The sequence below is a fragment of the Myxococcus sp. SDU36 genome (assembly GCF_030168875.1).
Lineage (GTDB): Bacteria > Myxococcota > Myxococcia > Myxococcales > Myxococcaceae > Myxococcus > Myxococcus vastator.
This window is the reverse complement of sequence record NZ_CP077414.1, coordinates 3449551-3679139: the sequence shown is the minus strand read 5'-3', so window position 1 is coordinate 3679139 and position 229589 is coordinate 3449551. Positions and strand designations below refer to the sequence as shown.

The 229589-nt window shown below is 68.0% G+C and carries 186 protein-coding genes, 2 tRNA genes and 4 pseudogenes (1 of these 192 running past the window's edge); 98 read left to right on the top strand and 94 right to left on the bottom strand.

The annotated features are described in order from the left end of the window. Positions 1-163: 163 nt before the first annotated feature. Positions 164-3325, top strand: coding sequence for a DEAD/DEAH box helicase (locus tag KGD87_RS14315; RefSeq protein WP_284667980.1), 3162 nt, complete (start codon positions 164-166; stop codon positions 3323-3325). Positions 3326-3364: 39 nt separating this feature from the next. On the opposite strand, the gene KGD87_RS14310 is transcribed toward KGD87_RS14315, so the two are convergent. Next, complete coding sequence (locus KGD87_RS14310) at positions 3365-4249, bottom strand: hypothetical protein (RefSeq protein ID WP_284667979.1); 885 nt, start codon at positions 4247-4249, stop codon at positions 3365-3367. Positions 4250-4615: 366 nt separating this feature from the next. Further along, on the bottom strand, positions 4616-5086 hold the full coding sequence (locus KGD87_RS14305) for an SDR family NAD(P)-dependent oxidoreductase (protein ID WP_284667978.1): 471 nt from the start codon (positions 5084-5086) through the stop codon (positions 4616-4618). 1448 nt (positions 5087-6534) lie between these two features. Between KGD87_RS14305 and KGD87_RS14300 the strand changes: the two genes are divergently transcribed. The 4 genes from KGD87_RS14300 to KGD87_RS14285 all read left to right on the top strand — a co-directional run bounded on the left by KGD87_RS14300 (position 6535) and on the right by KGD87_RS14285 (position 10763). Next, positions 6535-8745, top strand: coding sequence for a Kelch repeat-containing protein (locus KGD87_RS14300; RefSeq protein WP_284667977.1), 2211 nt, complete (start codon positions 6535-6537; stop codon positions 8743-8745). 184 nt (positions 8746-8929) lie between these two features. After that, positions 8930-9070, top strand: a complete 141-nt coding sequence (locus KGD87_RS14295) for an FAD-dependent oxidoreductase (protein WP_284667976.1) — start codon at positions 8930-8932, stop codon at positions 9068-9070. Positions 9071-9333: 263 nt separating this feature from the next. After that, complete coding sequence (locus KGD87_RS14290; RefSeq protein ID WP_284667975.1) at positions 9334-10086, top strand: flavin monoamine oxidase family protein; 753 nt, start codon at positions 9334-9336, stop codon at positions 10084-10086. A 137-nt stretch (positions 10087-10223) separates the two neighbouring features. Further along, a complete protein-coding gene (locus KGD87_RS14285) occupies positions 10224-10763 on the top strand; it encodes an AAA family ATPase (protein ID WP_284667974.1) in 540 nt (179 codons plus the stop codon). Here KGD87_RS14285 and KGD87_RS14280 read toward each other — a convergent pair. Continuing rightward, positions 10738-11889 (bottom strand): saccharopine dehydrogenase NADP-binding domain-containing protein, encoded by a 1152-nt coding sequence (locus KGD87_RS14280; RefSeq protein ID WP_284667973.1) that lies wholly within the window; start codon positions 11887-11889, stop codon positions 10738-10740. The genes KGD87_RS14285 and KGD87_RS14280 overlap by 26 nt on opposite strands. Positions 11890-11925: 36 nt before the next feature. Between KGD87_RS14280 and KGD87_RS14275 the strand changes: the two genes are divergently transcribed. Further along, positions 11926-12534 carry a TetR/AcrR family transcriptional regulator gene (locus KGD87_RS14275; protein ID WP_284667972.1) on the top strand — a complete coding sequence of 203 codons (609 nt, stop codon included), beginning with the start codon at positions 11926-11928 and terminating at the stop codon, positions 12532-12534. Positions 12535-12644: 110 nt separating this feature from the next. Here KGD87_RS14275 and KGD87_RS14270 read toward each other — a convergent pair whose 3' ends face one another. Then, positions 12645-13727 (bottom strand): hypothetical protein, encoded by a 1083-nt coding sequence (locus KGD87_RS14270; RefSeq protein ID WP_284667971.1) that lies wholly within the window; start codon positions 13725-13727, stop codon positions 12645-12647. A gap of 115 nt (positions 13728-13842) precedes the next feature. Here KGD87_RS14270 and KGD87_RS14265 point away from each other — a divergent pair, with 115 nt between their 5' ends. Further along, positions 13843-15003, top strand: a complete 1161-nt coding sequence (locus tag KGD87_RS14265; RefSeq protein ID WP_284667970.1) for a 50S ribosomal protein L11 methyltransferase — start codon at positions 13843-13845, stop codon at positions 15001-15003. A gap of 69 nt (positions 15004-15072) precedes the next feature. On the opposite strand, the gene KGD87_RS14260 is transcribed toward KGD87_RS14265, so the two are convergent. From KGD87_RS14260 to yczE, 4 genes are read right to left on the bottom strand one after another with little or no spacing between them, the layout of a single operon-like run. Then, positions 15073-17091, bottom strand: a complete 2019-nt coding sequence (locus tag KGD87_RS14260; RefSeq protein WP_284667969.1) for an adenylate/guanylate cyclase domain-containing protein — start codon at positions 17089-17091, stop codon at positions 15073-15075. Positions 17092-17100: 9 nt separating this feature from the next. Further along, on the bottom strand, positions 17101-17802 hold the full coding sequence (locus KGD87_RS14255; protein WP_284667968.1) for a carboxypeptidase regulatory-like domain-containing protein: 702 nt from the start codon (positions 17800-17802) through the stop codon (positions 17101-17103). Then, on the bottom strand, positions 17784-18551 hold the full coding sequence (locus tag KGD87_RS14250) for a hypothetical protein (RefSeq protein WP_284667967.1): 768 nt from the start codon (positions 18549-18551) through the stop codon (positions 17784-17786). The genes KGD87_RS14255 and KGD87_RS14250 overlap by 19 nt, the downstream gene beginning before the upstream one ends. A gap of 42 nt (positions 18552-18593) precedes the next feature. After that, positions 18594-19205, bottom strand: coding sequence for a membrane protein YczE (gene yczE / locus KGD87_RS14245; protein WP_284667966.1), 612 nt, complete (start codon positions 19203-19205; stop codon positions 18594-18596). Positions 19206-19247: 42 nt separating this feature from the next. Here yczE and yczR point away from each other — a divergent pair, with 42 nt between their 5' ends. From yczR to KGD87_RS14230, 3 genes are all read left to right on the top strand, one after another. Further along, entirely contained in the window at positions 19248-20705 is a 1458-nt protein-coding gene (gene yczR / locus KGD87_RS14240) for a MocR-like transcription factor YczR (RefSeq protein WP_284667965.1), read from the top strand. 281 nt (positions 20706-20986) lie between these two features. Further along, complete coding sequence (locus KGD87_RS14235) at positions 20987-21202, top strand: helix-turn-helix domain-containing protein (RefSeq protein WP_284667964.1); 216 nt, start codon at positions 20987-20989, stop codon at positions 21200-21202. Positions 21203-21304: 102 nt separating this feature from the next. Beyond that, on the top strand, positions 21305-22063 hold the full coding sequence (locus KGD87_RS14230; protein ID WP_284667963.1) for a hypothetical protein: 759 nt from the start codon (positions 21305-21307) through the stop codon (positions 22061-22063). Between the two features lie 1010 nt (positions 22064-23073). On the opposite strand, the pseudogene KGD87_RS14225 reads toward KGD87_RS14230, so the two are convergent. The 4 genes and pseudogenes from KGD87_RS14225 to KGD87_RS14210 all read right to left on the bottom strand — a co-directional run bounded on the left by KGD87_RS14225 (position 23074) and on the right by KGD87_RS14210 (position 26171). Next, positions 23074-24261, bottom strand: a pseudogene (locus tag KGD87_RS14225) (IS3 family transposase). Positions 24262-24363: 102 nt separating this feature from the next. Next, positions 24364-24600: a hypothetical protein gene (locus KGD87_RS14220; RefSeq protein ID WP_284667962.1), complete on the bottom strand. Its 237-nt coding sequence runs from the start codon at positions 24598-24600 to the stop codon at positions 24364-24366. 266 nt (positions 24601-24866) lie between these two features. Then, entirely contained in the window at positions 24867-25127 is a 261-nt protein-coding gene (locus KGD87_RS14215) for a hypothetical protein (protein ID WP_284667961.1), read from the bottom strand. 537 nt (positions 25128-25664) lie between these two features. Further along, the gene (locus tag KGD87_RS14210; protein ID WP_284667960.1) at positions 25665-26171 is read right to left on the bottom strand and encodes a hypothetical protein; all 507 of its coding nucleotides are present in this window, start codon (positions 26169-26171) and stop codon (positions 25665-25667) included. 181 nt (positions 26172-26352) lie between these two features. Here KGD87_RS14210 and KGD87_RS36910 point away from each other — a divergent pair, with 181 nt between their 5' ends. The 9 genes and pseudogenes from KGD87_RS36910 to KGD87_RS36900 form a co-directional block, all read left to right on the top strand. Continuing rightward, positions 26353-26559, top strand: a complete 207-nt coding sequence (locus tag KGD87_RS36910) for a helix-turn-helix domain-containing protein (RefSeq protein ID WP_350102206.1) — start codon at positions 26353-26355, stop codon at positions 26557-26559. Positions 26560-26588: 29 nt separating this feature from the next. Then, positions 26589-27266, top strand: coding sequence for a hypothetical protein (locus KGD87_RS14205; RefSeq protein WP_284667959.1), 678 nt, complete (start codon positions 26589-26591; stop codon positions 27264-27266). 158 nt (positions 27267-27424) lie between these two features. Further along, positions 27425-27628: a hypothetical protein gene (locus KGD87_RS14200; protein ID WP_284667958.1), complete on the top strand. Its 204-nt coding sequence runs from the start codon at positions 27425-27427 to the stop codon at positions 27626-27628. Positions 27629-28122: 494 nt separating this feature from the next. After that, positions 28123-28632, top strand: a complete 510-nt coding sequence (locus KGD87_RS14195) for a hypothetical protein (RefSeq protein ID WP_284667957.1) — start codon at positions 28123-28125, stop codon at positions 28630-28632. A 104-nt stretch (positions 28633-28736) separates the two neighbouring features. Continuing rightward, positions 28737-28943 (top strand): helix-turn-helix transcriptional regulator, encoded by a 207-nt coding sequence (locus KGD87_RS36905; RefSeq protein ID WP_095956843.1) that lies wholly within the window; start codon positions 28737-28739, stop codon positions 28941-28943. A gap of 518 nt (positions 28944-29461) precedes the next feature. Further along, the gene (locus KGD87_RS14190) at positions 29462-30022 is read left to right on the top strand and encodes a toprim domain-containing protein (RefSeq protein ID WP_284667956.1); all 561 of its coding nucleotides are present in this window, start codon (positions 29462-29464) and stop codon (positions 30020-30022) included. Continuing rightward, the gene (locus KGD87_RS14185; protein WP_284667955.1) at positions 30019-31113 is read left to right on the top strand and encodes an AAA family ATPase; all 1095 of its coding nucleotides are present in this window, start codon (positions 30019-30021) and stop codon (positions 31111-31113) included. Before KGD87_RS14190 ends, KGD87_RS14185 begins: the two co-directional genes overlap by 4 nt. 2 nt (positions 31114-31115) lie before the next feature. After that, complete coding sequence (locus tag KGD87_RS14180; RefSeq protein ID WP_284667954.1) at positions 31116-31343, top strand: helix-turn-helix domain-containing protein; 228 nt, start codon at positions 31116-31118, stop codon at positions 31341-31343. Between the two features lie 231 nt (positions 31344-31574). Continuing rightward, a pseudogene (locus tag KGD87_RS36900) lies at positions 31575-32684 on the top strand (tyrosine-type recombinase/integrase); the annotation flags it as partial. Positions 32685-32907: 223 nt separating this feature from the next. Here the strand turns inward: KGD87_RS36900 and KGD87_RS14175 are convergent. Both KGD87_RS14175 and KGD87_RS14170 read right to left on the bottom strand, forming a co-directional pair. Continuing rightward, positions 32908-32980: transfer RNA gene (locus tag KGD87_RS14175), tRNA-Gly, on the bottom strand. 59 nt (positions 32981-33039) lie between these two features. Next, the gene (locus KGD87_RS14170; RefSeq protein ID WP_284667953.1) at positions 33040-35238 is read right to left on the bottom strand and encodes an ABC transporter substrate-binding protein; all 2199 of its coding nucleotides are present in this window, start codon (positions 35236-35238) and stop codon (positions 33040-33042) included. 157 nt (positions 35239-35395) lie between these two features. Here KGD87_RS14170 and KGD87_RS14165 point away from each other — a divergent pair, with 157 nt between their 5' ends. Beyond that, entirely contained in the window at positions 35396-36235 is an 840-nt protein-coding gene (locus tag KGD87_RS14165; RefSeq protein WP_284667952.1) for an NADase-type glycan-binding domain-containing protein, read from the top strand. A 54-nt stretch (positions 36236-36289) separates the two neighbouring features. Here KGD87_RS14165 and KGD87_RS14160 read toward each other — a convergent pair whose 3' ends face one another. The 4 genes from KGD87_RS14160 to prfA form a co-directional block, all read right to left on the bottom strand. Next, positions 36290-36679 carry a zf-TFIIB domain-containing protein gene (locus KGD87_RS14160; protein ID WP_163777674.1) on the bottom strand — a complete coding sequence of 130 codons (390 nt, stop codon included), beginning with the start codon at positions 36677-36679 and terminating at the stop codon, positions 36290-36292. 145 nt (positions 36680-36824) lie between these two features. Next, positions 36825-38087, bottom strand: a complete 1263-nt coding sequence (gene murA / locus KGD87_RS14155; protein ID WP_284667950.1) for a UDP-N-acetylglucosamine 1-carboxyvinyltransferase — start codon at positions 38085-38087, stop codon at positions 36825-36827. Positions 38088-38101: 14 nt separating this feature from the next. After that, positions 38102-38983 (bottom strand): peptide chain release factor N(5)-glutamine methyltransferase, encoded by an 882-nt coding sequence (gene prmC / locus KGD87_RS14150; RefSeq protein WP_284667949.1) that lies wholly within the window; start codon positions 38981-38983, stop codon positions 38102-38104. Then, complete coding sequence (gene prfA / locus KGD87_RS14145; RefSeq protein WP_284667948.1) at positions 38980-40068, bottom strand: peptide chain release factor 1; 1089 nt, start codon at positions 40066-40068, stop codon at positions 38980-38982. The genes prmC and prfA overlap by 4 nt, the downstream gene beginning before the upstream one ends. Positions 40069-40223: 155 nt before the next feature. On the opposite strand from prfA, the gene KGD87_RS14140 reads away from it, so the two are divergent. After that, the gene (locus tag KGD87_RS14140; protein ID WP_013941470.1) at positions 40224-40346 is read left to right on the top strand and encodes a hypothetical protein; all 123 of its coding nucleotides are present in this window, start codon (positions 40224-40226) and stop codon (positions 40344-40346) included. Here KGD87_RS14140 and KGD87_RS14135 read toward each other — a convergent pair. Then, positions 40343-41572 (bottom strand): CapA family protein, encoded by a 1230-nt coding sequence (locus tag KGD87_RS14135; protein WP_284667947.1) that lies wholly within the window; start codon positions 41570-41572, stop codon positions 40343-40345. The two genes, KGD87_RS14140 and KGD87_RS14135, sit on opposite strands and share 4 nt — an antisense overlap. Positions 41573-41634: 62 nt before the next feature. On the opposite strand from KGD87_RS14135, the gene KGD87_RS14130 reads away from it, so the two are divergent. From KGD87_RS14130 to smc, 4 genes are all read left to right on the top strand, one after another. Beyond that, a complete protein-coding gene (locus tag KGD87_RS14130; RefSeq protein ID WP_176421265.1) occupies positions 41635-42450 on the top strand; it encodes a tetratricopeptide repeat protein in 816 nt (271 codons plus the stop codon). A 3-nt stretch (positions 42451-42453) separates the two neighbouring features. Next, positions 42454-43839 carry a hemolysin family protein gene (locus tag KGD87_RS14125; RefSeq protein ID WP_284667946.1) on the top strand — a complete coding sequence of 462 codons (1386 nt, stop codon included), beginning with the start codon at positions 42454-42456 and terminating at the stop codon, positions 43837-43839. A gap of 113 nt (positions 43840-43952) precedes the next feature. Further along, entirely contained in the window at positions 43953-45182 is a 1230-nt protein-coding gene (locus KGD87_RS14120; RefSeq protein WP_284667945.1) for an ATP-binding protein, read from the top strand. A 330-nt stretch (positions 45183-45512) separates the two neighbouring features. Further along, positions 45513-49115 (top strand): chromosome segregation protein SMC, encoded by a 3603-nt coding sequence (smc, locus tag KGD87_RS14115; RefSeq protein ID WP_284667944.1) that lies wholly within the window; start codon positions 45513-45515, stop codon positions 49113-49115. A gap of 95 nt (positions 49116-49210) precedes the next feature. Here smc and KGD87_RS14110 read toward each other — a convergent pair whose 3' ends face one another. From KGD87_RS14110 to groES, 7 genes are all read right to left on the bottom strand, one after another. Further along, a complete protein-coding gene (locus tag KGD87_RS14110; protein ID WP_284667943.1) occupies positions 49211-50404 on the bottom strand; it encodes a hypothetical protein in 1194 nt (397 codons plus the stop codon). Between the two features lie 41 nt (positions 50405-50445). After that, positions 50446-51825, bottom strand: coding sequence for an FHA and sigma-54 interaction domain-containing protein (locus KGD87_RS14105; RefSeq protein ID WP_163783453.1), 1380 nt, complete (start codon positions 51823-51825; stop codon positions 50446-50448). 71 nt (positions 51826-51896) lie between these two features. Then, complete coding sequence (locus KGD87_RS14100; RefSeq protein WP_284667942.1) at positions 51897-52340, bottom strand: hypothetical protein; 444 nt, start codon at positions 52338-52340, stop codon at positions 51897-51899. Positions 52341-52427: 87 nt separating this feature from the next. After that, positions 52428-52832 carry a hypothetical protein gene (locus tag KGD87_RS14095; RefSeq protein ID WP_284667941.1) on the bottom strand — a complete coding sequence of 135 codons (405 nt, stop codon included), beginning with the start codon at positions 52830-52832 and terminating at the stop codon, positions 52428-52430. 97 nt (positions 52833-52929) lie between these two features. Continuing rightward, entirely contained in the window at positions 52930-53187 is a 258-nt protein-coding gene (grxC, locus tag KGD87_RS14090) for a glutaredoxin 3 (RefSeq protein ID WP_176421260.1), read from the bottom strand. A gap of 151 nt (positions 53188-53338) precedes the next feature. Continuing rightward, positions 53339-54997, bottom strand: a complete 1659-nt coding sequence (gene groL / locus KGD87_RS14085; protein ID WP_284667940.1) for a chaperonin GroEL — start codon at positions 54995-54997, stop codon at positions 53339-53341. Between the two features lie 39 nt (positions 54998-55036). Then, positions 55037-55327 carry a co-chaperone GroES gene (gene groES, locus KGD87_RS14080; RefSeq protein WP_284667939.1) on the bottom strand — a complete coding sequence of 97 codons (291 nt, stop codon included), beginning with the start codon at positions 55325-55327 and terminating at the stop codon, positions 55037-55039. Between the two features lie 413 nt (positions 55328-55740). Here groES and KGD87_RS14075 point away from each other — a divergent pair, with 413 nt between their 5' ends. Genes KGD87_RS14075 through KGD87_RS14065 form a run of 3 tightly spaced genes read left to right on the top strand, consistent with a single transcriptional unit; the run spans position 55741 to position 57510 of the window. Continuing rightward, complete coding sequence (locus KGD87_RS14075; RefSeq protein WP_284667938.1) at positions 55741-56340, top strand: hypothetical protein; 600 nt, start codon at positions 55741-55743, stop codon at positions 56338-56340. A 12-nt stretch (positions 56341-56352) separates the two neighbouring features. Then, on the top strand, positions 56353-56994 hold the full coding sequence (locus KGD87_RS14070) for a hypothetical protein (protein WP_284667937.1): 642 nt from the start codon (positions 56353-56355) through the stop codon (positions 56992-56994). A 36-nt stretch (positions 56995-57030) separates the two neighbouring features. Continuing rightward, complete coding sequence (locus KGD87_RS14065) at positions 57031-57510, top strand: NUDIX hydrolase (protein ID WP_284667936.1); 480 nt, start codon at positions 57031-57033, stop codon at positions 57508-57510. Positions 57511-57526: 16 nt separating this feature from the next. On the opposite strand, the gene rpoZ is transcribed toward KGD87_RS14065, so the two are convergent. From rpoZ to KGD87_RS14020, 9 genes are all read right to left on the bottom strand, one after another. Then, positions 57527-57763: a DNA-directed RNA polymerase subunit omega gene (rpoZ, locus tag KGD87_RS14060; RefSeq protein WP_163780601.1), complete on the bottom strand. Its 237-nt coding sequence runs from the start codon at positions 57761-57763 to the stop codon at positions 57527-57529. A gap of 117 nt (positions 57764-57880) precedes the next feature. Beyond that, on the bottom strand, positions 57881-58231 hold the full coding sequence (locus KGD87_RS14055) for a DoxX family protein (protein ID WP_284667934.1): 351 nt from the start codon (positions 58229-58231) through the stop codon (positions 57881-57883). A 5-nt stretch (positions 58232-58236) separates the two neighbouring features. Then, the gene (gene pgm, locus KGD87_RS14050; RefSeq protein WP_284667933.1) at positions 58237-59874 is read right to left on the bottom strand and encodes a phosphoglucomutase (alpha-D-glucose-1,6-bisphosphate-dependent); all 1638 of its coding nucleotides are present in this window, start codon (positions 59872-59874) and stop codon (positions 58237-58239) included. Between the two features lie 105 nt (positions 59875-59979). Further along, the gene (locus KGD87_RS14045; RefSeq protein WP_284667932.1) at positions 59980-61269 is read right to left on the bottom strand and encodes an AmpG family muropeptide MFS transporter; all 1290 of its coding nucleotides are present in this window, start codon (positions 61267-61269) and stop codon (positions 59980-59982) included. An 83-nt stretch (positions 61270-61352) separates the two neighbouring features. Beyond that, positions 61353-62312: a hypothetical protein gene (locus KGD87_RS14040; protein ID WP_284667931.1), complete on the bottom strand. Its 960-nt coding sequence runs from the start codon at positions 62310-62312 to the stop codon at positions 61353-61355. An 11-nt stretch (positions 62313-62323) separates the two neighbouring features. Continuing rightward, positions 62324-63919: a caspase family protein gene (locus KGD87_RS14035; RefSeq protein WP_284667930.1), complete on the bottom strand. Its 1596-nt coding sequence runs from the start codon at positions 63917-63919 to the stop codon at positions 62324-62326. Next, positions 63916-64695, bottom strand: coding sequence for a zf-HC2 domain-containing protein (locus KGD87_RS14030; RefSeq protein ID WP_284667929.1), 780 nt, complete (start codon positions 64693-64695; stop codon positions 63916-63918). Before KGD87_RS14030 ends, KGD87_RS14035 begins: the two co-directional genes overlap by 4 nt. Continuing rightward, positions 64692-65234 carry an RNA polymerase sigma factor gene (locus KGD87_RS14025; RefSeq protein WP_205507476.1) on the bottom strand — a complete coding sequence of 181 codons (543 nt, stop codon included), beginning with the start codon at positions 65232-65234 and terminating at the stop codon, positions 64692-64694. Before KGD87_RS14025 ends, KGD87_RS14030 begins: the two co-directional genes overlap by 4 nt. 22 nt (positions 65235-65256) lie before the next feature. Next, entirely contained in the window at positions 65257-66237 is a 981-nt protein-coding gene (locus KGD87_RS14020; protein WP_284667928.1) for a hypothetical protein, read from the bottom strand. Positions 66238-66444: 207 nt separating this feature from the next. Between KGD87_RS14020 and KGD87_RS14015 the strand changes: the two genes are divergently transcribed. Together KGD87_RS14015 and KGD87_RS14010 are read left to right on the top strand one after the other, a co-directional pair. Beyond that, positions 66445-67302 carry a nucleotidyltransferase gene (locus tag KGD87_RS14015; protein ID WP_502888023.1) on the top strand — a complete coding sequence of 286 codons (858 nt, stop codon included), beginning with the start codon at positions 66445-66447 and terminating at the stop codon, positions 67300-67302. Further along, the gene (locus KGD87_RS14010; protein ID WP_163780618.1) at positions 67286-67990 is read left to right on the top strand and encodes a metallophosphoesterase family protein; all 705 of its coding nucleotides are present in this window, start codon (positions 67286-67288) and stop codon (positions 67988-67990) included. Before KGD87_RS14015 ends, KGD87_RS14010 begins: the two co-directional genes overlap by 17 nt. A 45-nt stretch (positions 67991-68035) precedes the next feature. Here the strand turns inward: KGD87_RS14010 and KGD87_RS14005 are convergent, their stop codons facing one another. Genes KGD87_RS14005 through KGD87_RS13990 form a run of 4 tightly spaced genes read right to left on the bottom strand, consistent with a single transcriptional unit; the run spans position 68036 to position 72700 of the window. Continuing rightward, entirely contained in the window at positions 68036-69574 is a 1539-nt protein-coding gene (locus tag KGD87_RS14005) for a DUF4340 domain-containing protein (protein ID WP_284667927.1), read from the bottom strand. Next, positions 69571-71142, bottom strand: coding sequence for a GldG family protein (locus KGD87_RS14000; RefSeq protein ID WP_284667926.1), 1572 nt, complete (start codon positions 71140-71142; stop codon positions 69571-69573). The genes KGD87_RS14005 and KGD87_RS14000 overlap by 4 nt, the downstream gene beginning before the upstream one ends. Before the next feature lies 1 nt (position 71143). After that, positions 71144-71947 (bottom strand): ABC transporter permease, encoded by an 804-nt coding sequence (locus KGD87_RS13995; RefSeq protein WP_284667925.1) that lies wholly within the window; start codon positions 71945-71947, stop codon positions 71144-71146. Between the two features lie 30 nt (positions 71948-71977). Beyond that, positions 71978-72700, bottom strand: a complete 723-nt coding sequence (locus tag KGD87_RS13990; protein WP_284668636.1) for an ABC transporter ATP-binding protein — start codon at positions 72698-72700, stop codon at positions 71978-71980. 151 nt (positions 72701-72851) lie between these two features. Between KGD87_RS13990 and KGD87_RS13985 the strand changes: the two genes are divergently transcribed. Next, positions 72852-74045: an aspartate kinase gene (locus KGD87_RS13985; protein ID WP_284667923.1), complete on the top strand. Its 1194-nt coding sequence runs from the start codon at positions 72852-72854 to the stop codon at positions 74043-74045. 128 nt (positions 74046-74173) lie between these two features. Continuing rightward, positions 74174-76741: a N,N-dimethylformamidase beta subunit family domain-containing protein gene (locus KGD87_RS13980; protein ID WP_502888022.1), complete on the top strand. Its 2568-nt coding sequence runs from the start codon at positions 74174-74176 to the stop codon at positions 76739-76741. Here KGD87_RS13980 and KGD87_RS13975 read toward each other — a convergent pair. The 4 genes from KGD87_RS13975 to KGD87_RS13960 all read right to left on the bottom strand — a co-directional run bounded on the left by KGD87_RS13975 (position 76731) and on the right by KGD87_RS13960 (position 80600). After that, a complete protein-coding gene (locus KGD87_RS13975) occupies positions 76731-78392 on the bottom strand; it encodes a right-handed parallel beta-helix repeat-containing protein (RefSeq protein ID WP_284667920.1) in 1662 nt (553 codons plus the stop codon). The genes KGD87_RS13980 and KGD87_RS13975 overlap by 11 nt on opposite strands. Positions 78393-78519: 127 nt before the next feature. Next, positions 78520-78846: a divalent-cation tolerance protein CutA gene (gene cutA, locus KGD87_RS13970; protein ID WP_284667919.1), complete on the bottom strand. Its 327-nt coding sequence runs from the start codon at positions 78844-78846 to the stop codon at positions 78520-78522. Positions 78847-78918: 72 nt separating this feature from the next. Beyond that, the gene (locus KGD87_RS13965) at positions 78919-79881 is read right to left on the bottom strand and encodes an ATP-binding protein (protein ID WP_284667918.1); all 963 of its coding nucleotides are present in this window, start codon (positions 79879-79881) and stop codon (positions 78919-78921) included. A 59-nt stretch (positions 79882-79940) separates the two neighbouring features. Continuing rightward, positions 79941-80600: a hypothetical protein gene (locus KGD87_RS13960; RefSeq protein ID WP_284667917.1), complete on the bottom strand. Its 660-nt coding sequence runs from the start codon at positions 80598-80600 to the stop codon at positions 79941-79943. A 283-nt stretch (positions 80601-80883) separates the two neighbouring features. Between KGD87_RS13960 and KGD87_RS13955 the strand changes: the two genes are divergently transcribed. From KGD87_RS13955 to KGD87_RS13900, 12 genes are all read left to right on the top strand, one after another. Then, positions 80884-84447, top strand: coding sequence for a tetratricopeptide repeat protein (locus tag KGD87_RS13955; RefSeq protein WP_284667915.1), 3564 nt, complete (start codon positions 80884-80886; stop codon positions 84445-84447). Further along, the gene (gene gltE, locus KGD87_RS13950) at positions 84447-85880 is read left to right on the top strand and encodes an adventurous gliding motility TPR repeat lipoprotein GltE (protein ID WP_284667914.1); all 1434 of its coding nucleotides are present in this window, start codon (positions 84447-84449) and stop codon (positions 85878-85880) included. Before KGD87_RS13955 ends, gltE begins: the two co-directional genes overlap by 1 nt. A gap of 128 nt (positions 85881-86008) precedes the next feature. Then, complete coding sequence (cglF, locus tag KGD87_RS13945) at positions 86009-86278, top strand: adventurous gliding motility protein CglF (RefSeq protein ID WP_284667913.1); 270 nt, start codon at positions 86009-86011, stop codon at positions 86276-86278. A gap of 76 nt (positions 86279-86354) precedes the next feature. Next, positions 86355-88277: an adventurous gliding motility protein GltG gene (gene gltG / locus KGD87_RS13940; RefSeq protein WP_284667912.1), complete on the top strand. Its 1923-nt coding sequence runs from the start codon at positions 86355-86357 to the stop codon at positions 88275-88277. A gap of 106 nt (positions 88278-88383) precedes the next feature. Continuing rightward, positions 88384-89013 carry an adventurous gliding motility protein CglE gene (cglE, locus tag KGD87_RS13935; RefSeq protein ID WP_284667911.1) on the top strand — a complete coding sequence of 210 codons (630 nt, stop codon included), beginning with the start codon at positions 88384-88386 and terminating at the stop codon, positions 89011-89013. A 25-nt stretch (positions 89014-89038) separates the two neighbouring features. Then, on the top strand, positions 89039-89242 hold the full coding sequence (locus KGD87_RS13930; RefSeq protein ID WP_176416500.1) for a hypothetical protein: 204 nt from the start codon (positions 89039-89041) through the stop codon (positions 89240-89242). Continuing rightward, positions 89209-90876 carry a DEAD/DEAH box helicase gene (locus KGD87_RS13925; RefSeq protein WP_284667910.1) on the top strand — a complete coding sequence of 556 codons (1668 nt, stop codon included), beginning with the start codon at positions 89209-89211 and terminating at the stop codon, positions 90874-90876. The genes KGD87_RS13930 and KGD87_RS13925 overlap by 34 nt, the downstream gene beginning before the upstream one ends. Before the next feature lie 128 nt (positions 90877-91004). Then, positions 91005-103286, top strand: coding sequence for a tetratricopeptide repeat protein (locus KGD87_RS13920; protein WP_284667909.1), 12282 nt, complete (start codon positions 91005-91007; stop codon positions 103284-103286). Between the two features lie 134 nt (positions 103287-103420). Next, complete coding sequence (gltJ, locus tag KGD87_RS13915) at positions 103421-105406, top strand: adventurous gliding motility protein GltJ (RefSeq protein ID WP_284667908.1); 1986 nt, start codon at positions 103421-103423, stop codon at positions 105404-105406. Positions 105407-105643: 237 nt separating this feature from the next. Further along, complete coding sequence (locus tag KGD87_RS13910) at positions 105644-106546, top strand: hypothetical protein (protein WP_284667907.1); 903 nt, start codon at positions 105644-105646, stop codon at positions 106544-106546. 220 nt (positions 106547-106766) lie between these two features. Then, on the top strand, positions 106767-107288 hold the full coding sequence (locus KGD87_RS13905; RefSeq protein WP_284667906.1) for a toxin-antitoxin system YwqK family antitoxin: 522 nt from the start codon (positions 106767-106769) through the stop codon (positions 107286-107288). A 103-nt stretch (positions 107289-107391) separates the two neighbouring features. Then, the gene (locus tag KGD87_RS13900) at positions 107392-108492 is read left to right on the top strand and encodes a TIGR04552 family protein (RefSeq protein WP_284667905.1); all 1101 of its coding nucleotides are present in this window, start codon (positions 107392-107394) and stop codon (positions 108490-108492) included. A 253-nt stretch (positions 108493-108745) separates the two neighbouring features. On the opposite strand, the gene KGD87_RS13895 is transcribed toward KGD87_RS13900, so the two are convergent. Continuing rightward, complete coding sequence (locus KGD87_RS13895) at positions 108746-109795, bottom strand: hypothetical protein (protein ID WP_284667904.1); 1050 nt, start codon at positions 109793-109795, stop codon at positions 108746-108748. Positions 109796-110014: 219 nt separating this feature from the next. On the opposite strand from KGD87_RS13895, the gene KGD87_RS13890 reads away from it, so the two are divergent. After that, a protein-coding gene (locus tag KGD87_RS13890) for an IS3 family transposase (protein WP_502887984.1) occupies positions 110015-111426 on the top strand; the annotation gives its coding sequence in 2 pieces (ribosomal slippage) (positions 110015-110375 and positions 110375-111426; 1413 coding nt in all). A gap of 10 nt (positions 111427-111436) precedes the next feature. On the opposite strand, the gene KGD87_RS13885 is transcribed toward KGD87_RS13890, so the two are convergent. Both KGD87_RS13885 and ffh read right to left on the bottom strand, forming a co-directional pair. Continuing rightward, positions 111437-112399 (bottom strand): Ig-like domain-containing protein, encoded by a 963-nt coding sequence (locus KGD87_RS13885; protein WP_284667903.1) that lies wholly within the window; start codon positions 112397-112399, stop codon positions 111437-111439. Positions 112400-112673: 274 nt separating this feature from the next. Next, positions 112674-114320, bottom strand: coding sequence for a signal recognition particle protein (gene ffh / locus KGD87_RS13880; protein ID WP_284667902.1), 1647 nt, complete (start codon positions 114318-114320; stop codon positions 112674-112676). 452 nt (positions 114321-114772) lie between these two features. Here ffh and KGD87_RS13875 point away from each other — a divergent pair, with 452 nt between their 5' ends. Further along, on the top strand, positions 114773-115801 hold the full coding sequence (locus KGD87_RS13875) for a tyrosine-type recombinase/integrase (RefSeq protein ID WP_176416508.1): 1029 nt from the start codon (positions 114773-114775) through the stop codon (positions 115799-115801). A gap of 307 nt (positions 115802-116108) precedes the next feature. Here the strand turns inward: KGD87_RS13875 and KGD87_RS13870 are convergent, their stop codons facing one another. Then, complete coding sequence (locus KGD87_RS13870) at positions 116109-116645, bottom strand: hypothetical protein (RefSeq protein WP_284667901.1); 537 nt, start codon at positions 116643-116645, stop codon at positions 116109-116111. 93 nt (positions 116646-116738) lie between these two features. Continuing rightward, a complete protein-coding gene (locus KGD87_RS13865) occupies positions 116739-118748 on the bottom strand; it encodes a DNA polymerase (RefSeq protein ID WP_284667900.1) in 2010 nt (669 codons plus the stop codon). Between the two features lie 64 nt (positions 118749-118812). On the opposite strand from KGD87_RS13865, the gene KGD87_RS13860 reads away from it, so the two are divergent. Beyond that, the gene (locus tag KGD87_RS13860) at positions 118813-119814 is read left to right on the top strand and encodes a hypothetical protein (RefSeq protein WP_284667899.1); all 1002 of its coding nucleotides are present in this window, start codon (positions 118813-118815) and stop codon (positions 119812-119814) included. Positions 119815-119877: 63 nt separating this feature from the next. On the opposite strand, the gene KGD87_RS13855 is transcribed toward KGD87_RS13860, so the two are convergent. The 8 genes from KGD87_RS13855 to KGD87_RS13820 form a co-directional block, all read right to left on the bottom strand. Further along, on the bottom strand, positions 119878-120408 hold the full coding sequence (locus KGD87_RS13855; RefSeq protein WP_284667898.1) for a hypothetical protein: 531 nt from the start codon (positions 120406-120408) through the stop codon (positions 119878-119880). Positions 120409-120595: 187 nt separating this feature from the next. Beyond that, on the bottom strand, positions 120596-120877 hold the full coding sequence (locus KGD87_RS13850) for a hypothetical protein (RefSeq protein ID WP_284662566.1): 282 nt from the start codon (positions 120875-120877) through the stop codon (positions 120596-120598). A gap of 67 nt (positions 120878-120944) precedes the next feature. Continuing rightward, positions 120945-121622, bottom strand: coding sequence for an IS66 family transposase (locus KGD87_RS13845; protein ID WP_284663043.1), 678 nt, complete (start codon positions 121620-121622; stop codon positions 120945-120947). Between the two features lie 11 nt (positions 121623-121633). Next, a complete protein-coding gene (locus KGD87_RS13840) occupies positions 121634-122008 on the bottom strand; it encodes an IS66 family transposase (protein ID WP_284667897.1) in 375 nt (124 codons plus the stop codon). A gap of 11 nt (positions 122009-122019) precedes the next feature. Further along, positions 122020-123033, bottom strand: coding sequence for an IS66 family insertion sequence element accessory protein TnpB (gene tnpB / locus KGD87_RS13835; RefSeq protein ID WP_284667896.1), 1014 nt, complete (start codon positions 123031-123033; stop codon positions 122020-122022). Beyond that, entirely contained in the window at positions 123034-123420 is a 387-nt protein-coding gene (gene tnpA / locus KGD87_RS13830) for an IS66 family insertion sequence element accessory protein TnpA (RefSeq protein ID WP_284662560.1), read from the bottom strand. It lies immediately after the preceding gene. A 206-nt stretch (positions 123421-123626) separates the two neighbouring features. Further along, complete coding sequence (locus KGD87_RS13825) at positions 123627-124676, bottom strand: HNH endonuclease (protein ID WP_284667895.1); 1050 nt, start codon at positions 124674-124676, stop codon at positions 123627-123629. 65 nt (positions 124677-124741) lie between these two features. Next, the gene (locus KGD87_RS13820; protein WP_284667894.1) at positions 124742-126667 is read right to left on the bottom strand and encodes a DEAD/DEAH box-containing ATP-dependent helicase; all 1926 of its coding nucleotides are present in this window, start codon (positions 126665-126667) and stop codon (positions 124742-124744) included. Between the two features lie 204 nt (positions 126668-126871). Here KGD87_RS13820 and KGD87_RS13815 point away from each other — a divergent pair, with 204 nt between their 5' ends. After that, the gene (locus KGD87_RS13815) at positions 126872-127945 is read left to right on the top strand and encodes a hypothetical protein (RefSeq protein ID WP_284667893.1); all 1074 of its coding nucleotides are present in this window, start codon (positions 126872-126874) and stop codon (positions 127943-127945) included. 96 nt (positions 127946-128041) lie between these two features. On the opposite strand, the gene KGD87_RS13810 is transcribed toward KGD87_RS13815, so the two are convergent. Together KGD87_RS13810 and KGD87_RS13805 are read right to left on the bottom strand one after the other, a co-directional pair. Then, positions 128042-129367: a PD-(D/E)XK nuclease family protein gene (locus KGD87_RS13810; RefSeq protein WP_284667892.1), complete on the bottom strand. Its 1326-nt coding sequence runs from the start codon at positions 129365-129367 to the stop codon at positions 128042-128044. Between the two features lie 33 nt (positions 129368-129400). Then, positions 129401-131749 carry a virulence-associated E family protein gene (locus KGD87_RS13805; RefSeq protein WP_284667891.1) on the bottom strand — a complete coding sequence of 783 codons (2349 nt, stop codon included), beginning with the start codon at positions 131747-131749 and terminating at the stop codon, positions 129401-129403. 689 nt (positions 131750-132438) lie between these two features. Between KGD87_RS13805 and KGD87_RS13800 the strand changes: the two genes are divergently transcribed. Both KGD87_RS13800 and KGD87_RS13795 read left to right on the top strand, forming a co-directional pair. Next, positions 132439-132741 (top strand): sigma factor, encoded by a 303-nt coding sequence (locus KGD87_RS13800; protein ID WP_284667890.1) that lies wholly within the window; start codon positions 132439-132441, stop codon positions 132739-132741. 59 nt (positions 132742-132800) lie between these two features. Continuing rightward, the gene (locus KGD87_RS13795) at positions 132801-133175 is read left to right on the top strand and encodes a sigma-70 RNA polymerase sigma factor region 4 domain-containing protein (RefSeq protein ID WP_284667889.1); all 375 of its coding nucleotides are present in this window, start codon (positions 132801-132803) and stop codon (positions 133173-133175) included. A 75-nt stretch (positions 133176-133250) separates the two neighbouring features. On the opposite strand, the gene KGD87_RS13790 is transcribed toward KGD87_RS13795, so the two are convergent. Both KGD87_RS13790 and KGD87_RS13785 read right to left on the bottom strand, forming a co-directional pair. Continuing rightward, entirely contained in the window at positions 133251-134240 is a 990-nt protein-coding gene (locus tag KGD87_RS13790; protein WP_284667888.1) for a restriction endonuclease, read from the bottom strand. A gap of 99 nt (positions 134241-134339) precedes the next feature. After that, positions 134340-135374 carry a type 2 periplasmic-binding domain-containing protein gene (locus KGD87_RS13785; protein ID WP_284667887.1) on the bottom strand — a complete coding sequence of 345 codons (1035 nt, stop codon included), beginning with the start codon at positions 135372-135374 and terminating at the stop codon, positions 134340-134342. A 645-nt stretch (positions 135375-136019) separates the two neighbouring features. Here KGD87_RS13785 and KGD87_RS13780 point away from each other — a divergent pair. From KGD87_RS13780 to tnpC, 17 genes are all read left to right on the top strand, one after another. Beyond that, positions 136020-136403 (top strand): hypothetical protein, encoded by a 384-nt coding sequence (locus KGD87_RS13780; protein ID WP_284667886.1) that lies wholly within the window; start codon positions 136020-136022, stop codon positions 136401-136403. Next, positions 136396-137811, top strand: coding sequence for a terminase large subunit domain-containing protein (locus KGD87_RS13775; protein WP_284667884.1), 1416 nt, complete (start codon positions 136396-136398; stop codon positions 137809-137811). Before KGD87_RS13780 ends, KGD87_RS13775 begins: the two co-directional genes overlap by 8 nt. A gap of 8 nt (positions 137812-137819) precedes the next feature. Next, positions 137820-139166 (top strand): phage portal protein, encoded by a 1347-nt coding sequence (locus KGD87_RS13770; RefSeq protein WP_284667883.1) that lies wholly within the window; start codon positions 137820-137822, stop codon positions 139164-139166. Between the two features lie 35 nt (positions 139167-139201). Beyond that, a complete protein-coding gene (locus KGD87_RS13765; RefSeq protein ID WP_284667882.1) occupies positions 139202-140014 on the top strand; it encodes an HK97 family phage prohead protease in 813 nt (270 codons plus the stop codon). Further along, complete coding sequence (locus tag KGD87_RS13760; RefSeq protein ID WP_284667881.1) at positions 140011-141099, top strand: phage major capsid protein; 1089 nt, start codon at positions 140011-140013, stop codon at positions 141097-141099. The genes KGD87_RS13765 and KGD87_RS13760 overlap by 4 nt, the downstream gene beginning before the upstream one ends. Before the next feature lie 11 nt (positions 141100-141110). Beyond that, on the top strand, positions 141111-141524 hold the full coding sequence (locus KGD87_RS13755) for a hypothetical protein (protein WP_284667880.1): 414 nt from the start codon (positions 141111-141113) through the stop codon (positions 141522-141524). Positions 141525-141614: 90 nt separating this feature from the next. Beyond that, positions 141615-142271 (top strand): head-tail connector protein, encoded by a 657-nt coding sequence (locus tag KGD87_RS13750; protein ID WP_284667879.1) that lies wholly within the window; start codon positions 141615-141617, stop codon positions 142269-142271. Beyond that, positions 142271-142594: a hypothetical protein gene (locus tag KGD87_RS13745; protein ID WP_284667878.1), complete on the top strand. Its 324-nt coding sequence runs from the start codon at positions 142271-142273 to the stop codon at positions 142592-142594. The genes KGD87_RS13750 and KGD87_RS13745 overlap by 1 nt, the downstream gene beginning before the upstream one ends. Then, the gene (locus KGD87_RS13740) at positions 142594-143013 is read left to right on the top strand and encodes a phage tail terminator protein (RefSeq protein WP_163781399.1); all 420 of its coding nucleotides are present in this window, start codon (positions 142594-142596) and stop codon (positions 143011-143013) included. Before KGD87_RS13745 ends, KGD87_RS13740 begins: the two co-directional genes overlap by 1 nt. A 36-nt stretch (positions 143014-143049) precedes the next feature. Next, positions 143050-143466, top strand: a complete 417-nt coding sequence (locus tag KGD87_RS13735) for a hypothetical protein (RefSeq protein WP_284667877.1) — start codon at positions 143050-143052, stop codon at positions 143464-143466. Positions 143467-143516: 50 nt separating this feature from the next. Then, on the top strand, positions 143517-143903 hold the full coding sequence (locus KGD87_RS13730) for a phage tail tube protein (protein ID WP_240358161.1): 387 nt from the start codon (positions 143517-143519) through the stop codon (positions 143901-143903). Continuing rightward, a complete protein-coding gene (locus KGD87_RS13725) occupies positions 143903-144559 on the top strand; it encodes a hypothetical protein (protein WP_284667876.1) in 657 nt (218 codons plus the stop codon). Before KGD87_RS13730 ends, KGD87_RS13725 begins: the two co-directional genes overlap by 1 nt. A gap of 33 nt (positions 144560-144592) precedes the next feature. Next, positions 144593-144946, top strand: a complete 354-nt coding sequence (locus tag KGD87_RS13720; protein WP_284667874.1) for a phage tail protein — start codon at positions 144593-144595, stop codon at positions 144944-144946. 221 nt (positions 144947-145167) lie between these two features. Beyond that, entirely contained in the window at positions 145168-147546 is a 2379-nt protein-coding gene (locus KGD87_RS13715; RefSeq protein WP_284667873.1) for a phage tail family protein, read from the top strand. 1 nt (position 147547) lies between these two features. After that, on the top strand, positions 147548-148309 hold the full coding sequence (locus KGD87_RS13710) for a hypothetical protein (protein ID WP_284667872.1): 762 nt from the start codon (positions 147548-147550) through the stop codon (positions 148307-148309). 327 nt (positions 148310-148636) lie between these two features. Next, complete coding sequence (locus tag KGD87_RS13705) at positions 148637-151552, top strand: hypothetical protein (RefSeq protein ID WP_284667871.1); 2916 nt, start codon at positions 148637-148639, stop codon at positions 151550-151552. A 208-nt stretch (positions 151553-151760) separates the two neighbouring features. After that, positions 151761-153263, top strand: coding sequence for an IS66 family transposase (tnpC, locus tag KGD87_RS13700; protein ID WP_284664471.1), 1503 nt, complete (start codon positions 151761-151763; stop codon positions 153261-153263). Positions 153264-153275: 12 nt separating this feature from the next. Here tnpC and KGD87_RS13695 read toward each other — a convergent pair whose 3' ends face one another. After that, positions 153276-154448: a hypothetical protein gene (locus tag KGD87_RS13695; RefSeq protein ID WP_284667870.1), complete on the bottom strand. Its 1173-nt coding sequence runs from the start codon at positions 154446-154448 to the stop codon at positions 153276-153278. Between the two features lie 262 nt (positions 154449-154710). On the opposite strand from KGD87_RS13695, the gene KGD87_RS13690 reads away from it, so the two are divergent. From KGD87_RS13690 to KGD87_RS13655, 8 genes are all read left to right on the top strand, one after another. After that, complete coding sequence (locus tag KGD87_RS13690) at positions 154711-154971, top strand: hypothetical protein (protein WP_284667868.1); 261 nt, start codon at positions 154711-154713, stop codon at positions 154969-154971. Continuing rightward, positions 154971-155504 carry a M15 family metallopeptidase gene (locus tag KGD87_RS13685; RefSeq protein ID WP_284667867.1) on the top strand — a complete coding sequence of 178 codons (534 nt, stop codon included), beginning with the start codon at positions 154971-154973 and terminating at the stop codon, positions 155502-155504. The genes KGD87_RS13690 and KGD87_RS13685 overlap by 1 nt, the downstream gene beginning before the upstream one ends. Before the next feature lie 150 nt (positions 155505-155654). Next, positions 155655-156041, top strand: coding sequence for an IS66 family insertion sequence element accessory protein TnpA (tnpA, locus tag KGD87_RS13680; protein ID WP_284662560.1), 387 nt, complete (start codon positions 155655-155657; stop codon positions 156039-156041). Next, the gene (gene tnpB / locus KGD87_RS13675; protein WP_095959537.1) at positions 156042-156413 is read left to right on the top strand and encodes an IS66 family insertion sequence element accessory protein TnpB; all 372 of its coding nucleotides are present in this window, start codon (positions 156042-156044) and stop codon (positions 156411-156413) included. A gap of 58 nt (positions 156414-156471) precedes the next feature. Next, positions 156472-157443: an IS66 family transposase gene (locus KGD87_RS13670; RefSeq protein ID WP_284663042.1), complete on the top strand. Its 972-nt coding sequence runs from the start codon at positions 156472-156474 to the stop codon at positions 157441-157443. Between the two features lie 11 nt (positions 157444-157454). Next, complete coding sequence (locus KGD87_RS13665) at positions 157455-158132, top strand: IS66 family transposase (protein WP_284663043.1); 678 nt, start codon at positions 157455-157457, stop codon at positions 158130-158132. Positions 158133-158200: 68 nt separating this feature from the next. Beyond that, positions 158201-158482 (top strand): hypothetical protein, encoded by a 282-nt coding sequence (locus KGD87_RS13660; RefSeq protein WP_284662566.1) that lies wholly within the window; start codon positions 158201-158203, stop codon positions 158480-158482. Positions 158483-158542: 60 nt separating this feature from the next. After that, positions 158543-158977, top strand: coding sequence for a hypothetical protein (locus KGD87_RS13655; RefSeq protein WP_350102535.1), 435 nt, complete (start codon positions 158543-158545; stop codon positions 158975-158977). 304 nt (positions 158978-159281) lie between these two features. Here KGD87_RS13655 and KGD87_RS13650 read toward each other — a convergent pair whose 3' ends face one another. The 4 genes from KGD87_RS13650 to KGD87_RS13640 are packed head-to-tail and all read right to left on the bottom strand — an operon-like array spanning position 159282 to position 161648. After that, complete coding sequence (locus KGD87_RS13650) at positions 159282-160058, bottom strand: IS66 family transposase (RefSeq protein WP_284664239.1); 777 nt, start codon at positions 160056-160058, stop codon at positions 159282-159284. A gap of 11 nt (positions 160059-160069) precedes the next feature. Beyond that, positions 160070-160894 carry an IS66 family transposase gene (locus KGD87_RS13645; RefSeq protein WP_284665547.1) on the bottom strand — a complete coding sequence of 275 codons (825 nt, stop codon included), beginning with the start codon at positions 160892-160894 and terminating at the stop codon, positions 160070-160072. A gap of 5 nt (positions 160895-160899) precedes the next feature. After that, entirely contained in the window at positions 160900-161307 is a 408-nt protein-coding gene (gene tnpB, locus KGD87_RS36890) for an IS66 family insertion sequence element accessory protein TnpB (protein ID WP_350100792.1), read from the bottom strand. Between the two features lie 17 nt (positions 161308-161324). Further along, complete coding sequence (locus KGD87_RS13640) at positions 161325-161648, bottom strand: hypothetical protein (RefSeq protein ID WP_284667865.1); 324 nt, start codon at positions 161646-161648, stop codon at positions 161325-161327. 669 nt (positions 161649-162317) lie between these two features. Between KGD87_RS13640 and KGD87_RS13635 the strand changes: the two genes are divergently transcribed. From KGD87_RS13635 to KGD87_RS13610, 6 genes are all read left to right on the top strand, one after another. Beyond that, positions 162318-163640, top strand: a complete 1323-nt coding sequence (locus KGD87_RS13635; RefSeq protein ID WP_284667864.1) for an AHH domain-containing protein — start codon at positions 162318-162320, stop codon at positions 163638-163640. A 3-nt stretch (positions 163641-163643) separates the two neighbouring features. Continuing rightward, the gene (locus tag KGD87_RS13630) at positions 163644-164213 is read left to right on the top strand and encodes an imm11 family protein (RefSeq protein ID WP_284667863.1); all 570 of its coding nucleotides are present in this window, start codon (positions 163644-163646) and stop codon (positions 164211-164213) included. 191 nt (positions 164214-164404) lie between these two features. Continuing rightward, entirely contained in the window at positions 164405-165268 is an 864-nt protein-coding gene (locus KGD87_RS13625; protein WP_284667862.1) for a DUF2381 family protein, read from the top strand. Further along, positions 165265-167055 carry a serine/threonine protein kinase gene (locus KGD87_RS13620; protein ID WP_284667861.1) on the top strand — a complete coding sequence of 597 codons (1791 nt, stop codon included), beginning with the start codon at positions 165265-165267 and terminating at the stop codon, positions 167053-167055. Before KGD87_RS13625 ends, KGD87_RS13620 begins: the two co-directional genes overlap by 4 nt. A 92-nt stretch (positions 167056-167147) precedes the next feature. Beyond that, positions 167148-168362 carry a serine/threonine protein kinase gene (locus KGD87_RS13615; protein WP_284667860.1) on the top strand — a complete coding sequence of 405 codons (1215 nt, stop codon included), beginning with the start codon at positions 167148-167150 and terminating at the stop codon, positions 168360-168362. A 211-nt stretch (positions 168363-168573) separates the two neighbouring features. Then, a tRNA-Leu gene (locus tag KGD87_RS13610) sits at positions 168574-168659 on the top strand. A 578-nt stretch (positions 168660-169237) separates the two neighbouring features. Here KGD87_RS13610 and KGD87_RS13605 read toward each other — a convergent pair. The 3 genes and pseudogenes from KGD87_RS13605 to KGD87_RS13600 form a co-directional block, all read right to left on the bottom strand. Beyond that, on the bottom strand, positions 169238-169444 hold the full coding sequence (locus KGD87_RS13605; RefSeq protein ID WP_284667859.1) for a transposase: 207 nt from the start codon (positions 169442-169444) through the stop codon (positions 169238-169240). 7 nt (positions 169445-169451) lie between these two features. Then, positions 169452-170018: pseudogene (locus KGD87_RS36885) on the bottom strand (transposase); the annotation flags it as partial. A 12-nt stretch (positions 170019-170030) separates the two neighbouring features. After that, complete coding sequence (locus tag KGD87_RS13600; RefSeq protein WP_284667858.1) at positions 170031-170483, bottom strand: hypothetical protein; 453 nt, start codon at positions 170481-170483, stop codon at positions 170031-170033. A gap of 526 nt (positions 170484-171009) precedes the next feature. Here KGD87_RS13600 and KGD87_RS37055 point away from each other — a divergent pair. The 3 genes and pseudogenes from KGD87_RS37055 to KGD87_RS13585 form a co-directional block, all read left to right on the top strand. Next, a pseudogene (locus KGD87_RS37055) lies at positions 171010-171102 on the top strand (ISAzo13-like element transposase-related protein); the annotation flags it as partial. A gap of 312 nt (positions 171103-171414) precedes the next feature. Next, positions 171415-172341: a hypothetical protein gene (locus tag KGD87_RS13590; protein ID WP_284667857.1), complete on the top strand. Its 927-nt coding sequence runs from the start codon at positions 171415-171417 to the stop codon at positions 172339-172341. A gap of 465 nt (positions 172342-172806) precedes the next feature. Continuing rightward, entirely contained in the window at positions 172807-173763 is a 957-nt protein-coding gene (locus tag KGD87_RS13585) for a pirin family protein (protein ID WP_284667856.1), read from the top strand. A 6-nt stretch (positions 173764-173769) separates the two neighbouring features. On the opposite strand, the gene KGD87_RS13580 is transcribed toward KGD87_RS13585, so the two are convergent. Next, entirely contained in the window at positions 173770-175725 is a 1956-nt protein-coding gene (locus tag KGD87_RS13580; protein ID WP_284667855.1) for a RecQ family ATP-dependent DNA helicase, read from the bottom strand. Positions 175726-175758: 33 nt separating this feature from the next. After that, the gene (locus tag KGD87_RS13575) at positions 175759-176643 is read right to left on the bottom strand and encodes a LysR family transcriptional regulator (protein WP_284667854.1); all 885 of its coding nucleotides are present in this window, start codon (positions 176641-176643) and stop codon (positions 175759-175761) included. Between the two features lie 96 nt (positions 176644-176739). On the opposite strand from KGD87_RS13575, the gene KGD87_RS13570 reads away from it, so the two are divergent. The 3 genes from KGD87_RS13570 (at position 176740) to KGD87_RS13560 (ending at position 181211) form a co-directional block, all read left to right on the top strand. Then, positions 176740-177843, top strand: a complete 1104-nt coding sequence (locus KGD87_RS13570) for a saccharopine dehydrogenase family protein (RefSeq protein ID WP_284667853.1) — start codon at positions 176740-176742, stop codon at positions 177841-177843. 59 nt (positions 177844-177902) lie between these two features. Then, entirely contained in the window at positions 177903-179576 is a 1674-nt protein-coding gene (locus tag KGD87_RS13565) for an amidase (RefSeq protein WP_284667852.1), read from the top strand. Positions 179577-179732: 156 nt separating this feature from the next. Further along, positions 179733-181211, top strand: coding sequence for a glycoside hydrolase family 6 protein (locus tag KGD87_RS13560; RefSeq protein ID WP_284667851.1), 1479 nt, complete (start codon positions 179733-179735; stop codon positions 181209-181211). 28 nt (positions 181212-181239) lie between these two features. On the opposite strand, the gene KGD87_RS13555 is transcribed toward KGD87_RS13560, so the two are convergent. The 3 genes from KGD87_RS13555 to KGD87_RS13545 all read right to left on the bottom strand — a co-directional run bounded on the left by KGD87_RS13555 (position 181240) and on the right by KGD87_RS13545 (position 183958). After that, positions 181240-182703 (bottom strand): MDR family MFS transporter, encoded by a 1464-nt coding sequence (locus KGD87_RS13555; RefSeq protein ID WP_284667850.1) that lies wholly within the window; start codon positions 182701-182703, stop codon positions 181240-181242. Positions 182704-182883: 180 nt separating this feature from the next. Beyond that, positions 182884-183450 carry a hypothetical protein gene (locus KGD87_RS13550; protein WP_284667849.1) on the bottom strand — a complete coding sequence of 189 codons (567 nt, stop codon included), beginning with the start codon at positions 183448-183450 and terminating at the stop codon, positions 182884-182886. Between the two features lie 73 nt (positions 183451-183523). After that, on the bottom strand, positions 183524-183958 hold the full coding sequence (locus tag KGD87_RS13545; RefSeq protein ID WP_284667848.1) for a hypothetical protein: 435 nt from the start codon (positions 183956-183958) through the stop codon (positions 183524-183526). 165 nt (positions 183959-184123) lie between these two features. Here KGD87_RS13545 and KGD87_RS13540 point away from each other — a divergent pair, with 165 nt between their 5' ends. The 4 genes from KGD87_RS13540 to KGD87_RS13525 all read left to right on the top strand — a co-directional run bounded on the left by KGD87_RS13540 (position 184124) and on the right by KGD87_RS13525 (position 190239). Then, positions 184124-186778 carry an ATP-dependent Clp protease ATP-binding subunit gene (locus tag KGD87_RS13540; RefSeq protein WP_284667847.1) on the top strand — a complete coding sequence of 885 codons (2655 nt, stop codon included), beginning with the start codon at positions 184124-184126 and terminating at the stop codon, positions 186776-186778. Between the two features lie 77 nt (positions 186779-186855). Then, on the top strand, positions 186856-187509 hold the full coding sequence (locus KGD87_RS13535) for an Isoquinoline 1-oxidoreductase subunit (protein ID WP_284667846.1): 654 nt from the start codon (positions 186856-186858) through the stop codon (positions 187507-187509). Then, the gene (locus tag KGD87_RS13530) at positions 187506-187967 is read left to right on the top strand and encodes a (2Fe-2S)-binding protein (protein WP_284667845.1); all 462 of its coding nucleotides are present in this window, start codon (positions 187506-187508) and stop codon (positions 187965-187967) included. The genes KGD87_RS13535 and KGD87_RS13530 overlap by 4 nt, the downstream gene beginning before the upstream one ends. A 10-nt stretch (positions 187968-187977) precedes the next feature. After that, positions 187978-190239, top strand: coding sequence for a xanthine dehydrogenase family protein molybdopterin-binding subunit (locus KGD87_RS13525; RefSeq protein ID WP_284667844.1), 2262 nt, complete (start codon positions 187978-187980; stop codon positions 190237-190239). Between the two features lie 51 nt (positions 190240-190290). On the opposite strand, the gene KGD87_RS13520 is transcribed toward KGD87_RS13525, so the two are convergent. Then, positions 190291-191286, bottom strand: a complete 996-nt coding sequence (locus tag KGD87_RS13520) for a hypothetical protein (protein ID WP_284667843.1) — start codon at positions 191284-191286, stop codon at positions 190291-190293. Positions 191287-191456: 170 nt separating this feature from the next. Between KGD87_RS13520 and KGD87_RS13515 the strand changes: the two genes are divergently transcribed. After that, positions 191457-191957: a flavin reductase family protein gene (locus tag KGD87_RS13515; RefSeq protein ID WP_284667841.1), complete on the top strand. Its 501-nt coding sequence runs from the start codon at positions 191457-191459 to the stop codon at positions 191955-191957. A gap of 25 nt (positions 191958-191982) precedes the next feature. Further along, positions 191983-192564 carry a superoxide dismutase gene (locus KGD87_RS13510; RefSeq protein ID WP_284667840.1) on the top strand — a complete coding sequence of 194 codons (582 nt, stop codon included), beginning with the start codon at positions 191983-191985 and terminating at the stop codon, positions 192562-192564. A 55-nt stretch (positions 192565-192619) separates the two neighbouring features. Here KGD87_RS13510 and KGD87_RS13505 read toward each other — a convergent pair whose 3' ends face one another. The 4 genes from KGD87_RS13505 to KGD87_RS13490 all read right to left on the bottom strand — a co-directional run bounded on the left by KGD87_RS13505 (position 192620) and on the right by KGD87_RS13490 (position 204413). Beyond that, positions 192620-194914, bottom strand: a complete 2295-nt coding sequence (locus KGD87_RS13505; protein WP_284667839.1) for an AAA family ATPase — start codon at positions 194912-194914, stop codon at positions 192620-192622. Position 194915: 1 nt separating this feature from the next. After that, positions 194916-198299: an AAA family ATPase gene (locus tag KGD87_RS13500; RefSeq protein WP_284667838.1), complete on the bottom strand. Its 3384-nt coding sequence runs from the start codon at positions 198297-198299 to the stop codon at positions 194916-194918. A gap of 4 nt (positions 198300-198303) precedes the next feature. Further along, positions 198304-201711, bottom strand: coding sequence for an AAA family ATPase (locus KGD87_RS13495; RefSeq protein ID WP_284667837.1), 3408 nt, complete (start codon positions 201709-201711; stop codon positions 198304-198306). A 107-nt stretch (positions 201712-201818) separates the two neighbouring features. Continuing rightward, entirely contained in the window at positions 201819-204413 is a 2595-nt protein-coding gene (locus KGD87_RS13490; RefSeq protein WP_284667836.1) for a LamG-like jellyroll fold domain-containing protein, read from the bottom strand. A 325-nt stretch (positions 204414-204738) separates the two neighbouring features. Here KGD87_RS13490 and KGD87_RS13485 point away from each other — a divergent pair, with 325 nt between their 5' ends. The 5 genes from KGD87_RS13485 to KGD87_RS13465 all read left to right on the top strand — a co-directional run bounded on the left by KGD87_RS13485 (position 204739) and on the right by KGD87_RS13465 (position 209984). Further along, entirely contained in the window at positions 204739-205749 is a 1011-nt protein-coding gene (locus KGD87_RS13485) for a sulfate ABC transporter substrate-binding protein (protein ID WP_284668635.1), read from the top strand. 12 nt (positions 205750-205761) lie between these two features. Beyond that, positions 205762-206604: a sulfate ABC transporter permease subunit CysT gene (cysT, locus tag KGD87_RS13480; RefSeq protein ID WP_284667835.1), complete on the top strand. Its 843-nt coding sequence runs from the start codon at positions 205762-205764 to the stop codon at positions 206602-206604. Between the two features lie 5 nt (positions 206605-206609). Beyond that, entirely contained in the window at positions 206610-207458 is an 849-nt protein-coding gene (gene cysW / locus KGD87_RS13475) for a sulfate ABC transporter permease subunit CysW (RefSeq protein ID WP_284667834.1), read from the top strand. After that, positions 207455-208522, top strand: a complete 1068-nt coding sequence (locus KGD87_RS13470) for a sulfate/molybdate ABC transporter ATP-binding protein (RefSeq protein ID WP_284667833.1) — start codon at positions 207455-207457, stop codon at positions 208520-208522. Before cysW ends, KGD87_RS13470 begins: the two co-directional genes overlap by 4 nt. A 94-nt stretch (positions 208523-208616) precedes the next feature. After that, on the top strand, positions 208617-209984 hold the full coding sequence (locus tag KGD87_RS13465) for a glycoside hydrolase family 16 protein (protein WP_284667831.1): 1368 nt from the start codon (positions 208617-208619) through the stop codon (positions 209982-209984). Between the two features lie 18 nt (positions 209985-210002). Here the strand turns inward: KGD87_RS13465 and KGD87_RS13460 are convergent, their stop codons facing one another. The 16 genes from KGD87_RS13460 to tssJ all read right to left on the bottom strand — a co-directional run. Then, positions 210003-210560 (bottom strand): peroxiredoxin family protein, encoded by a 558-nt coding sequence (locus tag KGD87_RS13460; protein WP_284667830.1) that lies wholly within the window; start codon positions 210558-210560, stop codon positions 210003-210005. Between the two features lie 59 nt (positions 210561-210619). Beyond that, entirely contained in the window at positions 210620-210985 is a 366-nt protein-coding gene (locus KGD87_RS13455) for an HPF/RaiA family ribosome-associated protein (protein ID WP_090493031.1), read from the bottom strand. 149 nt (positions 210986-211134) lie between these two features. Further along, on the bottom strand, positions 211135-212196 hold the full coding sequence (locus KGD87_RS13450) for a hypothetical protein (protein ID WP_284667829.1): 1062 nt from the start codon (positions 212194-212196) through the stop codon (positions 211135-211137). An 8-nt stretch (positions 212197-212204) separates the two neighbouring features. Further along, on the bottom strand, positions 212205-214862 hold the full coding sequence (gene tssH / locus KGD87_RS13445; protein WP_284667828.1) for a type VI secretion system ATPase TssH: 2658 nt from the start codon (positions 214860-214862) through the stop codon (positions 212205-212207). Positions 214863-214945: 83 nt separating this feature from the next. Then, the gene (gene tssG / locus KGD87_RS13440; protein WP_284667827.1) at positions 214946-215989 is read right to left on the bottom strand and encodes a type VI secretion system baseplate subunit TssG; all 1044 of its coding nucleotides are present in this window, start codon (positions 215987-215989) and stop codon (positions 214946-214948) included. Further along, positions 215953-217704, bottom strand: a complete 1752-nt coding sequence (gene tssF, locus KGD87_RS13435; protein WP_284667826.1) for a type VI secretion system baseplate subunit TssF — start codon at positions 217702-217704, stop codon at positions 215953-215955. The genes tssG and tssF overlap by 37 nt, the downstream gene beginning before the upstream one ends. 37 nt (positions 217705-217741) lie before the next feature. Beyond that, the gene (tssE, locus tag KGD87_RS13430; protein WP_284667825.1) at positions 217742-218137 is read right to left on the bottom strand and encodes a type VI secretion system baseplate subunit TssE; all 396 of its coding nucleotides are present in this window, start codon (positions 218135-218137) and stop codon (positions 217742-217744) included. A gap of 84 nt (positions 218138-218221) precedes the next feature. Continuing rightward, entirely contained in the window at positions 218222-218713 is a 492-nt protein-coding gene (gene tssD / locus KGD87_RS13425; RefSeq protein WP_163777205.1) for a type VI secretion system tube protein TssD, read from the bottom strand. Positions 218714-218832: 119 nt separating this feature from the next. Continuing rightward, on the bottom strand, positions 218833-220317 hold the full coding sequence (tssC, locus tag KGD87_RS13420) for a type VI secretion system contractile sheath large subunit (protein ID WP_284667824.1): 1485 nt from the start codon (positions 220315-220317) through the stop codon (positions 218833-218835). A 25-nt stretch (positions 220318-220342) separates the two neighbouring features. Further along, positions 220343-220837, bottom strand: a complete 495-nt coding sequence (tssB, locus tag KGD87_RS13415; RefSeq protein ID WP_284667823.1) for a type VI secretion system contractile sheath small subunit — start codon at positions 220835-220837, stop codon at positions 220343-220345. Positions 220838-220919: 82 nt separating this feature from the next. Continuing rightward, on the bottom strand, positions 220920-222818 hold the full coding sequence (gene tssA / locus KGD87_RS13410) for a type VI secretion system protein TssA (RefSeq protein ID WP_284667822.1): 1899 nt from the start codon (positions 222816-222818) through the stop codon (positions 220920-220922). A 15-nt stretch (positions 222819-222833) separates the two neighbouring features. Continuing rightward, the gene (tagF, locus tag KGD87_RS13405) at positions 222834-223766 is read right to left on the bottom strand and encodes a type VI secretion system-associated protein TagF (protein ID WP_284667821.1); all 933 of its coding nucleotides are present in this window, start codon (positions 223764-223766) and stop codon (positions 222834-222836) included. A gap of 1 nt (position 223767) precedes the next feature. Continuing rightward, a complete protein-coding gene (gene tssM / locus KGD87_RS13400) occupies positions 223768-227460 on the bottom strand; it encodes a type VI secretion system membrane subunit TssM (protein ID WP_284667820.1) in 3693 nt (1230 codons plus the stop codon). Continuing rightward, positions 227460-228176, bottom strand: coding sequence for a DotU family type IV/VI secretion system protein (locus tag KGD87_RS13395; RefSeq protein ID WP_163783874.1), 717 nt, complete (start codon positions 228174-228176; stop codon positions 227460-227462). The genes tssM and KGD87_RS13395 overlap by 1 nt, the downstream gene beginning before the upstream one ends. 15 nt (positions 228177-228191) lie before the next feature. Further along, a complete protein-coding gene (tssK, locus tag KGD87_RS13390) occupies positions 228192-229559 on the bottom strand; it encodes a type VI secretion system baseplate subunit TssK (RefSeq protein ID WP_284667819.1) in 1368 nt (455 codons plus the stop codon). Next, positions 229556-229589, bottom strand: the end of a protein-coding gene (gene tssJ / locus KGD87_RS13385; protein WP_284667818.1) for a type VI secretion system lipoprotein TssJ. The gene runs 551 nt beyond the window's last position; only the last 34 of its 585 coding nucleotides appear in the window; its start codon lies beyond the right edge, outside the window; its stop codon occupies positions 229556-229558. The genes tssK and tssJ overlap by 4 nt, the downstream gene beginning before the upstream one ends.

Below are 229589 nucleotides of genomic sequence, written 5' to 3'. Positions count from 1 at the left end.
GCTGCGCACTGCGCAGGGTTTCACGCGATTTTCTGGAGGTGTGAAACCCTGGGTGCGTCGCTTTTTTACGCGCCGCATGGGTGGCCTGACGCACCCCGGTGCCTGCCCGCTGTGGTGGACTGGGACCTCAACGGAGTCCTTGTCTGTCGTAGGCTCTGCGTTGATGCCAAGCATACCCTCCACGCTCGAGCCTGGACTCTACGAGACGCTCCTCAGCCTGTCCCTGCACGACCAGCTCGAGGTTTCGAGGCGCGAGGGCTGGTGGCTCGACGTCCAGAAGTGCGACGCGGCCCTGCTGCCCGAGGTGCTCGCCCGTCACGTCTACGCGATGGCGCGCCGCGCGCTGGCCTCGGTGCCCGCGGACGAGGCGCAGGTCGAGAAGCAGGTGCGTCTCGCCAATGACCTCATCTCGTTGTTGAGCAAGGCGGGGAATGACGACACCGTCCTCATGACGGACCAGGTGCACGAGGAGGCGCACCTGCTGCGCGAGGCGCGACGGGGCGGGAGCGCCCTCACGGCGCGGAGTCCAACGCTCCGGCCGCACCTCTCCCTCTCGGAGAGCGGGCTGCTGGTGAATGGCCGGCGCGACTATCAGGTGGGGCCCGAGCTCGCGCGGGAAATCGAGAGCGCCGACCGCATCGACCTCCTGTGCGCCTTCGTCCGCTTCGCGGGCCTGCGCCTGGTTCGCAAGCAGCTTGAGGACTTCGTGCGCCGCGGCGGCCGGCTGCGAGTCATCACCACCGTGTACACGGGCTCCACTGAACGTCGCGCGCTCGATGACTTGGTGAAGCTGGGTGCCGACGTGAAGGTCTCTTTCGAGACCGACCAGACCCGCCTCCACGCCAAGGCCTGGCTCTTCCACCGCAAGACGGGCCTGCACACCGCCTACATCGGTTCATCCAACCTGACGCACAGCGCGCTGGTGGACGGCCTGGAGTGGAACGTGCGGGTGAGTCAGGCGGACAACGCCGGCATCCTGGAACGGGTTGGCGCGACGTTCGAGCAGTACTGGAGCGAGCCGGAGTTCGTCTCGTACGACCCCGAGCGTGATGGCGAGCGGCTCTCCACGGCCCTCGCCCGGGAGCGGGGCGGCTCCGGGGCGTCCTCGCTCGAGCGCCTCGTGGCGCTCAACATCGAGTTCGAACCCAAGCCGCACCAGCGGCAGATGCTCGAAGCGCTGGAGGCGGAGCGCCAGCACGGGCACCGGAAGAACCTCGTCGTCGCCGCGACGGGCACCGGGAAGACCTGGGTGGCTGCCTTTGACTACCGGCGGCTGCGCGCCCAAGGGCATGAACGGCTCCTGTTCGTCGCGCACCGGGATGAAATCCTCCTGCAGAGCCAGCAGGTCTTCCAGTTGGTGCTGCGGGACGCCGCGTTCGGCGAGCGGCTCGTCGCGGGCGAGCGCCCGGCCCACGGGGGCCACCATGTCTTCGCCTCCGTGCAGTCCCTCCAGCGGCAGCTCGAGACGCTGGCACCGGACGCGTATGATGTCGTGGTGGTGGACGAGTTCCACCATGCCGAGGCGCCCACGTACCGCAAGCTGCTGGAGCGCCTGACACCGCGCATCCTGCTCGGCCTCACCGCGACTCCGGACCGGGGAGACGGTCAGTCCGTGCTGGGCTGGTTTGACGGCCGCATCGCCTGCGACGTCCGCCTCTGGCAGGCCCTTGAGCAGGGGCTGCTCTGTCCCTTCCAGTACTTCGGCGTGCACGACGGCACCGACCTCTCCTCGGTGACGTTCAAACGGGGCATGTACGCGAGGGGCGAGCTCGATGCCCTGTACACCGGCGATGACCTCCGGGCCCGGCGCATTCTTCAGGCCGTGGAGGAATACGTCCACGTCCCGCGGGCCATGCGCGCCCTGGGATTCTGCGTCGGCGTCACGCACGCGGAGGTCATGGCCCACCACTTCAACGCCGCGGGACTCAAGGCCGCGGCCCTGCATTCCGGCTCGCCGGACGCAGAGCGCCGAGAGGCCGTGGCTCGGCTGCGGCGCGGCGAGCTCCAGGCCCTCTTCACCGTGGACCTCTTCAACGAGGGCGTGGACATCCCGGAGGTCGACACGCTCCTCCTTCTCCGGCCCACGGAGAGCGCCACCATCTTCCTCCAGCAGTTGGGCCGCGGGCTGCGCTGGTCCCATGGCTCGGGCAAGAGCGTCCTCACGGTGCTCGACTTCATCGGTCAGGCGCACAAGCGCTACCGCTTCGACGTGCGCTACCGGGCCATCGTCGGCGGGACGCGGCGGCAGTTGGAGGCCGAGCTGGAGCACGACTTCCCACGTCTGCCGCCTGGCTGTGCCATCCGCTTGGACAGGATTGCCCGCGAGCATGTCCTGCAGAACGTCAAGGCGGCCGTCTCCCAGGCGCGGCGCATGCTGCTCGAGGAGCTCAAGTCGCTGCCGCCCGAGACGCGCCTCCAGGCCTTCCTGGAAGCCACCGGCCATGAGCTGGAGGAGGTTTACGGCAGGCCCTCGGAGCGCAGCGCCTTCACGGCGTTGCGCCGCGAAGCCGGCCATGAGCAGCGCCCCGCGGGGCCGCACGAGGCCACGCTCTCCAAGGCCCTGGCGCGCATGCTTCATGTGGGAGACGAAGAACGGCTGAGGCAGTGGCGTGCCTGGGTGACCTTGCCAGCACCGCCGCCCCCGGCGCCGCCCGGCAGTCGGGAGCAGCGTCTCCAATGGATGCTCTTTGCCGCCCTGGGCTTCCGGAGCCGCGCGGTGGCGGAGTGGCCTCAAGCGATGTCCGAGCTGTGGTCCTGCGCGGCCCTGCGCGAGGAGCTGCTGGAGTTGCTGGAGCTGCTCGAGGACCGGAGCCGCAGGGTGCACACGCCGCTGGACCCCGTCGGGGCCGCGCCCCTCGCGTGCCATGCGACCTATGGCCTCTACGAGATCATCGCCGCCTACGGGATGCTGGGGACGAAGGGGAGCCTGCGGGAAGTGCGAGAGGGCGTCCTGTGGGTGGACGCGCACAAGACGAACCTGCTCTTCGTCACCCTCGACAAGTCGGACGCGGACTTCAAGCCCACCACCCGCTACGCGGACTATGCCGTGTCGCCCAGCTTGTTCCATTGGGAGTCGCAGAACGCCACGTCGTCCGCTTCGCCCACGGGCCGGCGGTACGTGGAGCACGCCCAGCGAGGGACGCGCGTCATCCTCTTCGTGCGCGAGCGGAGGAAGGACGACCGCGGCGAGTCACTGCCCTACCTGTGTCTGGGACAGGTCCGCTACGTGAGCCACGAAGCCGAGCGGCCCATGCGCATCCTCTGGACGCTGGAGCGGCCCATGCCGGCGGACTTCTTCCAGGCCACGAAGGTGGCCGCCGGATAGGCCGCGCAGGTGCGGGCGCCGGGTGAAGCAACCGGCCGCTCAGCGCTTCTTCGCGGCCTCGTCAATCACCTCTTGCTTGGAGAGGGGCTTGAGCGAGCCGTCCGGCAGCCCCTGGAAGTAGTCGAACGCGTGAATGGTGCCCTTGACCAGGTACTCAAGGTCCCGCGCCGAGTTCACCATCGCGCGCTCACGGAACGTGTACGCGGGCTTCTCGGGGTCCACGCCGACCAGGGGCATGATGGCGCGCTCCTCGGCGGTGGGCTTCCAGAGCGGCTGCGGACGTGGCTCGGAGCGCAGCACGGCGGTTTCGTCGAAGCCGGGCCTGGTGCTCGTCCGGAGGTCCCGCTGGATGTCGAACTGGTCGAGCACCACGCCGCTCTTGGGGTCCTTCGCGGGGTTGGTGACGATGAGGTCCTTGCCGTAGAGCGGGTTGTCGACCCGGGGCCCCGTGGCCTTGCCGTCCACGCCCACCGGCGGACCGCTGAAGGACGTATACGGCGTCTTCGCCTTGACGGACTTCTCGCCATCGACGTGGTCGGATGCGCTGATGGTGGGGCTGTCGCCCGCGGGCTGGAGCTTGCCCTGCTTGTCGATGGCGGACTTCGGGGTCCCATACCCCGGCTGGACGGCGTCGAACGCGAAGTTCTCACGGCGCGACAGCGGAACATCCAGCTTGATACGAGGCATGGACGCGTTGTTGCCGCCATCGCGACGGTCCATGGCGTCCATGATGTCGCTCATCAGGTCCAGGCTGTTGTTCCGCGCCCGCGTCTCGCTGGCAATCTGGGACGGGCTCGGGGCCTTGGTGGAGTGATGGGCGACCTGCTGCAACACCCGGGTCGGTGCCCCGTGGCCGCCGGAGCGGGACACTCCTCGCGCGCCCTGCTTCAACAACGTCGTCGTCGCCTTCGTGATGGTACCCATGATGTAGACCCCCCCAGGTCTGGAGCATGAGGTGTGTTCCTTCATGCTTTTGTAGGAATTGTCCTTCATCTGGGCGCGGAGTTGCGTGGGGGAGGGCGATTCTGGCGCGGGCCCGCGTCACGTACGGGCAGCGCCTACTGGAGTGGAGCGAGTCACCACGCGATGGTTGGCCCTTGAAGTCGAAGAAGCCTCCGGAGTCTTCAATCCCCAATCGGGAGATCGCGGCGAGCAGCCCCGCCACCGAAGAGTCCACGGACGTGGGGGCGTCACTGCCGCCCATGGCCGTCTGCACCCAGCCAGGACTGAGGGCGAAGGCGAGTACTGCGTCCTCCTTCAGGTCGTTCCCCAGCGAGCGCTTGGCCATGTTCAGCGCCGCCTTGGACATGCGGTAGCCGTAGGCGCCACCCAACTGTTGTCCGCGATGGAGCCGAGGTTCGAGCTGAGGTTGGCCACCTTCGCGCCGCCCGCCGCGCGCAACTGCGCCAGCAGGGCCACCGTCACGCGCAACGCCGCCACCGCGTTCACCTGGAAGGCGCGGGTGAGGTCGTCGCCGTCCCGGTCGGAGAGGGCGTCCGGGCGGCTGCGCACGCCGGCGTTGTTGATGAGCAGGTGCACGGGGCCGGGGAGCCCCATCCCGAAGGCACGCACGCTCGACGGATTCGCGACGTCGAGCGTGTGGACATGGAGTCTCCCGACAGCGTTCCGGATGAGCGCGGTGAGTTCCGCTGCCTGCGCGGGAGCGCGCCCGCCAGCGTGCACCACGTCACCGCGGGACAGGCAATGACGCACCAACTCAAGGCCGATGCCACGGTTGGCACCGGTAATGACGACGTTCATGGAGGGCTCGAACACTCTCAGGATGTGTGCTTCGCACTCTCTCCCGGTTCGGGGCGCGGTCCCAGCACGGGGGGCTCTGCCGCCATCCTCGCCGCCTTGGGCTCATGCTCCGCGAAGCAGTCGAGCTTCCGCGTCCCGGCCAGCCGCGCGTTCGGTGAGCACGCAGGCCCGCCGAGTTTCCTCCTGGCCACGCTGGCTACACTCCGCCCCGGGGGGGAGGCACGCAGGTTTCTCAACCGTCTCGTCGCGAGTGCACGGCGCGAGAGGGTGCTCATGGCGGAGGGGACGCGAGCGCCGGTGGGCCAGGGGACTCTGTGGTCCGGGAGGGCGACTGCGTGTCCTCCATCGCCGAGGCGGCCGGGCTCCACTGGCGCACGTTGTGGGCGCATCCCGACAGCCAGGCGCCAAGGGCCGCCCGTGGCAGTCCGCACGTCCTGCTCGTGGGTGACCGCATCACCATTCCTCCGAAGCAGACCCGCACCGTTTCTGTCGGCACGGGAGCCACCCAACGCTTCCGGGTGAAGGGACGGCGCGAGCAGTGTCGGCTTCGGCTGCTGGATGAGGACCGGCCTCGCGTGGGCGTGGACTATCGCCTCGTGGTGGACGGCGAGGCGCGCTACGGCACCACGGACGGGGGCGGCTGGCTCGAGCACTGGGTGTCACCTGGCGCGCGCGAGGCCCGGCTCTCAGTGGAAGAGGGTGAGGACTATGTCGTGGACATGGGCGCGCTGCAGCCCGCGTCCACCGAGGCGGGGGCGCGCTCACGGCGCTCTCCGCCGCGCCCCTGGCCGCGGTCATGGGCAACCAGACTGCCTATGCCTGCCCCACGTGTGCCAACGCCATCAACTTCAATGTATGAACTCGCCGACGCTCGTTCAAGAAAGCCATCCTGCCCGCAGATGCCATTGTGCGAGCCCATTTATACGGGGAATCCATAATTTGCTTTAGTTCTTGATATTCATTCAAAGCGGGTTGTGGCGGAAATGAGCTGGATGAAGGGTCGGTTTGGTGACCTCGTGAACTCAGTGATGGGGCGGTCCAGACACCTCTGCCGCGGCGAGATGATGACGGAGAAGCATCCCGCGGCGAAGTGCGCCGTGGACTGGAAGTGAACACCGGCGTCTGGGTTTGACACGCGCTGGCAAGCCTTGGTCGGATCGGCAAGGGCTTGCAGAAATGTCATCTCATTTTTGGAGAAAGGTGCTTTAATTTCCTTACTCGCCTTCCGTTCCTGACGGAATTCGGGTGCAAGGAATTGTCCTTCCGCCTATCTCCTACTCGCGATGGCCCCTGCTCCGGGGCGGAGGTGGTTCCCTGCTCACGACTCAGGCAAGGACCCCTCCCAGATGCAAAGACAAAGAAAGACTCAGTGGGCGCTGCTGTGCTTTGTCGCCGTGGCGCTGTCCTCCTCGTGGGGGTGCGGAGCCTCCGTGGAGGAGCCGGCGGACATGGGCTCCGTCCAGTTCGCGGGCTCCATTCTTCAGGCACTCGCGGGGGACGATGTGACCCGGGTCACCGTCACCCTGAGCGCCACGGGAGTCCCGTCGGCCACGACGACGCTGGCCCTGGCGAACGGAGCCTGGAGTGGCTCGCTTTATCAGGTGCCCGCGGGCACCAACCGCACCTTCACCGCGGAGGCCTTCAACGCCGAGGGCGCGCTGCGCTACCGGGGGCAGGCCACGGGCGTCACCATCACCGCGGGCGAGGTCGCGGTGGTGGCCATCACCCTGCAGTCTCTCGACACGACGCCGCCCTTCGACAACACCGTGCCTTGCATCGACTCGCTGGTGGCGGCGGCCAGCACGGTGCTCCCGGGCGGGAGTATCACCCTGCGGGCCACGGCGCACGACCCGGACGTGAGCGACACCTTTACCTATTCGTGGTCGGCGGCGAGCGGCACCTTCAACTCCACGGGGACGGCGACCACGACTTGGACGGCGCCGCAGACGTCGGGCGCATATGTCCTCACGCTGACGGTGACGGATTCTCGCGGGGCCTCGGCCAGTATCAACCTCACTGTCAACGTCGTCTCGACGGACGGCGGCACGGCGGGCAGCGCCAGCGTCACCGTGTCCTTCAACACGTCGCCGTCCGTGCGGGGAATCACCCTCTCCCGTTCTCCGGTGCCGGTGGGCCAGAGCACCACCGTGACGGTGGACGCCGTGGACGGCGACGGTGACGCGCTCTCCTACCAGTGGACGGCGGCCTGCGCGGGCACGTGGACGGCGGCTGACACGGCCAGCGCGACGTTCACTCCGACCGCCGTGCCTTCCGGAGACTCGTGTGGGAACTGTCCACTCACCGTCGCGGTGACGGACCCGAACGGCGGCCGGGGTCAGGGCATGCTGCGCGTCTGCGTGGGACCGGGCACGGGGGCAAGCATTCCGCCGCGCATCGTCCTGACGAACCAGTCCGCGACATCGGTGGCCGGCGGTGGCAGCGCCACGCTTCGCGTGATTGCCGAGGATGGCGATGGCAGCGCGCTCACCTTCGGCTGGACGGCGAGCACCGGCACGGTGGGGACGCCGACGAACGGCTTCACCTCCAGCGAGGTCCGCTGGACAGCTCCGATGTGCGTGCCCGCGGGTGCCGCGCCGACCATCACCGCCACCGTGACCAACGCCAGGGGATTCTCCGCGTCGCACACCTTTAGCGTCAGCGTCCTCAATGGCACGGACTGCGGCAGCGGCGCCTCCGCGCGGTGGGAGACCACCGGCAGCATGGTTACGCCCCGCTATGCGGCCCCCGGAGTCCTCCTCGACTCCGGCAAGGTGCTGGTCGTGGGCGGCTACAACACGAACCCCCTGGCCTCGGCTGAACTCTATGACCCGGCCACGGGTGCCTGGAGCGCGGCAGGCAACATGGGCTCCGCGCGCGGGAGCCACACGCTGACGCGCCTGCCCTCCGGCAGGGTCATGGCCATTGGCGGCTCCATCGACCAGGCGGGCAACCAGTCGGTCCGGAACGTCGACATCTATGACCCCGCGACGAACACCTGGAGTGCCGCCACGCCTCTGACCTTTGCGCGCGCGAGGCACACGGCCACCTTGCTGCCCTCGGGCAAGGTACTGGTCATCGGAGGCGCCGCCAGCGCGGTCAACAGCATCCCCGAGGTCTATGACCCGGCAACGAATACCTGGGTGCCCATCGCAAGCATGGCCGCCACGTCGCGCGCCTCACATTCCGCGGTCCTCTTGCCCTCCGGGAAGCTCCTGGTCGCGGGCGGTAGCTCCGCCGCCGAGCTGTATGACCTCGCGACGGATACGTGGGCGCCCGCGACGGGGGCGAGCGGAACGAGTTGGAGTCAGGGCCATCTGCTGCCCTCGGGGCGGGTCCTCTTGCTCGCTGGCGTCAATTTCGCGTTGTACGACCCGGCGCTCAACCTCCAGGCGAGCGCGGGCACGCTGACCCACGCCAGGAACAATCCGACGCACGTGATGCTGGCCTCGGGCCGGCTGCTGGTCACCGGTGGCTCGCAGGCCATCAGCGCCATCACCGAGCTCTACGACCCTGCCACGGCCTCCGTCTCTTTCAGCGTGAGCATGCCCTCGGGCCGCCAGGGCCCCACGGGTGTCCTGCTCCCCTCTGGCAAGGTGCTCGTTGCCGCAGGCCACTGGGACGGCTCGTACCTCAACACCGCGGTCCTCTACTCACCGTGACGCCCGGCCCCGTCGCTCACGTATGTTCGTGACGAAATGAAGAGGCCCCGCGCGCGTCCTTGCGCGGGGCCTCGGGCTCTTGTGGTATCCCACCAAAACGTCGGCAATGGCCAAGCAGGGCCTGCCACCCGAGCAACAGGAGGCGTTGCGCGAGCAACTCCGTGGCCTGAGGCGATTCAGCAGCATGGACACCATTCTGGGCGCGGGACTGGCGGCAGCGCAGGCGCTGGTCCTCGCGGGCCAGGACGTCGTCGTGCTCGAGGCGCGCTCTCGGCCCTGCGGCCCTTCCACCTTCGGGGACGTCGCATCCTGGCCCCGCCGGTGATGATACGGACCTCCTGCGGGGAGTGAGGGAGGATGAGCCGCAGCTCGGCCTCGCAGGCCTCTATCGGAGGTACGTGGCGCCCCTCGTGGAGGCTGTCGGCGACCCCTTCCATGCGTCCTGGCCCGCTCCAGGCGCGACCCACCTCGATGGCTTGACGCTGCGTGAGGCCCTCGCGGAGCGGGGCGCTTCTCCAGCGGCCATCGACGCGGTGAGCCTGGGGCGGTTTGACCTCGTGGGTGATGGCATCGACGCGAGCTCGGCGCTTGGCGTCCTTCCGGCTCCCCGTCGCCCTGGCGGGGGCACTCGGTGGGAGGATTCAGTTCGGATGGGCAGCGAAGCGCATCGAGCAAGAACAGGGGATTGTCCGCGTGTATTGCAGTGGCAGCGCGGGAGCGCACAGGACGTTCACGGCGGAGCGGCTCGTGTGCGCCATCCGGTTCTCGGTCCTTCGTGACGTGGAGCTCGTCCCCGCCTTCTCGGCGGAGAAGCTGCGGGCGATTCGCGAGCTCGAGCATACGTCCGTCGTGCGCACCTTCATCCAATACCGGCGCCGCCCCTGGACGGAGTGGGGGTGGTCGACGGACCTCCCCATCATGCATGTCCTGGACGCCGCACCGACACAACCTCAGGCGTCAGGCATCCTCGAAGCGTATCGCGTGGGCCCGTGCGCCCGCGCGGCGAGCCCTCTCTCCGAGGAGGAGCGCATCGCCAGGACTGTTCGCGGGCTGAGCCAGTTCGCGCCAGAGGTGTCCTCCGAAGCGCAGCGCGGCACCTCCTACGCATGGGGCCTGGACCCTTGGGCTCGGGGCGCCTTTGCGTGGTTCCGGCCGAAGCAACTCACGCAGTGGGGGCGCCTGCTCGCGACGCGCGAAGGCCGGGTCCACTTCGCCGGAGACCAGACCTCTCCCATGCCCGGCTGGATGGAGGGGTCGCTCTTGTCAGGCCAACGCGCCGCCCGTGAAATCCTGTCAGGAGCCAGCGGGGGGGCATGGCGGAGGGGCCTGCGCGGCGCTTGAGCCGGACCGCGGAAGCGCCTTGCGAGAGCCCGTGCGGGCTGCTTCCTGGCTTTGGGGCCGTTGAAAGGGAAGGCGGCCTCCACCTGCTCCGCTGCTTCCTGTGCCGCACGGTGTCTTGAGGCGCGGTATAGGACGTCATGCGCATCGCCGTGACAGGTTCACACCGGGTGGGCAAGTCGACGCTGATTGACTTGCTCGGGGAACGACTCGAGGGGTACCGGCTCGCCGAAGAGCCGTACTTCCTCCTCGAAGAGTTGGGCTACGAGTTCGCGTCGCCTCCCTCCTTGGAGGACTTCCTCGAACAGCTCCGATTCTCGGTGGAGTTGCTCGAAGGCGAGAAGCGCTCACGAAACATCCTGTTTGACCGTTGCCCACTCGACTTCCTGGGATACCTCCAGACGCATGAGGACGCGGATTCGTTCGACCTGGAGGCGTGGCTTCCCCAGGTGCGCTCCGCCGTTCAGACGCTCGAGCTCATCGTCTTCGTGCCGATTGAGGAACACGATTTCATCCGGCTCCCGGCGAGCGCAGACCGCGAGTCGAGAGCCGCGGTGGACGATGCGCTCGCCCGGATACTGCTCGATGACCCATTTGAGTTGGGCGTGGAGGTTCTCCCCATCCAAGGCACTAGGGCTGCGCGAGTCACCCAAGTCATCGAGCGGCTGGCGCGCGGATAGCGCCGTCTGCCGCCAAGGTCGAAGGGTCGAAGTCGAAATGCGATGCCAGCGAACGCAGGTAGTCCGCTGCATCGAAGGCTTCGCCGACTGAGCGAACGCCCGCGTGCGCGCCACCGGCCAGGATACGCTCAACGGCTTCGACCACCAGCGGAGCGGTGAACGCGTAGATGTCGCGCCCGCTGGCTGTGACGCGGCGTTCCTCTGCACCCCGGCGGGCACGCACCTCCACCAGGAACCGCTGCGCGGAGCGCCCGGACGCATCGGTCGCCACAGGCGGTGGTGTGGAAGGATTGCTCAAGTCGTCCAGTGGCCTGGTGTTGAGCCACGTCCGCACTTGCATCGCTCGCAGGTGCCGGTGGATGAGGACCATTTCGGAGAAAGGCACCTCGGCCATCTCCTGCCTGCCGAAGGGGGCGGGGAAGTGCCACTCGGAGGGCCCCGCGGCGCCCTTGGGTGCGAGCTTGCCTGCCTCGATGACCACGCGCGGCACGGTGTTACGGCGGCCCGTGTTCCGCGTGCCTGGTGTTGGCCACCAGGCATCCAACGCGATGCCGATGCTCACCGCATCTGCCTCCGCCCATCCCGCGGTTGCCACGGTGGCAAGCAGGTCGGCGAAGCCGCCGTAGAAGCCGACCGCGGGCAGGACGAGTATTCCCGCGTCCTCCGCGGCAACGGAGAACCGCTCGAACAGCGCCTGCGCGCTGGCCTGCTCCGCGCTCACATCGAGGTAGTGGACCCTGGCGCGCAGCGCCGCCGCCACCAGGGCCTCCGCGGTGTCGAGGAACGGCCCGGCGCAGTTGACGATGACCTCCACTCCCACGAGCGCCCGCCCAAGCGCGTCGGAGTCCTCGAGACAGGCGGCGCGAAGCTCGACCTCCGTCTGCTCGAACGCAGCGGAAAGCCGTGCGAAGTCCCTGCCCATGGCCACGACCCGATGGCCGCGCCGCAGCAGCTCGGCAACGACGAAGCGGCCCGTGTGGCCATTGGCCCCGAAGACAGCGACGACATGCCTTTTCCCTGGGGAAGGATTGGAAGCGGTCAGGGGGTTCTCCTCTTGCCGTGACGAAACAGACCTGTCTGTTCGTTGCGTGGCGGGGACCCTACATACGGGTCTGTATCGCGTCAACGGCGGTGTACGATGATGCGGGGACAAGGAGTAGCCATGGCGACGACCCGAGCCCGAACCAAAGCCCCTCCACCGGAAGCGCTCGCGGAGGTGAGGGAGCGCATCCTCGCGACCGCCTCCGAGCTCTTCTACCGCCAGGGCGTACGCGCGGTGGGCGTTGACCTCGTCGTGGAGAAAGCGGGCGTGGCCAAGACCAGCCTGTACCGTTACTTCGGGACCAAGGACGACCTGATCGCCGCGTTCCTCCAGCGGGAGGACGAGGACTTCTGGGGCGGCTGGGACCGCGTGGCGCAGGCGAACGCCGACGCGCCGCTGGCGGAGCTGGAGGCTCACCTCAAGTGGATCGCCGAACGTGTCGCTCGGCCGAACTACCGCGGCTGCCCGCAACTGAACGTCGCCGCGGAGTTCCCCGACGCAGACCACCCGGCACGCCGCGTGGCGACAGCGCACAAGCAGGAGCTGCGGCGGCGCTTGAAGCGTCTTGCCGAGCGCCTCGGAGCCGGGCGCCCCGATGAACTCGCCGGACAGTTGGCCCTCCTCATCAACGGGGCGTTCGTGAGCTCGCAGACCCTCCTCGCCAGGGAGGCACTGCCGCTGCTGCGAAACGCCGCGCTCGCGCTCATCGAAGCCGCGCGCAAGGGGTAGGGGACGGCCCCGAGTCCATCGCAGGCGCGAGCGTGCTCGCGAGTCGACGGGCGGAGGCGCTCAATCCCGTACAGGACGGCGCCTCCGTGGGTTTGCGTCCGTTCGGAGGACTAAAGACAGAGCAGCTCGACCGACTGGATTCGCACCGCGCCATCGACGTTCGAATCGTTTGTCTGGTCGCCGATGGCGATGGTGCCGGTCGTCGTGAAGTTGCTCCGCGTGAGCTTCGCGACACCGTCGATGCTCACCGTCGCCACCTTCGCCGCATCCACCGCGAGCTCGTAGACATGATACGCGCCGTCCGTCACGGAGAACGCCGCGGACTGCGTGTCATCCGCCCAGCCGATCGCCGCGCTGTCGAGGTAGATCATCTGCGAACGATCCGTGGCGTTGCCGAACGGCATCGTGAAGCTCCCCAGGATGGCCGCTCCGCTGTCGAGCGAGTTGTGGGGGTTCACCGATTCGACCTGCATCGTCACCTGGAGCTTGAACGGCTTCGTTCCATCGAGCGCGTTCGCCCGCGCGATGAGCAGTTGGCCGCTCGTCCGCGCGCCGCTGTCCGTCGACGTCGCGAGGCGAACGAAGTCCTCGCCGTACGTGAGCGTGTTCGGCGTCTGCGCGACTGTCGTCCAGCCTTGCTCCGTGAGATCCTCGCCGCCGCGCAGCAGCGGAATGCTGGCGCGCGCCGTCCAGCTCGCCGTCGACGCCGCCGGCTGGCACGTTTCGCAGGGGTTCTCCGGGTTCACCGCCCCCTCGGCGTAGAGGATGCCAGCAATGAAGCACTTCGGGCCGCACAGGCCGTCCGAGCAAACCTGTCCCGGGCTGCATTGCGTCCCGTCCGCGCGCTGCGTCCACGTGGTCGCGGACGTTTCCGGCGCGCACTGCTCGCACGCATTCGCCGCGTTCACTGTCCCGGAGGAGACCTGCTGGTCGCCAATCTGACAGACCGCGATGCAGACGCCACCCTCACAGGCCTCCGTGGTCGCGCAGGCCTGGTTGCAGCCGCCGCAGTGCGCCGGGTCGGTCTCGATGCGCGTACAGGTGCCGTCGCACAGCTCGAAGCCGGCGCTGTCGCACTGCTCGGGCACGGACGCGTCGGGTGGACCTTCGGGAGGGGGAGAATCCTTGCCGCAAGCAGCGACGAAGCCGAGCACGACGATGCAGGAGAGCGCGATAGCGCGAAGGGAGGTCATGGTGCCCTCCACGTTACGCGCCCCCACTGTCCCGGCAATGGCGATGCGCTGGCTCCCCAGCGAGGCGGTGGTTTCCCCACGCGACGGGCGTGCGTGGACGTGCTACCCCAGGGCCATGTCTCGCGCTCCCCGAACCGACGCCTCACCCGAGGGGCCGTCCGCCTCCGTCTCTCAGTCCGAGCTGTCGCCGGGCTCCGCCTTCACCTGGCACTCCGAGAGCGCGGTGCCCGCGCCTGCTCGGCTGTCTCCCGTGAATGACCGCCTCAGCGCGGATACGGCGCTCAAGCGGGTGCGCCGAGGCGAGTTCCTGCTGTACTCCGGTGACTTCCACAACGCGAAGCAGCTCCTCGGCGCGCTGAGCCGGCGGCTCCCGCAGCCCGCGAAGGCGCGCTCGCCGCTGGAGGCCTTCCGTGCCGAGCGCAAGGCACGGCAGCTCGAACACGAGACGCTGTCGCGCATCGTCGTGTCCCTCGACCGCGACTACCGGTTAGGGCTCGCGCGGGCGCCGGACACTTCGCTGACCTGCCTGCAGGTGTGGGGGGCTCCCACGACGGACACCACCGTGGTCCCGCTCAAGCAGCTCCTGGGCATGCTCGGGGCGGCGGAGTGGCGTCGCAAGGGGCTCGCCGTTCCAGGCCTCACAGGGCTGCTTCACCCGCACTACGGCGTCTACCTTCCGACCCGCACGGACTATGTGGAGCTCCTGCTCTCCCTCACGGAGGTGAAGGGCAAGCGCGTGTTTGACATTGGCACTGGCACCGGCGTGCTCTCGTTCATCCTCCTCCAGCGGGGCGCGGCGTCCGTGCAGGCGACGGATTGTGATTCGCGCGCCGTGGCCTGTTCCCGGGAGAACGCGGAGCAACTCGGGCTCGGCAAGCGCTTCCAGGTGGCGGAGGCCGACCTGTTCCCGAAGGGCACGGCGGACCTCGTGGTGTGCAACCCACCCTGGATTCCCGAGCCGCCCAAGAACCGGGTGGACCGCGCGGTGTTCGACGAGGACAGCCAGTTCCTGCGGCGCTTCCTCGAAGGCCTCTCCGCCTCGCTGGCGCCTGGCGGTGTGGGCCTGCTGCTCCTCTCGGACCTCGCGGTGCTGCTCGGCCTGCGCTCACCCGGGTGGCTCGAAGCGGAATTCGAACGGTGCGGCCTGGCGGTGGAGTGGGCCCGGTCGACCCCGGCGCGGCACTCGAAAGCGAAGGACACGTCGGACCCGCTGCACATGGCGCGCTCTCGCGAGCGGACCACGCTCTACTGCTTGAAGCCGACAAGCGGGGGATGAGCGTGGAGCCCGCCAATGCCGAGCACTTCGTGGCCTTCGGCGCGTGGGAGAAGAGCCTGGACGGTGCGCCTACTTGCTGTCGAGGGTGAAGACGCCGTCCCAATCTTCGGGAGGGGGCGCCGCGAGCAGGGCCTCGCACCTCGCGGCGAACCGTCCCGAAGGCACGTCCTCCGGCGAGGCGAGGAACGCGGCTCGGGCCTCGGCGAAGCGGCGGGCCCGGTAGAGCGCGAGCCCCTCGGCGAAGCGCGCCAGGTGCGGTGGAGGCGGCGTGCCCGCCGGGCCTACCAGCTCGAAGACGCGTACCGACTGCTGCTTGCCCTTGACGCGCAGCAGGTCCAGCTCTCGCGCCAGCACCACGCCCCGGGCGGCGGAGAGGGTCTCCTCGGCCACCAGCGTGCGGGTGCCGTAGACCTTGGCCGCGCCCTCCAGGCGCGAGGCCAGGTTCACCGTGTCGCCGATGACGGTGTAGTCCTGGGCCGCGCTGGAGCCGATGTTGCCGGCCACGCCCTGCCCGGTGTTGATGCCGATGCGGCAGTCCAGCGGGGGCAGCCCTCGCGCAGTGAATCCGGGGGCGAGCCGCTCCACCGCCGCCACCAGATCCAGCGCGGTGAGGCACGCGCGCGCCGCATGGTCCTCCTGCGGCAGCGGCGCGTTCCAGAAGCACATGATGGCGTCGCCGATGAACTTGTCGAGCGTCGCGCCGTGCTTCGTCAGCACGCCGGTGGCCTGCTCGAAGTAGGTGTTGAGGACGGCGACGAGGTCCTCCGGGCTCATCTGCTCGCCCATGGAGGTGAAGCCCACCAGGTCGCTGAAGAGCACGGTGAGCATCTTCCGCTCGCCGCCCGGAGCGGCCTTCTCCGGGTGCTTGAGGAGCTCGTCCACCACCTGGGGGGCGAGGTAGCGCTTGAAGAGGCCCTTTATCTGGTCCCGCTGTCGCAGGCCGATGACCATCTCGTTGAAGGACTGCGCCACCCGGCCCACCTCGTCCGAGCCGCGCACGGGCACCTCGACGGTGAGGTCCCCCAGGCGCACGCGGCCGGCCGCGGCCTCCAGTTGCACCAGCGGCGCGGCCATGCTCCGCGCCATGAAGACGGCCGCCGCCAGCGCGAGCAGCGCCACGCCCACGGCGGTGGGGATGAGCCAGCGCTGGAAGCGCTGGAGGATGGGGTTGATCTCCGCGTCGAAGTCGCGCAGCACGAACACCTGGCCGATGCGGGTCCCATCCACGCCGCTCAGCTCACCCCCGCGCGCGAGGTAGTGCGTGCCTTCGATGTACACGTCGTGGGCCTGTCCGGACCGCACACCGTCGCCGTCGAAGAGCGAGCCCACGGGAAGCTGCGCGGCCAGGGCCCCGTCCTCCGTGCGCACGACGAAGCGGGCGCGGGTGTCTCCCAGGTGGGGCCCGGGGGCCCGGGGCGCCAGGGGTTCTTCCAGGAGCACGTCCCGCACCCACTGTCCGGACAGCACCACGCCCACCTGGTCCCGCCGCGAGCCGTAGGCGGGCTGCGCATGGACGAGCAGGAGGTCCCCTTCCCGGAGCGCCTCGGGAGGAACGAAGACGAAGGGCAGGGCGCGCAGCTGCGCGGGAGACCAGAGCGCGGAGGTGGGACCGCGCTGGAGCGACGTGGCGAGCAGGGGGAGGTCGACCGGGCCTTCGCTCAGTTGCTCCGGTGCGGCGCGCGTGTAGACGAGCCGCCCGCTGGCGTTGAAGAAGGCCCAGGGCAGCGGGCCGTCGCGGCTCCAGCCGAAGGCCTCGGTGTCCGCCGAGTCGATGACCTCGCGGGCGCTGATGATGCCGTCCGTCTCCGAGCTCGCGTCGCCCAGCCCCGCCTCGGCGTCGACGGAGTTCACCGACAGCGACATCTCCTTGAAGGAGCGGTCCAGCGTGCGCGCCTCGGCCACGTCGCGGATGCGCTCCTGGCTGGCGCGGGCGAGCTGCTCGAAGGCCTCCAGCGTCCGCTCCAAATCACTGGCGATCTTCTCCTTCGCCGCCGCCTCCACGGCGAGGTTGGTGAGCAGCAGCGCGGTGACGAGCGCCGCGCCCGCGAGCGCCATGAAGGCGAGGATGAGCTTCTTGGTGAGCGTCACGGGAGGCGCTCAGCGGTCCTTCTCGGAGTAGTCGGGCCGGGGGGTGTACTTCTTGCCACGCTTGTCCAGGTGGGTGTCATCGGGGCGGGTCTCCACGAGCGTCAGCGTGGCCGTGCTGGCGCGGCCCGCCTCCACGACGACCTCCTCGCGGGCGATGTCGCTCTTCTCGTCCCGCCGGTGCACCGCGAAGATGGGGTAGCGCCCGGGCGGCACGCCGCGCAGCACGAAGCGCCCGTCCCTGTCCGTCACCGCGAAGGCGCGGTTGGGGACCACCACCAGCGTGGCCACCATCTGCTCGTGGATGTCGCAGTAGACGTCGATGATGCCCGTCTTCTTGAACGTCTCCACGTACTTCTCGCCGGGCCGGTTCTTGCCCGCGTCGAACTTGCGGGCCACCGAGCGCGAGAAGACGTTGTGCAGCACCACGTCCTTGTTCAGGAACTCCACCTTCTGCCCGGCGACGACGGGCAGCACGCCTGGGGTGAACGCCTTGTTGGCCTGGCTCATCACGGCCACCTCGGCGGGAGGCTCCTCCGTGTAGCCGGTGAGGTAGACGACGATGCCGGAGCGGTCCGCCTTCGGCCGCGGCTCGCCGTCCGCGCCGATGACGGAGACGCGCACCTCGCCCTGGACGCTGCCCGGCTCCGCCGACGCGAGCGGCGCGGCCAGCAGGAGCGCCAGCAGCAGGGACTTCAGAGCGCGACTGCCCATATGAGCCTCGGCATGAAGCGGGGGGTTTCGGGGGCCACGGCCGTCAGGCCAATCAGGGCGCCGGCCGTTATCCACATCCGGCCGAACGTCCACGCCACGCTCGGCCCGACGAAGAGGTGCGGATCCTGGTTCGCGTCCTTCAGTCCGAACTCCCCGAAGGACTCGAGCGACACCTGCAGCTCGTCTTCGATGACGGGGTAGGCCACGCCGACGGAGTACGTCCCGAGGATGCGGACCGGCCCCGCGTCGCCGCGCAGCGAGGGGAAGCCCACCTGCGCGCCCAGGTCGACCGTCGTCCGGAGGCCGCTGTCCCACTGGTACGAGCCGACGAGGTCCACGTCCACGCGCGAGGGCTCCGGCGTGTTGATGGCCTGGTGCCACACCGCGCGCACGAGCGGCTGGAAGGCGCCGTCATCCCCCCGGGGGAAGAGCCGGTAGCGGAAGTCCGCCTCGAAGGACTCGAGCTGGGTGTCGGTCTGGTTGGCGCGCACCTGGAAGGGAATCGCGAGCTCCAGGTGCTGGCTCAGCCCGATGACGGGCCCCCACCATATCCAGTACACCGAGGGCCGGTCGGGGGCGCTGGGCGCGCGGCTGCGGGCCCACAGCCACTGCTCGAGCTCGACGTCCCCCTTGGGGACGATTTCGGTGTCAAAGGTCCAGATGAAGGGGCGACGCCCCGCCTGCGCGGGAGCGGCCCACGTCAGCCCCGCGATGCATGCCACCACTGTCACCCAGTGGGCTGTGCGCATTCGGCCTCCCCACCCCCGGCTCGGGGGTGCCTGTGCGGTTGACTATCGCACCTTTCTGATCGTGAACAGCGGCAGGAAGACGTGGACCAGCGGGCCGATGCCGACGGCATAGAGCACCGTGCCCAGGCCGACCGAACCGCCCAGCGCCCAACCGACGGCGACGACGGTCAGTTCGATGGCGGTCCTCACCCATTTCACCGGCCAGCCGGTGCGCGCCACGATACCGGTCATCAGGCCGTCGCGCGGACCGGGACCCAGCCCCACGCCGATATAGGCGCCGCTGGCCACGCCGTTCAGCACGATGCCCGAACCCAGAAACACGGCCCGGATCGGCAGGCCCAGGTTCGCCGGGAGCCACTCCATGCTGAAACCCGCGACCGTGCCGATGACCAGCACATTGGCCACGGTGCCGATTCCCGGCTTCTGGCGCAGGGGAATCCACAGCAGCAGCACGGCCATGCCAATCAGATTGACCACCAGGCCGAAGCCGATTCCGGTCGGAGCCGCGAGGCGCTCGAACACGCCCTGGTTCAAGACGTCCCACGGATCCAGCCCCAGCTCGGCGCGGACGATGAGCGCAATGGACAGTCCGTAGAGGACGAGGCCGAAGAACAACTGGAGCAGGCGACGGGTCATCCCGTCGATTTGCGCCAAACTGGCCGCTTGAAAAAGGGCCAGTCATGCCATTCTGGCTTCATGCCGCGCCGCTCCATCGGCACCGTCTCCCTGATGCGTCATCTCGGCGCCTGGCGCACGCCGGGGGCGGGCGCCGCTTATCGGCAACTGGCCGGGGCGGTCCGGCTCCTGATTTTGGACGGGAGACTGCCGCTGGCGGCCCGGCTGCCGGGCGAGCGGGAAATGGCGCAGGCGCTGGGTTTGAGCCGTACGACGGTGTCGGCGGCCTATGGGCGACTGCGGGATGACGGCTTTCTGACGGGCGGTCAGGGCGCGGCGGCGCGCACCAGCCTGCCGGCCGGACCGGGGCCGCGCAGGGCGTCAGAGGTCGAACCGGCGGCGGCGGGAATGATTGACCTGACCGCCGCCGTGCTGCCGGCCGATCCCAATGTCCACGCCGCCTATGTCCGTGCCCTGGAGCGGCTGCCGGCGAGTCTGCCCGGCCACGGCTACGAGGCGGCCGGTCTGGAAGAAGTGCGCGAGGCGGTGGCGGCGGGCTACCGGCGGCGGGGGCTGCCGACCTCGCCGGGGCAGATCCTGATCACCCACGGCGCCCACAACGGGCTCGTCCACCTGTTGCGGCTGACGGTGCGCCCCGGCGCTCCGGTGGTGTTTGACCACCCCACCTATCCGCAGGCCATCGACGCCATCCTGGCGGCGGGCGGTCGCCCCGTGCCGGTCGCCCTGCCGGACGGCGACGAGGCGGAGGGCTGGGACCTGGAGGGCCTTGCCTCGGCCTGTCGAGGCAGCGCCGCCGCCATGGCCTATCTGGTGCTGGACCACCACAACCCGACGGGACGGATGATGCGCGCGCCCGACCGCGCCCGGCTGCTGGCGGCGTTGAAGGGCTGCGAAACCCTGCTGGTTCTGGACGAGACCCTGGTCGAGCTGACGCTGAGCGGTCCGACCGCGCTGAGCGCCTCGGCCGTGGACGCGCCGCGCATCGTGCGGCTGGGGTCGATGTCCAAGAGTGTGTGGGGCGGGCTCCGCATCGGCTGGATCCGCGCCGACCGGGCGGTGATCCAGCGGCTGGCCCAGAGCCGGGCCAGCTTCGACCTGGGGGCGCCGATCCTGGAGCAACTGGCGGCGGTCGAGCTCTTGAATGACGGCGGCGCGGCCCTGGCGGCGCGCCGGCCGTTGCTGCGCGCGCGGCGGGATCATCTGCGGGCGCGCCTGGCGGAGCGTCTGCCGGACTGGTGTTGTCACTGCCCAGCCGGCGGCTTGTCGATTTGGGCGCGACTGCCAGCGCCGATCAGCTCCGCCCTGACAGTCCACGCGGCCGAGCAGGGGCTGCGTCTGGCCGCGGGGCCCCGTTTCGGCGTGGACGGCGCCTTCGAACGCCGCCTGCGCCTGCCCTACACCCTGCCGGAGGCCGACCTGGACGAGGCGGTCGAACGGCTGGTTCGCGCCGCGAAGACGGTCGGTCGAACGGCGAAGCCCGCTGTCTCGGCGCGGGGGGGGCCGGTCGCCGTCTACTGACCGCCCACGCTTTTCGCATTTGATGTCGTTGCTGCAAGGCTTCCCGAAGCCCCGGAAACACGAAGGCCGGTAGTCCCGAGTTTCCTCAAGAACTACCGGCCTTTATGAGTGAGCGGCGGAAGGGATTCGAACCCTCGACCCCGAGCTTGGGAAGCGCGGCCTCGACCCGTCCAGGCGTTACCAGCCATTCACAAGCCCTCAGAATCCTTGGGGATTCGGGGCAGGGGGCCGTCCAACCGTCCCAGCCGGTAGCAGGGAATCGCAAGGAGTTTGCTGCACCCGTGCTGCAAGGTCCGGGGCCCGCGCGGCTCCGTGGGCTGCCGAGCGGGGCGGAGCGCCTGCTCACCGTGCGGGAGGTGGCGGAGCGGTTGGCCATCTGCACCGCCACCGTCTACCGGCTGTGCGAGCGGGGCGAACTGGCTCACGTCCGGGTCAGCAACGCCATCCGCGTCCGACCAGCGGACGTGGACGCCTTCATTGCCCGAGGTCAAGGCTGACCTAGCGGTTCCCGGTTCCCGGCCCTATGGCGGGAACCGGAATCAGTCCGCCTGAGACCATGTTCAGTGGACCTATGCACTGGTGCTGGGGAGGATGGAGGAATGCGCTCTTTCCCCTTCTTGGTCTTGTTGGTGGCTGGTGCTGCGGCTGCGCTTCCGCCAAATGAGGGGGGGGAACTCGCGTACGTGTCGGCACTGCTCTATTCACCAGACTCAGTCGACGCGATGTCGATGGAGTGTCGGCCTACTGCCGCAGCACAGAACTCGCTCAGTGAGGTCGACTGCGTCTTCTCCCACTTGCTGGTGACAAAGGCGGCTCCCCCAACGCCCCACGAGACCGCAGCAGGGGCGGCCGAACTCCGCAAGCGCTATGCTGGAGATGAAGGGGTCAGGAAGGCACATGCGCATTGCCGCAGCGGGCTGGCGTACCTCAATGAGGTGCAAACCATCACAAAAGAGCCATCCAAGCTAGCATACCTCAGGCAAGAGCAGGCCGCGCTCAGACGAGTGTGCGAGTGCAGTTCCTCCGATTGCGTTGTCTCGGCGATGCGCGAAGTGCTCATTGAGCCGAGAAGCGCTTGTTCGGTCACCCACACGCGGTTTGAGCGCACGCTCAAGCGGAAAGCAAAGAACAGATGGGTGAGCGTCTCCGGGCCCGAGGGTCTGTGCGGCGTTGTGCTGACGCTCGTCCTTACATATGACCTCAGGGAAGAGGACTGGACGTACACCCAAACACGCGTTGTCACGGCTGAAGACGCGACGTGCCAAAAGTTGGCGTCCAAGATCACGGCGCACTCTCACCACCGCTACTTGCGGAGTGCACTGATGAACTGCGAGACCATCAAAACGCTGTTGCCATAGAGACTCCTACGGCGCACTTGCTGGAGCCCAGGCCGGAGCAGCACCGCGTTTCTTTAAGGCTGGGGGCGCGCGTCGTTCCAATCCCCTGGCGCAGAGACGTATCTGCTCGCCGTGCCCCGTCTGAGAAAGGAGAGGGAGCGGCCTGCCGAGTTGGAGAAGGATACGCGGACAGACGCCGCGTCAGAGTCCTGCGCTCCCTGTCCCCACGCTGAGTGGTGTTGCCGCGCACGTTAGGGCCCGCTCAGAAATTACTTTGCCGATTTCTGCACCTGGAGGCCGATTTCCGGGGGTGGGAACGCCTCTCAGGGCTAAGCAAATTGTGAGCGGGCCCTTATTTGATGCTCGGGTGAACCGCCTGGTTGATGGCCTCGGAACTACGGTTCCCCAGTCGCGTCAAGGCCTTGGCCGCCTCCGGCGGTGCCCTTCGGGCAGCCCTGACTCGACCGGAGAACCGCAGGATGGGAGCAATCAGTTCCGCTTCTCGCGGAAACTGCTGTCGCGTCAAGGAGTTGGGTCCCATCACGAGCGTGACCTCTGGTGGTCCGGCTCCGTGATGGCATTTTCGCAGCCTCCACTTGGGATTCCATCATCCAGTCGGTGCGAGAACTGGCCGGTCTCCCTCAACCACCGTGCTCAGCAACACTAAGGGTGTTGGCGTACGTGAAGGGAGCAGGCTGGGTGAGCGCGATTGTGGAGCACCTGGGGTTGCCCACGGCGAGTGCGCACCTGGCCCCTGCGCGAGGGCCGCCCCAGAGCGCGTGGTGGGGGTGAACGCATGCCAGCCGTAGCCAAGGCGCGCCAGTCAGCGGCCGAGCCCTCTCGGGAGCACGGCGTTGGCAGGGGTGTGCCTGAAGGGGGCTGCATGGTCGATCCACCGGAAAGGCGCATCGGCTTGGGGGCCCCCTCCAGCAGCCCGCTTCCCCCGCAGTGCCCCGGGCCGATCCCCGCAACAGTGCACTCATCCTTCCTATTGGCATGGTGGGCTTGCCCCGATTTCGTGGACAGTTTCGTTAAGCTGCCGCACTTGGGGTTGAGGCGTTCCGCTCGTACTCCTCGGGGCTGACATAACCGAGCGAGGAATGCCTGCGGCGGCGGTTGTACCACGCCTCAATGTACTCAAACAGCGCCCGTCTGGCTTCTTCGTGCGTCTGGAAGTTGCGCTCGTAGACGAGTTCCATCTTCAGCGAGGAGAAGAAGCTCTCCACCACCGCGTTGTCCCAGCAGTTGCCCTTGCGCGACATGCTGCAGTCGATTTCCTGCTTCTCCAGCAGCTTGCGGTAGTCGTCGCTCGCGTACTGGCTGCCGCGGTCCGAGTGGTGGAGGTCCGGCGCGGGGCGGTTGAGAAGGGCCATGGTGAGCGCGGACAGCACCAGGTGGCGGTCGATGGTGTCGCTCATCGCCCAGCCCACCACCTTGCGGCTGAAGAGGTCCAGCACGACGGCCAGGTACAGCCACCCTCTGCCGTCCAGATGTAAGTGATGTCGCCGGCCCACTTGCTGTTGGGCTTCTGGGGGGAGAAGTCGCGCTCAAGCACGTTGGGCGCCACCGGGTAGCTGTGCGCCGAGTCCGTCGTCTTGACGAAGCGGCGGCGAGCGCGGGCCCGTAACCCCCTCTGCCGCATCAGTCGAGCCACGCGCTTGCGGCTGACGCGGTAGCCTCGGGCCTTCAGTTCCTGGAATACGCGCGGACTGCCGTACCAACGTCGGCTCTCCGCGTGGACGGCAGCGACCACTTCGGTCAGCTCCTGTCCTTCGTCTTGCGCGCGGACTGCGGCCGGTGGGCCCAGGCGTAGTAGCCGCTGCGGGACACCTCCAACTGCTCACACATGAAGGCAATCGGGAAGTGGGCCTTCTGCGCGTGGATGAACGCGAACTTCACGTCGTCTCCTTCGCGAAGAAGGCCGCCGCTTTTTTTAACAGCTCTCGCTCCATTCTCAGCTGGCGGTTCTCCGCTCGCAGCCGCGCAAGCTCCTCCCTCTCTTCTTGGCGCAGGGCCCCCGGCTTGCCCTCACCGCGAGCCTCTTTCGCCCGCTCCACCCACGTACGCAGGGCGGACTCCGTGAGGTCCAAATCTCGGGCCACCTCCGGAATGCCCTTGCCCTCGTCCAGCACCAATTTCACCGCGCCGTCCTTGAACTCGCGTGTGAACTCCCGGCGCTGCCTCCGGCTCTTCTTCTGCTTCGCGTCACTCACCGACATTGGACACCCTTTCCACCACATCTCGGGTGTCCACGGAATCGGGGCAGGCTCATTGGCTCCTTCCGATTGGCATTGCCGTTGGCAAGGGGATTCGGCGCCGCGTCACGCCTTCGCGTCTTCTCGCGCCTGCGTGTAGCTGGCCATCAGGGTGGCCGTGGTGATTCGGCGGGACTCGTCCGGCCCGCGCGCGAGCGTGAGGTGGTGGACTCTTCCCTTGCCGGGCACATCGACGCCCTTGAAGTCGATGTCCGTCACCGTCCAGGGACCGCCCGCGGGAGCGGAATTCTCGACCCATCGGGACCCGACGTACAGCTGCGCGGCTTCGTTGAGTGAACTCATGCCCGGGACTCTACCCGTCCCTGTCTTTCGGGGAACGCCGCTCCTTTCGCCCTGCCCTTAGTCCAGGTCGCGCGTGAGGCTGATGACTCCTGTACGGTGGGCGTGCTCGGCCTCATCAACGGCTGCCCGCTCGAAGGTTGGGTTGGGTGACGTGCGTCCTTGAGGATGGGTGCCCAGTCCGCTTCGAGTGCACCCTTCCGCCCCCGACGGCGTGGACCTCCCGGCGAGGCGGGCGCTGACTACGCCCTGCGCCTGCACCACCGAGGTCAGTTCTCGGCGTCGTCCTTATCCTTGAAAGGCGAATACTTGGCCATCAAGTCACGCATCGTGACGACCCGGGGGGCGCGGCCGCCAGCCATAAGCTTGACGGTAAGGATTCTGTCCTTTTCCGGAATGTCGACAGTGGCCCAGGTGGAGGCAACCACCTTCCAGATGGTCTGGCCGGCAGTGCCCTCTCCGGTGGCAGCGCTGTTCTCGGTCCACTCGGACCCAATTGGTGCTTCGGCGGTGGTGGCGTTCGGGCTCATGCCCGGGACTCTACCCGTCCCTGGCTTCCAGGGAACGCCGCCCCTTTTCGCCCTGCATGCCCCCCTCGATTGAGACCGACCTCATCGCGCTCGCGGTGAGCCAGTTCCTGGTCCCCTCCTCAACGGGTTGCTGGCCCGGCGGCAGACGAAGCACGAGCAGTCCGTGGACCAGATGCCGTTGCTCGTTCCCTCAAGCAGGGGCGGAGCCGGGGCTGGAAGACGAGAGCCCCTCCTTCTGTGACGGTTAGCGGGCTACTGGGCGCCATGTTCAGCTAGTCAAGGCCCCAACCCAGGCCCACACACCATCGTGCGAGTCGGCCTCAACGCAGCCAGCGCCCGACCACGAAGAGACGTCCGCCTACCAAGCTAGCGCTCTATTTCAGTGCAAAGCATCCACCCGCCACTGGGGCCAAGCCGGCTCAGCACAGCACTTCCTCAAGGTAGGGCGGCTCGCGTCGTGCCAAGCCCCTGGAGCAGAGACCGCTGGAGCATCCGCGCCCAGCGGCCCCTGCGTCAGCGGTGCCGCGCCCCCTGGCGCTAGGAGGCGGGAGAAGACGGCGCGGGTTCCTTCGGACTCTCACCCTGGGATTTATCGGCGGACTCAGGAGCGGGTCCACGGGTCCGCTCGCTCGTGCCCTTGCGCCCCTTGCGCGCGCGCTTCTCTGGGTTCTCTTGGGACTCCATCCCACCGGCCTCCCACATGACCAGGGGGAACCGTAGAGGGCCCGAGGCGAACAGGACGATATCCCCAGGGAACTCGCCGCTTATCGTTGGGTCTTCCACCGCATTGTGCGGGGCCCACAAATGTGCGGGGCTCTCCTCGCTGCGAATCACGCGCCGCAGTTGCCCGATGCGCTCCGTCACCAGGGCCAGAATGGAGAAGATGCCCGAAGGAGCTTCTCTCTCGTGTTCGTCGTCCAGCGCCTTGCTGGCCAGGAGATCCGCGAGGAGTTGAGCCCCCCGCGTAGCTCCCGCCACAGTGGCGAGTTCCAGGTCAATGCTGACGACCGCCGGGGCGCTGGTGCGGTCCTTCTCTTCGGTCATGTAGGCCGTCCTTTCGAGGGTCACTGGCGGTCCGAAGGTAAACTATAGGTTGTGGTAACGTAAAGGTTACCCGGGCCAAATTGGCTCTGTGTCCCCACCCGGCAAGTCACAGCGCCCCGCACCGACCGCGACGCCGGAGGCCTTGGCTCCCGCAATCAAGCGGGAACTACGACGACTCGGGATGAAACTCCGGGAGGCCCGCCAAGCAAGGGGGCTCACTCAAGAACAGGCCGCCGAAATGATGGGGCTGCATCCTAAGTACATGCCGCGCCTAGAGGGGGGCAGTGCGAACCCCACCGTAGCCACGTTGGTTGCCGCATCTGCGGCTTACAAAGTGCCACTCCGCGACCTGTTCCCCAGCCCCGATGAGGTAGCTACCGGCATCTAAGGGGACGCGCGCTGACTGAGGGGGAGTCCATGACGACTGAGCGCAAGCACGCGGGCGGTCTTCCAACACTAGCCGATATCGATGCCAAGATCCGCGCAGCCATGGATAGTCCCGACTGCGTCTTCAAGGCTCCCATCACGCGGGCGCTGTTCGAGGCGCACTGGTTCGCATCGGAACTACTCAGTTTCGCTGGGAGACTGGTTCGGTTACCGGATGGAAGCGCGGATGATGAAACAAAGTTTCGGATTCTCAGAGATTTCGGTGCCGTAATGCGCGAAATGCCTCCGTTTGAGGAGCCGGCATGGGACGAGGCTGGCTACGCGTACAACAACACCATCGGCGTCGATTCTGTCGGAGCGCTTCGTAAGTTTGCGGATGCGCTTGAAAGCGCGAGCGTTGCAGCGCCGGACTACGCTGTCGGCCTCCTCCGACATGCGCGCGCCATACGCGAACTCCTCGCGAAGAGCGAAATCGCGGCGCAGGGCGCCGTTCGTCGTTCCGTCACGAAGGAGCGTCGCTGGTACATGCTTTGGAGCGCAGTCGCGATTGTGGGGCTCTTCTTCCTCTGGGGACGACCGCTCTCATTCATGGTCGGACTCGGGTTCCTCTTGTGCGTGAGCGTGCTTGCCGAATGGCTAAAGGCAGGAAGGACGCGAACCGAAGTGGCGCGGCGCTGCGCTGAAATTGGATGGCCGCTCAGGAGGTAGTTTCCCGAAGAGCCTAGACACCCTCTGGTGGCGTCCAAATTACCCTTCGGCGCAGTGCTTCACAGGAGCAAGTGGCCGTGATCACTAGTGAAAACCTTGGCAAGGCCCCACCCCCCTCCCCCCGGCAGCGGCGGCGGCGACTGGTGAACTTAGGAAACGTGAGGACCGGGCTCGCCGACTGCCTCCGCGCGCTGGAAGACGGAACCATGGAGGCCAGCAAGGCACGGGCGCTCATTTACGGGTACTCGGTACTCGCCGGCATCATCCAGGGCACCGAGTTGGAGGAGCGCCTCGCCAAGCTCGAAGCCGGAACCAAGCACGAGGGCTCTCCCCGCGCGGGAGGACTGGCGTGCGCGCGGTAAAGCTGCGTTCCCGAATCGAAGCCCTGGAACGTCGCGCAAGCCGGGATGCGCCCTGCCTGGCCGTGGTGGAACTGTATGAGGACGACGACATGACCTCGGCGGAGCGGTGGCTCAGTGAGTTCGAGGCCAGTTCCCCCCGGGGTGTAGCTGTGGTTATCCGGCTGTTGCTGCCTCGCCCAGCGGGAAAGCCTCCGCTCTGGGCAGCGGCTGATGGCGGCCAGTTGCGATAGAAGAGCGTCGCGCAGGCACGGCTGGCCAGCCGGGCACGGTTCCCAGACGTGGCAGTCCGCGCCCCTTCCATCTTCTGGGGAGTACCCGGGGCGTACATGGGCAGGAAGAAGCGAGAGAGTCCGCCATGGGCGAGCGCAGAAGAGGCGCTGGCCGAATGCAAGCGCCGCCTCGGAGATGCACGATGCGCGGCGTTACTGCGAGGACTCCGGCGGAAGGTCCACCGCCCAACGCGCCTACGCGAGACTGCGGCGCTCTGGGAGAGCTTGAAAGCGCTCGGGCCCGGTCTGCGCACCATCAAGAACACCATCAAGGCGTCGCGGGCTATCGAGAGCGAAGGAACCGGGCCGTATCCAGCGACCCTGCGCGAGCAGATCGAAGATTCGTGGGAGGAACTGGAGAATGCACCTGTGGGGCCTGCCGCAGTGCGCGCCTTGCTTGAACGGCTGGAACCTTGGCTCCGCGAAGGAGACGAACTTCTGAAGGAGGCCAACCGAATCAGGCCGCGAGGTGAAGTCACGGAAAGCAATGCGCAGGAGACAACGACGATTGCCCGCTACCTCGTCACAGTGTCTTCAAAAGAAGGATGGTCCATCACGAAGAACATCGCGGCACTCTTGGAGGTAGCGCACGGCAGCCAGTTGCCGCAAGCCCCGGATGCCCGAGACTCCGCCTGGGAGCAGCGCCTTGAAAAATGGAAGAAGGCACTGGAGCGAGCGCGGGCGAGCGCATCCTTGGGCCGAACAACTCGGGGGCGCCGACCGACTGACCAGTGAATTGAGGGGGGACAACCGCTCCACGAATCCGCCAGCCGTCCCCACGTAATCAACAGGCCGGACGACTCACGATTGCCCTGCTCTTCACAGCACGGAGGCAATCGGTGTCGGACGCAGAAACACTTCCCGGTCTTCTCAGGCTCCCGGCGATCCTCAAGCTCATCCCCGTCAGCCGTTCCACATGGTGGGCGGGGGTTCGCTCGGGTCGTTTCCCTCAACCGGTCAAACTCGGGCCTCGCATCACCGCATGGCGCGCCGGCGATATCGCGATGCTCATCGGCGAGTCGCGCGCGCGTGGAGGCCGGTCGTGAGCCTCTTCCTCCCAAATTGGTTCTCCGAGGTGCGCGAGCGGGGCGTTGAAGCAGTCGCGCGTGGGCTCGGCCTGGAAGTTGGCAGGCGCGGGCCACGCGGGGCATTTATCAGGCCGTGTCCCGCCTGCGGGGCGACGAACCGTCACCCTTCACGCCGTGACAAACGCGGTGCCGTCGGCCTCACGCCGGATGGGCGCGGCTGGCGCTGCCACGAGTGCGACGCTCACGGCGACGCTGTGACGCTCGCCGCATGGGTCATCGCTCAGAACCCCAGGCCGAGTGACTGGACATCGGTGCGCGCAGCGTTGGCGGATGGCCTGGCGGTTTCACTCGCGTCGCCCTTGCGTATGCAGCCCATGGCGCCATCACGCGCTCTGCGCCCCCCGAAAGCCGAGCTTGAGTCCCTCTGGCGCGCGAGCTTTCCGCTGGATGCGGTCCCCTCCGGCCTTGACCCATCTTGGACCGGAGCCGTCCGCGTCTACCTCTCGACGCGCGGCTTCGACATGGGATGGCTCACCATGCCGGAGACCCGCGCGCTTGCTCGCATCCTTCCGCCACCCGAGCGCTATCCATACCCGCCGTGGTGGCCTTACCCGCCGGACGTGTACCGGCTCGCCCTCTTGGCCTTCGAGTCTGGTGGTGAGGTGGCTTCGATTCAGGCACGCGCCATCCGGGCGGACCTGCCAGCGAAGGACAAGACGCGAAACCCGCGAGGGTTCTCCTACGCGGGAACGCTCTTTGCCAATGGGCGGGGCCAGGAGTTCCTCCGGGCAGTGCGGGGCGCGGAGACTCTGGCTGCCCTCGAAGCCGTGGTGGTGACCGAGGGGCTCACGGACACGCTCAAGCTCGCGCAAGTCGCCTGCCGTTATGGGCGGCGCTGGGCCGTGCTCGGCATGGTCGCCGGGAGCGCGAACGCCTTCCGTTCCCTCTCGGCTTGGCCCACAGGGATTCCTTGTTGGGTCGCGACCGACGGAGACGAGGCCGGAGACCGCTACGCCATCCAAGTCCGCGAGGCTCTCCCGGCAGGAGTCACGGTCGAGCGGGTGGATTTTGCTTCCCGCCAGGAGGTCACGCGATGAGCGGAGACGATGCCGCCGGCCGCTCGGATGCGGAAGTGTTCGCTGCCGTGACCAATGGCCGCAAGCCGGTTCCGGTTCCGCCTACAGGGTCGGGAACTGGGAACCGGTTCCCGGAACCACCGGGAACCGCCGGAACCTCTCCGCCCCTCTTCGAGTCCCTCACGGACTTCCTTGCGCGCATTAAGGACTTGCCGCCCCTCTCCTGGCTCATCAGGGAGGTGGTTCCAGATTCTGGCAACCTCCTCATTGTGGCCGCACCAGGAGTGGGCAAGACGTACCTTGCGCTCATCATCGCCAAGAGGGCGGCAGAGGCGGGGCGACCCTCCTTCTTGGTGTTCGAGGAGGGGCGGCCGCGCAGCATGTTTGACCGCTTCACGGCCCTTGGATTCCTCCCGGATACCCTCGTGCATATCGCCCATCGTAAGGGCGTGCGGCTTGGTGATGCTGCGATACGCGAGCAAATCGCCGAGCATCTGCGCGCCCACGAGGCGCCTGTCCTGGTTCTCGACCCGTTCTCCTCGCTGTTCCTCGGGAATGAGAACGACACCGAAGCCGTGAATGAGGCGAAGGAGCACATCCAGGCCCTAGCCACCATCAACCCGCGTGCGCTCATCGTACTGGTGCACCACACCTCGAAGGCGGGCGAGCGCGGCGAGGGGCCACTCATCTACGCGGCAAGGGGGAGCACCGTGCTGTCGGGTTGGGCGGATATGCAGGTGAACCTCACGCGAGAGGACACGCCACGCCACTCGGGGCTTGTCTCCTTCGTGGCGCAGGTGGCGAAGGGGAGGGATGGGGAAACGGCGCAGCGACACCTGTTCACGCTCTCCCTTGCCGATGGCACTGTGACCATCGAGGACGTGACCGAGACAACCGCGCAGGACAAGGAGCAACAGGTACGGCGGGTGCTCGCCTCCGCGACTCTCCCTCCCAACAAAGCGCAGTTGGCCAAGATGGTGGGTGGGAGACGGCAGGTTGCTTTCCGGACCATCAACGCGATGGAAGAACGGGGCGAAATCAAGTGGGAAGGACGCGGGTACGTCCTCGCCCCAGGCACCGCCGCTGGGCACTCGCAAGTGGAGGAGGGCTAACGATGAGCACCTCACTTCCCTTCGAGAACCTGTGGGACGCGCGAGACGTGGCGCGCTTCCTCAAGGTGAGCCGCTCGTGGGTGTATCAGAAGACGGAGGCGGGCCTGTTGCCGTGCCTGCGTGTCGGCGGACTCGTGCGCTTTGAACCGGAGGCAGTGCGCGCGTGGGCGCGGGGGGACCGCTCGCCTCCTGCCCGCATCCTTCCGCTCCCCCGGAAGCCCATCTCATAGGGCGTGCTGCCACTTGTGTTACACTGACCCGATGAAGAGAGATTCGACCTTGAACCTTCGGTTGCCGGTGGCGGTAAAGGAGGCCCTTGCCGAGGCTGCGGAAAAGGACCTCCGCACCTCCTCCGGCATGGCAGTTCACATCCTGGCCGAGTGGCTGACCGCGCGGGGCTATCTCGCGCGCCCAGAGGCCACACCCGCGAAGCCTGCCCGGCGGAAGGGAGCACGGTAGCCATGGCGAGCGTCTACGAGAAGGCGGGCAAGTGGTATCTGCGCTTCAAGGATGCAGAGGGCCGGTGGCGCGACAAGGCGACCCATGCGCGCACGAAGACCGAGGCCCGGCGCATCGCGGGAGAGTTGGAGCGGAAGGCCGAGCGGGAGCGGCTCGGACTGGAACCGCGCACGTATGCGGACGGCGGGGGCGCACTAACGGTTGAGGAGGTGGTGCGCTGGTATTGCGACGCATACCTCAAGGACCGGCCGTCCTATGAGCCCACCATGCGAGCGCTCCGGCTGCACATCGCGCCCGAGATTGGCCACTTGCTCGTAGGTGAGTTGACCATCGCGAGGATTGAGACGTGGTTGCAGGGCAAGGCTCAAGCGCTGGGCCCGCAGAGCCTGAATCACCTCCGGGGCTATCTGGTCCGCGCCTTCAACAAGGCCCGCAAGGCGGGCAAGTGGGCTGGCGAGAATCCCGCCCTGTTGGTGGACACCCGGCGCGTTCCCCGGCGGCAGTACGACTACCTGCGAGCGGAGGAGGTTCCGCGCCTCCTGGCTGCACTGAGCCCGGACCTGCGCCCCTTGTTCGCGGTGGCCATCTATACCGGTCTGCGCAAGGGCGAGTTGCTCGCGCTCCGAAAGGAGGACGTGGACCTTGAGGCGCGACGCCTGACGGTTGCGCGCTCCCATGACCGGGACACCACCAAGGGGAACCGCGCGGACGTGATTCCGATAGCGGAGGAGGCCGTTGCGTACTTCCAGCAGGCCAGCGCGGACTCACCCTCCGGGCTGCTCTTCCCGGCCCCGGACGGCTCCATGCGCCGCCGGGACTTCAAGGCCCAGGCCATCCTCCAGCGGGCCCTGGGGCGGGCCGGCATCGTCAGCGGATGGAAGCTCGTCTGTCGCCGCAAGGGATGTGGCTTTCAGGAGGAGTCGGACGAGGCCGAGGCGAAGCGGTGTCCGCGCTGCGACATGCGCCTCTGGGCGAAGCCGAAGCCGCGCCGGTTGCGCTTCCACGACCTGCGCGGGACCTGCGCCTCGTTGCTCATCCAGTCCGGGGCAAGCCCGGCGGCGGTGGCGAGCGTCCTGCGGCACTCGGACCCGAACCTCACCATGCGGCGCTACGCCCATATGGACCCGGCCTACCTGCGTGAGGAAATCAACAAGCTGTCCTTCGCGCCTGTCCCCCTGCATCCGCCGGAGGTGCGGCAGGCGCGAGCCGGGGAGGGGAGCGGAGGGAGCGGCTTCGCGCCGTTTGCTGCACCCTTGCTGCAAGGCATCCCGAAGCCCGCAAACACGAAGGCCGGTAGTCCCGAGTTTCCTCAAGAACTACCGGCCTTTATGCGTGAGCGGCGGAAGGGATTCGAACCCTCGACCCCGAGCTTGGGAAGCTCGTGCTCTACCAACTGAGCTACCACCGCGGGCGAAGCAGGGCGCAAGGTACGGGCCGCCCCGTGGCTTGTCAACGGGAAGTGCGGCGCTACTCCGACTCGTCGACGGTGAGCTGGTACGCGTCCTGGAAGTTCGACTCGCGGTTGCGCGCGTCGCGGACCTCGAAGAGGTAGACGCCCGGCTCGGCGCTGTAGTGGATGCGCTCCGGCTGGTCGCCCTTGGCCCGGTCCGCCGTCTGCACGAGCGACAGCTTCCCGTCCGGCTGCACGCGGTGCAGGTACAGCCCCACGTCGACCTTCAGGATGCCCAGCAGCGTGGCCCGGATGGGCGTGCGCACCGGCCGGTCCGACAGGTCCAGCCGGAAGAAGTCCGTGTCCTTGACTGGATACACCGTGCCCCGCATCGGCTGCCCCAGCGTCAGGTCCTGCGCCCGGTCCGCGGTGTTGTTGGGCTCGCGCTCCTCGCCGCCGTTGTCCGGTACCGTGGTGACGGTGATGCGGTAAGGCTGCTCGGCGTTCTCGAAGTCCTTCACCCACTTGCCGTCCACCTTGCGCGACGCGCCCTCCACCCGGAAGTAGCAGGCGCCGTCGCAGGCGACGTTGTTGAGGCGCTCGGGCTCCTTGATGGCGCCGTCGTTGGCGCGCAGCAGCACCGTCTCCTTGCCGGACTCTCCCTCCGGGGGCTCCACCATGGAGAGCACCAGGTCCAGTCGCTCCACGCCGGTCAGCTCCACCTTCGCCAGCACCGGCTCGGACGTCTTCAGGACGAAGTGGTCCACGTCACCCTTGGGCGCCAGGAAGCCCTCTCGGTAGCTCCCGGCCGTGAGGCTCGTGGCCTTGTGGAGTTCGTCGTTCGGCTCCAGCTCCGCGCTGGCGCCGGCCTCTTCCTGCGACACGGTGAGCGTGTACGGCATGGTCGTGTTGAAGGTCCGGCGGGCCTCCTTGCCGGTGCCCACCCAGCTCGTCTTCACCACCACGTAGACGACCCGGTCCATGGCGCGCACGCCGATGTTGCGCAGCGACAGCGTCTCGCCCTCCTTGCCGCGCAGGGTGAAGAGCGGCGCCTCCGCCGCGGACAACACCGACAGCTCCGGCCGCACGCCGTCCACGCCGGTCAGCTCGATTTTCAGCGCCACCGAGGGCGGCTCGGGGGGCACGTCCGGCTCGGAGGGCGCGGGCACCGCCGTGCCCGCGTCCAGAGCGCGCGCAATGGCCTCGCCCACCGCCTGGCTCCCCACCGGCGGCGGCTCGCTGCCCGCGAAGGTGCCCTCCATGGCGGGGGAGGGCGGGGCCTCGTCGCGCCCGAAGCCCTCCACACCGCCCTGCATGCCCTCCTGAGCCATGAGGTCGGGCGCCCCGTCCCCCTCCGGACCTCGGGGTGCCGCGCCTTCCTCCTCCTCGAAGCCGTTGCCGCCCAGGTCTTGCCTCGCGCCGGAGTTGCCCTGTCCGTCCCGCGCGCCAGCGCCGTTCATGCCCTGTGCGCCGGCGAGGCCTCCGCCCAGCGCGTCGTCCTGCCCCTGGGGGGCTCCTGGGCCTCCAGCGCCGGGCCGCGTGCCGCCCATCCCTTGGGGCGCAGCGCCGCCCCCCGTGGGCGGCGTGCCTTGCGACGGCGAATCGCCAAAGGGCGCGGTCGCCGGGTCCTCCGCCGTGCCACCCGGGCCCGGGCCTTCCGGGTTCGACGGTTGCGCCGGGTCCGGCAGCTCGATGCGGTACCAGTCCTCGTCGCCGGCATGGCCCAGGAAGGCCGTCACCGTCTGGCCCAGGGGCAGGTTCACCGCGTCTACGGCGCGGTCGTTGGGCTCGCGCTCCTCGCCGTCCTCGGGCGCGCGCATGCGGACCTCGAGCGTGTACGCACCGCCCACGCCCTTGCGGGTGGGCACCACGCGGAGGAAGCGCTCGTTCTCCACGAAGAGGTTGGGGAAGCGCTCCGGCTTGCCCTCGCCCTCGCTGTTGATGCCCACCAGGCGGTTGCGGTCGCGGTCATACACCTCAAGGGTGATGTCCCCGCCGGGCAGGCCGGACACGGTGACGTCCGCGATGCGCGGCGCGCCGGGCGCCAGCCGGTACCAGTCCTCGTCCGCCTTGTTCGGCTGCGCGGTGAACTCCGCGCTCACCGTGCTGTTGCGGGTGAGGTCCAGGGCCTGGTCCGGCCTGTCGTTGGGCTCCTGCTCCGTGAGCGCGGCCGGCCCCGTCTCCACCGGACCCGCGTCCGGAGCCTCCGGCGCCTTGTCTTCCTTGCAGCCGGCCAGCATCAGCCCCAGCACACAGGCCCACCCCCAGCGTCTCATCACGGTCTCCTCCAGCACAAACCGCCATCCTTCCCGGCGGGGACGGAGTGTCAAGCACCCCAACATCCGCGAGGGCGCTTTCATCCGCACCCGCCCGGCCGCTCCGTGCGTGCTCGGACTGGAGCCGCGCGCGCGAGGCGATCAAAGATGCGGGGACATGCGACGCCTGCTCCTCGCCTCCCTCCTGTCCGCCACGGCGGCCTCCGCCGCATCCAATGTCCCGCCTGGCTACGTCCAGGCCTCCGATTGGCTCGACCGCACCCGCCAGCCGGAGCGCTACGGGCCCCTCAACGTGCTCGACGGCCGCGACTCCACCGCGTGGTGTGTCAGCGGCGATGGGCCCGCGTCCTTCACCTTCGGCTTCAAGGACATCGTCACCGTGGACGAGGTCCGCGTGTACACGGGAGACGGCTCGGACCGGGCCGCGTTCAAGGCCCGCGCCCGGGCGCGGAAGCTCACGCTGACCGGCATCAAGGAAGCACGCAGCGTCAGCGTGGAGGACAAGCGGGGGCTCCAGGTGGTGCCCCTCAAGTCAGGACTTCGGGGCGCCCGCTTCACGCTGGAGGTGTCGGAGCGCTTCCCGGGCGCCAAGGACGACGCGCCCGTCTGTGTCACCGACATCGTCTTCTACGCCAGAGGGAAGGCGCTCAACGGCACCTGGCTGGCGCCCAAGTTGCGCTACAACGCCCGGCTGGCGCCGCTGCTGGGCACCTGGTTCGGTGGCCTGAAGGGCGCCCCGCACCGCTTCCTGTCCTTCTACCTGGATGGCACCTACAGCCTCACCGAGGAGCCCTTGGAGGGCGAGGTGTCCACGACAGTCAGCGGGGCCTACACGCTGTCCGGGGAGAAGCTGTCCCTGGACGTCCCCCCGTACGGGCGGGTGACGGTGCGTTTCCCGCGAGGGGACTCGGAGGGGACACGTCCGCCAGATGCGTCGCTGGCGTTCGACGGGCCCGTCGCCGAGGCCTGGGGCGAGGAGTTCCGCGGCCAACGGTGAGCTGACGGGAGGGCTGCCGCCCGCCCGGCTTCCCGGGAGGCGACGCAGCTCGCCTTAGAGGATGGCCATCTTCCGCTTCACGCTGAAGTGGCGGAAGAACGCGATGATTTCCTCGACCGCGATCTTCACGTCGGTGGCGTCCTGGAATTCGGATTCCAGGAAGATGCCGCCGCAGGACTCGCAGGTGTCGTAGTGCAGCGGATGCTGGCGGTCGCCACCGTCCACGCGGACGAGGTCGACCTGGCACTCGGGGCACTGACCCGTCAATGCCTCCGCATCTACCTTGCCGCCCTGGCTCTCCAGCCCGGGGAGGTTGTTGTGGAGCAGGACCCGGTTGAGGTCCGCGACGTCAATCCAGAGGCCGCCGCAATCTCCACACTTTCGCAACGTCTGGTCATCCCCCTCGAGATCGGACATCTCGACGTTGCAGCTGGGGCAATCCATGGGGCGGTTCCATTCTCCTGTTGGGGGGGAGTGGTGTTCTCCCCAGTCGATTGGAGAATGATAGGTCGCGCGAAATTTTGGATGCAACCCGCCTTGCGCCTTCTGTTGGCAACGCGCCGTCCCGTCGCCCCCCAGCCCCTCGGCCCTATGCCTTCTCGCGGCGGATGTCCGCACCCAGGCCGCTCAACTTGCGCTCCAGGCGCTCGTAGCCCCGGTCCAGGTGGTAGACGCGGCTGACGTCGGTGCGGCCCTCCGCCCGCAGGCCCGCCAGGATGAGTGACGCGCTCGCCCGCAGGTCCGTTGCCATGACGGGCGCGCCGCTCAGGCCCTTCACGCCCTTCACCACCGCTGTGTGCCCCTGGATGGTGATGTCCGCGCCCAGCCGGTGCAGCTCCGGCACGTGCATGAAGCGGTTTTCGAAGATGTTTTCGTTGATGACGGACGTCCCCTGACTGACGGACATGAGGGCCATCAACTGGGCCTGCATGTCGGTGGGGAACCCCGGGTGCTCCGTGGTGGTGATGTTCACCGCTTCCAGGCGCTGGGGCGCCTTGCAGCGCAGGCCGCCGCCCTCGGCGGTGAGGGTGCACCCGGCCTCGCGCAGCTTCTCCACCATCGCGTCCATGTGCTCGGGCACCACGCGCTTCACCAGCACGTCGCCGCCGGAGATGGCCGCCGCCACCAGCAGGGTGCCGGCCTCGATGCGGTCGGGGAGGATGGCGTGCTCCACCGGCTTCAGTCCGTCCACGCCTTGAATGGTGATGATGGACGTGCCCGCGCCCTCGATGCGCGCCCCCATCTTGTTGAGCACCTTGGCCAGCTCCTCGACCTCTGGCTCGCGGGCGCAGTTCTCCATGACGGTGCGGCCCTTGGCCAGCACCGCCGCCATCATCACGTTCTCCGTGCCGGTGACGGTGATGACGTCGAAGTTGACGGTGCCGCCCTTGAGCTGCTTCGCCTGGGCCTCCACGTAGCCTTCCGTCAGGTGGATGTCCGCGCCCAGCGCCTTCAGCCCCTTGAGGTGCTGGTCGATGGGCCGCGCGCCAATGGCGCAGCCGCCCGGCATGGACACCCGCGCCCGGCCGAAGCGGGCGACGAGCGGCCCCAGCACCAGCACGCTGGCGCGCATCGTCTTCACCAGCTCGTACGGCGCCTCCGGCGTGATGTGGCCGTTGACGCCCACCTGGCAGACGTCCGACGTCTCGGTGTTGCGCTCCGCGTCGCAGCCCATGGTGCGCAGCACCTTGAGCATGGTGGCGACGTCCGCTAGGTCCGGCACGTTGCGGTAGGTGGAGGTGCCGTCGGCCAGCAGCGCCGAGGCGAGGATGGGCAGCGCCGCGTTCTTCGCGCCCGAGGCCTGCACTTCGCCGTGCAGCGCCTGGCCGCCCTTGATGACGATCTTGTCCATGGTTCCCTGCGTCTTCAGCCCTGTGGCTCGTTGGCCACGGGCTGTGTCCCAAAAGCCATCCGTTCCCGCCGCTCCAGGTCCTTCTCCACCCGCGCGTCCGCGTAACCCGCGGCGCGCAGGAGCTCCAGGACGGCGGGGCCCTGGTCCTCACCAATCTCCATTGCAAGGAGGCCGCCAGGCTCCAACCACTGGCGCGCGCCCGTCACCACCCGGCGCACCGCCACCAGTCCGTCTGGCCCGCCGTCCAGCGCCAGCTTCGGCTCGCGCCGCACCTCGGCGGACAGGCCGGCAATCTCCTCGGAGGCGATGTACGGCGGGTTGGAGACCACCACCTGGAAGCGCTCGCCCGCGGGCACCGGGGCGAACAGGTCCCCCTGCAGCACCGTCACCCGGTCCGCCACGCCCAGCGCCTGGGCGTTCTCCCGCGCCAGCGCGCAGGCGTCCGGCGACAAGTCCGTGGCGATGACGGTGGCCTGGGGACGCTCGGCCGCCAGGCTGATGGCGATGCAGCCGGAGCCGGTGCACACGTCCAGCGCGCGGCCGGGCGCGTCCTTGGGGAGCATGCGCAGCGCCGCCTCCACCAGCAGCTCCGTCTCCGGGCGCGGAATCAGCACCCGGGCGTCCACCTTGAAGGGGCGGTTGTAGAACTCGCGCACCCCCGTCAGGTACTGCGTGGGCTCGCCCGCCATGCGCCGTTCGATGAGGGCACGGTAGGCGCCCAGCTCCTCCTTGGAGAGCGGGCGGTCCAGGTCCACGTACAGCCGGACGCGGCTGAGCTCGAGCACGTACGACAGGAGGATCTCCGCGGTGAGCCGCGGGGCATCCACCTGTCGCTTCTCGAAGTGCTGGGTCGTCCAGGTGAGGACCTTGCGGATGGTCCAGGGGTCGCTGCTCATGCGGAGGACTTCGGGCCGCCGGCCGTCTGCGCCTTGAGCGCTTCGGCCTGGTAGTAGGTCCGGCAGGCGGTGACGACGTCGTCCACGTTGCCGGCCATGACGCCCGGCAGGTTGTGCACGGTGAGGCCAATGCGGTGGTCCGTCAGCCGGTCCTGCGGGAAGTTGTAGGTGCGAATCTTCTCGCTGCGGTCGCCGGTGCCCACCTGGGCGCGGCGCGCGGAGTCGCGCTCGTTGCGGATGCGCTCCTGCTCGATTTCGTAGAGCTTCGCCCGAAGCATGCGCATGGCCATGGTGCGGTTCTTCAGCTGGCTCTTCTCCTGCTGGCACTTCACCACGATGCCCGTCGGGTGGTGGATGAGGCGCACCGCGGAGTCCGTGGTGTTGACGCTCTGGCCGCCCGAGCCCGTGGAGCGCATCACCTGCATCTCGATGTCCGCCGGGTTCACCTGCACGTCCACGTCCTCCGCCTCCGGCATCACCGACACCGTAATCGTGGACGTGTGGATGCGGCCCTGCGTCTCCGTGGCCGGCACCCGCTGCACGCGGTGTACGCCGGACTCGTACTTCATGTTGCTGAAGACGGCGTCGCCGGACAGCGTCACCGTGGCGTCCTTCACGCCGCCCGCGTTGCCCGGGCTCATGTCCAGGATGTCCGCCTTCCAGCCCCGGCGTTCCGCGTAGCGGAGGTACATCTGCATGACCTCCTCGGCGAAGAGGGCGGCCTCGTCACCGCCCGCGCCCGCGCGAATCTCCAGGATGACGTTCTTCTCGTCATTCGGGTCCTTGGGCAGGAGGAGGATCTTGAGGCTGGCCTCCATCTCGTCGCGCTGTTCCTTCAGGCCGGGCAGGGACTCGCGGGCGAAGGCCTTCTCGTCGGCGTCGCTGCTGCCGAGCCAGGCTTCGACCTCGCTGAGGTCGGCGAGCACCTTGCGGTAGGCCCGGAAGGCCTCGACCAGCTTCTCCAGGCCCGCGCGTTCCTTGGACACCTTCTGGAGCCTCGCCGAGTCGGCGAGTACGTCGGGGTTCGACAGGTCGGCCGTCAGTCGTTCGAACCGGCGCTCGACGTCTTCGAGTTTGTCAATCATCGTCGTTCCGGGGGGTATTGCCCCTTTGCACGGCCTCTGGCAAGGGCGGGCGGAGTCAAGAAATTCCTTGGACGCTTGGGCGGGAGCATGAAAAAAGGGCCGCCCTCACCGCGCTCAGCGGTCGGTTTCACATCACCTACACGGAGTCCTTCCACATGCCCGCCCAGAAGGGAAATCGTTCCAAGAAGAAGGTCGCCAACCGTGCCAAGGGCCGGAAGGCCCAGCTGAAGCGCCGCCGCAGCCGCGCCAAGAAGGGCCAGTCCAACAACAAGGTCTAGTGCGTTGGCGACTCCCTCCCTCGGAGTTCGGGGGAGGGAGGCGGACGGGCCCACGGCTCCAGTTCGGGCAGCATCCGCTCCACGCCTTCTGAAGACTCCGCCAGGAGCCGCAGCACCGCCTCCGCCGCCTCGCCCGTGACGGGCACCGGCTGGAAGGGCAGCTCCGGGAAGCGGTCGGTCCTCAAGGGCAGAATCTCGCTGGACAGGTAGCCGCCGTCGGGCCCGAAGTGGCCCTTCCACAAGGCGCCGCGCTTGTCGCGAGGGTTCCAGTTTCCCCCGAAGACGAAGTTCCCCAGCGAGTAGACGACCGGTCTGCCCTGGTACAGCTCCATGGCCTGGAGGACGTGAGGGTGGGCGCCCAACACACCCGCGGCGCCCGCGTCGATGGCGGCGTGGGCCAGCCGGACCTGGTAGGGCTCCGGGGTGTAGGTGCCCTCGCGCCCCCAGTGGAAGTAGGGCAGGACGAGGTCCGCGTGGGCCCGGGCCGCGGCGATGTCCTCCCGGAGCATCCGCGCCATGACGGCCTCGTCGGAGAAGTGGCCGGCGACCCCAGGGGTCGTCTCCGTGGCGAAGACTCCGGGCGGTTCGATGTTGCGCGTGCCCAGGAAGAAGTAGCCCAGCAGCGCCACCCGCTGGCCGCCCACGGTGATGATTGCGGGGCGCCGGGCCTCCGCCAGGTTCCGGCCCGCGCCGAAGTAGGGGATGTGCGCCGCGTCCAGGGTGTCCAACGTGTCGAGCAGGCCCTGGGCGCCGTAGTCCATCAGGTGGTTGTTGGCCAGGCTCACCACGTCCACGCCGCCGGCGGTGAGGATGCCCACCAGCTCCGGCTTCGCGCGGAAGTTGAAGTTCTTGGGCAGCTTCTCGCCGCGCTCGGTGAAGGGGCACTCCAGGTTGACGACGAACAGGTCGGCGGCGTCCGTCAGGGACTTCACCTCCTGGAACCCGTAGGCCAGCAGGGCGTCCTGGGGGCGGCCCCTGGCGCTCTCCGCGTCGTGGTGTGTCTGGTAGTTGTGGCCCAGCGTCACGTCGCCGCCCACGATGATGGACACGGCGCGGGCCTGGGGCGCGGCCACCGGTGCCTCCGTGGAGGGGGCGGGGGCCAGGGCGGCCTCCTCGGTGGCGGGGGGCTGTCGGGCCGGCTCCTCGGGGGGCAGGCGCTCCGGCGGAGGGACGGCGCGGGGGTGACAGGCGGACAACAGGAGCAGCAGCAGGGCGACGTGGCGCATGGGCGGGGGGAAACTCTACCTTGCACCACTTGGAGCGCGGCGCGTAGATTGCCCGCGCGCTCATGGCCCGCGAAAAGGACAACATCGCTCTCTCCGACGAGCACAACACTCGGGGAATCGAGCTGGCGGACCGGGGTTGGCTCGACGAGGCCATCAAGGAGTTCAAGAAGGCCATTGACCTCGACCCGAGCTCCGCGCACGCCCACGACAACCTGGCGACCGTCTACGCGGAGAAGAAGCTCTTCCGCGAGGCGCTGTCGGAGTACCTCACCGCCCTGAAGCTGGAGCCGGAGAGCGCCACGGCGCACTACAACCTGGCCTGCTTCCTCTCCACCCACGCGGGGGAGATGGCGGTGGAGGAGTACAAGGAAGCCATCGAGTTGGATCCGGAGTATCCGGACGCCCACCTCAACCTGGGCCTCACCTACGCGGACCAGGGCCGCGTGGAGGAGGCGATGCGCGAGCTCCAGACGGCCATCGAACTGGACTCCCAGGACGCCTTCCCCCGTCATGAGCTGGCCGCGCTGATGATGGACGAGGGCGACTACCGCTCCGCCATCACCCAGCTGAAGGACGTGGTGCGCCTGGAGCCGGACAACTTCGAGGCGCAGCTGGATTTGGGCATCTGCTACGCGCAGAAGGGCTTCTACGCGGAGGCGGAGCGCGCCTATGAGCGGGCGCGGGCGCTCAACCCGGAAGACCTGCTGCTCAACTACAACCTGTCCGCACTGTTCGCGCTGTGGGGGCGTCCCAAGGACGCCGTGCAGTACCTGCAGAAGTCGCTCACCGCGGACCGGCCGAAGGTGATGGGGTGGCTGTCCACCGACCCCATGTTCGACGCCCTCAAGGGTGACCCGGACTTCGAAGCCTTGTTCTGAGCCATGGGCAACGAATGGTTGTTCCTGGGGCTGGCGATCCTCCTCGTATTCGCCAACGGCTTCTTCGTGGCGACCGAGTTCGCCATCGTGAAGATCCGCGCCACGCGGCTCCAGGCGCTGGTGGACGAAGGCGCGCCGGGCGCGGCCGCGGCCATGAAGATGGTGGAGAAGCTGGACGCGTACCTCTCCGCCACGCAGTTCGGCATCACCCTGGCTTCCCTGGGCCTGGGCTGGCTGGGTGAGCCGGCCTTCGCGCGCTTGTTGGAGCCGGTGCTGGTGCCGTTGGTGCCGGAGGGCGCCTCCACCACGTTGGCCCACTCCGCGGCGGTGGTGATTGGCTTCAGCATCATCACCTTCCTGCACATCGTGCTCGGCGAGCTGGCGCCCAAGAGCCTGGCCATCCAGCGGCCGGAGGACACGACGCTCGCGGTGGCGCTGCCCATGCGGGTGTTCTACGTCCTGTTCTACCCGGCCATCGTCCTGCTCAACGGGCTGGCGGCGTGGGTGCTGCGCGTCTTCGGCCTCCAGTCGGTGGGGGGGGCGCACGAGGCGCACAGCGAGGACGAGCTGCTGGTCATCCTGCACAGCTCGGCGCAGGCGGGCGCGATTACCACGGCGCGCGCGGAGCTGCTGGAGCGCGCGCTGGAGATGGCGCAGAAGACGGCGCGGCAGGTGATGGTGCCGCGCAACCAGGTGAAGTTCCTGGATGTGGAAGAGCCGCTGGAGAAGTGCATCGCGGATGCGCGCGCGGCGGGCCACACGTGGCTGCCGGTGTGCAGGGGCAACCTCGATGAGGTCGAGGGCGTGGTGAACGCCAAGGACCTGTTCTTCCTGCTGTCCCGGGGCGAGCTGCACAGCCTGGCGCAGGTGCAGCGGCCGGTGCTGTTCATCCCGGAGGGCGCCACGCTGGAGCAGCTGCTGGCGGAGTTCCGACGGCGGCGCCGGCAGACGGCGCTGGTGGTGGACGAGCACGGCGGCACGTCGGGGCTGGTGACGATCGCCGACGTGGTGGCGGAGGTGGTGGGCGACGTCGCCGAGCTGGGCCGCCGCATGGACGAGGTCCGCGCGCTGCCTGGGGGCCGCTTCGAGCTGCCGGGCACCGCGCAGCTCGATGATTTGGAGGAGCGGCTGGACGTCAACTTCGACCTGGACGAGGACGAAGAGGGCGAGGTGACGACCATCGCCGGTTACCTCATGACGCGGCTGGGCCGGGTTCCCGTGAAGGGGGACACGCTGCGGCTCGACATGTGGCGCATCGTCGTGGACGACGTGGAAGGGCCGCGCGTGGTGCGCGTCACCGTGGAGCCGCAGTCGCGGACGGCGCCCGGGCGCGCCGCGTCGGACGGCTCCGGTGAGGTGCCTCCGGGCACGTCCGGTGAGTCCGTTTAGGTGCGAAACCTGGAATGACTGGCTCGACGGCAGGCCCACGGGGCGCGGGTGCGGGTGCCAGTCGAGCGGGGACGAGGCCCCATGGGTGACGACGCGAGGGACAGATGACGCCGGTGGCCGCACCATCCGGGATTGAGCTGAGCGAGCCCACGCCGCTGCTGCGTTGGTTGGAGAACGACCCGGTGGGGGTGGTGCTGGGCTCTATCGACCCCATCGAAATGTGGGGGCTCGTGGCGATCTCGGCCCTCGCCCGGATGGATGGCGGCGCGCCGCTGAGGGTGTCGCTCGACTCGAACTCCAGGTCGTGCGGGTTCGCGCGAGCCGTCGGCTTCGAGGGCGTCTTGTCGGGGACTGGTGCGCAGGGGACGGCTCCAGGCGAACAGGGCCGCACCGTCAAGCTTGCGCGCATCCAGCGCCACTCCGCGACCGAGCCGCCTTCAGACGAAATCTCGCGCTTGCTGGTTCCAGAGCCTCGCTTCGAGGACACGCGCCGGACGCTCTACTATGTCCTGAACGAGCTCCTGAGGAACGTTGTCCAGCACAGCCTGGACCCGCTGGGGGGCATCGTCGGCGCGCAGCTCAACCGGGGAGGGCGCAACGCGACGCAGCCCATGGTCCAGGTGGCGGTCGCGGACGCGGGCCTGGGGATTCCCGCGAGCCTCCAGAGCCGGCACCGCCTGGCGGATGCGAGGACGGCGCTGGAGAAGTCGCTGTGGCCGCACATCTCGAGCGCCTTCGATGAAGGCGAGACGGGGAGTGCCCAGAACGCGGGAATGGGGCTCTTCTTCATCTCGGAGATGACCAAGCTGGTGGGGGGCAGGTTGGTCATCGCCACCCGAGGGGCGACGCTCATGCTCCAGGGGGATGAGGATTTCGAGAACCCTCACGGCATCCAGCAGCTCCTGAGCGGTGTGGGATATCCAGGAACGCTCGTGGCCTTCGAGATGCCGGCGGAAGCGGCGCAAGACTACGACGGCATGATCGAGACCATCCGCGAGCGGGCCGCCGAGCGCACGCCCCGGCGGGCCATCCACAAGTGGCTGTCGTTCGAGGCGCCTCCGGAGGGCGCCTTGAAGTTCGTGGTCCGCTCGACGGGCGTCGAGGATGCGCGAGCGGCGCAACGCTTCGCGGAGGAGCAGCTGCTGCCAAGGCTGGTGAAGCGGCAGCCCGTGGCGCTCGACTTCGTGGGGATTTCGACCTGTACGCAGAGCTACGCACACGCCCTGCTCTATGAGGCGCTTCGGTTGGCCTGGGCGCGGAAGACACCCATCTTCATCCTCCATGCGCAGCCCGCGGTTCGGAGCACGCTCGAGCTGCTGGAGAACTACGCACTCGGAGGCTGATGCCCCGGGCCCAGGCGCACTCCGAGTCGAATGCGCGGGCGTCGGCTTGCCGCCTCACGCACCCTGCCGGCGCGGGTCGGGGGCGGACGTGTCAGACCGGGGTGGTACGTCCCACGAGGTGATGCTTCTACGTCGTGCGATAGGACGCTACAGGGCACGTCTGCTCTGTCGCAGACCAGGCAACCGAACGTATGGCGATGCGTGGCATGGCCACGCTTGATCGCCTGGGAGGTGGCTGGTACTCCTTTCTGCTGGACGCTCCGAGGCCGATTTTTCGGCCTCGCGCGCGCTTTTATCCTCGTACCGAGCCCGCTCTAGGAGCCCGCTGGCATGCGAATCAAGCGGTTGGACATCACCGGCTTCAAGTCCTTCATGGAACGGAGCGTCTTCACGTTCGACGAAGGCGTGACGGGCATCGTCGGGCCCAACGGCTGCGGCAAGTCCAACGTCGTGGACGCCATCCGCTGGGTGATGGGTGAGCAGAGCGCGAAGAACCTCCGTGGCCGCGGCATGGAGGACGTCATCTTCAACGGCTCGGAGAACAAGCCGCCGCTGTCCATGGCGGAGGTGTCGCTCACGTTCCTCGTGGATGACACGGACCAGCTCGCGCCCCAGTACCAGGGCTTCTCCGAAGTCACGGTGACGCGGCGCCTGTTCCGCAACGGCGACTCCGAGTACCTCATCAACAAGACGCTCTGCCGGCTGCTGGACATCACCGAGCTGTTCCTCGGCACCGGCGTGGGAACCAAGGCGTACTCCATCATCGAGCAGGGCCGCGTGGGCCTCATCGTGTCCAGCAAGCCGGAGGACCGGCGCCACCTGCTGGAGGAGGCCGCGGGCGTCACCAAGTACAAGGCCCGCCGCAAGGCCGCCGAGCGCAAGATGGAGGCGACCGACGCCAACCTGCTGCGCGTCACCGACATCACCAACGAGCTGGAGAAGCGGCTCGACGCGCTGTCGCGCCAGTCGAAGAAGGCGGAGAAGTACAAGAAGCTCAAGGCGCGCATGCGGGACATCGACCTGCACGCGGCCACCCACCGCCAGCTGGAGCTGATGGCGGAGAAGAAGATGCTCCAGTCGCGGCTGGAGAACCTGGGCTCCGAGGAACGGGAGAGCCTGGACCGGGTGAAGGAGCTGGAGGAGACGATTACGCGCCGCCGCGCGGAGCTGGAGGCGGAGACCGCCGCGCTCCAGGCGCTGGCCGCGGAGGTGCACACGCTGGAGAGCTCCCTGCAGCGCGACACGCAGGAGATGACCTACGGCAAGCGCGACCTGGAGGAGACGCGGGCCCGCGTGGCCGCCGCCCAGGTGGAGCTGGACGGGCTCCTGGCGCGCAAGGCGGAGATGTCCGAGGCCATGGCCGCCCGCGAGGCGGAGCTGTCGGGCATCGCCGGCTCGTGGAAGGAGGACGAGGTCGCGATGCAGGTGGCGCAGGAGGAGCTGCGCCGCGTGTCCCAGCTCCAGACGGAGGTCGCGCTGCGCCTGGAGCAGGAGCGCGCCGGCCTGGTGGCCGTGGCCACGCGCCTGGCCAACCACGAGAGCAACCTGGTCAACCTCGCCCGCCAGCGGGGGGACCTGGGCGCCCGCCGCGCGAAGCTCCAGGGCGAGCTGGACGCCCTGCGCGCCCAGGAGCAGACGCTGGAGAGCGTCCGGGGCGACGTGGTGAAGCGGGTGGAGGACACCCGGCACCTCGCCGCGGAGCTGGCCGAGCGCAAGGGCCAGGAGGAGGACGCGCTCACCCGCACCCGCGCGGCCTTCACGGAGAACGAAATCGAGGTCATCGCGCTGCGAGAGGAGCTGAGCGACAAGCGCAGCCGCCTCTCCACGCTGGAAGACATCCAGAAGAACTACGACGGCTTCGACCGCGGCGTGCGCGCCGTCATGACGCGCGCCGGGGTGCAGGCGCGCGAGCAGGGCATCTTCGGCCTGGTGGCGGACGTCCTCACCGTCACCCCGCGCTACGAGCGCGCGGTGGAGGCCGCCCTGGGTGAGCGGCTCCAGCACGTCATCGTGGAGAGCCGCGACAAGGGCGTGGAGCTGGTGGACTACCTCAAGGGCCACGCCGAGGGCCGGGGCAGCTTCCTCCCGGTGCCCGCGCTGGACGCGCTGCCGGCCCCGCTGGAGCCGGACTTCAGCCAGCCCGGCGTGCTCGCGCATGCCCTGCGCGAGGTGACGTGCGAGGAGGCGCTGGCGCCGCTCGTCCAACTGCTGCTGGGGGACGTCGTCATCGTCCAGGACGTGGCCACGGCGCGCGCGTGGACCCAGTCGGGCGGCCCGGCGTGCACGCTGGTGACGGCGGAGGGCGAGGTGTTCCGCCCGGACGGCACCATCGTCGGCGGTGAGAGCGAGGGCGCGGCGGTGGGCGCGCTCCAGAAGAAGCGCGAAATCGCCGAGCTGGCCACCGAGGTGGCCCGCGTGGAGGAGCGCTACAACGAGATTCTCACCCGGCACTACACGCTCCAGAAGCAGATGGGGCACGCGGAGGGCGTCCTCAAGGGGCTGGCCAAGAATCAGCACGCCGAGGAGCTGAACCTCGCCAGCCAGGAGAAGGACCTGCACAAGGCGGGCGAGGACCTGGCCCGCGTGCGCGAGCGGGTCCGCGCCCTGGAGGTGGAGGAGGGGCAGCTCGCCCAGAGCCATCAGGCCCTGGAGCACGAAGAGGAGATGAGCCGCGGCGAGGTGGCGCACGGCCAGGCGGACCGCGAGGGCCGCGAGGAGCGGGTGAAGCAGCTGGTGGCCGAACAGGAGTCGCTGCGCCTGCGCGCGGAGACGGCCAACGGCGAGCTGACGGGCCTGCGCATCAAGGTGGCCGCCGGCAGCGAGCGTGGCGAGTCGGCCCGCAAGGAGCTGGACAGCCTCGTCTCCCAGCGCCAGGACATGGAGACGCGCATCACCCGGCTCCAGGCCACGGTGGTGGAGGGTGGGGCGCGCGTGGAGGAGCTGGCGCGGCGCACGACGGACACCGAGGGCGGCCTGTCGCAGCGCGCCGAGGAGCACCGGCTCGCCGCGGAGGGGCTGGAGGCGCGCCGCGCGGCGCACACCACGGCCTCCGCGGAGGTGCGTGAGCAGGACGCGATGTTCCGCGAGCTGCGCGGCCGCGTGGACGAGCTGATGCAGGGCCTGTCGCAAATCTCGCTGCGCGAGCGCGAAATCGCCCTGGAGCTGGAGCACCTGGCGGCGGGCATCCGCGAGCGGCACCAGGTGGAGCTGGCGAACGAGCTGCACAAGTACCACCTGCTGGCCGCGCTGGCGCCGGAGACGGAGGCGGAGCTGAAGGACCTGCGCGCGCAGGTGGAGAAGATGGGGGAGATCAACCTCACCGCCATCGACGAGCACGCGGAGCTGTCCAAGCGCTACGACTTCCTCACCGCGCAGAAGAAGGACCTGCAGTCCTCCATCGAGCAGCTGAAGGAGGCCATCCAGCGCATCGACGCCACCAGCCGCGAGCGCTTCAAGCAGACCTTCGACGTGGTGAACGAGAAGTTCCAGGCCATCTTCCCGCGCCTGTTCGGCGGCGGCCGGGCCAGCCTCATCCTCACCAACGAGGGGCCGGGCGGGGAGCCGGGCGTGGAAATCGTCGCCCAGCCGCCCGGCAAGAAGCTGCAGAGCGTCAACCTGCTGTCCGGTGGCGAGAAGGCCCTCACCGCCGTGGGCCTCATCTTCGGCATCTTCCTCATCAAGCCGACGCCCTTCTGCCTCCTCGACGAGGTCGACGCGCCGTTGGATGAGGGCAACGTGGGCCGCTACAACGACATGGTGAAGGAGATGAGCAAGCAGTCGCAGTTCATCCTCATCACCCACAACAAGCGGACCATGGAAGTCTCCAACACCCTCTATGGCGTCACCATGGAGGAGCCGGGCATCTCCAAGCTCGTCAGCGTGCGCATGCGCGAGGCGGGCGCGGCCAACGACGACAAGGTGACGGCGGCGTAGACCCGTCCCGGGGCCCCTTGGAAACACAGAAGGCGCGGGCCCCGGCTTCCGGGCTCCCGCGCCTTCGTGTTTTTCCGCCGTGGGGCGGGGGACGCCTAGAACTTCTTCTTCGGGCAGGCGCCCTTGTCCTGCGCGGCCATCTTCTCCGCGTCGGCCAGCTCCTTCATGGACTCGTCGACGTTCTTCTGGGTGGCGGTGACGACGTCACCCCAGTTCTCCGCGTCCTTCGCCGCCATCTCCGTGGCCAGCGCCAGCGCGGCCTGGTCCGTGGCCTGACGGGCCTTGATGGACTCGATGACGCCCGCGTCCGCCTTCACCAGCGCGTCGCACTTGCTGGACATCTCGTCGAACAGGCGCCAGTTCTTCGTCTTCTGGTAGCGGTCCACGACTTCGGCGTAGGCCAGGGCCGCCGGGGTGCGGGCGCCGTCGGCGATGGCCGAGTCCGCCGCGCGCTGGGTGCGGTTGAGGTCCAGTTGGAGGAAGCGCAGCTCGGGCGGCAGGGCGGCCGAAGCGGCGTCCGGCGCGGCCGAGTCGAAGTGGACGAAGCGGTAGGAGAAGCTCAGCTCGTCGGAGGACAGCTTCGCCGGCAGCGCGGCGAGCTTCGGCTGGAGGCAGGCGGCCAGTTGGTCCGCCTCGGTGTTGCCGGAGGGCGCGAACGTCACCTCGGCCGGGGTGGGGTTGGCCTTCAGCAGCTTGATTTTCGCCGTCAGCGGCGGCGGGACCTGCTCCTTGAAGTTGGCGTAGCACTCACACCAGCCCTGCTGCGCCAGGCGCACCGCGCCGGTGAAGTCCGAGCCTTCGTTGATGTTGAAGGTGACGGAGTTGAGGCCGCTGGTGGTGTGCTCGAAGGGGATGGCCGCCTCCACCGGCTGCGCGCCCTTGGGCAGCGCGGACAGCTTCACCTGGCTGTCCACCACCTTCTGGATGCAGGCCTGGCCTTCGGGGGTGAGGTTCGTCCCGGTGACGGCGTGCGAGGCGCCCTGCTCCGTGACGCTCGTCTTGACCTCCACCGTGGTGGTCTTCTCCGCGCCCCGGTGCTTCGGGTCCACCAGGCACTCCATCACCTGGGGGCGCGTGGTGAGCAGCGCGCCCAGCACGACGCCCTGGCTCGCCTGCTCCGGGAGCTGGATTTCGCGCGGGAAGCAGTTCACCAGGTCGAACGGGGGCTGGTTGGTGATGCGGACACGCTCCTCGGTCGGCATGGGCTGTCCGGCCTGGGCCGCGGGCTTCTGCTGGCCGGCGCAAGCGGCGGTGAAGACGACGGAGGCTACGGCGACGCGACGCAACATGCGGTTGTTCTCCCTAGGGGTGGATCTGCGTGCGGACTTCTTTACTTCTCCAGGCCCTCGGCGTTCTTGAGGTCCTTGAGCCGAAGCCCGTTCTTTTTCAGTAGGCGATAGAGGCTCTGCATGGAGAGCCCGGTGCGCTGCTCCGCGGCCTTCATATCGAAGCCCACGGTCTTCATGACCTCGGCGAAGTACAGGCGCTCGAAGTCGGCCAGCACCCTGTCCTTGGCCTCGTGGTAGGGCAGGGTGCCCACCAGCGTGGCCACCTGGGTGGTGGGGGCCTGGCCCTCGGCGCGCCGCGAGGGCTGGGCGAGGAAGTCCAGCCAGCTGCTGTTGCCCGTCTCCTCCATGAGGGCGCCGCGCTCCAGCACGTTGCGCAGCTCGCGCACGTTGCCCGGCCACTCATAGCCCTCGAAGAGGGCCAGCGTCTGGGGCGTGAGGGTGATGCTGGCGCGCAGCGTCTGGGCCAGGGCCTGGGCCAGCGCGGGCAAATCATCCCGGCGGGTGCGCAGGGGCGGCAGGCGCACGCGCGCCACCGCGAGCCGGAAGTACAGGTCCGCGCGGAAGCGGCCCTGGCGCACGTCCTCTTCCAGGTTCCGGTGGGTGGAGGCGATGACGCGCACGTCCACCGCCACCGGCTGGCCGTCCAGCGACGGCACCTCGCGCGTCTCCAGCACGCGCAGCAGCTTGCCCTGCACGGGCAGCGGCAGCTCGCCCACCTCGTCCATGAAGAGGGTGCCGCCCCGGGCCGCCTCGAAGACGCCCCGCGCCTCGCGGTCCTCGCCGTCCCCCGCGCGCAGGCCGCCGAAGAGCTCGCGCTCGGCCTTCTCCTCGGAGATGAGGTTGCAGTCCACGACCTTGAAGGGGCCGTGGCGCCGCGCCGAGTGCTGGTGCACCGCGCGCGCCGCCAGCTCCTTGCCAGTGCCTGTCTCACCCTCCACGAGCAGGCTCATGTCCTCGCGGGCGATGCGGCGCAGCTCCGTGAAGACCCAGCGCATCTTCTCCGAGGCGCCCACCAGCGCGCCGAAGGACTCCGCCCCCGCCACCTCCACCTCGGTGGGGCGCGGGGCGACCTTCACGGAGAGCTTCGTCTTGCCCAGCTCCACCTTGTCGCCGCTGGTCAGGTAGGCCTGCACCACCTGCCGGCCGTCCAGGAAGGTGCCGTTGCGGCTGCCGGTGTCGCGCAGCATCAACCCGCGCGAGGTGCGCTCCACCTCCAGGTGGCGGCGGCTCACCGTGGCGTCCGTGAGCACCAAATCACAGGCGCCGTCGGAGCCCACGCGGACCAGCCCGTCCTGCGTCTTCACCTTCTTGCCCTTGTCAGGTCCGGCAACCACCTCCACCGTCCATTCAGGGATGGGGATGCGGGTGGTGCGGCCTTCTTGCTCCGTCTGAGTGGTCTGGGTGACCTCGGGCCTATCCATATCGGGTCCTCTTTAGGTGCGAGTCGCATGGGCGGGCAAGCCCGACGCGAGGCTCTTCACATCGGGAAAACTCAAGGCAGTACGAGTGGAACAATCCTGCCTGAGGGTTGTTGAACGCGCGCTTCGACTGGCACGAGCGCCAGCCGTGCGCGGGCAAGGGGCTGGGGAAGGGCGGGGCGTCCGTCGAGCGTGAGCGCCTCCATCCGGCGCGTCAGCTCGGGCGCCGGGTCCGCGCTTTCCTCGAGGATGTCTGCGTAGGGATTCACGGTGGCCTCCCCGAAGACCTCCGGCACCACCGCGTGCGTGGCGGGGTTGAGGACTTCCACTCGGCCCACGTACCTCACCACCTCGGTGGCGCGCTGGCCCACCGCGCAGCTCTCGGTGTCAATCAGTTCACGTTCACCGGACTGGAGGCGTTGCTCCGCCGAGGGGCGGCGCTCGGTGGGGCCGAAGAAGCGGGCCGCGTCACCGGCCTGCGCCAGGCGCGGGCAGTGGAAGGGGACGGTGTGTTTCACGACCCCCCATACAAGACGAACGTTCGGCCAGAATCCAGAATCCTGCGTCACTCCCTCGCGGAAGGACGCAGGAATTTGGATTGGCTCTCAGTAGCGGGCCGGCGGGTCGCTGGCGGGGAAGGTCTCCAGCAGCTCCTCGTCCACGGCGTCACGCGTCGTGTCATTGCCGCCCGAGGCAACGCTCGCGTTGGTGGGTTGCTTCTCCTCCGAGGCCGCGGCGCGCTTGCCCCCTTGGGCCGCGCGCTTGCGGCCGGTGCCCGCCCTGGAGACGCCCGCCATGCGGGCGCCAAGCAAATTCTTGGCCCGCTCGGCGAGGTTCCGCTGCTCCTCCTGCCAGTCGCGGAAGAACTGGGCGAGCTCCGGGTCGCCGTTTTCCTCGGCATCCCGGATGTACGCCTCACTGGTCGAGGCACCCTTGAGCAGGTGATACAGGACGCTGATGAGGTTGTACTGCTCGTCCCGGGTCCCCGTCTGCCGCTCTTCGCCTGCCATGCCGCCTCCCGTGGATGAGTGAAGTGCCACGGGGAGAAAGCTATGCACGGTGGGCCAGGCGCCTTGGCGGGGGCGGCTGGCCGCCTGCCTGGGGTGCTCAGGCCTGGAGCATCGGCTCCAGGCGGCCCTCGGTGTCCAAGCGGGACAAGTCCGAGTAGCCGCCGACGTGCGTGTCGCCAATGAAGATTTGCGGCACGGTGCGCTGGCCGCCGCTCATCTCCACGAGTTTGGCGCGCAGGTCGTCGTCTCCGGTGACGTCCACCTCTTCGAACTCCACGCCCTTGCGCTTGAGCAGGTCCTTGGCGCGAACGCAGTAGCCACAGTAGGTGGTCGTAAAAATCTTCACGGGCTTCACGGGTGTCTCCTCCTTCGTATCCACCAAATTAAGGGCCGGGAAGGCGTGCCGCCACCCGGCCCGCAAAGACGACGGCCCCCGGTTCCCCAGGAGGGAGCCGGAGGCCGCGTTCAGGACGTCACCCCGGACGGAGGCCGGGGCGAGGGGCGGACTACATGCCCATGCCGCCCATGCCGCCCATGCCGCCCATGCCACCCATCCCGCCCATGCCACCGCCGGCGGGGAGGTCCTTCTCCTCCTTCGGACGCTCCGCCACCATGGCCTCGGTGGTGAGCATCATCGAGGACACGGACGCCGCGTTCTGCAGCGCGGTGCGGCTGACCTTGGCCGGGTCGATGACGCCGGCGGCCAGCAGGTCCTCGTAGGTGCCCGTGGCGGCGTTGAAGCCGACCGGACCGGAGGACTCCTTGACCTTGTTCACCACCACGCTGCCCTCCAGGCCGCCGTTGCCGACGATCTGGCGGAGGGGCTCCTCGAGCGCGCGGCGGATGATGTCCACGCCAAACTTCTCACCGCCGGACAGCTGCAGGCCTTCCAGCGCCTTGAGGCAGCGGATGTAGGCCACGCCGCCGCCAGGGACGACGCCCTCTTCCACGGCCGCGCGGGTCGCGTTGAGCGCGTCCTCCACGCGGGCCTTCTTCTCCTTCATCTCCGTCTCGGTGGCCGCGCCGACGTTGATGACGGCCACGCCGCCCACGAGCTTCGCCAGGCGCTCCTGGAGCTTCTCGCGGTCGTAGTCGCTGGAGGTCTCCTCAATCTGGGCGCGGATCTGCTTCACGCGCGCTTCGATCTCCTGCTGGCTGCCAGCGCCGTCGACGATGGTGGTGTTGTCCTTGTCCACCGTGAGGCGCTTCGCGCGGCCCAGGTCCTGGAGGGTGATGGTGTCCAGCTTGATGCCCAGGTCCTCGGCGATCATCTTGCCGCCCGTCAGGGTGGCGATGTCCTCGAGCATGGCCTTGCGGCGGTCACCGAAGCCCGGCGCCTTCACCGCGCACACGTTCAGCACGCCGCGGATCTTGTTGACCACCAGGGTGGCCAGGGCCTCGCCCTCGATGTCCTCGGCGATGATGAGCAGGGGCTTACCGGCGCGGGCGACCTGCTCCAGGATGGGCAGGAGGTCCTTCATCGAGGAGATCTTCTTCTCGTTGATGAGGATGAGCGCGTCGTTGAGCGCCGCCTCCATGCGCTCCGGGTCCGTCACGAAGTACGGGGACAGGTAGCCGCGGTCGAACTGCATGCCTTCGACCACGTCCAGCGTCGTCTCCAGGCCCTTGGCCTCTTCGACGGTGATGACGCCTTCCTTGCCGACCTTCTCCATCGCGTCCGCGATGATGGTGCCGATGGTCTCATCACCGTTGGCGGAGATGGTACCGACCTGGGCAATCTCCTTCTTGTCCTTGGTCGGCTTGGCCTGCTTCTTCAGCTCGGCGACGACGGTGGCCACGGCCTTGTCGATGCCGCGCTTGATCTCCATCGGGTTGTGGCCCGCGGCGACCAGCTTCGCGCCCTCGCGGAAGATGGCCTGCGCCAGCACGGTGGCCGTGGTGGTGCCGTCACCGGCGACGTCAGACGTCTTGGAGGCGACCTCCTTGACCATCTGCGCGCCCATGTTCTCGAACTTGTTCTCGAGCTCGATCTCCTTGGCGACCGTCACACCGTCCTTGGTGATGGTCGGGGAGCCGAAGCTCTTCTCGATGACGACGTTGCGGCCCTTGGGGCCCAGGGTGACCTTGACCGCATCGGCCAGGATGTTGACGCCGCGGAGGATGGCCTCACGCGCGCGCACGTCGAAAAGAATGTCCTTCGCCATTTGGATGGTTCCTTGAAGGAAAAAGTGGGGGGAGCCGGATTACTTCTCGATGACGCCGAGCACATCCTCTTCACGGAGGATGAGGTGCTCCTCGCCGTCGAGCTTGATCTCGGTGCCCGCGTACTTGCTGAACAGGATGGTGTCGCCGGCCTTGATGTCCAGCGGACGGACCTTGCCGTCCTCCAGCACCTTGCCGTTACCCACGGCGACGACCTTGCCCTCCAGGGGCTTCTCCTTCGCCGTGTCGGGGATGAAGAGGCCACCCTTGGTCTTGTTCTCCTCGGCGACGCGCTTGACGATGAGCCGATCCTGCAGGGGACGAATCTTCATGGCCTGCTCCTTACATGTCGCTTCCGGCGCCGTTTCCGGTGGCGACCGAAAGCTGCTTGGGGGTTGAAAAAGGGCCTCGCGACCCATGGGGTTAGCACTCGGACCTCATGAGTGCTAACGCCCAGGCGCGGCGGATAATAACCAGCGAAGTCGACCCGTCAAGCGACGCCAGTCCACCTTCCCCGCACGTGCCAACTGCGCGGCATTCCTGGGTTTTTCCCATGACACCCTGCCCGGGCGGAGCCATGCCCGGTCGGGGGGCATGGGGGCCTGGATTGGCACTCGCGCGCCCCGAGTGCTAACGCAAGTGCCCGGAATCACTGGGGGGTGGTTTTGCAGCGCCCGCGCCTGATTGGTACCCTTCCCAGGTCTCCTCCGGGCGACGTCCGCCCGGGGAATGACGGGAGGTGTCAATGAGTGGACTGGTGGCGTCCCTGTCTCTGAAGGAGTTCTTCAAGTCTCTTCTGGGCGAGGTCACGGGGCGGCAGCGGGTAGAGCTGGCGGAGGTGACGGAGTTCTACCTGGTGAACCTGCTGTCCGAGTTCGCCGTCACCGACAATCTGTTCACCCGCGAGGAAGACGGGCGCAAGGACCACGAGCCCCTGGCCATCCTCTACCACCAGGCCTTGCAGCAGGAGCGCGCCGAGCGCATCCGCACCCTGCGCCGGCTGGGCGACGTGTCGCTGTACACCGCCGGCTTCTTCTCCGGCGCGCTGCAGAGCGGCGTGGTGGGGCCGGACTACTACATCCAGATGGGGGGGACGGCGTACGGCCACGTGGCGGAGCTGACGCCGGCGGCGGCCTTCGCGCAGGTGTACCGGGAGCTGTGTGAGAAGTTCCGCGCGGTGGTGGAGGTGCTGGAGGAGATCTCCGCGCGGGGCATGGTGCAGGCCGGCCCCAGCGGCGCGCTGAAAGTCTATGAGGCGTGGGTTCGCACCGGAAGTGACCGGCTGGAGCGCGTGCTGCTCGACGCGGGGATGATGCCGCGGCCCAAGGGACAGCTCGCCAACTAGCCGGAGGTGTGGATGATTGGCCGCGTTCAGGACCACCTGGAGGCCATCTACGGCTTCACGTGCGAGGCGAGGGCGGAGGTCTTCGTGGTGGACACGGAGGCCGCCGCCCGGCTGGGAGGCACCGGCCGCGCCGACGAGGAGCTGCTGGTGCACGAGGCCGGCGACGCGCTGGAGCTGGCCCTCTACCTGTCACCGGCGCTGCTTGACAGGCTCAAGCCCTACGAATCCGGTCCGCTGGGCTACGTGCTGGACAGTGATTTGGCTGGCTACTGCCAGCTGGCCGAAGGCGTGAGCCACTTCCTCTACGTGGCCCACACGGCGGCCCACGGGCGGAGGGTGTCGCTGCTGGAGCTGGAGGCGCAGGCGGAGGTGGACAAGTTCGCGGTGTGCCTGCTGCACCGGTGGGGTGAAGGCGTGGGGGCCTGGTCTCAGGAGCTGCTCCAGCGCCTCTTCGATCGGGTGTCCTACCGCAAGCAGCTCTCCGCCCAGGAGCGGTGGCGCTACGAGGAGGCGAACCGGCTGTCACGCCGCTTCTGCGCGCGGCTGATGGGACACGTCGCCGCCCGGCGGCTGGACCGGCTCCTCGGAGACTTGCGCTACGCCTACCGGCTTGGGGCGGAGGCCAAGCTTCGCCATTTCGCGCATGGCGGGTGAGCACCTTTCCGTCCGCATCGGGTAGGGTGGGCGGGTATGCCACGCGAGGCGTCCGCAGGCGGTGTCGTCATCCGGGAGAGCGCCGGCCACTGGGAGGTGGCCGTCATCCGTCCCCATGGCCGCGCCTTGTGGGCGCTCCCCAAGGGGCACGTGGACCCAGGTGAGTCGCCGGAGCAGACGGCGAGCCGCGAGGTGCGTGAGGAGACGGGGCTGTCCGTGTCGCTCATGGCCCCGCTGGGCGAGATTCGCTACGTGTACCAGTTCCGCGGACAGCGCATCTTCAAGCGCGTCCACTTCTTCCTGTTCCGCTATCAGGAGGGAGAGCTGGGGCCGCTGCCGGGGCCGCGCATCGAGGTGGACGAGGTGCGCTGGGTGCCGGTGGTCCAACTGGTGCCGCTGCTGGGCTACAAGGGAGAGAAGGCCGTTGCCTCGCGGGCGGTGCGCTGGTTGCGCTCCCAGGGCCTGCTCCCCGAAGCCCCCTCCCCGGCGAGCGTTGCCGGGAAGGAAGGGGGCTGAAGGAAGCCGCGGGGACTTACTTGGGCTCGTCGCCCTGGTACTTGCCGGACAGCGCCTCGCGCACGTCACGGTCGAACTTCACGCGGCCGGTGGCCACCTCGCGCAGGGACAGCACAGGGGGCTTGTTCTTGGACTGATCAAGGATGGGGCGGGCACCCGCCATCAGCTGCCGCGCGCGCTTGGCGCCGAGCAGCACCAGCGCGAACCGGTTGTCGACGAGGGGGAGGCAGTCTTCGACGGTAACGCGAGCCATGGAACGTCCTTCGGATTTCGGTGGAGCTACTGGAAGCCTCTCAACCTAAAGAGCACCCCCCCGGCGAGTCAAGGAAGGACGCACGGGAGGGCGGCCGGGCGGACAGGCGCTTTCGGCTCAGGTGTACCACCAGGCCCAGAGGATGAGGACCGCCTGCAGGGGCAGCCGCAGCCAGAGCAGGGCCCGGGGGATTTTCCGGAACCGCTCCGGGTGCCGCACCATGTGGAGGTTGGCCGGAAAGACAACGATGAACAGGGCGATGAGGCCCCAGGCGGCCAGCCGGCTCGTCTGGGGGATGACCAGGCCCACGCCCAGCAGCACCTCCGCCACGCCGCTCCAGAACACCAGCGGCCCGTGAAACGGCAGGTACGGGGGCATGATGCGCTGGTACATGCGCGGGTTGCGGAAGTGGTTCAGCCCCGCGCCCACCATCAGCAGGGCGAGCACGTACTGAAGGACGAGCTTCACGCCGCTCAAGTGGACGCGAACGCCTCGCCGACGATGGCGCGCGCCTCCTGGAGGATGGCTTGGAGGTGGGCTTCGTCTCGGAAGCTCTCCGCGTAGATTTTGTAGACGTCCTCGGTGCCGGAGGGCCGCGCGGCGAACCAGCCGTTCTCCGCCACCACCTTGAGCCCGCCGATGTCCGCGTTGTTTCCGGGCGCGCGCGTGAGGCGCTGGAGGATGGGCTCACCGGCCAGCGTGGTGGCCTTCACCGCCTCCGGGGACAGCTTCTTCAGCGCGGCCTTCTGCGCGGCGGTGGCCGGCTGGTCGATGCGCGTGTAGTGCGGCGCGCCGAACTTCGCCGCCAGGGCCTGATAGTGCTCGCCAGGGTCCTTCCCGGTGCGCGCGAGGATCTCCACCGCCAGCAGGTCCAGGAGGATGCCGTCCTTGTCCGTGGTCCACACCGTGCCGTCCTCGCGGAGGAAGGACGCGCCGGCGCTCTCCTCGCCGCCGAAGCCGAGCGAGCCGTCCAGCAGCCCGTCCACGAACCACTTGAAGCCCACCGGCACCTCGACGACGCGGCGGCCCAGGTCCTTCGCCACGCGGTCGATGAGGCCGCTGCTCACCAGCGTCTTGCCCACCGCGGTGCCGGGCTTCCAGCCGGGCCGGTTGCGATAGAGGTAGTCGATGGCGACCGCCAGGTAGTGGTTCGGGTTCATCAGCCCCAGGCTGCGGGTGACGATGCCGTGCCGGTCCGAGTCCGCGTCGTTGCCGAACGCGATGTCATACGCGTCCTTGAGCCGCACCAGGTTCGCCATGGCATACGGGGACGAGCAGTCCATGCGAATCTTCCCGTCGTGGTCCAGCGGCATGAACCGGAACGTCGGGTCCACCGTGGGGTTCACCACGTGCAGGTTCAGCCCGTAGCGCGCGGCGATGGGCTCCCAGTACGCGACGTTGGAGCCGCCCAGCGGGTCCGCGCCGATGCGCAGCTTCGCGCCGCGCAGGGCCTCCATGTCGATGACGCTGCCCAGGTCCTCCACGTACGGGGTGATGAAGTCATACGGCTTCACCGTGGGCGCGGCGCGCGCGCGCTCGAAAGGGATGCGCTGCACGCCCGCGTTGCCCGCGCCCAGCAGCGCGTTGGCGCGCTTCTCGATGACGGAGGTGACGTTCGTGTCCGCGGGGCCGCCGTTGGGCGGGTTGTACTTGATGCCACCGTCTTCCGGCGGGTTGTGGGACGGGGTGATGACGATGCCGTCCGCGAGCCCCGCCGCGCGGCCGCGGTTGTACGTGAGGATGGCGTGGGAGATGACGGGCGTGGGCGTGGCGCCGTCCGTGAAGCGCACCTGCACGCCGTTCGCCGCCAGCACCTCCAGCGCCGTCTGCTGCGCGGGGGCGGAGAGGGCGTGGGTGTCCATGCCCAGGAAGAGCGGCCCGTCGATGCCCTGCTGCTGACGGTACTCACAGAGGGCCTGCGTCACCGCGACGATGTGGCCTTCGTTGAAGCTGTTTCGCGCGGAAGAGCCACGGTGCCCGGAGGTGCCGAAGGCGACGCGCTGCTCCGCCACGCCCACGTCGGGCCGGCCGGAGAAGTACGCGGCGCGCAGCTTCTCGGGGTCGATGAGGAGGTCTTCCGGTGGGGGCTTGCCAGCGAGCGGGTGTGCCATGGCCGCGGAACATAGCCATGCCGCCCGGAGGAAGGCGCGGCGATTCTGGCGAGCGTGCACCGCGTTACACCCGGGCCGTGCCGGCCCTGGGCTTCAGGCGGTGATTCAGCGGGCCGCGGCCACCGCGCTGGACGAGGCCCCGCCCTGGGGCTCGGGCTCCGGGGCCTCGTCGGCCGGGGCGGCGGCGTTCTCCGGGAGGAACGCGAGCAGCACCAGCGCGGGCACGGCGAGCAGCACGGTGCCGGCGAAGAAGGTGGGCCAGCCGAGCCACTCGGCCAGGTAGCCGGAGGAGGCGGAGATGAGGCGGTTGGCCACCGTGCCCAGCGCGGACAGGAGCGCGTACTGCGTGGCGCTGAAGCTCTTGTGGCACAGCGACATCAGGTAGGCGGCGAAGGCCGTCACCGCCAGACCGCCGCAGAGGTTGTCCACGGCGATGGTGGCCGCCAGCATCAGGTCGTTCTTCCCCACCAGCGCCAGCCCCATGAACATCAGGTTGGTGAGGGCCTGCGCCGCGCCGAAGATGAAGAGGCTGCGCCGCGTGCCCAGCTTCACCATCACCACGCCGGCCAGCAGGCCACCCGCGATGGTGGACACCATGCCCAGGCCCTTGCTGAGCGCGCCAATCTCCGTATTGGAGAAGCCCAGCTCCTTGTAGAAGGGCGTCACCATGCCGGCGGCGATGGCGTCTCCCAGCTTGTAGAGCACCAGGAAGAGGATGACGGCGACGGCGCCCTTGCGCGTGAAGTACTCCACGAAGGGCTTCACCACCGCGTCCGTCAAATTGCGCGGCGGCTTCGAGCCCTGGGGCTCCGGGGCCAGGAGCGTGGCCACCACGCCCACGGCCATCAGCAGGCCCATGATGAAGTACGTCTGGGACCAGCCGGTGAGGTCCGACAGCGTCAGGGCCAGGGCGCCCGCGGTGAGCATGCCCAGGCGGTAGCCGGTGATGTACGTGGAGTTGCCGAGCCCGCGCTCCTCCACGGGGAGGATGTCCGTGCGCCACGCGTCCGCGACGATGTCCTGGCTGGCGGACAGGAACGTGACCAGCACCGCCATGGCGGCCATGCTCACCGGCGCGTCCTTGGGATTCACCAGGCCCATGGCGGCAATGGCCCCCATGAGCAGCACCTGCGTCACCAGCATCCACCCGCGCCGCCGGCCCAGGAAGGGCAGGGTGTAGCGGTCCATCAACGGCGCCCAGAGCACCTTGAAGGTGTACGGCATGCTCACGAGGCCGAAGACGCCAATCGTCTTCAAGTTGACGCCCTCGTCCTTCATCCACGCGGACAGCGTGACGCCCGTCAGCCACAGGGGCAGGCCGGAGGCGAAACCAACGGCCACGAGCAGCCAGATGCGCCGGCTCTTGAGAACTTCGAGGATGGAGGGCTTGGACATGGAGGGCGCGCGAGAACAGCGGCCAGCATAGAGAATCCACCCCGCGCGTCACCATTCATGCGCGGGAATGTCCGCTCGGCTGCCTAGCCGTCCAGCGCGGAGAAGTCCGGGCAGGTGGCGCGCTCGCCCTCCGTGGGGTTGAAGAAGTCCCAACTGCGCGCCGTGAAGGTGACGCGGCCCTGGACGTCCCAGCACTCGGTGTACTTCGCGCCCCGGATGTCGCCGCTCAGCACGTCCAGCACCGCCATGCCCCGGCCGTCCGGGGACCAGCGCGTCGTCAGGCTCAGGTCCTCCAGCAGCCCGCCCGGCACCAGGTCCTGCCCGGGCATCAGGAACTGCATCTCCCCCAGGCTGTCCTGGGCCTCGCGGTACGTGTACCGCGCCACGGGGAAGGCGCCGTCCCTGGGCGTGAAGGCCAGCTCCACCCGGGTGGGCAGCGCCTTCGTCTGGTAGTGGATGTCCAGCCGCCGGAGCGCCGCCACGTCGTTGGCGGGCAGGCCCTCCTGCCGCGCCCGCTCCACGTCCAGGTGGAGGTTCCCCACGCCCTTGCGGATGCCGGCGTCCGCTTCGAAGGTGCCGCTCAGGAAGGCCCACCACCCGGCCTCGCCCGAGCCCGTCTTCCGGTACTCGAGCCGGTAGTCGAAGCTCAGCGCCGCGCGCGTCATCACGAAGCGGACGTCGTGGCCCGCGTGGCCCGGGTCCCGGTAGGGCCCCCACACCCGACGGTCCGGCTCGCGCGTCGTCGGGGGCTGGCTCCGGATGTCCTCCAACAGGGAGAGGAGGGCGTCCACGCTCGCGTTGAAGGCGCGCCCTGTCTCCTCCGTGTCGCCCATCAGCTTGGAGGACTCGCCCAGGCGCACCACCAGCGCGGAGGGACGCGTCACCTGCCCGCCGCCCGCGCGCCCCGAGCTCTTCGCGGGCAGCTTCGCGGCCAGGTCCTCGCGCCGCGGCAGCGCGTTGAGGAACTCCAGGTCGTCGTTGGAGAAGTCGCCGCCGCACGCGGCCAGCGCCAGGCACAGACAGGCCACCATGACGTTTCGCATCGCGTGCTCCTTCATGGCTGGTACGTCACCAGCGCGCCCAGCTCCCAGAAACCCAATGAGCGTTGCGCATCGACGTTGTAGAGCAGGTAGTGGGTCCGGGCTCGCGCCGTGAGGTGCAGCCGGGACAGGGGATTCCAGCGGATGCCCGCCACCAGGCCGGGAGAGAACATGGCGAACCGCTGGTCCGGGAGGGCTTCGTCCTCGAAGTCGCGGCGCATGAGGAGCCACGCCATCCGCGCGCCCAGGAAGGGCGCCACGCGGCCCATGGGCCACTCGGACGTCAGGGACGTGCCCACGCTCGTCATCGCGTAGCGGTACCCCGGGCCCGTCAGCGACGGGAGCATCAGCACCGCCCGCCGGCTGCCCATGGCCACGTCCAACCCCCAGACCCAGTCTCGGCGGAAGTAGTCGTGGAGCTGGGCCTCCGCGCCCACCATCCCCACCGACAGGAACAGCGAGTCGCGCGTGGGCGCGTCGAAGTAGGACTGCACGCCGCCCGCCAGCCCCAGCGTCCACCAGGCGCCATCCGCGCGCGGGCCGCCCTTCACCGGGTCGTCGGAGAAGGGCGCGTCCTGGAGCCGCGCCTCGTGCAGCACCGCCGGATGGCCCCTTCGCACCTCCACCTCGCCGATGCGCAGCCGGTCCGGGAGCCGGCGCTTCACGCGGTAGGTGCCCGGCGCCAGCGCCACGCGCCGCTCCACGTCCGCCGCCTTGTCCAGCTCCGCCACGACGAGGCCACCCGGGTCCACGAAGTAGTAGGTGCCCACCGGCGCCGCGCCCGGGACGATGAGCCCTCCGCCGCTGGCGCGCAGGTCCGTGAGGACCAGGTCTCCGTTGCCCGCCAGGTCGTAGCTGAACGTCGGATGCTGCGGCCCCGCGCTGCTGGCCGCCGTGTCCGCCACCGTGCGGGCATAGGCGTGGGAGTACGCCTCGAAGAGCGTCACCCGGCCGTCGCCGCTGCGGTCCGCGTCCCCCAGCAGCCCGCTGGCCAGGTGGTGGGAGAAGTAGCTGCCCGCCAGCGCGTCCGACTCCTGCGAGTCCTCGTCCGCGGCGCTGGAGGTGAGGATGACCAGCCCGCGCGCGTCGCGGCTCGCCCCCGACTCGATGTCGAACGCCGGGGCCCGCCGAGCGCCCTTGGTGCGCGTCATCGCGCCGGAGCGGCATGAATCCAGGACGGCGATGCGGATGTCCGAGGAGGCCTCCGCGAGCCGACGCTTGAGGTCGTCGAACCCCAGCCGCGTGTCGCCCAGCCGCAGCGCGCCGTCCTTGGCGTGGCCCGAGTAGTAGACGAACAGCGCGGTGCGCTCGCCCCTTGCCCGGGCCGCGCGGGCGCGCTGCTCCAGCTCCGCCAGGGCCGCCAGGAAGTCCCGCGCGTCTTCGTTCAGCAGCAGCTTCGCGTCCACGGGCGCCACGCCGCCCAGGCGGAGCAGCAGCGCGTGCATCTTCCGGGCGTCGTCCCGGGCGAAGCGCAGCGGACGCGTGTCGGCGCCTCCCTGGTCGTTGCCGGCCACCAGCGCGAAGCGGCGCAGCGTGTCCGCGTCCGCGGCGGAGGCCGCCAGGGCGAGCACCAGCGCCAGGGCGCGCGTGAGACAGGGCAGACGGCTCATGGCTTCCGCAGCACCCAGTGTGTCTGCGCTCCAGGGACTTCCAACTCGGCCATCCGTCCGACGTCGCCATCCGCCTGGGCAAAGGCGCGCCGGGCGGCTTCCACCAGCGTCTCCTGCGGCAGGGGCTCGTCGCTGAGCACCACGATGACGCGCTCCGCTCCGGAGCCGGTGAACTCCCAACCTCCGGGCAGCCAGTGCTGCCGGCTGCCGGGGTCCACGGGCGCGCTGGCCCCGTCCTCCGGATGCAGCGGCGTCACCTCGCCAATGGCGTCCACCGACAGCGCGGCCACGTAGCGGTGCGTTCCCGCCTTGTAGCCCAGCATCACCCGCTCACCCGGCTCTATCGCTTCGGGCCTGCCTGGAATGGCCTCCCGCTGCGGGCCCAGCCCCCCGCCGATGCGCAGCTCCGCCGCCGCGCCGCCCTTGAGGCGGTTGAGCCCCCCGGTGTCTCCGGACTCGGCGCTGGAGCCCAGGAGCGGGCGCACCAGCACCACGACCAGCAGGGACGCGGCGATGGCCACCGTCGTCGCCACCCAGCGGCGCGGCGGCGGCCGGGCGGCGTCCTGCCGCCGCCGCAGGGCCTGCTCCACGCCGGCCTCGAAGCGCTCGAAGGGGACGTCCGCTTCGAACCGCGCCTGGGCTTCATGGATGCCGCGCAGGGCCTGGGCGCAGGCCTCGCATGAGGCCGCATGGGCCTGGACGCGGGCGGCCTCGGTGGCGGCCAGCTCTCCGGCGCTCAACCGGCGCAGCGTCCATTCCGATTCGTGCGCGCTCATGGGACCTTCAGCTCCTCTCCGCCCAGCGCCGCGAAGTGCTCCAGCCGCTTGCGGATGGTGGGCACCGAGCGACCCAGCAGCGCGGCCACTTCTTCCAGCGTCATTCCGTCGACGTGGTAGTGGATGGCGGCCGCCTGCGTCTCCACGTCCACGCGCGCCAGCAGCCGGCGCACCAGGTCCCGCGTCTCCATGGCCTCCTGTCCGCCATGGCCTTCGGGACGGGCGGCGGCGTCCCGTTCGAACCACTGCCGCCAGCCGGCGCGCTCACCGCGGAGCTGGTTGAGGCAGTGGTGGGTGGCAATCTTCATCAGCCACGTCAGCGGCGAGGACTCCGCGCGGAAGTCCTCGCCGTGCGTGAGGGCGCGGGCGAACACGTCGTGCATCGCATCCTCCGCCTTCGTCGCGTCCTTCAACAGGTAGCGGCAGCGTCCCAGCACGCTGCCGCCATGTTTCATATACAACTCCCGCAGGAAGGCCCGCCGGTCCTGTCGAGGACCGCCTGGAATCACCTGGAGGAGTGGCCGGCTCGTTCCCGTCACACGGCGCAGACTACCGCGTGCGTCACAGCGTGGAGTAGACGGCGGTGCTGAAGTTTCCGCAGGCGCTCAGCTCGCCATAACCCAGGACGGGATTGACGCTGATGGCGAAGTAGGCGCTCAGGAAGCTGCTGTCCCAGCATTCACTCAGCGTGGCTTCACCGAACAGGTCCCCGCCCGACAGCTTGATGTCCGCGCGGCCCGCGCCCGTCGCCTCCCAGCGGCTCTTGATGGCCAGGTTCTCCAGCGCCGCGCGGCGCGGGTCCGTGTCAATGTCCTTGCGGATGACGAAGTCCAGCTCGCCGCCCGCGCCGTCGCCCTGCTTGAAGCGGTAGACGGCGTCCACGCGGGTCTCCGGGCGCTCCTCGTCGCGAATCTGGTGGAGGTCCGCCTCCACGGAGGACTCCGCCGCTCCGGCGACGCGCGCGTAGCGAATCTGCGCGGTGCCCACGTCGGCGCCCGTGGCGCCGGGCAGCGTGCTCGCCCGGTCCCAGTCGATGAGGAACTCACCGGAGCCGTGGCCCGCGACGCGCTCACCGTCAGCGTCCACCGAGGCGGTGTGCGCGCCGGAGAGGAAGGCCACGAAGGCGCTGTCCGCCTCGTTCTTGTCCTGGCCCTCCAGGACCCAGGTGTAGCTGTGGTCGCCCGTGCGGGTGACGGTCAGCCTCCACGCCACCGCGTCGAGCGGGCCGGCATGGGGGCCCCACACGGCCACGTCTCCATTGATGGAGGTGGGGACGTGCTGGACGATGTCCTCGATGAGGTTGAGCACGCCCACCGTGCCGAGGTTGACGGTGGCCGCCGCCGCCACCGTCGCCCGGTAGTACTCCGCCTGTTCGCCTTCACCGTAGAAGGCCGTCAGCCCCTGCCCGTTGTTCCGGGAGGGCGAGCGCATCTCCACCATCTCCTTGGAGGGCAGCCCTTCCCGGAAGGCGTCTTCGTCGCTCGTCGCGTTGTCACAACCCGTCATCAGCAGGGCGGCACACAGCAGGCTCTTGCGCAGCATGGTTCACGTTCCCTTCGAACGGCCCCCGGCGGGCCGTGCAGCAGCGTGTCTGCCTTCATGGACACAGCCCGGCCGGAAAACGGAAAAGGCGCCCGCACGGTGCGCGAAACGTCCGGAATCACGATGTTTGTAGGTTGGTTGCCCGCTCCCCAGGCATCTATTCCGCGCCGGCGGACGGCCGAATTTCTCAGTCCCTACCTTTCGGCCATGGAAAAGAGACACCCCAACCATCCCGGCGAGATGGGTACGGACGCGCTGCTGGCCGAGCACGAGCGGGCCCCGGACGAAATCAACGCCCGGGCCAGGGCCGTCGGGCTGCTCAAAGACGCAGGGGTGCCCTTCGTCGTGGGCGGTGCCTACGCCTATGCGACGTACACCGGCATCTACCGCGACACGAAGGATTTGGACCTCTTCCCCCGGAAGGCGGACGCGCTCCGGGCGCTGCAAGTCCTGGAGAAGGACGGCTGGCGCACCGAGCGCGCGGACGAGGTCTGGCTCTACAAGGCCTTCAAGGGCGACTACTTCGTCGACTTCATCTTCTCCTCCGGCAACGGCGTGGCGGTGGTGGACGACGCGTGGTTCGAACACGCCCCGCGCGCCACCATCTTCGGGCACGAGTGTCTGGTGGCCCCCGCGGAGGAGATGATCTGGTCCAAGGCGTTCGTGAACGAGCGCGAGCGCTATGACGGCGCGGACGTGAACCACCTGCTGCTGAAGGCGGGCCGGAACATGGACTGGGAGCGGATGTTGCGCCGCTTCGACCGGTACTGGGAGGTCCTGCTCAGCCACCTGATGATGTTCCGCTTCGCCTATCCATCCGAGCGGGACGCCATTCCCGAATGGGTGATGGCGGAGCTGATGAGTCGCACGCTGCACACCCTGCGCGAGGGGCGCTGGGAAGAGAAGCTGTGCCGCGGCAACCTGATTTCCCGCGTGAACTATCACGTGGACATCCACCACTGGGGCTTCGGTGACGGGAGGTCCTGGGACGAAAACGAACGACAGCGGGAGGACGAGAGTGGCGCGCGATCCGGGCTCGAAAATTCGGTTGGCGGCGGTCGGTGACCTGCACTGCCGGGAGGACCACCACGGCCGCTTCCGGCACCTGGTCAAGCAGGTGAACGCCACGGCGGACCTGCTCGTGTTGTGCGGCGACCTCACGGACCGCGGAATGATTGAAGAGGGCAAGGTGCTGGCGGAGGAGCTGTCCGCGCTCCGCGTCCCCTGCGCCGCGGTGCTGGGCAACCACGACTACGAGCACAACCAGGTGAAGGAGATTTGCGGCGAGCTGGCCAAGGTCGGCGTCCACATCCTGGATGGGGACCACTTCATCTTCGAGAAGGTGCTGGGCGTGGCGGGCGTGAAGGGCTTTGGCGGCGGCTTCGGCAACGCGACGCTCCAGGCCTTCGGCGAGGGCCAGACGAAGGGCTTCGTGCAGGAGGCCGTCACGGAGTCGCTCAAGCTGGAGGCCGCGCTGAGCCACCTCGACATGGAGAAGAAGGTGGTCATCATGCACTACGCCCCGGTGCCGGAGACGCTGGAGGGGGAGAACATCGAGATTCGCCCCTTCCTGGGCACCAGCCGCCTGTCCATGCCCATTGACCACTATGGCGCGGAGGCGGTGTTCCACGGCCACGCGCACCACGGCGCCCGCAGCGGGAAGACGAAGAGCGGCATCCCCGTCTACAACGTGGCCATGCCCCTGCTGGCGAAGCACACCCCGGACCAGCGGTATGTGTTGCTGGAGGTGTAGGCCCCCTCGCGGCGCAGCGCGGGGGCGTCACTCCGTGGGGGGCGCTCAGGGCGCCTGCTCCGTCTTCGCGGGCGGCTTCGGCGCGTCGGGGGCCGGCGCTGCTTCCAGCAAATCCTCGGGCCTGGTGGGCAAGGTCAGGCGTGCCTCGGGCACCATGAGGACGTCGGGGCCAGCGCCCCGGGCGTAGAGCGTGCCGGGCTCGTCGGGCACTTCAGTGCCCAGCCAGAGCCGCGCCAGCTCACGTCCATCCGCGCCCAGCAGCACGGCGCCGGGCGAGCCCGCCGTCACGCCATACCGGGCCCAATTCTTGGGGTCCGTCTCGCCGGAGCCCGTGGCCTTCAGCCCTTCCAGCGCGCGCAGCAGCGAGGCGAGCTTGAAGTGCTGTGCCTTGCCCCGCCGCGGGGACTCCATGTCCCAGTGGCCGGCGCCTTCGGTGGCTTCCGACGTGTTCACCACGGTGATGGCGGGCGCGCCACCGCCCGGGTGGAACACGATGCGGCGGACGTCCTGGCGCCGGAACTCCAGCACGCGCCGGTCCTTCAGCTCCCGGGCGCTCACGTCCAGCACGCCGAGGGCGTCCTCGGGCACCTCGCCCAGCACCGCTTGCGTCCCCTGTTCGCGCAGCGCATAGGCGCGCGCGGCGCCGTCTTCCGTCACGCGGGACATCCGCACCCGCACCGGCTCGCCCGGGCCGCCGGTGAAGCGGGCGTCCACCACCGGCGTCTCCAGCCCCAACCGCTTCCGGGTCTCCGGTGTGTCTTCGGGGAAGGAGAGTGCCCGCTGCTCCACCACGGCCTTCACCAGGTCCGCGACGCGCGTCGCGTTTGCGGTGGAGGCCACCGGGGAGACCAGCCGCCAGCCCGTGCCGTCCGCGTCCCGCGTCAGTTGATACGCACCCTGCGGCGCCTTCACCTCGATGCCCTTCAGCGCGCGCGCGTCCAGGGGCGCCAGGAGGTCCTTGGCACGCAGGGCGAAGGTGTCCCGGTCCAGGGCCCAGCGCACCGTGCCCGCGGCGGCGTGGACCGCCGGCTCCGCGTCACGGCGCACGTAGACGGAGCCGTCGTAGGTGTTCTCCTTGCCACCGTGCAGCGTCACCGTGCGCTGACGGGCGGGGTCCTGCGCCCCTTGGCCCTGCGCGTCTGGCACATAGGCCCGGGCCGTGACGGTGAAGAGGGGCGGCTTCAGGCCATACGCGTCCAGGTCGGCGTCGGTGGGCGCCTCCTTCACGGTGGCGCTGAAGCTCGAAGACGCCAGCGTGCCGAGGATGGACTCCACCACGGCCGCCTCCGCGCGCGCGGACACGGGCGCCGTCAACTTCCATGTGCCGTCCTGCTCGCGAACCAGCTCCGTGGTGGCGCCCCGGGCACCCACCGTCAGGTGGGTGAAGACGGGCTTCGCGGGTGCTCCTTCGTCCTGAGCGCGCGTCTCCTCCGTCCCCGTGACGAAGAGGCGCTGCTGGGCGTCGGCGCTCCGCCGGGCCTCGCCCGCGTCAGGCGCCTTCTCCCCGGGACAGGCCGCGAGCCCCAGGCCCGCCGTGACGACGGTGAGGGTGCTCCACCGCCACCTTCCTCGACTCGGCGTCACTTGTTGCGCCTCGACAGCCAGATGGCCAGGCCCACGCCCAGCAGCGTCAAGGGCATGAGGTCCGTGGCGAAGAAGCGGATGCGGCTGAGCGACGCCGCGTCCAGCTCCAGCGTGGAGACCTCGCGGTCCGGCGGGCGGATGGTGACCTTCGTGAGCTGGTTGGACGCCCAGCCCAGCGCGTTCATCACCAGGTTGCGGTTGGGCTCATGGCCCCAGTTCGGGTCCAGGAGCAGCTCCGAGTCCCCCATCACCACCAGGCGCGCTTCATCAAAGCGCTTGCCCGGCGAGGCCTGGGTATCACGCGTCACGGCGGCCACCAGCACCAGTTGGCCCGTCTTCTCGCCATCCGAAGGCACCGCGTTCTCCTCCGGCGTGCTCTCCACCCATCCATGCTGCGACGTGAGGACCACCGGCTGCACCTGGACGCCCGGCGCCATCCCCGTGCGCAGCAGGCTCAGGCTGCGCGGGGTGGGGAACTCCACGTTGAGTCCCCGCTGGTGCAGCGGCTTGCCAATCTCGTGGTCGCTGTAGAAGAGCGACAGCACCACGAAGGGATTGCCGCTGTTGTACTGCGCGTCCGCGACGATGCCCTCGTCCACCTGCACGCCGTGCTCGGCCAGCAGTCCGTCCAGGCCGTCACGCAGGCCGGCGTCAGCGAAGTAGAGCATGCGTCCACCCGAGGCCAGGTATCGCTGGAGCACCTCCTTCTCCGGCGCGGTGTAGGGCGCCCGGGCCCCCGCGATGATGACCAGCGCGGCGTCCCGTGGCACGTCCTGGACACCCGCGAGGTTCAGCGGCTCCGCGGTGTAGCCCTCCTGGAGCAGCTGCCGCCGGAGCTCGGACAGGCTGGCGCCCGGGTCATTGGGCGGCGCCTGCTCCTTGTCCAGTGGCCACTCCCCATGGCCGGTGACGAAATAGACCTTCTGGGTGCCCACCGCGTTCAGCTTGAGGACCGCGTGCGTCAGCTCCTGCTCGGACACGGTGGCCAGCAGCGTGTGCGTGGCGAGCTCGCCCTCGCCGCGTACCAGCACCACCGCCGTCTGGCCCTCACGCACCTGGTACTTCGCGGCCAGGTCCGGGGCGCGGCGCGGGTCCTTGAAGGTGTACTCGAACTTCCCCGGCGCTTCGGCATGGTAGAGCGCGAAGAGCGCTTCCAACTGGCCGTGCTGGGCATGTGCCGGGGTGATGAACGCGATGGCGCGCACCGGGTCCGCAATCGCGGCCAGCGTGGACACCGTCTGTGGCGCCAGCGTGTGGATGCGCGCCTGCGTCAAGTCCCAGCGCCGGTTCTGCTTGAAGGCCAGGTAGTTCACCACCACCAGCCCGGCGAACACGCCCAGCGTGGTGAGCACCGTGGTGGCGAAGAAGCTGCTGGCGCGGCGGGTGGCGAACTGGCCGAACTGCCGGTAGTTCGTCGCGCCGTAGAGGCCCACCAGCACCAGGCCCGCGCCCGCCTTCACGGCGGCGGTGACGGCGCTGTCCGAGGTGACGAGCAGGGTGAACGGACTCGACAGGAGCAGCAGCAGTCCGAACGCGCCCAGGACCTTGCCGACGTTGGCGGCCTTCATGTCAGGCCCACCGCTGCGCATCCACCGCGCGGTGGGTGAGGAAGAGGGAGAAGCCGATGACGGAGGCGAAGAACACCAGCGACTGTGCGTCCAGCACGCCCTTGATCATCCCCTGCAACTGGAGGTCACAGGCGACGTAGGACAGCGCGGAGCGCAGCGGCTCCTCCGCGCGCCGGGCCACCTGGCCCAGCAGCATCCACGCCAGCAGGACACAGAAGGTGAGGAAGGCCGCCAGCATCTGGCTCTCCGTCAGCGCGGAGATGAACAGGCCCACGGCCATGCAGGTGGCGCCCCAGAGCAGCAGCGCGCCGTAGCCCAGCAGGACGGTGGACCACTCCAGCGCCGGCCCGGACTCGCTGTGGCCCAGCGCGGAGAGCAGCAGTGGGAAGACGAGCGTGAGCGCCAGCGTGGTGGAGATGACGCCCAGGCCGCCCAGGTACTTGCCCAGCACGATTTCAATGGGCCGCACCGGGGCCGTCATCAGCAGCTCGAAGGTGCGGTTGCGCTTCTCCTCCGCGAACAGCCGCATGGACAGGAACGGCGTGACGACCAGGGTGATGACCAGGACGCTGCCCCACAGCTCCACCACCACCCCGTCCGTGAGGTTGCGGTACATGTTGAAGTCCGGGGACATCTGCGCCCAGCCCACCCGGCGCGCCACGCCCTGGACGTCATTGAACGCCTGCAGCAGGTCCGTGAAGTAGAAGGCCGTCAGCGCCGCCATCGCCGTGAAGACGGCGTAGGCCCACGGCGTGGTGAAGGCGATGGACAGTTCCTTGCGGGCAATCGCCAGGGCGGTGCGCATGGAGGCAGGGTCCTTGAAAGGGGGCCGCGCTCAGGCGGCGGTCAGCTTGATGAAGACTTCTTCCAGCGACGCGTTCTCCGCCTGCCCGTGGATGCGGGCCAGCTGGGAGATGTCGTCGTACGCGGCCATCTTCCCCTGGTGGATGATGAGCACCTTCTGGCACGTCATCGTGACCTCCGGGAGGATGTGCGTGGAGAGGATGACGGTGTGCTGGCCGGCCAGGCCCTTGATGAGGGCGCGAAGCTCGGCGCGCTGCGCGGGGTCCAGGCCCTCGGTGGGCTCGTCCAGGATGAGCACCGGCGGTGAGCCGAGCAGCGCCTGGGCGATTCCCACGCGCTGCTTGTAGCCCTTGGACAGGTTCTGGATGACGCGGTCCATGACGTGCGTCACCCCCATGAGGGTGGCCACCCGCTCCAGCTCGACCTTGAGGGCGCTCCCCGACAGCCCCTTCAGCGAGGCCACGAAGCGAAGGTAGCCCCGTACCGTCATCTCCACGTAGAGCGGCGGCAGCTCCGGCAGGTATCCGATGCGGCGCTTCACCTCGAGCGGCTGCGCCTCGACGTCATAGCCCCCGACGCGGACCACCCCCTCCGACGGCGGGAGGAAGCCGGTGAGGATTTTCATGGTGGTGGACTTGCCCGCCCCGTTGGGGCCGAGGAACCCGAGAATCTCACCCGCCTCGACCTGGAAGGTGAGGTCGTCCACGGCCACCCGCTCTCGGTATCGCTTGGTGAGGTGCTGGACCTCGATCATCGGCATGGGCGCGGTATTAAACCCGACATTGGCGTGTCAAGGCGACACCGACTGCGCGTGTGGGCGCCGTAGCGCGGCTGGCCAGACTTCTGCAGGGAGGCCCACGCGTGTGGTTTTCCGGACACACCGAACAGGGGTAGTGAGTCGAATCATGCCAATCGTGGTCCAGAAGTACGGCGGCTCGTCGGTCGCCGGCGTGGAGAAGCTCCGCAAGGTCGCCCAGCGGGTGAAGGACAAGCGCGAGGCGGGCTATCAGGTGGTGGTGGTGGTGAGCGCCATGGGCGACACCACGGACGAACTGCTGGCGCTGGCCAAGGGCGTCTCGGCGGACCCGCCGCGCCGCGAGCTGGACATGCTGCTCACGTGTGGGGAGCGCATCTCCATGGCGCTGCTCTCCATGGCGCTCCAGGAGCTGGACGTGCCGGCCATCAGCTTCACCGGCAGCCAGAGCGGCATCATCACCACGGACGCGCACGCGCAGGCCCGCATCGTGGAGGTGCGCCCGTACCGCATCCACGACGAGCTGGCGCGGGGCAGGGTCGTCATCGTCGCGGGCTACCAGGGCGTCTCCTTCAAGAAGGAAGTGACGACGCTGGGGCGCGGCGGCTCGGACACGACGGCGGTGGCGCTGGCGGCGGCGCTGGACGCGGAGGCGTGTGAAATCTACTCGGACGTGGACGGCGTGTTCAGCGCGGACCCCCGCGTGGTGCCGGACGCGCGCAAGCTGGAGTCGCTGAGCTACGACGAGATGCAGGAGCTGGCGAGCGCGGGCGCCAAGGTGCTCAACGCGCAGGCGGTGGAGTGGGCCAAGGCCCGGGGCATCACCATCCTCGCGCGCACCGCGCACGGCCAGGGAATGGGCACGGCGGTCCAGGAGCTGGCCGTCCCCACCGACAGCCGGCTCAAGGGCGTCACCGCCGACGCGGAGATGGCCGTGTTGTCCGCCGCGGAGCCTGTCCGCCTGCCCGAGCTGCTGGAGTTCCTGGACGCGCGCGCCGTCCGCGGGCGGACGCTGGACTTCGAGGGCCCGGTGGGCGGTCCTCGCCGGACGGCCATCACCGTGCCCCTGGCGGACATCCATGGTCCGGATGCGCTGCGCAGGGAGCTGGCCACGCGCTTCGGTGACGCGGTGTCCTGGCGCGAGGACCTGGGCACCGTCACCTGCGTGGGCGTGGGGTTGAACGCGGACTGGGCGCCGCTGCGCCGCGCGCTGGCCGCCGCCGAGGAGCTGGGGGCTCACGTCCACGCGGCCCATACGTCGCCTTTGCAACTGACGCTGCTGGTGGACAAAGCCCACCTGAAGGCGCTGACGGCCCGGCTGCACCGGGAGCTCCTGGGAGGGTAGGCCGTTTCCCACCCTGGGCACTTGTCCGGGTGATCCATCCCAATTCATTGCTCCAGGAGGGCACCCGCTTCCCTCCCGGGTGTTCGTGCCTACCCTCCGGTCCAATAGCCGTGGCGTGGAGGAACGGGATGGCTCAAGCAGGCCGTTGGGCGGGCTGGGTATGCGGGCTTGCGCTCGTGTTCGGTGGCGGTGGCTGTGAGGAGGCGGCCGTGCGCCCGGTGATTCCGGGTGACAAACACGACACGCCTCCGCTGAACGACGGCTACGACGGCGGGGAGGGTGAGCCGCATCCGGGCCTCATCGACGCGGGTGCGCCGGACGCCGGCCCCGGAGAGCCCGAGCCTCCCGACGCGGGCCCGGTGGAGCCGCCGCCACGAGACGCGGACGCCGTGCGCGAGGAGAACCGCCGCCCGGGGACCACGGCGTGGCGCATCACCCGCAACGCCCACAGCCGCGAAATCGAAGGCTACGCGCTCAAGGCCACGCTGACGCGGGGCGAGACGCTGCGCGTCGCGGTGTCGGTGTCCGAGGCCCGGAGCTTCCGCTGGTACGTGTACCGGATGGGGCACTACGGCGGCGCGGGCGCTCGCGAGCTGGCACGCGGTGGCCCGGTGCCCGGCGTGCGCCAGGGCGACTGTCCCGCGGACCGCGCCACGGGCGTGGTCGCCTGCCGGTGGGCGCCCACGCTGGAGCTTCCCGTCGGTGAGGACTGGGTGCGCGGCGTGTACGTGGTGAAGCTGGTGCGCGAGGACAACCACCAGCGCTACGTGCCCTTCTTCGTGCGGGACGCGAACCCGCGCGCCGAGGTGGGCGTCCTCATCCCCACCGCCACCTGGGCCGCCTACAACACCTGGGGCGGCACCAGCCTCTATGACGACCGCGACCGGGTGATGCGCGAGCACGGCGTCAGCCGCGCCTTCCGGGTGTCCCATGACCGGCCCCACTACCGGGGCCATGGCAGCGGCCACCTGCTGACGGACGACCTGAGCCTGGTGCAGTGGTTGGAGTCGCAGGACCTGGACGTGGGCTACTTCACCGACGAGGACCTGGACGCCAGCTACGACTTCCTGGCCGGCGCCAAGGCCTTCTTCATGTCGGGCCACGACGAGTACTGGAGCCCGCGCATCCGCGCGCACGCGGACCGGGCGGTGGCGGAGGGCCGGTCGCTGCTCAACCTGGGCGCGAACAATGCGTACTGGCAGGTGCAGATGGAGCCGTCCCAGGACGGCCGGCCGCGGCGCATCATCGCCTGCTACAAGGGCCACGCGAACGACCCGTATACGGGCGCCCAGCGCACGGTGAAGTTCCGCGAGCGCGTCGTGGGCCGTCCGGAGAACGCGCTTTTGGGCGTGCAGTTCTCCGCCCGCTGGCACCAGTTCGGCTTCCCCGCCGTCATCACCCACCCGGGGCACTGGGCGCTGGCGGGCTCGGGGCTGAAGGCCGGTGACACGCTGTGGATGGCCAACGGCTACGAAGTGGACCAGTTGGTGGGCAACGGGAGCTCGCCGGAGGGCCTGGAGGTGCTCGCCGAGTCCCCGCTGCTGTCGCTCCAGGGCGCCTTCGGCTTTGGCCACATGGTGCTGCGCAAGCAGGGCGGCGCCTACATCTTCTCCGCGGGAGGCATCGATTTCGTGCGCACGCTGGCCTCCGAGGACATGGCGGACCCGCGCGCGGCCCGCATCGTCGCGAACGTGCTCTACAAGGCGCTGGGCCGGCCGGTGCCCGACACACTGGTGCGCTTCGAGCGGCAGAGCGTGTCGGGCCCCCAGGGGCCCTCCGCGGCGGAGGTCCGCACCGTGGCGGGCGTGCCCGGGCAGCGTGTCCGCGCCGGTGTCCCCGTGGCGGGCAGCTCGCTGGGGGCGCCCACCGCGGTGGCCCTGCTGCCGGATGGGAGCCTGGTGGTGGCGGATGGCCTGGGCAACGCGGTGAAGCGCGTGACGCCGGCGGGCGAGGTGAAGACGGTGGCCTCTGGCCTCAATGGACCCATGGGCATCGCCGCGGACGCCGCGGGCAACGTGTACGTGGCCGATACCGACCACTACGTCATCCGCCGCATCGACCCGGAAGGGAAGGTGGAGGTGTTCGCGGGCGGGACGCCGGGGCTGATGGACGGCCCCGCGAAGCAGGCGGCCTTCAACCAGCCCACGGGCCTGGCGGTGACGCCGGATGACACCGCGCTGCTGGTGGCGGACATGAACAACGGCGTGATTCGCCGCATCGACCTGGTGGCGGAGGGCCATCCGGTGACGACGCTGCAGGGTGACTGGCTCTACCGGCCCTCGGGCGTGGCGGTGAGCGCGGATGGGAACACGCTGTTCGTCGTCGAGTCCGGCATGTCCCGGGTGGTGCGCATCCGCGACGGCGTCACGTCGGTGGTGGCGGGCACGACGCCGGGCTTCCGTGACGGCGCGCCGGAGTCGTCCCAGTTCCTGCCGTACCTGGGCATCGCGGTGCTGAAGGATGGCTCGCTCGCGGTGGCGGACCCGGGCAACTACCGCGTGCGCCGCGTCGTCCTGAACGCGGACGGCAGCGCGCGCAAGGTGACGACGCTTGCCGGCAGCGGGCGCCATGGCCACGCGGACGGGCCGGGGGACAAGGCGGAGCTCGTCCTCCCGGCCGGCCTGACGGTGGGGCCGGACGGCCGCCTCTACGTGGCGGACGCCGGCAATTCGCTGGTGCGCGCGATTACTCCATGAGCGCGGCGGTGGCGGCCTCGGGGCAGTCCGACTCCACCGCGCCGATGTCCGGCGCGGCGCCGCAGTAGGGCAGCCCCAGGTCCATGCCCCGGTCCACCGCGCGCTCGCCGGGCATCAGCAGGTCCAGGTCCACCAGCGGCTCGCCGCTCTCATCCGAGTCCAGCTCCACGCCGTTCGACAGCCAGTGGGCCAGCGTGCTGCCCTCCCAGTCGCTCTGCGGGGCGACGAAGATGCCCGTGTTGAACGCGGCGCCGGCCAGGTAGAGGTTGGACGTCATGCTGAGGCCGGGGGCGGCCAGGCCCATGCTGACGGCGTTGCGCGTGGCGAACACGTTGTTGCGCACCGCGATGTTGGTGGACGGCCCACCGGTGCCGTGGCCCACCACGAAGGCGAAGCCGTCCGTCCCCACCACCGTGTTGTGCAGCACGCGCACGTCGCTGCCGTTCTCGATGCGGATGCCGGAGCCCTCGGGCGTCTTCAAGTCGTGGATGCGGTTGCGGCGGATGGAGACGTTGGTGGGCGGCGCGCCCACGCGGTTGCCACCCACGGCGATACCCAGCGACGCGTCCGAGATGTCGTTGTCCTCGATGACGACGTTGCGCGCGGAGTAGTGCACCACCACGGCCTCGCCACGGGACGAGGTGGACTTCTCGAAGCCGTACATGCGGTTGCCGCGCACGACGATGTCGTGACACGTCTTGAGGTCCACCGCGTTCTCCCGGTTGTCGTACATGTCGTTGTCCTCGATGAGGACGCCGCGCGCCGGGGTGTTGTTGCTGAAGCCCTCGGGGCCCAGGCACTGCACCGAGTCACCCGAGTTGTCGTGGATGTCGTTGCCCCGCACGGTGATGTCCACCGACGTGGGCGCGATGACGACGCCGTGCGAGTCGTCGTCGCCCCGCGCGAAGTGGTGGATGTGGTTGTTCTCGATGGTGATGCCATTGGCGCCCGCGTCGGTGCTGATGCCGCTGCCGAACGCGCCGTGGTGCAGCTCGTTGCCCGCGAGCACGGTGCCCGTGGTGTTTCCGGAGAACGTCACGGCGACCTGGCGCTGACCTCGGACGTCGAACTCGAAGCCCTCGATGCGCCAGTGGGGCCGCTGCACGTGGGCCATGAACCAGCCGCTGTCGGTGGGAACGACCTTGGGCGAATCCTCGCCGCGCAGGGTGATGGGGGCCTCGGCGGTGCCGGCCTTGGCGCTGGCGTTGATGACGAGCTTCTCTTCGTAGGTGCCCTTCTGGACGCGGATGATTTCCCCCGGGCCCACCAGCGTCAGGGCCTTGGAGATGGTGCGCAGTGGCTCTTCACGCGAGCCCTTCGCCGAGTCATCCCCGGACGGGCTGACGTACCACTCCTTCGCGTAGGCGGGCGGCTCCGGGGCCTGCGGCCCCGGGACGGGAGGCGGCTGCTCCACGACGGGTGGGTTGTCATCGTCACCGCTGTCGTGGCCGGAGACGTCGTCGTCGTCGTCGTCGTCGTCGTTCTGCGGCGTGGGCGTCGGCAGGTTGGGGGCCGAGGGCTGCCGCGAGCCCGGGTAGCTGGGCAGGCGGCTTGAATCGGACGCCGGAGCGGGCGCCTGCGCGCCGTTGGAGCAGGCGACGCCACCCACGGACACGAGTCCGAGGAGGCACAAGCTGCGCAGTCGGGACATGGGGGTCGGCTCCTGGGGGCAGGTAGAGGGCGAGCCGACAACGCTCCTTTCGCCGCGCCGTATTTCACTGCTCCAGCCGCAGGTGGTGCGCTGGCTGTGCCCGTCAGTAGAGCAGGGGAGCGGGAGCTCAGTCCGGAGCGCGGGTGCTGCCCAGAATCCAGGAGAGGTACGGCGCGTGCCCCTCCGCGATGTCCACGCGCAGCACCTCCGGGACGTCGTAGGGATGCAGCTCGACGATGCGCGCGCGCAGCGGCTCGAAGAGGGCCGCGCGCGTCTTGAGGATGAGCAGGACCTCGGGCTCGTCCTGGACCTTCCCCTCCCACCGGTAGATGGAGCGCAGGCCGGGGACGATGTTGCCGCACGCGGCGAGCTGCGCTTCCACCAGCGCGCGAGCCAGCTCAGCGGCCTTGTCCGAGTTGGGGGCGGTGACGAGGACGAGGATGGCGTCAGTCATGGACACAGGATGCGTGAAGCCTCCGCCGGCCGTCGAGCGGGACGGCGGAGACGGGCGCCCGGCGCGGCGTGACTACCGTCCTGGTGTGCGCCCGCCGCCCATCGAAGGGTGCATGGGCGCGTCCATCTCCTGCCGGGTGCGGCGCCGGTCCGGCGTGTCCTTCGGCAGCTCCACGAAGGTGCACAGCTCGCACAGCCGGCTGTAGATGCGCTCGCCCACGCGCTCTCGCAGCAGCTCCGCCTCGCGAGCCGCGCCGCGCGAGTCCTCGGTGGTGCGGTAGCCCGACGGCGCCGCGCTGCGCGTGGCGCGCTTCTCCGGCTCCAGGGAGTAGTTCGTCGCGAAGAGCGTGGTGCGGCCCGCGTTGTAGCGGCGGGCAATCAGCTCATCGAGCGTCTCCATCTCGAAGGGGCTCCCGCGGCCCTTGCCCAGCTCGTCGATGGCCAGCACCTCCACCTCCGACAAGGGCCCGATGATTTCTCCGCCGCTCTTGCCCTCCTGGAAGCCGCGCCGGATGGTGGCGTAGAGCAGGGAGATTTCGACGTAGCGCCCGCGCACGCCCAGCTCCAGGACCAGGTGCGCCAGGGTGGCCGCCATCAGGTGCGTCTTCCCCGTGCCCACCGGCCCGCTGAGGATGAAGCCCTTGGACGGGCCGCCCTTCACGTACTGGTGGGCGAAGTGCAGCGCCACGCCGCGGCCCCGGTCCTGCGCCTCGTTGAAGGCCCGGTAGTTGTCGAAGCTCGCGTGAGACACGACGGCGGGCAGGCCCACTTCGTTGAAGCGCGCGACCCGCTTCCGCCGCTGCAAGCACACGCACATCTCCATCACCTCGTAGCGGCGGGGGCCCATCTTCTGGCTGAACTCACCCTCCCGCTCGACCAGCACGTGCCCGCGCCCGCCGCACACCGAGCAGTGCTCGGAGCACGCGCAGATGCGCGCATGGGCCTGCTCCCCACGGCGCTCGATGACATAGGTCCGCCCGCCGCACACACCACACGCCTCGCCATTCGCCTTTGGAGCCATCTCACGCTCCGCCATACCAGAGCCTCCCCTCGGCCGTCAGTTCACTGAACGGGCGGCCAGGCGTTTCATCCCGCCTACAGCTCCTTCACGCCCAGCCGCCGCCGCACCGTCGCCAGCACCCGGAAGCGCCGGGACACCTTGCGGGCGCGCGGGGACATCACCTGTTGCTCCGCGGACGCCGCCAGGGCCTCACGCCACAGGGCGCACCTGTCCATGAAGGGCAGGGCGCGCAGCACCAGCAGGAACGCCAGCACTTCCTGGGCGTCCATGGCCGCCGGCTCTTCCGGGACATGCGCCAGGACGGTGATGCGCAGGTTGCGCACACGGTGCGACAGTGCTTCGTCCCGCCCCGCCAGGTCCTCGAGCGCCGCGCACAGCCGCGCGTGCCGCGTCTCCTCCCAGGAGCGGGCCCGCTTGCGCCTGGGGGCGGAGGAGGAGGGGTCCTCACCCGCGCCCGCCGCCAGCTCCCGGTACTTCTTGATCTCCGACTCCACCTGCCGCCGGCACGCGCGCAGCGAGCGCAGCACCGGCTCTCCGGGCCGCGCGTCCCAGAGGGCCTTCTCCGCCGAGCGGGAGATGCCGCGCGCCACCACCTCGAAGGGAACGCCTTCCCGGGCCCAGGTCGTCAAAAGCTCGGTGTCCAGCGCGGAGAGCATCAGCCCCGCGCCACGCACCGCGAGGAAGTAGTCCTGCACCAGCTCTTCGAAGCTGGCGCTTTCGGGGAGGAGACTCATGATCCGACGCGTACTCCAGGGCGGGGAGGCCGGGCAACCGACCGTCCGTTCCCCCATACCTGGCAGGTCCGACACGGCAACTCCAGGGCGCCGACTCTCACAGCGGATCTGGAAGATTTTGAACCGACGCTCCCCGAGGAAAGCAGGCGGCCAGTCAGTGTTGACCCGCCGCGCGGAAACCGCGCATAGTGAGGGTCCCCGAATGGAAATTCCCGAAGATTCCCGGACACTTGCCTACCAGGCAGGCAACCGGGGACGCCGGTGCCCCTCTCCTAGGAAGACCATGCGCCGTTCGCTTCTCGTCTGCCTCGTCCTCCTGGCCACGGCCTCCGCCGCCCAGGAGAAGAAAGCCCCGCGCGATGCCGATCTCGGCCGGAAGTCCGCCACCGCGGTGGACAAGTCCCTGGCTGGCGACATCACCCGTGAAAAGAAGAAAGAAGAGGTCGCGCCCGCGCTCCAGTACGACCAGTTCCGGCTGGGCGTCGAGCTGCAGGTGGCCTCCAAGCGGCGCGAGCAGATCCAGTCGCTGAAGAAGATCATCTCCCTGTCGCCGGATCCGAAGGAGGCCCCCAGCCTCCTGTTCCGCCTGGGCGAGTTCTACTGGGAGGAGTCCAAGTTCTTCTTCTTCGAGGCCAACCGGAAGGATGACGACCTCATCCAGGCCATGAACCGCAACGACGCCGCGGGCCAGAAGCGGGCCAAGGCGGAGAAGGCGGAGTTCATCGCGAAGCAGAAGGAGTACGGCAAGCTCGCGGTGGAGCAGTACACGAAGATCGTCCAGGAGTACCCGGCCTTCGAGCGCACCGACGAGGTGCTCTTCTTCCTGGGCCAGTACCTCATGGAGGACGGCCAGGACCGCAAGGCGCTGGTGGCCTTCAAGCGCCTGGTGGAGAAGCACCCGACTTCCAAGTTCATCCCGGATGCCTACTTCGCCTTCGGCGAGTACTACTTCAACAACTCCAAGGGGAAGCGCCCGGAGCTGGAGAAGGCGCTGGCGGCGTACAAGAAGGCCTCCGAGTTCCCCGAGAACCAGGTGTACGCCTTCGCCCTCTACAAGCAGGGCTGGTGCCACTACAACATGGGCGACTTCGAGTCGGCCAAGGACAAGTTCAAGACGGTGGTGCTCTACGGCGAGCTGGCCGGGGCCAACGCCGTGGAGAAGGACGGCGGCAAGAGCGGGCGCGGCTCGCTGCTGCGCGAGGCGCGCACCGACTACGTGCGGGCGTTCGCGCACGAGGGGGACGTGGGGCAGGCCCGGGCGGAGTTCGGCAAGGTGGCCACCAACCCGGAAGACCGCTTCACGATGCTGAAGCAGCTGGCCAACCTGTACTACGGCGATGGCAAGGACCGCGAGGCGGCCATCACCTACAACGGCCTCATCAAGGAGAAGCCGCTGTCCCCCGAGGCGCCTGGCTTCCAGGGCCGCATCGTCGACTGCATCCTCCGCATGGGCAACAAGGAGCGCACGGTGGTCCAGGTGCGCCGGCTCGTGAAGATCATGAAGGAGGTCGAGGGCTCCGGCGTCATCAAGGAGGACAAGGACAAGAAGCTGCTGGCGGAGGCGAAGGAGCTGTCCGAGCGCACGCTGTCCAACCTCGCCGTCACCTGGCACAACGAGGGCAAGAAGACGCGCAACGAGGAGACGTTCCGCTACGCGGACGCGGTGTACAGCGACTACCTCACGCTCTTCCCGGAGAACCCCAAGGCGTATGACTTGCGCTTCTTCTGGGCCGAGCTGCTCAACGACAACCTGCAGAAGTTCGACAAGGCCGCCGCCAACTACACGCTCGTCGTGCTCCAGGACGCCAAGGTGCTGGAGGCCAAGGACGACAAGGGCAAGCCCAAGCCGGGCAAGTGGCTGCAGAACGCCGCCTACAACGCGGTGCTGGCCTACGACGAGGTCGTCAAGGCGGGCGAGGCGCGGGGCGAGGGCAAGGGCGAGTCGGTGGGCTCGGACATCACCAAGAAGGCCGCCATCCCCACGCTGAAGAAGGCGCTGCTCGACGCGTGCGAGCGCTACCTCAAGTACGTGCCCAAGGGTGAGAAGCGGGTGGAGATCGCCTTCAAGGCGGCCAACATCTACTACCGCCACAACCACTTCGATGAGGCGGTGCTGCGCTTCAGCGAGATCGCGCTCGGCTACCCCGAGTACAAGTTCGAGAACGGCGAGCGCGCGGCGGAGATCTCCGCCAACCTCATCCTGGACTCGTACCACCTGCTCCAGGACTACGCGAAGGTGAACGAGTGGGCGCGCCGCTTCTACGCCAACGACAAGCTGGCGGTGGGCAAGTTCCGTGACGACCTGGCGAAGCTCATCGAGCAGTCGTCCTTCAAGCTCGTCAGCCAACTGGAGGAGAAGAAGGAGTTCGAGAAGGCCGCCGAGGCGTACCTCGCCTTCGTGAAGGACTTCCCGCAGACGGAGATCGCCGACCTGGCGCTCTACAACGCGTCGGTCGACTACTACAAGGCGAAGCGCCTGGACAAGGCCATCGAGGTGCGCAAGCGCCTGTTCGCAGAGTACCCGCGCTCCAAGCACGTGCCGGACTCCATCTACGCGAACGCGGAGGCGCTGGAGGCCATTGGCGACTTCGAGGACGCGGCGACGACGTACGAGGCCTACGTGCGCGGCTACGAGCGCAGCCTGGGGGAGAAGGGCAACGCCCGGGCGCGCGGGGGCAACAAGAAGAAGAAGGGCGCGGCGGCCGACAACAAGCCCGCGGTGGTGCAGAAGTGGGACGAGTCCAAGGCGCAGGTGGCGCTCTTCAACGCCGCCACCTACCGCGAGGGCCTGGGCCAGGTGAAGGCCGCCCTGCGCAACCGCGAGCACTACCTGGACCTGTGGCCGCGCGCGAAGGACGCCGACGAGATCCGCCTCTCCATCATCGACCTGACGGGCAAGAGCGGCGCCGCGTTCAAGGCCATCAAGATGCTGGAGGAGTACGAGCGCGACAACATGCGCTCCCCCAGCCGGTTCCTGGCCGCCGAGGGCCGCATCGTCGCCCTGTACAAGAAGATGGGCAGGTCGCGGGACGTGTCCCGCATGTACAAGCGCATCTACGAGCACTTCGACCAGCTGCCCCGCCGCGTGCAGGGTTCGCTGGAGAAGCCGGCGCTCGCCACGGCCGCGCAGGCGCAGTTCCTGTCGGTGGACCTGGACTGGAACGAGTACCGGCGCCTGAAGCTGTACTGGGGCGTGCCGCCGTCACCGAACCGCTTCAAGGCGAGCATCCAGGACAAGAGCCGCGCGCTCCAGGTGGTGGAGAAGAAGTACGTGCAGACGGTGACGCTGGGCGCGCCCGAGCCCGCCATCTGCGCGCTGCACCGCATTGGTCTGGCGTATGACCACTTCGCCGACCGCCTCATCAACGCGCCCATGCCGCGCGGCCTGGACGAGGAGTCCGAGCAGGCGCTGCGCGACGAGTTCGCCAACCAGGCGCAGCCGCTCAAGGACAAGGCGACCGAGGCGTTCTCCGCCACGGTGGCCAAGAGCCGCGAGCTGGACGTGTACAACGACTGCGCCGCGGAGAGCCTGAAGCTGCTGCGCACCACGTACCAGCCGGACCGCTACCCCGACATGCCCGAGGAGAAGGTGGCGCTGAAGGGCCGCGTGCAGCTCATTGGCGGCGACCTGCTGGCCAACATCCAGGACGTGCCGCCGCCTGCGCCCAAGGCCGCGGACGCGCAGCAGGCCCGGGCGGAGACGCTGCAGGAGGACCTGACGGACCTCACCGCGCAGCTGCGCTCGCAGACCGAGACTCAGGTGGACGCCCGCCCGGCGGACACCACCAACGGCGCCACTCCCGCGAAGCAGGGCGGGAATGACGAGGAGCCGGAGGATTTCCTCTAATGAACCGGACGACCCGCACCATGCGCCTGTTCCCCCTGTTGGCGGCTGTCTCGCTGGCCGCCGCTGGTTGTACTTCCTCCAAGGCCACTGGCCCCGCCACGGCCAAGACGGGGGATCCGAACGCCGGCAAGTCGGACGCCCCGCAGCCCATCTCCAACACGGCCAAGGCCCGCTTCGAGGACGCGCTGAAGGCGTTCGACACGCAGAAGAAGGCCAATGCCATCGACTATCCGTCGCTGGAGCGGAAGTTCCAGTCCGCGCTGGAGGCGGACGGGAAACTCGCTGAGGCCGACTACAACCTGGGGGTGCTCGCCGAGCGTCAGGGCAAGCTCACCGAGGCGCGCAACCACTACAAGACGGCGCTCACGAAGAAGCCCTCGCTGCGGCAGGCGTCGGAGAACCTGGCAGTGATGGAGCAGAACGCGGGCAACGTCGCCGGCGCGGTGGCGCTGTACCAGGAGGTGCTCCAGCGCTACCCGGATGACGCGCAGTCCCGCGCGCGACTGGCGGAAATCTACCGGCAGCAGGGGGACCACACCAAGGCCATGGACCTGACGCGCGCCGCGCTGATGCGCGACCCGCAGTCCACCACCGCGCTGAAGGTGATGATCCGCAGCTACCTGGACCGCAAGCAGCTCGCCATGGCGAAGCTGGTGGCCCTGCGCGGCGTGAAGCTGGACGCGGCGGACCCGGAGCTCCACCATTCGGTCGGCCTCATCCTCCTGCAGGAGGGGGATGTGGACGAGGCGCGCCTGTCCTTCAAGAAGGCGCTGGAGGTGCGCGAGGACTACGTGCCGGCGCACGTGGAGCTGGCGCAGCTGGCGCTGTCCTCGGAGAACTTCCCGGCGGCCGAGCAGCACCTGCGCCGCATGCTCCAGGCGGACGGGAAGAACGCCGCCGCGCACCTGGACCTGGGCGTCGCCTACAAGGGCATGGGCCAGTTCGACAAGGCCATGCAGGAGTACGACGAGGCGGAGAAGCTCGACCCCGAGCTGGCGGCGGTGAACCTCAACCGCGCCATCATCCTCCACAAGGTGAAGGACGCGCCCGAGCGCGCCTCGGAGCTGTACCGCAAGTACATCGCCATGGCCGGCGGTGAGGTGGCGCTGCCCGCCGAGGCCCCCGTGTTCGCCCTGCTGCGCGAGGTGGAGGTCATCGTCAACGCCAAGCGCGAGGCCGCGTTCGCCGAGGAGCAGGCGAAGCAGATGGAGGCGCTGCAGAAGCAGCAGCAGGCCCAGATGCAGGCCGCGGAGAAGGCCGCCGGGACGGCGAACCCGCCCGCCACCGCCGCGACGCCAGCTTCCGGCACGGGCGCCGAGCCCCAGGTCACCCCCGCCAGCGGCAACACGGCGCCCGCCCCCGCGAATGGAACCTCCGACCAGAAGAATGCAGGCTCGGCGGAACCCGGGGAGCCAGAAGACGACCTGCTGTGAAAGTTGGGACGCCCCCGAGTGCCTTCGCTGTGGCGGGGGCGCGGGGGATGATGCAAACCTTGTGGCTTCCCCCTCATCCGGGGATTCGGTGTGCGAAGGGGCCTTCGGGTCCCTTCCGGGAGGCAGTGATGCGGAAGGCGTTGATGCTGTGTGCGGTGCTCGCGGTGACGCCCGCCCTGGCCCAGGACGAGGGCTCCAACCCGGGTGGTTCAGGGGAGGGCAATGTGCGCTACTCCAAGACGACCACCATCGACTTCGAGGACGACACCATCGAAGGCGACCTCACGAAGCCGGATGGCGAGTACATCGAAGCGCGTGACCGGGTGCAGCACTCGAACCTCATCCGCATCCGCGAGGACTTCGAGGACAAGGTGATGCAGTCCGTGGGCGAGCTGTAGCCAGCGCCACACCGCGGCGGGAACCCACCGCCGCGCGCGTTGTCTGACGCCGTACCCACTTTACGTTGGAGCCCCCATGGCCGTTCCTCTGACACTCAAGGTCTTCAAGGGCGACTCGCTGGTCGCCTCCAAGGACTACGAGCGCGACATCATCAAGATTGGCCGTCTCTCCTCGGCGCACCTGTGCCTGGAGGACGAGAAGGTCAGCCGCATCCACTCCGTCATCGAGGTCGCCGGCGACGGCGCCATGTCCATCATCGACATGGGCAGCGTCGAGGGCACGTACGTCAACGGCAAGCGCGTCACCAAGGGGTTCCTGTCCTTCGGTGATGAAATCCGCGTGGGTGGCACCACCATCCGTCTGGAGAACCCGGCCGCGGTGGCCGCGGTGAACCTGGCGGCCGCGGCGGCCAGCACGGAGGTGGTGACGGAGAAGAATCCCGTCATCGCCGCGCCGGCGCCGGCCGAGGGCCTGGCGCAGGCCGCGGTGGTCGCTCCGGTCGCGGGTGCCATCGACCCGTCCTTCGCCGCCACCCAGCAGAACGCGGTGGCCGCCCCCGCCGAGCCCGCGCCGGCCCCCGCCGTGGCCGCGCCCGAGGACGCCGCGCCGCGCGTGCGGAAGGTGCGCCGCACGAAGTCCAGCGGTCCACTGGGCGTGGGCCTGCGCTTCGCCTGGGGTGACCAGCGCGTGGGCGAGTTCTTCATGGCCCCGGGCGTGAAGCGGGCCTTCGTCGTCGGCAGCGCCGCCGGCGTGAACTTCGTCATGGGCGACTCCCGCCTGGGCGGCCCGAAGTTCGAGGCGGTGCGCTCGGACGGCCAGTCCTTCTCCGTGCGCTTCACGGCGAAGATGAAGGGTGAGCTCACCCGCAAGGGCGAGACGCTGGACCTGAAGGCCGTCATCGAGTCCGGCAAGGCCTCGCATGAGGGTGAGGCGTACACGCTCACCCTGGACGCGGACGACTTCCTCTGGGTGGACCTGGGCGGCGTGACGCTCGAGGTGGCCTTCCAGGCCGTGCCCAAGCGCGTCGTGGTGCCGCTGGGCGAGTCCATGGACTACACCGCGCTCAACATCTTCCTGGTGCTGTTCTTCATCGCGACGGCGTTTGTCATCTCCGCGATGAACCGCACGGGCGAAGGGGACGAGTACGCGGACGAGCTGTCGGCCGACAACGCCCGCATCGCGAAGCTCATCATCAAGCCGCCGGAGACGCAGAAGAACAAGTTCCTCGAGCGCCTCAACCAGCAGAAGGAGAAGAAGAAGAGCGGGGAGATGGCGGCGAAGAACCGCGGCGACGAAGGTCAGATGGGCAAGAAGGAAGCGCCCAAGACCAACAGCCGCACCGCCCCCAAGGGTGACCCGAGCAAGAAGGACGAGGCGCGCGCGCTGACCGCGAAAATCTTCGGCGGCGGCAAGGGCGGAATCTCCACCGTCTTCGGCAAGAGCGGCCTGGGTGGTGACTTGAAGAGCGCCATGGGCAACATGTTCGGCGCCAAGGCGGGCAACTCCGGTGGCTTCGGCGGCATGGGGCTGCGCGGCTCGAGCGGCGGCGGCGGCGGCACGGGTGACACCATTGGCATTGGCGGCATCGGCACCAAGGGCCGTGGCGGCGGCACCGGCACCTACGGCAGCGGCGTGGGCGTGCTGGGCGGCAAGCAGAGCGTCGACGTGGGCATCACCTCGTCCGACCCGGAGGTCATGGGCTCGCTGGACAAGGAGCTCATCCGCCAGGTCATCCACAGAAACCGCGGGCAGATCCGCTACTGCTTCGAAAGCCTCCTCAACCGCTTCCCGAAGCTGGGCGGCAAGGTGGCGGTGAAGTTCGTCATCGCGGGGAATGGCTCGGTCGCCTCGTCGTCGGTGGCGCAGTCCACGGCGGGCAACGCGGCGCTGGAGACGTGCGTGGCCGGCCGCGTTCGCACCTGGAAGTTCCCCGAGCCGAAGGGCGGCGGCGTGGTGGTCGTCACGTATCCGTTCATCTTCAAGCAGTCCGGCGAATAGCGCCGGGTGGCCTTTCTCCGGGTGGGCAGGCCTGAAGCGGGTCTGCCCACCGCGCCTTTCCCCGGCTCCCTCTCCCCCGCGGGGGCCGGGCCAACGTCAGGACCGCATGAAAGCCCTCGCCTCACTTGCCCTGTGCGCCTCGTTCGTCCTCCCCACGGCCGCGAGCGCCCAGCAGCCCACCACTGCCCAGGGTGACCGCCCCGCTGTCACGTTCGATGAAATCGAGCGGGGCATCTACTTCGCGGTGCTCGGTGGGCCCCTGTTCATCACCAACCCGCCGGCGGCCGAAGGCACGCCGCGTCCGTTCTCCTCCGGGCCCATGGCGCAGGTGGAGGTGGGCGTGGACCTGGGCGAGCGCGTCTCCGTCGGCCTGTTCCTCATGGGCTCGAGCGTGCGCACGAGCGCCCAGTACGTGGGCAACTCCGGCGGCGCGGTGTCGGGTGACTTCTCCTCCTTGATCCCCGGCGCGGTGCTGCGAGCCCGCCTGGTGGGGTTCGCTGACAGTCAGGAAGTGAAGCGCACCTGGTTCTATGTCCGCGCGGGTGCTGGCTACGCGATGTTTTCGCCGGAGCGGCTTCTCCCCGATTCCGACATTCTTGTGTTTGCCGGGCCCGGAGTGGAGTACTACACACGGCTGCGCCACTTTTCCGTAGGGCTCGAGGTGACGGGGCAGTACCTCGTCTCCGGGGGCTCGTTCGGGTTCGCGGTGGCGCCGAACATTCGCTACGCGTTCTAGCGGGAGAAAGACGTGCCTCAGGAGAATGGAAGCGGTGGGCCGCGCCCGGGTGGGCGTGGTCGTGACGGGGGTGCACCGGGCCAGGGTCCTCGCCGTGACGGACCGGGTGGTGGTTTTGGCGGTCGTGGTGGCCCAGGACGTGGCGACGGCCGTGGGCGTGGAGACGGCCGTGGACGCGGGCGCGATGAGGGCCCCGTGGGCCCCGGTCAGCGCGTCATCTCCGAGCTGAGCATCCTGGAGAAGGCGCTCTCGAAGACGGATTTCGGTGCGGAGAAGGCTCCACTGCAGGCCATTGTCCGCTCGCTGCGGCCCATGCGGCTGAAGTCGCTGGATGACCTGGACCTGAACACGCGTGGCCGCCTCATCACCACGCTGCTGCGCGTGCAGCGCCAGCCGAAGCCGGCCGCGCCCGAGGCGCCCGCCGCCGCGGAGGCTGCTGCTCCGGCCGAGGCGCCGGCCCCGGTGGAGGCCGCCGCGCCCGCCGAGGGTGAGGCGCCCGCCGAGGCACCTGCCACCGCCGAGGGTGAGGCCACGGAGGCCGCTGCTCCCGCGGAGGCCGCTGCTCCCGCCGTGGACCCGGCGCGCGAGAAGTTCGAGGCGTGGACGGACGTCATCTTCCTGGTCGGTCAGGCTTGGCGTGCCGCGGGTGATGCCGAGCGCGCGGAGGCGGCCTTCGCGGCCAGCGGCCGTCAGCCCGGCCCCGAGGTCGAGGAGCCCGTCGCGGCGCCTCGCTCCGAGGAGCGCCGTGAGCGGGGCGACCGTCCCGAGCGTGGCGAGCGCCGTGAGCGTGGCGCTCGTCCCGAGCGTGCCGCTTCGGGTGAGCGTCCGGAGCGCCGCGAGCGGCCCGCCCGGGGGGAGCGTCCGGAGCGTGGCGAGCGCCCGGAGCGTGGCGAGCGTCCGCTGCCGGAGCTGACGGGCACCTGGGACGAGCAGGCGAAGCAGCTCGAGACCCTGGGCCGTACCCGCGACGCGGGCCGGTTGCATGAGCGCAACAACTCCTTCGCGGAGGCGGCTCGCCTCTTCGAGACGGGTGGCGACCTCAAGAGCGCCCTGCGCAACGCCCTGGCCGGGAGCGACAACGACATGGCCCGCCGTCTGGTGGGCACGCTGCCGCCGGATCAGCTCGCGCCCACGCTGGAGAAGGCCGGTGCCTACGAGCTCCTCATGGAGCACTTCGTCGGCAAGGGTGACTTCGAGAACGTGGCCCGCCTCTACGAGCGCGCCCGCCAGTTCGACCAGGCGGCGCTCGCCTACGAGCGTTCCGGGAAGCTCACCCTGGCGCGCAAGTCGTACGAGCGCGCGCGGGACGTCGCCAGCGCCAACCGCATCCGTGGGCTCGAAGTGAAGAGCCTGGTGGAGCGGGGGGATCGACTGGGTGCCGCCACCCTGCTGGCGGCCGTGGGCCAGCGCCGCGAGGCGGTGGAGGTCCTCAGCCCGCTGCCTCCGCCCAAGGCCTTCCACTTCATGCAGCGTCTGAAGCTGGACGACGAGGCGAAGGAGCTGGCGCAGAAGGAGCTGGCCCGGGCCGAGCAGGAGCAGAAGCCGGCCGGCCGCGCCCGGTGGCTGGAGCTGCTGGGTGACATCGCCGCCGCCGCCGAGGCGTGGGAGGGCGCTGGCCGCAAGGACAAGGCGCTCCCGCTGCACGAGAAGCTCGGCAACCTGCCTCGCGCCGCTCAGCTCGCGGAAGAGCTGCAGCAGCGTGACAAGGCCGTTGCCCTCTACACCCAGCTCAACGACAGCGCGGGTGTGGAGCGTGCGAAGGCGCTTCCGGAGACGGCCGCACCTGCCCAGGCCCCCTCGGCGGATGCGGCGGACGAAAGCGAGGGTGGCGAGACGCCGCCGGACGCTCCCTCGGCCGGGTAGCGAGAAGGCCAATGATTCCCGCCGTTTGGCGGGTTTTGCACGATTGCTCGGGGGCGCTGGCGACCGGTAGAGTTCCGGTCACTGGCGCCCTCGCTGCTTTTTCTTTCCATTCCAAGGCCCGCCCCTCCATGCAACAGCCCACGCCCTCGTCGCGTCCCACGCTGCGCGTGTCCGATGACCGCACCTTCGTCGAAGCCGAAGCGGCACTCGACAAGGCCGGCCGTGTCGAGGAATTGATTCGCCTCTACGAGGGGCGCTCGCGCGATGTCGTCTCCGACGAAGCGGTGCGCCTGCTGTGCCGCGCCGCGGAGCTCGCGCATGATCGGCAGCGCAACACGCAGCGCGCGGAGGAGCTGCTCAAGCGCGCCTTGCTGGTGGCGAAGGATCCGCTCCCCGCGCTGAGAGGCCTCAAGCGACTGCACGAGTCGCGGCAGGATGGCGCCGCGCTGGCGGACGTCCTGGAGCGTCTGGGCGCCGTCACCCAGGGTGAGGAGTGCGCGGGCCACTATCTGAAGGCCGCGGACGTCTACGAGCAGAAGCTGTTCCGGCGCGATCGCGCGGTGCTGTGCCTGCAGCGTGCGGCGCGCGCGAAGCCGGACCGCGCCACCTTCCGGCGCGTACGTCAGGTGCTGTTGTCGGAGGAGCGCTTCCAGCCGGCCTTCGAGGCATTGGAGCGCGAGCGTGCGGCACTGGGGGACGCGGGCATGGCGGAGGAGTACGCCGCGCTCGCCGAGCGACTGGTGGATGACCCCACCGAGCACGAGCTGGCGCAGCGGGTGGTGGACGTTGCCCGCGCGCTGGAGCCGCAGAACGCGCGGCTGGAGAAGGCCGCGCGCTCGTTGCAGCGCTTCGAGCAGACGTGGCGTGACCGCGTGCGGATGCTGCGCAGCATGTCGCTGGAGGAGCGTGACCGGAAGAGCGCGGCGCGCCTGTCGCTGCTCGTGGCGAAGCTCTTCGCCTGGTACGACCCGGGCGCGGCGGCGAAGGTGAAGGAGGCGCTGGACCGCTGCTTCCTGCTGTGGCCGGGCATGCCCGAAGGCCTGTCGCTCATCGAGAAGCTGACGCTGCGCTCGGGCGGCGATTTCGCTCCGGCGATCGCGCAGATTGAAGCGATGGCGGGCGAGGTGAAGGACCGCAACGCGCAGGTGGACCTGTGGCTGCGCGTGGGCACGCTGCGCCTTGGCCGGATGAACGACGCGGACGGCGCGCTGGCGGCCTTCGAGAAGGCCGTGGCGGCGGACCCGTCCCGCGCGGACGCGGCCAGCCTGACGGCCGAGCAGCTCCTGGAGAAGGGCCGGGCGCCGGAAGCCGTCGCGGTGCTGGAGCGCTACCTGGGCACGGTGAAGGACCGCTCCCTCCAGGCGGGGATGCGGCTGCGGTTGGCGGACCTGTTCCTGACGCAGCTCAAGGACGCGGACGCCGCGCGTGAGCACCTGGAAGCGGCGCTGAAGCTGGACCCCACGCAGGCGTTGGCGGCGTTCCAGCTGGCGCGGCTGTTGGCCGAGGACGACGAGCTGGAAGCCGTGGTGCCGCTGCTGGACCTGGCGCTGCTGGCGCCGCGTCCGCGCCCGGAGCGGGTGGCCTTCTGCGAAGCGCTCGCGCTGATGTTCGAGGAGAAGGACGACGCGCGCGGGGCCTTCGAGGTGCTGTCGCGCGCCCTGGAGCTGGAGCCGGGCCGTCCGCTGCTGTTAAGCACGGTGGTGGAGCACGCGGAGAAGGCCCAGGCGCAGCCCGCGCTGGCGCTGGCGCTGCAACGCGCGGCGGAGGCGGCGCCGGTGGCGGAGGTCGCGGCCACCATCTGGCGGCAGCTGGCCCAGTTGCTCCAGGGCCCCCTGGCGGACCCGTCGCGCGCGGAGGCCGCCTGGCGTGAGGTGCTGTCGCGTGTCCCGGGTGACGCGGCCGCGGCGGAGGCGGTGAAGTCGCTGCAGGCGGCCGCCGCGCGCGCGGACGACCCGAAGGCACGGCTGGAGGCGGACGTTGCCCGGCGCGAGGCGGCTGGCGCGGCGCCCGAGGAGCTGGAGCCGTTGGCTCGCCAGTGGGTGCAGCTCGCGCCGGAGGATGCGGCGGGCGTGCAGCGGCTGCAGGCGCTGTGCGTGGCCCTGTCGAAGTTCGACGAGGCGGCGGCGCTCGCGGGGCGGCTGGCGGGCCTGGCGGAGACGCAGCTGGAGCGCAACGAGTGGACGGCGCGTCAGGCGAAGCTGTACGCCGAGCGGCTGGGGCGTCAGGAGGATGCGACGGACCTGTTCCTCGGGCTGCTCGCCGAGAACGTCTCCACCGGCGTGGTGGTGGGCGGACTGGAGCGGCTGGCGGCGGCGGGCATCCGCACGGCGGCGGTGACGGAGGCGCTGGCGGCGCACTACGGCCGCGGCGGCGACCACCAGCGGCAGGTGGCGGCGCTCCAGCAGCAGTTGGAGGTGACGACGGAGCCCGCGGCCCGCAAGCGCCTCTTCTCGTTGCTGGCCAGCATTCATGAGAAGCAGCTCGCGGACAGCCGCGCGGCCTTCGACGTCCGGGTGCGCGCGCTGCGCGAGGACGCGAAGGACGAGGGCGCTCGCGCGGAGGCGCTGCGACTGGCCAGGGACTTGTCCGCGCACGCGGAGCTGGGGCGGGTGCTGCGCACGCAGGCCTCCGAGTCCGAGGACCCCGCGGTGGCCGTGCCGCTGCTGCTCGAGGCCGCGAGCCTGGCGGAAGAGGGCGCGCTCGCCGCGGAGGCCATCGCGGCGCTGGAAGCGGCGGTGGGCCGTGCGCCCGAGTCGAACGCGGTGCTGCAGCGGCTGGTGCGGCTGTACGGTCGCGCGGGCCGGTCCGCGGACGCGGAAGGACTGCTGCGCAAGCGCATCCAGGGCGCGCGTGGGCAGGAGCGGCTGGAGCTGTTGCTTCAGCTGGTGGACCTCAACACGGAGCTGGGCCGTGATGCCCAGGCGGCCGAGGCGCTGCAGTCCGCGCTCTCGCACGGCGCCGAGGAAGGCCGGCATCTGCCGCGCCTGGCGGAGCTGTACGAGAAGGCCGGCCGTACGCGCGAGCTGGGAGACACGCTGGCGCGGCTGATTGCGCTGGCCGAGTCCGCGGGTGACGCGGACAAGGTGGCGCGGCTGAAGCTGCGTCGCGCGCACCTGCTGCAGGAGTCGCAGGACGGCAGCGCGGAGGCGGTGCAGAGCTACGCGGACATCCTGCTCCAGCGCCCCACCGACCCGGATGCGCTGGCGGCGCTGGAGGCCATGCTCGCCTCGGGCCCGTCGCGCGAGGCGGCGGCGCGGGTGCTGGTGCCCGCCTTCGAGCGCAGCAAGGAACACCGCAAGCTGGTGGCCACGCTGGACGTGCTGGCGGAAGTGGCGAAGGACGACGCGGCGCGGGTGCAGTCGCTGCGGCAGGCGGCGCAGGTGCACCTGACGCATTTGAGACAGCCGGAGCTGGCCTTCGCGGCGCTGGCGCGCGCGTTGCGCCTGGCGCCTGGTGACGCGGGGCTGCGCTCGTCGGCGCGGCAGGCGGCGGAGGACGCGGACTCTCTGGACAGCTACGCGGAGATCATCGCGGAGCTGGCGGAGGAGGGGAACGTCGGCTCCGCGCGGCTGGCGCTGCTGCGCGAGCTGGCCGAGGTGCAGGAGAAGAAGCTGGACGACAAGGCCGGCGCGGTGAAGGCGCTGCGCGACCTGCTGGCCATCGAGCCGGGCAGCCTGGACTGCCTGCGCGCCCTTCAGCGGCTGCACCGGGCGGGAGAGGAGTGGGCGGCGCTCGCCGAGGTGCTGGAGAAGCTGGCCGCGGCATCGCCGGAGCCCGCCGAGCAGCTGGCCTTCCTGCGCGAGGCGGCGCTGCTGCACGAGACGAAGCTGATGGACAAGGAGAGCGCCGCGGACGCCTGGCGCGTCATCGCGGAGCGCGACCCGGCGAGCCGTGAAGCCGCGGCGACCCTGGACCGGCTCTACACCGAGAGTGGCCGTCACGCCGACCAGGCCTGGGCGCTGGCGCTGCGCCGCAACCAGGAAGGGCAGAGCCCGCAGGGGCGTGAAGTCTCCTTCCGGCTGGCGGAGCTCCAGCGCACGGTCCTGGACGACCCGAACGCGGCGCTGGGCCTCTATCGGAAGATACTTGCCGAGGACTCGGGGCATCCCGGTGCGCGCGCGGCGCTCGAGGCCTGGGTGATGGCGGCGGTGCCCGCGAGCGGCGCGGCGCTGGAGGTGCTGGACCCGGTGCTGGTGCAGGTGGGTGACCACGCCCGCCGCGTGGCGCTGCGTGAAGCGCGGATGACGTCCGCGCTCACCGTGGAGAAGATCCTCCTCTCGGGAGAGATTCGCCGCATCTATGAGCGCGACATGCTCCAGCCCTCGCTGGCGTTCATGTCCGCGGTGAAGTCCTTCGCGCAGGGGCTGGACCGGGAAGGCGTGCAGCCGGACCTGGAGCGGCTGGCGCGCGAGACGGGCTCGCACGAGGTGCTGGCTGAAATCTACGAGACGGCGGCGACGGAGCTGAACGCGGGAGACCCCGCGGCGCTGGACTTGCTGCGGCGCTCGGCGGAGGTGCGTGAGTCGCTGGACCAGCCGGAAGAGGCCGCGCGGCTGTGGAAGAGCCTGCTGGCGGATGCGCCCCAGGACCGTCAGGCGCTGGAGGCCCTCTCGCGCCTGTATGAGAAGGGACAGAACGCCAAGAGCCTGTCCGAGGTCTACACGCGTCAGGCGCAGCTCGCCACCGACCCGGAAGAGCGCGTGGGGCTGCTGCTCAAGGCGGGCGAGGCTCATGCGAACGCGGGGGAAGACGCGAAGGCCATCGAGACGTATCGCTCCGCGCTGGCGCTCCGGAAGGTGCCCGAGGGACTGCTCGCGCTGGAGAAGCTCTACGCGAAGTCGCGGCGTTTCGTGGAGCAGGCGGATGTGCTGAACCAGCTCGCGGAGGGCTCCTCGGATGAAGGCGCACGGCGCAACTGGCTGCTGAAGCGCGCCCAGCTTCTGGAGAAGGAAGTGGGGCCGGTGGAGTCGCTGCCGGTGTACCGGCGCCTGCTGGAGCTGGCGCCCGGGGACGGTCAGGTGGTGGCGGGCCTGGAGCGGCTGATGGCGCATGATGCGCCTCGCGCCGAAGCGGCGCGCCTGCTGGAGCCCGTCTACCGTGGCGTCAACGACACCCGGAAGCTGGTGGACGTGCTCGAGGTGCTGCTGCCGGGCGTGGCGCCCGAGCGGCGGCTGGAGCACCTCCAGGAGATTGCCACCCTGCGCGAGGCGCTGGGGCAGACGTCGCTCGCCTTCGTCGCACGCCTGCGCGCCTTCAACGAGGCGCCGCGGGAGGCCTCGGTGCGCGACGAGCTGGAGCGGCTGGCCGCTGACTCCGGTGCCTTCGAGGAAGTGGCCGCGGCTTACGAGGACCAACTGGAGCGCGGCGCGCAGGAGCCCCTCGCGGGTGACTTGTGGCGGCGGTTGGCGGGCATCTACGACAACCGCCTCAAGCGCTATGACCTGGCCGTCCGTGCAATGGAGGAGCTGTCGCGCGGCGACCCGAAGAACAAGTCGGTGCTGGACGCCATCGCCCGGGTCCACCGCCGCACGGGCGCGCACCGCGAGCTTGCGCTCGTCATGCGCCGTCAGGTGGCGGCCGAGACGAACGCGTCCTCACAGGTGAACCTGCTCTTCGAGCTGGCGCACCTGGCCGAGGAGACGCTGGCGGACAAGTCGCTGGCGGCGCAGTCGTACCGGGAAATCCTCGGCCTGCGGCCGGAGAACGCCAACGCGCTGAAGCTGCTGGGGCGGGTGCTGGCGGAGATGGAGCGCTGGCCGGAGCTGGCGCAGCACATCGAGCGGGAAATTCAGCTCGCCGACGAGCGCGGCGCCCAGGAAGAGGCGTCCGACCTGCGCGTGCGCCTGGGCCGGCTCAAGGTGTCGCGTCTGGATGACCCGCGCGGCGCGCTGGAGCTGTACCAGTCGGTGCTGACGCGCCGGGCGGGCCACGCTGGCGCGGTGGGCGCGCTGGAGGAGATGGCGCGCTCGGAGAGCCCGCTGCGTGGCGCCGCGGCGAGCGCGCTGGAGCCCATCTTCGCCTCGGTGGGCAACCACCTGAAGCAGGTGGAGATGCTGGAGTCGCGCGCCTCGGCGGAGGCGGTGCCGCAGGAGCGCGCCATGCTGCTGCGCCGCATCGCGGAAATCTACGCGGGCTCGCTGGAGAACGCGGAGATGGGCTTCCTGGCCGCCACGCGCGCGCTGCGCGAGCTGCCGGATGACCTGCGCTCGCTGGAGCTGTGCGTCGCGCTGGTGGACAAGGCGGAAGCGCCCGAGGAGCTGGCCGCCATCCTGTCGGAGGTCGTGGGCAAGGCGGGCGACACCGCCCGCGCCGAGCTGTACCGCGCGCTGGCCCGCATCCAGACGGACCTGGGCGAGCCCGCGGAGGCGCTGGCGTCGTGGAAGCGCGTGATGGAGCTGCGGCCCACGGACATCGAGGCGCTGGATGGCACGGTGCGACTGGTGGCGTCGCAGGGCAAGCCCACGGAGCTGCTGGAGGTGCTGCGTCGGCAGCTCTCGGCGGCGGAGGACCCGGCGCGTCGCGCCACGGTGCTCTTCCAGATGGGCACGCTGCAGGAAGAGCAGCTCAAGGACGCGCTGGGCGCGCTGGCCACCTTCCGGCGCCTGCTGGAGCTCAAGCCAGACGACCTGCCCACGCTGGAGCGCATGGAGGCGCTCTGCCAGAAGCAGGAGCGTTGGCCGGAGCTGGCGGACGCGCTGGCTCGCCGCATCGCGCTGATTCCCGCGGAGGAGGGCCTGGAGCTGAAGTTCCGTCTGGCCACCGTGCACGAGTCGCGGCTGATGGACCGCACGGGCGCGCTGGCGCTGTACGGCGAGGTGCTGTCCGTGCAGGCCAACCATGCGGGCGCGGTGGGCCGCATGGAGGCGCTGGTGGCCCGCGAGCCGCAGAACCTGCTCGCGGTGGAGACGCTACTGCGCGCCCTTCGCGCCAGCGGCGACATCACGCGCCTGGCGCAGGTCATCGAGACGCGCGTGGGCGTGTCGGGCGACGCGTTCGAGCGCAAGGCGCTCCTGAATGAGCTGGCCACGCTGCGTGAGTCCCAGGAGGAGTCGGAGCTGGCCTTCCTGGCCCTCTTCCGCGCCTTCAAGGAAGACCCGAACGACGCCGCGATTCGCGCCCGGCTGGAGAACTCGGCGGAGGCGTCCGGCAGCTACGACGAGCTGCTGTCCGCGTACGAAGAAGCCCTGCCGCGCGTGGCCGAGGCCGCGGACGCGGCGCAGGTCTGCCTCCGGTTGGGACAGATGCTGGAGACGAAGCTGCGCGACTCGGACCGCGCGGTCTCCTACTACGAGCGCGCGCGCACCCTTCACCCCACGGTGCAGGAGCCGTCGCTGGTGGCGTTGGACAGGCTGTACCTCCAGTTGGAGGCCTGGCCGGAGCTGGCGGGCATCCTGGAGGCCCTGGTCGCTGGCGTGACGGAGCCCGCGGACCGGGTGGGCTACCTGTTCCGCCTGGGCCAGCTCTACCAGGAGCGGCTGGACAGCCCGGACCGCGCGGCGGGCGCCTACGAAGGCATCCTGGCGTTGGACCCGGAGCACCTCGCGTCGGCGCGGCAGCTGGAGGGTCTCTACGAGTCGGCGGGCGCTTCGGAGAAGCTCTACGGCATCCTGAAGCTCCAGGCAGAGAAGGTGTCGGGCGCCGAGCGCGACCGCGTGCTGGCGAAGATGGCGCAGGTCTCCGCCGAGGGCTTGTCGGACCTGGGCCGCTCCATTGACCTGTACCGCGAGCTGCTGGCGAAGAACGCGCGCAACGAGCAGGCCTTCTCCGCGCTGGAGTCGCTCTACGAACGCGCCGACCGGCCGCAGGACCTGCGGGAGCTGCTCGAGGGCCGGCTGGCGGTGACGCTGGACCCCCGCGAGGTCGTGCGCCTCAACGAGCGCCTGGGCCGCGTCGTGTACCGCCTGCTGAAGCAGCCGGACCAGGCGGTGCCGTTCTTCAAGGCCGCGCTGGACCGGGATGCGCGGCACCGAGGCGTGCTCGACACGCTGCGCGAGCTGTACGACGAGACGGGCCAGCGTGAAGAGCTGGTGGGCGTCCTGCGCCGGCTGATTCCGCTCCAGGAGAGCAGCGACGGCGTGAAGGCGCTGCGCCTGCGTCTGGCGGAAGTCCTGGCCGGCATGGGCCGCCGCGAGGAGTCCCTGGACGCGGCCCGCCGCGCGCTGGAGGTGGAGCCGCACCAGGTTCCCGAGCTGGAGCGCGTACACGAGCTCTTCGTTTCGCTCCGTGCGTGGAACGACGCGGTGCGCGCGCTGGAGCTGAAGGTGCAGGTGCACCTGCTGACGGAGGAGCGTGAGCAGGCGGTCGCCGCGTACTTCGCGGTGGCGGACCTGTGGGTGGGGCAGGGCGGCAAGCCCGAGCTGTCCTCGGGCGCGCTGGAGAAGGTGCTCGAGCTGGACCCTGCCAACCGCACCGCCTACGAGCGCGCGTGTGACCTGTACCGGACGCACAACGACTGGCGCGCGTACGCCCAGGTGACGGACCGCTACCTGCCCCACCTCGTCACGGACGAGGAGAAGCTGGTTGCGCTGCGCGAGCTGGCCCGGGTGCAGGAAGCGCGGCTGGGACAGAAGGACGTGGCCTTCCTGGCGCTGTGCCGCGCGCTCCAACTGGACGCGTCGGACGACACGCTGCGCGAGGAAGTGGAGCGGCTGGCCGACGAGACGGGCAGCCACGAGGAGCTGGCCGCCGTCTACGAGGAGGTCGCTGACGACTTGCCGCGTGGCGCCCTGGCCGAGCGACTCTACGCGACGCTGGCGCGCGTCCACGACACGCACCTGGATGACCCGCAGGCGGCGGAAGCGGCGTTCCGGAAGATTCTCGAGTTCGACCCGACCAACGCCACCGCGCTGGATGGGCTCGCCGCGGTGTTCCAGCGGCGCGGCCGCCAGCGTGAGTACGTGGTGGCGCTGGAGCAGAAGCTGGAGGCCGCTGGCTCCATCGAGCAGCGCAAGGGCATCCTCCGCGAGATTGCCCGCGTCTGGGACGAGCAGTTGGAGGACCCTGTCGAGTCGGCCAGCGCGCTGCTGCGTGCGTTGGAGCTCGAGCCCGACGCGGAGACGCTCGGCGTGCTCACCGCGCTGTACCGCCGTCAGCGCTCGTGGCCGGACGTGGCGTCCACGCTGCTTCGGGCCCGGGACCTGGCGGACAGCATCGAGGAGCGCGCGCGCATCCAGGTGGAGGTGGCGGGCGTCTACGAGCGTGACCTCGGCGATGACGAGTCGGCGGTGGCCGCGTATCGGCAGGCGCTGGAGCTGGACCCCGTCAACCGCGAGGCGCTGGAGTCGCTGGAGCGGCTCCACACGCGGTTGGACCACCCGGCGGACCTGCTCGCCATCTACGAGCGGATGCTGGAGCTGAGCGAGGACTGGCGCGAGAAGATTCGCGTCCTCTTCCGCAGCGCGACCATCTGGGAGGACAAATACCAGAACCCGGCGAACGCGGACGTCTGCGTGGAGAGCGTGCTCGCCATCGACCCGCAGAACGTCCAGGCCATCAAGACGCTCATCCGGCTGCGCCGGGCGCAGGCGCGGTGGGAGGACCTCATCGCGGCGTACGAGCGGCAGCTCGCGCTGGCCGTCAGCCCGCAGGAGCAGGCCGAGCTCTACGTGGACATCGGCAACGTCCAGTACCAGCAGCTCAAGGCGTTGGATCGAGCGGTGAACAACTACCACGCGGCGCTCGCGGTGGACGCCGAGTGCCGTCCGGCGCTGCACGCGCTGGGCACGATGTACGAGCGCAGCGGCAACTGGCCCTTCGCGCTGGAGATGCTGTCGAAGGAGGCGGAGCTCGCCGGGCAGTCCAAGGACGCGGTGGAGCTGTACTACCGCCTGGGGAAGATCAACGAGGACATGTTGATGGACACGGGCAGCGCCCGGACCGCCTATCAGCAGGCCCTCGCGGTGGACCCCGGCCACCTGCCCAGCATCCGCGCCCTCAAGGGCATCCAGGAGCAGGAGAAGGACTGGAGCGGCTACGAGCAGACCCTGCGCCAGGAAGCGGAGCAGACCGAGGACCCGGCCGCCAAGGGCCGCGCGCTGCTGGACGTCGCGCGCTACCACGCGGAGACGCGCGAGGACCGGGACACCGCCACCGGCTACTGGCAGGAAGCGCTGAAGCACATCCCGGACAGCCTGGAGGCCGCGCGCCCGCTGTCGGATGTGTACATCGCGCACGAGGACTGGGCGTCCGGCGAGCGGATGCTGGACATCGTCACGCGGAAGATGGCGGAGATGGCGATGGCGGAGAAGGACTCCGTCTCCGCCGCGGACCTCTGCCGTCAGCTCTACCGCCTGGGCTACGTGGCGGAGAAGCTGAGCAAGCGCGACAAGGCGCTGAGCTGCTACGAGAAGGCCTACGAGCTGGACGCGACGTACCTGCCCGCGCTGGAGGGCTACGGCAACCTGCTGGTGCAGACGCGCCGCTACGAAGGCGCGCTCAAGGTCTTCCAGACCATCCTCATCCACCACCGCGAGGAGCTGACGGACCTGGAGGTGGTGGAGGTGTACTGGCAGCTCGGCGACATCCACGCCGCGCTGAGCCAGACGGACCGCGCGCAGAACCACTTCGAGAAGGCGCTGGCCATCGACCCGGGCCACGAGCCGACGCTGCGCGCGTTGGTGTCGCTCCTGGAGAAGCAGGGCCAGTACGAGAAGTCCGCGGAGCTGCGGCAGCAACTGGTGGGCGTGCTGGAAGGCGAGGCCCGCGCGAAGGTGGGCCTGGAGCTGGGCCGCATCGCGCGTGACGAGCTGCACGACCCGTACATGGCCATTGACGCCTTCACCAACGCGCTCAAGTCCCAGCCGGACGCGCCGGAGGTGATGGACCAGCTCTACGTGCTGCTGCGTGAGACGCGGCAGGGCCAGAAGGCGGCGGACGTGCTGGCGCGCATGCTCGCGCTCCCCGCGCTGGGCCTGGAGCCGCACAAGGCCAAGCGCGTCTGGTTCGCGCTGGGCGAGCTACGTCGCGATGACTTGAAGGACGTGGAGGGCGCCACCGAGGCCTTCAACGCCGCCCTGGACCTGGACCCTCGCTTCGTGGAGGCCTTCAGCGCGCTGGAGGCGATGCTCGGCGCGGCGCGCCAGTGGAAGCAGCTGGAGGAGAACTACACGAAGATGCTGGGCCGGCTGCCCAAGACGCCGGAGACGCACGTGGCGCGCATGGCGCTGTGGCGCGCGCTCGGCGACCTGTACCTCCAGGTGCTCAAGCACCCGGAGGGCGCGGTGGCCGCTTACGGCGTGGCCGCCAAGGGCCTGCCCGACGACGCGGCGGTGCAGGAGGCCTTCGCGGACCTCGCCGGGCAGATGCCGGGCCGGGAAGACGAAGCCATCGCCGCGCTGCGCCGCGCGCTGCCGAACACGACGGACCCGCGCAAGGTGGTGGGCGCGCTGGTGCGGCTGTCCGCGCTGCGCAAGAACTACGACGGCGCCTGGCTCGCGGCGCAGGCGGTGTCCGGCCTGCTGGGCGAGGCTGGGGAGGATGAGCAGGAGATCCTCACCAAGCTGGGGCCCTACGCGAAGAACAAGGAGAAGGTGGAGCCGCGGCCGCTGAACGACCAGCTGTGGCACAACCACCTGTTCCACCCGAAGGCGCGCGGTCCGCTGGCGGAGCTGCTGGGCCTGCTCTTCGCGAAGGTGGGGCACCTGTACGCGGTGCCGTCGCAGCAGTACCAGCTGGTGCCCAAGCGCCACCGCATCGACGTGGCCAGCGCGCCCGAGTACCACGTCCACCACTACCGGTACGTGGCGCGCGTGCTGGGCATGGAGGCGGTGGAGCTGTACTCGCCCTTCCTCGTGGCCACGCGCGAGCGGATGGCGAAGCGCTCCAACGAGCCGGCGCCCGAGCCGCTCATCAACGTGGAACTGCTCCAGACACACCCGGCCTCGCTGCGGGTGGGTGGGAAGTACTTCGCGGAGCAGGGCCAGAAGGAGGTCTATTACCGCCTGGGCCGCACCCTGGCGCTCGCGCGCTCCGAGCTGGCCTTCAGCCAGCGCGTGGCCCCCGAGCGGTTGGAGGCCATCCTCCAGGCGGCGCTGAGCCTCGTCGTGGGCAACGTGCGCATCGCGGAAGCGCAGCACCTGGTGGAGCCGGAGCGTCGGCTGCTGGAGCGGAGCCTCAACGAGCCGGACCGCGCGGCGCTGGCGAAGGCGGCGCGTGCCTGGCTGCCCACCGCGACGCCGCAGGCCGTGCGGCAATACCTGGAGGGCGCGGAGCTCACCGCGGCGCGAGCGGGGCTGCTGGCGGCGGGGGAGATGGAGCCGGTGCGCCGCATGGTGCAGGGCGAGACGGGCTCCGCCTTCCGCGTCCCGGTGCGCAACAAGCTGCGGGAACTGTTGGTGTTCGCCACCTCTGAGGACCTGCACGAGCTGCGCGTCGCCGTGGGTACGCACGTGGAGGTGCAGGTGCGCAGGTAGGGACAGACCCTGACGTGGGGTTCGTGCGTTAAACGGCAGGCGGGCGGACTTGGCTCCGAACCTTGACCCCTCCGGCTGCCACTTCTACGATTCAGGCGGGATTTCTCCCGTCATTTCCGAGGCTTACGGGAACGATGCGTTTCGTCTGCGACAGTTGCCGCGCGCAGTACATGATCAGCGACGACAAAATTGGCCCCAAGGGGGTCAAGGTCCGTTGCAAGAAGTGCGGCCACACCATCACCGTGCGTCCCGCTGGCGCGACGGCCGCGAAGGACTCCGCGTCTGAGTCCTCGACCTCCGAGGCTTCCGCCTCGACTGACGCGGGCAAGGGGAGTGACGCGCCCGCCGCCACGATGCCGGCGACGTTGGGCACGCCGCCCGAAGGCGGCCTCTTCACCGACGTGGAAGAGGACGAGATTGGCGCCGTCTTCGACCAGGTGCTGAGCTCCGGCACGCAGAAGATTCCCACCGAGGCCGCGAACGAGGCCGCCGCGCGCGAAGCGTCCGCGGAGAACGTTCGCAAGCTGGCCGAAGCGGAGGCCGAGCCGGACACGGAAGAGGCCAAGGCCAACGCGGCGGCGCACGAGTGGTACGTGGCCATTGACGAGAAGCAGGTCGGCCCCTTCAACGTCGAGAAGGTCAAGGACCTGTGGGACCGCGGCGAGGTGGGCCCGGACAGCCTCTGCTGGCGCTCGGGCTTCAGTGATTGGATTCCGTTGTCGGAGACGGCGGAGCTGGCGTCGGTGCTGGCGCCGCGGCCCTCCAAGCCCGTCATCGTCGCGCCCGAGCCCGTGTCCGGCTCGACGCCCACGGTGTCCTCCGGCCCCGTGCAGTCCGCCTTCAGCGCGGGCAAGGGGGCGCGGGGGGATTCCGGGCCCGCGAGCGCTTCCGAGGAAGCCGTGGGCTGGAAGCCGTCCGCGGCCAGCGTGCTGGCTTCGCTGGTGAAGGAAGAGAACGACGCGCTGTCGAAGCCGCCTCCGACGCCCGCGCCCGCGCTGGGCCGGGAGCCGGTGTCGCAGTCGCGACTGTTGGATGTGCCCATGCCGCCGCCGGAGCCGGTGTCCTCGCCGTCCCTGCGGGGCGCCGAAGTGCCGATGGCTCAGCCCATGCCATATGGGCAGCAGCCCGTGCAGCAGTATCAGCAGCCGGCGCCCATGCCGTATGGGCATCAGCCCGGGCCGCAGTATGCGCAGCCCATGCCCGCGCCGTACCCGCCGCAGCCGAGCTACCCGGCCGCCTATCCGTCGCAGGGTGGGGGCAAGGGCAAGATGGGGCTCTTCGCTGGCATCGCCGCGGGGCTGCTCCTGGTTGGTGGTGGCGCAGCGGCGCTCTTCCTGAAGGGTGGGGGCAGCGCGGATGCGGCGCCGGCGAATCCTCCGGTTGCCGCGGCGACGCCCGTGGCCACGCCGCCGCCGCCTCCCAGCAGCCCTCCGGCGAACGAGGCCCCCGTGGTGGCCGCACCGCCGCCCGTGAATCCCGCGACGCCGCCTTCGGCACCTCCCACGGAGGTCGCCGCAGCGCCGGTGAACACGCCTCCGCCGGAGACGACGCCCACGACCGTCGCGACGCCCCCGGCGCCTCCGGTTGAAACGCCGAAGCCCGAGGAGACGGTGGTGGCGAAGGTCGAGCGCCCGAGCAGCCGCCGCACCGCATCGCCGCGCCGGGAAGCCCCGGAGCCGCGCGCGTCCGCGCCGGCGCGTGCGGAGCGGCCCTCGTCGAACGATTCGGATGATGACTTCGACGAGCTCTTCGGCACGAAGAAGTCGAACTCGGGGGCGAAGCCGTCCGCGGCGCGTCCGACGGCGTATGTCCCGCCCGAGCCCGGGGGCGGGGTGCCGGACCGGCTGCAGCAGTCGGACATCATGGCGGTGGTGCTGGCCAACAAGCCGGCCATCGTGAAGTGCGTCAACGAGCAGAAGAAGAAGGACCCGTCGCTGAGTGGCAAGCTGGTGATGCGCTGGACCATCCAGACGAGCGGGAAGACGGCGGCGGTGTCATGCCGCACGAACGAGTTCCGCTCCACCTACATGGCGAGCTGCATTTCCGGACTCATCAAGAGCTGGTCCTTCCCGCGTCACAAGCGGCAGGGCGAGCCCATTGACTTCCCGTTCACCTTCTGAAAGTTGGGGCGTCCAGAGAGGCCATCGCGACATGAACGTCGCGATGGCCTCCGCTCCCGCTGTCTGCTTGTGCGAAGGGTGAATTTCCCGGCCGAGCAGCCGTCCAGGTGGCGTCGACACTCGTTGACACGTCCGGACGGGCAGGACTAAGCCTGCCATGCTCGCATGGATGTTGGGGCCTGTTGTCAGTGGCCGGAGGCCCCCCGGGCGGCGTTCCAAACAAGAGGAAATCTCAACATGCAGCTTCGCAAGATGATGTTGGTGCTCACGGCGCTGGGCGCGATGAGCGGTCTCATGGCTGGTTGCGGTGACGACACGACGTCCCCGGGCGCGTGCTCCAGCAACGACGAGTGCGGAGAGTCGGAAATCTGTCACCCGACTGCCCAGATCTGCGTGCAGACCTGTTCCGCCGCGGTGGACTGCCCCTCCACGGCGAAGACCTGCGCCCCGCTGGGCGGCACGGGTCCCAACGCGACCACGAGCATCTGCCAGTGCTCCACGGACGTGCTCTGCAACGGTGGCACGGGCTCCGAGTCCACGGACCTGGTCTGCTCCAACCTGGACAACGTCTGCGTGACGGCCTGCTCGTCCAACGCCGATTGCACCGGCGACCGGACCTGCAACACGAGCACCGGCCAGTGCGAAGAGGGTGACACCGAGCCCGAGCCGACGACCTGCACGGGTGAGGGCCGCTCCACCTGCGCCTACGGTGACTCCTGCAGCTCTGGTACCTGCACGGAGCTGGCTGCCCCCACGTGCTCGAATCTGCAGGGCAAGCCTGCGGCCAGTTTTGACCCGGCAACTGGCACTGGTCACATCATCTACAACGTTACCAAGGAAGATTTTGGTTCCGCGTGCGGCTCTGATACGTCCGCGCAGACGGTCAAGGCGCGTGTTCACTTCTATTCCAAGAACGACGACCTGCCGTCCACGAAGGAAGGGCTCAACGGCTTCTTCTATGTGCGCACCAATGGCACCGAGTTGAATGCCGTTCCGCTGAGCAACGGCTACCAGCGTTCTTCGGACCGTAAGAGCGCCTCGATTTCGCTCAACCTGTGCACGTCCGCCGCAGACAACCAGATTGTGCTTGGCGTGTACTTCACGGGTGGTAACGGGTACTGCGCGACCCTGACGAAGTAACGGGGCTGCGCCTCCGATTTGGCGAAATCCAGCCCTCCGGGGTTGCTGAGGCCCCATGTTCCGACTTCGGAAGTGGGGCCTCAGTTCTATTGGGGGCCTGTTGTCGAACGAACTCCCTGCTGTGTCCTGTGGCGATCTTGAATATTCGCCTGGGGGGAGCGTTCAAACACACCGCATGACATCCCGAATCAGTCCTCAGTCCGCATCAGGAAGGAAGAGCATGAGCAAGAATCGAACGGTCCATGGCGTTGTCCTGGCTCTGGCAATGGGCCTCCCTGTTGTTGGGATGGCCGAGCAGGTCGAACAAGTGAGGCTCTCCTGTCCAGCCGGAACGAAACAGTTCGGCGGGCGCGAGACGATGACTGACCGCGGCGTGTTTTGTGTGAAGCGAAGTACCAGCGAAGGAATGCCCGTCGCACATGGGCCCTACGTGAGCTACCACTTGAACGGCCAGAAGAAAGTGGTGGGGCAGCACGTCGACGGTGCTCAATCTGGCGTGTGGACGTTCTTCGACGAGAATGGCGTGAAAACCGAGGAGATTGAGTTCGTAGGCGGCAACTACCACGGGCGACGACTCCAGTACTTCGGGAGCGGCGTGACGAAGGTGGCAGAGCATTGGGTCGCGGGGAAGCGTGAGGGGAACGCTGTGACCTATGCCGAGAACGGCCAGAAGCTGAGTGAGCAGATGTACCGGGCTGGTCATGTCGTCAAGACGGCCGATGCACCTGCTGCCTGCAAGTAGCTGCTCTCAGTGGGCGTGATGGACGCGAAGGCCTTCCATTTGGAAGGCCTTTTGCTTTGGTCGGGCTATCGTCGCGAACCTCGCTCGACTAGGAAGATTCATCGTGAAGCCGCCACCGCTCACTCCTGTTTTGCCAGATCTTCCCGTCTGCACGGTGCAGCAGATGGGATTGCGCGAACTTGAGCGCATTCGGCTCATCCTCCGGGGGGGATCGGTCATCGACTGGCGGAGGATGCACTTCCAGACGCGCGGGGAGGTCGACAACTTCCTCAGGCTTCTTCAGCTGGATGTGTCCCGGGCCTATGACGAGGAGTGGGCCCGGGGCGTCTTGGCTGAAGCCGTCGAGTACCTCCGGAAGACGTTCAATTACCGCGTCGCGGATGCAGTGGCTCGGCCCGAGGAAATCCACGACCTGTTCCTCTACGCTTCGGGAGTCAAAGGGTCGCCCAGGCATCGGCGCATCGCATGCGTCGTCCTGAAGGTGATGCACGTCATCCAGCACATTGAAGGGCGAGACCTTCTCTTCCGACTGCCGGTTTCGGAAGCGGCGTTGGCGGAACTCATCATGGAGCGTGTGTTGGGCGTCGCCGCTGAGATGCAGGCCAAAGGGCTGCCTATCGTGGAGTTCGCGCACTCCATCAAGACCCAGGACTCGCTCATCACCAAGTTGTTGGCGAAGAAAGATACGGTGGCCGCGCAGGTCTATGACAGGACCCGGTTCCGTGTCGTGACGCAGAAGCGGGAGGACTTGCTGCCGGCACTCTACTACCTCACGCAGCGGCTCTTCCCGTTCCATCTCGTTGTTCCTGGGCAGACGGAAAACACGCTTCTACCTTTCAAGTCAGTCCTCGCTGAGAACCCACACTTCGAACAGCACATCCCCCGCCTCCACTTGGATCGTGACTTCGAAGATCGTGAGAACTCTGGCGGAAACGCCTTCTCCGGCAATACCTACCGGGCACTGAACTTCGTGGTGGATATCCCGGTGCGGATGGATGCCTATCTCCCGCCACCCGAGGAAGACACCCGGCCACGGAAGGGACGAATTCTCATTTCTCTTGTCGAGTTCCAGATTGTTGATGAGGAAACCGCGCGTCTCAACGAGCGTGGAGAGAATGCCCACGAGGCCTACAAGCGGCGGCAGAAGCAGCGGGTGCTCAAGCGCCTGAGCCAAGGCCTCGTGGTTCCCAAACGGCAGGAGTGACGTCACGGGAGCGCCCCTTGTTCACGGCATCCCCTGATGACACTCACGAATACTCGTAGACGCCTTCAAGCTCGAACAGTGCGGAATGGATGCTTGAACTTGAACGCAGTTCCTCTGCGACCCCAGCGACAAGCATCCTGTGCCGGTTGCTGGCCTGCCCCCTCTTCAATTGCGCGCCCCTGCCTGAACCTCTACGCTTGTCCCGACAATGAAAACATGGAGCAGGCAGCCTGATTGCTCCATGAGTCAATGACTATTTATTGTGACGATAGACGTGAATGTCAGAGCCGGATGGACCTGCTTCGTGCCATGCCAGCCAGGGCCGGTTTTCGCGATCAATCTCCAGCGCGGGATGGAATGCCTCCATGTCACCGCTTGACGAAGAAATCAAAGGTGGCCCAATGGGCTCCCAGGTGGAGGTCGGGCGGCGGGAGACATGAATGGAGCGCTGGGCGTTTGTGACACCGCTCCATGCCACCATGGGAATGTCGTTTTCGCCGATTGCGAGCGATGCATCAATGTTGTCTGTGGAAAGGTGGCTGATGCGTGCTGGTTCGGCCCATGCGCTGCCTGTCCAGTTTGAAAAGTGAATCGTTCGTTCTGCCGAACTCTGCCGCACTTCTTCCCAGGTCACAAACGGTATCCCGCCTGTTGAGACTGCAATGCCAGGGCTGGTCGCTACTGCGGACTGTGGTAGCGTGATGAGGCTGCTTCCCAATGCAGTTGAATGGTTCAGAAGTGCGCCAATGACACGTGTTTCATCTGGGCCATGGTAGGCATCATATGCGACGAATACATTGGTACCCTGCGCGCTGATGGTCGCGCTTCCGGTCGTGTCGTAGTCTGGTGGGCGGTGTACGTTGATGGGGGTCCAGTTCGTCGCACCCGTTTGAAGTTCAAAGGCAACGAGCCGCCCAACACCCGATACGTGCGTCGCGTAGACGTAAACGGTTCCGGTATTTGTTGTTGTGAGGCACGGCTCGCCAATGAACGTCTCCACACTGCCCGTTATGGGAAACGCAGGTAGGTCTTCCCAGGACGTGCTGTTCCAGCGCCTCGCGTAAAGGTTCTTTCCGATTCCAACTCCTGTTGCCTCATCCCAAACCACCAAGATTCTCCCCGAAGCATCAATATGGAGAGCCGGGCTTTCTGCATGAGTCGCTGCCCCGGCGAGGCCGCTCAGTCCTCCGCCCAGGTGGACCCAGTTTGAACCGTTCCAGCGGGCCACATGAATGTTCTTGGATGAGCCGTCGAACTCCGACCATGCGACAACGGGCCGGTCATCCGCATCCAGCTTGAGCACGGCATTCTCGGCGGGAGTTGCTCCGGGAAACGCACTGAGGGTTCCTCCGACAGGAAGCCAGACAGGGACCGTGAATAGCCATTCGCTGGTGGAGTGCAGAACATTGCCCGCTAAGTCCAGGATGGGCTGCTCGCTGGTTCCGAGCTTCCCTCTCTGCCAACGTGAGTGAGACAGTTCGTACCCGGTAGTTTAGTGTGCAGGGCGACCCAGGCAGGAACGATGAATCCAGTGGTGGAAGAGACTCGAGTCCGGGAGACCGAGGTGGTGGAGAAGGCCAGGCGCCGAGGATTCACAGCGGAGTACAAGCTGCGAGTGCTGGCGGAGGCAGAGCGCTGCACGCAGCCAGGTGAAGTCGGGGCGCTGCTGCGCCGCGAGGGGCTGTACTCCTCCCTGCTGAGCGCGTGGCGACGTCAGCGCGACGCGGGAGAGCTGTCGGCCCGCAGCCCGAAGAAGCGAGGGCCGCCAGCGAAGGTGCCCGACGCGAGTGCCCGACGCGTGGCCGAGCTCGAGAGGGAGTTGGCGCGGGCCCAGGTGCGCCTCAAGCGCGCCGAGGCCCTGCTGGACCTCCAAAAAAAAGTATCGGAAATCCTGGGAGTGGAGCTGCCCATGCCCGGCGAGACGCCCTGATGGCCGTGGCACTGGAGGCTGTCGACGCACTGGGCGTGGCGCCGGTGTGCCAGGCACTGGGCCTGCCGCGCGCCACTTTCTACCGGCAGGCTCGGCCCCTACACGGGCCGGTGCGCAGAGGCCCTCAGCCGCGGGCCCTGTCGCCCGAGCAGCGAGCCGAGGTGCTCGCGGTGCTGCACGAGCCGAGATTCGTGGATGCCGCGCCCGCGGAAGTCTACGCGCAGCTCCTCGATGAGGGGCGCTACCTGTGCTCGGAGCGCACCATGTACCGGGTGCTCGCCGAGAATCAGGAGGTGCGCGAGCGCCGCGACCAGCTGCGCCACCCCAACCACCCGGTGCCTCAGCTTCACGCAACGAAGCCCAATGAACTCTGGAGCTGGGACATAACGAAGCTGCACGGCCCGTCGAAGTGGACGTACTTCTACCTCTACGTCGTCATGGACGTCTTCAGCCGCTACGTCGTCGGGTGGATGGTGGCCCACCGCGAGTCAGCCACCCTGGCCAAGAAGCTGCTGGCGCAGACGTGCGAGCGCCAAGGCGTGGTGCCCGGCCAGTTGACGATTCATGCCGACCGGGGCTCCTCCATGACGTCCAAGCCGGTGGCCCTGCTGATGGCCGATTTGGGCGTGACGAAGACGCACTCGCGGCCCTACGTCTCCAACGACAACCCCTTCAGCGAGGCCCACTTCAAGACGATGAAGTACCAGCCCGACTTTCCCGAGTGCTTCGGCTGCATCCAGGACGCTCGCGGCCACTCAGGTGACTTCTTCGGCTGGTACAACAATGAGCACCACCACGGCGGCCTCGGCCTGCTGACGCCCTACGACGTGCACCACGGCCTGGCGGCCGAGCGCCTCGCGGCCCGCGCTGCCGTGCTCGCCGCTGCCTACGCCGCTCACCCTGAGCGCTTCCCTCGCGGTGTACCCGTGCCGAAGGCCCCGCCAACCATCGTCTGGATAAATGACCCCGCGCGGCTCTCTGCCTCACAGGATGCTACGCAGTAATCTCTCGAACTCACTGTCTCACTCGCGTTGACAGGTTCCGCTTCACCAGAACAGTGCTGGGGGCGGGAATGGGCATGGAGGGAGTAATTGTCAGAGTTATTCCATCCGTAGAAAGACTGATGGCGGCCTCAACCCGTGAGTTGCCGTGAACAAGCACTTCGACGTTGTCCTGAGAAATGCTCGCGGAGCGCATGGCCTCGGTAAATGTCGCTTCCAGCGATGTGCGCGCGCTGACCTGGGCATTGCTCGACGCTGGATCTCGGCTCGCAACAGCAGGGGGTGTGCGATCCACAGCCACCGTCCGCGCCACGCTCGTGAAGGACGTGCCTCCTCGAATGGCCCGTGCGGTGAGCTGGAACTCACCTTCGGCCATCCCCCGGGTATCCCAGGTGTAGATGTACGGTGGTGCAGAGACCCGAGCCAGCAGCTGTGTATCCCGATGGAACTCAACGGCTTCGGCGGTGCCTCCCTCAATCGTTGCTTCGAGGAACAACGCTCCGTTGGTGTAGCTGACGGATTCCTCTGGCGCGGGCGCCGCCCATCGGACGATCAGGTCTCCGGCCCGCACAATGGCGAGCTGCAATGATGCCGTCCGAAATTCGTTCCCGGAGGCCGCGCGGACCGTGAGCGCCGCTTCTCCTGCCGCTGCGTTGGCGGAGACCTGGATGGTCAAAATCGCGGTGGACTCTCCGGCGGGAATCGTCGCGGGCTGAGCGGAGATTCCGGAGGGCGGCTGCTCCAGTGTCGCCGTGACGCTGTCCGTGAAGTCAGGGGCTCGGACGATGGAGACCTGGATGTCGCGGTTGCCGCCTTGGAGGACGGAGTCCTCGCTGGGGCTCACGTTCAGTGTGAACTTCGTCGTGGGCTGCGCTCCTCCATCCGGGGTTGGGTCGGGCTCGACCTCTGGGACGTTGATGCACGCCGTGGACAAGGAGATTGCGGCTAACAGCAGGGCACAGGGAAGTCTGGACATGATTTGGAGGCTTCGCAAAGAGCGTTCCAGATGCCGCGATGAGCGTTGATGCAATCGAGGCCCAATGAGGCACGGTTCATTTCCGCGCGGACCGAGCGATACGGGCGTCGGCCGGTCGCGTGCGGATGTCAGCCCCATACCACGCCTTGGATCGGGCCTGTCCCCGCCGACGGATTCCAGTCCGGCCGCGCGGATGCATCCCAGAAACACGAACGCCCGCCCTCCCAGCACGGATGCGGGGAGGCGGGCGTGGGCACCGGGGCCGGGCGGCGGCCTACTTCTTCTTCCGGTTCTTCTTCTTGTTCTCCTTCTCCCGCTTGCGGCGCTCCTTGATGGCGTCGCGGTCCTCGCTCTTGCCGGTGGCGGAGGGCGGCGCGTAGCCCATCAACCGGGCCTTGGCCATGGCGGCCTGGCCCATGGGCGGCGTGTAGCCGGGGGCGATCTGCGGCAGCTGCATGGGCATGCCCATGCCGGGCATCCCTCCGCTCATCATCTTCTCCATCATCTTCGGGTCGCCGCCGAACATGCTGGAGAGGTCCATGTTCTTCATCTGCGACAGCTGCCCCAACTGCTTGAAGCCGGGGATGCGGCCCAGCAGCCCCGGGTTCTGCCCGATGGTGCCCATGACCTGCTGCATCATCCCGAACTTCTGGAGCAGCTCCTTGACCTCTTCGACCTTGCGGCCGCTGCCCTTGGCGATGCGGTTGACGCGGCTGGTGTTGATGGTGTCGGGCCGCAGGCGCTCCTTCGCCGTCATCGAGTCGTACATCGACTCAATCTTCGTGAGCTCCTTCTCGTCCGGGTTGAGGTGCTCGGTGAGGTCGCCGAAGAGGGGGAACTTCTCCAGCAGATCCTTGAGCGGTCCCATCTTCCGGACCATGCGGATCTGCTCGACGAAGTCCTTCATCGTGAACTGGCCGGACAGGAGCTTCTTGGCATCCTCCTCGGCCTTCTTCTCGTCGACGACCTTCTCGAAGTCCTTCATCAGGCCGACGATGTCGCCGAACCCGAGGATGCGGCCCGCGAGGCCGGCCGGGCGGAACTCCTCCAGCTTGTCCATGGACTCGCCCATGCCGAGGAACTTGATGGGCTTGCCCGTGACTTCCTTGATGGACAGCGCGGCGCCGCCGCGGGCGTCACCGTCCAGCTTGGTGAGGATGAAGCCGTCCAGCGTCAGCCGCCGGTCGAACTCCGCCGCCGTGCGCACGGCGTCCTGACCAATCATCGCGTCGCACACCAGCAGGATGTTGTCCGGCTGGACGTTGCCCTTGATGGACTCCAGTTCGGCCATCAGCGCCTCGTCGATGGCGAGCCGGCCGGCGGTGTCGATGAGCACCACGTCGCACTTCTGCTCGCGCGCGGCGGCGTAGCCCCGCCTGGCGAGCTCGGGCGGCTGGATGCCGGGCTCGTGGTAGACGGGGACCTTGAGCCGCTCGCCCAGGACCTTGAGCTGGTCCACGGCGGCGGGGCGGTAGATGTCGGCGGCGACGAGCAAGGGCTTGCGCCCTTCCTGGAGGAGCCGGCTGGCGAGCTTGCCCGTCGTGGTCGTCTTACCGGAGCCCTGGAGACCCACCATCATGATGCCGGACAGCTGGCCCTTGGGCTTCAGCTTCAAGCTGGTGTCGACGGGCCCCATGAGGGCCTCCAGCTCGTCGTGGCAGATCTTGATGAAGTGGTCCATCGGGCTGACCTTGCGCTTCTGGCCAGCCGTGTCGGTGAGGGTCGTCTGCACCAGCTCGCCCACGGACTTCTCGCGGACGCGGGCGACAAACTTCTTCACGACGTCGAAGGCGACGTCGGCCTCGAGCAGGGAGACGCGGATGTCGCGCAGCGACTCGTCGACCAGCTCCGGGGTGAGCTCGCTCTTGCCGGCGAGGCGGTTCTTGGCGGCGCGGAAGCCCTTGGTTACGGTCTCGAGCATGGGGGGCGCTTTATAACAGGGACAGGCGGGATGCGACGGTGGAGCACATCCCGGCCGTCGAACTGTGAAGAGTCGGGGCCCGGAACCGGCCTCCCAGGCGGCGAATCCGACCCAGGCCCCTGGGTTCTTCAACGCTCTTGAGGGGTTGGCGCATCCCCGGGCGCCCTGGCGCGGGGCCAGCGGCGCCGTAGGGCGCGAGCCTGGCGCCCAGGCCTGCCTGGAGCCCCAGCGGAAAAGGAAGAGAGCTGGGGGCTGCACGAGGCCTTTGCCGGAGGGAGGACAGGCCCTGTAGGGTGCTGCCCGCAGCAGGGCACGAGTGGCGGAACTGGCAGACGCAGCGGACTTAAAACCAGCCCGCAAGATGGGGCTTCCTAGAGGGAAACTGGCGTGTTGGAATGGAGCCTTTCCAACTCTGTTCCAACTCGCCAGCGAGAACCAACGGGGGCCACATCATGGGAAGTCGAGTCGCGCGGAAGTGGGATGGCGGCTACGTCCGCACGGATAGTAAGGGTCGGGACACCTACTACATCCTGCGTCGCATCAACGGCCGTCTGTACGAAGTCAGCACTCGTTGCCACACGAGCCGAGCCGCTCACGAGCAACTCAGGCGCTTCGAGGCGGACCCCAGCAACTACCGGCCGGGTGGGGAGGCTTCCGAGGATGGTGTTCTCTCCATCACCGCTGAGCTTGCCGAAGCGTTCCTGCGCTGGTCCCGCGACGAGAAGAAGAACACGCCGAAGTGGGTGCGAGATCAGCAGCGCTCGCTCGCGTGGTGGGCATCTCGCCTTGGCGCAGCGGACCTACGAAAGCTGAAGACTGCGCGGCTCGTCAGTGAACTGGACAAGGCCGAAGCGGGACGGAAGCAGCACATCGCCACGCTCAAGGCGTTCTGCGGGTGGTTGATCAAGGTTCGCCACGTTCTGCAAAAGCAGGAGGACCCGAGTTCAGGTCTGTCCGTGCCGCAAGCTCGTCCCGAGCAGTGGACGACGCCCAAAGCGGTTACGCGAGAGAGGTTCCTCGCCGTCCGTGAGCATCTGACTGGGCTATGGCGCGACGCGCTCGACGTGCTGGCGGGCACCGGCTGGCACTTCAATGAACTGAGCCGATTCGCCGTTAGAGGCGCTGTCGAGCGGCATCCGATGACGGGTGGGAATGTGCTCGCGTGCCCCCAAACGAAGGCTGGCGAACCGCTGCGCACAGAGGTTAGCGACGTCGTCGCGGAGGCTGCTCGCAGGATTCTGGAGCAGCGGGAACTCGACTACTTCGCGTTCCACCGGAGCCTTGAGCACGCGAGCACTGCCGCTGGTCTCAGTGAGCCACTTCGACCTGGGCACATGCGGCATTCTGTCGCGACCTGGGCGATCAATGCCGGGGCGCATCCTGCCGCAGTTGCCGCGTTTCTGAATCATAAGAGCGAACGCACGACAAAGCGCTTCTATGCAACGCACGCGGTGCCAGCGAAGGTTCCAACGCTGTTCTAGTCGAGCTTGAGGGCGCGAATTGCGGCGCTTGCGTCCTGCGTCCGTCGAGCCCGGTTGGTGCGCATGCTGGAACTATTGCGAGGTAGAGGGGCGGGTTCGGTCCCCTCCCTCGCGAGTCGTTCGACCTCCTCTCTTGGGAGCTTGAGCCGTCCGAGTACAAGCACAGGCCGCAGATGGCCTGCCTTGAGCAACTCGTCGAGCGTGCGCCCACGGCTAATCCCCAGCAATCTGGCAGCCTGCCGCTTCGACAGGAGAAGTGGGGGCATGGATGCATTTCGTCCGGGGCCAGTGAAGTGTTCGGACATGACTACCTCGGGAAGATCTTCCGGGGCGCGAGTCGGCCGACGACGTGAAGGCCAACGCCGATGGCGTCCCAAACGTTGTGGTGCTTGTCCTGGGCGCGCGGGAGCTGCACCCGCAGGTGTTCATGGGAGCGCTCACCGAGGCGCGCTTTGATGCGCTCGACCATGACGTCTCCGTCGAGCGTGCCCTTCCACTCGCGCGGCAGGAAGCTGCGCTCACTCGTCGCGCCGAGCCCACCGGCAACCCGGCCGACGACGCCCGCGAGTTCAATCAGGTCGTTCGGGTCGCCCTTGCTCTTCCCGGCCGTGTAGACCTGGGGGCACTCGCTCGCGACGGTGACGGAAACAACCACGCCAGCGGCCCTGAGCGGCTCCAGGAACGACGAAACGAACGCGGCGACCGCTCCCGCCATGCTCGACCATGCCGGTAGCCCACGGGCCTTCCGCTCGGGATTCGTGGGCATGGCCGCCGCGAGCAGCTCGCCCGAGTCCAGGTCGAAGATGGCGACGCCGCACTCGCGAAGCCCGGGGTCGAGCGCCACGAGGAGGTGTCGCGGGGTGGGGGATAGGGGCATCCGTTGCACCAACCAGGGAAAGGGTTCCCTCCCTAAATGAGTGCGGATTTTGGGCGTGGTTCAGGCCGCGCGCTTCGTGGGCGGCTCCCAGACGAGCAGCCGCCCGGAGCTGCCACGCACGGTGGCGACGTCCTTCGACATGATGCGAGACAGCGCGGGCTCGGCTTCGATTGCCGGTGCCAGGTCGGGAGTCGTCTCCTTCATCGCCTCGCGCATCAGGTACGCCTTGCGCTCGGCTGCGTCGTGCATCCGCTGGACGTCATTGGCGAGCAGCTCGCTAATCAGCTCGTCATGCACCATGAGGACGAGTCGCGAGCCGTAGAGCGGCGAGCGGCGGTCGACGTACATCTCGCGGCTGACGCGCCACATGGCCAGCTTGCACCCAACAGCGCCGAGCCCCTGGAATGGCGTGTTGAGAATCTGCGTGTAGCCGCACCCGCCGCGCAGGATGTTGGCCCCCGGAACCATCACGTCGGCGAACCCGCCCCCGTAGGTGCGTGACTTCGCCCGCTGCTGTAGCTCGCGCTGCTCAGGCCATGCGTTGAGCCACTTCGTGTCCAATTCCTTTGCGACTTCGACGCAGGCCCGGCAGACCATCTTTGGCTTGCGCTGCACGGTGATGCCGACGCGCTCGACGCCGCAGACGTCTGAGCGCTTCGCCAGCAGGCAGAAGGAAACCCGGTCCTTCGCGCGTGCGTTGTAGACGAGCGAGCCGCCCGTCATCCCGCCGCCCTTGCCAAAGTTGAGAATCTTCGCGAGCTGACGGAAGGCCACTGCGAGGGGCTCTTTCGCCTTCACCTTCGGATGCAGCTCGTCGTAGCTGGCCCCGAGGAACTCAGCGGCGGCAAGGGTGTGGACGTCGAGCCCGCTGTTCAGCGCTTCGGCCATCTTCGAGTAGCCGAGTTCCCAGATGGCCCGCTGAGCCATGGTGCGAAGCTCAAGCCCGCCATAGTCGACCGAGCAGTAGACGAAGCCGGGCCGCGCCTCGTGGACCTCACGGATGCCACCCTTCTGCGGGAGCTGCTGGTAGTCGCTCGAAACGCGTGTGGTGCTGACGAGCACGTTGAAGCGCGGATTGATGGGGAGCGAGGTGCCCGCTTCGACGACGTCCAGGTAGGTCGACTTATACTTGTCGACGCGCCCGCTCTTGCCCAAGTCCTCAAGCAGCGCGTCGCCCGAACCGAGCAGCGTGTCACGGTCGGTCGCGACCTGACCGTCGGGGAATCGGTCGCTGGGCGCGGTAACGGGAGGCTGCCCGTCATAGGCGGCAGTCACGAGCGCCGCGAGGCGCTTCGAGTCCTTCGAGCCGTCCGCCCGGTAGATGCCCGCCGCCTGGAACTTGGCCCGGTTCTCTCCCCACTCCCGTTCCACCCGCTCCCGCAGCACGGCGACCGAGTCACCGTTCGTTCGGAGGCCCCAGATGGAAGCGAGGTGGAGCGCGAAGGCGGCGCGCATCTGCTCGGCTTCGGCATGCAAGTTGCCGCCGTTGGGCGTCTCCCGGGCTACGGCTTCCTGCCGGAAGAAGACGTCGAGCGTGTAGCGGGCATCTCGCTTCGGATACGCAGCGGCTTCCGTCGGCCAGCGCTCGACAGGGACGCCGTCGAGTTCCGCGTAGCGCAGGCGCCATGCCTTCGGGTTCTTTTTGTCCTCGCTGATGTCGAGCCCAAGATGGCGTTGCACGAGAAGAGCGAGCGGGTAACGGGCGCCTTCGTCATCGTCGAGCTTCCGGCTTGTCGACGGGTCCACGCCGTAGAGCCCCCTCGCGATGTCGATGAGGGCTTCGCGGACCTGAACGCAATGCAGGCGGCTGGCTTCGAGCGCCGCGAAGATGGGCGCCACGAGGTGCGGGTCATCCGCCGCCATGACGCCCAGGTCATAGGCAAGGTTTGCGCCGACGAGGTGCGTGTCAGGCGCGGCGATGGCTTCACGGAAGAACTGCCGGGCTTGGGCCTTGTCCAGCAGTCGTTCGCTGCCTGGAGCTGCCGCCGCGATGCTGCCGCACACGAGAGGGGGCGCGAGCAAGCCGGGCTGAATCAGCCACGTTTCCGTGTCGAAGGACCAAATGTTCACGGGATGCCTTTAAGAATGGGAATGCGGCCCGTGTTGTGGACCATCCATGTGATAGAGTGTGCCCATGATAGACAAGGCAGAGAAGAAGCAATTCAAGGTGCTTGAGAAGCCCAGGCAGGTTCACAACGCCGACGTGCTCTTTGATAGCAATGTCATCCGGGCGAACAATCCAGTCGCAGAGCAGAAGCTCTTGGAGTTGACTGCTCTGCTGGTGGAGCACCCCGATCAGGGCGACGTATGGTTTTCCTTGCTGTCGCTGTCTGAAATGCTCGCTCCGAAGAAGACTGCTAGGCAAATTGAGGTGCTTAGTCGATTTCAGGCTCTGTATAAGAGATTCCGCGACCGCGTTAAGTTCTTCGGGCCTGGAAGGTTTTCTTCGGTTCGGGCCGAGTGGGAAGGCGACGGGTCATTCCTATACGCAAAAGCGGAGTCGATCGATGAATGCGTGAGCGCTTCGATCGAGGCCGGCGAACTTGTGGGAGTGCTGAAAGACATTCGCAACGAGTGGGATGGTGCCAAGGAATCTATCCGACAGGCTTATGCTGAGAAGGCGGCTGAATGCAGAGCTGACTATGAGTCCGACCCTGTGTTCCGTGAGGCAGTTGTGGCTGGAATCGCGCAGTTCGGGACGGAAAGCGTTCTTGACCTGTGTGACGATATTGTCGAGCGCTTGCTTGTGGAAGTCCTTGGGCGCCCAGTTGGAGATCTGCTGTTGGCAAAGAAATCTCCGTCTGACTATCTCTGTACTTGGACTTACGCTTTGCTGAAGCGCTTGGCTGATTTTTCAGTGACGCTTACAGAACAAGAGCGCGAGACGAATTTCTCGCAGTATGGCCGCCTGCTGGTGCCTGACCATAACGACTTTTTCGATGCGTATATTGCCTCGGCTGGGGCACAGTGTGGGATGCTGATTACAGATGATGAAGGACTCATCGTGAAGTTGAATGCGCTTCATGATGCTCACCCATCACTTGTTCGGCTTCAGGGGTTTACGGTTGCGGATGCCTTGATTGCCTACAACCCCCCGAATGGACGCAAGCGAGATCGGACGAAGCCACTCCCTTAAGTGATGCATGCCCAGTCGTGCGCGGAGCCGAGTCAATGGGCTCCGCGCACGACTTTGATGGCGCTATTTGAGGGCGTCGGCGAGCGCGGGGAGCTTGCTCGCCTTGCGCGCGTGCTCAGCCTGGGCGAGCTGCTCGTCGTTCAGCTCGACGTGCGACCAGCGATAGCCGCTGATGACCTTCCCGGCGTGGCCCTCCTTCGCGGGGAGCTGCTTCGGGAAGACCTCGCAGCGAATCAGGAGGTGCGTGCCCGCCTGCCGCTCGTCGAAGAACTTCTTCAGCGCGGCCGGATTGGCGAACTCGTACTCGTCGGCCCCCACGAGCGTCATCAGGAAGGACTTGAAGCGCCCGCCGCCGCCCTTCTTCTGGTCGCTCAGGTTCTCGACGTAGTCGACCGTCTCGCCCGGTCGGCTCGGAGTTTCGCCACCTGCGAGGGGCTCGGACTCGCGAACCTTCAGCTCGGCGATGGCCGAGTCGCCCTTGAAGCCCTCCTTCGTGCGAATGACTTCGACTTCGAGCAGGTAGCGACCGAAGCGCGGGTAGCGTCCGCCAGCCGCAGCCTGGGCGGTGGCAATCTTCGTCAGTGCGTTGCTCATGGTACGTGGGCCCTTCGGCTCGGGTTGCGTCAGCGGCGAAGTGCGCTGACCCCACGTAAATGCGTGCGGATTCCGGAAGTGGCTCAGGCCCCGCAAGAGTGTCCCTCCGCCCGAGCGCACCCGGCAGGCCCTTGAAGTCTGAGCGGAGAGAGTGTTGGGCGGGCCGCCAGCGGCGCGTCGTCAGTCGTCAGAGCACCGACTCGAGCGCGTCCGAGAGGGCCAGCAGCAAGGCCAGCTTCCGCTTCTGGCGGCGGTCGGCGTGGTTTGCATCACCGGCAACCCAGCCGGCGAGGCTCTCGAAGTCATCACGGGTGCCGCTCAATTCGTAGTCCAAGCCCTCGTCTTCGAGCCCTTCGACTCGCTTCGCCGAGGCGAGCACTTCCTCGGAGCATGGGTAGTCGAGGTGCTTGAGCAGCGCGAGCGCGTCGGCGGAGATGTAGATGCGGAGCTTCCTCTGGTTCTTCGGCATGCCGTCCTCCGCCGAGGACCATACGAGAGGGCCACGCCTGCCTGCGAGGCGCGAGGCGCCCTGGCGCTCAGCGCGCGGCTGCCGCCTTGCCGCGCACGGCTTCGGGATGCGAGCGCTTCCATTCCGCGGGCAGCAGCGCGGGCATGTCGCGGAGGCACAGCTTCTTGGTGGCCAGCCGGGGCAGGACGTCCGCCAGGTATGCGACGGGGTCTACCTCAGCCAGCTTGCAGCACCCCAGGAGGGTGTACGCAATGGCGGCGCGTTCGCCACCTGCGTCACTGCCGGCGAAGAGGAAGTTCTTCCTCGTCAGCGCGGTGCGGATGTGCAGGCGCTCCACGACGGTGTTGTCGATGGGGATGACGCCGTCTTCGAGGTAGCGTCGCAACGCCTGTTGGTGGTTGAGCAAGTACCGGATGGCCCGGCCCAGCGGGGAGGAGGGCGGCTCATTGGGTTGGTGGGCAATCGCCCAGGCAATGAGGTCGTCGTAGACGGGTTTGCTGCGCTCCTGCCGCCCTCGCCGCCGCTCGTCAATGGTACAGGCCTGGAGCCTTCGCTCGATGGCGAAGAGTCGCTTGAAGGCCGCCAGCGGCAGCGCGGCTCGCTTGTCGCCGCCGTCCAGGGCCTTCCGGAAGTAGCGCCTCGCGTGCGTGTTGCAGCCACATTCCAGCAGGCCCGCCCGCTTGAAGGACGCGTCGAAGAGGCCGGCCGCATCGGCCACCGTGAGGCCCACTCGCATCGCCAGCATCTGCGCGGGGCCTATCTCCCCTCGCGCTGGCCCTCCCGCTTGCCCGTCGAGTTGTACAGACACAGCGCGGTGTGCTGCGTGCCGCAGTCTTTCACGTCGGCGCCCACATAGCCCCAGATGGCGCCCAGGCGAATGCCCTTCGCATTCTTCGAGTCCAGCACCGGCAGCGACGTCGCATCCAGGTGCATCACCGTGGCGCCCAGTACCTTGGACATGGCCGCGCGCCACACGGGCCGGAGCGCCTCGGTTGCCCAGGCCACCTGGTCGGCGAGGGTGGAGAGGGCCACCTCGAGTCCCAGCCGCTCAAAGCGCTCCACCTGCCGGCTCAGCGGCAGCCCGTCGTAGTACTTCTCCACGAGAAGCTGGGCCACCAGCCTGGCGCCCATCCTCCCGCCGCTCACCACCTTCTCGCCCAGCGGGCGCGGACCACCTCCGCCTCGCACAGGTGGCACGCGAGCTTCTCCCGCTTGTCCTGCCGGACGATGACCTCCGCCGGAATCAGGTCGATGACCTCCGTCACCTCGTGCCCGACGCACTTCCGCACCTCGCCGCACCGAGGGCACGGACGCTGCTGTGCAGGCACCGGGATGACGTTCTCCACCCGGCGCAGATTCGTCGGAATGGGGCGGCGGGCGGGACGCGTCCGCTTCGGCCGCGCTTGTTCCTTTTGCGGAGGCTCCTCGTCAATGCCGGACGAGCGGCGAAGTCTTGCATCCACTTCCGCCACGTCACCATCGGAGTTCGCCGGCAGTCCGCCCAGGAGCAGCTTCAGCTGCGTGGTGGACACGCCCTCGCTCTTCTTGCCCTTCGTCTTGGCGTCCTGAAGCAGCCGCTCCAGCTCCGAGTTTCTCGACACCAGCCTGGCCACCAACGCCACCACCTCTTCGGTGCGGCCCTCGGCGAGGAGCGCTTTGAGCACCTCCAGCACCGGGCCTCGGCGCGGCTTCTTCGTCGTCTCGGAGGTGGGCGCGGTACCTGGCAAGGCGCGGGAAAGGTAACCAGCCGCCGTGCCCGCGCCACACCCTCGAAGGAGATTTTCTTCAGGCCGAGCGCAAGTGCCCTGGGGCTCCCAGCGCTGCGACGTCCGCGCGCGCTGCACGTCGATGCCCTCGAGCAGCATCGCCAACTCATGCACGTCGAGTTCAATGCTGGTGGCGCCCAGGGCCACCTGGCTCGGAAAGGTGAAGGTGCCACGCTCGAGGCGCTTGTGTACGAGGGTGAAGCCGCCGCGCGTCCACAGCAGAAGCTTCACCTGGTTCTTCCGGCGGTTGAGGAAGACGAAGACGTGGCCGCTCAGTGGGTCCTTGGCCAGCACCTCGCGGACTTCGTTGCTCAAGCCATCGAAGCTGCGCCGCAGGTTGCACGGCGCCATCGCCACGTACACCTTCACCGCCCGGGGCAAGAGCAGCATCTACCCGCCCCCCGCAGCCAGCGCACCCACCAACTCTGCGACCCAGGCAGGGGGGATTGCGGCCGCGTCCAACAACTCCAGCACACAGCCGCCCGGCAGCCTCACCACCACCGCGGCACTCCCTTCCGCGGGCAGCGTCGGCGCAGCGCTCATCCCCCTCAGCACGGCCGGTACCCACCGCGCTGGGCCGTTAACGGGCGCCGCCTCCTCCCACTCCCCGAGGCGCTCCCGCCACCAGCGCAGTCGCTGGTCCGAGACGCCGCGCTGCCGCGCGTACGTGGCCAGCGGCAACCCGCTCCTCTGCAACGCCGCCAACTCCCTGCGTGCCTCGTCAGGCGTCCACTGCCGCCAACCGCCCCGCTTCTTCGTCGTCCTGAGTCCGTGCATGGCTCGCTACCTCCGCGGCCAGCCTCAGCATACCTCCTGGCGGAGCGCAGCCGCCCACCCGGTGCGCTCTGGCGGAGGGACACCCGCAAGATGATCGCATCAGGAACCCAGAAAGAGGTGTTTGGGGGCGAGGAAACTCCCGAAGGTCTACTGGGTTATTTGCCCCTGAATCTTCGATACGTCCTGTCAGATTCCTCGCACTTCCCTTAAGGATTCTCTTTGAGGTCTTTTGGTGACTGATTCACTTGCGAGAAGTCCCTCTCCAATGTTCGGTGCCGCTCTTCGGTTCGCCGTTGAATCAGTTCTTCGAGAGGGACAGGGCCAATTGTCTCTTTCTTCTTTGGATCGACGATCCACACCGCACCTCTCATCAATGCTCCAGGGAGGCGCCCACAGAATGTACCGACTGAATCAACTTCCAGATAATTTTCAAACTCACCAAAGAAGCCAGCAAAGAAGCCAATCTTGCTGCCTATTTCCATTAGGCAAAACGTGTGGACGCCTTTGTCCTCATGGAAAATCCGACTGAGCTTGCTCTCTTTTTGCGACAAGAACCCAGCACTGCCATGGAGTGGTATCTCGTCTCGCTTGTTTGGGTCTGATTCCCAAAGGAAAGAGCGAAGATGATCTGCTTGCTGGGATCTTGCAAACTCTTCACCAAAATAGAGGCATGATAGACCAAGTCCCATCTTGACGACTGCCCGATCCCATGCCGTAACGTCAGCGCTCATGGTTAACTTGAGGTTTCTCCCCATTGCTTCGATTGCGCCTATTACATCGCGCTCTTGATCGGTTTTTTCAGTGCCTGGATTGATGACTCTGTGGTTGGAAAATCGGTCCTTGAGCGACTTCTTGACCACGTCCACGGCTTCTGGCGTTGCTTGCTGGCCGATACTCCCGAATAGGACGCAGGACTCGCCTGATGTGATTCTGAATCTGTAGGCGATGACCTTGTGTTCTAGGAAGTAGACTTCCACCTGCTCCGGGCGCTCCCAGTTGATTCGCCCGACCTTTGTAGATGGTCGCTTCCCCCTGCTTACGACTCCCTCGAAGAACCTTTTTGATTCGATAATCCAGTCGCGACAGAAGGGCAGATCAACGTCCTTGCCCGCCTTTGTGTTGCAGTCTTTGCAGACGAGTCTTGTTCCCGTCTTGTCGAGTGTTGCGCCGAGGCAAGCAGGGATGATGTGTTCGCTAGAGCATTCTGATTTCGGAAGCACTCGCCCACAGTAGAAGCAACAAAAGTCGTCGTTCATAGTCATCCTCCAGGAATGCCGCGCGACTGGACTCTAGCATACCTGTTCCAAGTCGAGGTCTGGCCCTAGACCTCGCTCCTGTCGTAGTTTGCGAAGCACAGCTTCTGCGGCGTCCCCTCCGTCTGTTCGATGAACCGGGCGAAGTCGCGGGCCTTCAGGAAGGCTCCGACTAGCTCGTCGGTGTGCTGGTACAGCTCGACCTCGACTTCGTCGGCGAGCTGCCCCTGACGGTGGCACCGGCCGATTGCCTGCTCCCACGCAGCGCCGTCAGCCGGTGGATTCACGAACAACATCCGCGAGAACATCGTCAGGTTCTTGCCCGTCCCGTGGGCGCGAAGTGAAGCGACGATGGACCGCTTTCCACTCTCCCGGATGATGGTCGCTGACGCTTCCGGGCCGCCGCCGTAGAAGGGCACCCCTGCCGCCTTCGCGATGCGCTGGCCAAGCTCCGGGAACTCAACCCAGACGATTCCCGGCTGCCCCTTGCGTAGCGCCCACTTCGCCGCATCACGCACAATGAAGTCGGAGAGCCACACTGCTTCCGTGACGTGGACAATGCGTTTGTGAATCTCCGCCCACGAGGGCCACGACATCGCGCGCCAGGTCGGCAGTTCCCCCTCGTAGGGCGGGGACTGGTGGGCGCGAATCGCGGCGCGCATCAGCAACCCTGGTGAGTCGAGATGCTCGGCGGGGCGCTTGAGGCGTTCGCGTAGCTCCCGGTTGAACTCCTGCCGCCGCGCGAACCACCGAACGATCAGCTCGGGGTCCTGCGGAATGCCCTGAACGTCCGGATAGCGCCAGCGGTGGAAGAAGCCGCTCGCGAGCTGCCGCGCACAGACGACGCGTTGCAGCTCGTCGACGAACTCTTCGCCGTCGGGGCGCTGACCGCCGAGCGCAGTCTGAATGTGGGCGAGCAGCTCGTCGGGGACCTGCCCAGGGTCGCGCGTGCGAATTACGAGCGACATGCCGACGGCGCTTTCGTCCGTGGCCACGACACCCGGCGTTGCGTTGCGCCACCGACGATAGGCGTCACGCACGCGTCGGCGCTCACGGTCGGCTTCGTTCTCCCCTTCAAGTGGGGCAAGTGAGTGCGTCGGGTCAACGAGCTGGAGAAGTGCTCCCGGCGGGGCGACGGTAGTTCCGGGGTCCAGCGCAGAGGCCCACTCCTCGACGACGTGCTGCTTCAGCGGTAGCGGGCTGCCGTCACGCAGCGCGTACTCCGCGAGGTGGGCGTAGTCCTTGACCGTTCTCGTCGCCAGCGTGCCCGACTGCGCCACGAGGCGCGTTTCGGGGTGCTGCTCCAGATAGCGAAGGAACCGGCCAGTGCGGGCACTCTTCCGGTCCTTCAGCTTGTGCGCTTCGTCGCAGATGATGAGGTCGGGCCGGATGCGCGTCAGAAGGTCGGTGCCTTCCTGGGTCGAGAACTTCTCGTAGGTGATGACGTGAAGGACGGGCAGGCCAGGTCGGAACCACCTGCCACCCGCGAGGTTGGGCAAGCGCCAGTGCCCGCCGTAGAAGTGCCAGTCGACCTCGATGAGCTGGGCGCGGAGGTTAGACGGCAGGCGTAGGACGGCGACCTTGCACCCGGGCACCACGAGCGGCAGTAGGAGGTCGACCAGCGTCTTCCCGTGCCCCACGCCGATGGGAAAGAGCCCGCCACCCGTGCGCGCGGCTTCCAGGAGGGCAAGGCGCTGGATGGGGAGCAACGAGGACGGACACCGCTTCCCGAGCGTCCGGCAGGTGCAACGTGCCTCGGGCGGCGCGCGCAGCGAGGCTTCCAGTGTGGCGAAGTCACTGTCCCCATAGACGCGCGCGAGGTCCCGGCGTGGGAGGCCGAGAACCCGCGCGAGGTCCAGGGACCAGCCCACGGGCTGCCCCTTCGCGATGGTGGCGCGGTCACCCGCGAGCTTCGCGAGGGCGACGGGCGTAGTGGTAGCGGGGCGCTCAGCGGAAATCGCCGCACCCGGGTTGATCCGGTGGAGGAGTTTCATGCTGGATGGGCCTTACTAGTGCTGCCAATGCACTGCCTTACTGAAACTCGAATTGCTCCTTGCCAGAGCTGGACTACGGCATTGCTGAGGCCACCGAAAGAGTGCTTGTGTTGAGTGGGGGACGCAGGAGTAAAACCGAGAAAGTCTGCTAGGTTCGGTGCGTTCGTGAGCGCATGCGGAGTGCACTCTTCAGCGGGGTGGGTCATGGATGACGGTTCAAGGGTTTTTACGCTGTTCTATTCGTGGCAGTCGGACATTGTGCCGGATAGTCATGGTCGAAAAGTCATTAGGGATTCCTTGCGCAATGCGATGAGTGATGTTGAGTCGAAGATTTCGGGTGTCCGTTTGGAGCTGGATGAAGCTACGCGCGGAAAGGTAGGCAGTCCTGAGATTCCAAACACACTGTTTGAGAAGATTGAAAGGGCCGACGTGTTTGTTGCGGATGTTACGATTGTCAACTCCGGAACTTCCGATGAACGCAAGATGCCGAATCCGAATGTGATGGTCGAGTTGGGGTATGCGGCGGGACGTCATGGGTGGGGGCGCGTGATTATGATCGCGAATACTGCGCACGGCAGATTGGAGGAGTTGCCATTTGATATACGCCAGAAGGTTGTGTCGAAATTTCGCTGTCAGCCGCCTAGTGGCGACATGAAGAAAGACAAGGGAGAGGTTTCAAATGCGCTTGGGTCGCTGTCGATGGCTTTGAGCCTTGCGGTTGAGGGCATTCTTAGGGCGCTGCCTGAACGGCCGGTAATTGCTGCGGTTGATGAGGCTGCCGTAAGGAGGCGTCGAGACTTGAAGGTGCTGCGCGAAATGTTCTTAAGGCTTAATCCTGATGTCATAGATGGGTTTGTTGAGTCGGCTCCTAATTTCATTGATTCACATGTCATGACGTTCTGGGAGGACTTCGATTCGCACTGGCAGGCGTCAGCCACTCACCTCTATGATGAGCGTGCGAGAGGGCTCATGGAGCGTGTTCATGAAAGTTGGGGAGGCGCCATGTCCCATGGGGAGAATTATCAGATGCTTCCGAGTGGTGGGTATTCATGGGTTATGCCTACGCAGAGGGACGCAGCCTCGTATGTAGTCGTTCAGAATGACTTTAGGGCGGCGAAGGAAGATGTTCGCGCGTTGCGTGGTGCGTATTCTGAATTGCTTGGGCATTTGCGCTCCAGCTATGTTGAGCTCGATTTAGATGTGCTGAAGGTTGATTCTTGGCGTATGTATCGTGAGTTTATGATTAGTATTAAATCGAAGTTTGAATCGGAGAAATAGAGGTTGCTGCTGTTGTTCGGGTCGTCACAGCTGTCTGCTCCAGAACTGTCGGGTCGGTTTAGATTGGAGCAGTGGGTATTGGGGCTGCCCAGAAGACTACCGGATCCCGCGAATGACAATGTCGAACGTCGGTTCGAGCGCCTCGACGATGACCTGTGTCAGTTCGGATTGTGCGAGCCCAAGCACGAAGTAGTGGCCTTTGCACGGTGGCTCGGCACGCGCGGCCATGGCCAGTGCACCACGCCACTTTCCGAATCCCAGCACCGAGTCTCCACCCGCGAAGCGCACGTCGTCGACACCACCCGCTTCGGCAACCTTGCGATGCATGGTGTCGACGTAGCTCGTAAGCGGCTCGGGCTTCGGTCCGTCGAAGACCGTCGGGATGCAGTCGACGAAGAGCACGCGCATTTCGCCCTTGGGCTGCTCGGGCTCGGCCGCCTTGCGAGGGCGACCGCGACGCTTCGGCGCGGGCTGCTCAGTGGCCTGGGCGACCTCTGGAGCCGTCTGCACGGGCGCGGGTGTGGGCGCGTCCGGGGGCAGAACGGCGGGCAACTCCGGGGCGTCGCGCTCGACTGCGGCAACGGTAAGTGGGGCGGATTCGGAAACCTTGTTGAGCAGCTTGTCACGCAGCGACATCGTCTTGTTCTCTCCTGTGAGGCACTTCGCCATGAACGGGCATCCGCCGTACTTGCCGCAGGCGGGGCCGTAGTTCGCGGGCACGTCGGAAGCTCGGGCGGCTTGCGCGTGCTCCTTCATCACTTCGACCTGGGGCTCGACCTTCGCCTTCCACTCGTGCGCGACGTGCTCAACGGGCACCGTTGCGACGACGGACGCGGCAAGGCGCTGGCCCCGGGTCTGGTAGTAGAGGTGTTCAAGCTCCAGCGTGCGCAGCCCCGGGAAGCGCTCAACCTGGCTGAGTGCCCACGCGCCATAGCCGACCATCTGCAACCCGGGCTCCGTGTCCGCGTCGGCGAGCTGCTCGGCGCTCGCAGCATTCGACGCGACGTTGCTGGTGAACTTGTGGTCGGTGATGCGAAGGACGCCGTCAGAGGCGAGCCGTCGAGCGTCTACGAGGTCGATGAAGCCGGTGAAGGGGATGCAGCCCGCCGTCAGTGGAGGATTGCCGTCTAGTTCCTGCTCGACGAGCAAGTCAGCGCCGGGCGTGGGCAGTAGATGGGCGCCTGCCCTTGCGAACGTGCCCAGCACGTCTTCGCCCGTCGAAAGGAAGTGCTCAAGCTGGGCGTGTCCTTCGGTGCCGACCTGCTGCGCTCCCGTGCTGGGCTCGGGGACGCGCATGACCTTCTGAAAGAACCATGCGCGCGGGCACAGCTTGTGGCGCTTGAGCTGGGAAACGCTCAATCGCTGAATGACCCCGGCAATCACCGAGGGGCCGTGCTTGGGGAGGTCGACGGGAGGCGTCACCCTCCCTAAATGCGTGCGGTTCCCGCGAGTGGCTCACTCGTAACCGGCGGGGTTGCCAAACCCAGCATGCCGCTCGCCGCGCTTCTCCATGGGCGCGTTCTTCAGCTCGTCCGGGATGTAGTAGACGAGCGGGCGCTTCCCGTCTCCCATTCGACGCTGGCCTCGGGTGAAGCCCAGCGACTTCAAGGCCGCGCCGATTTCCCGTGAGATTCGGTGGTCAACCTGCGCTTGGTGGAGTGCGAAAGCTTCGATACCCACATGGAGAAGCGTCACGTCCGAGGGTCGCTTTTCGGGTGGCATCTCCAGAATCCACCGCAGGATGACTTCCTTCCGGCTGTCCCCCACGTTCTCCATGCGCAGCGCGGCTTGTTGCTCGGCCCCGGCCGCTTCCTCGTTGCTCAGCCACCAGTCCTCGCCCTGGTGGAAGCGCACCACGGCTTCGGCCCATATTTGGTCGCGGTCGCGCTTGAGGGCGTCGGTGTCGATGCGGCTGCACTTCACCGGCCAGAAGCGCCGCTGCCCCGTGGGGTCGCGCAGGTAGTCGTCATCGTTGGTTGTGCCGACGAAGACGCAGCGGCGCGGGGCCTGCACGTTGGAGCGTCCGTAGGGCGGGCGGTAGGTGTCCTCGGTCCGGGTGATGAACGCCTTGAGCGCCTGGTCCTCGCTCTTGCGAAACGTGCTCAACTCGGCCAGTTCGATGAACCAGAACTGAGAGGCGAGCATGGCGCTGTCCCTGCTGGTGACGTCGATGGGCGCGTCGCTGAAGTACCGGCCCCCCAGGATGCTGAACGCCGTCGACTTTCGCAGGCCCTGGGGCCCCTCCAGAATCATCACCGTGTCGACCTTGCACCCGGGACGCAGGGCACGCGCAACCGCCGAGATGGCGAACTTCGCGCCGACGGCCTGGAGGTATCGAGCATCCCCTTGCGCGCTGAAGTATGTCGCGAGCATCCCGTCGAGCCGTGGCGTTCCATCCCAGACGAGTCCCGCGAGGTAGTCGGCGACCGGGTCGTAGCTATTGGCCTTTGCCACGGCGAGGATTTGCTGTGCGACGACGTGCGCCTTCGGCATCAGCCCAAGCCGCCCGTACTTGCTGAGCTGAATCCAGTTGGCCACCAGGACGTCGAGCGTCTCAATGTCCACGTTGGGGCCGAGGGGACCGCCATCCACCTCCAACTTCTTCGTGACTTCGTTGAAGCGGAAGACGCCGCGCCACTCGGGCGACTTGCCGAGCACGATGGCGACGTTCGCTTCACAGTTTCGAATCTGCCGTCGGGTGTCCTTCGTGACGTCGAGGAAGAGTTCCTTCATCCACGCGTCGGGGTCGGGAGCGTCCTCTTCGAATCCCGGGCCGTCGCTCGATGCGGATTCAGGAGCGCGACTGCCCAGGGCTTCCCAAATGGCCGTGTTGTCCGCGAGCCGTGCTGCATCCCGCGCCTTCCGACGTTCGCGATGACGCCGCAGCTTGAGGACGGCCTGCTCGCACAGGTGCTCCGTCCCTTCCCGCCAGTCCGTTGCAGCGAAGGACGCGCGGAACAGCTCGATGACGACGGCCTCGGGCGTGGACAGCGGCAGTACAAAAGCGGCGCATGACATGAGTGTGTTCAGCGTCGTGTCCTGCTCGCCGACGGCGGCCAGGGGCTCACCGGCAAGGGTGCGGCGGACGATGGCGAGGTGCTCGGGCTTGCGGATGCGACGCAGGAGGGCCCGCAACTCGTACAGGTCGGCGGGTTCTTCGGGCTTCGGGGAAGGCACCGGGGCCGCCACCGTGGGGAGTCCAGCCCGGGACATGGCAAGCAGCGCGTCGACGTCGAGGGGCGCTCCGTCTCCACTGGCCGCGTAGGGCACCGCGCCCGTGGGCGCGTCGGGCAGGAAGTAGATGCGCGCCAGGTCCTTCGTGGCCGGGTCGGCGGGGAGTCCGAGCATCCGGATTGCGGCCTCGCGCACGGACGGCCACTCGCGCGGCAGCACGGGCCGGGATAACGGCATCACCAGCCGCAGGCAGTAGTCGTCGGGCGGGCGGTTGCTGTGCGTCGAGTGGACGGCGAAGGCGAGCCCGTGGCGCGCGACGGCGTCGAGGAGAGAGAGCTGCGCCGCCGTCAGATGGTCCAGGTCGAAGACGGCCACCGTGACGGCGCGCACGTTCTCTGAGCGGCGTCGCTCGACGATGTCGACAGGACTCCACGCGGGGCCATTCTTCTCGGGGCAGCCACGGACGCACGGCGACGTGGGGCACTGGCTGCGACGGTGAGTGACGAGTTTCGCTGACAGTTCGGGCCACGACAGCTCAGCGGCTTGGGGGATGTTGTCCTGGGCGGACGCGTAGAAGGCGACCTTCAGCCGAAGGGCGCGCAGGCGCGTGGTGTCGGGCGTGTGGCTCATACCTGGGTAAATGAGTGCGGATTCTGTGAATGGCTCAGCGAGGCGTGCGACGGAGGCGGGAGGCGTGTGGGGGCGTGCATGGCATCCGGTAAATGGGTGCGGATTTTCCGAATGGCCCACGGAATCGTGAGCCGGGCGGATGCGGCAGGTAGTCGCGTCGCTCCTGGAAAATGAGTGCGGATTTCGCGAATGGCTCGGCTGTCGCGGCGGGGCGTCCGGCGTCATGCGGCACTGGAGCGCGTTCCCCCAAATCCTTAGCCTTCTCTATTACCTATCCTCCTTTCTACTACTCCATCTCTTCTAAAGAGAAGAAGGAGAGAGGATAGGAAGAGAGCCTGATTGATGACGGGCGTTGATGCCTGAGTCGTTCGCGGAAGTCGCACGCATCTACTAGGGACATGCCGACTCGCCTTCGTCGCCGCCTTTCGAGCGTGCGTGAGCCGCTGACGGAATCCACACGCATTTACCGGGGGAGCGGCAGTGGTGCCGCAGGGCCGGATTCGTGTGGCCCACTCTGGGCGAGGCGTTCAATCACCGTGGCTGAGACTGTCTGTGAATCGAGCGTAGTCGGCATGCGGCATGCTTCTGTTGGGGCGATGTCTCACGCAGCGATTTGTCGCAGGGGGAGTGCGAAGAAGCAGGTTTCACACAGTGAGTATGGCCTCCGGGCGGCCCGGCAATCCGAACTCGTGTCCCGAATCCTGTCGGCCCGCGCGAGCGGCAAAGCCGTGCTGGAGCGACGGTTGTCCGCTGAGCTGCTCGACTCCGTGAGGCCCCTCATCCGCCGCATAGTCGGGGCCCTCTTGCCCATCACGGGCTCGTTGTCGCCTGATGACCTCGCACAAGTTGCCGCCATGGCGGTGCTTCGCGCGGTGTCCAAGTACGACGCGACGAGGGGGCGCCAGTCGTTCGGCCAGGTTGCCTACTTCCGGGCGCGGGCTGCCTGCGAGCAGTACGCGCGCTTGCACGGCACCGACGTTCATCTGAGCTGAGCGACGGCGCGCACAAGCGTCGCACCGCGCGTTCAATCCACAGCAACGAAGGCAACGTCGTGCGCGTCCATCGCATGGACATACCGTCTCATTTCTCGGACGGTGCTTCGGCCGATGACTCGTGGGTCGAAGAGCTGGAATCCGCACTCCGCGAGATGTCGTGCCTGGAGGCCGACGAAGAGACGCCCGAGGCAAAGCTGCTGGCGGCTGAGCGACGAGTTCTCGTGTTCGATGCCGTGCGACGGCTGGCCCCTGAGCAGCGGGAGCTTGTCTCACGCGTCTTCGGACTCAACCGCCCGGCGCAGTCGGTGCGCTCCGTGGCGGAAGCGTGGGGTGCGCCGAAGAGTCGCGTCGACCGGATGCTCGCGCGGGCCTTGATGGAGCTTCGCGAACTCGCCGTTAATTGGGAGAGAACCTCTCGTCACGGGAGCTAGTTTTGTCGTCGTGCGTATGTTGGTTGGCCTGGATAACAGCTCCAGGGCACTCCTGGCGGGCCGCGAAAGAATATCTTATGGGGCAAGTTCCAAAAAAAACTCGTCTAGCTGGATGTCGATGACTTCGGTTGGATCTTCGTTGCGATCTTTGCGATCGATAAGTTCCTTCAAGTCGTCGTCAAATAGAAGAACGATCAGTCCTCCAGATGCCTGCCACGTTCTGCGTCTCGCCTTGCGTGCGGATTTTGATGCGGCGACTCTTCCGCAGAGAAGCCCAAATGGCCTCATTGCATTTGGATACAGGTATTGGGCAAGTGATTCGACGTCCACCTGATTGAGTTCGTCGCCGGAGTTTTTAAATTCTGCTACGACCATTCGGGCGCGATGGTGAGCATGGATATTGTCCCAGAAATCGTTTCCTTTTTTAATGGGGAATATGGCGTCACGCCGGTCCAGTTCGTCCTCTGACCAGGATTGAATTCTGGGTGTTCTCAGGTAGGGGGAAAATACCCAGCTTAGAATCTCGACGCCTAAATTCTCGTACTCTTTCCAGTGTTCTTTTCCTGTTGGCAGATTGCTTAGCCTGTCCTTTAGTTCCCTGCCTTTGGCCGTCCTGGAGGGACGGGGCGGCAAGAGGAGGTCTATCTCCTCTATCGATGTGAGCAGGGAAGTGTAGGCATGTCTGACTCGGGGGTGTCTGTTGAAAATGGTCTCTAGGTCGTTCTTGTCCCATATTTTCGATAGTGCGTTGAGGTGCGTGAGTTCACTCTTGGTTTTCGGAGATAGCGCTGCCGAAGTGATCAGCATTGAGCCACTTGTTCCGCTGAGTCTCTGAGCTGCGTTCAGGTCAGATGCTGCACGTCTCAGCGCGGACAAGTTCTCTGTGCGGAGGCATTCGACCGCCCAAAGTTCGGAGGATGCAGGGGGGGAGGCCAACAAATCAAATCCACGGTCTTGATGGCTAGGGAGGTCCCACTCTGTTGTGTCAAATCCCTCGGCTTGGAGGAGAAGAATGCACAGGCGTTCGAATTGTTGTCCGGAGATGAGTTCGAAGGTGATTCGCATTTGCGTGGGCTGTCTGCGTGGTTGGTGGTTAATGGTGTTTAGTTCCGTGGTAATGACGTCTTCAGCGGGGCGATGTCTTCCTTGTTCTTGGCGACTTGCTCATTGTGCCTTGCCATTGCGCTCGACATCCTCGGCGGACGGCCTTGCAAGCAAGTCAAACAGCTTTCGCGATTCCTCTCCAAGCAATCTACTTCGCTCTGTCCGGCTCGAAGAGTCGGCGGAGTCAGTAAGCAGCGCGGTCTGATTTAAAAAGGACAGATAAGCCAACTGTAGCTGCATTAGTCGACTTGCGTCGTTGGCCATGCGCTTAAGCGGAGAGGAGATGAGGGCTGCAATAAGCCCCGCAAGCCCAAAGCCACCAAAGGATAGTATTAGAGGATCTCTCTCGACCAGGAATGCTGTAAACGAAAAAAGAATCATGGCCATGCCAAAGGCAATGACGGCGACGTTGACATGGGAACTGCGTCTGGCTGTCTTGCTGCATTCCTCAAGTGTCGAGTTTACAAGAGCGGTAACCCGTGCGTCTTGGAAGAACACTGCAAAGCCGCTGGGGGGAGCCACGGAGACTGCTGGCGTCGAAAGAGCTGCTTGCGCTGCTTCCATTGTGGCAAGCACGCGCTGCTGCGTGCCACTATCTAGTTTCCCGCTCCCTTGCTTCAGCTCGCTCGTCACCTGAGCGAGTTGGTTCTTTGCCTCCCAGCGAACGATGTCTGCAGCGCAGTTTGATAGTATGCTGCCAAGGCTGTCCTGAAGAGATTGGTCTGGAACATCAATCGGAGCCCTGAGGTAGTGCTCAAATCGTTTCCGCCACTTTGGAGAGATTCCTGGTATGTTGCTGAGTGACTCTGTCGTGCCAAATAGACAAATTGGAATCCTGGGATAAGTGCTCCGCGTCTCCTCAATAAAGGGTACCGATATGTCTGTGCCTATTGCGACTAGATCTATAAAGATCGCATCCACCCGGCCATCCTGAAGAGCTTGGCGCAGATCATGAATGGTGGGAAAAGTCTCCACCGAGCCTTTTGCTACGCGATGAATCAATGATGTGAGTCTGCGAGTGGCTGCTGGTTCTCCCTCGAGAATGGCAACCCTTAAGTCGTCAAGCGTCTCAAACCACCGTTTTGTTTGGCTCATATTTCGCTTCCCATAAGTGCCGTCTCATTCATCAATGATAATTCAAGATCAGAGGGCCGCGCCGAATTATACTCAAACAGGCAGGATTGCGGCACATATAGTACGCGCCTAGTATGACTTGGTCACTTCAAGAATGCCTGAGGGTGGGCGAGCTGCGCTCCAGGCATGACGCCGACGCAGTTGAGGCGGTTGGACGGATAGTTGGGGTGTGGCTCCCCCTCCTGAGCGCGCCCCGAGGGAAAACAGCCGCCTGCCCAGCAACCAATCCGAGTGTAAGAGGCGGAAATAACTAGGGGTGACTGCCTGCTCAGGATGAGAGCCATATTTCATGTGCGTTAGTGTGTGCTCGTGTGTTCATTTGTTGGTTTTGTTTCAGTGTGGTTGAAATGAAATGGGGATAGCCCCCTGGCGTTTATTTCCTTGCATGGGGCGGATTCTGGCTTGCTCGGAGCGCCCCCACTTTCGAAAAATTCTGAGAAAAACCGTGGGGTCGATGCGTTTTGTTGAGCGCTCCCCCGAAAAACTTCGCGAAACCGCACGCATTTACCGGGTGTGGCAAGACCGACCAAACTCACTCCTGAGCTTCAACAGCAGATCTGCGAGCACTTGCGCTCGGGCCTCTTCCGTCGAGCGGCAGCGGGCCTCGTGGGAGTCGACGAGCAGACCGTCTCCCGCTGGTTCCACCGGGGCGCGAGCGAGGCGCGCGGGCTCTACCGCGAGTTCTTCGTCGCGGTGGACCGAGCCGAAGCGGAGTTCATGCAGGGGGCGACGGAGACGCTCCAGGCCGCCGCGACGACGAACCCCAAGCATGTCCAGTGGCTACTGAGCCGCCGCTTCCCAGAGCTGTACGGGCGACGCGACAACGTCGAGGCGAAGAGCCCCGAGGACCAGGCCGCCGACACTGCCGCCCTGCGCGAGCTGCTGATTGACCGGCTGGGGAAGTTCCTCCCGGACGAGCCGCCCGCGTCCGCCCCTGCCGACGCCGCGCCGTCCGAGCAACTCGAGGACAAGGGGGCGGGCGATGCGTAGCCTTCTGGCGAAGGGCGCCTGGGGGAAGTTCGCCGAGGGGCTCGCCCCGCACGAGTCGCCCGCGTCGCGGATGGTCCTGACGGCCGGTTCCCGCGCTCAGCTCGCGAAGCTCTTCGGCGGGCTCGACGACAAGGAAGTCGAGCTGCTCGTCTACGACCTCGACTTCTGGGCGCGTCGCGAGCAGTCGCCCCCGGACAAATTCTCAACGTGCTTCGTCATGGCCGGGCGCGGCTTCGGGAAGACGTGGTGCGGCGCGCGCTGGGTCATCAAAAAGGCGTGGCAGGCGAAGAGCGTCGGGGCCCTCATCGGCCCGACGGCGGCGGACGTGCGCGACACCATGATTCGCGGCGCATCCGGCATCCTCGCCCTGTCGCCCCCCTGGTTTACCCCCAAGTACGAGCCCAGCAAGCGCCGGGTGACGTGGCCCAACGGCGTCTATGCCATCTGCTACTCGGCGGATAAGCCCGACCGGCTGCGCGGGCCGAATGCCGGGTGGGGGTGGGGTGATGAACCGGCGTCCTGGAAACACGACATGGCGGCGGTGGACCAGCTTCCGCTGGTGCTGCGCATCGGCTCGCGCGAGGACCCGCCGCAGCTCCTCCTCACCGGGACGCCGCGCCCGCTGAAGAAGATTGAAGAGCTGCTCTTCGCGAACGCGGAGACGCAGGAACTCAAGCCGGGTGTGGTGCTTCGCACGGGCTCTTCGTTGAGCAACTTCGCGAACCTGGCGCCGTCGGCCGTGGCGAACATGCGGGCGCTGGCGAACACCCGCTGGGGACAGCAAGAGGTTCTCGGCCGCCTGCTCTTCGACGTGCCTGGGGCCATCTTCGGCTCGGCGAAGTGGGGCCGTGTGGAGGCCGACCCGCACGAGTACGCGCAGCAGCTCGACAGGCGCATCGTCAGCGTGGACCCGAGCCCGACGAGCGAAACCGGCTCGGACGAAACGGGCATCATCGTTCAGGGGTGCAAGTCGAGCGCGCTCTTCGGGGCCGACGGGGTGCCGCTCAAGCGCGTTTCGGTGTTGGCCGACCTGTCGCGGCGGGCCAGTCCCCGCGAGTGGGCGACGACGGCCATTCGGGCCTATCTCGAATGGGGGTGTGACGCGCTCGTCGTCGAGGTGAACACGGGCGGGGAGATGGTGGAGACGCTCATCAGCACCGTCGCGGGCGAAATGGGCGTGAGCGTCAACGTGAAGCCCGTGCGGGCGACGAGCGCGAAGAGCAAGCGCGCCGAGCCGGTGTCCGCCCTGGCAGAAGCGGGCCGCGTCGAGTTCGTCGGGACGTTCCCTAAGCTGGAAGCGCAGCTCAGCAAATTCACCGGCATCAACGGGCGTCGCGACGACAGGGCCGACGCCTTCTGTTGGGGCGTTCATGACTTGGTCTTCGTCGAACAGTTCTTCGCGGTGTGAGGTTCTCCATGGGGATGTTGGACAGGGTGCGCGCCGCGTTTCGCGGGGGCAGCAAGCGCAAGGGAACGGGGCTGGAGCTGAGCCGTTGGGCTTCGGCCCCGCCGCGTCGCGAGGTGCCTGCGCTGCTCGCGGCCTACGCCGAGATGCCGTGGCTCGGCACAATCGTCGACACGGTGGGCGATGCCTTCGCGGATGTGACGTGGCGGGCCTTCACGCGGCAGGACCCCACGACGCGGAAGACGCTCGTCGACGTGTCGTTGCGGCGGGCTTGTGGGGATGTGCGCCGGGAGCGGTTGAAGTCGCTCGTCGAGGTGGGGGGCGCGGTGGAGCTGCCCGACCACCCGCTGCTGCGACTGCTGGCGGACCCGAACGACTACATGACGGGCCGCGACTTCGCGAAGCTCTTCTGCCTTCACTACGACTTGACTGGCGAGTTCTTCGCCGTCGTCGAAGAGCTGGCGGGCGTTCCGGTGGGACTGTGGCCGGTGCCGCCCGACTGCGTCCTCGCGCTTCCGGACTTGAGCAAGCCGAAGTCGGAGCGCACTTACACGGTGGCCGCTGGCGGGCGGACATTCCTCCTGCCCGCGTCGAGCGTCATCTACGTGAAGCGCTTGAATCCGGCTGACCCGCTCGGCCGTGGCATCGGCATCGCCTACGCCCTGGGCGACGAAGTCGACACCGACGAGCACGCGGCGCGCTTCACGAAGAATGCCTTCTTCAACAACATGCTCCCGGGGGCCGTCATCGCGATTGAGGGCTTCAACGAGTCGCAGGCCGGGCCCGCGAGGGCCTTCAAAGAGTCGCTCGCGCGGGAGTACGGGGGCCCCGCCAACGCAGGCCGGGTGATGATTACGAGCGGCCGGACGACGTTTGCCCGACTCGACACGCCCTTCCGCGACATGCAGCTCGTCGACCTGCGCCGCTTCCTCATGGACTTCGTGCGGATGGTGTACCGGGTGCCCCCGGAGATTGTGGGCGACGTGACGAGCAGCAACAAGGCGACGAGCTACGCGGCGCGCGAGCACCTTGCCGAGCAGGCGACGAAGCCGCGCGCCGAAGTCTTCCTGGCGTCGATGCAGAAGCACCTGGCGCCCCGCTTCGAAGACGAAGTGCTTCTCTCCTACGACTCGCCTGTTCCGGCCGACCGGGAGCACCGGCTGCGGATTATGGGCTTGCTCCCGAGCGCCTTCACCTTCGACGAGTGGCGAGCCGAAGCGGGATTCAAGCCGCACGCGGAGCGCCAGGGCTTCGCCGAGCTGCTTCCCGGCCAGAAGCCCAACGAGCCGGGCCAGACGCCGACGCCCGTCGAGGGCAGCTCGGCGGAAGCGAATGCCGAGGCGAAGAAGGACGGTTGAGCCACTCGCGGAAGTCGCACGCATTTACCGGGTGCATGCCTGGAACCATTACACGCTCCCTGCGGCTGAGCGCCGTCCGAAAGGACGCGGCGACGTTGAGCGCCGTCGAGTCCATTGGCGGACGGCGCGTCTTCAAGTTCAAAGCGAGTGACGGCGACTTCGACCGCTACTCGGACCGGCTGAACGTCAAGGGCTGGCGGGTGGACGGCTACAACGCGAATGGCGTCGTCCTCTACAACCACGACGACGGGGCGAGCGCCTCGTTGACGGGCGCCGAGCCGCAGTTGCCGATTGGCAAGGGGCGCGTCTACGTCGAGGGCGACGCCCTGATGGTGGACATCGAGTTCGACGACGAAGACGAGTTCGCGAAGAAGGTCGAACGCAAGGTTTCAAAGGGCATCCTGAATGCCGTCTCCGTCCGCTACCTCATGCTCCCTGGCCAGTACCGGCAGAACGAGCGGGGCGGGTACGACTGCGACGCGCAGGAACTGCTCGAAATCTCTGTCGTGACGATTCCGGGGAACGCGCGGGCCGTGCGCTCGAAGTCCCTGGACGAAGGTGCCGATGACCTCGTTGAGCGGGTTGCCAAGCGCGTTGTCGAACTGCTCGACGCACGGGCCGAAGCGAAGTCGACCGACGAAGAGGCAGTCGAGGACGAGCAGAAGAGCGAGCCCGACGAAGAAGACGTCGAGGACGAATCGAAGTCGGCGGACGAGGAAGACGTCGAGGGCGAGCAGAAGAGCGAGCCCGACGAGGATGAAGACGAGACGAAGGGTTTCAACGCCGCCGACGCCGCGAAGAGCTTCGTCGAGGCATTCAAGGGCTACATCCGAGGAGTGAAGGAATGACTCGCGAGCAAATCGCACAGATGGTGAAGGCGCTCGGCCCCGAGGTCGCGCGAGAGCTGATGGACGCCGCCGCTCGAAGTGCCCCGGGCCTGGCTGAGCCGGGCAACGCGCCGCGCGGGACTGGCGTCTACGCGAGCGCGGAGAGTTTCGGTGCCTTCGCGAAGAGCGTCATCGCGGCCGGACGCCGCACCGGAGCTGCCGAACTGGTCGACGCCGCGAAGCGCTTCGGCAACGCCGATGTCCAGAAGGCCGTTCAGCTCAGCAAGTTCGACTCGGCGGGTGTGCTGGTGCCGATTCAGCAGAGCGGCGAGGTGATTGAATTCCTCCGGCCCGACGCGGCGATGCTCAAGCTGGGCGTGCGCACGCAGACGTTCAAGGGCGAGCTGCACATGGGCAAGCAAACCGGAACGTCCGTCTTCAAGTGGGTGGGCGAAGGCGAGACGGTGCCGAAGAGCGCGCCGAAGTACGGGAAGATTGTCCTCAAGGCCCACAAGGGCATGGTGCTGACCGACATCAGCAACGACTTGCTGCGCACGCCGGGCGTGGGTGACGCGGGCGTCGGTGAGGACATCCGGGCGACGGTGGCCGATGGCCTGGACGACGCGGGCTTCAACGGGGACGGGACGGGGGCCGCGCCGAAGGGGCTCTTCGCTCAGCTCGACGCCGCGCACACCTTCGCTTCCACGGGGACGACGCCAGCGGCCTACCTGGCCGACATCGACAAGGCCGTCGAACTGCCGCTGACGGCGCATGTCCGCATGGGCAACGCCGCGTGGGTGCTTCACCCGACGCGGGCGACCGCGCTGCTTCAGCTCCAGAACTCCGGGGTGTGGGTGTTCCGTCAGGAGATGCTCGATAGGGGGACGATTCGCGGATTCCCCTTCGTCATGACGACGCGCGTTCCGGTGTCGCGCATCACCTTCTCGGCGGACTGGCGCCAGTTCATCTACGGCATCGACGAAGACCTCATCCTGTCGGAACACGACGTTCGCGCCGAGTACGACGAGACGACGGTTCGCGCCATCGTGAAGGGCGACTTCAAGGTCCGCCAGCCGAAGGCGTTCAGCTCCATCACCTACACCTGAGAGGCCCCACCATGAACGCCAATTCCACCGACGCGGGCGTGCTCGTCGGCATTCGCCCCGGGACTGTGCCCGCCGCCGTGAGCGCGGGAACGCGGAACAGTGCCGCTGTCGACCGCTTCAGCTTCGACTCGTGCGTGCTGACGGCTTCCACGGGGGCAGCCACGGGAGGCCCTACGGCGCTGTCGCTGGCTGCGAAGCTCCAGGACAGCGCCGATGGCGAGAACGGTTGGACGGACCTGCCCGATGCCGCAGTCGTCCCCCTCACGGCCCCCAACGCGGTGGCCCGGGTCAACGTCCGGCTCCCAACGGCGCAGCGCTACCTTCGGGTCGTCGAGACGGTGACCCTCACGGGAGGTACGTCCCCCACGCTCGGCGCGTCCAGCCTGATTGTTCTGTGCGGGCCGGACGAGATTCCAGCCACGTAGCGCCGCGCCACGACGCGTTCAGCGGGCCGGGGCTCCCTTTCTCCTGGGGGCCCCGGCTTCGTCGTTCCTATGCCCTCCTGAGCCCCTTCCATGGCCCGCCCGATTGACCTATGCCTTGCCTCCACCGTGGCCGCCGACCTGGGCGTGCCTTCCGACTCGCACGTCGAGCGCTGCGTCACTGCCGCCAGCAGTGCAATCGCGAGGCTGTGCGGCAGGGCCTTCGAGCGGGCCACGGTGACGGAGTACCCGGACAGCTACGGGCGCCCCTACGTCCTCCTGAGCCGCCCGCCGCTCGTCGAAGTCGTCCAGGTGAGGGAAGGGGGCGAACTGCTCGATGCCGCAGCCTACACCCTTGCCGGGGACCTCGCTGCGGGGGGCCTCCTCTACCGCCTCGCTGGACTCTGGCCGGTGACGGCGCGTGTCGGCGGGCTCGTCACCCTGACGGCCGAACTGCACCAGGGGCGCCCCGATGCGCTGGCTGTGACGTACACGGGCGGCTACGTGACGCCGGGGCAAGTGGCCCTCGATGCGTCCCAGGGCCCCGTTACCCTGCCCGCCGAAGTCGAAGAGGCAGCCATCCTCGAAGCCTGCGCGCTCTACCGGGGCCGGGGCCGGGATGCGGACGTGTCGAGCGAGAGTCTCGGGGATTGGTCCGTGAGCTACCGGGAGCGGAGCGCGGGCCAGCGGCTTGCGAGTCCCCGCGCCGAACTGCTCGTCGCCCCTCACGTCCTGTGGCGGGCGAGTTGATGAGCGGGCCCGCTTCTCTCTTCCGCCAGCGAGTGAGCTACGCCGAAGTCATCGGCCGGGACGCCTGGGGGACTCCTCTGCTGGGGCCCATCCAGGATGCTCCCGCGCGTATCCAGCCGAGTCGAAAGCTGATTCGCGACGCCAACGGCGCCGAGTTCGTCGCTTCATTCGTCGTCTACACCGAAGCCCCCGTCACCCTGCGCCACCGGCTTTGGTTCAAGGGCGACGACATCACCGACTTCAACCACGCCCGCCGCCCTGCCGCCGTTGACGAGCACGTCGACGGGGCGGGCGTCCTGCGCTACCGAAAGGTGTGGCTCTAATGGCCCGCGACACTGCTGCCGACCTCTCGACGATTCTCGCCGCTGGGGGCCTCGGGCTGAGCGCCGGGGCCAACCTGTTTCTCGGCCCGACGCTCGAAGACGACGACGCAACGGTGCCGGACGTTGCGTGCTTCGTGCTGCAAACCGGAGGGGAGCCGCCGCAGAGCTACATCGGCGGGGGCCGCAAGACGTTCCGAACTGTCACCTGTCAGGTCCGCGTGCGCTCGGCGCGTGAGAGCTTCCGGGAGGGACAGGCGCTCGCGCTCGCGGCCCTCGACGTGCTGCACCTCGTGAATGCCGCGTCCTATGTGCTGATTGAGGTGGACGAAGGCAGCCCCAACTACATCGGCACCGACGGAAGTGACCGACACTGGTGGACCTTCACCGTGAATGTCTCCTTCGTCGACCTGGGCGCGTGAGCCACGGAGAGAAAGCGCACGCATTTACCGGGGGCAATGCCACTCAAAGTTGCTCTTGATTTCAGGCTGCTCGACAAGCTGCGGAAGGTAGAGCGGCCCGTACTCGCCGACGTGGCGCCCTTGACTCGCGAACACGCGTCAACGGTGCTCCAGGCGAGTCGTGCCCTGGTGCCTGTGGGCGCTCGGGACACGGACGGCAAACCGCCGCTGAGTACGTCCGGGTTTGTCGACGGCCCGGAGCTGAACGACGCGAAGGCGAGCGTCAGCGCGACGGCTGGGTATGCCCACGACGCAGCGGGCGCCATCCACGAAGGGTTTCACTGGGGCGAGCAGCGTTTCGCCACGCCGGTCCACTTCCTGCGCAAGCCCGCCCGACGGGGGCGCGCGAAGTTCCGCAAAACGGTTGCCGCCCAGATTCTTGCCACGCTTTCGCGACTCTTTCCGAGTCGGTAGGGAAACTACCAATGGCGACCCCTGTTGCTGCTCACCTCGACAGTGTTTCGGTGCGCTCAGACGCGAATGCCACGCAGGCCGCTGACCGTGTCGACGGCCTGACGGATGCGTCGCTTAGCGAGACGGGCGACTTCGTCGAGACGAATTACCTCGGCGGCTCGGGCTACAAGTCCCGCGTCCAGACGCTGAAGGACACGAGCGCTGACCTGTCGGGACACTTCATGGAAGGCGACGCGCCGCAGTCCGTGCTGCGTGACGCGCGCGATGACGGGAGCACCGTCTACGTGACGTTCATCTTCGACCCCAGCGCATCGGCCGGCTCCAAGGGCAAGCGCATCCCGATGGTCGTCAACAGCTACGACGAGAAGCTGACCCCGGGTGGTGTCGTGGAGTTCACCTGCAAGCTCTTGGGCAACGGCGCCCCGGTGGCCGTCTGATGGCCGTCATCGCCGCGCATGTCGGCTCGCTGTCCGTCGCGGGCGAGCCCTCCGAGTTCCTCGAAGCCGAAGCCGTGCCCGCGTCCGACTTCACGGGGACCGAGTTCCGAATCGCGGACCCGGCGCTTCGGCGGCTCAGCCCGGGGGGGCCCGTCTTCGTCGAGGTTTCCCCCAGCGGGGATGGGGACTCCTGGACGCTTGCCGAAGCCTTCGTCGATCCGCTCTTCGGCGACGTGTACCTCGCCAGCGCCCCAGGCCCGTCGGCCCTGGTGCGCGTCTCGGGCTACGCGTTGCCCGTCCATCCGCTCGCCCTGGTGCGCTCCGTCTCCCTCACCGTGACGAACGACGTCGTCGAGCTGCAAGTCATGGGGGACGGCTACAAGCGCCGTTCGGTGTCGCTCCGGGACTTCTCGGGGGAGCTGACGGGGCTGGCCCTCTCCGAGCTCGAGGTTGCGGCGCTGGCCGACGGGACGCCGCTGCTCATCGAGGTGGGCAAGGCAGCCGGGGGCCAAGTCTTCCGCGCGTGGGTCAAGGTGCCCGAGCTGGCCCACAAGCTGACGCCCGGGGCCCTCTACGAGCACACCGTGAAGTTCCTCGGCTTCGCCTTCCAGTCGCAGGACGGCGCCGTTTTCGCCTGGGGCTACGGCACGCCCTGAGTCACCCACGTTTCACACCCCAAAGGAGAGTCCATGTCGAACAAGCACAAGCTGCTCGCGAAGAATCGTCGCGTCCTGAAGTCGGTGGAGATGGACGGCGTCAAGGTGAACATCATCAAGCCGACGATGGGGGACAGGCTACGGCTGATTGAGCAGGCCCGCGAAGCCGGGGAGATGACGGAGAAGAACGAGCCGACGGGGGACAGGGCCGGGGCGCGGATGCTGGGGCGCATCGCCGTCTGCGTGCTGCACGACGCGGAGACGGGCCGCCCGATGTTCTCCGTCAACGACATCGACGAGCTACTCGACGAGTCGTGGCTTGAGGACTTGGCGGCGGACCTGACGGGCGTCTTCAACGTGAGCGAAGAGAAGATGCGGGGAAAATAGACAGCGACCCCGAAGCGAGCCTGCTCTACGGGGTTGCCTCTCTCCTGAAACTGCCGCCCGAAGCAGTCCGTGAAATGCCTTACGAGGATGTCGTCGGGCTCGTCGCCTATGCGCGAAGAGAGGCTGACGAACTCGAAAGGCGCTCGTCCAACCAACAGGCCCCAGGCGTGTCGCAGCCGGGCCAGCAGTCCGTTCGACGTTTGCGCAAGAGGTGATTCGTCATGGCTGGCGGTGGTTTGAAAGTTGGCGACTTGTATGTCGTCGTCACGGCCGCCGTTGGCGAGTTCTCCAAGTCCATGCGACGGGTTGTCGCGGACGTTGCTCAGACGGCCGACAAAGTCGAGAAGCTCGGGAAGAAGATTGGCGCAATCGGCGGACTCTTCAGCGTGGGCCTGTATGGCGCGCTTGCCGCCGTGGCTGAGTTCGATAGCGGCGTCACCGAGCGGCTCGACAGAATCAAGCTCATCTTCACCAACGTCTTCGCTGAAATCGGCGAAGCCATCCTTCCGCACATTGAGAGACTCTCCGAAGTCCTCGAACATGCGCTCGGGTGGTTCCAGCGGCTTGAGCCGTCGGTGAAGCAGTCCGTCGGGACGATGCTGGTGTGGGGGACTGCGGCGGCGCTCGCGGGTGGCGCGCTGGGGACTGCCGCTGGCGTCGTTAAGAGCACTGCCGAAATTGTGGGTACGGTTGTCGTCCCTGCGCTGGACGGTGCGGGAAAGGCCGTCGTGCGCTTCTCCGGATTCGTCCGTGGGGAGACGCCCGTTGTTGAAGGCAACCTGAAGAAAGTCGCGAAGGGGGCTGAGCAGGTCGACGCGGGCTTTGCTGCGGCCTTCCGCAATGCCGCCGCGCGTATCCTCGTGGTGGCGGCGCCTCTGGCGGCTGTCGCGCTCGCCGTTGCAGGCGTAGTGCTTCTGGCGGGCACGCTTTACAAGGCGTGGAACGACGCGAGCACCGGCATGCGCGATGCCCTCGTTTCGGCCTGGAGGGGCGTCACCGAGGTTGCTGGGCGCGCGGTGGCCTTCTTCCGGGCGACCTTCGCTGGGCTTGCCGATGTCGTAGGTGCTTGGGCTCGCGGGCAGCTCGAAACGTTCGCCTTCGTGGTGCGCAACCTGGCACGCATGGCGGCGCCTCTGGCCCGCGCGCTCAACCTCGACGGTGTCGCGGCCTCGCTCGAAGGGTTGAAGGACCTGAACGGCGACGCGCTGCTCGGCGGGCTGAAGGGCTTCGCCGACGGCGCACTCGGCAAGTTGAAGGACGGCTTCGCTTCCGTTTGGGCGGACGTCTCCTATGGCGCGGGCTACGCCTTCGATGGCGTGAAGCTGCTCGGCGGTGACGCTGCGGCGTTCCTCCGTGAGAAGTTCGGCGGCGTCTTCGACGACATGCTCGGCGGGCCGAAGGGCAAGCTGCGCACGCCGTCCGCTGGGCCGGAAATCGAAGCGGGCCGCGTCCAGATTGGGAACTTCAACGCGAAGGAGTTCCTGACGAGCGTCGGCAACGTCGCGGCCGTCATCGAACAGGTCGCCCGGAAGAAGGCGAAGGAACTCGCGGACGCGCTGGCCAGGGCCGTTGACGAAGCGAAGCGCACCCTCACGAGCCGCTTCACGCAGGCCCTGGGGGGGCTCTACGAGCTGTTCGAGCGCTTCGAGCAGGGGATGCTGGTGGGGGGCGTGTGGGGCGGCGTCATCGCCGTTGTCGCCGAGCTGCTCGCGCAAAGCTCGACGTTCGCCTCGCTGATTCAGATGGCGGCGGGCTTCATCCAGTTCGTTGCCGATGCCATCGGCCGCGTGCTGGCCCCCGTGCTGCCGCTCCTCGCGTCCGCCTTCAACATGGTGGCGCCGTTGCTCGATGCGATTGTGCCGGTGCTCGAAATGCTGCTCGCGCCGCTCCAGGCGATTGCCCCGGTGCTGGAGGTGCTCGGCACGCTCTTTCAGGGGCTCGCCCCGCTTGTCAGCGTGTTGGGGCAGATTCTCGTCGCGCTGACGCAGCCGCTGGCGCTGCTCGCGGGCCCCATCATGAAGGCGTTCTTCGCCGTCGTGCGCGTCGTGGCGATGGGCATCCTCTACGTCGTGAAGGGCGTCGGGACGGTGTGGAACGGCATCATCGGCTTCATTGCCGGTGTCTTCCGCGCACTCAGCAAGATTCCGCTTGTCGGTGGCGCCTTCGAGAAGATGGCGCGCGGGCTCGACAGCATGAAAGTCCCCATGGACCAGGTCGACGGGGCGTTGAACACGCTGCGCGATACGACTTACGAGTCGGCCGCCGCGAACTCTGCCGCCGCTGTCGCTCAGTGGGCGAACGCCAGCGCCACGAAGAAGGCGACCGAGGCGCTCACCAACGTCCCCTCCGGATTCAAGGTGGCCCTCGCGCGCTTCAACGCGCAGGACCCGGTTACAGGACAGCCGCAGGGTGTGCATGGCGCGTCGCCCGTCGCGTCGAGCCCGGCTGTCCCGGTGAGCGGCGGCAACGTGAGCGTGGGGCAGATTGTGATTCAGGCCGCGAATGACCCGGCCGAGACTGTGCGGCAGCTCTACATCGAGATGAAGCGCGAAGCGGGCAGGCGTCGCGGCAATGGCGAGTGGCTGAATGGGAGGTATTGAGATGCCCTTCCTGAGCTTGAATGGCATCACCGTGCCCGTTGTCGAGGGACGGCGCAGGCAGGTGAACATCGGCATCGACTCGCGCTCGTTCAGCGGCGTCTACCGGCTCGGGCGCCGCGCGACGCGCCAGGAGTGGGAGTTCAAGACGGGGCCTCTATCATCCGTCGAGGCGCTGGCCTTGCGCGGGCTGATTGCCGGGGACGGCCATGCACTCGCTTTCGACGGCGACACCTTCACGAGCCGGGGCCTTGCCTCATCGATTGCGACGGGGGGCCTCTTCCAAGATGCCCGCTTCGGGGGCGGCTTCGAGCTTCCCATTGGGGTGTCTTGCGGCTGGGCGATGCAGCTCGGGCCCCGCTGGACGACGCTGCACCACCTCTTCGACGCGACGGGGGCTGTCTGGCTCCAGGTCATCAACCGGAGCGATGGGGCGCGTTGGATTCAGGGGACGCCTGCGGCGAGTGCGGGCGGGCTGGTTGTCTCGGGTGGCGCCCTCTCTCTGACGGGGGCGCTCAACCTGCGGCGCTTCGACGACGTCGTCGGCCTGCCCCTCATCGCCCCGGACGCGTGGATTCCGGAAGTGGCCGCGTGGCACTCGGCTCGCGCGTGGAGCGCGTTGCCGTACCTGACGGCGGGCGGGGACTTCGCCGTCGGCGAGACGAAGGTGCTTGGCGAAGTGCGGGACGGCGAGTTCGTCGAATTCATCCACCAGGGCACGCGCGTCATCGGCGAGCGGCTCGAATTCACCTTGCGAGAGGTTTAGGAATCCATGCGCAGCATGTCGTCTCAGGGGTTGGCGGCGCTCACGAGCCCGGCCGGACACGCTTCCCATGTTCGGGTGAAGGTGCTCGACGACGCGGGGACATGGCGGAACTTGAGCCAGCTTGAAGGCCGCGACTTTCTCAACGCTGTTGAGGTGGACGAGGACGTTGACCAGCCGGTGTCGGCCGCGACGGTGACGCTCAAGCGGCAAATTGAACTTTTCAGCGTGGCCCCGCTCCGGGCCGACTCGAAGCTGAACGCCACAAGCGGGCAGCTCATTCGGCCTGGGCGCGAGTTCACCGTCGATGCTGCGGTTTCGCCCCTCGGCATGGCGCCCAGTGAGGGGGAGTGGCGCGCGCTGTTTCATGGCGACATCGACGAAGTCGACTTCGCTGGCGAGCAGCTCGTCTTCCGGGGACGTGACTTGGGCGGGCGGCTCCAGGACACCTTCATCGAGGCTGAGCGGGCCTACGGGGACGACGCCCAGGGCGTTGCCGTCGAGGCGGTGATGCAGGCCATTCTGACGGACAACGGGACGGGCGTGGTGCTCCATACCCCAGTGTCCCCAGGGTGGAGGCTTCGTCAGTACGCGCAGAAGAAGGCGAGCGTCCTCGACGCCGTTCGCGACCTGGCTCAGCAGATTGGCTGGGAGGCGCGCTATCGCTGGCGCGAGTCGAGCGGGACCTTCGCCTTGACGTTCACCGAGCCCAGCCGGACGAATCCGCCGCTCGCGTGGACCTTCGGCCCGGACGACTACCGCGACGTCGCGAAGCTTGTGGTGAGCAGGACGGACGTCCGGAACAAGGTGGAGGTCGTCTATGCGGACGCGGGCGACTTGGACGTCACCGGGCAGGCCAAGACGAAGAGTGTCGTCGTCGAGGACGTCGCGAGCCAGGACGCCTACGGCGTGCGCTACATGCAAGTCGCCGAGGGCGCTTCGAGCAACATCAACAGCGAGGTTGAAGCGCGGAGGATGGCGGATGCGGCCCTGTCCGACTTGTGCGAGCCGCTCGCCGACCAGGAAATCGACGTCGACTTCTTCCTGCCGGTGGAGCTGGGCGACGTCTACCGGTTCCTCCCCAACGGCGTTCACTACTCGGACGCGCAGAACCTGGCAGTCACCGGGTTTCGCCACGTCTTCTCGGCAGAGGGGGATGCGCGCACTACCCTGACAACGCGCGGGAAGCCCTCCTTCGGCATCTCCATGTGGCTGGAGATGGACACGCGCCCCGGCCTGGGCGAGCCCGCGCACACGTCCCCGCCGCTCGTGCCTCTCAGCATCACCGTGACGGCGGTGGTGAATGGCTTCTCGCTGTCCCTCACCCCGGCTTCAAGTGGCCCGGCTGCTGCGGGGTACGAGCTGCACGTTTCGACGTCCAGCGGCTTCACGCCGAGCAGCTCCACGCTGCGTGGGACGTTCGACACGACGGTATTCGGCGTGGCTGACTTGATGCCGGGGGTGACTTACTTCGTGCGCGTGGTGCCCCGGGACAGCTTCGGCAACCGGGGGGACCCCTCGCCCCAAATCGCCGTCACGCCGAAGCAGCTCGAGGGCGCGTCGCTGAGCGACTCCGCCGTCGGCTTCCAGCACCTGCTGTACCCGCCGACCGACAACCTCATCCCGAATGGCTACAACGAAGCGGGCCTGCGCGCGCTGGGGAAGACGCCCGACGGTGACAGGCTCGCCGAGGACCCCGTCAACGCGCGGGTGGGCCGCTGGGTGCGCCGGGTGGAACTGACGGATTCGGGGGCGTGGCCGGGCCTGAGCTGGACGGGCGGCTATGGCTCAGAGGTTCCAGGCGGGCGGCTCAAGTGCTCCCCTGGGGACGAGTTCTTCGCCGAGGTTTACGTCAAGGCGTCTTCGGCCACGATAGGGGGCATGGGCAGCCTTCATTTGCTGTGGGAGGACGGAAGCGGCGTCTACGCGGGGCAGGGTACGAGCGTCTTTCTGGGGCAGGTGGGGACGTCCTACCAACGCGTCACGGTGAAGGGGATGTGCCCGGCCGGTTGCACGGGGGTTCAACTCTTCTGGGAAACCCAGGTGGCAGCGGCGGACGTGGGCAAGCGGCTCTACTTCGATGCCGTCTCCATGCGGAAGATGATTACCTTCGACTTGCTCGCGGCGAACACGCTGAAGACGTCCAACTACGCGGAGGACGGCAGCGGCATCCCCACGGCCGGGGCGAAGCTCGACAACGTCGGGACGACGCTCAAGGTGGCCTCGAACAACGTCCAGGTGGGGCGCTACTACCTGAGCGATGGCTTCTTCCGTTCCGTGCAGGCCCTCGCCGACACGGGAAGCCGCATCTACTACCGAGGCAACAACGAGGGCGTTCCGAACATCGACCGGCTGAACATCCAGGTGCTTGAGGGCTACGCGATTGCCGGGGCGGCTGGTGGCGCGGCGAACTTCACCTGGGCGCACTACCATGCCGTCATCCAGCCGCAGGCGGTGAGCGACAACCTGGATGCGCTGCGCTTCATGGAGGTGGGGTTCTACTGGGCATATAGCGACAGCAACGCGCCCCAGTGGCTCTATGGGACGTCGGTGCCGCTGGCGGACCGCAAGTATCAGAATGGCGCGGTCGACGGCGACGCCAGCAACGCGACGAGCGCGGGCTTTACCTTCATGTATGGCGACAGGTTCAACCGGCTGCGGGACTCGCTTTCGAACAAGCTGCTCTACTTGAAGGTGCGGCTTCACAACGCGAGCGGCTACAGCGCCGAGCGGTGGTTCTTCCCTCCGAGCAGCTACAACGTCAACATGGTGCGCAGTGCGACGGGGCCCGCGTCAACGCCGACGGGCGGCGGTGGAGGTGGCGGCGGTACGCACGGAACCTGTGTCGCGCCGTGGGCGCCGGTGTTGCTCGGCGATGGTTCGGAAGTGCCTGCCGAAATGCTCCGACCTGGGATGCGAGTGCTCACCATGCACGAGCACGAGAGAGACGGCGGCATCTTCGAGGTGACGCACGTCAGCAGGCATCAGGCGGCGCGCTGCACGCTCACCATGACGGATGGGCGGGTGCTCGTCGTGACGCCGGATCATCGCTGGCGGACGTTTGAGCGCGGCTGGACGCGCACCGACGCGCTACATCCCGGAGAGACGATTGATGGTGTCGCTCCGGGGCGTGTTGCTTACGTGGACTCAAAGGACTTCGGCGACGTGATGAAGATTACGGTGCGCTTCGCGAAGACCTACGTCGTGAACGGGTTGCTGGCTCATAATCTCAAGCCTCGCGATTAGGGCTGTCAGCGCGCATATGCATGAATTGGCATGATGGGGTGATGGTGCCTGCGGCTGAGTGGTTTTTATGTAACGTCTTTCCCGGTCCTGATGATGAGTTGCTGTAACCGTTCACCGGCTGGTGCCTGCTTGAAGAGACATCGGGGCAGCGGACGGTGGGCGGGACGGCGCTCGACGGTGTTGGCCGCGGCGTGACACACCGCCACTCGTGGCGGAACTCGACCCCCGGGACGCGCGGATTGCGAAGCTGGAGGCGCTGCTGGAAGCGGCGCTGGGGCGCATCGCGCACCTGGAGGAGGAGAATCGGCGGTTGCGCGAGGAGAACCGGCAGCTGCGCGAGGAGAACCGGCAGCTGCGCGAGGAGAACCGGCAGTTGAAGGAGCGGCTGAATCTCAATTCGAGCAACTCCTCGAAGCCCCCCTCCGCGGACGCCCCCGGCACGCCGCGCCCGCTGAAGAAGCCCACGGGCCGCCGCCCCGGTGGTCAGCCAGGGCACAAGAAACATGAGCGAAGTCTCCTGCCGCCCGAAGCCGTGCAGCACGTCGTCGAGTTGGTGCCCAAGGAGTGCCAAGGCTGCGGGCACCGGTTGGAGGGCAGAGACTGCGAGCCGCGCCGCCACCAGGTAGTGGAAGTGCCGCCGTTGTCGGCCGTCGTCACCGAGTACCGCAGCCACGCCCTGGAGTGCCGCGCGTGCGGCACGCTGACGCGCCAGCCGGTGCCGGCGCACGCCCGCAGCGCTTTCGGAGACAGGCTGGGGGCGCTGGCCAGTCTGCTGGTAGGCAAGTACCGGCTGTCCAAACGACTGGTGAAGGATGCCCTCTCGGACATGGTAGGCGTGGACTTGTCGGTGGGCAGCGTGGTGAATCTCGAAGGGGAGATGACGGACGCATTGGCCCCAGCGGTGGCCGAGGCCCTCGCATATGTGCAGGCGGCCGACGAGGCCCACGCGGACGAGACGGGATGGGTGGAGGGGCGCAAGGATGGCCGGGGCCATCGTGCCTGGTTGTGGGTGGTCGCCACGGCCTTGGTGGTGGTGTTCCACATCGCGCGGAGTCGTGGCGGCAAGGTGGCCCAAGCCCTGCTGGGGGAGGGCTTCCTGGGCTTCCTCACCACGGACAGGTGGGCCGGGTATGACTGGTATGACAAGGGCCTGCGCCAACTCTGCTGGAGCCATTTAACGCGCGACTTTCAAGGCTTCATCGACCGCGGAGGCGAAGGCTGCCGCATTGGCGAGCGGTTGATGCGCGAGCGCCACCGCTTCTTCAAGTGGTGGCACCGGGTGCGCGATGGGACGCTGGCTCGAGAAGACTTCGAGCAGCGGATGAAGAAGGTACGACGCACGGTGGGCCGACTGCTGCGTGAGGCCGAGGTACGCGCGGAGAAGAAGACGGCGGGCATGGCACGAGAAATCCTCAAACTGGAGGAGTGCCTCTGGACCTTTGTCGACGTGCCCGACATCGAGCCGACGAACAACTTCGGCGAGCAGTGCATCCGCCACGCCGTCATGTACCGCAAGACGTCATTCGGGACGCAAGGCCCCGAGGGCAGCTGCTTCGTCGAGCGCATCTTCACCGCCGTCACCACGCTCAAACTGCAAGAGCGGGGCGTACTGGACTTCCTCACGGACACGCTGCGCACGCACCGCCGGAGCCTGCCGCCTCCCTCGCTGCTTCCCCTTGCGGAAGTCCCTCAGCCCGCGCACGCAGCATGAGTCGGTGAACGGTTACAAGAGGATCTGCACCTCTTTCTGAAGAGTCTCTTCCTGCCCAGTGTATGGAACGAATCGTGAGATCTCACCTTCTTTGTTGTGAACAAGTGCGTTTCGGATTGAGTAAATGCGTGACGCGATATTTGGCAGTATTGCGGTGTCGCTGGTGTCGACCTGCATTGGGGTGTTGAAGATGGTCTTTTTCTCGGTGAAATGCGGAGAGTTGTCTGCTTCGTAGGTCTCAATCCACTGGCGTAGTTCGGATTTGTCGAAATATGCGGCGAGAACATACTTTAAGGCTGAAAGCTCGTCGAGTCGCGTGTCGAACTGTCGAATGGCTTTGGCGAGGTCTCGGAGCTTCTGGGTTTTAGTGTGCGAGAAGTCTGGCGCAACGAGATGTGTTTTCATTTTCTTGTGTAGGGCACTCTCCGATGCGGAAGTGTAGAAGTATTCAAGTATTTTATAGAGTGCCAAATAGCCCAGGAAAAGACTGTCGCTTGCAAGGGCTAGATTGTAGTAGCCGACGAGTTCGGTGTTGTATGTGCGCAACGGAAATTGTGCCTTTTCGGCTTCTTTTCGAATGATCCAATGACGAGAACGAGTCCATGTTTTGAGGAATGAGATTGATATGCCGTGAGTGTATGCGAAATTGAATGTCGCCGCCTCTGCGAGTTCGTGTAGCCGGGAGGGGTCGTTTCCTAGCAATGTGGTCGGCGATGTGTTTACTTTGATTGTGTGTATCAAGAGAAGGTCTCTGAGTCCTATTTTTTCGGCTGGTGCTGATCTTGAGGATGAGAACTCTGAAAGCGCTGAGAGTCGAAGGTCCTTGTTGATTTTGTCGGTGTCGGTTGTCGACAGGCAGAATATTGTGGATGGCTTGCTGATTTCGATTCTTATTGTTCCGGTTGGGTTTTCGAGTGTGAGGGCGTTTTCGGCGCGATAGATGTTGTAGTATGGGGATCCTTCGAATTGGATGGCGTGTTCGTAGTGTCCTGGTGAGAATATTTGTGTTTCCGTTGTCTTCTTGAGACTGGTCCTTTGTTTGAAGTAGGTGTCGATTTCGTCACCCGTGACGGTGTAGTCGCGATGCCGGTGTTTGAAGGAGAATGTTGACCCCTCAGACTGGGTGATGATGATGCCTCTACGTAGGCCGCGCAGAACTTCCTTTGTTTGCTCGAGGGTTGCCATATTGTGTGGGTGTTGTTGAGTTTGGAGTTGTGCTGTTTTGGTGTCTTGGGCTGAGGGGGCGGTTCTTTGAGAGATTAAATTCTGAGCGGCAGGAGTCGGATCTCCATTGGGGGATGTACCTTAGGATGGATTGTAGCGCGTTAGGAACTCGTCTGTGCGTAGCCCTGTCCTCTGCTGAGTGGGCCACTTCCAGAACTCGCACGCATTTACCGGGGGCACCCTTTGACCCGGTGGCGCTGTGACCGCAGAAGAGACTCAGTCCGTGCAGCTCGTAGTCGGCTCCCTGCTTGGAACGGCGGGCGTCGGCGTCCTCACCTGGGCCGCGAAGTCCCTGGTCGGGGAGATTCGCGCCCTCGTTGAGAAGGTCGCTCGGCAGGACGAGCGCATCAACGCCGTGGCCGTGGAATTGGGCGCGCTGCGTCGGTGGCGCGACGAGTTCATCCGAGGGCTTCCGGCTCAGGTTCAGCAGATTGTCGAACTGGAGCTGCTTCGCATGACCCAATCGGGCGGGCGGGGCTCCTGATGACCCATGCGAACTTCGAGCGGGTCGCTCTTGACCGCGTCTATCCCCCGTTCGTCGCGGTGGCCCTGGATGTCATCGCGCGCTGTGCGGCCCGGGGCGTTCGCTACGTCGCGACGCATGGCTTCCGGGACCTGACGGAACAGGCCGAGCTGCGTCGGTTGTACTTGGCGGGCAAGGGCGGCAAGGCGGCCCCTGCTGGCTTGTCCGCGCACAACTACGGGCTCGCCTTCGACTTCGTCTGTGACGCGAGCCCGCGACCTGGCGTACAGCCGGATTGGCGCGAGTCGGCTTACCGCGTGCTGGGTGAGGAATCCGCGAAGGCGGGCCTCGTCTGGGGCGGCAGGTTCGGTGACTCCCCCCATGTGCAGTGGCCGGGCTACGTGAGCGCGCTTCAGCTCACGCCGCTTCGTACCCTGGTCCAACAGAGTTCCCTCGACGACGTGTGGGCTCGCCTCGATGCCGAGCGCCTGTCGCCGAAGTGGCGTGCAGCAAACCCGAAGCTCGCGGCCGAACTGGAACGGCTGGGCTTCTAACCCGGAGGCAACATGGTTGACGCTGGTGTGGTCGGGCCGAACCCCGAGCAGTTCGAGGAGTTCGCGCGTGTCCCTCCGCCAGAGCGCACCGGGTGGGCGGCTGCGCTCCGCCAGGAGGTATGCTGAGGCTGGCCGCGGAGGTAGCGAGCCATGCACGGACTCAGGACGACGAAGAAGCGGGGCGGTTGGCGGCAGTGGACGCCTGACGAGGCACGCAGGGAGTTGGCGGCGTTGCAGAGGAGCGGGTTGCCGCTGGCCACGTACGCGCGGCAGCGCGGCGTCTCGGACCAGCGACTGCGCTGGTGGCGGGAGCGCCTCGGGGAGTGGGAGGAGGCGGCGCCCGTTAACGGCCCAGCGCGGTGGGTACCGGCCGTGCTGAGGGGGATGAGCGCTGCGCCGACGCTGCCCGCGGAAGGGAGTGCCGCGGTGGTGGTGAGGCTGCCGGGCGGCTGTGTGCTGGAGTTGTTGGACGCGGCCGCAATCCCCCCTGCCTGGGTCGCAGAGTTGGTGGGTGCGCTGGCTGCGGGGGGCGGGTAGATGCTGCTCTTGCCCCGGGCGGTGAAGGTGTACGTGGCGATGGCGCCGTGCAACCTGCGGCGCAGCTTCGATGGCTTGAGCAACGAAGTCCGCGAGGTGCTGGCCAAGGACCCACTGAGCGGCCACGTCTTCGTCTTCCTCAACCGCCGGAAGAACCAGGTGAAGCTTCTGCTGTGGACGCGCGGCGGCTTCACCCTCGTACACAAGCGCCTCGAGCGTGGCACCTTCACCTTTCCGAGCCAGGTGGCCCTGGGCGCCACCAGCATTGAACTCGACGTGCATGAGTTGGCGATGCTGCTCGAGGGCATCGACGTGCAGCGCGCGCGGACGTCGCAGCGCTGGGAGCCCCCGGGGCACTTGCGCTCGGCCTGAAGAAAATCTCCTTCGAGGGTGTGGCGCGGGCACGGCGGCTGGTTACCTTTCCCGCGCCTTGCCAGGTACCGCGCCCACCTCCGAGACGACGAAGAAGCCGCGCCGAGGCCCGGTGCTGGAGGTGCTCAAAGCGCTCCTCGCCGAGGGCCGCACCGAAGAGGTGGTGGCGTTGGTGGCCAGGCTGGTGTCGAGAAACTCGGAGCTGGAGCGGCTGCTTCAGGACGCCAAGACGAAGGGCAAGAAGAGCGAGGGCGTGTCCACCACGCAGCTGAAGCTGCTCCTGGGCGGACTGCCGGCGAACTCCGATGGTGACGTGGCGGAAGTGGATGCAAGACTTCGCCGCTCGTCCGGCATTGACGAGGAGCCTCCGCAAAAGGAACAAGCGCGGCCGAAGCGGACGCGTCCCGCCCGCCGCCCCATTCCGACGAATCTGCGCCGGGTGGAGAACGTCATCCCGGTGCCTGCACAGCAGCGTCCGTGCCCTCGGTGCGGCGAGGTGCGGAAGTGCGTCGGGCACGAGGTGACGGAGGTCATCGACCTGATTCCGGCGGAGGTCATCGTCCGGCAGGACAAGCGGGAGAAGCTCGCGTGCCACCTGTGCGAGGCGGAGGTGGTCCGCGCCCCGCTGGGCGAGAAGGTGGTGAGCGGCGGGAGGATGGGCGCCAGGCTGGTGGCCCAGCTTCTCGTGGAGAAGTACTACGACGGGCTGCCGCTGAGCCGGCAGGTGGAGCGCTTTGAGCGGCTGGGACTCGAGGTGGCCCTCTCCACCCTCGCCGACCAGGTGGCCTGGGCAACCGAGGCGCTCCGGCCCGTGTGGCGCGCGGCCATGTCCAAGGTACTGGGCGCCACGGTGATGCACCTGGATGCGACGTCGCTGCCGGTGCTGGACTCGAAGAATGCGAAGGGCATTCGCCTGGGCGCCATCTGGGGCTATGTGGGCGCCGACGTGAAAGACTGCGGCACGCAGCACACCGCGCTGTGTCTGTACAACTCGACGGGCAAGCGGGAGGGCCAGCGCGAGGGGAGATAGGCCCCGCGCAGATGCTGGCGATGCGAGTGGGCCTCACGGTGGCCGATGCGGCCGGCCTCTTCGACGCGTCCTTCAAGCGGGCGGGCCTGCTGGAATGTGGCTGCAACACGCACGCGAGGCGCTACTTCCGGAAGGCCCTGGACGGCGGCGACAAGCGAGCCGCGCTGCCGCTGGCGGCCTTCAAGCGACTCTTCGCCATCGAGCGAAGGCTCCAGGCCTGTACCATTGACGAGCGGCGGCGAGGGCGGCAGGAGCGCAGCAAACCCGTCTACGACGACCTCATTGCCTGGGCGATTGCCCACCAACCCAATGAGCCGCCCTCCTCCCCGCTGGGCCGGGCCATCCGGTACTTGCTCAACCACCAACAGGCGTTGCGACGCTACCTCGAAGACGGCGTCATCCCCATCGACAACACCGTCGTGGAGCGCCTGCACATCCGCACCGCGCTGACGAGGAAGAACTTCCTCTTCGCCGGCAGTGACGCAGGTGGCGAACGCGCCGCCATTGCGTACACCCTCCTGGGGTGCTGCAAGCTGGCTGAGGTAGACCCCGTCGCATACCTGGCGGACGTCCTGCCCCGGCTGGCCACCAAGAAGCTGTGCCTCCGCGACATGCCCGCGCTGCTGCCCGCGGAATGGAAGCGCTCGCATCCCGAAGCCGTGCGCGGCAAGGCGGCAGCCGCGCGCTGAGCGCCAGGGGCGCCTCGCGCCTCGCAGGCAGGCGTGGCCCTCTCGTATGGTCCTCGGCGGAGGACGGCATGCCGAAGAACCAGAGGAAGCTCCGCATCTACATCTCCGCCGACGCGCTCGCGCTGCTCAAGCACCTCGACTACCCATGCTCCGAGGAAGTGCTCGCCTCGGCGAAGCGAGTCGAAGGGCTCGAAGACGAGGGCTTGGACTACGAATTGAGCGGCACCCGTGATGACTTCGAGAGCCTCGCCGGCTGGGTTGCCGGTGATGCAAACCACGCCGACCGCCGCCAGAAGCGGAAGCTGGCCTTGCTGCTGGCCCTCTCGGACGCGCTCGAGTCGGTGCTCTGACGACTGACGACGCGCCGCTGGCGGCCCGCCCAACACTCTCTCCGCTCAGACTTCAAGGGCCTGCCGGGTGCGCTCGGGCGGAGGGACACGTTCGCGCGCCTTCTTCTCGATGCCGTGACGAGCCGGAACTACGCGCTGCTCGCCGCCCTGGTGGTGGTGGTGCTCGTCTACCTGCTGCGGCGATTCGGTGGCGGGTTCATCCCGTTCTTCAATACCGACAGGGGCGGCGCCGTCCTCGTGCTGGGTGTCTCCCTGGCGGGGGCGGTAGCGAATGCCCTCGTGGCCGGGGTGCCGTTCTCACTGGCGCTGTTGCTGACGGCCCTGCAAGTCGGCCTGACGGCCGCTGGTGGCTTCACCATCATCAAGCGGATTCTGTTCGGGAGCGCCGCCATTGCCCGCGCTGAGCTGGCGGGGGCTCTTGCCGCAGGCCAGGTCGCGGAGAAGGCCGCAGCGATTGCTGTCCTGGAGCAGCTCGACTCTCGGGGCGGCAAGTGAAGCTCGGCGCGCTCGTGCTGGCCTTGCTGCTCGCCGTTCCCGCGTCGGGCTCGGAGGTCATCAGCGTCGAGCGCGCTCAGCTCTTCCCGGATGGGGGTATGGCAGCCGTCGAGGTGGAGGGCGGCTGCTGGCTGTCGGAGAGCCGCTGCATTGTGTCCCTTCGGCAAGCGTGCGTGAGCGTGCCGGCGGGGGCCAGTAGAATGGGGGCAGGCGCGGAGCGCTGCTGCGCCTGCGTTGAGGGTCACCCGGACGCGCGGATTTCTGGGCATGGGCGGCCCGGCGTTCGCGACAGGGGCTGGGTGAGTCAGGTCCCGGACGGCGGCGCATCCGCCGCGGCCAGTGCCTGCTGGTAGTTCCAGGGCATCCACTCGTCCGGGGCTTGCGCCAGCGCCTCCGGGTGGCGAAGCAGCGCCACCAGGTAGTTGAAGGGGTTGCCCTCGCACAACTCCACGGTGTGGATGAGACTCATGAAGACGTCTCCCACGTGAGCGCCATTCAGCGTCTGGTAGAAGAGGGCATTCTTGCGGTGAAGAATGACTTTCTTCAGGGCCCGCTCGCATACGTTGTTGTCCAGTGGGGCACCCTCCTCGCGCAGGAAGAGGGTCAGCTCCTCCCAGTGCTTGCGCAGGTAGGCAATGGCCTGGCCCAACCCGGAGTTGGGCTCCACCTTGCGCTGGGTGACTTGCTCCTCCAGCCACGCCTTGAGTGCGTCCAGGACGGGGCGGCTTTCTCGCTGGTGCCTCGCCAGCCGCTGCGCGGGCGTCAGGCCCTCTTTCCGAGCGACGGCGTCCACCCGGTACACCTCCCGGAGGGCCTCCAGCACGCGCGTGCATTCCTCCGGGAAGTCGGCGGCCACGTCGACGAAGCCCCGCCGCGCATGCGTCAGGCAGTTGGCCCACAGCGTGGCGAACTCCCCGGGCACATTCGCCGTCTGCGCGTCGCTCATCTGAATGGGCGTTGAGAGTTCAGCGGCGCGCTGCTGAAGGACGTCCGCGAGATTTTCTCCGGCGTGCTGGCGTCCGGTGAAGAAGAGGGCAATGGGGTGCTCCTGGCCCACGGCGAGCAGGCCCGAGGTGTGCACGCCGGTGCGCTTCAGCGGGGCCCCGCGGCGGCCGCCTGCACCTGCTCCCGCGTCAGCGCCAGCACCTTCATGACGGTGTCGTCATTGTGGAGCACCGGAGCCTGGGCCGCCTGGTTGACAAGCGCGTCGAAGGCGGGCTGAAGCTTGCTGGCGGCGGCCTCGACGAGCTCCCATTGGGTGGCGGCCGGAAGGGGAATCCCCAGGCCTGCTTGGAGTTTCTCAATGCGGTGGAAGGGCAGCCCGCAGCCGTACTTGAGAAGCCCCGTCATGGCCACGGCCGTCTCGTCGTACTTCTCCTCGCCCACGCCCTCGGGCGCCTGGGCGGTGTACACCTCTCCGCACAGGTTGCAGCGCAGCCTCTCGCACTCCCACACGGTGGCCACCAGCGGGGCCATGCCCTTCACCCGCACCCGCTTGGACGGCTCCTGCAGCGGGTACACCTTGCCCTTCAAGCAGCCCTGGCACACCTCCCCACCGTGCAGCGAGGCGTGCGCCACCTTCTCCCGGCTGGCGCCCGTGTAGGCCGCCGCCGCGGTGCGTCCGTGCCCCGGGGCGGGGGCCTTCTTTTCCTCCTGGTGCTGGACGCGCCCAGCCGGCTGTCCCGCCTTGCGCAGCACCGCGTCCGTCTTCTCGGTGGGCGCGCCGAAGAGAAGCCTGCGCAGCCGCTCGAGACTCGTCCCCTTCGCCTGCAACTCCGCCGTGACGAAGGCCAGCGTGTCCATGGCGGCCTTCAGCTTCACGTAGTCGTCCTGGCTGAGTGCCCCGCGCGTCCGCTCGACAATGACTGCCAACTCCGCCGGATTCACCTCCAGCCGCTGGCGCTGCTTCTTGCCCATGCCCGCTACAACCGGTTTGTGGCGCGCAAGCCTGCCTGGGGCGTGGGAGTCCGGGCTCGCTCCCATGGAGGGCGACGCGGCCTACGTGCCCACCTGGCGCCACTCAGGGGCGGCCTGCGTGGCCGAAGCGTCGCCCGCGCACAGCAGCACCTGCAACTCGTGGGCGCGCAGCGGGCCGCCGCCTCACTCGCCGTGGGCCACCAGCGAAACCGCCCCTGGGAGAGGCGCTTGTGACACAGCCAGAAGCCCTGCCCGTCGTAGACGAGCAACTTCACCGCCGTCCGCTGCCGGTTACGGAAGACGAATACCGTTCCGCTGAAAGGGTTTTCCGCGAGGGCCGCACGGCACTGTTGCGCCAGCCCATCAACGCCCCGGCGGAAGTCCACCGGCTCAATGGCCACCAGCACTCTCATTTGAGGAGTGATTTGAATCATGGGCCCCGCAGCGCGGCCACCAGGGCCAGCACGTCGAAGCCCTGGCACGAGGCGGGCACGGTGAGCGTCAGTCGGCTGCCCTCCCGAGCCACGTACTCAATGACGAGGTTGGCGGCGGGGGCCGGCCCCAGCAGTTGCGCGGCGCTCACCTCAAGGAAGCCGTCCGGCCCGCTCGCCGCGCCGGCCTGACGCTTCGGCGGGTGCGCCGCCGACGTCCGGGCCTTCAGCCCGGCGTGGCCCACCCCCAACGCGCGCGCGACATGGGACACCCCGTAGCGCTGCGCCGCCGAAACCGCCTCCCTCCACAGCGCCTCTGGCATCCGTCCCTGCTGGCTACGCGTCAGCCGCCACTGCTGCACCCGCCCGCGCAACGCCTCCAACTCTTCCGCTGCTATACTGCCTCTCGCCACCGTGTCTCTCCCGGTCCGCTCCAATGGGCCGTGGACGGTACCGGGGGGCACCAGGGCCCTTCACGCACGTCTGCCGGAAGGACACGCTGCATTCGAACCGCAGCGGAGATTGAGCGGCTGCGCGCCGAGAACGAATCGTTGCGCGAGCAGGCCGGGGACGTGTCCTTCACGGTCGCCGTCGTGGCCCTGCTTGTCGGGCTCGGGGCCGGGTTCGCCGTAGCGAAGCTGGCGAACTGACAGTGGGCGGCTGCGGAATCGGCGCGGTCGGTCTGAGACCTCGCGACGCCGTGAACTACGTACTCACCGCAGCCGCCCGGCCGCCTTCATACATAAGCGACAGTGAATGGTAAAGTAGGTCTGCCGGAATGCCCGAGGGGCTTGGCACGGGGGCGACCTGGCCTGCGGTTCGCGGCGCTGCTCGTCGGCCTGCCATGTTAGTCCGTCCTGGGCGCGGTAGAGGCTGGCAATGCAGTAGACCTGTAAGGTTCCCATAGTCTCGTAGGACCATGGAGATTGTCAGACGCGGTTGCTATGTGGCCCCCTGCCTGCCGATGTCCTGGCGGCTGACCCGGGGGCTGCATGAGAGCTTTAGGAATTGCTGCACTGTTGCTGTTTGCGAGCGGGTGCGCGTCGACTCGTGTCGTGCATCTGAATACGGGGCGCGGAGAGCCAATCGCCTTCACCCCCGTTGAGTCCGACCCTGTCGAAATAGGCAGCGACGAGTTCAAGCGTGCTGTCGCGCAGCTCGTGCTCGACATGCGGCTCGATGTCGCCTTCAGGGAGGTTGAGGAGGACGGTCGCCGCTCGTTGCTCGCGTCGTCCGGAGGGCTCGTTGACGGCGCGCAGGCCAGGTCTGTCCCTTCGGCATATGAGCGCATCTGCCAGCGGCAGGACGAGCCCCATAGCTGCCTGAGCATGCTGTCTGGTGGGTTTTCGCTGGGGCCCTCGGAGCGACGGATGCTCGCGCTCTACTTCGCGCTCGACACGGTGTGGGCGGGCGTCGAGGATGCGATTCGCGACATGGTGAATCCTGTCGCCCTGCGAGCGATGGTTACGACGATGATTGGGACGGCGCTCGTGATGCTGGTCGCGCCCGAGCCCATTACGAAGGTCATCGCGATTGCCCTGACGGCATCTCTCATCGCCTACCTTGGGACGGGGCCGGTGTGGAATCTCGGGCAGGGGTTTCTGAGGTTGCTCGACGAGTCTCGGGACGCGGCGGGCTTCGCGGACCTGGAGAGGGCCGGGCATCGCTTCGGGAAGGTGCTGGGGGATAACGGGGCCCGCGTCCTGGTGATCGTCGCGCTGTCCGCGCTGGGCGGGAAGAGCGCGATGGCGGCGCAGGGACCGAAGATGCCGGGCTTCGCGCAGGCGGCTTCCCGGGCGCAGCTTGAGGGGGGCTTCCAACTAGCGGGCGCGCTGGCCGGGGAGGTTCAGGCGATCTCGATTTCGTCGGCTGGGGTGCTGAACGTGACGCTCGCACCGACGGCGGTCGCCGCAGTCGCGATGGGCGCAGGCGCGAGCCCTGGGGCTGCGGTGGGAGCTGTTGGGGGCGTTCAGGGTGACCCCGAGGGAGAGATTCACCATATTTGCACTGACAAAAATGAAAAATCAGACAGGACGGGTGGTCCGTGGACCCAGCGCTTTCAGGTGATTTTTGATAGAGCTGGCATGACGCTTAATGACCCTGCAAATCTGGTTCGGGTTCGAGGTCATAAGGGGTCGCATCCTGCCGAGTATCACAAGGCTGTTTTCTCGCGGGTTAACGATGCAACGGTGCGATGTGGCTCCCCCGCAGCGTGCCGCGTAGCGCTTGAGAGGGAACTTGCCAGAATTGCTCGGGACCTCGTAAGGAAGGGGTCGAAGCTGCGGAAGTTCATTACTAAGAATGCCGAGGAGTAAGCTGTGGAGCGAAGGTTCTTTGATTTGGGAACAGACGAGTACGTTAAGGGGCGCTGGTATCTTGGGGATCCGACCGGCATGGATGGCAAGGAGATCGAAGATATCTGGCAGTTTTCTGACGGGAAGGCGGTTGAGCTTTTCGAAAAGCTTCGTTTTCCAGTTCGACGATCCGGAGTAGTGCTCGATATTGATTTTGCAGGAGTTGGATTCGCCCCTGTTGTCAGTGAGCGCGTTGCATCCGTTTTTCGCGAGATGGCGCCCAATGACGTTCAGCTCTTTCCTGTTGATGTTGAGGGAGAGTCAAGGCCCTACTTCTTGCTCAATGTGGCTCGGAGGATTCGTTGTATTGACGAAGAAGCTTCAGAAGAGGTGCAAGTGCGCACCGCAGAGGAGTATACGGACAGGATCGGTGAGTATTGCTCTGTCATAGGGTTGAGAATCGACAAGTCGAAGGTAGGCGCGGCGCGGGTGTTCCGACTGTGGGGATGGCGTGTGCCGCTTATTGTCGACGAGGAGATTAAGGATGCCCTCGAAGCGAATGGCATCTTTGGTGGTAAGTTCGAAGAGGTCTGAACCACCCCACCTCAGCCACTGACCTCGCTCCGGCGCCGCTCACAGTTGCGCCGGGGCGAACTGCTTTGAGCGAGGGGCGTTCCGTTGGGCGCGAGGGGGGCCCTGCCGCTCCCGGTAGCGTGGCGCGGTAGATGGTTCCACAGCGCGCGTTCTTCCGATGGTAGCGTGTGGCACCGGGAGGTCATGCGCCTTTGAGCCAACCGGCCAGATTGGTCCTTACTCTTGTTCTCGTGTGGGGGACTGCGACGCCAGTCGCGGCGGCGCAAGTGGAGCGCGCTGTTCGCAAGCGCTCAGTGGTCGTCGCCAGTAGCCCCGCCGATGCCCTTCCTGTCGTCCGGGTGGCGCGCGACACACCGACGGTCTTCCTGTTCCCGGCCCCCATCAACCGGAAGACGCTCACCTTCGACGAGTCGAGGATTCACGTCCTGGATGCCGGGGAACGCTCGGTCATCGTTCAGCCCGTGGCGGACATCACGGAAGGCGAGCGCTACGAGATTGGCGTCTTCTTCGCGGATGGCAGGGCACCCGCGCGAGCTGCTTTCGAGCTGGTGACAGACCCGACCGAAGTAGACATTCAAATCAACGTTCAGCGTCCGGAGTTGGCGGGAGCAGCATGCCCCGTTGATGAGCCGCGAGCACCCCAACCTGAAGACTTCGTGTTGCTGGGACTTGTCGACAAGGAAGGTGTCTCAGCTACGCCAATTAAGGGTTATGACGACGCTGAACGAGGCTTTCTCGTGCAGTCGGCGATAGCTTATCGGGGGAAAGGATGGGCGCTGATAGACGCGAGAGTGATTAACTATGTTGGGCAGGTGCCATGGCTTCCAAGGGTGGCGATGTTGACGGGCAGAGTTGGGTTGCCGCTCCACGCTCGGATTGTGATGATAGATAAAACAGCGATTCAGCCAGGAGCGGAGCGACAGGTGTTGGTGGTCGCGGAACTGCCGCAATTGACTGTGAGCCCGGTTTTTACTTTGGAGTTGGTTGGGGATGGGCGCACGCTCAAGATTCCCAATGTGCGCTTTCCGAAGTCAGCTTCTGGGGCGACTCCATGAAGGTAATTTCGCTATTTCCGCGTGCCGGGATGTTCGTTGATGGCTGGCGCGTCATCAAAGAGATTGGGAATGGTGGTTTTGCCGTCGTCTTCCTCGTTGAAAAGAACGGCCGCAGGAGCGCGCTCAAGCTGGCGCGTCACCGGGATTCAAGCGGGGACGACAAGCAAACTCATGCAAGGACACTTCGGGAGCTTTCGGCGCTTCTACTCCTGGACCATCCGAACATCGTCAAGCATCGTGGGTATGGGTACTCCGAGCATGGGAACGTCTATCTCGCGCTTGAATACATTGATGGTTGGACGCTAGCGGAGTGGGCGGAGCGGAAACATCCCACGGTGCGGGAGGTCTTGCAGGTTTTCGACAAGCTTTGCACCGCACTGTCCTACATGCACAGTCGGGGCGTTCTGCATCGGGACTTGAAGCTGTCCAACGTTCTGATTCGGAAGAGCGACGGCGAGCCAATCATCATCGACTTTAGCTGTGCGAGTTACTCGTTGGCCGAAGAACTGACGGATGGTGGCTTACCTCCGGGAACGGACCGCTTTCGCGCACCGGAACAGTTCAAATGGCTCCGGGAGCACAAGGCCGACCATCGCGCGAAGTACGCGTTTCGCGTCGCGGATGAGATTTTCGCCGTGGGGGCAATGCTCTATGAGCTGTTGACCGACCCCCGACCGACCGAGGTCCAAGCGCGAACCACGCTCAACAGTACGCTCATGTCGCCGCCTCCTGCGCGTGCGTTGAACGAGCGCGTTCCGGAAGCGCTGAACGACCTCGTCACAAGCATCCTGTCGCGTGACCCTGCAAAGCGCCCCGTCGACACCGAGGCACTACGTCGCGAACTAGGCGAACTCCTGGCCTGTTCGAGCGCGGAGTACCTGTCCCCGGTGCATCCACCATCCGAGCAGCGGCAGGGGGGGCCATTGGAACAGCGGATGCCCCCAGTTGCGAACTCAAGCCTTCCTGGGGCGCCTACGCGTACTGTCCGGAAATGGCGTGGGCTCCTGGGGGGCCTCGCTGCCCTCATCGCCCTTGTCGTAGCCGAGGGCTTCTGGCTCGGCCAGGGGGAGCAGACGCAGCCACGAGAGCCGCAGGTTGCGAGTGCTCCACCATCTCTCAGTTCCCTACACTCCGCGCCGCTCGTATCGGCCGCCCCTGCTATGTCACCACCTAGCCCCCCGCCTGTGCTGCTGACGGGCCCTGAGACTGCCGCTCCGAAGGAAGGTTCAACTGTGAAGACGACTCCGTCACCCAAGGCCCCGACCCAAGGACGCCCGTCGGGCGGGAGGACGAAGGCCACCGCTGTTGCCGACTGCGCGACGATGACGCTCGTCGCGGCGCTCGCGGCGGGCTGCCCCGGGGCTCAGATTCGGCCTGAGTCGTTCACCTGCCCGTCTGGTGCGGAAGAGACGATGCGGGAAGACCTTCGCTGGGAGATTAACGAGCCATTCCGCGTCACCCTTGATAGTCGCCAGGGCCCGTTTGAACAAGTTTGGTTCACCGCAGGGGCTGACGTGGTGGGGGTTGTTCCCAAGGGAGTTGAACGACGGCAACGAGCAGTCGCGCCGCCCGGGACACTTTTCTACGGGAAGGCGTATTTCCTCTCTGACCGCATGGGGCGCTCGGAGGGGCCTGCATTGGTCATCCGCTACGACCGTGTGAAGCTGCCGGGACAGGACGAACGCCCCATCTGCTTCGTGGTCGAGTCGCCTGCCAAGGACTACGAAGACGGCCGAGTGAAGTCGGTGAACACCGGAGGCGGCTACGTCGTGGACCGCTGGCCATGAGAGCCCCGAAAGGACGTAATAGGTAGGAGGCCGAAATTGGGCTGACCAAGCCGTTTTGTCCCCCTTACCTGTGAAGGCGTTCCCTCGGCTGGATGCGGCAGGTAGCTTCGTTCGTCGTGTTGGTCGCGAGTCCGCGCACGAGGGAAAACGGCATGTCGAAAGCAATCGAGTTCAAGCTCCCGCCAGGGGCGATTCTCTTCTCGGCGGATGGGGTCGGCTACGAGTTCCGCGAGGACTTGGGGGCGACACACCATGGGATGTCCCTCTTCGTGGCACGGCTGCGAGCCGCTTCGGGGGCGCCTCGTGGGAAGGTGCTTCTGAAGGCGGTTCCCGCGCCATCGGAGAAGGAAGGGGGCCGGGTTCGGCGGGCGCGAGCAAAGCTTGATGAGCAGGTTCGCCTTGCGGCCTCTCTCTCTCACCCGGCAATCCTCAAGGTCCATGGGCTCCACAAGGTTGAGGGCTACTGGTACGTCAGCGCCGAGCATCCATCCGGGAATTCTTTGAACGAGCTGCTAACGCTCGTCGTCGAGTGTCGTCGATGGTTCTCACCCCTCTTCGTGATGTTCGTGGGCTCGCAGGTGGCGGCAGCGCTTGAGTACGCGCACACGGCGAAGGACGCCAGCGGGCGCCCCTTGAACATCGTTCACCGCGCCATCGACGTTGCGCACATCTTCGTCGACTGGGACGGTTCGGTTCGGCTCGGCGACTTCGGTCTCGCGCTGTCCGACTTGCCGGGACGCGTGGCTTCCTCTGTTCGCGGCCCGGGAGGGGACTACTTCTATTCGTCGCCAGAGATGCTGCTTGGCGGGCGCGTCGATGCGCGCTCGGACCTCTTCATGCTGGGGGTGGTGCTTCTCGAACTGGCGACGGGGAAGAATCTGCTCTTCTGCCCGGATATCCTCACCCCCGAAGTCATGGGCTCGCTGTCCGCGAAGAAGCGTCGGCGGGTTTCGCAGGCAATCGAGCGGGCCACGCTGGCGGGGGCATCATCCATGGTCGAGGACGCGATTTGGCGTGCCGCGACGCTGACGGATGCGGACGTGGACGCGATGACGGAGGGGCTTCCCCAGGGGCTGCGCGTGACGCTGAACCGGCTCCTTCGAGTCTCCCCCCGCGAGCGCTACCAGTCTGCCGGTGAGCTGGCCGCAGACCTAGTCGCCTGGATTGGAGGCACCTTCACGAAGGCGGATGCCGCTGCGGAACTCAGGGCGCGGGCAGCTCAGGCCGAAGAGGCGCTGGATGCGATGGGGCTCACGCCGCCTCGCGGTCGCGGCAATCGCAAGCCGGATGACGTGACGACGGCCTAGCCACGGGGCTTCCCCGCCCAGGTGCTTTCGGCTTGCTGGTGGCGCGGAGCCGGTCCAAAATCCTCCGGCCAGATTGGCGCTGTCACTAGGAGTGAAGCGCCCCTCCTCGTTCAGGAAGGGCGATGTTGTGGACCGGTGCCGTTCCAATCGTTCCAACTTTCTTCCAACAATGCGGGGCCAATAGGGACCAGTAAGTACCTAATTTCACTTGGCACGAGTGGCGGAACTGGCAGACGCAGCGGACTTAAAATCCGCTGGCCCGTAAGGGCCGTCCGGGTTCGATCCCCGGCTCGTGCATTAGACTGTTCAGTGGTTACGTGCGGTTAGCGGCGGTCTCCTTCCATGTCGCACGTATGCCGCGCGCCAGAGCAAGAGGCCGGTCCAGGACAGCGACGGCCTCTCTCTGGGTGCCCGGGCTCAGGTGGGCGTATCGCATGATGGGCTTGCCCCGATGAGTAGGAGCGGAACGCCTCAACCCCAAGTGCGGCAGCTTCACGAAGCTGTCCACGAAATCGGCTCTCCAGCACTTTGAGTGACGCGTGGCACAGGGCGGGTTCACGAGAGGTGCTGTTCAGGTGCGCGGACTCCGAGGGAGCGAGCCTGTCCGTCGTCAAAGACTGGAGAGAGAGTCCGGCTCGAAATCCGGGCCTTCCCGGGGAGATTGTCTCCAATGGCGCCCTGCTGCGTCTGCCTGCGCTTCCGAGGGAGCGCACACAAAGTGAGGGAGAGCCAAATCGGGCAAGCCCAAGCTCCACCCAGTCCTCCTCGCGCAACTCGAGCAGCACGTCCCCAGGCTTCACTTGGCCAATACCGCGCCACACATGGGTGTTGGAGGCCACTGCCAGCACGTACGGCTGGCGCATGTCCTTGAGGAATCAGCGCAGGGGACCGTCGCGCCCGTACACCTCGTCGCCCACCACCCACGAGGGCTTCAGTACCGAGGCGAGCGCACGCTGCAACATGCCCTGCGCGAGGGCACCCTTCGACTCGAAGGCCACCTCCTCGGGCACACCAGCCTCGCGCCGACGCGCGGCGTCCGTGGCCCACGTCGGGCAGGTACACCTCGCGGTCGACGAGCGCATGGCCCTTCGGCGTCACGTATGCGAGGAAGACGCCGACTTGGGCATTCTCCACCTGGCCCGCCGCCCCAGTGTACTGGCGCGCGACTCCGACCGACTTGTCGCCCTTCTTGAGAAAGCCAGTCTCGTCCACCGCCGGCACGCCGCCCTCACCCAGCACCTCGCGCGCGTAGCCGAGGACATCGTCGCGCAAGGAGTCCGCGTCCCACTTCGCGCGCAGCAGCAGGTGCTGGAATGCGTAAGGAGCAGCATGGCCTGCGTCCTCGGCCAGACCCCACGCATTCTTGCGCTCCGCCCGGCCGAGCAGCGCCCGCACGTACCCGAGCGCTGCCTCTCGCGCCTCGCGCCGCGGAAAGTGGGGCTGCAGCCGGGCGCTCAGCGCCTCCAACTCCACCGCCAGACCGCGCACCAGCGCCGCCTCGGGCGCACGCCGGGCCTCTGCGTCTACTGTCGCCACCACGGGAAGGCTCCGCGCTCCCCCTCCAGTTCCTTCAACAGGAGGCCCGTCCCGAACTACGATTGTAGAACCAGGACGGGACTGCGCACGCTCGTGCAAGCCACCGAGCGTGCTCAGCATCTTCCAGGCAACTTACTCATTCGGTGACCAGCAGTCGAGACTCCGCTCCACCACGTTCGACACGTAGCTGTTGGCGTCAAGGACGCGGAACCGGACGTACTTGGTGTAGTACGTTCCGTATGTATAGAACCCCCACCCGCAATAACCGCTATTCGAGGTAGTACCGTTGTGCCAGTAGGAACTCGTCGAACCGCCACCGTAGTCATCCACTACCTGCCACTGGTATGTGTAGGGTGCGACGCCGTTGCTTGCGCTGCCGGAGCAATCGTAAGTGCTGGTTTGATTGTCTCTCCAACAGCCCATTGTCACCGTTGGCGGATAGATGTTGAGTGCGGTGACGGTGTTGCCCATTCCCAAATCGCCCTCCTCGTCGGCAAGAGGCCCTCCGCAGGCGCTCAGTAAGGCTGCTGCCGAGACAATCGCTGCGCTGAGTTGAAGGTGTTTAACTGTCGCCTGAACTGCCATGTGGAACTCCTTTGAGGTGGGATGGCAAGGCACTTTGGTTTTAGTTGATTTGCAGAAGAGGCTGGCCTGTCCGGGCGACGAGTGTTCTGAACTGGTCACATGCAGTGAATGCCCCGGGAGCAGTCAGCCTCGCGGACTCGCCACCGCAGATCTCCGCTTCTCACACGAGCAACTCGTCGAGCCGCGGCTTAGGTTCGGTCAGTAATTACTTGTCCGAACAGGCGAATAGACAGGCAACCGGGCGTGTTGGCCGGATTTGGACGCGGAAAAGGCCGTAGCGAAGCGCTACCAGGCACTCCGAGACGGCATGGATGAGCGGGTGACGCGCCGCTGGGCAGGCGCCGAGGCACTCGCGCGCTGGGGCGAGGCGGCGTCACTGCGGTCGCACGGGCGACGGGCTGTCGCGCATGACGGTGCGCGCGGGGCGCGACGAGGCGATCGGGAAGAGGCCGTCAGGAGCGCGGGTGCGGCGCAAGGGCGCGGGCCGGCTCCCAGTGGAAGTAGCCCAGCCGGGGTTGACGCAAGCCCTGGGGATCCCCGGAGTCGCCAGCTGCGCTGGACATGCAAGAGCGCGAGGGAGCTGGCCGCGGAACTGGAGAAACAGGGCCATGAAGTGAGCCCGCAGAAGGCGCGCGATTGAGGATCGGGCTACAGGGGGACAAGCAACTCGCAGTCGAGAGACAATCGCAACCGAACTCCGACGTGGGGCCTGTCAGACGTGCCTGATGAAGTGTCGACTGTCAGACTGGGGGCTCGGAGTCAACGAATTGTCATGCCATGCGATCTTGACGAAAGGCGTCAGGCTGGTCGACTGTGATTGTGGTTCATCAGGTCATTCAGTGATGGGTGACGCAGAAAAGCATGATGCGCACGAGGTCGCGAGTCAAATGGGGTACGCCGTCTGCGAATCGGAGGATGTTCAATGAGGAGTATGTGTCCATTTCGGCTGGGATTTCTGTTGGCGGTTGCTCTTGGTGTGTCAGGATGCGGCGACTCTTTTGGTGAAGATTCAACGTCAATAGACATCAACCCTTCGTCGCTGGCTGAAGCGCAGTTGTCCCTCCAGCGCATCGACCAGTTGTACGAGTCCAATCCGGTGGCCGCATTGGATGCCAGGCAGAGGCTGGGTCCAAAGCTCGATGAAATCAACCACTTGGTTGCTCGTGTAGAAGTGGCGCCTGAACATTTTGTTGAATTCTATGAACTGGGGGCCGGCGGCCTGCTTGTCATGGAGCGCGGGCCCGTTGAAAATGGACATGTCTTGCGTGACGAGGATGTTGCAGGTCGCCCCGCCGTCGAACTCTATCGCCGGCTTACGGGAGGCGCGACACCGCCAGACGCATTGGTCAGGGCCGCATCGCCCAGTGAGGCCCCTGCTGGATCCCATGTTTCTGCGCGAGATGAGGCTGTTGCCAAACTGGAATCTTCAGAGGGATTTGCCCCGGATGTCACCCAGTCATGGACGGGTGCCGATGGCCAACTCTGGAGAGATACCGCCTGCTTCAAAGCCGGGGAGTTCTTCGGCTGCCACCCCAATATAACCGGCCATGGATGGGCGCATTCGCCTGCCAAGACGTCGTTTGTCAGGCTCGGACCCTACAGGGGAAGTGTGAGGCTGCAGGCCTCTTATGATGGTGCTCCATGGGGATCTTGGGTCTTTTTTGCAGGAGAGTCGGTGCAGTACTGGCAGCACAGCGCTAGTTATTGGGCTTGCCCTTGGTGGCAGGCCTGCGGCGTGCAGGAGTACTACATTCGCGAGCATCGATGGGATGTCTTGGATGCGGACGGCGACGGATATCACTTCACTCATGCGTTCAGGAACAATTGCACTTGGATTTCATGTGACAGCGCGCCCTGACGTCCGCAGAGACTGGTTCAATTGGCACTGCTGCGTCAGGGGTCCGAGGAATGGATAAGGAGACCGGACAGGCGACGTGAGGCGCGGAGGTGGTTGGTGCGGTGGCAGGTGGGGCCGCGAGGCAACCCGGTGGCAATCCCTCGCGCCATCACGAGCCGTGCGGTGATGAAGCCGTCGTGGAAGCGGCGCTCAGGCCGGGTGTGACTGCGCGTGGGCTTCAGCCGCCCCTCGGGCCAAGGGGGAACGCCGCGTGCGTTCCTCAACGAGGAAGGCGTAGCAATACAGCGCGACGGAGACACGGTGAAGCCAGCCGGGAACGGACTGTCTCACTCACATTGGTCGAGAGGGCGTCCTCCTCAAGGGTCTCTATCACCCGGCTCTGGGGGATGCTCGCCGCGTGCATGGACTCCGGGGGCCGTCCGGTGGAGGCTCGGGGATGCACGCTCGGTTTCCGGCAAGGCCTTCATGAACGCCACCTCCCGCCGCCGCTTCCTCCTCCAGTCAGGCCTGCTCGTGGCCGCCTCGGCCGTGGGGTGCCGACGTTCGGATGCTCCCGCGGTCATCCTGAAGTCGCAGCGCAACGTGGTGCAGACGCTTGAGGGCATCCCCGCGACGGATGGGGCAGGGGTCCAGTTGACGCGGGTCATCGGGCAGCCCGCGCTGCGGAACCTCGACCCGTTCCTCATGCTCGACCGGTTCCACTCCGATGACCCCGGGGCCTACATCAACGGCTTCCCGAATCACCCTCACCGGGGCTTCGAGACAGTCACCGTCATGCTCGACGGGCGGATGCGCCACCGGGACAGCCGTGGCAACAGCGGGCTCATCGCCGGAGGGGGCTCGCAGTGGATGACCGCGGGCCGTGGCCTCATCCACTCGGAGATGCCGGAGCAGGTGCAGGGGCTGATGTCCGGCTTCCAGCTCTGGCTCAACCTCCCCGCGAAGGAGAAGATGTGCCCGCCCGCCTACCAGGACCACACGCCAGCGCAGCTCGCGGAGGAGCGCCTGTCGCCCTCGGGGAGCCGCGCGCGTGTCATCGCGGGCCACATGAACGGCCTCCAGGGTCCCGTGCGTGAGCGCCCCACGCAGCCGCTCCTGCTGACCCTGGCGCTCGAGGACGACCGTCCATTCGAGCTCGACACACCGGCGGAGCACACCGCCTTCGCCTTCGTGTCCGCGGGCGAGGTGGACGTGGGCCCCGAAGACACGTCGAAGCCCGTACGCGAGGGCTCGCTGGCGGTGCTCGGTCCGGGGAGCCGGCTACGCGTGCGCGCGAGGAATCGCCGGAGTGAGCTGCTCATCGCCGCCGCACGCCCTCTGCGTGAGCCCATCGTCCAGTACGGCCCGTTCGTCATGAACACCCGCGAGGAGATCCGCCAGGCCTTCGAGGACTACCGCGCGGGCATGCTCGACCGGGGGTAAGGCCCGTCAACTCACGGTCGGTCGGCCACAGAACTCCAGCACCTCCGCGAAGGGCCAGCCCTCCAGCGCGCCGAACAACTTGTGGCCGCTGAGCTTCGCCCGCGTGAGGGCGGGACTGCTCAACCCACAGAGGAACCTCGCGGCCTGCCTCGGGTGCCCGAGCGCCTCGGGATGCTTCGCGGCCAGGGCTCGGAAGCCCGCCACGTCGAGGCCCGCGGGCAGTGCCGGCTTCCGGCGCACCGCGGGAAGCACCTGGGCCTCCCCGGTCCGGCAGAAGGTGCAATGCCCACACGGCTGCTCCCTCCGCTGTCCGAAGTGGGCGACCAACGCATTGCTCTGGCACCCCGCGTGGGTGACGAGCTTCAGCACGTCCCGGACACGCGTGACCTCCTGGGCTTCGCGCTGCTGGAAGCGCTGATGGAGGAGCGCGGTGAGCGCCGCGGCGTCCTCCTGGGAGCGCAGCCGCGTGAAGCGCTGACGCGGCTCGGCGACCTGGAGCAACACGAGTCCTTGCTCCTCGAGATACTCGATGGCCCGGACCACCCGCTCGCGGGGCTGTCGTAGCGAGCTCGCCACCTCGGCCGGATCCAGCGAATACCAGGTGCGCCCCTTCTTCGCCTGGGCAAACACGTCGCGCAGGAACTGCACCCGTTCTCCCTGGAAGCGCCCCACGAGCGCATCGAGGGACACGAGCGGCTGCACCTTGTAACCCGCGTAGTACGGCGTGCCCTGCCTCAACACGCCTTCGAGCTCCAGGTACGTCAGCGCCGTGCGCAGCACGAGCGGCCGCACGTCATGTCGGCTGGACAATGCGAACATGTCGACGCTCAGCTCTGGCCCCAGGCTGAGCAACTCCGTCACCAGGCCTTGAATCGCTTCCCGCGTGGGCGTGTCCCCAAGCGCGAAGTTCTCCAGGCTGGGGACGTCATCCGGACACGCGAACAGCTCCACCACCGACGGCGCGCCATCGCGCCCGGCGCGGCCAATTTCCTGGCTGTAGCTCTCCAGGCCCTTGGGCAGGTTGTAGTGATACACGGCCCGCACGTCCGCTTTGTCGATGCCCATCCCGAACGCGATGGTGGCCACGACGATTCCATTCGAGGAGGCCATCCAGGCTTCCTGCACCCGCTCACGGACCTCCGACTCCAGGCCCGCGTGGTAGGCGCTGGCGGGGAGACCTTCGGCGGAGAGGAACGCGGCCACGCGCTCGGCGGTCTTCTGCAGCGTGACGTAGACGATGGTGGGGCCGGGCGCTCGGGAACCGAGCCGTTCGAGGAGCAGTGCGTCGCGGACCTCGGCGTGCACCGGGGTGGTCTCCAGCGTGAGGTTCTGCCGGTAGAAGCCCGTGACGACCGCGTTCTCCTCGGGGATGCCGAAGCCCTGGCAGATGTCCCGCACGACGGAGGGCGTCGCCGTGGCGGTGAGCGCGAGGACTCGCTCGGACGACAGCTCCCTCGCGGCCTTCGCCAGCTTCAGATAGTCCGGCCGGAAGTTGTGGCCCCACTCCGAGACACAGTGCGCCTCATCCACCGCGAACAGGGAGATGCGCAGCTCACGGAGCAGGGCGGTGAAGCGCTCGTTGTTGAAGCGCTCGGGCGCCACGTACAACAGCTTGAGCGAACCCTCACGCAGCGCCTGCGTGACTTCCCGTGAGTCCTCCACCGACAGCGAGGCGTCCATCCGTGCGGCGCGGATGCCCTGCCGAGCCAGGGCGTCAATCTGGTCCTTCATCAGCGCAATCAGCGGTGAGACCACCACCGTGATGCCCTCCAGCAGCAACGCCGGAAGCTGATAACAGAGCGACTTGCCGCCACCCGTGGGGAACACCGCGAGCGCCGCGGCGTTCGGACCGAGCAGGGCCTCAAGGACTTCTCTCTGGCCAGGACGAAAGTCCGTCAGTCCGAATCGCTCGCGCAGCACGGTGTCGAGTGAGCCGCGCCGCGCGTCATCTGCCTTGTGCATGAAGCTCCTCCTGCCCAACGACTTGGTCTCCGCTCACCGGGGGAAGAGCGTAGCCACGAAGTCCAAGAAGACGCGAACCCGTGAGGGAAGGTGCTTGCCGCGCGGGTACAAAGCATGGATGGGGCGGGGCGCACCCGCCTGTTCTTCCAGAACGGGCACGAGCGCTCCAGATTCCAATTCGCGGGTCACCATGAAGTCGAAGAGCTGGGCGATGCCGAGGCCCAGCACGGTCGCCTCACGCAAGGTGGCACCGTGGTTCGTGTGGAACGTGCCTCGGGGCTCGGCGCTCAGCGGGTTGCTCCCGTCATGCAGCAGCCAGGAGGCAGGCGCGCTCTCTCGGAGAAAACCCAGGCAGTTGTGCCGGAGCAGGTCCGCCACCGTCTCTGGCCGGCCGTGGCGCCGCAGGTATGCGGGGGCGGCGCAGGCGAGTAGCCGTGTGGTTCCCAGCTTCCGGGCCACCAGCCGCGAGTCCTCCAGGATTCCAAGTCTCAGGAGCACGTCGGCGCCTTCGGTGATGGGGTCCACCACCTCGTCCCGGAGTGTCAGGCGCAGCTCGACGCCAGGGTACGCCGTGAGGAAGCGAGGCAGCGCCGGCATGAGCACCAACTGACCGATGACTTGTGGCGCGTCCACCCGGAGCACGCCCACGGGCCTGTGCCGGGAACGGGAGAGCGACTCCTTCGCATCCTCCAGTTCCTTGAGGATGCGCTGGCAGCGGGCGTAGAACGCACGGCCGTCCTCGGTGAGTTGCATGGCACGGGTTGTCCGCTGGAAGAGCACGACGCCCAGTTCCTCCTCCAGGCGGGCAATGCGCCGGCTCACGGCCGAAGCGGTGAGCTGGAGCTTTCGTGCCGCACGGGTGAAGTCACCGTGCTCGGCGGCGCGAACGAAGGCTTCGATGTTCGAGAGCGAGGGCATTGATGCGTGGTCCGCACAGATGATGTTCACGGACCTTGGTCGCATTCCACGGGAACTGGCGGCAGAACCCTTCCGGACGCGTGACGGAGAGGTTCGATGATGGACGCTGTGGGACGCACCGGGGACATCCTCGTGGTGGGCGGCTACGGGCAGGTGGGGCAGGAGGTCGTTCGCATCCTGGCTCCCGCCTTCCCGGGTCGCGTGGTGGTGGCAGGCCGCAGCAGAGCCAAGGCGGAGTCGCTCGCGCGGCGCACGGGGGAGGGGACACGGGCGCGGGCGCTTGACGTCACCGCGCCCGAGGCCGTGGCGCACCTGGACGGTGTTGCGCTCGTGGTGATGTGCCTGGACCAACAAGCCTTGTCGTTCGTCGAGCACTGCCTGCGCTCAGGCCTCGACTACGTGGATGTGACGGCGTCGGAGGCGTCTTTGTCCGCCTTCGAGGGACTGGCGCCCGTCGCGGCCCAGACGGGAAGCACCGCCGTGCTCAGCGTGGGCGTAGCTCCGGGGCTCACGCAGGTCCTGGCGGCGCGGGCAACGTCTCAGCTCGACACGGTGGAGCAAGTGGACCTCTTCGTGTTGCTGGGTGGCGGCGACATTCACGGCGCGGCGGCCATCGGATGGACGCTGGAGAACCTCTCCGCGCCGTTTGACGTCTACCGACAGGGACAACTCCACCGTGTCCACGGGTTCCACGAAGCCACCTGGGTCCACTTCCCAGGAGAATCGAGGCCGCGCCGGGCGTGGCGGTTCAACTTCCCGGACCAACGAACCGTTGCACGCACGTTGTCCGTTCCCACTGTGTCGACATGGCTGTGCTTCGACCCGCCTGGGTTGAGCCGTCTGGCCGCGCTCGCCGTCCGGCTGGGGATGGGCCGGCTGTTGCGATGGCCACCACTTCGACGTGCCGCGACCTGGCTGGCCCTGCGGGTCCACGCGGGCTCGGATGTGTGTTCGGTACTGGCGAAGGCGAGGGGGCACTCCGCGGGCATACCCGCGACGCGGGTCGCGACTCTGCAAGGCCGACGAGAGGCGATGCTGACGGGGCGGGTCGCGGCGGAGGTGGCTCGCGAGTTGCTCGCCGGTCACGGTCCTGGCCGTGGCGTTCTTCATCTGGAGCAGTTCGTGGACGCTGCTCCCTTCCTGCGACGCATCGCCGCCGCCGTCCCAGACGCGCGGTATCTGGCTCACGACGAGGCGTGACGCTGAATGGGCCACCATCGCTCATGCGGTATCGCCGGCTCGGGGTAGGCTGCCGCGCAATGACCTACCAACGCAACCCCGTGAAGGCGCCCCGTGTGTCGGGCCTGGCGCTCAAGGCTTTCGTGAACGCGCTCGAGAGCGGCGTCGGGTCGGTGATGCTGGACAAGCTGACGCGGGACAGCGGCATCGAGCGCTGGCGTGAGCTCCCGGCGGGGGATGCGTCGCCGCTCCAGTTCCCGTTGCCCCAGGGTACCGCCGCCACGGCGTCGCAGACGCCCACGGAGCAGGCCGCGCGCGCCATCGCCGCGTCCGCCAGCCCATCGGAGCGTGAGAGCGTCGCGTCCTATGTCCGCGCCTACCGCGAGGGCGCCACGGACCCGGTGGCGGTGGTGCAGCGCATTCATGAGTCCATCGCCCGCATGGACAGTGGGAAGCAGCGCCTGGGCTTGTTCATCGCCCGCAAGCCGGACGAGGCGCACCGGGCCGCGGAGGCGTCCACTGAGCGGCTGCGCGCGGGCCGCCCGCTGAGCGTGCTCGACGGGATTCCCGTCGTGCTGAAGGACGAGGTCGACCTGGCTGGGTTCCCCACCACGCTGGGCACGCGGTTCCGCACGCAGGTGGCCGCCGCGGACTCGACGGTGGCGGCCCGGCTCAAGGCCGCGGGCGCCATCATCCTCGGCAAGGCCAACATGAATGAGATTGGCATCAACCCCATCGGGTTGAATCCCCACCACGGCGCCGCTCGCAATCCCTGGGACACGGGCCGCATCACCGGTGGCAGCTCCAGCGCCTCCGCGGCCGCCGTGGCCGCCGGCCTGTGCCCCTTGAGCATCGGGGCCGACGGCGGTGGCTCCATCCGCATCCCCGCGGCCCTGTGCGGCATCGTGGGCCTCAAGGCGACGTGGGGCCGCATCCCGGAGACGGGCGTGCCGCCGCTGTGCTGGAACGTGGGCCACGTGGGGCCCTTGGGGCTCACCGTGGACGACGTCGCCGCCGCCTACGCGCTGCTCGCGGGGCCGGATGGGCACGACCTCGTCTCCCAGGGGCAGTCGCCGCATCACCTGTCTGGCTACGAGGATGAAGGCCTGAGCGGCGTGCGGCTGGGCATCTGCTGGGACTACTTCGAGGACGCCGACGCGGACGTCGTCGCCCGCTGCAAGGAAGCCGTGGCCGCGCTGTCGGCCGCGGGCGCGCGTGTGGTGGAGATTCCGCCTCCCGACCTCAACACCGTCCTGTGGACGCACAGCTGCATCATCCTGAGCGAGATGTCGGAGGCGATGCTTCCCCACGTGAAGGCGCATCCGTCGGAGTTCGGGCTCGACACGCGCACCAACCTGGCCATTGGCCGGCACTTCCGGGCCACGGACCTGGTGCACGCCCTGCGGCACCGGCATCGCATGACGCGTGAGCTGCTCGCGCAGATGGCGGGCGTGGACGTCCTCGTCACGCCCACGACGGCCACCACGGCGCCCCTCATCCCCGAAGCGGCGCTTCCGGATGGCGAGTCGAACCTGCCTGTCGTCGATGCCCTGATGCGCTTCGTGCGCCTGGCCAACCTGACGGGCTTCCCTTCGCTGTCGGTGCCAGCCGGCTTCGACGAAGAGGGGCTCCCGGTGGGGGTCCAGCTCACAGGCCGCCCCTACGAGGAGCACCTCCTGCTGCGGCTGGGCCGCGTGGTGGAGCAGGCCTCGGAGTACCGCGTGCCGCCTGTTCATCTGCGCGCACTTCGCTGACCCTCCCTGCGGATTGAAGGGCTGAAAAACAGGAAAAACATGCAAGTGTGGCGTCGCGTGCTCGCGGGGCCACCCACGGGCCACGCACTCGACACAGCCCGCGTCACTCCGGGCGCCGCTCCCTGGCGTCCTCGCGCGGGCGGGAGGAAGGGCTTCGTGCAACCAAGTGACTTCGCCGGTTCGCTGTTTCGTCGTCTCACCGCTCCGGCCGCGCTGATGCTCGCGGCGGCTCTTGCGACTGCCTGTGGTCCCTCGGAGCCGCCCGCCCCGGCGGAGCCCGAGGCGCTCGGCATTCGCGCCGACGCGCTGACCGAGCTCGTCTCCAATGGCACCTTCAGCGGCGGCACCGTATCGCCCTGGTGGAGTGGCCCCAACACGCAGTCCCGCGTGGAGAGCGCCCGGCTTCGGGTGGACGTGGGAGGAGGGACGGCCAACCCCTGGGACGCGCTGATTGGCCAGGACGACATTCCGCTCGTGAATGGCCGGGCGTACACGCTGTCCTTCACCGCTTCCGCTTCGGTGAGCACGACGGTCCGCGTGACGGTGCAGTTGGAGAGCCCGCCGTACACCGCGCCGCTGGACCGGCAGATAACGTTGGACGGCACGGCACGGCGCTTCACGTTCCCCTTCACGTCGACGCTGGCCATGCAGGCGGGGCAGGTCACCTTCCAGATGGGAGGCCGCGCGACAGGGTTCAGCGCGTACATCGATGACATCTCTCTCACCACGGAGGACGGCGGCGGTGGCGGCGGACCGCTGGGGATGACGAGCGGCTTCTACATCGACCCGAACTCCAACCCGGCCAACTGGGTCCGGGCCAACAGCGGGGACTCGCGCGCGGCGCGCATCCAGTCCTCCATCGCGAACAACCTGGCCGCGCGCTGGTTCGCCGCGTGGAGTGGAGACATCACCACGGCGGTGTCCAGCTTCGTCGCGGCAGCGGACGCGGCGGACAAGCTGCCGGTGCTGGTGGCCTACAACATCCCGGGCCGTGACTGCGGCAGCCACTCGGGCGGAGGCGCGGGGTCGCCGGAGGCGTACCGGACGTGGATTTCGTCCTTCGCCGCCGCCATCGGCAACCGTCCCGCTGTCGTCATCATCGAGCCGGACGCCGTCGCCCAGCTCGACTGCCTGGCGAACGACGCCGAGCGGCAGACGCGCATCAGCCTGATTCGCTACGCCACCGAGCAGTTCAGGGACCGCGCGCCGAACACGTGGGCCTACCTGGACGCGGGCAACGCCCTGTGGATCAACGCGGACACCATGGCCCAGCGGCTGGAGAACATGGGCGTGCGCAACGTGCGGGGCTTCGCGCTCAACGTGTCGAACTTCTACACCACCGCGCAGTCGGCCGCGTACGCGGGCTCCGTCAACAGCTCGCTGAGCAGCCGGTACGGCTACACCAGGCCCTTCGTGGTGGACACCAGCCGCAACGGCAATGGCTCCAACGGGGAGTGGTGCAACCCCGCCGGCCGGATGATTGGCCCGACGAACCAGGTGGGCGTGGGCGGCGCGGAGCTGGTCCTGTGGATCAAGGTCCCCGGCGACTCCGACGGCCAGTGTGGCGTCGCGCCCAACACGCCCGCCGGCACCTTCATGCCGGACGTGGCCCTCCGGATGATTGACGGACTCTGAAGCAGCGCGCGGGGGCGCCGCACGGACGTCAGTGCGGCGCCGCCACCTCGGTGGCGGACACCGTCGTGGTTCGCGACACCTTGGGGAAGAACAGCCCCGCGGTGAAGGCGGCCACGGTGAAGGCGCAGATGAGCCAGAAGTTGATGCTCAGCCCCGCGCCCAGCGCGCCGCTCAGCGTCGCCAGCAGCTCCGCGGGCAGGTCCTTGCCATGGTCGGGGCTCATCAAGGCGTTGGCGGCCGAAATCGGCACCGTCGGGTCCTTGAGGAGCTGCGACACCATGACGCCGCCCATCAGCCCCACGCCGATGGCGCCGCCGATGGTGCGGAAGAACATGTTGCTGGCGGTGGCCACGCCGCGCAGCTCCCAGCCCACGCTGGTCTGCACGGCGATGAGCAGCGCGGTGGACGCGAAGCCCATGCCGATGCCGAACAGGCCCATGGCCACCTCCGGCACCAGCTTGGGGGCCTGGGGCCCCAGGAGCAGCGCCATCAGCGACGTGCCCACCACCGTCAGCCCCAGCCCGCCCACGATGAGCGGGCGGAAGCCCGTCTTGAGCAGCAGCTTCCCGGCCACGAGCGCCGCCAGCGGCCAGCCGACAATCATCGGCGTAATCATCCCGCCGGCCTCGGTGGGCGTTCCCCCCAGGACGCCCTGGACGAAGAGCGGAACGTAGGTGGTGGCCCCGAACATCGCCGCGGAGAAGAGCGCTCCCGCGATGGAGGAGATGACGATGGCCGGCACCTTGAAGATGGACATGGGGATGATGGGCTCGGCCGCCTTGCGCTCCACGGCGACGAAGGCCGCGAGCAGCACCGCCGCCACGGGCAGCCCCCACAGATTCACACCCACGCCCTGCACGCCGACGAGCAGCGCCACCACCCAGCCGGTGAGCAGCGCGGCGCCCGCGTAGTCCAGCTTCTGGGGCTTGAGCTCCACGCGCTCGTGGAAGTAGCTCAGCAGCAGGACGACGCAGCCCAGGCCCACCGGGACATTGATGAAGAAGACCCAGTGCCAGGTGAGGTACTTCACGATGAAGCCACCGGTGATGGGGCCAATCAGGCCGGCGATGCCCCACACCGCGCTGAACGCGCCCTGGACCTTCGCGCGCTCCTCCAGCGTGTAGAGGTCCCCGATGACGGTGAGCGCCACCGGCTGCATGGCGCCCGCGCCCAGGCCCTGGAGCGTCCGGAAGCCAATCAGCATGGCCATGGACGTGGACAGGCCACTGGCGATCGAGCCCACGAGGAACAGCACGATGCCGAACAAGAGCACGGGCTTGCGGCCGTAGAGGTCCGCCAGCTTCCCGTAGATGGGCACGGTGATGGTGGACGACAGCATGTACGCGGTGAAGACCCACGCGTAGTGCTGGATGCCACCCAGCTCGCCCACCACCGTGGGCATGGCCGTGGAAACGACAGTGGCTTCCAAGGCGGCCATGAAGAGACTCAAGGCCAGGGCCAAGGTGGTGAGGGGACGATGAGTGGTTCGCATGAAGGCGCCAGCGCGGGAGAGGCCCTCCTTAACGGCTGCGGGCGGGGGTCGCCAGCAACAAGCGGCCTCGCGCCCTGGGTGGCCACTCCGCGTGCGGGCGCACACGGACTCGGAAACGAACGAAGGGCCAGCCCCCACCTGCGTGGGAACTGGCCCTGGGGGCTTCGAGCCGATTCGGGCTTACAGGCCGCGCATCAGCTGGGCCTGGGCGAAGGCCGCCATCTGCTGGGCGTTGAAGCGGCCCTCGGCGATGTCGCCCACCGTCTTCGCGCCGGTGCGGACCGTCTCCACCATGTCCGCCAGCTTGCCCACGGTGCCGGCCTTGCCGAACATGGAGGCCACGCCGCCCAGCGGGCCGCCAGCGACCATGGCCAGGCCGTTGTCGATGAACTTGTCGACGAAGGGCTTGGCGAGCTGGCCGATGCCGAAGGGCAGCTTGTCCAGCAGGCCGCCAATCATGCCCTTGAGCGGGCCGGTGATGGCGCTCATCGCCTTGTCGACCAGGCCGGACACCTGACTCAGCGCGCTGCCAATCTTGCCCGCGATGCCGCCGATGCTGTTCGCCAGGCCGCCTACCGCCTTGCCGATGCCGCCCAGCGCCTTGCCAATACCGCCCAGCGCGCCCGCGATACCGCCCGCGGCCTTGCTCGCCGCGCTGGCCGCACCCGCGGCGGCGCTCCGACCAGCACTGCTCGCGCCATTCGAGCCACGGCCACCGTTCGAACCACCTGCGCCGCCAACGGACATGGGGAAACCTCTATGAAAGGGGGTGAATGTACGGATTGTCGGGGAGCGTGGGGGAAAGTTGCTTCAAATCCACCTAGACGCGATCAGGCCCGCCCTTGGGTACGTGCTGGCGGAGCTTCTGGCTGGTCTCCTCGTCCACCTTCACGGGCTCCTGGCCCTCATCCCCACGCAGGGACGGCTTGTTCGCGTCATCCTGCTTCCCTTCAAAGCCACTGTAATAGGACTTGGGCGGTCCAATGCCCAGCTCGCCATTGGCGGCGGCGATGAAGAAGTTGGCGACGTCCTGGGTGGACGGCGGATTGTAGCCGGCGGCGCGCAGCTCCTCGTCCGGGGCGACGATGAGCGTCGGCTCCTTGTCCGGGTGCTGGGCGTAGTCGAGGACCAGCTCGACGTAGGCCTCCAGCTCCATGTCCAGGGACTTCGCGATGCGCTGGGTGTCTGGGTCCGCGAGCAGCTCGGCGCGGACATTCTCCACGGGGCGCTTCAGGCGGGGTTTCTGTTCGGACATCTCGGGGACTCCCGGAGGGCATAGAAAAAACGACGCTTCATGCAGGTTAGCGTCCCCTGCGACGGGGGGCCACCTTGGACGCCCGGCCCGGGCCTGGGGCCGAGGTGAGGCGCACCGGCCGTCCCTAGCGTTGGAGTTGAACCGCCGTTCAAGGGACCCCAAACCATGGCCAACGTCTGCGACCTCTGCCACCAGCGCCCGGCGACCACCCGAGTCACTCGCGTCATGGGGAACCGGCGGACCACCGAGTCCCTGTGTGACATCTGCAGCAGCCAGCGCTCGCGCTTCGGGCGCATGGGCCTGGGCACGTCGCTCTTCGACCAGTTCTTCAGTGACTTCGGAGACGAGGACTTCGGGGGGCTGTCGCGTTCACTCCAGCAGCCGGTGGAGCGCTACGACATCACCGAGGCCTTCTCCGATGAGACGCGGCGCGTGCTGGAGGCGGCCTTCGAGGCGGCGCGGAGCGCGGGCGCGGCCTCCATCGACACGGAGCACTTGCTGGTGGCGCTCGCGAAGGACCCGCTGGGACGGGCGGCGCTCAGCCGCATGAAGCTGGACCCGGCCCGCGTCGCCGAGCGCGCCGAGTCCGAGCTGCGCCGTGGGAAGCGCCCCATGGAGCGTCCAGAGCTGTCGCCGCACGCCAAGCGCGCCCTGGAGCTCGCGTACCAGGAGGCCTTCGAGCTGGGGCATTCCTACGTGGGCCCCGAGCACGTGCTGCTGGGCCTGCTCCAGGAGGGGGAAGGCCTGGCGTCGGAGATTCTGCGCGAGCAAGGAGCCCAGCATGGCAAGGCACGCGCATCCGTCGCGGAGTCGCTGGCGCCTTCCTCCGAGGCGCGCCGGTCGCCCACGCCCACGCTGGATGAGTACTGCCGCGACCTGACGAGCCTGGCCTCGGAAGGGAAGCTGGACCCGGTGGTGGGGCGGGCCAACGAAATCGAGACCACGCTCGAAATCCTCTCGCGCCGCACGAAGAACAACCCGGTGCTCATCGGTGAGCCGGGCGTGGGCAAGACGGCCATCGTGGAGGGCATTGCCCAGCGCATCATCTCCGCGGCCGTCCCCGACACGCTGCGCGACAAGCGCGTGCTGCAACTGGATTTGTCCGGCCTGCTCGCGGGCAGCAAGTACCGCGGCGAGTTCGAGGAGCGGTTGAAGAAGGTCATGGACGAGGTGAAGGCGCACAGCGAGGACATCGTCCTCTTCATCGACGAGATTCACACCCTCGTCGGAGCGGGCGCGGCGGAGGGCGCCATGGACGCGGGCAACATGCTCAAGCCCTCCCTGGCGCGCGGCGAGCTGCACGTCATCGGCGCGACGACGCTGGACGAGTACCGCAAGCGCATCGAGAAGGACGCCGCGCTCGAACGCCGCTTCCAGCCCGTGGTCGTCCCGGAGCCGACGGCCGAGCAGGCCATCGAGATTCTGCGAGGCCTCAAGGACCGCTACGAGTCCCATCACCGCGTGCGCATCGCGGACGAGGCGCTGGTGGCGGCGGTGGAGCTGTCGGACCGCTACGTCACCGGGCGCTTCCTGCCGGACAAGGCCATTGATTTGGTGGACCAGGCGGCGGCCCGGGTGCGCTTGCGGCTCACGCTGCCCCCGGAGCGCCTGGTGAACGCCGAGCATGAGGTGGTGAAGGTGAAGCGCTCGCTCGACGAGGCGCGCGGCCGGAAGGCGGGGCCGCGCATCCAGGAGCTGGAGTCGAAGCTGAACGCCGCCGAGCGCGAGGTCCAGAGCGCGCAGAAGGAGCGCCGCACGCAGAAGTCCGGTGAGACGCCGGAGGTCCGCGCCGAAGACGTGGCGGAGGTGCTGTCGCGCATGACGGGCATCCCCGTGACGCAGATGACGGAAGACGAGCGCAAGAAGCTGCTGGAGCTGGAGTCGCGGCTGCACGAGCGCGTCATCGGTCAGGAGGAGGCCATCCGCGTGCTGTCGCAGGCCATCCGGCGGGCGAGGGCGGGGCTGAAGGACGAGTCGCGTCCCATCGGCTCCTTCCTCTTCCTGGGCCCCACGGGCGTGGGCAAGACGGAGCTGGCGAAGACGCTGGCGGAGCTGCTCTTCGGTGACGAGAAGGCGCTCATCCGCTTCGACATGAGTGAATACATGGAGAAGCACGCCGTGAGCCGGCTGGTGGGCGCGCCGCCGGGCTACGTCGGCTACGAGGAGGGCGGGCAGCTCACGGAGGCCGTGCGGCGGCGGCCCTACAGCGTGCTCCTCTTCGACGAGGTGGAGAAGGCCCACCCCGACGTGTTCCACATGCTGCTCCAGGTGCTGGATGACGGGCGGCTCACGGATGCGCAGGGCACGGTGGTGAACTTCAAGAACACCGTCATCATCGGCACCAGCAACCTGGGCTCGCACCTCATCCAGGAATCCACCGGGCGCAAGGAGCCGCAGGAGCGCATGCGGGAGCGCGTCATGGGCGTGCTCAAGGGGCACTTCCCGCCCGAGTTCCTCAACCGCATCGACGAGACGGTGGTCTTCGAGCCGCTCAACCGCGCGCAGCTGCGCGCCATCGTGGACCTGATGCTGGAGAAGACGCGCCGCCTGCTGCACGGCCAGGGCATCGCGCTGGAGGTGGCGCCCTCGGCGCTGGAGGCGCTGGTGGACAAGGGGTGGGATCCAACCTTCGGCGCGCGTCCGCTGCGGCGTGAAATCCAGCGCGCCATCGAGGCGCCGCTCGCGGAGAAGCTCATCTCGGGCGACATCCATGAGAACAGCCGCGTGAGAGCGGATTTCAAGGATGGAAAATTCCGGTTCGACGAGGTGGAGGCCGCGGAGACGGAAGGCGAGCAGGCTGAGGCGGGCGCCGTTCACTGAACCGTCACGTGTGGGGTCATCCTGGCCCCCGAACATTCGCCTTGTAGTTGGTACGGACATGCCGGAGCCTTGGCGTGATGCAGCCATCTCTTCCGGTCATGGCCTCGCTCTGCGTCCTCCTGCTGGCGGGAGGCTGTAAGCGGGAGCCCGATGCCGCGGCGGCGCAGGTTCCCGCGCTGCCCGAGGTTGCCCCCAACGCGCTGCGCCCCGTGGAGGCCTTCGCGGCCATCCCGGACCGGAGGGAGCGCTCTCGCGCGCTCTTCCTGGAGGCCAGTCGCGTCTTCTTCCATCCGCGGTGCGCGAACTGTCACCCGGCGGGGGACAGCCCGCTGCAAGGCGACGATGGCCAGCTCCATGACCCGCCCGTGGTGCGCGGCCCCGCGGACCAGGGCGTGGTGGGCATGGAGTGCACCAGCTGCCACCAGGACAAGAACCAGGACCTGGCCCGCGTGCCCGGCGCCCCGAAGTGGCATGTCGCCCCCATTGAAATGGCGTGGGTGGGGAGGAGCCCTCGCGAGGTGTGCGAGCAGCTCAAGGACCCGAAGCGCAACGGCGGCAAGACGCCCGAGCAGATGATTGAACACAACGCCCACGACGCGCTGGTGGCCTGGGGATGGAACCCGGGCTCGGGGCGTGAGCCCGCTCCGGGGACGCAGGCGCAGCTCGGCGCCATCGTCGCGGCCTGGGTGGAGACGGGCTCGGAGTGCCCGAGCGAGGAGGCACGGCCGTGACGGTTCGCGTTCGCATCAACGGTGAGGAGAAGGAGCTGGACGTCGACCCGGAGATGCCGCTGCTGTGGGCGGTGCGGGACGTGCTCGGGCTCACTGGCACGAAGTACGGCTGCGGTCAGGCGCTGTGTGGCGCATGCACCGTCCACCTCGACGGCCAGCCCGTTCGCGCGTGCGTGACGCCCATCCGCCGCGCGGAGGGGCGCTCGGTGACGACCATCGAAGGGCTGTCGCCCGACGGCAACCACCCGCTGCAGAAGGCCTGGGTGGAGCTGGGCGTGCCGCAGTGTGGCTTCTGCCAGACGGGGCAGATCATGTGCGCGGCGGCGCTGCTGGCGAAGAAGCCGCAGCCGTCCGACAAGGAGATTGACCAGTCGCTCGCCGGCAACCTCTGCCGGTGTGGGACGTACACGCGAATCCGCTCGGCCGTGAAGAAGGCCGCGGGCATGTCCGAGGAGTGACGAGGCCGCCATGACGAAGCTGCTCACGTTGATTAGCCGGCGCTCGTTCCTGGAAGGCCTGAACCTGTCCGTGGGAGGGCTCGCCCTGGGCGTCTTCTCCGGCGGCCTGGCCATGGCGGCCAGTGAGGCCTCCACGGCGAAGGGCGCTCCGGGGTTGAACCCGAACGTGTTCGTCCACGTGGCGCCGGACGGAGCGGTCACCATCGTCTGTGCCCGCTCGGAGATGGGGCAGGGCATTCGCAGCTCGCTGCCGGTGCTCGTCGCGGATGAGCTGGGCGCGGACATGGCGAGGGTGACGGTGGCCCAGGCCGACGGCGACAAGGTCTACGGCGACCAGAACACGGACGGCTCCAGCAGCGTGCGGGGCGTGTACGACGACATCCGCCGGATGGGCGCCACCGCTCGGGTGATGCTGGTGGCCGCCGCCGCCCGCCGCTGGAAGGTGAAGCCGGAGGCGTGCGAGGCCCGGGACCACGCGGTGTTCCTCCGTGGCGGCACGCGCTCGCTCGGCTTCGGCGAGCTGGTGGCCGACGCGGCGAGGCTGCCCATCCCGAAGGAGAAAGACGTCAAGCTGCGGCCGAAGCGTGAGTTGCGGATGGCGGGCCGGCCCATGCCGCTGCTGGACGGCCCCGCCTATGTGACGGGCACCGCGGTGTTTGGCGCCGACATCAGTCTGCCAGGGATGCTCATCGCGGTGGTGGCGCGCCCGCCCGTCGTCGGCGGCAAGGTCGTTCGCTTCGACGCCACCCGCGCGCTCGCGGTGCCCGGGGTGAAGAAGGTCTTCGAGCTGCCCGCGCCGAAGCCACCCTACACGTTCCAGCTCTGGGGCGGCGTCGCGGTACTCGCGGAGAACACCTGGGCGGCGATGCGCGGGCGCGAGGCCCTGGACATCACCTGGGACGACGGGCCGAACGCCTCCTATGACTCGACGACGTACCGGGAGCAGCTGACGGCGTCGATTCGCGAACCCGGAGCGGTGGCGCGCAACGTCGGTGACATCGACGCGGCGCTCGCCTCCGCCGCCCGCGTCGTCCAGTCCGAGTACCACGTCCCCCACCAGTCCCACGTCCCCATGGAGCCTCCCGTGGCCCTGGCGCGGGTAGAGAACGGGATGTGTGAGGTGTGGGCGCCCACGCAGCATCCGCAGGCCGCGCGCGGCGTGGCGGCGGCGACGGCGGAGCTCCCGGAGGAGAAGGTCCAGGTCCACGTCACGTTCCTGGGTGGAGGCTTCGGCCGCAAATCCAAGGCGGACTTCATCGCCGAGGTGGTGTGGCTGGCGAAGGAAGCGGGCGTGCCGGTGCGCGTGCAGTGGACGCGCGAGGACGACGTCCGGCACGACTACTACCACTCCGTCAGCGCGCAGCAGCTCACCGCTGGGCTGGATGCATCTGGCAAGGTCATCGCGTGGCGGCACCGCACCGCGTTCCCGCCCATCGCGTCCACCTTCGGGCAGGCTACGCGGCCCAGCCCGTCGGACCTCCAGCAGGGCGTGCTCGACCTGGCGCTCTCCGTGCCCAACGTCCGGGCGGAGACCTGCGAGGCGCCCCCGCACGTGCGCATCGGCTGGCTCCGGTCCGTCTACAACATCTTCCACGCCTTCTCCGTGAACGCGTTCGTGGACGAGCTGGCGCACCTTCGCGGCACGGACCCGCGCGACATGCTCCTGGAGGTGCTGGGGCCGCCGCGGCAGGCGTCGCTCCAGGAGCTGGGCATCACCGCGCTGCGGAACTACGGCGCCTCCGTGGAGGACCACCCCGTGGACGCGGGGCGCTTGCGCGGTGTCATCGAGCGCGTGACGGCGATGTCTGGCTGGGACGCGCGCAAGGCGAAGGGTCGGGCGCTGGGGCTCGCCGCGCACCGCAGCTTCCTCAGCTACGTGGCCGTGGTGGCCTCGGTGGTCAAGGATGACCAGGGGCGCATCCGCGTCGACGAGGCGTGGGTGTCGGTGGATGCCGGGACGATTCTCAACCCAGAGCGCGTGCGCTCACAGATGGAGGGCTCCGTCATCTTCGGCATGAGCATCGCGCTGCACGGCGCCGTCACCATGAAGGGCGGGGTGCCGGAGCAGTCGAACTTCCACGACCTCAAGCTGGTGCGCATCGGCGAGGCGCCGCGGAAGATTCACGTCGACATCGTCCCCAGCGAGCTGCCGTCCGGCGGCATTGGCGAGCCCGGCGTGCCTCCGGTGGCGCCCGCCATCATCAACGCCATCTTCGCGCTCACGGGTACGCGTATCCGTGAGCTGCCGGTGTCCCGCACGCTGGCCGTCTGAGCATCACGTCCGGTGCCTGGGGTGTGGCTCCAGGCACCGGGACGGCGCGCCTCAGATTTCGTGCGCGGTCTGCTCGTAGACGACGACCTTGTACGACTGGGGGAAGAGGATGACGTTCAGCGTGCGCCAGTTGTCCCCGTTGGGGCCGGTGGAGAACGCGCGGAAGTACTGCTTCACCTGTACGCTCTCTGTTCCGTTGCCGTAGGTGGCGAGCACGGCCGGGTGCAGGGGCCGGAACTGCCCATACATGTGCGTCTCCAACTGCGCATAGGTCAGCACGTCCGGAGACGGGTCGTTCCGGTAGCCCCGGTACTGGCCTTGCGCCAGGACGGCCGCCGCCGCCGCGTCCAGCGTCGTCACGCCGGAGTAGGGCCACGCGAAGTCATAGGCCGTCAGGTAGGAGATGCTGTCCTCGCGCACCGTGTTGGCCGCGTCCAGCGACGCCTGGAGGCTGGCGGTGATGGGGCGCTGGAGGAGCGTGAGCGCGTGGCCCGTCGGCGCGGGCTGTGGGTTGCTCAGGCACGCGCCACCCACGCAGTCCACCTGCAGCCGGAACTGCTTGCCGGCGCCGTTGGTGAAGCCGACCACGGCCAGGTACTCGCCGCCCTGCGGCAGCGTCACCAGTCCTACCTTGCTCAGCTGCCCGTAGCCGGAGTCGTCGTCCTGAGCCAGCACGGTGCTGCCGTAGCTGCCATTCGAATCCTTGGGGCCGTACAGGAACAGGCCCGTGTCCAGGTACATGGAACTGCCCAGGTGCGTGACTTCAAGCTTGAGTTGCGAGCCCGCCTGCACCTGCACCCGGTAGCCGTAGTAACCCGGCAGGGACGACGTGCCGTCCTGCTGCGAGCCGCCCACCGCCACGGTGCCGACGTGCAGCATGCTGTCCGCGATGTCTCCGCTGGCCGGTACCGGCGGCGCGGTGATGAGGGACTGTGCGCGCTCGCTCAGCGCGTCTTCGGCACCGGCGGCGTCAGGTGCTCCACCGCAGGCACTCAGCAAGCCCAGCGGCATCATCCACAGCAGTGCGCTCTTCTGGCTCCGACGCATCGTTCCGACCTCCACTCCAGGTGTGGGGCATCCGTATGCCATGGAGCTCCGTTGAATTCATGTAAACTCCGTGTTGGTGGGTAATCTCGACCCCTGCCATTGGAACAACAACCCGCCAATCCATTGGCAGGTGTGATGACAGGTGGGCGGAGCGTCTGTATCCAGGGGACATGACGCAGAGCACGCCAGAAGGTGTGGACACGCGCGGCTTCCGGGATGCCATGGCCCAGTGGGCCACCGGCGTGGCCGTGGTCGCGATACGAGACGCCGAAGGCCTGCGGGCGACGACGGTGAGCTCCTTCAGTTCGCTGTCGCTGGAGCCGCCGCTGGTGGTGGTGGCGCTGACGGAGGCGTCCCGCACATTGAAGCGGGTGGAGGCCTCCGGCGTCTTCACGCTCAGCATCCTGTCCGCCGCACAACGTTCCATCTCCGTGCGGTGCGCGAAGGGTGAGCTCGATGCGCAGCTCTTCGACGCCGACGCCTTCGTGCGGGACAGCCTGGTGGGGCTGTCATGCCAGGTCCATGGCCTGCACCGTCACGGTGACCACACGCTGATTGTCGGCCGCGTCACACGTCTCCATGCGGGACGTCCGCGGGAGCCCCTTCTTTATTGGGAGCGGGGCTATCGAACCGTGACCTCGCTTCCGCCGTCTGATAGCGATGGCGCCTGACCTCACTCACCGAAAGGAAACGACCATGCCGTTCACGCTGCCTGAACTGCCTTACAAGAAGGACGCGCTCCAGCCGCACATGAGCGCGGAGACGCTCGAGTTCCACCACGACAAGCACCACGCCGCCTATGTGACGAACCTGAACAAGCTCCTGGACGGCAAGCCGGAGGCGAACAAGTCGCTGGAGGAGGTCATCCTCAACAGCGAGGGAGGGGTGTTCAACAACGCCGCGCAGGTGTGGAACCACACCTTCTTCTGGCAGTGCATGAAGCCCGCTGGCGGCGGCAAGCCGACGGGTGAGCTCGCGGCGGCCATCGACCGTGACTTCGGCTCCTTCGAGAAGTTCAAGGAGGAGTTCTCCACCGCCGCGGCCACGCAGTTCGGCTCGGGCTGGGCGTGGCTGGTGCTGGAGGGCGGCAAGCTCAAGGTCACCAAGACGGGCAACGCCGACCTGCCGATGAAGCACGGCCAGAAGGCCCTGCTGACCATCGACGTGTGGGAGCATGCCTATTACATCGACTTCCGGAACGCGCGTCCCAAGTTCATCGAGACGTTCCTGACGCACCTGGTGAACTGGGACTTCGTGGCCCAGAACTTCAAGGGCTAGGCCGCACCGCACGCCCTCGCACGGCGTCCATCGCTGGCCTGGGCGGCCTCGGAGGTCATTCGAGGCCGCTCAACGCAATCCGCCCCTCCGCTCCCACGCGGAGCACCACCTGGGGCGGAGCGCTGGTGGCCTGGGCCGCGAGCCACCGCGCCAGGGGCGCGACCACCTGTTGCTCCACGGCGCGCTTGAGAGGCCTGGCCCCATAGCGTGCGTCGAAGCCGGTGCGCGCCAGGTGCTTCACCACGTCCTCGCCGAAGCCCACCTTCACGCCCCGGCGGCTGAGCCCCTCGCGAGAGAGGGCCGCCTCCAGCGCGCGACGGGCGAGTGCTTCGATGACGTCCTCCGTGAGCGCGCGGTAGGGCACCACCCGGTCCAACCGGTTCAGCAGCTCGGGCCGGAAGAAGGCCGCCGCGGCTCCCAGGTAGTGCGCCGCCCGCTCCTGGACGCCGCGCTCCCCGAAGCCCAGCGAGCGCCCCGCGCTGTCCGCGCCCAGGTTGCTGGTGAGCAGCACCACGGTGTTGCGGAAGCTGACGGTGCGGCCGGTGGCGTCCGTGAGCCGGCCTTCGCCCAGCACCTGCAACAGCAAGTCGTGCACGCCCGCGTCCGCCTTTTCGACTTCGTCCAGCAGCACCACGCCGAAGGGCTGTTCGCGGACGCGCCGCGCCAGGCTGCCTTGTTGGCCTCCCGCTTCGCCCACCAGCCGGGTGGCGCTGCCGGGCGCGGCGTACTCCGCCATGTCGAAGCGCGCCAGCCGGGCCACGTCGCCAAACAGGTACTCCGCCAGCGCCAGCGCCGACTCCGTCTTGCCCACGCCGGTGGGGCCCAGCAGCAGGAAGGCGCCCAGCGGACGCGAGGGGTCCGCCAGGCCCGTCTTCAGCGTGACGACCAGGTTGCGCAGGAGGAGGGTGGCCTCGTCCTGGCCCACCACGCGCTCGCGGAGGCGGCGGAGCAGGGCGTCCGGGTCCAACCGGATGGTGGAGTCCACCAGCTCGAGCGGGTAGCCGGTCCGGGTGCAGAAGGCGCGCGTCACCGAGGCGGCGTTCACTTCTCCGGCAGCGCCGGGCTCCGTGCTGGCGGCGCGCAGCAGGGACACCGCGCCCCCGGGCAATGGGCCGGAGCCGAAGCGCTCCGTGAGCTCACCAGCGCGGTCCAGCGCGTCGGGCATGAAGCGCACCTTGCGCGCGCGGCCCACCCGGTGCGAGGCCTGCTGAAGCGCGGTGCGCGCGGCCTGGGCCGAAAGCGGCGCCACGGCGATGTGCCGGAGCGACTGCAGGAGCGCGGCGTGGGTCCGCTCCGCGCGGGCCACGTCCTCGGGGGTTGCCTCCAGGACGAGAGAGACCTCGCCACTCTCCAACGCGGGCAGGAGCTGACGCGCCACATCCAGCCCCGTGTCGCCGCTACCCAGGGAGAGCAGCTCCGACAGGCTGTCGAGGTGCAGCACGGCCCGGCGGACACGCAGGGCCTCCACCATGTGCTTCACGCGCTCCTGCCACTGCCCCAGGTAGCGCATGCCCGCCATGATGCGGCCTCCAGAGGAGCTGAAGACCTCCAGCCCGTGAAGCGGCGAACCCGGGGTGGCCGCCTCCGCGCGTTGCACCAGCTCATGGACCAGGGCCGTCTTGCCCACGGACGACGGGCCCACCAGGAGCACGCTGGCGCGGGTGCGCGAGGTGACGGCCTCCGCGAGCCGGGACACCTCCAGGTCCCGTTCCCAGGCGCGCTCCAGCACGCCCGCGCGTGCTTCATCATTGAGGCACCGGCTGGCTTCCGCGAGCCCCGGTGGTGGCGCCTGGCGTCGCTGCGGCTTCGCGGCATCCAGGGCGCGGGCACGCGGCGTGTCCCGGAAGCGGACTGGCACTGACAGCGTCTCCACCTGCTCCTCGCCCACGTAGGCCAGCGAGTGCAGCCGGTCGAGCGGCGCGAGGTAGAGCTCGTGGCGGACCAGTTCCTCGACGAAGGGCTCCAGGTCCGCCGCGTCGTACAGCGTGCCCTTGACGTCCACGCGGGGCACCCACACCCGTAAGGACTGGCGCGCCGGTGCTCCCTTGCGCGCGGTGCGGGCCTTCACCGCGTGCGTGAGCACGGTGAGGCGCAGGGGGACGGACAGCATCTTCCCATGCTCGAGCGCGCGCACCGTCAGCGTCGTCTTCCGCTGGCGCAAGTCGCTCCAGTGGGTCTCTTCGTCCCAGAGTTCCCCTCGCTTGAGGAGCCGCCCCACCACCGCCGCGATGTCGAGCCTCGCGGCGTGCAGCGTCGGCGCGAAGGCCGCCAGGTGCGGGTGGGTGAGGACGTGGGTCGCCACGCCCAGCCCGGGATAGGTGCGCACGAAGAGGTGGACGTTCTTTTCCATATCAGTCGTGTCCCTGGCCAGGTTCCCGGAGCACCCTCGCGGCCCAGGCGAGCGCCTCCCCGGGGCGGCGTCCGCTCGCGACGTGCGTGAGCTCGGTCGAGTCGTGAGGCCGTCCGGTCGTGACGCCCTCGCGGCCACGCAGGATGACGTGGCTGGCCGCGGCCACTGACGCGGCGCCGCTCCCGCGGGCTTCGCGTTCGCGGACGACTGCCGCATCCCATGCCGCCATGACGCGCGGCACGTCCTCCAGGCGCCCCACGTCTTCGGACAGGTGCTCCACGCGGACCAGGACCTGGCGCGGCCCATCGCCGTGGATGAGGTCCACCAACGCATAGCCTCGAAGGGGCGCCAGCACCTCGCGCAGGCCAATGGCCGACATCCGCACGGCGACACGCCGCAGCGCCAGGTCCTCCGACCGCTCGTCTCCATGACGGAACCACTCGGAGCGTCCGTCGGCGTGGACGGCTTCCAGGTACATCGCCGTCTCCCCAAGGGCACAGGGGAGGGAGTGGGCCACGGTCCACACCGCGGAGGGAGGTGCGTCGCCGAGTCCCTCGACCAACACCGTCACGACGTCCGGCCCCCGCGCCAGGTGCGTGAGCTGATGTTCGACCCAGGCCGTCTCATCACGAAGGGTCAGCACCCGGGGCTGTGCGCGGCGGAGCTGTTCTTCGTCCGAGACGTGCAGCGGGCGCTCCTCATAGGCAGGGCGCTGTCGCAGGCCCAGGTGGCCCACGTGACTCGAGTGCGAAGTCAGACGCTGCTTCACGGTGGACTCGGGCGCCTGCGCGTCCTGGAATTCGCGCGGGACCAGCTCGTAGTCGCGGATGTCCGTGGCGTCGAGTGCCAGCCGGTGCAGCCGCTCCTCCAGCTCCCCTGCCTCGGGCACCTCCTCCGCCATCAACGCCTCCAGCCGCGAGCTGGTCTCCTCGAGCAGGCGGGACACCTCCGCCAGTGCCCAGGCAGAGTCTGGCCGCTCGGGTGTCCACGCGGGCGCGTTGACCAGCAGCTCCACCGACACGCGCAGGTCGTCGCCATCGCGCAGCAGCTCCACGCGCGCCAGGTCGTCCGCGCTCCGCCGCACCAGGTGGTGGGCCAGGGGCAACGTGAGGCGCTTCTCCAGGGCGCGCTTGAGGGGGCGGGCCCCGTAGCGCGGGTCGTAGGCCTCCTCCACCAGCAGGTCCAGCAGGCGCGGCTCGACCTCCACCAGCACGTTGCCCCGCCGGATGCCATGGCGCGACAGCAGGCCTTCGAGCGCGTGGTCCACCACCACGCGCAGCGCGGCGGGCGTGAGCGGACGGAAGGGCACCACCCGGTCCAGCCGGTTGAAGAACTCCGGGCGGAACCAGGCGCGCACGGCGGAGAGGTAGTGCGCCTCCGCGCTGTCCGCGGTGCGGTGGAAGCCGGTGTGGGTGGCGGCCTCGCGCACGCCGAGGTTGCTCGTGAGCACGACGACGGACTGCCGGGCATCCACCGTGCGCCCCGCGCCGTCCGTCAGCCGTCCCTCTCCGAGGAACTGGAGGAGGGCGTCGAACACGCGGGGATGGGCCTTCTCCACCTCGTCGAACAGCACCACGCAGAAGGGCTGGGTGCGCAGCGCGGTGGTCAGCTCGCCGTCGGGCGCGCCGGGCCGCCCGAGCAGCCGGGTGATGCTGGAGGACGTGACGAACTCCGACATGTCGAAGCGGATGAGCCGCTGCTCCCCTCCGAAGAGCGTCCGCGCGAGCGCCTTCGCCGTCTCCGTCTTGCCCACGCCCGTGGGGCCCACGAAGAGGTAGGTGGCCAGCGGCTTGTCGGACGGCTGGAGCGCGGACTGCAACGTGAGGATGGCGTCCACCACGGCGTCCACGGCCTCGGGCTGGCCCGCCACCTGCCGCTGCAGCTCCCACGTCAGCGCCTCGCGCTTCTTCGGCTGGGCGCTGCCCAGGATGAAGTCCGGGAGGCCCGTCTGCTCCCGCATCGCGTCGATGACGTCCCCCGACGAGAAGCGCCGGGTGCCCGAGGTACTGATGCCTTGTCGGGCCATGACCCGGCGGAGCAGGCGGACGGCCTTGCCCGGGAACGCCTCGTGCGACACGAAGCGCTCCTGCAAGGAGAGCAGGGTCTCCAGCGCCAGCGGCGAGAGCCGGACCGCGCTGTCCGTGCTGTCCGCCTCCAGTTCGCGCACGGTGCCGAGGAGCGCGGGCAGCGTGGCGCGCGCGTCCAGCGCGGGGACGTGGATGACGCGGAAGAGCGAGGCGAGCGTCGGAGCTTCTTCCCGCACGCGCTCGAAGCGCTCGGGCGTGGACTCGGCGAGCACCGTGAGCTCGCCCCGGGCCATGTGGGGCTCCAGGAACTGGGCGACGTTGGTGCGCTCATTGCGCGTGCGGCCCGCATAGACGAGCGAGGCCAGGTCGTCCACGTAGAGCAGGTCGCCGACCTCCGTCAGCTCCTTCACCACGCCCCGCGCGCGGGCCTCCCATTGGCCCACGTACATCATGCCGGCGATGAACTGGTTGCCGTCCACGCGCCACACGTCGCGGCGCACGCCCGCGGCGTCCTGCCGGGCGGTGAGCCGGCTCACCACTTCGTGAATCAGGGCCGTCTTGCCCGCGCCAGGTGGCCCGACCAGCACCAGCGCGGAGCCCTCGCGCCCTTCGAGCGCCTCCACGAGCTCGCGCACCAGGGCCTCCCGGCCGAAGCAGCGCTCCAGCGTGCCGTCCCGGGCACCGTGGCTCAGGTTGCGCGCCACGGCCCGGAGCTCCACCAAGGTGAGGCGGCGCCGGTTGCGGCGTTGCTCCCGCTGCTCGGGCGTCTCGGGCGCGGTGTCATCCTTCGCCGGGCGCTTCGTCCGGCGTCGTCGCGCGGGCTGGGCCGGTCGCGGCGGCGTGCGTGGGAGCACGGAGGGCGCATAGGCATCCACCTCCAGGAGCTCCAGTTGCTCCCTGCCCTGGGCCCAGTGCGCGTCCAGGGCGTCCAGGTTGTGCTCCAGGCACCACGCCACCAGCCGCCGCGCGAGCGCCTGGGGCAGGTCCGCGGGCTGATTCAGCGCGAAGCGCGCGGCGGGGAGCCGGGTGGGGGTGACGACCCAGAAGGTGTCACGGGGCCACTTCTCCAGCAGCACGGACATGGTGCCCTGGAGGACGACGCGCCGGTTCTTCTCCCGGTCCCTGCCCTCCGCGTCGACGGTGACGTGCTTCAGGGCGAAGTGCGGCGGGAGCTGGTACTGCGCCACCTGGGAGGGCGACTCGCGCTCGAAGCGCTCCATGACGCCGAGCGCGAGCTCGTCTCGCAGCATGGAGAGGCTGGGCCCCACCTTGTGCAGCGCTGGGAAGAAGGCGGGCACCCAGGCCTCGACGAGCCGGCCGCTGAGCGGGGCCACCACGAAGGGAAGCTTCAGGTCCATGTCGTCAGTCCTCGTCCCGGCTGTTGAAGACGTGCCACTGCATCCAGGGCTCCAGGAGGGGCTCCAAATCAAACCCCTCGGGACCGAAGCGCTGCTGCACCCCGGTGCGCAGGTCCGTCAGCGACCCCTGGCCGGAGCCGATGCCCGACAGGCGCACCTGACGGACCTCGTTCTTCGGCAGTCGCTTCTGCAACGCCTCCTGGGAGGAGAGGTCGAACAGCGAGAGGGCCCGCGGCTCGACGAACGCATGCACCATCGAAATCTGACTGCCTTCGATGAAGCGATGCAGACCGTGCTCGCCCGCGAGCAGCAGGGCGTGGGGGCCGCCCTTGACTTGCAGCGCATAGGCGACCGGCTGCACGACGCGCTTGTCGAAGTCCTCATCGTCGACCTTCCGCCATTGGGGCGGCGGAAGGGCGCGAGAGGCCTTCTCGCCGGGCTTGCGTTCGGGGACGGTGAGCAGGGCTCGCCACTTCGCCAGGGAGGCCTTCTGGGCCCACCCCTCATAGGCCGCGGCGAGCATGCGCGCCTGTCTCCACGCGCCGCGTCCTGGCACCAGGAGGAGGGTCGCGCCATGTGACGGGGGAAAGAGGGAGGAGTAGATGCGCTGTCGGAGGCGCGCGAAGGCCGCCTTCACCTGGTGCACCTCGCGGCCCAGGGACTCCACCTGCTCCACGGTCCGGGACAGGTGGGCCTCGAAGAGCAGGTCCTCGATGGCCTCCGCCTGCTGGGCGCACTCCCGAAGCGCCTGGTCCAGCGCTCGCGCCTCCGACGACTTGCGCGAGTTCTCTTCGGCCAGGGCCCGCTCCTCCCAGTACGCGGTGTGCCGGGAGACCTTGTCGAAGACGGCCAGGACGCGGCGCAGGGAGTTCATGGGCGCGCAGCGGCTCCAACGGTGGACCTCCGCGCGCACGGTGGCTGCTTCCTCGAGGATCCGCTCGATGGCCTCCCGGCCTCCGCCCTCGGCGGCGTCGCCCAGGGGCTCGGCGCGCAATTCGAGTCCCGTGGCTCCCGCGTCCACCGTGAGGCTCGCCGGCCCCATGCGGGGATGCGCCGCGAGCCAGTCCGCCACGGGGACCACCAGCTCGCGCTCCAGCGCGCGCTTCAAGGGACGGGCGCCATACCGCGCGTCGAAGCCTCGCAGGGCCAGCCAGTCCTGGGCGGCGGGGGTGACCTCCAGCAGGGCATCGTGGAGCGAGAGCCCTGGGCGGCGGCACACGGCTTCGAGCTCGCGGACCACCAGCCGGCGCAGCAGCGGAGCGGACAGCGGCGAGAAGACGACCACGTCGTCCAGGCGGTTGAACATTTCCGGCCGGAAGAAGCGCTGCGCCTCGGAGACGTAGTGCGCGCGCAGGGAGGCCAGGTCAGGAGCGCCGCCCGCCGCATCGAAGCCCACGCGGGCGCGCAGGGTGTCCGCGCCCAGGTTGCTGGTGAGGACGATGAGAGCGTTGCGGAAGTCCGTGAAGCGCCCGGAGGCATCGGTGAGGCGGCCTTCGCCCAGGACGCCCAGCAGCGCATCGTGAACGGCGGGGTGGGCCTTCTCCACCTCGTCCAGCAGCACCACGCAGAAGGGCTGCCGGCGCACCTCCGCGGTGAGGTAGCCCGGCGTCTCTCCGTCCCCCATCAACCGCAGCAGGGCGTCCGGACCGGCGTACTCGCCCATGTCCAGGCGGACCATGCGCTCCTTCGCACCGAAGAGCAGCTCCGCCAGCGCCTTGGACAGCTCCGTCTTGCCCACGCCGGTGGGGCCCACGAAGAGCAGCACCCCCAGCGGGCGCCGCACGTCGGACATGCCGGCCTTGAGGACGGAGACCACCGAGGCCGCGCGCTCCACGGCGGCGTCCTGCCCCATCACCCGCGTGGCCAGGAAGTCGCGCACGTGGGCGGACTCCAGCGGCTGGTCGTCCCGGAGCAGGTGCTCGGGGATGCCGGACTCCGAGGCGAACTGGTGGATGGCCTCCAGCCGGGTGACGGCGGTGCGCGAGGCCTGGGCACACGACGCCAGCAGCCGGCGAACGAAGGCCACGGTGTTGCCCACCTGGGCGCCGTAGGGCAGGAAGCGGCGACACAGGAAGCGCGCCTCGTCGAGCGCGTCGGGGTGGACCTGCATCGCGGTGGCCGCCGCGTCGTCCTCCGCCACCTTGGCGATGATGCGGCCAAGCGCGTCGGCCGTGGGCTCCGCGACTCGCACCACCGAGAAGAGCCGGGCGAAGCTGGTGTTGCGCTGCTCCACCTGGGCCCAGGTCTCCTCCGTGGCCTCGGCCACGACGGTGACATCACGCGCCGCCAGGAGCGGGAGCAGCAGCTGGGCCACGTTCTGGTCACTGTGGGCGCTCTTGCCCGCGTCGAGGAGCTCCACGGCATGGCCCAGGGACAGCAGGGCCCGGGCCTCGGTGGCCTCACGGAAGGCGCGCAGCACCTGCTGCTGCCAGTCTCCGAAGAAGCCCTCGCCCGCGATGAGCCGGCTCCCGTCGAGGAAGTAGAACGGGCGGGCGCGCTCGGCGTCAGTGGCGGTGGGCGCGCGCAGCGACTGGGCGAGCGCGTGGAGCACCGACGTCTTGCCCACGCCCGAGGGGCCCACCAGGACCACCGGTTCGGCGTCCTTGGCCGCGAGTCGGGTCCGGAGCAGGGTGACCAGCGCATCCTGTTCGTAGGCCGCGTCGAGCTGCCCTTCCTGCGCCAGCCGGTGCCAGGCCACGCCGACGCTGTCCAGGGTGGGCGTGGGTGGCGGCTTCGCGGGCGGCTCACCCGGGGCCCGATGCGCGGTGCGGCGGCGTGGCTCCCAACTGTCCAGGTCCAGCGCCTCCGCGTCTTCGTCCTCGTCGTCCTCTCTTTCGTCATCTTCCGGGTCGGCGGGCGCGTCCGGTGGGCGCGGCGGTGGACGGAGGTCCCGGTGCAGCTCGCGAGGCGTGAGGTCCGACAGGGCCACGGGGCTGGCCCTCACTTCGATTTCCAGAAGGGACTCCGTGCCATCCGGGCGCAGGGCGAGGCGCTCCGCGTCGGACATCCCCTCCAGGCGGTCTCCCAGCAGCTCCTGGGCCTCGGAGGGAAGGGCCTCGCCCTGGAACCAGTGGTGGCTGTCGAGGCGAGGCGCGTGGAGGCCCAGGAAGGCATTGAGCGTGGGGGCCACCACGGCGGACAGTGTCAGCGGCGCGAAGTGATTCTCCTCGGCACCCCAGACGGGAATCGCGGGCAGCTCCACTGTTTGAAGTGTCCCCCCGGTGGGGGCGATGAACTCCGGCACGCGGCGCGGGTGGACGCGGGAGAGCTGGTCGTCCAGCGCGAGCGTCAGCTCCTCGGTGGCGGCCTCCAGCGAGTCCGCGTGCACCGCGAGCCGGCGCAGCGCCAGCGGCGTGAGCGTCACCCGTCCGCTGACGTGCCGCTGCAACCAGCATTGAAAACGGAAGTTCATGGGTGAGGGCTCGGGTGGAAACGGTGCCGTGCGTGACGGCATGAGCCCTCGGGAGCTGACCGGACCCGCTCACGACGCGGGTCCGGCCTGACAGTCCGTCGGAGTTGTCAGGGGTTGAAGCGCCAGGGCACCGTCGCGGCGGGGTGGAAGCAGTGCACCTCCGCTGTCGTGCTCGAAGGCAACTCCTGGACGATGCCCGCGCCATAGCCGCGCTGCTGGCACCAGGCGCTGAACTCCAGCCGGGCCGCCGCCGAGGTCAGGTTGCCCGACGTGGAGGCGGGCCCCAGCTGCGCCCGGGGGACGTTCTGGATGAGGTTCGAGTTGAAGCAGGCCACCCAGGGCCGCGTGGTGAGCTCGAAGAACTGGCCCGACGTCCAACCCCGGTCGCTGCACCAGCGCCTGGAGGCCGCGCTGCACGCCGTGGACTGCGCGGCACGGTCATCCGCGCAGCCGTCGTGCTTGCGCGCGAGCTCCTCGAAGGTGACGGCCAGGCCCTGGTGCTGGATGGGGCCGCACGCCACGTTCACCGTGGTGGCATCCGCGCTGGCGGGCACGCCCATGAGGGAGATGGGCGGACGGTTGCCGACGAGCTGCTGAATCGTCTCCAGGATGTTCCGGCTGTTGTCGAGCGCGTGGCTGGCCCCACGCTGGGCGCAGACGCGGTGCATGGACATGGTGCACGCCGTGGAGCCCAGGGCGCTCTGGCTGTCGCAGTCCGGGTGTTGCTGGCTCATGCCGAACTGTCCCTCCGTGGGGTCTCCCTGGATGGCGGCCTCCTTGCAGTTGGCGCCGTGCGAGGACATGCAGACGGTCCGGTTCGAGCGCGCGTTGCTGAACAGCCGGACCTCGTCGATGGCGCCTCGGAAGGAGCCCTCGCCGTTGGCGGGGCAGGTCTGCGTGTCCAGCGCGACGCCCGCGCCCACGGACAGCGCGCCGGTGCCCAGTCGCAAGGTGCCCGCGGCGACGGGGAGCGCGCGCCCGGTGGACACGCCGTTGATGTATTCGTGGAAGGCGCCCGTGACGCCGTCCCACGTATAGGCCAGGTGCGTCCAGACGCCGCGAGGGAGCGCGGGGCTGCGGCCCAGGCGCACGCGCTGGCCGTTGATGACGAACGAGGCCTGGACGGTGTGGTTGGATTCGTAGATGAGGTCCAGCCCGCCGGGCTTCTGCAGCAGGTAGCGGTAGGGATTGCCGGTGCAGCCCTGGTTGATGGCCGCGTCGGGGCGCACGGCGAGCTGCACCGAGAAGCCGCGCACGAAGCCGCCCACGCCGGGAATGGCGCCGCTCGAGTCCGTGAGGTTCACCGTGAGCGCGCCGCCACCCGGGAGCACCAGCGCCTTGCCCTTGCCGTGGGGCTCCCAGAGCGAACCGGAGGGCGGCTGGGTCGTCGCGTTGTCGGGGGAGATGCTCGCGGTGCCGGTGAGGGCGCCCGTGAAGAAGTGGCCCGACAGGTCCGGCGTCCTCGTCAGGTCGTATTCGCCACCCCGGTTGACCAGCTCATTCATGGGCAGGAACAGCACCTGGAAGGGGCTGCTCAAGTCGCCGACGTCGACCTCGTTGTAGTCCTGGGTGTTGCTGCCGAAGAGGGGAAAGACGTCGTGCGTCTTGGTGGCGGGCAGGTAGTGGTCCTCGTTGCTGGAGCCCGCGGGGAAGTTCTGCGCCGGGTGTCGCTCCTGCTCCAGGTTCCACATGGGGCTGGAGTAGAAGAGGTGCGCCAGGTCACTGCGGTCCGTGTTGATGGCGCCGTCGATGTGGTACGCGGTGAAGTGCGTGTCCGCGCCAATCAGGCTGACGGCTTCGCGTCGCGCGCCGTCCGTGTAGCGCACCGCCGTGAAGAGGACGTTGCGGCCCTCGTGGTCCACCCACGCATAGGCGCCGCGGATGAGCGTGCTCGCGGTGGTGGTGTTGCCGAAGGCCTCACCGGTGGCGGCCTTCAGCGGCTGCCACGCCAGGGGGTAGCGCTTGAGGCCCGGGTTCGGGTCATTGAACATCATCGACAACGGGCGCGGGTCGCTCCAACCCGAGGCCGCGCACGGCGTCGGGTTGTACGAATACATGAGGTAGTCGATGGTGCCGTTGTTCTGCGGGCCGCCCTGGTAGATGAAGAGCCGGCCGTCGGACGTCATCGTCGGCTCGATGCCTCGGATGCTCGCGCCGCTGACGGTGGTGAGCGGCTCCAGGTTTCCGGTGGTGAACGACGCGATGTCCGCCTGCGCCGTGAAGGGCTGCGAGACGCGCACGTCGATGGGCCGACGCCGGAAGACGTTGGCCCCGTTGTACATCCGCGAATCGAAGACGAATGGCGTGTACACGGCCACGCCGCCGGACAGCGTGTACGGCGCCGCCGGGTTGGGGAAACAGAAGGTCAGGGCATTCTCTCCATTGCGGACGAAGGTGCTGCGTCCCGGGGAGAAGGTGTTCGCGAACTGGGGCTTGCCCTCGCTGTCATAGGTGAGCGCTTCGGGGCGGAACACCCGTGCCTGCCAGGTCGTCTGTTCATTGGCGTGGTCCTCCCGCACATTGCCAATGAAGATGCGCCCGTCCACGGTGGAGGCATGGCCATTGGCGCCGTAGACGTGGGTGATGCGCGTGTTCACCAGCGACGGCCGCTCCGCCGCCGTGGCCTCGGTGGCGGACAGCAGGGGGAGTGTCAGCAGCGGCGCCGCGAGCAGCGCGAGCGCGGGGCGAGTTCGTGGGGGCATGGGACTCCTGGGGAAGGAGAGGGGAGTTCTGGATATTCTAGTATTTACTGAAGTCCCTGGAGATTTCGGCCGGTCGCGTTGACAGCGCCGCGGGCATCAGGGCATCGTGTGGAGACTGATGACGCGCTCGACCCACCAGACGTGTTGCTGCTGTCCGGCATCCGCGGTGGGCGTCCGTCCGCCAGTGGCCTGAGTGCCCTGGCTGAGTTGTTTCGGAAAGCCCACTGCCCGCGAGGGAGTGGGCTTTTGACTTTCTCGCGTGGCCCCTTGCTTCACCCCGAGGTCCCGCATGGAACGTCACGCGCCGGTGCGCGCCAGGAACTGGATGCCGTTGGCCCTGCTGCTGTCGGTGGCGGGCTGTTCGCGCTCCTCTGGTGATGCGCCACCCGACGGGACGGTGACGCTGCTCAACGTCTCCTATGACCCCACGCGGGAGCTCTACGAGGACCTCAACGCCGCCTTCGCGAAGCACTGGGCGGCCACGCGTGGCCAGCAGGTGTCCATCCAGCAGTCACATGGGGGCTCCGGCAAGCAGGCCCGGTCCGTCATCGAAGGGCTGCGGGCGGACGTGGTGACGCTGGCGCTCGCGTACGACGTGGACATGCTGCACGAGAAGGCGCGGCTGATTCCGGCGGACTGGCAGGCGCGGCTGCCGCACAACAGCGCGCCGTACACGTCCACCATCGTCTTCGTGGTGCGCCAGGGCAATCCCAAGGCCATCCGCGACTGGGACGACCTGGTGCGCGAGGACGTCACCGTCATCACTCCGAACCCGAAGACGTCGGGCGGAGCGCGGTGGAACTACCTGGCCGCGTGGGGACAGGCGCTCAGACGCGAGGGCGGCAGCGAGGCCCGGGCCCAGGCGTACATGGAGAAGCTGTTCCGCAACGTGCCGGTGCTCGACTCGGGCGCGAGGGGCGCCACCACCACCTTCGCCGAGCGGGGCCTGGGGGACGTGCTCCTCGCGTGGGAGAACGAGGCCTTCCTCCTCACGCGTGAGCTGGGGCAGGCGCGGTTCGAAGTCATCATGCCCGCGGTGAGCATCCTCGCCGAGCCGCCCGTCGCCGTGGTGGACCACAACGTGGACCGCAGGGGCACCCGCGCCGTGGCGGAGGCGTACCTGGCGTTCCTCTCTTCGGAAGAGGGCCAGGAGATTGCCGCGCGGCACCACTTCCGTCCGCGCTCGGAGGCGGTGGCCGCGAAGCATGCGTCTGACTTCCCCGGCCTGAAGCGCCTCACGCTGGCGGAGGTCGCGGGGGACTGGCGGCGGGCGCAGGCCACGCACTTCGCCGACGGCGGCCTCTTCGACCGAATCTACGCGCCCCGCGCGGACTGAGGACACCTCGCCATGTCCCGTCCAACTCGCCACCGGGTGCTCCCGGGGTTCCGTCTGTCACTGGGCTTCAGCTGGTTCTACCTGGGCCTCATCGTCCTCATCCCGCTCTCCAGCCTCTTCCTGCGGACCTTCTCCCTGAGCTGGGAGGAGTTCTGGGGCACCGTGACGACGCCGCGCGCGCTCGCCGCGTACCGGCTCAGCTTCGGGGCCTCGCTGGCCGCCGCGCTCGCCAACGTCGTCTTCGGTCTGCTGGTGGCCTGGGTGCTGGTGCGCTACCGCTTCCCCGGCCGCGACGTGCTGGAGTCCCTGGTGGACCTGCCCTTCGCGCTGCCCACCGCCGTGGCCGGGCTCACGCTCACGACGCTGTTCTCCGCGCAGGGCTGGTACGGCCAGTACCTGGAAGCGCTGGGCCTCAAGGTGGCCTACACGTCCGTGGGCGTGGCCATCGCGTTGACGTTCATCGGGTTGCCCTTCGTGGTGCGCACCGTGCAGCCCGTGCTGGAGGACATCGACGTGGACGTGGAGGAGGCCGCGGCGACGCTGGGCGCCTCTCCGTGGGAGGTCTTCCGGCGCGTCCTCTTGCCCGCGCTCGTCCCCGCGCTGCTCAGCGGCTTCACGCTGGCCTTCGCCCGCGCGCTGGGGGAGTACGGCTCCGTCGTCTTCATCTCCGGCAACATGCCGATGCGCACGGAGATTGTCCCGCTGCTCATCATCACCCGGCTGGAGCAGTACGACTACGCGGGGGCGACGGCCATCGCCATCGTCATGTTGGGGGCGTCGTTCTCACTGCTGCTGGCCGTCAACCTGCTCCATCGCTGGAGCCAGCGCCGGCTGGAAGCCCGGCCGGGAGCGTGAGCGCCATGCCTCCGTCCACCCTAGTCCTGCGCCGAAGCGCGCGCAGCCTGAGCGGCCCGGCGTTCGTCCGTTGGGGGCTCATTGGCGCGGCGGTGCTGCTGCTGGGCGTCTTCCTCATCGTCCCGCTGGTGGCCGTCTTCACCTTCGCCTTCCAGAAGGGCTGGGAGGCCTACGTCTCCGCCCTGACGCACCCGACGGCGCTGGCGGCCATGCGGCTGACGCTGCTGGCCGCGGCCATCGCCGTGCCCTTCAACCTCGTCTTCGGACTGGCCGCGTCGTGGCTCATCGCGCGGTTCCAGTTCCGGGGACGCTCGTTGTTGATGACGCTCATCGACCTGCCCTTCAGCGTGTCGCCCGTCATCGCGGGGCTCATCTTCGTGCTGCTCTTCGGCCGACAGGGCTGGCTGGGGCCGTGGCTGTTGGAGCATGACGTGCGCGTCATCTTCGCCGTGCCCGGCATCGTCCTGGCCACGGTGTTCGTCACCTTCCCCTACGTCGCGCGCGAGCTGCTGCCGGTGATGGAGGCCCAGGGCAGCGACGAGGAAGAGGCGGCGCTGACGCTGGGCGCGAGCGGCTGGCGCACCTTTCTGAGTGTCACGCTGCCGAAGGTGAAGTGGGGCGTGCTGTACGGCGTCATCCTCTGCAACGCGCGCGCGATGGGTGAGTTCGGCGCCGTGTCCGTGGTGTCCGGCCACGTGCGCGGCGTGACGACGACGCTGCCGCTGCACGCGGAGATTCTCTACAACGAGTACGACCTGGCCGGCGCGTTCGCCGTGGCGTCGCTGCTGACGCTGCTCGCGCTCGTGACGTTGGTGGTGAAGAAGTTCGTGGAGTGGAGGAGCCATCCATCATGAGCATCGTCGTCGAGCAGCTCGCCCGCCGGTTCAATCAGGGGGGCAGTCCCGCCGTGTCCAGGGTGTCCTTCCAGGCCCCCGAGGGGGCCATCACCTCGCTGCTGGGGCCGTCCGGCGCGGGCAAGTCCACGCTGCTGCGGCTCATCGCCGGGCTGGAGATTCCCGACGAGGGCCGTGTCCTCATCGACGGCGTGGACTGCACGCGGATGCCCGTGCAGCAGCGCGGCGTGGGGGTGGTCTTCCAGAGCTACGCGCTCTTCAAGCACCTCACCGTCCGGCAGAACGTGGCCTTTGGCCTGGAGGTCCGGCGCGCCCCCAAGGCGGAGCGCGACGCCCGTGTGGAGGAGATGCTCCGCATGGTGCAGCTGGAGCACCTGGGCGGCCGCTATCCTGGACAGCTCTCAGGCGGGCAGCGGCAGCGCGTGGCCTTCGCGCGCGCCCTGGCCATCCGCCCCCGCGTGCTGCTGCTGGACGAGCCCTTCGGCGCGCTGGACACGCGGGTGCGTGAGGAGCTTCGGGAGTGGCTCCATGCCCTCCACGAGCGCACGCGGCTGACCACGCTGCTGGTGACGCACGACCAGCAGGAGGCCCTGGAGATTTCCCAGCACGTGGTGGTGCTGAGCGAGGGCCGCGTGGCCCAGGCGGGCTCGCCCGCGGACATCTATGACAGGCCCGCGTCTCCCTTCGTCGCCTCGTTCATCGGAGGCGCCAGCGTGCTGCACGGCCATGTCCAGGCGGGCAGGGCCGCCATGGGCGCGCTGTCCGTGGCCGCGCCCGCCGCCGCGCGCGAGGGCGAAGCGGTGCAGGCCTTTGTCCGCCCCCATGACATCAAGCTGGCGAAGGCGCTCGCGGGCGCGGCGAGCGCGTCCACCGCCACCGGCCGCGTCGAGCGGCTCAAGCCGGTGGGCGGCTACGTGAAGGTGTTCCTCCGCCTGCCCAGCGGCGACGAAGTCACGGTGGAGGTGCCGCGCTCGGAGTTCGACGCGCTGGGCGTGGTGGAGGGGGACTCCGTGCGCGCCGACGTCCGGTCCGCCACCGTCTTCGTGGGGGACTACTCCATTTAGTTGGAAAGTCTTGAAAATCTAATATTTCAGCTAAAGCCGTTTGCGTCGCGGAGGAGGACGGCTATGTCCCAGGGGGAACCCCCTGGAGTGAGACATGCACAAACGACACGCATTGCGTTCGATGTTGTGGGCCGCGAGCAGCCTGGCGTTGGTTGGCGGCTGTTCCCCGGAGTCGGAGCTGTCCGACGTGGAAGCCGTTCCCCTGGTGACGCAGGAGCAGGGGGAGCGGGCCTATGACCCAGGGGCGGGCTGGAACCTGGCGTGGCAGGACGACTTCACGGGGAGCAGCCTCAACGCCGCCCACTGGACGGTGCTGACGAGCAACTTCGACCCCGTCACCAACAACTGCAACTTCGGCACGGGGGAGCTGGAGTACCCCCGCGCGCAGAACGTCACCGTCGCTGGCGGCAAGCTCATCCTCACCGCGCAGCGGACGGCGGACGCGCCCTTTGATTCGCGCTGCGCGGGTTACGGGCCGCGTTCGTACTACTCGGGCCGCATCCACTCGAAGGGCAAGGTGGAGCGCCGCTACGGCAAGCTGGTGGCGAGCATCAAGGTGCCGTCCGGCTATGGCATGTGGCCCGCGTTCTGGACGCTGGGCGCGAACATCTCCAACGTCGGGTGGCCCCGGAGCGGCGAAATCGACATCCTCGAATGGCACTCCAACGAGGCCTCGTGGATGAAGTCCGCCGCGCACTGGTTCGCCAACGGCGGGCAGCAGAGCTGGGGCACGGGCGCCAACCGCGGCTACAGCATCGCGGACGGCTTCCACACGTATGAAGTGGAGTGGACGGCGAACCAGATGATTTTCCGTCTGGACGGCCAGCTTCAGGGGAACGTCTTCAACCACAACGAGCCCGCCTTCCAGCAGAACCACTACATCCTCCTCAACCTCGCCCTGGGAGGAAACTGGTACGGCCACCCGCACCCGGACGCGATTGGCCTGCCCTGGGGCCAGACGAAGACGATGGAGGTGGAGTGGGTGCGCTGGTACCAGGCGGGGAGCACGCCGCCGCCCGCGTCCGTCACCAACGCCAGCTTCGAGAACGGCATGACGGGCTGGGCCACCTGGAGCCCCAACGGCACCGAGGCCGCGGACTTCAGCGAGACGTACAACGGGGGCCGCACCGGCGCCTACCACCTGACGCACTGGACGAGCGGCACCCCCTTCGAGGTCTGGACGTACCAGCCGGTGTCGGGGCTCGCGTCGGGCACGTACAAGGTCCGCGCGTGGGTGCGAAAGAGCGGCGCGTTCGACGTGTCTCGCCTCCAGGCGAAGACGTGTGGCGGGTGCGCGCCCGTGTTCACCAACCTGGGGACGTATGGCGGCTGGACGATGGTGGAGACGCCGCCCATCTCCGTCACGGGAGGCTACCTGGAGCTGGGCTTCCACACCCGCGCCACGGCGGGCAACTCCGCCAACTTCATCCACATGGATGACGTGGAGCTCATCCGCCTCTAGGCGCGGCGTGAGCCAGGGCTACAGCACCAGCCGCCAGGACAGTCCGGCCAGGGTGGTGTAGCCCACCGCCGCGCGCTCCACGCGCCCCTCCGCGGAGAGGAAGAACACGGTGGGGAAGGTGTTCACGCGAAAGGCGGATTGAATGGCGTCGTCCCCGAGGAGCACCGGGTAGTCCACCGCGTGCTCCCGGGCGAAGCGCCGCACGGCCTCCTCGTCTTCGTAGGCCACGGCGACGGACACCACGTGCGCGGAGTCCCCCGCGAGCTTGCGCAGCTGCGAGAGGTTGGAGGACTCCATTCCGCAGACGCCGCACCAGGGGGCCCAGAAGGCCAGCACCACCGGCTTGCCGCGCAGCGCGTCCAGCCGCACGGTGTCTCCCGTCAGCGTCTGGAGGGTGAAGGCGGGCGCGGGCGTCCCCGCTCCGGGGAGGTTCCGCGCCTGCCACGCGGCCACCGCCGCGAAGAGGAGGGCGAACACGGCCAGGTCCACGCCCCAGCGCACCCATCGCCGCTCCCGGGCACGGGCCCAGGTGGAGTTCAGCCGCTCCAGTACGCCCGCGCCGCCCTGCATGTGCATCCTTTCGCTTCGGGGCAGGCCACGGCCGCCCGGGAAGGGGCGGCCGTGCCCGCGTCACCTCAGGTCAGCGCGGCGGCCTCGTCGGGCTGCCAGGCCGCGTCACGCAGCCGGGCGCCGTCCTGGCGCTGCGCGCGGCCCACCGCCCGCGTGACGGCGTTGCTGGCGCGCTCCAGCGTCCGGTCAATGGCCGCCAGCAGGTTCGTATCCGAGGACTCGATGGCCAGCTCCCGCCCGTGCTCCAGCCGGAGCGCCACGCGGCACACCTGGTCCACGCCGCCCTTGGGGCCGTTGGCGTCCTCCAGCCGCACGACGACTTCCTTCACCCTGTCGGACAGCCGGTCCAGGGCGAAGCGCACGCGACGCTCGGCGTAGGTTCGAAGGGTCTCCGTGAGGGGGATGTTCCGGGCTCGGATTTCGACTCGCATCCAGGACGCTCCTTCCGGGGCCCACCATGGGCCCACGCCTCTATCTCTGTCGTCGTGACGCTTTTGGCGCAAATAGGAAAAGCCCCCATGAGTGCTTCGGAAAACCGAAGACTCACGGGGGCCGGTGGCGGGGCCATGCGGCCCTGGAATCACGGGCCGCTGGACTTGGCGGTGTCGCCCGCGGGCTTCTTGGCGGCCGCCTTGGCGGCCGCCTTGGCGGGTGGGCTGGCCGCCTCCGGGGCCGCGGGGGCCTTCTTCGCGGGCATGGCCCAGATGGGGGCCTCTGGCACCGCGCGAGCACCAATGCGCACCTGCTGCTCCACCATGCGCGACCACAGTGACGCCTTGTTGCCTACCAACGCGTTGTTCGCCAGCTCCAGGGCCCGCGTGTCCTGCGCGCGGCGGTAGAGGCGCGGGGCCACGTCCGGCTGGGCCGGGTCGGAGTCGCTCACCTGCACCTGCTCCTGCACGCTGATGCCGTCCTCCGCGAAGGTGAGGGTGGACGTCAGCTCGAACTTGCGGCGCAGCCCGTTGGGCAGCTCGAAGGTCATCTCCCGGGAGAGGGGGAACCACGCGGCGCCCAGGCAGGCGCGGCTCGCGTTGGAGACGGACTCGCTGAAGAAGCGATTGGTGCGCAGCGGCATGATGCGCGCGTGCCGGCGGCAGACCTCCTCGTCGCCGGAGGTGCACGCGTCACCTTCCGCGACGAGGATTTGCGTGCCCTTCACCTGCTCCAGGCGCAGCCTGGTGTGCTTTGCCATGGCGCGCAGCGCGCCCAGGGCCTCCACCCGGAAGCCCTGCTCGGTGGTCTCCACCAGCGCCACCGGGCCCAGGGCCTCGCCGTTGGTGAAGCGCCGCGTCTGCACCCAGACCAGCCGCTGGCCCGCCTGGAGCGTCTCCAGGACGAGGTCCTCCTCGGAGAGCTTCTCCGTGGGCGGCAGGGCCTGCGAGTCCGGGCCGGCCTCCACGCACTCGTCCGCGGCCGGGTCCTGCCACCACACCGGGGCGCCGGCGCAGTCCACGCTGGGGCGCGGGTTGGCGCCCGTGTCCTTGTCGTAGCCATGGAGCAGCAGCGCGAACCAGGTGTCCGGGGTGGGGAAGGAGCGCGCGTTGGGGCCCGCCTCGGCGAAGCACAGCGACGGCTTGGGGACGGTGGCGCAGCCGGCCAGCAGGGACAGCGCGACGGCGGAGGCCTGAAGCGTTCGTTTCATGGGTTCTCTCAGGCCTCGGCGAACCGGAGGTCCCAGTCGCCTCCCTCGGTCAGGGCCACATGCAGCTTCGGAGGCACCGCGCCACCCACCAGGTGCTGCAGCAGCTCGCGGGACAGCGCCGGCATCAGCGAGCCCTGGAGAATCTGCTCCATGTTGCGCGCCCCCATCTCCGACTCCGTGCAGCGGCGCGCCAGCTCGTCCAGCAGCTCCGGCGCCAGTGTCGTCTCCACGTTGTGCGCCGTGCGCAGCCGGCTCACCAGCTTGGCCAGCTTCATCTCGGCGATCTGGCGCATCACGTCGCGCTGCACCGGGCCGAAGGGGACGACCGTCATTCGCGCCAGCAGCGCTGGCTTGAAGTGCTGGCTGAGCGCGGGGCGAATCACCGAAAGGACTTCCTCGGAGCTGGGCTGCGCGCCGTCCTCGAACATCCGCATCACCAGGTCCGAGGCCAGGTTGCTGGTGAGGATGAGCACGGTGTTCTTGAAGTCCACCGCGCGGCCCTCGCCGTCCGTCAGCGAGCCCTTGTCGAACACCTGGTAGAAGAGGTTCATCACCTCCAGGTCGGCCTTCTCGCACTCGTCCAGCAGCACGACGGAGTAGGGGCGCTGGCGCACCGCCTCCGTCAGCAGGCCGCCCTCGCCGTAGCCCACGTAGCCCGGCGGCGAGCCGATGAGCCGGCTCACCGTGTGCTTCTCCTGGAACTCGCTCATGTTGAGCGTCGTCATGAAGCGCTCGCCGCCGTAGAGCGCTTCCGCCAGCGCCAGCGCCGTCTCCGTCTTGCCCACGCCGCTGGGGCCCACGAAGAGCATGACGCCAATCGGCGTGTCCGGGTTGCGGATGCCGGCCTGGGAGATGCGGATGATTTCCGCCACCTTCGTCAGCGCCGCCTCCTGGCCTCGCACCCGGCCCCGGAGCTTGTCCTCCAGGTTGAGCACTGACTCCAGCAGGTCGCTGCGCATCTTCCCCACGGGCACGCCCGTCCAGCCCGCCACCACCCGCGCGACGATGTCCGCGTCCACGTCCGCGTGCACCAGCGGCACCTCGCCGCGCGTGGCCGCCAGCTTCGCCGCCGCTTCGTCCACCGCCGCCTTCAGGGGCGCCGAATCCGTGTCCGGCGCGGCCTCGCGAAGGGCCTTGCGGGCCTCCATCAGCGCCGCGACGGCCGTGCGCTCGGTCTCCCAGCGCGCGTGCAGCGTGGCGCGTGCATCCACCGTGGCGCTCAGCTTCGCCTCGGCGGCCTCCAGGGACGTCTGCTCGTCCGGGCCGCCCGTGCCCTCGGCGAGGTCGCGCTTACGCGTGTCGCGCTCGCGCTCCAGCGCCGCAATCTCCTGGTCCAACTGCACCAGCTCCTCGGGCCGGGTGGACAGCTCAATCTTCACGCGGGCCGCGGACGTGTCCAGCAGGTCCACCGCCTTGTCCGGGAGCTGCCGGCCGGAGATGTACCGGCTGGACAGGCGCACCGCGGCGGTGACGGCCTCGTCGCGGATGATGACGCCGTGGGCCGCTTCGTACGTGGGGCGCAGGCCGCGCAGCATCAGCTCCGCGTCCTCCTCGCTGGGCTCCTCCACCTTCACCGGCTGGAAGCGCCGCTCCAGCGCGGCGTCCTTCTCGAAGTACTTCTTGTACTCGGCCCAGGTGGTGGCCGCGAGCGTGCGCAGCTCTCCGCGCGCCAGCGCCGGCTTGAGCAGGTTGGACGCGTCCGTGCCGCCCTGCGAGCCGCCCGCGCCGATGATGGTGTGCGCCTCGTCGATGAACAGGATGATGGGGGTGGGGGAGGCCTTCACCTCGGAGATGACGGCCTTGAGGCGGTTTTCGAACTCGCCGCGCACGCCCGCGCCCGCCTGGAGCAGCCCCAGGTCCAGCCCCAGCAGCTCCACGTTCTTCAGCGCGTCGGGCACCTCGCCCCGGACGATGGCCCAGGCCAGGCCCTCCACCAGCGCCGTCTTGCCCACGCCGGGCTCGCCCACCAGGATGGGGTTGTTCTTCCGGCGGCGGGAGAGGATGTCCACCATCTGCCGGATTTCGCGGTGCCGGCCGAAGATGGGGTCAATCTTCCCCTCGCGCACCCGGCCCGTGAAGGACGTGGCGAAGCGCTTGAGGGCTTCATCTCCACGGCCCCCCGCGCCGCCGGCCGCGCCCCCCGCGGCGCCACTGGCCGCGGCATCCGCGGAGGCGACCTCGACATTCTCGGGCGAGGGCCGCAGCACCACGTCCAGCGAGCTCATCAGCTCATCGCGGCTGATGGCGTCCAGCTCGGGGAACAGCTCCGCGGTGTAGCGCGCGCGCCGGCTGACGAACTGGGCGAACAGCAGGCCCGAGCGCAGCCGCGTGGCGCCCTGCTCCACGGAGGCCAGGAGCCACGCTTCCTCGAACCACTGGAACAGCGTCTCGGAGAAGACGGGCCGGCCGGAGCTGCCCGCGCGCAGGCCCTGGAGGGCGCGCTCCATGCTGGCCAGCAGGTGCCGGCGGTCCACGCCAAACTGCTGGAGGATGCGCGCGACGTCGGAGTCCTCCGGCTCCAGCATCTGCACCAGCATGTGCTCCGGGACGATTTCATAGAACCGTCCCGCGCTGGCCCGGGCCACGGCGGCCTCGAGCAGACGGGTAGACGTGGGCGTCAGGCGACGGACGAGCGCTTTCGGATCGACGCGAATGGGAGCCCCCAAAAATGACAGCGGTGGTGGACGGTATATCGGGCGCCCCCTGGCGACGTAAATCCCCGCGCCGCACGCCCGCCTGCTCTAACGACTCATTTCACCACGGGAACACTCATCTGCGTCTGCTGGCTCAGGCCCAGCCAGGTGTCCCGCCCGAGCTGACTCGGCTCCCGACTGGAGAGCCGGAACTGGTGCTGCACCCCTTCGGTGAGCCCCAGCTCCAAATCGTACTCCAGGGGGTCCCTCACGAAGAGGGACACCACCTCGCGCACCAGCGGCAGCAGGTCCCCTTCCTGCATCAGCCGCTTGTAGGCGCGCGGGGGCAGCGGCCGGATGTGGATTTGAATCTTCCCCGTCCGGTCGAAGGCCTTGCCGCCCAGCAGCATGTTGCGACCCAGCTGGTGGTTGGAGTGGCCCAGCCGCGCCCGGGCGTCGATGTCCACCCAGCGGCCCACGAACTGGCGCACCGCCACCCGCGCGCCCTCCAGGTCGTCGCCCAGCACGTCCTCGAGCGCGACCTCCAACTGCTCGGACGTCCTCGCCCGGCTGGCCAGCAGCGGGGCGATCCGCAGCAGGCGCCACGTCGGCAGCGTGCCCTCCAGGGACTTCTCGTAGGTGTCGAACCCGCCCAGCGCCAGCAGGCGCCGGGACCACTGGTCCGAGAAGGACGTGTCCGTCTCGCTGGTGACGCGGTACTTCGACTCGATGCGGTACAGCAGCGACAGCAGCCGGTGGTGGAAGAGGTCCAGGAACTCGCGCCGCACCGGATGGTCCGGGTCCTCCTGCGCCACTTCCTCGGCCAGGTAGTGGGGCAGGGGACTCACCGAGCCCGTCAGGCCCAGGAAGCGTGTCACCACCTCGAAGAGCGGCCGCTTCGAATACGGGTCCTCCGCCCGCACCGGCACCTGGTGCAGCGTCACGGACGCCACGTCACCCGAGGGGAACCCCAGGGACGGGTCGTGCCGGAAGCGAATCATCTCCTCGTTGACGGGCCCCGCGCCGCCCACGCGGGTGGCCTGCGACGTCAGCCGCTCCAGGAACGCCACCAGGGGGAAGAAGCCCACCCGGGGCGCCAGCTCGGCCAGCTTCTGGGCCGTCTCTACAAAAGCGTCTGGGAGCCGTTCCTCGGAAGCCACGCGAACTCCGTCTGCGAGGGGTGAAGCCGGATGCTCAGCTCGTTGAAGGAGTTGATGGTGACGTGGGAGGCGAGCAGCTCCTCCAGCACGCAGCCGAAGAGGAACGAATCTCCCACGCCCATGAAGTTCTCTTCGTCCAGGTCCACCCGCGTGCGGTGGCCCCGCAGCGGCGCGCCCTCCAGGAAGCGCGTCACCGGCTTCGTCTCCACCGCGCGGATGGCGTTGATGCGCAGGCGGCTGGCGCGCGCCGCCAGGTTGTCGGTGAGCGAATGGAAGTTGTACAGGTCCATCAGCCGCCGCAGCGCGGCCGCGTCCGCCAGCGAGTGCTGGTTGACGGCCAGGTGCGACAGCAGCCGCCAGTGCAGCTCGGCGCCCAGCGGCGCGCGCGCGGGCCGGCTCACCGGGGAGATGTTCCGGAACTTCGCCTGCGTGGGGCTGGCGGACGTGGAGGCCGTCAAGTCACCCACCTGCAGCCGCGAGGGCAGCGAGCGGTTGGTGCACGTCAGGTCCATGGACAGCGCTTCCTCGGCGGTGACCTCCGGCGCGATGTTCCGCGGCGTCTCCAGGGTGATGTACGTGTCGATGCCTTCATCCAGCGGCGAAGGCACCCGGCGCAGCCGGTAGAAGGACTGCTCGGCGTCCCCGCCCGCGGTGTGGGTGAACTCGTGGAAGGGCCGGTAGACGCGCCGCTCGTTGCGCCCGGCCTTCAGGCCCGTCACCGAGTCCACCGAGTACACCTCGGCGTGGTTGGGGGGCAGGTCGGACGCGCGCAGCAGGTGCTCCCGGTCCAACGTGCGGTGGAGGATGGGGTCCGCCGGCACGCTGAAGAGGTTCACCGCGGGGGCGCAATGCAGCCGGAACATCTCCCGGTGGATGCGCGCATCCAAGGGCGGCGGCCGCTCCAGGTGGAAGGCGAGCTCGAAGCGGTCCTCCTTCAGCCCGGCGGCGGCGTCCAGCCCGCGCACCTCGAAGAACAGGAACTTCTCCGGAAGCGTCAGGTACTCCTGGAGGTGCCGGTAGCCCTCGCTGGCGCGAGGCCAGGGCAGCAGCTTGAAGTCCCGGTGGAAGCCCACCGGTTGAATGGCGTTCACCGGCAGCTTGATGCCGTCTGTCTGGCCAGACGCGCCGCGCACGCGCACCTGGCGGCAGTAGCGCAAGAGCCACAGCAGCACCACCGACGCGGCGGACAGGTCGGCGTGGATGAACAGGCGCAGGCCCTGCTCGCGGAACACCTCCGCGCGGCCCTGCTCCGTCGTCTGGAAATAGAGCCGCAGCACCGGCGCGGTGATGGACGAGCGGTCCAGGAGCGCGTCGGTGAGCTGCACCGGCAGCAGGTCCACGTCCGTGGTGGTGCGGAAGACGCAACTAGTGCCGTCAATCGGCTGGGACGCCACCTCCGCCCCGGCGGCCAGCCGCGAGCGGCCGCGCAGCGCGCGCAGGTGCGGGGTGAACTCGACGATGGTGGAGGCCGGCAGCGGGCGCAGGTAGTGCGGCAGCAGCAGCTCGGTGAGCCCGTGCACCAGCTCCGGCACGTCGTCGTCCACGCGCTCCCGGATGCGGGCCGCGAGGAACGCGAAGCCCTCCAGCAGTCGCTCCACGTCCGGGTCCGCGCCGCGCTCCACCAGCAGGCCCGCGACAGAGGGGTTGGCCAACCCGAAGGCCCGTCCCATCTCCCGCAGGTACGACAGCTCGCTCAGGTAATACTTGCTGAACATCCTCGCCCTCCGCCACGCACCCCTGGATTCACCCGGCTCACCACAGGTCCACGCGCCCGCCCGGGTGCACCTGGGTATGGAAACGCACCATGCCTCGCCGACTCTGCGTGGCCAACTGGGCGGTGATGTCGAAGCGCAGCGCTGTCGGGTCCACCGGGTCCGCGGAGTAATGCACCACCACGCTCTTCAGGCGCGGCTCGAAGTCCTGGATGGCCTGCCGGATGGACTGCGTCATCCGCGGTATCGCCGACGGGTAGGAATGGACGATGTCGTTCAGGTCCAGGATGCCGTAGCCCGGTGAGGCCACGGACTCTCCCTTGCGCGTGTTGAGGAGGTTGCGCAGGTGCTCGGCGATGGATTCAACGACGTCGCCGGGCGGGGCGAGCGTGCCGTTGCCTTCAGCGATGCGCGACAACAAGCCTCGTGAGCCCATGGATTTCCTTCAACAGCGCGAGTACCCCAACCGCCGGCCGCCCGCGTAGCCCACTGCACGGACGGCCGGTGGAGGGACGGAACATCAACGCTGGGTGTCCCAGGTGTCCTCGTGCGTGACACCGCCCTGGGTGATGGTCCAGTTGATGGTGTGGAACACCAGCTGGAGGGTCTCCATCGGGGGCAGGTTGGTGCTCGCCGGCACGAAGGAGTTCGGCACCGTCTGCTGGATGGCGTTGATGCGGGCCTTCTTGACGGACACCGTGTAGAACTGCTCGGTGGTGCCGTCGCCCGTCGGGTTCGGACGGAAGAACTTGAAGGTCGCGTCGATGACCTGGTTCTCGCAGAGGGCCTTCATCAGCAGCGGCGACGCCTTGTCGATGCGCTTGGTGATTTCGATGCCCTCGTACTGGCGGCGGCCCGTCGCCAGACCGGAGCCGGCCTCGCGAGCGGTGAAGACCTTCTGGCTGTACGCGACGCACTCGATGGAGTCCGCGCGGCCCAGGCTGGTCTGCGTGCTGTCGCCCTTGATGTCGCTGCCGTTCGCCTTCAGGTACAGGTGTACTGATTCAGCCATGACTTCAACCTCGTCGCTTTGCGCGCGTCCGCGCGCTGGTGGACCCAGGCTCACCTTGAGCCTGGGCTTGTTGGAGCCCCTAAACTAGCTGAAATGACCGACGCTGGGTGAAACGGGCTCTACTCCTTGTCCAACTTGCCCACGAGGGACAAGGTGAACGACGCACCCATGTACTTGAAGTGGGGGCGAACCTGCAGGCCGCAGCGGTACCAGCCCGGCTGACCGTCCACGTCCTCCACCACCACGCGCGCGGCGCGCAGGGGGCGGCGCGAGCGCACGGCGGGCGCCGGGTCATCCATGTCTGAGATGTACTGGCTGAGCCAGTGGTTGAGCTCGCGCTCCAGGTCCGACTTCTCCTTCCAGCTTCCAATCTGCTCGCGCTGGAGCACTTTGATGTAGTGCGCCAGGCGGGTCATGATGAACATGTAGGGAAGCTGCGTGCCCAGGCGGTAGTTGGTCTCCGCCGCCTTGCCCTCCGGCGTGTTGCCGAAGAACCGGGGCTTCTGCGTGGAGTTGGCGCTGAAGAAGGCCGCGTTGTCGGAGTCCTTGCGGAAGACGAGGCCGATGAAGCCCTCCTCGGAGAGCTCGAACTCGCGCCGCTCGGTGAGCATGACCTCGGTGGGAATCTTGGTCTGGATTTCCCCCATGGCCTCGTATTGGTGCAGCGGCAGGTTCTCCACCGCGCCGCCGGACTGGGGACCGATGATGTTCGGGCTCCAGCGGAACTTGGCGAACGAGTCCGCCACGCGGCTGGTGAGCGCCACGGAGGCGTGACCCCACAGGTAGCGCTCGTGGTGGCCCACGACGTCCTCGGTGAAGTTGAAGGCCTTCACCGGCACCGTCTTCTCACCGTAGGGCAGGCGCAGCAGGAAGCGCGGCAGCGCCAGGCCCACGTAGCGGGCGTCCTCGCTCTCACGGAACGAGTGCCACCGGGCGTACTGCGGGCCCTCGAAGAGCGACTTGAGGTCCTTCAAGTCAGGCAGCTTGAGGAAGCTCTCCTCGCCGAACACCTCCGGCGCGGCGTTGCCGATGAAGGGCGCGTGCGCCATGGCGGCCACGGAGGCGCACTTGCGGAGCAGCTCCATGTCCTGCGGGCCTACGTTGAAGTCGTAGTTGGCGGAGATGATGCCGTAGGGCTTGCCACCGAAGACGCCGTACTCGTTGGAGTACACCAGCTTGTACAGGCCGCTCTTGGTGACCTCGGGCGCGTCCTCGAAGTCCTTCTGCAGGTCTTCCTTGGAGGCGTTGAGCATCTCCACGCGGGTGTTCTCGCGGAAGTCGGTGCGGTCCACCATGAACTTCAGCGAGCGCCACGAGGACTCCAGCTTCTGGAACTCCGTCGCGTGGAGGATTTCGTTGACCTGGGACGACAGGCGCTTGTCGATTTCGGCGATCATCGCGTCGACGAGCGCCTTGTCCACGCGCTCCTCGGAGCGGTTGGGCGCCAGCATCTCGGTGATGAAGGCCTGCACGCCGCGCTTGGCGACGTCGTAACCCTCGTCCTTCGGCTTCAGCTTGGCCTCGGACAGGATTTCGTCGAGCAGGGACAGCGAGGCGTCATCGGCGACGCCCGTGGACTTCTGGGTCTGGGTCTCGTTGGCCATGGTGATTCGGTTCCCCCTGAAAGGGCTACTTGCTCTCTTCGGTCAGACCCAGTTCCTTGATGAGTGCCTTGCGTCCGTCCTCGTCGGAGAGCATGGCCTGGAGCTTCTTGCGGAACGCCGGCAGGTTGCCCAGGGGGCCCTTGAGGGCGTTGAGCGCGCTGCGCAGCTCGAGCAGCTTCTTCAGCTCCGGCACCTGGTTGACGACGCTCTCGGGCGAAAAGTCATTCAGGTTCTTGAACTGGAGCGTCACGTTCATCGTGGCACCCGGGTCGGCCGAAAGCTTGTCGGCGGCGGTCAGGGTGACCTTGAGGTTCTGCTGGGCCATGACTTCGTTGAAGTTGGCCTTGTCCACGTTGATGGGCGCGCGCTGCTCCAGCGGGCGGGCGTCTTCCTGGCCCGTGAAGTCCCCCAGCATCAGCACCTTCAGCGGCAGCTCCACCTGCTCCTGCGCGTTGCCGGTGGCGGGCTTGTAGACGATGTTGACGCGCTCGGTAGGGGCGACGGAACTCTCTTTGCTCATCTGCGGCTTTCTCCTTGAGAACTGCGTAGAAGACGCGGGCGTCGCATGAGGGAGCGCTTCGCCGCGGTACGACGGGTGTCCTTCACGCGCCGACGCGCAACGTGGCGGAAGAGTCCAGCAACGCTAGACGACGATACCGGTTTCGAAATTTCACTGCCACCGGTCCAGCCTCCTTTTCCACGTTGGTTCGGGTTTGCAGCCACCCCTCCAGACACGCGGCGGCGAGCGCTGGCTCCCAGGTGTCGAGCGCGTGGGCGGAGACCTCCTCGTCCAGGGCGTCATAGACGGCGCGCGCGAGCGGCAACTGGCCCGCATTGGCACACAACCGCGCCAGCTCCAGCCGGGAGATGAAGCGGGCGCGGCCGGTGCTGGCGGCGGTGACGGCGGCCTGCAACCGGGTGACGGCTTCGTGAACGCGGCCTTCCTCCAGCAACGTGCGGGCTTCGGCTTCCAACGCCGCGCTGTCAGCATGGACAGACGCGCCCAATGCGAGGGGGCCCAGGGCCAGGGCCGTGGACATCGACACCGCGGCGGAAGGGGCGGGTGTGGGCGCGCTCACGCGGAGGACGTGGTCGCGCAGCCAGGCCTGGGTGGCGTCGTCCGTGAGCGGAGTGTCCAGGGTGGAGCGGAGCGTCTCCACGCCGGTCAACCGGCGGAGCTGGATGGCCAGCTCCTGCGCCAGCGCGGTGCGAGCCCCGGCGTACGCGGCGCCCAGTCCCTCCAGGGCGGTGGCGCTGTACCGGTGGAGCGTCAGGGCGAAGCGGTGGCGGGCCAGGGCGGACTCGGACTCGTCGAGCAACTCACCCCAGCGCTGGTTCTGCTCCAGGGTCTCCAGCTTGGTGCGCAGCAGGTCCGGCAGTGGGTGAATCTGGGTGCGGCCATTGCCATCCGCGGCGGGCGGCTGGGTCAGGTGCAGCCACAGGCCCATGCGGTTGAGGCGGTAGGAGAGCGGGTCCTCGGGGCTCGCCCGGCGCAGCGCGCCCGCGGCGCCCAGCAGCGCGCCACCCACGGTGCGCAGGAAGTCGGTGACGGCCTCCACGCTGGACAGGTCCGGAGCGGCGGGAAGCTCGGGGAGGGGCGGGACCTCGAGGGCGGCGGCGCGCGGCGGGGCTTGTGTGCCGTTGGCGGCGGCGCTGCTCGCGTTGGCTGCACTGCCTTTGCCCGTGGCGCTGTTGCCTTTGACCGCGTCGCGCGCGGAGCGGTTGTCAATGCCTTTCGTGGACGTGTCAGCGCTGGCCGGAGGCGCTCCTGGCCGCGTGACATGCGTGGACTCCGCCGCGCGCACACCGCGCTCTCCCGCCTCGCCGGGCGCGGTGTCCTCGTCCTGGGACGACGCATTCCCATCCACCGGCGGAGAGGCGTCCGCGTCCTCCGGGGACGCGGTGCGTCCCTCCGGTACGCTTGCGGGTTCGGGCTCGGGGAGTCCGGCGCGGAGCCGGGTGATGGCGTCCTGGAGCGGACCGAACGCGGGGGCCATGTCGGAGAACCGCTCGCGTGAGAGCTGGGCCAGGCGCTTCACCGCGACCGCCAGCGCATCCAGGGGCTCCGCGCGCACGGAGGCCTGTTCCACGGTGGGCAGGATGCGGCCCAACCGGTCCACGAACCAGGCCACGGCGTTGGCCCGGCCGCGCAGCCGCTTCGCCTCCGGGAAGAGGTCCTGCCAGTAGCGCTCCGTCACCTCGGCGAGCACGGCCGTGCCGGTGGCCGCGCCGTCCACGCCTCGCGTGGCATACAGGCCATAGGCCAGGTACGAGGCGAGCCAGAGGTCCTTGGTGGTGTGCTTCAGCAGCGCGCCGGCGCCCTCGACGACGTCATCCCAGCGCACGGCGTTGCTGGCCGGGGACTCCAACTTCGCGACTTCCAGCGCGACGGCCTCGTAGGCGGGCTCGTGCTTCGCCTGCACGCCGGCCGGGGACGCCCCCGGCACGGGCTCGGCCCAGGGGAGGGCGCGCTCGCGAAGCTGTTCCAGGGTGGGTGGCATGGGCGTGGTGGGACTTCAGCGCGAAAGCGTCTGCAACAGTTGTTCCAGGGTGGTGGACGGCGCGTCGATGACCTGGCGCGCGGAGGCCGTGAGGCCCTTGCGCGCGTTGTCGATGGCGGCGGGGCGCTCGGTGCGCAGCGGCCACACCTGGGCGCCCGGACGGCTGGGCTGGGCCAGCGCGAGGAAGAGGGTTGGGGAGGCCGCTCCCAGGCTGATGAGCAGCCGGGGCTTGTCGCCCTCGGACCAGAAGAAGGCCGGCGGCTGGTGCGTCCACTTGAGCAGCCGCGAGGACAGCTCCAGCCAGGCCACCGGCCCCACGCGCGTGGACAGCGGACAGTCCAGGGTGACGCCGGCCGGTAACTGCTCCTTGCCGCGCTCGCCCGCGCACGCGGTGAGGAAGGTGTGCAGCGCGTAGTAGCGCCCACCTTCCGGCGTGCCCTCCACCACCGGGCCCAGCAGGTCCACGGTGTGGTGGTCCGCCAGCACGGCGTTGAGCAGCCGCTTCGCGAGGCTGTAGTCCCCCGGGCCCGGCAGGGGCAGTGCCGCCACGCGCTCCAGCAGTTGTGGCACCTCCAGCTCCGCGGCGGACCGGGCCAGCGCACCGGCGGCGCGCAGGAAGGGCTGGTACGCCTCCGGGGTCAACGCGAGCCGCGAGGCCGTGTCCGCCGAGGACGCCTCGGTGAAGATGGCCAGGGGGAAGGTCCGGCCCACGCTGTCCTGGCTGGGCGCCATCACCCCCACCAGCGCCTGCTTCTGGCCGGGCGCGGTGAAGACGAAACAGACGGGCTCGGCGGGCAGGTCCACCCGGGCTCTTCGCGAACGCTCCACGCCCGCTTCCATCCAGCCGTAGAGCTGGAGGGCCAGCGGGGTGGCCGCGTTGTGGCGGATGAACTCGGCCTGGCGGGGCGTCTTGCCCAGCAGGCCGATGCGCGGCGACTGCACGGCCATGTCAGTGAACCCCATCCGCCGCGACGGCCGGCGCCGCGCACCCGCCCTTGCGCGCGATGCTCACGGGCGGCTGCAACCCCGGGTCCCGGAAGATGGCCAGCAGCTTGGACGTGTTGCCCGACATCCCGAAGAATGGGTTGGCGGTGCGCTCCGGACGGAAGTCGATGGAGACCAGCGCGCCGTTCATCTCCTCGATTTCCCACGTGGCGGTGAAGTAGCGGCCGTCCGCGCTGGGCTCGATGCGCTTGACGCGCTCCAGCAGGCGGAACAGGCCCCAGTCTCCCTCGGCCTCCAGCGTCGTCTCCGTGGAGCCATCCGCGCTCTGCACGGTGATGCGGGCGCCGAGCTTGCCGGCCTGGCCGGGCCAGATCATCGGCTTCCACACCGTGTCCGGGCCGTTGCGGTACGTCTCATCCGTCCCGTCGAGCGTCAGGGTGATGGACGAAATCTGCGACGCCAGGCCGTCCGCGGAGACGCCCGGGCGCAGGCGCACCTGGAAGCGGACCAGCGGATCCACCGTGTCGCCGCCGGGGAAGAGCGTGGTGGACAGCGCGCCCGTCTTCTCCAGGAAGCCGAGCAGGTCGGGCCGGTACATGACCCCGCCCGACGAGGTGAACTCCCACCGGCGTCCGGTGGCCACCACGTCCTCCAGGAGCTGCTCCTTGACGAACTTGCGCACCAGGCCGCCTTCGGGGCGCAGGAACTCCGCGACCTCGGGCAGCGGTGCGTCCGCCTGCGACGCGCGGTCGAACGGGTACTTCCCCTTGAACGCGCTGCTCCACGCCGTCACCACCTGGTCCTGCCACAGCTTGCTCTTGTTGCAGGCCACGCCCACGAACACCACCGAGCGCATCTCCTGGAACGGCGGCAGCAGCAGCCGCTCGAAGATGGCGACGTTGTCCGTCTGCTTGCGGACCATCATCTCCACGTTGTTGCGGGTGGTCTCAATCTTGTCCAGCAGCAGGCCGGACTCGGCCGGCTTGTCCTTCACCGCCAGCAGCGTCGTCTGGACGGTGGCCAGCTGGTCCTCGTACGAATCCAGCGCCGTCAGGGACTCCTCGCCGTCCTCCGTCTTGGAGGACTCCGTGGCGAAGCGGATGAGCGAGGCGAACTCACGCTCCACGTCGCGGGCGGTGACCTCCTGGGCGCCGGAGGGCGAGTTGGCGTTCAGCAGCTCGCGCTTCTTCGGCGCATCCTCGCCGGACTCCGAGCCGAACAGCTTCCCCGCCTTGGCCAGGAAACCCGTGGCGGCCTCCGCCGCCTGGGTATCGCGCTTGTCGAGCACCACGTTGTAGGTGAGCGCGCGGAACAGCCGCCCGTAGGGCTTGGGCTTGCCGCGCGTCAGGTTCGTCAGCAGGCTCTCCATCTGCGTCAGGTTCTCCGGGGCATGCACGCGGATGGCGCCGAGGAAGTCCCTCCACTCCTGGGTGTAGGCCTCGAAGTAGCGGGTGCGCAGCTCGCGCCGCGAGCTCACCGTGTCCACCTTCTCATCCCGGTCCAACACCCACGACTGCTGGTCCTGGAAGGCCAGGTCCAGCCGCTCGCGGATGACGTCGTCGTAGGCCTTGCGCGTGAAGGCGCCCCGCACGCGCGAGCTGGCGCTCATCTGCGGCACCGAGCCCACGAGCTGCTCCAGCGTCACGTCCGGGTACGCGCCGCTCATGTTGGCCACCAGCTGCGCCAGCTCCAGCCGCACCAGGGGCACGTTGTTGAGCGAGCGGCGCGCCGACTGCACCACGCCGGTGACGCGGCCGAAGGCGATGCGCTGCTCGCGCGCCGGCTTCTGCTCCTCGGGGAGCATCTGCTCGTTGGCGAGCATCAGCAGGAACGTCTCCGCGTGGTTCGCCACGGCCCGCTCGTCCACCGCGTCGCCCCGCACGCGCTTCCAGTGCTTCACGATTTCGTCCTGGAGCCACTTGCGCTGCGTCTCGTCCAGCTCCGGCTCGCGCGGATCCCGCGGCGTGGTCACCAGCAGGTACATCTTCAAGTCGTCGAAGTACTGGCGGTACGCGTCGAAGTGCTTGCTGTAGTCCTCGTCGCTGCGCACCGTCAGCAAGTCTGGGTTCTTCCCGAAGGTGTCCAGGCGCTGCTGGATGAGCTCGAACTGCTTGCCCAGCAGCACCCGGCGCAGCGCCGCGTTGTAGAACTGGCGCGCCTGCGGCAGCAGCTTCTGGCCCTGGTAGAGGCCGAAGCGCATGAACACCGGCGCGCTGCCTTCCTCGTACTCCGTCAGCTCCTGGAGCCGGTTGCGCAGCGGAATCAGGTCCTCGACGCGCCGGATGTCGTCACGCGGGTCCAGGTTCACGTTGGTGATGGCCTCGGTGACGGCCTCCGCCATGTTGCGGTTCTTGAAGAAGGACACCGTGGGCAGCGACAGCAGCAGCACCGTGGCGGCGGAGGCCGCGCTGGCCAGCACCATCCGCTGGCGGCGCACCCGCGCTTCCTCCAGCGAGCTGCGCACCGCCACCTGCTGGTCCTGGAACATCACCTTGGTGAAGACGTCCCAGAGGAAGTAGCTGCGGCCTTCCGTGGCGCCATCCGTCTGCGCCCGGCCGTTGGTGCTGCCGAACATCTCCGCCGCGGACGGGGACACCTTGTCCACCGGGCGCAGGTCTTGCGTGCCGCTGTTGAAGTACAGGCCGCGGAAGACGGGCGTGTCCTGGAACACGTTCTCCAGGAAGAGCGGCTGGAGGAACTCCGCCAGGTTCTTCCGGAGCGCGTCGAACTTCTGCGGGAAGCCGTAGATATTCTCGCGCGTCTCCAGCCGGCGCTCCTGGCCCAGCCGGCGCAGCGAGCGCTGCTCCAGCACGGAGAGCATCTGGTCGAAGCGCTCGCGGAACAGGTCCGTGCTCGCCTCGCGCTGCTGCTCCAGCGGCACGGTGAAGCCCCAGATCTGCCCGCGCTCCACGCGCGACAAGTCGGAGAACATCTCCACGAACCCGGGCAGCAGGTCGCACTTGGTGATCATCACATACACCGGCACCAGCATCTTCAGCCGGGTCGTGATTTCATCCAGGCGCTCGCGGATGGTCTGCCCCATCTCCCCCACGGCCTGCGGGTCCGCGTTCAGCAGCTCGCTGACGCTGATGGCCACGATGAGGCCGTTGATGGGACGGCTGGGGCGGTGCTTGGCCACCGTGTCCAGGAAGGCCAGCCACTCCGGCCGGTCCTCTTCCGCGCTGGTGTAGCGGCCGGCCGTGTCCAGCAGCACGGCCTCGTTGGTCAGCCACCAGTCGCAGTTGCGCGTGCCGCCCACGCCGCGCACACCGCCGCGCGCGGAGAGGTACGGGAACTTCAGCCCGGAGTTGCGCAGCGCGGTGCTCTTGCCGGCGCCTGGAGGCCCGACGATGAGGTACCAGGGCAGCACCGCCAGCGCGTCCTTGCCACCGCGCGCCAGCTTGGAGGCCTTGAGCGCCTCCACCGCCTTGGTGAACTCCGACTGCATCGCCTTGATTTCAGGCTGCAGGTCCGGCCGCACGGTGGTGGCCTGCTCATCCGCCTGCGCCGCCAGCGCGCCCTCCAGCTTCTTGGCCGCGGCGCGCGCGCGGATGCGCTTGACCAGCCACACCACGCCGACGGCCAGCAGGCCCGCGAGCGCGGCGATGATGGCCGCCTGCTGAATGGTGAAGCCCAGGTAGCTGAGCAACGCGAACATCGGCGCGCCGATGCCGAGCAGCGGTAGCAGATACGCCATTACTGCGTCCCTCCCGCCGCCTGCGTCTGGCTGGCGCTCGTCGCCGTGTTGCGGGCCGCGTGGACCTCGATGCGGCTCTTCAGCTCACCCATCTTGTCGTTGAGGAAGAACTGCAGCACGCCGTAGAACAGGACGGCCACCGCGAGCGCTCCGGCGGAGATGCCCACCATCGACGCCTTCTTGCGCTTGGAGAGCAGCGATTCGGTGGGCCGGTCCCCGTGCGGCGACAGCACGTCGAAGTCGAAGGGCCGCGCGCGCTCCAGGTCCTTCTGCACCGTGTCGATGAGCGTCATCAGCTCCAGCTCGCCGCCGCGGATGCGGTAGCGGCCCTGGAAGCCGAAGAGCATGCACAGGTAGTAGACCTGCAGCACCTCGTGCCGGTGCGGGTCCTTGCGCACGGTGTTGAGGCGCGCGAAGAAGCCGTCACCGGCGACGTTCTCGTTGAAGTAGTGGAGCTGCAGGGGCATCCAGAGCTGCCGGTACTCCTCCGGGCGGCCCAGGACGACCTCGTCGATGAGCGCCACCAGCGCGTAGGCCATGTCCTGGGCATCCTGATGGCTGAAGCCCAGCACGGCGGCGCGGCGCAGCGTCTCATCCACCACGCCGCGCAGGCGGTGGTGCAGCGTCTCGGGCGGGGGCACCGCCGACGCTTCGGAGCCGCGCAGCTGGATGGCGGCGTCGAAACAGTCCTTCGTGGCTTCGGTGACTCGGTCCATGGGCGGCTCGGGGCGTCAGCGATTGGCGGTGGGGACCGCGAGCAGTTCCACGGTCGTTCGGCTCGCGTCGAACGGCTGCGGGAGGTAGATGGCGAGGTTGCGGTCCCTCATCACGTTCCTCCAGTAGCCGTCATTCATGGAGAGGCTGAAGTAGACGGTGCCCGGCTGCACGGGGACCTCGGGGGGCGGCCGGTACGTCACCGCCAGCGGCACGCCGGGCGCGGCGGCCTGCACCAGCGCGCGGATGTCCTCCCAGGCGGCCACCTTCGACAGCTTGGGCAGCTGTTCGGCCACCACCCGCTCCGGCAGCTCGCTGCGCACCGCGAGGATGAAGTGGCCGCAGCGCTCCAGCCGGTCGTCCTCCAGCCGGCCGCGGAACATGCCGTCGGCGCCCGCCGTCAGGTCCACCGACAGGCACTGCTCCAGCGCCACCGAGCGCATCAGCTCGGAGAGGCGGCGGAACAGCTCCTCGAAGGTGGCGCGCAGGTTGGTGAACTGGAAGGTAGGCAGCGTGGACGGGTCCGCGCTGACGGAGAAGGTGCACAGCTGCCCCGCGCACTGCGCCAGCGCCAGGTACAAGTCCCGCGGCCGCAGGTTGCCCGCGTCCAGCGCGTGCTGGAGGAAGGGGATGGTGCCGTTGAGCGCGTTGAGCTCCAGGAAGAGCGTCACGTCGCCCGCGGTGAACTCCAGCGCTGACGCGTCCCGGTGCCGCCGCCGCGAGGAGAGCTGCCGCTGCTTGGACACCATCAGCCGCAGCATCGTCCGCAGCTCGTTCATGACGAACGCGGACGCGTCGATGCGCAGGCATGGCGGGATGAAGGACTCCACCAGCGTCAGGTTTCCGGAGCGGTCCCTGGACAGCTCGCACAGCTTGATGGACTCGAAGTCGTCGCGCGGCTCGGTGCCGAACAGCAGCCGCACGTTGCGCTGACCGAAGGCCACCTGCGAGATGGAGGTGGAGGCCGTCAAGTCACTGACGGGGCGGGAGGCGGGCGTGTAGCGCGGGCTGCTGCCCAGCCGCTCCCCGCTGCCGAAGCTCTCCACGCCGCTGCGCTCGCGCGGCACGCCCAGGTACACGTCCAGGGTGCGCTGGGCGGGCGGGAAGTAGCCGTCCGCGGGCCGCGCTGGCGGCGCCTCCGCGTCTCCGGATTCGAAGGAGACGGGCAGCCCGTCGGGGAGGATGCCGGTGAAGTGGGTCAGCTGCACCTGGCCGGCGCGCAGCGCCTCCATGTCGAACTCCAGGGCCACCACGCCCCAGGGATACGGTTCGAGCGAGGCCAGCCGCTGATCCAGCAGTTGCTCGTGGTAGAGGTCCTGCTGCTGGAGGTGGTGGGGGCTCATGAACATGCCCTCCGACCACACGACTCGCTGCACGGACTTCATACACCTCTCCGCGGCGACTCGCCGTCGCCA

What these genes read in the sequence shown, in the direction of transcription:
- KGD87_RS13555 (WP_284667850.1), bottom strand. Translation starts at nt 182,703, where the DNA reads ATGCGAACCACTCATCGTCCCCTCACCACCTTGGCCCTGGCCTTGAGT.
- KGD87_RS13990 (WP_284668636.1), bottom strand. Translation starts at nt 72,700, where the DNA reads ATGATCGAGGTCCAGCACCTCACCAAGCGATACCGAGAGCGGGTGGCC.
- KGD87_RS14310 (WP_284667979.1), bottom strand. Translation starts at nt 4,249, where the DNA reads ATGGGTACCATCACGAAGGCGACGACGACGTTGTTGAAGCAGGGCGCG.
- KGD87_RS14180 (WP_284667954.1), top strand. Translation starts at nt 31,116, where the DNA reads ATGAGCACCTCACTTCCCTTCGAGAACCTGTGGGACGCGCGAGACGTG.
- KGD87_RS13470 (WP_284667833.1), top strand. Translation starts at nt 207,455, where the DNA reads ATGAGCATCGTCGTCGAGCAGCTCGCCCGCCGGTTCAATCAGGGGGGC.
- KGD87_RS13720 (WP_284667874.1), top strand. Translation starts at nt 144,593, where the DNA reads ATGTCGAACAAGCACAAGCTGCTCGCGAAGAATCGTCGCGTCCTGAAG.
- KGD87_RS14255 (WP_284667968.1), bottom strand. Translation starts at nt 17,802, where the DNA reads ATGGGCAGTCGCGCTCTGAAGTCCCTGCTGCTGGCGCTCCTGCTGGCC.
- KGD87_RS13750 (WP_284667879.1), top strand. Translation starts at nt 141,615, where the DNA reads ATGGCCCGCCCGATTGACCTATGCCTTGCCTCCACCGTGGCCGCCGAC.
- KGD87_RS13515 (WP_284667841.1), top strand. Translation starts at nt 191,457, where the DNA reads ATGACGCAGAGCACGCCAGAAGGTGTGGACACGCGCGGCTTCCGGGAT.
- KGD87_RS13585 (WP_284667856.1), top strand. Translation starts at nt 172,807, where the DNA reads ATGAACGCCACCTCCCGCCGCCGCTTCCTCCTCCAGTCAGGCCTGCTC.
- KGD87_RS14210 (WP_284667960.1), bottom strand. Translation starts at nt 26,171, where the DNA reads ATGACCGAAGAGAAGGACCGCACCAGCGCCCCGGCGGTCGTCAGCATT.
- KGD87_RS13785 (WP_284667887.1), bottom strand. Translation starts at nt 135,374, where the DNA reads ATGAGCCAAACAAAACGGTGGTTTGAGACGCTTGACGACTTAAGGGTT.
- tagF (WP_284667821.1), bottom strand. Translation starts at nt 223,766, where the DNA reads ATGGCCGTGCAGTCGCCGCGCATCGGCCTGCTGGGCAAGACGCCCCGC.
- KGD87_RS13995 (WP_284667925.1), bottom strand. Translation starts at nt 71,947, where the DNA reads ATGCGCACCGCCCTGGCGATTGCCCGCAAGGAACTGTCCATCGCCTTC.
- KGD87_RS13540 (WP_284667847.1), top strand. Translation starts at nt 184,124, where the DNA reads ATGGCCAACGTCTGCGACCTCTGCCACCAGCGCCCGGCGACCACCCGA.
- KGD87_RS13640 (WP_284667865.1), bottom strand. Translation starts at nt 161,648, where the DNA reads ATGCCAGAGGCGCTGTGGAGGGAGGCGGTTTCGGCGGCGCAGCGCTAC.
- cysW (WP_284667834.1), top strand. Translation starts at nt 206,610, where the DNA reads ATGCCTCCGTCCACCCTAGTCCTGCGCCGAAGCGCGCGCAGCCTGAGC.
- tssC (WP_284667824.1), bottom strand. Translation starts at nt 220,317, where the DNA reads ATGGCCAACGAGACCCAGACCCAGAAGTCCACGGGCGTCGCCGATGAC.
- groES (WP_284667939.1), bottom strand. Translation starts at nt 55,327, where the DNA reads ATGAAGATTCGTCCCCTGCAGGATCGGCTCATCGTCAAGCGCGTCGCC.
- KGD87_RS14040 (WP_284667931.1), bottom strand. Translation starts at nt 62,312, where the DNA reads ATGCGAAACGTCATGGTGGCCTGTCTGTGCCTGGCGCTGGCCGCGTGC.
- KGD87_RS14275 (WP_284667972.1), top strand. Translation starts at nt 11,926, where the DNA reads ATGGCGACGACCCGAGCCCGAACCAAAGCCCCTCCACCGGAAGCGCTC.
- KGD87_RS13485 (WP_284668635.1), top strand. Translation starts at nt 204,739, where the DNA reads ATGCCGTTGGCCCTGCTGCTGTCGGTGGCGGGCTGTTCGCGCTCCTCT.
- KGD87_RS13930 (WP_176416500.1), top strand. Translation starts at nt 89,039, where the DNA reads ATGGAAGCGGTGGGCCGCGCCCGGGTGGGCGTGGTCGTGACGGGGGTG.
- KGD87_RS13395 (WP_163783874.1), bottom strand. Translation starts at nt 228,176, where the DNA reads ATGGACCGAGTCACCGAAGCCACGAAGGACTGTTTCGACGCCGCCATC.
- KGD87_RS13740 (WP_163781399.1), top strand. Translation starts at nt 142,594, where the DNA reads ATGGCCCGCGACACTGCTGCCGACCTCTCGACGATTCTCGCCGCTGGG.
- KGD87_RS13695 (WP_284667870.1), bottom strand. Translation starts at nt 154,448, where the DNA reads ATGGCAACCCTCGAGCAAACAAAGGAAGTTCTGCGCGGCCTACGTAGA.
- KGD87_RS14020 (WP_284667928.1), bottom strand. Translation starts at nt 66,237, where the DNA reads ATGCTGCGCAAGAGCCTGCTGTGTGCCGCCCTGCTGATGACGGGTTGT.
- KGD87_RS13920 (WP_284667909.1), top strand. Translation starts at nt 91,005, where the DNA reads ATGCAACAGCCCACGCCCTCGTCGCGTCCCACGCTGCGCGTGTCCGAT.
- rpoZ (WP_163780601.1), bottom strand. Translation starts at nt 57,763, where the DNA reads ATGGCTCGCGTTACCGTCGAAGACTGCCTCCCCCTCGTCGACAACCGG.
- cutA (WP_284667919.1), bottom strand. Translation starts at nt 78,846, where the DNA reads ATGACTGACGCCATCCTCGTCCTCGTCACCGCCCCCAACTCGGACAAG.
- KGD87_RS14125 (WP_284667946.1), top strand. Translation starts at nt 42,454, where the DNA reads ATGGGCAACGAATGGTTGTTCCTGGGGCTGGCGATCCTCCTCGTATTC.
- KGD87_RS14230 (WP_284667963.1), top strand. Translation starts at nt 21,305, where the DNA reads ATGCGCTCTTTCCCCTTCTTGGTCTTGTTGGTGGCTGGTGCTGCGGCT.
- tssE (WP_284667825.1), bottom strand. Translation starts at nt 218,137, where the DNA reads ATGGGCTCACGAGGCTTGTTGTCGCGCATCGCTGAAGGCAACGGCACG.
- KGD87_RS14215 (WP_284667961.1), bottom strand. Translation starts at nt 25,127, where the DNA reads ATGAGCCCGAACGCCACCACCGCCGAAGCACCAATTGGGTCCGAGTGG.
- KGD87_RS13845 (WP_284663043.1), bottom strand. Translation starts at nt 121,622, where the DNA reads ATGCTGGCGATGCGAGTGGGCCTCACGGTGGCCGATGCGGCCGGCCTC.
- KGD87_RS14295 (WP_284667976.1), top strand. Translation starts at nt 8,930, where the DNA reads ATGGACACCATTCTGGGCGCGGGACTGGCGGCAGCGCAGGCGCTGGTC.
- KGD87_RS13620 (WP_284667861.1), top strand. Translation starts at nt 165,265, where the DNA reads ATGAAGGTAATTTCGCTATTTCCGCGTGCCGGGATGTTCGTTGATGGC.
- KGD87_RS14000 (WP_284667926.1), bottom strand. Translation starts at nt 71,142, where the DNA reads ATGAAGGCCGCCAACGTCGGCAAGGTCCTGGGCGCGTTCGGACTGCTG.
- KGD87_RS14205 (WP_284667959.1), top strand. Translation starts at nt 26,589, where the DNA reads ATGACGACTGAGCGCAAGCACGCGGGCGGTCTTCCAACACTAGCCGAT.
- cysT (WP_284667835.1), top strand. Translation starts at nt 205,762, where the DNA reads ATGTCCCGTCCAACTCGCCACCGGGTGCTCCCGGGGTTCCGTCTGTCA.
- yczR (WP_284667965.1), top strand. Translation starts at nt 19,248, where the DNA reads ATGCCGCGCCGCTCCATCGGCACCGTCTCCCTGATGCGTCATCTCGGC.
- tssD (WP_163777205.1), bottom strand. Translation starts at nt 218,713, where the DNA reads ATGGCTGAATCAGTACACCTGTACCTGAAGGCGAACGGCAGCGACATC.
- KGD87_RS13955 (WP_284667915.1), top strand. Translation starts at nt 80,884, where the DNA reads ATGCGCCGTTCGCTTCTCGTCTGCCTCGTCCTCCTGGCCACGGCCTCC.
- KGD87_RS13985 (WP_284667923.1), top strand. Translation starts at nt 72,852, where the DNA reads ATGCCAATCGTGGTCCAGAAGTACGGCGGCTCGTCGGTCGCCGGCGTG.
- prfA (WP_284667948.1), bottom strand. Translation starts at nt 40,068, where the DNA reads ATGATTGACAAACTCGAAGACGTCGAGCGCCGGTTCGAACGACTGACG.
- KGD87_RS13495 (WP_284667837.1), bottom strand. Translation starts at nt 201,711, where the DNA reads ATGAACTTCCGTTTTCAATGCTGGTTGCAGCGGCACGTCAGCGGACGG.
- tnpB (WP_350100792.1), bottom strand. Translation starts at nt 161,307, where the DNA reads ATGAGAGTGCTGGTGGCCATTGAGCCGGTGGACTTCCGCCGGGGCGTT.
- KGD87_RS13775 (WP_284667884.1), top strand. Translation starts at nt 136,396, where the DNA reads ATGCGTAGCCTTCTGGCGAAGGGCGCCTGGGGGAAGTTCGCCGAGGGG.
- gltG (WP_284667912.1), top strand. Translation starts at nt 86,355, where the DNA reads ATGGCCGTTCCTCTGACACTCAAGGTCTTCAAGGGCGACTCGCTGGTC.
- tssF (WP_284667826.1), bottom strand. Translation starts at nt 217,704, where the DNA reads ATGTTCAGCAAGTATTACCTGAGCGAGCTGTCGTACCTGCGGGAGATG.
- groL (WP_284667940.1), bottom strand. Translation starts at nt 54,997, where the DNA reads ATGGCGAAGGACATTCTTTTCGACGTGCGCGCGCGTGAGGCCATCCTC.
- KGD87_RS13505 (WP_284667839.1), bottom strand. Translation starts at nt 194,914, where the DNA reads ATGGAAAAGAACGTCCACCTCTTCGTGCGCACCTATCCCGGGCTGGGC.
- KGD87_RS13550 (WP_284667849.1), bottom strand. Translation starts at nt 183,450, where the DNA reads ATGTCCGTTGGCGGCGCAGGTGGTTCGAACGGTGGCCGTGGCTCGAAT.
- KGD87_RS14105 (WP_163783453.1), bottom strand. Translation starts at nt 51,825, where the DNA reads ATGGATAGGCCCGAGGTCACCCAGACCACTCAGACGGAGCAAGAAGGC.
- KGD87_RS13790 (WP_284667888.1), bottom strand. Translation starts at nt 134,240, where the DNA reads ATGCGAATCACCTTCGAACTCATCTCCGGACAACAATTCGAACGCCTG.
- tssM (WP_284667820.1), bottom strand. Translation starts at nt 227,460, where the DNA reads ATGGCGTATCTGCTACCGCTGCTCGGCATCGGCGCGCCGATGTTCGCG.
- KGD87_RS13605 (WP_284667859.1), bottom strand. Translation starts at nt 169,444, where the DNA reads ATGCGCTCGTCGACCGCGAGGTGTACCTGCCCGACGTGGGCCACGGAC.
- KGD87_RS13520 (WP_284667843.1), bottom strand. Translation starts at nt 191,286, where the DNA reads ATGCGTCGGAGCCAGAAGAGCGCACTGCTGTGGATGATGCCGCTGGGC.
- KGD87_RS13635 (WP_284667864.1), top strand. Translation starts at nt 162,318, where the DNA reads ATGAGAGCTTTAGGAATTGCTGCACTGTTGCTGTTTGCGAGCGGGTGC.
- KGD87_RS14035 (WP_284667930.1), bottom strand. Translation starts at nt 63,919, where the DNA reads ATGAGCCGTCTGCCCTGTCTCACGCGCGCCCTGGCGCTGGTGCTCGCC.
- smc (WP_284667944.1), top strand. Translation starts at nt 45,513, where the DNA reads ATGCGAATCAAGCGGTTGGACATCACCGGCTTCAAGTCCTTCATGGAA.
- KGD87_RS14070 (WP_284667937.1), top strand. Translation starts at nt 56,353, where the DNA reads ATGATTGGCCGCGTTCAGGACCACCTGGAGGCCATCTACGGCTTCACG.
- KGD87_RS36910 (WP_350102206.1), top strand. Translation starts at nt 26,353, where the DNA reads ATGAAACTCCGGGAGGCCCGCCAAGCAAGGGGGCTCACTCAAGAACAG.
- KGD87_RS13820 (WP_284667894.1), bottom strand. Translation starts at nt 126,667, where the DNA reads ATGAAACTCCTCCACCGGATCAACCCGGGTGCGGCGATTTCCGCTGAG.
- KGD87_RS14135 (WP_284667947.1), bottom strand. Translation starts at nt 41,572, where the DNA reads ATGCGCCACGTCGCCCTGCTGCTGCTCCTGTTGTCCGCCTGTCACCCC.
- KGD87_RS13645 (WP_284665547.1), bottom strand. Translation starts at nt 160,894, where the DNA reads ATGGGCAAGAAGCAGCGCCAGCGGCTGGAGGTGAATCCGGCGGAGTTG.
- KGD87_RS13855 (WP_284667898.1), bottom strand. Translation starts at nt 120,408, where the DNA reads ATGAGCAACGCACTGACGAAGATTGCCACCGCCCAGGCTGCGGCTGGC.
- KGD87_RS13725 (WP_284667876.1), top strand. Translation starts at nt 143,903, where the DNA reads ATGGCCGTCATCGCCGCGCATGTCGGCTCGCTGTCCGTCGCGGGCGAG.
- KGD87_RS14270 (WP_284667971.1), bottom strand. Translation starts at nt 13,727, where the DNA reads ATGACCTCCCTTCGCGCTATCGCGCTCTCCTGCATCGTCGTGCTCGGC.
- KGD87_RS13575 (WP_284667854.1), bottom strand. Translation starts at nt 176,643, where the DNA reads ATGCCCTCGCTCTCGAACATCGAAGCCTTCGTTCGCGCCGCCGAGCAC.
- KGD87_RS13580 (WP_284667855.1), bottom strand. Translation starts at nt 175,725, where the DNA reads ATGCACAAGGCAGATGACGCGCGGCGCGGCTCACTCGACACCGTGCTG.
- KGD87_RS13735 (WP_284667877.1), top strand. Translation starts at nt 143,050, where the DNA reads ATGCCACTCAAAGTTGCTCTTGATTTCAGGCTGCTCGACAAGCTGCGG.
- KGD87_RS14170 (WP_284667953.1), bottom strand. Translation starts at nt 35,238, where the DNA reads ATGAGACGCTGGGGGTGGGCCTGTGTGCTGGGGCTGATGCTGGCCGGC.
- KGD87_RS14165 (WP_284667952.1), top strand. Translation starts at nt 35,396, where the DNA reads ATGCGACGCCTGCTCCTCGCCTCCCTCCTGTCCGCCACGGCGGCCTCC.
- KGD87_RS13570 (WP_284667853.1), top strand. Translation starts at nt 176,740, where the DNA reads ATGATGGACGCTGTGGGACGCACCGGGGACATCCTCGTGGTGGGCGGC.
- KGD87_RS14265 (WP_284667970.1), top strand. Translation starts at nt 13,843, where the DNA reads ATGTCTCGCGCTCCCCGAACCGACGCCTCACCCGAGGGGCCGTCCGCC.
- KGD87_RS13535 (WP_284667846.1), top strand. Translation starts at nt 186,856, where the DNA reads ATGCAGCCATCTCTTCCGGTCATGGCCTCGCTCTGCGTCCTCCTGCTG.
- KGD87_RS14015 (WP_502888023.1), top strand. Translation starts at nt 66,445, where the DNA reads ATGGAAAAGAGACACCCCAACCATCCCGGCGAGATGGGTACGGACGCG.
- tssB (WP_284667823.1), bottom strand. Translation starts at nt 220,837, where the DNA reads ATGAGCAAAGAGAGTTCCGTCGCCCCTACCGAGCGCGTCAACATCGTC.
- KGD87_RS13460 (WP_284667830.1), bottom strand. Translation starts at nt 210,560, where the DNA reads ATGCACATGCAGGGCGGCGCGGGCGTACTGGAGCGGCTGAACTCCACC.
- KGD87_RS13615 (WP_284667860.1), top strand. Translation starts at nt 167,148, where the DNA reads ATGCGGCAGGTAGCTTCGTTCGTCGTGTTGGTCGCGAGTCCGCGCACG.
- KGD87_RS13545 (WP_284667848.1), bottom strand. Translation starts at nt 183,958, where the DNA reads ATGTCCGAACAGAAACCCCGCCTGAAGCGCCCCGTGGAGAATGTCCGC.
- prmC (WP_284667949.1), bottom strand. Translation starts at nt 38,983, where the DNA reads ATGAGCAGCGACCCCTGGACCATCCGCAAGGTCCTCACCTGGACGACC.
- gltJ (WP_284667908.1), top strand. Translation starts at nt 103,421, where the DNA reads ATGCGTTTCGTCTGCGACAGTTGCCGCGCGCAGTACATGATCAGCGAC.
- KGD87_RS13525 (WP_284667844.1), top strand. Translation starts at nt 187,978, where the DNA reads ATGACGAAGCTGCTCACGTTGATTAGCCGGCGCTCGTTCCTGGAAGGC.
- KGD87_RS13980 (WP_502888022.1), top strand. Translation starts at nt 74,174, where the DNA reads ATGGCTCAAGCAGGCCGTTGGGCGGGCTGGGTATGCGGGCTTGCGCTC.
- KGD87_RS13825 (WP_284667895.1), bottom strand. Translation starts at nt 124,676, where the DNA reads ATGAACGACGACTTTTGTTGCTTCTACTGTGGGCGAGTGCTTCCGAAA.
- KGD87_RS14130 (WP_176421265.1), top strand. Translation starts at nt 41,635, where the DNA reads ATGGCCCGCGAAAAGGACAACATCGCTCTCTCCGACGAGCACAACACT.
- KGD87_RS13715 (WP_284667873.1), top strand. Translation starts at nt 145,168, where the DNA reads ATGGCTGGCGGTGGTTTGAAAGTTGGCGACTTGTATGTCGTCGTCACG.
- KGD87_RS13860 (WP_284667899.1), top strand. Translation starts at nt 118,813, where the DNA reads ATGATAGACAAGGCAGAGAAGAAGCAATTCAAGGTGCTTGAGAAGCCC.
- KGD87_RS14300 (WP_284667977.1), top strand. Translation starts at nt 6,535, where the DNA reads ATGGGCTCCGTCCAGTTCGCGGGCTCCATTCTTCAGGCACTCGCGGGG.
- tnpB (WP_095959537.1), top strand. Translation starts at nt 156,042, where the DNA reads ATGCTGCTCTTGCCCCGGGCGGTGAAGGTGTACGTGGCGATGGCGCCG.
- KGD87_RS13840 (WP_284667897.1), bottom strand. Translation starts at nt 122,008, where the DNA reads ATGGGCGCCAGGCTGGTGGCCCAGCTTCTCGTGGAGAAGTACTACGAC.
- KGD87_RS13705 (WP_284667871.1), top strand. Translation starts at nt 148,637, where the DNA reads ATGGCGCCCAGTGAGGGGGAGTGGCGCGCGCTGTTTCATGGCGACATC.
- KGD87_RS13665 (WP_284663043.1), top strand. Translation starts at nt 157,455, where the DNA reads ATGCTGGCGATGCGAGTGGGCCTCACGGTGGCCGATGCGGCCGGCCTC.
- KGD87_RS14305 (WP_284667978.1), bottom strand. Translation starts at nt 5,086, where the DNA reads ATGAACGTCGTCATTACCGGTGCCAACCGTGGCATCGGCCTTGAGTTG.
- KGD87_RS14220 (WP_284667962.1), bottom strand. Translation starts at nt 24,600, where the DNA reads ATGAGTTCACTCAACGAAGCCGCGCAGCTGTACGTCGGGTCCCGATGG.
- KGD87_RS13760 (WP_284667881.1), top strand. Translation starts at nt 140,011, where the DNA reads ATGACTCGCGAGCAAATCGCACAGATGGTGAAGGCGCTCGGCCCCGAG.
- KGD87_RS14285 (WP_284667974.1), top strand. Translation starts at nt 10,224, where the DNA reads ATGCGCATCGCCGTGACAGGTTCACACCGGGTGGGCAAGTCGACGCTG.
- KGD87_RS13590 (WP_284667857.1), top strand. Translation starts at nt 171,415, where the DNA reads ATGTGTCCATTTCGGCTGGGATTTCTGTTGGCGGTTGCTCTTGGTGTG.
- KGD87_RS13685 (WP_284667867.1), top strand. Translation starts at nt 154,971, where the DNA reads ATGACCCATGCGAACTTCGAGCGGGTCGCTCTTGACCGCGTCTATCCC.
- KGD87_RS13455 (WP_090493031.1), bottom strand. Translation starts at nt 210,985, where the DNA reads ATGCGAGTCGAAATCCGAGCCCGGAACATCCCCCTCACGGAGACCCTT.
- tnpA (WP_284662560.1), top strand. Translation starts at nt 155,655, where the DNA reads ATGCACGGACTCAGGACGACGAAGAAGCGGGGCGGTTGGCGGCAGTGG.
- KGD87_RS14110 (WP_284667943.1), bottom strand. Translation starts at nt 50,404, where the DNA reads ATGTTGCGTCGCGTCGCCGTAGCCTCCGTCGTCTTCACCGCCGCTTGC.
- KGD87_RS13465 (WP_284667831.1), top strand. Translation starts at nt 208,617, where the DNA reads ATGCACAAACGACACGCATTGCGTTCGATGTTGTGGGCCGCGAGCAGC.
- tssA (WP_284667822.1), bottom strand. Translation starts at nt 222,818, where the DNA reads ATGCCACCCACCCTGGAACAGCTTCGCGAGCGCGCCCTCCCCTGGGCC.
- KGD87_RS14095 (WP_284667941.1), bottom strand. Translation starts at nt 52,832, where the DNA reads ATGGCAGGCGAAGAGCGGCAGACGGGGACCCGGGACGAGCAGTACAAC.
- KGD87_RS13710 (WP_284667872.1), top strand. Translation starts at nt 147,548, where the DNA reads ATGCCCTTCCTGAGCTTGAATGGCATCACCGTGCCCGTTGTCGAGGGA.
- KGD87_RS13850 (WP_284662566.1), bottom strand. Translation starts at nt 120,877, where the DNA reads ATGCCGAAGAACCAGAGGAAGCTCCGCATCTACATCTCCGCCGACGCG.
- KGD87_RS13805 (WP_284667891.1), bottom strand. Translation starts at nt 131,749, where the DNA reads ATGAGCCACACGCCCGACACCACGCGCCTGCGCGCCCTTCGGCTGAAG.
- KGD87_RS13755 (WP_284667880.1), top strand. Translation starts at nt 141,111, where the DNA reads ATGAACGCCAATTCCACCGACGCGGGCGTGCTCGTCGGCATTCGCCCC.
- cglE (WP_284667911.1), top strand. Translation starts at nt 88,384, where the DNA reads ATGAAAGCCCTCGCCTCACTTGCCCTGTGCGCCTCGTTCGTCCTCCCC.
- KGD87_RS13660 (WP_284662566.1), top strand. Translation starts at nt 158,201, where the DNA reads ATGCCGAAGAACCAGAGGAAGCTCCGCATCTACATCTCCGCCGACGCG.
- KGD87_RS13910 (WP_284667907.1), top strand. Translation starts at nt 105,644, where the DNA reads ATGCAGCTTCGCAAGATGATGTTGGTGCTCACGGCGCTGGGCGCGATG.
- tssK (WP_284667819.1), bottom strand. Translation starts at nt 229,559, where the DNA reads ATGAAGTCCGTGCAGCGAGTCGTGTGGTCGGAGGGCATGTTCATGAGC.
- KGD87_RS13975 (WP_284667920.1), bottom strand. Translation starts at nt 78,392, where the DNA reads ATGTCCCGACTGCGCAGCTTGTGCCTCCTCGGACTCGTGTCCGTGGGT.
- KGD87_RS13450 (WP_284667829.1), bottom strand. Translation starts at nt 212,196, where the DNA reads ATGAAACGAACGCTTCAGGCCTCCGCCGTCGCGCTGTCCCTGCTGGCC.
- KGD87_RS13885 (WP_284667903.1), bottom strand. Translation starts at nt 112,399, where the DNA reads ATGTCCAGACTTCCCTGTGCCCTGCTGTTAGCCGCAATCTCCTTGTCC.
- KGD87_RS14045 (WP_284667932.1), bottom strand. Translation starts at nt 61,269, where the DNA reads ATGTCCAAGCCCTCCATCCTCGAAGTTCTCAAGAGCCGGCGCATCTGG.
- KGD87_RS13875 (WP_176416508.1), top strand. Translation starts at nt 114,773, where the DNA reads ATGGGAAGTCGAGTCGCGCGGAAGTGGGATGGCGGCTACGTCCGCACG.
- KGD87_RS13765 (WP_284667882.1), top strand. Translation starts at nt 139,202, where the DNA reads ATGCCTGGAACCATTACACGCTCCCTGCGGCTGAGCGCCGTCCGAAAG.
- ffh (WP_284667902.1), bottom strand. Translation starts at nt 114,320, where the DNA reads ATGCTCGAGACCGTAACCAAGGGCTTCCGCGCCGCCAAGAACCGCCTC.
- KGD87_RS13500 (WP_284667838.1), bottom strand. Translation starts at nt 198,299, where the DNA reads ATGGACCTGAAGCTTCCCTTCGTGGTGGCCCCGCTCAGCGGCCGGCTC.
- KGD87_RS13565 (WP_284667852.1), top strand. Translation starts at nt 177,903, where the DNA reads ATGACCTACCAACGCAACCCCGTGAAGGCGCCCCGTGTGTCGGGCCTG.
- KGD87_RS13770 (WP_284667883.1), top strand. Translation starts at nt 137,820, where the DNA reads ATGGGGATGTTGGACAGGGTGCGCGCCGCGTTTCGCGGGGGCAGCAAG.
- KGD87_RS13600 (WP_284667858.1), bottom strand. Translation starts at nt 170,483, where the DNA reads ATGGCAGTTCAGGCGACAGTTAAACACCTTCAACTCAGCGCAGCGATT.
- cglF (WP_284667913.1), top strand. Translation starts at nt 86,009, where the DNA reads ATGCGGAAGGCGTTGATGCTGTGTGCGGTGCTCGCGGTGACGCCCGCC.
- KGD87_RS14185 (WP_284667955.1), top strand. Translation starts at nt 30,019, where the DNA reads ATGAGCGGAGACGATGCCGCCGGCCGCTCGGATGCGGAAGTGTTCGCT.
- KGD87_RS14315 (WP_284667980.1), top strand. Translation starts at nt 164, where the DNA reads ATGCCAAGCATACCCTCCACGCTCGAGCCTGGACTCTACGAGACGCTC.
- gltE (WP_284667914.1), top strand. Translation starts at nt 84,447, where the DNA reads ATGAACCGGACGACCCGCACCATGCGCCTGTTCCCCCTGTTGGCGGCT.
- KGD87_RS13960 (WP_284667917.1), bottom strand. Translation starts at nt 80,600, where the DNA reads ATGAGTCTCCTCCCCGAAAGCGCCAGCTTCGAAGAGCTGGTGCAGGAC.
- tnpB (WP_284667896.1), bottom strand. Translation starts at nt 123,033, where the DNA reads ATGCTGCTCTTGCCCCGGGCGGTGAAGGTGTACGTGGCGATGGCGCCG.
- KGD87_RS13745 (WP_284667878.1), top strand. Translation starts at nt 142,271, where the DNA reads ATGAGCGGGCCCGCTTCTCTCTTCCGCCAGCGAGTGAGCTACGCCGAA.
- KGD87_RS13815 (WP_284667893.1), top strand. Translation starts at nt 126,872, where the DNA reads ATGGATGACGGTTCAAGGGTTTTTACGCTGTTCTATTCGTGGCAGTCG.
- KGD87_RS14140 (WP_013941470.1), top strand. Translation starts at nt 40,224, where the DNA reads ATGCCCGCCCAGAAGGGAAATCGTTCCAAGAAGAAGGTCGCCAACCGT.
- KGD87_RS13490 (WP_284667836.1), bottom strand. Translation starts at nt 204,413, where the DNA reads ATGCCCCCACGAACTCGCCCCGCGCTCGCGCTGCTCGCGGCGCCGCTG.
- KGD87_RS14190 (WP_284667956.1), top strand. Translation starts at nt 29,462, where the DNA reads ATGCCGGAGACCCGCGCGCTTGCTCGCATCCTTCCGCCACCCGAGCGC.
- KGD87_RS14160 (WP_163777674.1), bottom strand. Translation starts at nt 36,679, where the DNA reads ATGGATTGCCCCAGCTGCAACGTCGAGATGTCCGATCTCGAGGGGGAT.
- KGD87_RS14030 (WP_284667929.1), bottom strand. Translation starts at nt 64,695, where the DNA reads ATGAGCGCGCACGAATCGGAATGGACGCTGCGCCGGTTGAGCGCCGGA.
- KGD87_RS14065 (WP_284667936.1), top strand. Translation starts at nt 57,031, where the DNA reads ATGCCACGCGAGGCGTCCGCAGGCGGTGTCGTCATCCGGGAGAGCGCC.
- KGD87_RS14250 (WP_284667967.1), bottom strand. Translation starts at nt 18,551, where the DNA reads ATGCGCACAGCCCACTGGGTGACAGTGGTGGCATGCATCGCGGGGCTG.
- KGD87_RS14075 (WP_284667938.1), top strand. Translation starts at nt 55,741, where the DNA reads ATGAGTGGACTGGTGGCGTCCCTGTCTCTGAAGGAGTTCTTCAAGTCT.
- KGD87_RS13905 (WP_284667906.1), top strand. Translation starts at nt 106,767, where the DNA reads ATGAGCAAGAATCGAACGGTCCATGGCGTTGTCCTGGCTCTGGCAATG.
- murA (WP_284667950.1), bottom strand. Translation starts at nt 38,087, where the DNA reads ATGGACAAGATCGTCATCAAGGGCGGCCAGGCGCTGCACGGCGAAGTG.
- tnpA (WP_284662560.1), bottom strand. Translation starts at nt 123,420, where the DNA reads ATGCACGGACTCAGGACGACGAAGAAGCGGGGCGGTTGGCGGCAGTGG.
- pgm (WP_284667933.1), bottom strand. Translation starts at nt 59,874, where the DNA reads ATGGCACACCCGCTCGCTGGCAAGCCCCCACCGGAAGACCTCCTCATC.
- KGD87_RS13965 (WP_284667918.1), bottom strand. Translation starts at nt 79,881, where the DNA reads ATGGCGGAGCGTGAGATGGCTCCAAAGGCGAATGGCGAGGCGTGTGGT.
- KGD87_RS13510 (WP_284667840.1), top strand. Translation starts at nt 191,983, where the DNA reads ATGCCGTTCACGCTGCCTGAACTGCCTTACAAGAAGGACGCGCTCCAG.